Source organism: Bradyrhizobium sp. CCGB12, from assembly GCF_024199845.1.
Taxonomy (GTDB): Bacteria; Pseudomonadota; Alphaproteobacteria; order Rhizobiales; family Xanthobacteraceae; genus Bradyrhizobium.
In genome coordinates this window covers 2776929-3001990 of record NZ_JANADO010000001.1, presented here as the reverse complement: position 1 = coordinate 3001990, position 225062 = coordinate 2776929, and the positions used below count along the sequence as shown (strand labels likewise).

Annotated in this window: 213 protein-coding genes, 2 tRNA genes and 1 pseudogene (1 of these 216 only partly in view); 111 read left to right on the top strand and 105 right to left on the bottom strand. The window is 64.4% G+C overall.

All coding sequences use genetic code 11. The features are described from left to right. The 6 genes from accC to NLM27_RS14370 all read right to left on the bottom strand — a co-directional run. Positions 1-1243, bottom strand: partial view of an acetyl-CoA carboxylase biotin carboxylase subunit gene (accC, locus tag NLM27_RS14395; protein ID WP_254143927.1) — the 5' portion only. It extends 116 nt beyond the left edge of the window; the window shows 1243 of its 1359 coding nt (coding positions 1-1243); it begins with the start codon at positions 1241-1243; the stop codon falls past the left edge of the window. A gap of 79 nt (positions 1244-1322) precedes the next feature. Further along, the gene (accB, locus tag NLM27_RS14390; RefSeq protein ID WP_254143926.1) at positions 1323-1814 is read right to left on the bottom strand and encodes an acetyl-CoA carboxylase biotin carboxyl carrier protein; all 492 of its coding nucleotides are present in this window, start codon (positions 1812-1814) and stop codon (positions 1323-1325) included. Between the two features lie 35 nt (positions 1815-1849). Then, positions 1850-2317 carry a type II 3-dehydroquinate dehydratase gene (gene aroQ, locus NLM27_RS14385; RefSeq protein ID WP_254143925.1) on the bottom strand — a complete coding sequence of 156 codons (468 nt, stop codon included), beginning with the start codon at positions 2315-2317 and terminating at the stop codon, positions 1850-1852. A 257-nt stretch (positions 2318-2574) separates the two neighbouring features. Beyond that, positions 2575-3372, bottom strand: a complete 798-nt coding sequence (locus NLM27_RS14380; protein WP_254143924.1) for a DUF1236 domain-containing protein — start codon at positions 3370-3372, stop codon at positions 2575-2577. Positions 3373-3599: 227 nt separating this feature from the next. Further along, a complete protein-coding gene (locus NLM27_RS14375) occupies positions 3600-4367 on the bottom strand; it encodes a DsbA family protein (protein WP_254143923.1) in 768 nt (255 codons plus the stop codon). Positions 4368-4467: 100 nt separating this feature from the next. Then, on the bottom strand, positions 4468-5862 hold the full coding sequence (locus NLM27_RS14370) for a M48 family metalloprotease (protein ID WP_254143922.1): 1395 nt from the start codon (positions 5860-5862) through the stop codon (positions 4468-4470). Between the two features lie 210 nt (positions 5863-6072). Here NLM27_RS14370 and NLM27_RS14365 point away from each other — a divergent pair, with 210 nt between their 5' ends. The 4 genes from NLM27_RS14365 to NLM27_RS14350 all read left to right on the top strand — a co-directional run bounded on the left by NLM27_RS14365 (position 6073) and on the right by NLM27_RS14350 (position 11590). Then, positions 6073-7260: a pyridoxal phosphate-dependent aminotransferase gene (locus NLM27_RS14365; RefSeq protein WP_254143921.1), complete on the top strand. Its 1188-nt coding sequence runs from the start codon at positions 6073-6075 to the stop codon at positions 7258-7260. Between the two features lie 90 nt (positions 7261-7350). Continuing rightward, positions 7351-7908, top strand: a complete 558-nt coding sequence (locus NLM27_RS14360) for a biotin transporter BioY (RefSeq protein WP_254148824.1) — start codon at positions 7351-7353, stop codon at positions 7906-7908. A gap of 84 nt (positions 7909-7992) precedes the next feature. Then, positions 7993-9327, top strand: a complete 1335-nt coding sequence (locus NLM27_RS14355) for a dicarboxylate/amino acid:cation symporter (protein WP_254143920.1) — start codon at positions 7993-7995, stop codon at positions 9325-9327. 193 nt (positions 9328-9520) lie between these two features. Then, the gene (locus NLM27_RS14350) at positions 9521-11590 is read left to right on the top strand and encodes a tetratricopeptide repeat protein (RefSeq protein WP_254143919.1); all 2070 of its coding nucleotides are present in this window, start codon (positions 9521-9523) and stop codon (positions 11588-11590) included. Here NLM27_RS14350 and NLM27_RS14345 read toward each other — a convergent pair. From NLM27_RS14345 to NLM27_RS14335, 3 genes are all read right to left on the bottom strand, one after another. Continuing rightward, positions 11587-12819 carry an FAD-binding oxidoreductase gene (locus tag NLM27_RS14345; RefSeq protein ID WP_254143918.1) on the bottom strand — a complete coding sequence of 411 codons (1233 nt, stop codon included), beginning with the start codon at positions 12817-12819 and terminating at the stop codon, positions 11587-11589. The two genes, NLM27_RS14350 and NLM27_RS14345, sit on opposite strands and share 4 nt — an antisense overlap. Before the next feature lie 46 nt (positions 12820-12865). Next, a complete protein-coding gene (locus tag NLM27_RS14340) occupies positions 12866-14362 on the bottom strand; it encodes an amidase (protein WP_254143917.1) in 1497 nt (498 codons plus the stop codon). A 228-nt stretch (positions 14363-14590) separates the two neighbouring features. Next, positions 14591-17713 carry a ribonuclease E/G gene (locus NLM27_RS14335; RefSeq protein ID WP_254143916.1) on the bottom strand — a complete coding sequence of 1041 codons (3123 nt, stop codon included), beginning with the start codon at positions 17711-17713 and terminating at the stop codon, positions 14591-14593. A gap of 706 nt (positions 17714-18419) precedes the next feature. Here NLM27_RS14335 and NLM27_RS14330 point away from each other — a divergent pair. From NLM27_RS14330 to NLM27_RS14300, 7 genes and pseudogenes are all read left to right on the top strand, one after another. Then, positions 18420-19715 carry an N-acetylmuramoyl-L-alanine amidase gene (locus tag NLM27_RS14330; protein WP_254143915.1) on the top strand — a complete coding sequence of 432 codons (1296 nt, stop codon included), beginning with the start codon at positions 18420-18422 and terminating at the stop codon, positions 19713-19715. Positions 19716-19945: 230 nt separating this feature from the next. Then, positions 19946-22447, top strand: a complete 2502-nt coding sequence (locus NLM27_RS14325) for a penicillin-binding protein 1A (RefSeq protein WP_254143914.1) — start codon at positions 19946-19948, stop codon at positions 22445-22447. 101 nt (positions 22448-22548) lie between these two features. Further along, a protein-coding gene (gene prfB / locus NLM27_RS14320) for a peptide chain release factor 2 (protein WP_254143913.1) occupies positions 22549-23680 on the top strand; the annotation gives its coding sequence in 2 pieces (ribosomal slippage) (positions 22549-22617 and positions 22619-23680; 1131 coding nt in all). 2 nt (positions 23681-23682) lie between these two features. Then, positions 23683-24564 (top strand): NAD(P)-dependent oxidoreductase, encoded by an 882-nt coding sequence (locus tag NLM27_RS14315; RefSeq protein ID WP_254143912.1) that lies wholly within the window; start codon positions 23683-23685, stop codon positions 24562-24564. 15 nt (positions 24565-24579) lie between these two features. Continuing rightward, positions 24580-25470 carry a DMT family transporter gene (locus NLM27_RS14310; RefSeq protein WP_254143911.1) on the top strand — a complete coding sequence of 297 codons (891 nt, stop codon included), beginning with the start codon at positions 24580-24582 and terminating at the stop codon, positions 25468-25470. A 76-nt stretch (positions 25471-25546) separates the two neighbouring features. After that, positions 25547-26460, top strand: a pseudogene (locus NLM27_RS14305) (DMT family transporter). Between the two features lie 109 nt (positions 26461-26569). Continuing rightward, positions 26570-27805 carry an ABC transporter substrate-binding protein gene (locus NLM27_RS14300; RefSeq protein ID WP_254143910.1) on the top strand — a complete coding sequence of 412 codons (1236 nt, stop codon included), beginning with the start codon at positions 26570-26572 and terminating at the stop codon, positions 27803-27805. On the opposite strand, the gene NLM27_RS14295 is transcribed toward NLM27_RS14300, so the two are convergent. From NLM27_RS14295 to NLM27_RS14275, 5 genes are read right to left on the bottom strand one after another with little or no spacing between them, the layout of a single operon-like run. Further along, positions 27806-29098 carry an O-antigen ligase gene (locus tag NLM27_RS14295; RefSeq protein WP_254143909.1) on the bottom strand — a complete coding sequence of 431 codons (1293 nt, stop codon included), beginning with the start codon at positions 29096-29098 and terminating at the stop codon, positions 27806-27808. Positions 29099-29109: 11 nt separating this feature from the next. Continuing rightward, positions 29110-30489 carry a glycosyltransferase family 1 protein gene (locus tag NLM27_RS14290; RefSeq protein ID WP_254143908.1) on the bottom strand — a complete coding sequence of 460 codons (1380 nt, stop codon included), beginning with the start codon at positions 30487-30489 and terminating at the stop codon, positions 29110-29112. Then, positions 30486-31226, bottom strand: a complete 741-nt coding sequence (locus tag NLM27_RS14285; protein ID WP_254143907.1) for an ABC transporter ATP-binding protein — start codon at positions 31224-31226, stop codon at positions 30486-30488. Before NLM27_RS14285 ends, NLM27_RS14290 begins: the two co-directional genes overlap by 4 nt. A gap of 3 nt (positions 31227-31229) precedes the next feature. Then, on the bottom strand, positions 31230-33170 hold the full coding sequence (locus tag NLM27_RS14280) for a glycosyltransferase (RefSeq protein ID WP_254143906.1): 1941 nt from the start codon (positions 33168-33170) through the stop codon (positions 31230-31232). Between the two features lie 8 nt (positions 33171-33178). Further along, complete coding sequence (locus tag NLM27_RS14275; protein WP_254143905.1) at positions 33179-33340, bottom strand: hypothetical protein; 162 nt, start codon at positions 33338-33340, stop codon at positions 33179-33181. 128 nt (positions 33341-33468) lie between these two features. Between NLM27_RS14275 and NLM27_RS14270 the strand changes: the two genes are divergently transcribed. Further along, positions 33469-34383 (top strand): DUF6502 family protein, encoded by a 915-nt coding sequence (locus NLM27_RS14270; protein WP_254143904.1) that lies wholly within the window; start codon positions 33469-33471, stop codon positions 34381-34383. Further along, positions 34380-35579 (top strand): DUF5666 domain-containing protein, encoded by a 1200-nt coding sequence (locus NLM27_RS14265; protein WP_254143903.1) that lies wholly within the window; start codon positions 34380-34382, stop codon positions 35577-35579. The genes NLM27_RS14270 and NLM27_RS14265 overlap by 4 nt, the downstream gene beginning before the upstream one ends. Positions 35580-35609: 30 nt before the next feature. Here NLM27_RS14265 and NLM27_RS14260 read toward each other — a convergent pair whose 3' ends face one another. Together NLM27_RS14260 and NLM27_RS14255 are read right to left on the bottom strand one after the other, a co-directional pair. Then, positions 35610-36971: a M23 family metallopeptidase gene (locus NLM27_RS14260; RefSeq protein ID WP_254143902.1), complete on the bottom strand. Its 1362-nt coding sequence runs from the start codon at positions 36969-36971 to the stop codon at positions 35610-35612. Positions 36972-37081: 110 nt separating this feature from the next. Then, positions 37082-37762 (bottom strand): peroxiredoxin, encoded by a 681-nt coding sequence (locus NLM27_RS14255; RefSeq protein WP_254143901.1) that lies wholly within the window; start codon positions 37760-37762, stop codon positions 37082-37084. Between the two features lie 195 nt (positions 37763-37957). Here NLM27_RS14255 and NLM27_RS14250 point away from each other — a divergent pair, with 195 nt between their 5' ends. Next, complete coding sequence (locus NLM27_RS14250) at positions 37958-41767, top strand: DUF3971 domain-containing protein (protein ID WP_254143900.1); 3810 nt, start codon at positions 37958-37960, stop codon at positions 41765-41767. Between the two features lie 234 nt (positions 41768-42001). On the opposite strand, the gene NLM27_RS14245 is transcribed toward NLM27_RS14250, so the two are convergent. The 4 genes from NLM27_RS14245 to tyrS all read right to left on the bottom strand — a co-directional run bounded on the left by NLM27_RS14245 (position 42002) and on the right by tyrS (position 47275). Continuing rightward, positions 42002-43696 carry a methyl-accepting chemotaxis protein gene (locus NLM27_RS14245; protein ID WP_254143899.1) on the bottom strand — a complete coding sequence of 565 codons (1695 nt, stop codon included), beginning with the start codon at positions 43694-43696 and terminating at the stop codon, positions 42002-42004. 358 nt (positions 43697-44054) lie between these two features. Then, positions 44055-44483, bottom strand: coding sequence for a DoxX family protein (locus NLM27_RS14240; protein WP_254143898.1), 429 nt, complete (start codon positions 44481-44483; stop codon positions 44055-44057). A 220-nt stretch (positions 44484-44703) separates the two neighbouring features. Further along, the gene (locus NLM27_RS14235) at positions 44704-45966 is read right to left on the bottom strand and encodes an MFS transporter (protein WP_254148823.1); all 1263 of its coding nucleotides are present in this window, start codon (positions 45964-45966) and stop codon (positions 44704-44706) included. Positions 45967-46021: 55 nt separating this feature from the next. Continuing rightward, on the bottom strand, positions 46022-47275 hold the full coding sequence (gene tyrS / locus NLM27_RS14230; protein ID WP_254143897.1) for a tyrosine--tRNA ligase: 1254 nt from the start codon (positions 47273-47275) through the stop codon (positions 46022-46024). Positions 47276-47440: 165 nt separating this feature from the next. On the opposite strand from tyrS, the gene NLM27_RS14225 reads away from it, so the two are divergent. The 3 genes from NLM27_RS14225 to NLM27_RS14215 all read left to right on the top strand — a co-directional run bounded on the left by NLM27_RS14225 (position 47441) and on the right by NLM27_RS14215 (position 49653). Continuing rightward, positions 47441-48544, top strand: coding sequence for an anhydro-N-acetylmuramic acid kinase (locus tag NLM27_RS14225; protein ID WP_254143896.1), 1104 nt, complete (start codon positions 47441-47443; stop codon positions 48542-48544). 98 nt (positions 48545-48642) lie between these two features. Continuing rightward, entirely contained in the window at positions 48643-49320 is a 678-nt protein-coding gene (locus NLM27_RS14220) for a glutathione S-transferase family protein (protein ID WP_254143895.1), read from the top strand. 9 nt (positions 49321-49329) lie between these two features. Then, positions 49330-49653, top strand: a complete 324-nt coding sequence (locus NLM27_RS14215) for a multidrug efflux SMR transporter (RefSeq protein WP_254143894.1) — start codon at positions 49330-49332, stop codon at positions 49651-49653. A gap of 109 nt (positions 49654-49762) precedes the next feature. On the opposite strand, the gene NLM27_RS14210 is transcribed toward NLM27_RS14215, so the two are convergent. Next, positions 49763-50410 (bottom strand): alpha/beta hydrolase, encoded by a 648-nt coding sequence (locus NLM27_RS14210; RefSeq protein WP_014495555.1) that lies wholly within the window; start codon positions 50408-50410, stop codon positions 49763-49765. Positions 50411-50745: 335 nt separating this feature from the next. Beyond that, positions 50746-51696 (bottom strand): LytTR family DNA-binding domain-containing protein, encoded by a 951-nt coding sequence (locus NLM27_RS14205; protein ID WP_254143893.1) that lies wholly within the window; start codon positions 51694-51696, stop codon positions 50746-50748. Positions 51697-51740: 44 nt separating this feature from the next. On the opposite strand from NLM27_RS14205, the gene NLM27_RS14200 reads away from it, so the two are divergent. From NLM27_RS14200 to NLM27_RS14160, 9 genes are all read left to right on the top strand, one after another. Further along, on the top strand, positions 51741-52946 hold the full coding sequence (locus NLM27_RS14200) for an acyltransferase family protein (protein WP_254143892.1): 1206 nt from the start codon (positions 51741-51743) through the stop codon (positions 52944-52946). Between the two features lie 51 nt (positions 52947-52997). Next, the gene (locus NLM27_RS14195) at positions 52998-54137 is read left to right on the top strand and encodes a cysteine desulfurase family protein (RefSeq protein ID WP_254143891.1); all 1140 of its coding nucleotides are present in this window, start codon (positions 52998-53000) and stop codon (positions 54135-54137) included. 125 nt (positions 54138-54262) lie between these two features. After that, a complete protein-coding gene (gene sufB, locus NLM27_RS14190) occupies positions 54263-55759 on the top strand; it encodes a Fe-S cluster assembly protein SufB (RefSeq protein WP_254143890.1) in 1497 nt (498 codons plus the stop codon). Positions 55760-55890: 131 nt separating this feature from the next. Next, the gene (gene sufC, locus NLM27_RS14185) at positions 55891-56643 is read left to right on the top strand and encodes a Fe-S cluster assembly ATPase SufC (protein ID WP_254143889.1); all 753 of its coding nucleotides are present in this window, start codon (positions 55891-55893) and stop codon (positions 56641-56643) included. Between the two features lie 11 nt (positions 56644-56654). Continuing rightward, on the top strand, positions 56655-57959 hold the full coding sequence (gene sufD / locus NLM27_RS14180; RefSeq protein ID WP_254143888.1) for a Fe-S cluster assembly protein SufD: 1305 nt from the start codon (positions 56655-56657) through the stop codon (positions 57957-57959). Then, a complete protein-coding gene (locus NLM27_RS14175; RefSeq protein WP_254143887.1) occupies positions 57956-59203 on the top strand; it encodes a cysteine desulfurase in 1248 nt (415 codons plus the stop codon). The genes sufD and NLM27_RS14175 overlap by 4 nt, the downstream gene beginning before the upstream one ends. Further along, positions 59200-59571, top strand: coding sequence for an SUF system Fe-S cluster assembly protein (locus NLM27_RS14170; protein ID WP_212085606.1), 372 nt, complete (start codon positions 59200-59202; stop codon positions 59569-59571). The genes NLM27_RS14175 and NLM27_RS14170 overlap by 4 nt, the downstream gene beginning before the upstream one ends. A 50-nt stretch (positions 59572-59621) precedes the next feature. Beyond that, positions 59622-60020, top strand: a complete 399-nt coding sequence (locus NLM27_RS14165; RefSeq protein ID WP_254143886.1) for an iron-sulfur cluster assembly accessory protein — start codon at positions 59622-59624, stop codon at positions 60018-60020. 181 nt (positions 60021-60201) lie between these two features. Further along, positions 60202-60660 (top strand): TfoX/Sxy family protein, encoded by a 459-nt coding sequence (locus NLM27_RS14160; protein WP_254143885.1) that lies wholly within the window; start codon positions 60202-60204, stop codon positions 60658-60660. A gap of 57 nt (positions 60661-60717) precedes the next feature. Here NLM27_RS14160 and fabA read toward each other — a convergent pair whose 3' ends face one another. The 4 genes from fabA to NLM27_RS14140 form a co-directional block, all read right to left on the bottom strand. Then, the gene (gene fabA / locus NLM27_RS14155) at positions 60718-61248 is read right to left on the bottom strand and encodes a bifunctional 3-hydroxydecanoyl-ACP dehydratase/trans-2-decenoyl-ACP isomerase (protein ID WP_254143884.1); all 531 of its coding nucleotides are present in this window, start codon (positions 61246-61248) and stop codon (positions 60718-60720) included. Between the two features lie 98 nt (positions 61249-61346). Further along, positions 61347-62414, bottom strand: coding sequence for a GGDEF domain-containing protein (locus NLM27_RS14150; RefSeq protein ID WP_254143883.1), 1068 nt, complete (start codon positions 62412-62414; stop codon positions 61347-61349). A gap of 165 nt (positions 62415-62579) precedes the next feature. After that, the gene (locus NLM27_RS14145) at positions 62580-64103 is read right to left on the bottom strand and encodes a DEAD/DEAH box helicase (RefSeq protein WP_254143882.1); all 1524 of its coding nucleotides are present in this window, start codon (positions 64101-64103) and stop codon (positions 62580-62582) included. A gap of 298 nt (positions 64104-64401) precedes the next feature. Beyond that, on the bottom strand, positions 64402-65367 hold the full coding sequence (locus NLM27_RS14140) for a helix-turn-helix transcriptional regulator (RefSeq protein WP_254143881.1): 966 nt from the start codon (positions 65365-65367) through the stop codon (positions 64402-64404). A 195-nt stretch (positions 65368-65562) separates the two neighbouring features. Between NLM27_RS14140 and NLM27_RS14135 the strand changes: the two genes are divergently transcribed. The 5 genes from NLM27_RS14135 to NLM27_RS14115 all read left to right on the top strand — a co-directional run bounded on the left by NLM27_RS14135 (position 65563) and on the right by NLM27_RS14115 (position 70463). Beyond that, entirely contained in the window at positions 65563-67074 is a 1512-nt protein-coding gene (locus tag NLM27_RS14135) for a caspase family protein (RefSeq protein ID WP_254143880.1), read from the top strand. Positions 67075-67220: 146 nt separating this feature from the next. Further along, positions 67221-67493 (top strand): hypothetical protein, encoded by a 273-nt coding sequence (locus NLM27_RS14130; RefSeq protein WP_254143879.1) that lies wholly within the window; start codon positions 67221-67223, stop codon positions 67491-67493. Between the two features lie 149 nt (positions 67494-67642). After that, positions 67643-68077, top strand: a complete 435-nt coding sequence (locus NLM27_RS14125) for a hypothetical protein (RefSeq protein ID WP_254143878.1) — start codon at positions 67643-67645, stop codon at positions 68075-68077. 185 nt (positions 68078-68262) lie between these two features. Further along, positions 68263-69510: an FAD-dependent oxidoreductase gene (locus NLM27_RS14120; RefSeq protein WP_254143877.1), complete on the top strand. Its 1248-nt coding sequence runs from the start codon at positions 68263-68265 to the stop codon at positions 69508-69510. Positions 69511-69689: 179 nt separating this feature from the next. After that, complete coding sequence (locus NLM27_RS14115; protein WP_254143876.1) at positions 69690-70463, top strand: outer membrane protein; 774 nt, start codon at positions 69690-69692, stop codon at positions 70461-70463. Between the two features lie 113 nt (positions 70464-70576). Here NLM27_RS14115 and NLM27_RS14110 read toward each other — a convergent pair whose 3' ends face one another. Together NLM27_RS14110 and NLM27_RS14105 are read right to left on the bottom strand one after the other, a co-directional pair. Next, positions 70577-71347, bottom strand: coding sequence for an SDR family NAD(P)-dependent oxidoreductase (locus tag NLM27_RS14110; protein ID WP_254143875.1), 771 nt, complete (start codon positions 71345-71347; stop codon positions 70577-70579). A 21-nt stretch (positions 71348-71368) separates the two neighbouring features. After that, positions 71369-71554: a hypothetical protein gene (locus tag NLM27_RS14105; protein ID WP_254143874.1), complete on the bottom strand. Its 186-nt coding sequence runs from the start codon at positions 71552-71554 to the stop codon at positions 71369-71371. Between the two features lie 136 nt (positions 71555-71690). Here NLM27_RS14105 and NLM27_RS14100 point away from each other — a divergent pair, with 136 nt between their 5' ends. Further along, positions 71691-71828: a hypothetical protein gene (locus NLM27_RS14100; RefSeq protein ID WP_254143873.1), complete on the top strand. Its 138-nt coding sequence runs from the start codon at positions 71691-71693 to the stop codon at positions 71826-71828. 20 nt (positions 71829-71848) lie between these two features. On the opposite strand, the gene NLM27_RS14095 is transcribed toward NLM27_RS14100, so the two are convergent. Together NLM27_RS14095 and parE are read right to left on the bottom strand one after the other, a co-directional pair. Continuing rightward, a complete protein-coding gene (locus NLM27_RS14095; protein ID WP_254143872.1) occupies positions 71849-72634 on the bottom strand; it encodes an outer membrane protein in 786 nt (261 codons plus the stop codon). Positions 72635-73080: 446 nt separating this feature from the next. After that, positions 73081-75129, bottom strand: a complete 2049-nt coding sequence (gene parE, locus NLM27_RS14090) for a DNA topoisomerase IV subunit B (protein WP_254143871.1) — start codon at positions 75127-75129, stop codon at positions 73081-73083. A 276-nt stretch (positions 75130-75405) separates the two neighbouring features. Here parE and NLM27_RS14085 point away from each other — a divergent pair, with 276 nt between their 5' ends. Then, a complete protein-coding gene (locus tag NLM27_RS14085; RefSeq protein WP_254143870.1) occupies positions 75406-75936 on the top strand; it encodes a DedA family protein in 531 nt (176 codons plus the stop codon). Positions 75937-75974: 38 nt separating this feature from the next. Here the strand turns inward: NLM27_RS14085 and NLM27_RS14080 are convergent, their stop codons facing one another. Continuing rightward, a complete protein-coding gene (locus NLM27_RS14080; RefSeq protein WP_254143869.1) occupies positions 75975-76970 on the bottom strand; it encodes an MBL fold metallo-hydrolase in 996 nt (331 codons plus the stop codon). 377 nt (positions 76971-77347) lie between these two features. Between NLM27_RS14080 and NLM27_RS14075 the strand changes: the two genes are divergently transcribed. From NLM27_RS14075 to NLM27_RS14060, 4 genes are all read left to right on the top strand, one after another. Next, positions 77348-78028, top strand: a complete 681-nt coding sequence (locus NLM27_RS14075; RefSeq protein ID WP_254143868.1) for an FMN-binding negative transcriptional regulator — start codon at positions 77348-77350, stop codon at positions 78026-78028. Further along, entirely contained in the window at positions 78025-79011 is a 987-nt protein-coding gene (gene argC / locus NLM27_RS14070) for an N-acetyl-gamma-glutamyl-phosphate reductase (RefSeq protein WP_254143867.1), read from the top strand. Before NLM27_RS14075 ends, argC (NLM27_RS14070) begins: the two co-directional genes overlap by 4 nt. Positions 79012-79107: 96 nt before the next feature. Beyond that, complete coding sequence (gene argC, locus NLM27_RS14065; protein WP_254143866.1) at positions 79108-80154, top strand: N-acetyl-gamma-glutamyl-phosphate reductase; 1047 nt, start codon at positions 79108-79110, stop codon at positions 80152-80154. A gap of 8 nt (positions 80155-80162) precedes the next feature. Beyond that, on the top strand, positions 80163-80756 hold the full coding sequence (locus tag NLM27_RS14060; RefSeq protein ID WP_254143865.1) for a class I SAM-dependent methyltransferase: 594 nt from the start codon (positions 80163-80165) through the stop codon (positions 80754-80756). 34 nt (positions 80757-80790) lie between these two features. Here NLM27_RS14060 and NLM27_RS14055 read toward each other — a convergent pair whose 3' ends face one another. From NLM27_RS14055 to NLM27_RS14045, 3 genes are all read right to left on the bottom strand, one after another. Continuing rightward, a complete protein-coding gene (locus tag NLM27_RS14055) occupies positions 80791-81657 on the bottom strand; it encodes an ornithine carbamoyltransferase (protein WP_254143864.1) in 867 nt (288 codons plus the stop codon). Positions 81658-81688: 31 nt separating this feature from the next. Then, positions 81689-82087: an MAPEG family protein gene (locus NLM27_RS14050; protein WP_254143863.1), complete on the bottom strand. Its 399-nt coding sequence runs from the start codon at positions 82085-82087 to the stop codon at positions 81689-81691. A 136-nt stretch (positions 82088-82223) separates the two neighbouring features. Continuing rightward, the gene (locus tag NLM27_RS14045; protein ID WP_254143862.1) at positions 82224-84044 is read right to left on the bottom strand and encodes an alpha/beta hydrolase; all 1821 of its coding nucleotides are present in this window, start codon (positions 84042-84044) and stop codon (positions 82224-82226) included. 253 nt (positions 84045-84297) lie between these two features. On the opposite strand from NLM27_RS14045, the gene NLM27_RS14040 reads away from it, so the two are divergent. The 6 genes from NLM27_RS14040 (at position 84298) to NLM27_RS14015 (ending at position 90380) form a co-directional block, all read left to right on the top strand. Further along, positions 84298-84573 carry a hypothetical protein gene (locus tag NLM27_RS14040; protein WP_254143861.1) on the top strand — a complete coding sequence of 92 codons (276 nt, stop codon included), beginning with the start codon at positions 84298-84300 and terminating at the stop codon, positions 84571-84573. A gap of 240 nt (positions 84574-84813) precedes the next feature. Next, positions 84814-86034 carry an LL-diaminopimelate aminotransferase gene (locus NLM27_RS14035; protein ID WP_254143860.1) on the top strand — a complete coding sequence of 407 codons (1221 nt, stop codon included), beginning with the start codon at positions 84814-84816 and terminating at the stop codon, positions 86032-86034. A 29-nt stretch (positions 86035-86063) separates the two neighbouring features. Next, entirely contained in the window at positions 86064-87380 is a 1317-nt protein-coding gene (locus NLM27_RS14030; protein WP_254143859.1) for a homoserine dehydrogenase, read from the top strand. Positions 87381-87536: 156 nt separating this feature from the next. After that, positions 87537-88538, top strand: a complete 1002-nt coding sequence (gene glpX, locus NLM27_RS14025) for a class II fructose-bisphosphatase (RefSeq protein ID WP_254143858.1) — start codon at positions 87537-87539, stop codon at positions 88536-88538. 156 nt (positions 88539-88694) lie between these two features. Further along, on the top strand, positions 88695-89414 hold the full coding sequence (locus NLM27_RS14020) for a haloacid dehalogenase type II (protein ID WP_254143857.1): 720 nt from the start codon (positions 88695-88697) through the stop codon (positions 89412-89414). A 72-nt stretch (positions 89415-89486) separates the two neighbouring features. Beyond that, complete coding sequence (locus NLM27_RS14015; protein ID WP_254143856.1) at positions 89487-90380, top strand: LysR family transcriptional regulator; 894 nt, start codon at positions 89487-89489, stop codon at positions 90378-90380. Between the two features lie 18 nt (positions 90381-90398). Here NLM27_RS14015 and NLM27_RS14010 read toward each other — a convergent pair whose 3' ends face one another. The 6 genes from NLM27_RS14010 to NLM27_RS13990 all read right to left on the bottom strand — a co-directional run bounded on the left by NLM27_RS14010 (position 90399) and on the right by NLM27_RS13990 (position 94418). After that, positions 90399-90608 (bottom strand): hypothetical protein, encoded by a 210-nt coding sequence (locus NLM27_RS14010; RefSeq protein ID WP_254143855.1) that lies wholly within the window; start codon positions 90606-90608, stop codon positions 90399-90401. A 7-nt stretch (positions 90609-90615) separates the two neighbouring features. Then, positions 90616-90741, bottom strand: coding sequence for a hypothetical protein (locus tag NLM27_RS43580; protein ID WP_256569968.1), 126 nt, complete (start codon positions 90739-90741; stop codon positions 90616-90618). Positions 90742-90745: 4 nt separating this feature from the next. Beyond that, positions 90746-90904 (bottom strand): hypothetical protein, encoded by a 159-nt coding sequence (locus tag NLM27_RS14005; RefSeq protein WP_254143854.1) that lies wholly within the window; start codon positions 90902-90904, stop codon positions 90746-90748. A 26-nt stretch (positions 90905-90930) separates the two neighbouring features. Next, complete coding sequence (locus NLM27_RS14000; RefSeq protein ID WP_254143853.1) at positions 90931-92349, bottom strand: OFA family MFS transporter; 1419 nt, start codon at positions 92347-92349, stop codon at positions 90931-90933. 228 nt (positions 92350-92577) lie between these two features. Beyond that, positions 92578-93549, bottom strand: a complete 972-nt coding sequence (locus tag NLM27_RS13995) for an MBL fold metallo-hydrolase (RefSeq protein WP_254143852.1) — start codon at positions 93547-93549, stop codon at positions 92578-92580. 203 nt (positions 93550-93752) lie between these two features. Continuing rightward, a complete protein-coding gene (locus tag NLM27_RS13990; RefSeq protein WP_254143851.1) occupies positions 93753-94418 on the bottom strand; it encodes a GntR family transcriptional regulator in 666 nt (221 codons plus the stop codon). A 116-nt stretch (positions 94419-94534) separates the two neighbouring features. Here NLM27_RS13990 and NLM27_RS13985 point away from each other — a divergent pair, with 116 nt between their 5' ends. The 6 genes from NLM27_RS13985 (at position 94535) to NLM27_RS13960 (ending at position 100855) form a co-directional block, all read left to right on the top strand. After that, positions 94535-95329 carry an enoyl-CoA hydratase/isomerase family protein gene (locus tag NLM27_RS13985; RefSeq protein WP_254143850.1) on the top strand — a complete coding sequence of 265 codons (795 nt, stop codon included), beginning with the start codon at positions 94535-94537 and terminating at the stop codon, positions 95327-95329. 9 nt (positions 95330-95338) lie between these two features. Then, on the top strand, positions 95339-96598 hold the full coding sequence (locus tag NLM27_RS13980) for a CaiB/BaiF CoA-transferase family protein (RefSeq protein ID WP_254143849.1): 1260 nt from the start codon (positions 95339-95341) through the stop codon (positions 96596-96598). Positions 96599-96648: 50 nt separating this feature from the next. After that, complete coding sequence (locus tag NLM27_RS13975; RefSeq protein WP_254143848.1) at positions 96649-97641, top strand: tripartite tricarboxylate transporter substrate binding protein; 993 nt, start codon at positions 96649-96651, stop codon at positions 97639-97641. A 180-nt stretch (positions 97642-97821) separates the two neighbouring features. After that, positions 97822-98304 (top strand): tripartite tricarboxylate transporter TctB family protein, encoded by a 483-nt coding sequence (locus NLM27_RS13970; protein ID WP_254143847.1) that lies wholly within the window; start codon positions 97822-97824, stop codon positions 98302-98304. Between the two features lie 11 nt (positions 98305-98315). Then, entirely contained in the window at positions 98316-99854 is a 1539-nt protein-coding gene (locus tag NLM27_RS13965) for a tripartite tricarboxylate transporter permease (protein WP_254143846.1), read from the top strand. Beyond that, entirely contained in the window at positions 99851-100855 is a 1005-nt protein-coding gene (locus NLM27_RS13960) for a 4-hydroxythreonine-4-phosphate dehydrogenase PdxA (protein ID WP_254143845.1), read from the top strand. Before NLM27_RS13965 ends, NLM27_RS13960 begins: the two co-directional genes overlap by 4 nt. Before the next feature lie 18 nt (positions 100856-100873). Here the strand turns inward: NLM27_RS13960 and NLM27_RS13955 are convergent, their stop codons facing one another. The 4 genes from NLM27_RS13955 to NLM27_RS13940 form a co-directional block, all read right to left on the bottom strand. Beyond that, complete coding sequence (locus NLM27_RS13955) at positions 100874-101290, bottom strand: cupin domain-containing protein (protein WP_254143844.1); 417 nt, start codon at positions 101288-101290, stop codon at positions 100874-100876. Between the two features lie 50 nt (positions 101291-101340). Next, positions 101341-102084, bottom strand: a complete 744-nt coding sequence (locus NLM27_RS13950; protein ID WP_254143843.1) for an SDR family oxidoreductase — start codon at positions 102082-102084, stop codon at positions 101341-101343. Positions 102085-102386: 302 nt separating this feature from the next. Then, positions 102387-103673, bottom strand: a complete 1287-nt coding sequence (locus tag NLM27_RS13945) for an adenylate/guanylate cyclase domain-containing protein (protein ID WP_254143842.1) — start codon at positions 103671-103673, stop codon at positions 102387-102389. Positions 103674-104033: 360 nt separating this feature from the next. Continuing rightward, on the bottom strand, positions 104034-105110 hold the full coding sequence (locus NLM27_RS13940; RefSeq protein ID WP_254143841.1) for a methyl-accepting chemotaxis protein: 1077 nt from the start codon (positions 105108-105110) through the stop codon (positions 104034-104036). Positions 105111-105383: 273 nt separating this feature from the next. On the opposite strand from NLM27_RS13940, the gene recJ reads away from it, so the two are divergent. The 3 genes from recJ (at position 105384) to NLM27_RS13925 (ending at position 108982) form a co-directional block, all read left to right on the top strand. Next, positions 105384-107225 (top strand): single-stranded-DNA-specific exonuclease RecJ, encoded by a 1842-nt coding sequence (gene recJ / locus NLM27_RS13935; RefSeq protein ID WP_254143840.1) that lies wholly within the window; start codon positions 105384-105386, stop codon positions 107223-107225. Positions 107226-107260: 35 nt separating this feature from the next. Further along, a complete protein-coding gene (locus NLM27_RS13930) occupies positions 107261-108070 on the top strand; it encodes an SDR family NAD(P)-dependent oxidoreductase (RefSeq protein WP_254143839.1) in 810 nt (269 codons plus the stop codon). A gap of 120 nt (positions 108071-108190) precedes the next feature. After that, a complete protein-coding gene (locus tag NLM27_RS13925) occupies positions 108191-108982 on the top strand; it encodes an aldolase (protein WP_254143838.1) in 792 nt (263 codons plus the stop codon). 120 nt (positions 108983-109102) lie between these two features. On the opposite strand, the gene NLM27_RS13920 is transcribed toward NLM27_RS13925, so the two are convergent. After that, positions 109103-110332, bottom strand: a complete 1230-nt coding sequence (locus NLM27_RS13920) for a lytic murein transglycosylase (protein WP_254143837.1) — start codon at positions 110330-110332, stop codon at positions 109103-109105. A 133-nt stretch (positions 110333-110465) separates the two neighbouring features. Here NLM27_RS13920 and NLM27_RS13915 point away from each other — a divergent pair, with 133 nt between their 5' ends. Together NLM27_RS13915 and NLM27_RS13910 are read left to right on the top strand one after the other, a co-directional pair. Then, on the top strand, positions 110466-110726 hold the full coding sequence (locus tag NLM27_RS13915; protein WP_254143836.1) for a hypothetical protein: 261 nt from the start codon (positions 110466-110468) through the stop codon (positions 110724-110726). Between the two features lie 61 nt (positions 110727-110787). Beyond that, the gene (locus NLM27_RS13910) at positions 110788-111039 is read left to right on the top strand and encodes a hypothetical protein (protein ID WP_254143835.1); all 252 of its coding nucleotides are present in this window, start codon (positions 110788-110790) and stop codon (positions 111037-111039) included. Between the two features lie 32 nt (positions 111040-111071). On the opposite strand, the gene NLM27_RS13905 is transcribed toward NLM27_RS13910, so the two are convergent. Further along, a complete protein-coding gene (locus NLM27_RS13905; protein WP_254143834.1) occupies positions 111072-111602 on the bottom strand; it encodes a MarR family winged helix-turn-helix transcriptional regulator in 531 nt (176 codons plus the stop codon). A gap of 54 nt (positions 111603-111656) precedes the next feature. Here NLM27_RS13905 and NLM27_RS13900 point away from each other — a divergent pair, with 54 nt between their 5' ends. Together NLM27_RS13900 and NLM27_RS13895 are read left to right on the top strand one after the other, a co-directional pair. Then, the gene (locus NLM27_RS13900; protein ID WP_254143833.1) at positions 111657-112136 is read left to right on the top strand and encodes a carboxymuconolactone decarboxylase family protein; all 480 of its coding nucleotides are present in this window, start codon (positions 111657-111659) and stop codon (positions 112134-112136) included. A 21-nt stretch (positions 112137-112157) separates the two neighbouring features. After that, on the top strand, positions 112158-112661 hold the full coding sequence (locus tag NLM27_RS13895) for a cupin domain-containing protein (protein ID WP_254143832.1): 504 nt from the start codon (positions 112158-112160) through the stop codon (positions 112659-112661). A 104-nt stretch (positions 112662-112765) separates the two neighbouring features. On the opposite strand, the gene NLM27_RS13890 is transcribed toward NLM27_RS13895, so the two are convergent. The 4 genes from NLM27_RS13890 to efp form a co-directional block, all read right to left on the bottom strand. After that, positions 112766-114376, bottom strand: a complete 1611-nt coding sequence (locus NLM27_RS13890; RefSeq protein ID WP_254142551.1) for an IS1182 family transposase — start codon at positions 114374-114376, stop codon at positions 112766-112768. A 77-nt stretch (positions 114377-114453) separates the two neighbouring features. After that, entirely contained in the window at positions 114454-115440 is a 987-nt protein-coding gene (locus NLM27_RS13885) for a DUF808 domain-containing protein (protein ID WP_254143831.1), read from the bottom strand. 79 nt (positions 115441-115519) lie between these two features. After that, positions 115520-117121: a M23 family peptidase gene (locus NLM27_RS13880; RefSeq protein WP_254143830.1), complete on the bottom strand. Its 1602-nt coding sequence runs from the start codon at positions 117119-117121 to the stop codon at positions 115520-115522. A 45-nt stretch (positions 117122-117166) separates the two neighbouring features. Beyond that, positions 117167-117733: an elongation factor P gene (gene efp, locus NLM27_RS13875; RefSeq protein ID WP_254143829.1), complete on the bottom strand. Its 567-nt coding sequence runs from the start codon at positions 117731-117733 to the stop codon at positions 117167-117169. Between the two features lie 162 nt (positions 117734-117895). Here efp and epmA point away from each other — a divergent pair, with 162 nt between their 5' ends. From epmA to NLM27_RS13860, 3 genes are read left to right on the top strand one after another with little or no spacing between them, the layout of a single operon-like run. Continuing rightward, positions 117896-118960, top strand: coding sequence for an EF-P lysine aminoacylase EpmA (gene epmA / locus NLM27_RS13870; RefSeq protein WP_254143828.1), 1065 nt, complete (start codon positions 117896-117898; stop codon positions 118958-118960). Beyond that, positions 118957-120051, top strand: coding sequence for a lysine-2,3-aminomutase-like protein (locus tag NLM27_RS13865; RefSeq protein WP_254143827.1), 1095 nt, complete (start codon positions 118957-118959; stop codon positions 120049-120051). The genes epmA and NLM27_RS13865 overlap by 4 nt, the downstream gene beginning before the upstream one ends. 43 nt (positions 120052-120094) lie before the next feature. Continuing rightward, a complete protein-coding gene (locus NLM27_RS13860; RefSeq protein ID WP_254143826.1) occupies positions 120095-120346 on the top strand; it encodes a hypothetical protein in 252 nt (83 codons plus the stop codon). 55 nt (positions 120347-120401) lie between these two features. On the opposite strand, the gene NLM27_RS13855 is transcribed toward NLM27_RS13860, so the two are convergent. From NLM27_RS13855 to NLM27_RS13820, 8 genes are all read right to left on the bottom strand, one after another. Further along, entirely contained in the window at positions 120402-121487 is a 1086-nt protein-coding gene (locus NLM27_RS13855) for a 3-deoxy-7-phosphoheptulonate synthase (RefSeq protein WP_309144745.1), read from the bottom strand. Positions 121488-121721: 234 nt separating this feature from the next. Next, a complete protein-coding gene (locus NLM27_RS13850; protein ID WP_254143825.1) occupies positions 121722-122300 on the bottom strand; it encodes an HdeD family acid-resistance protein in 579 nt (192 codons plus the stop codon). A 69-nt stretch (positions 122301-122369) separates the two neighbouring features. Further along, a complete protein-coding gene (locus NLM27_RS13845) occupies positions 122370-123410 on the bottom strand; it encodes a PrsW family glutamic-type intramembrane protease (protein WP_254143824.1) in 1041 nt (346 codons plus the stop codon). A gap of 321 nt (positions 123411-123731) precedes the next feature. Next, complete coding sequence (locus NLM27_RS13840) at positions 123732-123887, bottom strand: hypothetical protein (protein WP_254143823.1); 156 nt, start codon at positions 123885-123887, stop codon at positions 123732-123734. A gap of 53 nt (positions 123888-123940) precedes the next feature. Further along, positions 123941-124177 (bottom strand): hypothetical protein, encoded by a 237-nt coding sequence (locus NLM27_RS13835; protein WP_254143822.1) that lies wholly within the window; start codon positions 124175-124177, stop codon positions 123941-123943. 108 nt (positions 124178-124285) lie between these two features. Then, positions 124286-124912 (bottom strand): PilZ domain-containing protein, encoded by a 627-nt coding sequence (locus NLM27_RS13830; RefSeq protein WP_254143821.1) that lies wholly within the window; start codon positions 124910-124912, stop codon positions 124286-124288. Positions 124913-125094: 182 nt separating this feature from the next. Beyond that, positions 125095-125760 (bottom strand): hypothetical protein, encoded by a 666-nt coding sequence (locus NLM27_RS13825; protein WP_254143820.1) that lies wholly within the window; start codon positions 125758-125760, stop codon positions 125095-125097. Positions 125761-125859: 99 nt separating this feature from the next. After that, positions 125860-125934 (bottom strand) — tRNA-Glu (locus NLM27_RS13820). 220 nt (positions 125935-126154) lie between these two features. Between NLM27_RS13820 and NLM27_RS13815 the strand changes: the two genes are divergently transcribed. The 3 genes from NLM27_RS13815 to NLM27_RS13805 are packed head-to-tail and all read left to right on the top strand — an operon-like array spanning position 126155 to position 126901. Continuing rightward, entirely contained in the window at positions 126155-126409 is a 255-nt protein-coding gene (locus NLM27_RS13815; protein ID WP_254143819.1) for a PilZ domain-containing protein, read from the top strand. A gap of 57 nt (positions 126410-126466) precedes the next feature. Continuing rightward, entirely contained in the window at positions 126467-126727 is a 261-nt protein-coding gene (locus NLM27_RS13810; protein WP_254143818.1) for a porin, read from the top strand. A 6-nt stretch (positions 126728-126733) separates the two neighbouring features. After that, positions 126734-126901, top strand: coding sequence for a hypothetical protein (locus tag NLM27_RS13805; protein ID WP_254143817.1), 168 nt, complete (start codon positions 126734-126736; stop codon positions 126899-126901). A 116-nt stretch (positions 126902-127017) separates the two neighbouring features. Here NLM27_RS13805 and NLM27_RS13800 read toward each other — a convergent pair whose 3' ends face one another. From NLM27_RS13800 to NLM27_RS13790, 3 genes are all read right to left on the bottom strand, one after another. Then, entirely contained in the window at positions 127018-127656 is a 639-nt protein-coding gene (locus tag NLM27_RS13800) for a glutathione S-transferase family protein (RefSeq protein ID WP_254143816.1), read from the bottom strand. Between the two features lie 288 nt (positions 127657-127944). Then, positions 127945-128397: a VOC family protein gene (locus NLM27_RS13795; protein ID WP_254143815.1), complete on the bottom strand. Its 453-nt coding sequence runs from the start codon at positions 128395-128397 to the stop codon at positions 127945-127947. A 311-nt stretch (positions 128398-128708) separates the two neighbouring features. Further along, positions 128709-129827, bottom strand: a complete 1119-nt coding sequence (locus NLM27_RS13790) for a hypothetical protein (RefSeq protein ID WP_254143814.1) — start codon at positions 129825-129827, stop codon at positions 128709-128711. 257 nt (positions 129828-130084) lie between these two features. Between NLM27_RS13790 and NLM27_RS13785 the strand changes: the two genes are divergently transcribed. The 3 genes from NLM27_RS13785 (at position 130085) to NLM27_RS13775 (ending at position 132042) form a co-directional block, all read left to right on the top strand. Continuing rightward, complete coding sequence (locus NLM27_RS13785; RefSeq protein WP_254143813.1) at positions 130085-130471, top strand: hypothetical protein; 387 nt, start codon at positions 130085-130087, stop codon at positions 130469-130471. Continuing rightward, positions 130468-131796 carry a hypothetical protein gene (locus tag NLM27_RS13780; protein ID WP_254143812.1) on the top strand — a complete coding sequence of 443 codons (1329 nt, stop codon included), beginning with the start codon at positions 130468-130470 and terminating at the stop codon, positions 131794-131796. The genes NLM27_RS13785 and NLM27_RS13780 overlap by 4 nt, the downstream gene beginning before the upstream one ends. A 90-nt stretch (positions 131797-131886) precedes the next feature. Further along, positions 131887-132042 carry a hypothetical protein gene (locus NLM27_RS13775; RefSeq protein ID WP_254143811.1) on the top strand — a complete coding sequence of 52 codons (156 nt, stop codon included), beginning with the start codon at positions 131887-131889 and terminating at the stop codon, positions 132040-132042. Here NLM27_RS13775 and NLM27_RS13770 read toward each other — a convergent pair. Next, on the bottom strand, positions 132035-132295 hold the full coding sequence (locus NLM27_RS13770; protein ID WP_254143810.1) for a hypothetical protein: 261 nt from the start codon (positions 132293-132295) through the stop codon (positions 132035-132037). The two genes, NLM27_RS13775 and NLM27_RS13770, sit on opposite strands and share 8 nt — an antisense overlap. A gap of 854 nt (positions 132296-133149) precedes the next feature. On the opposite strand from NLM27_RS13770, the gene NLM27_RS13765 reads away from it, so the two are divergent. From NLM27_RS13765 to NLM27_RS43575, 3 genes are all read left to right on the top strand, one after another. Beyond that, a complete protein-coding gene (locus tag NLM27_RS13765) occupies positions 133150-133341 on the top strand; it encodes a hypothetical protein (protein ID WP_254143809.1) in 192 nt (63 codons plus the stop codon). Between the two features lie 266 nt (positions 133342-133607). Further along, a complete protein-coding gene (locus NLM27_RS13760; protein WP_254143808.1) occupies positions 133608-133787 on the top strand; it encodes a hypothetical protein in 180 nt (59 codons plus the stop codon). Beyond that, positions 133759-133890 (top strand): hypothetical protein, encoded by a 132-nt coding sequence (locus NLM27_RS43575; protein ID WP_256569967.1) that lies wholly within the window; start codon positions 133759-133761, stop codon positions 133888-133890. The genes NLM27_RS13760 and NLM27_RS43575 overlap by 29 nt, the downstream gene beginning before the upstream one ends. Positions 133891-133977: 87 nt before the next feature. Here the strand turns inward: NLM27_RS43575 and NLM27_RS13755 are convergent, their stop codons facing one another. Further along, the gene (locus NLM27_RS13755) at positions 133978-134130 is read right to left on the bottom strand and encodes a hypothetical protein (protein ID WP_254143807.1); all 153 of its coding nucleotides are present in this window, start codon (positions 134128-134130) and stop codon (positions 133978-133980) included. A 58-nt stretch (positions 134131-134188) separates the two neighbouring features. After that, positions 134189-134380: a DUF3072 domain-containing protein gene (locus tag NLM27_RS13750; RefSeq protein WP_254143806.1), complete on the bottom strand. Its 192-nt coding sequence runs from the start codon at positions 134378-134380 to the stop codon at positions 134189-134191. 95 nt (positions 134381-134475) lie between these two features. Between NLM27_RS13750 and NLM27_RS13745 the strand changes: the two genes are divergently transcribed. Both NLM27_RS13745 and NLM27_RS13740 read left to right on the top strand, forming a co-directional pair. Continuing rightward, a complete protein-coding gene (locus tag NLM27_RS13745) occupies positions 134476-134709 on the top strand; it encodes a hypothetical protein (protein WP_254143805.1) in 234 nt (77 codons plus the stop codon). Then, on the top strand, positions 134706-134930 hold the full coding sequence (locus NLM27_RS13740) for a hypothetical protein (RefSeq protein WP_254143804.1): 225 nt from the start codon (positions 134706-134708) through the stop codon (positions 134928-134930). The genes NLM27_RS13745 and NLM27_RS13740 overlap by 4 nt, the downstream gene beginning before the upstream one ends. A gap of 279 nt (positions 134931-135209) precedes the next feature. Here the strand turns inward: NLM27_RS13740 and NLM27_RS13735 are convergent, their stop codons facing one another. After that, positions 135210-135374: a hypothetical protein gene (locus tag NLM27_RS13735; RefSeq protein WP_254143803.1), complete on the bottom strand. Its 165-nt coding sequence runs from the start codon at positions 135372-135374 to the stop codon at positions 135210-135212. 944 nt (positions 135375-136318) lie between these two features. Between NLM27_RS13735 and NLM27_RS13730 the strand changes: the two genes are divergently transcribed. The 4 genes from NLM27_RS13730 (at position 136319) to NLM27_RS13715 (ending at position 140000) form a co-directional block, all read left to right on the top strand. Continuing rightward, positions 136319-138352, top strand: a complete 2034-nt coding sequence (locus NLM27_RS13730; RefSeq protein ID WP_254143802.1) for a VTT domain-containing protein — start codon at positions 136319-136321, stop codon at positions 138350-138352. Next, positions 138352-139026, top strand: a complete 675-nt coding sequence (locus tag NLM27_RS13725) for an endonuclease/exonuclease/phosphatase family protein (RefSeq protein ID WP_254143801.1) — start codon at positions 138352-138354, stop codon at positions 139024-139026. The genes NLM27_RS13730 and NLM27_RS13725 overlap by 1 nt, the downstream gene beginning before the upstream one ends. 247 nt (positions 139027-139273) lie before the next feature. Then, the gene (locus NLM27_RS13720; RefSeq protein ID WP_254143800.1) at positions 139274-139465 is read left to right on the top strand and encodes a hypothetical protein; all 192 of its coding nucleotides are present in this window, start codon (positions 139274-139276) and stop codon (positions 139463-139465) included. A gap of 217 nt (positions 139466-139682) precedes the next feature. After that, complete coding sequence (locus NLM27_RS13715) at positions 139683-140000, top strand: DUF1476 domain-containing protein (protein WP_254143799.1); 318 nt, start codon at positions 139683-139685, stop codon at positions 139998-140000. Positions 140001-140019: 19 nt separating this feature from the next. On the opposite strand, the gene NLM27_RS13710 is transcribed toward NLM27_RS13715, so the two are convergent. Continuing rightward, positions 140020-140598, bottom strand: coding sequence for a TIGR00645 family protein (locus tag NLM27_RS13710; RefSeq protein ID WP_254143798.1), 579 nt, complete (start codon positions 140596-140598; stop codon positions 140020-140022). A gap of 197 nt (positions 140599-140795) precedes the next feature. Here NLM27_RS13710 and NLM27_RS13705 point away from each other — a divergent pair, with 197 nt between their 5' ends. After that, positions 140796-141086 (top strand): hypothetical protein, encoded by a 291-nt coding sequence (locus NLM27_RS13705; RefSeq protein ID WP_254143797.1) that lies wholly within the window; start codon positions 140796-140798, stop codon positions 141084-141086. Between the two features lie 33 nt (positions 141087-141119). Here NLM27_RS13705 and NLM27_RS43570 read toward each other — a convergent pair whose 3' ends face one another. Both NLM27_RS43570 and NLM27_RS13700 read right to left on the bottom strand, forming a co-directional pair. Further along, positions 141120-141248: a hypothetical protein gene (locus tag NLM27_RS43570; protein WP_256569966.1), complete on the bottom strand. Its 129-nt coding sequence runs from the start codon at positions 141246-141248 to the stop codon at positions 141120-141122. A 374-nt stretch (positions 141249-141622) separates the two neighbouring features. Next, positions 141623-141862: a hypothetical protein gene (locus NLM27_RS13700; RefSeq protein ID WP_254143796.1), complete on the bottom strand. Its 240-nt coding sequence runs from the start codon at positions 141860-141862 to the stop codon at positions 141623-141625. A 206-nt stretch (positions 141863-142068) separates the two neighbouring features. Here NLM27_RS13700 and NLM27_RS13695 point away from each other — a divergent pair, with 206 nt between their 5' ends. Then, positions 142069-143004 (top strand): septal ring lytic transglycosylase RlpA family protein, encoded by a 936-nt coding sequence (locus tag NLM27_RS13695; RefSeq protein ID WP_254143795.1) that lies wholly within the window; start codon positions 142069-142071, stop codon positions 143002-143004. Here the strand turns inward: NLM27_RS13695 and NLM27_RS13690 are convergent. Beyond that, complete coding sequence (locus NLM27_RS13690) at positions 142998-143966, bottom strand: alpha/beta fold hydrolase (RefSeq protein ID WP_254143794.1); 969 nt, start codon at positions 143964-143966, stop codon at positions 142998-143000. The two genes, NLM27_RS13695 and NLM27_RS13690, sit on opposite strands and share 7 nt — an antisense overlap. 154 nt (positions 143967-144120) lie before the next feature. On the opposite strand from NLM27_RS13690, the gene NLM27_RS13685 reads away from it, so the two are divergent. The 9 genes from NLM27_RS13685 to NLM27_RS13645 all read left to right on the top strand — a co-directional run bounded on the left by NLM27_RS13685 (position 144121) and on the right by NLM27_RS13645 (position 153830). Next, on the top strand, positions 144121-145395 hold the full coding sequence (locus NLM27_RS13685) for a D-alanyl-D-alanine carboxypeptidase family protein (RefSeq protein WP_254143793.1): 1275 nt from the start codon (positions 144121-144123) through the stop codon (positions 145393-145395). Between the two features lie 2 nt (positions 145396-145397). Beyond that, complete coding sequence (gene tmk / locus NLM27_RS13680; protein WP_254143792.1) at positions 145398-146084, top strand: dTMP kinase; 687 nt, start codon at positions 145398-145400, stop codon at positions 146082-146084. Then, the gene (locus tag NLM27_RS13675; RefSeq protein WP_254143791.1) at positions 146081-147127 is read left to right on the top strand and encodes a DNA polymerase III subunit delta'; all 1047 of its coding nucleotides are present in this window, start codon (positions 146081-146083) and stop codon (positions 147125-147127) included. The genes tmk and NLM27_RS13675 overlap by 4 nt, the downstream gene beginning before the upstream one ends. 48 nt (positions 147128-147175) lie before the next feature. Then, entirely contained in the window at positions 147176-149143 is a 1968-nt protein-coding gene (metG, locus tag NLM27_RS13670; RefSeq protein ID WP_254143790.1) for a methionine--tRNA ligase, read from the top strand. Positions 149144-149156: 13 nt separating this feature from the next. Then, positions 149157-149945: a TatD family hydrolase gene (locus tag NLM27_RS13665; protein ID WP_254148821.1), complete on the top strand. Its 789-nt coding sequence runs from the start codon at positions 149157-149159 to the stop codon at positions 149943-149945. Further along, positions 149942-150739 carry an MBL fold metallo-hydrolase gene (locus NLM27_RS13660; RefSeq protein WP_254143789.1) on the top strand — a complete coding sequence of 266 codons (798 nt, stop codon included), beginning with the start codon at positions 149942-149944 and terminating at the stop codon, positions 150737-150739. The genes NLM27_RS13665 and NLM27_RS13660 overlap by 4 nt, the downstream gene beginning before the upstream one ends. 164 nt (positions 150740-150903) lie before the next feature. After that, the gene (locus NLM27_RS13655) at positions 150904-151497 is read left to right on the top strand and encodes a TRAP transporter small permease (protein WP_254143788.1); all 594 of its coding nucleotides are present in this window, start codon (positions 150904-150906) and stop codon (positions 151495-151497) included. 2 nt (positions 151498-151499) lie between these two features. Further along, a complete protein-coding gene (locus NLM27_RS13650; protein WP_254143787.1) occupies positions 151500-152813 on the top strand; it encodes a TRAP transporter large permease in 1314 nt (437 codons plus the stop codon). 39 nt (positions 152814-152852) lie between these two features. After that, positions 152853-153830 (top strand): TRAP transporter substrate-binding protein, encoded by a 978-nt coding sequence (locus NLM27_RS13645; protein ID WP_254143786.1) that lies wholly within the window; start codon positions 152853-152855, stop codon positions 153828-153830. A 72-nt stretch (positions 153831-153902) separates the two neighbouring features. Here NLM27_RS13645 and NLM27_RS13640 read toward each other — a convergent pair whose 3' ends face one another. The 4 genes from NLM27_RS13640 to NLM27_RS13625 all read right to left on the bottom strand — a co-directional run bounded on the left by NLM27_RS13640 (position 153903) and on the right by NLM27_RS13625 (position 160178). After that, positions 153903-155255 (bottom strand): autotransporter outer membrane beta-barrel domain-containing protein, encoded by a 1353-nt coding sequence (locus tag NLM27_RS13640; protein ID WP_254143785.1) that lies wholly within the window; start codon positions 155253-155255, stop codon positions 153903-153905. A 328-nt stretch (positions 155256-155583) separates the two neighbouring features. Continuing rightward, positions 155584-157233: an acyl-CoA synthetase gene (locus NLM27_RS13635; protein WP_254143784.1), complete on the bottom strand. Its 1650-nt coding sequence runs from the start codon at positions 157231-157233 to the stop codon at positions 155584-155586. Positions 157234-157253: 20 nt separating this feature from the next. After that, complete coding sequence (locus tag NLM27_RS13630; RefSeq protein ID WP_254143783.1) at positions 157254-159143, bottom strand: TRAP transporter large permease subunit; 1890 nt, start codon at positions 159141-159143, stop codon at positions 157254-157256. A gap of 15 nt (positions 159144-159158) precedes the next feature. Then, complete coding sequence (locus NLM27_RS13625; RefSeq protein ID WP_254143782.1) at positions 159159-160178, bottom strand: TRAP transporter substrate-binding protein; 1020 nt, start codon at positions 160176-160178, stop codon at positions 159159-159161. A gap of 435 nt (positions 160179-160613) precedes the next feature. Here NLM27_RS13625 and NLM27_RS13620 point away from each other — a divergent pair, with 435 nt between their 5' ends. Then, positions 160614-161810 (top strand): Xaa-Pro peptidase family protein, encoded by a 1197-nt coding sequence (locus NLM27_RS13620; RefSeq protein ID WP_254143781.1) that lies wholly within the window; start codon positions 160614-160616, stop codon positions 161808-161810. Here NLM27_RS13620 and NLM27_RS13615 read toward each other — a convergent pair. Both NLM27_RS13615 and NLM27_RS13610 read right to left on the bottom strand, forming a co-directional pair. Continuing rightward, positions 161807-162634 (bottom strand): hypothetical protein, encoded by an 828-nt coding sequence (locus tag NLM27_RS13615; RefSeq protein ID WP_254143780.1) that lies wholly within the window; start codon positions 162632-162634, stop codon positions 161807-161809. The genes NLM27_RS13620 and NLM27_RS13615 overlap by 4 nt on opposite strands. A gap of 132 nt (positions 162635-162766) precedes the next feature. Continuing rightward, the gene (locus NLM27_RS13610) at positions 162767-163846 is read right to left on the bottom strand and encodes a lactonase family protein (protein WP_254143779.1); all 1080 of its coding nucleotides are present in this window, start codon (positions 163844-163846) and stop codon (positions 162767-162769) included. Between the two features lie 292 nt (positions 163847-164138). On the opposite strand from NLM27_RS13610, the gene NLM27_RS13605 reads away from it, so the two are divergent. The 3 genes from NLM27_RS13605 to acnA all read left to right on the top strand — a co-directional run bounded on the left by NLM27_RS13605 (position 164139) and on the right by acnA (position 169042). Further along, the gene (locus tag NLM27_RS13605) at positions 164139-165014 is read left to right on the top strand and encodes a GntR family transcriptional regulator (protein ID WP_254143778.1); all 876 of its coding nucleotides are present in this window, start codon (positions 164139-164141) and stop codon (positions 165012-165014) included. Positions 165015-165123: 109 nt separating this feature from the next. Continuing rightward, entirely contained in the window at positions 165124-166437 is a 1314-nt protein-coding gene (locus tag NLM27_RS13600; RefSeq protein ID WP_254143777.1) for an MFS transporter, read from the top strand. A gap of 10 nt (positions 166438-166447) precedes the next feature. After that, complete coding sequence (gene acnA / locus NLM27_RS13595; protein WP_254143776.1) at positions 166448-169042, top strand: aconitate hydratase AcnA; 2595 nt, start codon at positions 166448-166450, stop codon at positions 169040-169042. Here the strand turns inward: acnA and fsrB are convergent. The 3 genes from fsrB to NLM27_RS13580 all read right to left on the bottom strand — a co-directional run bounded on the left by fsrB (position 169026) and on the right by NLM27_RS13580 (position 173796). Continuing rightward, positions 169026-170318 carry a siderophore utilization protein FsrB gene (gene fsrB / locus NLM27_RS13590; RefSeq protein WP_254143775.1) on the bottom strand — a complete coding sequence of 431 codons (1293 nt, stop codon included), beginning with the start codon at positions 170316-170318 and terminating at the stop codon, positions 169026-169028. The genes acnA and fsrB overlap by 17 nt on opposite strands. Positions 170319-170378: 60 nt before the next feature. After that, the gene (locus NLM27_RS13585) at positions 170379-172370 is read right to left on the bottom strand and encodes a TonB-dependent siderophore receptor (RefSeq protein WP_254148820.1); all 1992 of its coding nucleotides are present in this window, start codon (positions 172368-172370) and stop codon (positions 170379-170381) included. Between the two features lie 601 nt (positions 172371-172971). Next, positions 172972-173796, bottom strand: a complete 825-nt coding sequence (locus NLM27_RS13580) for a helix-turn-helix domain-containing protein (RefSeq protein ID WP_254143774.1) — start codon at positions 173794-173796, stop codon at positions 172972-172974. Between the two features lie 306 nt (positions 173797-174102). On the opposite strand from NLM27_RS13580, the gene NLM27_RS13575 reads away from it, so the two are divergent. The 5 genes from NLM27_RS13575 to NLM27_RS13555 are packed head-to-tail and all read left to right on the top strand — an operon-like array spanning position 174103 to position 180128. Next, on the top strand, positions 174103-175323 hold the full coding sequence (locus tag NLM27_RS13575) for an amino acid ABC transporter substrate-binding protein (protein ID WP_254143773.1): 1221 nt from the start codon (positions 174103-174105) through the stop codon (positions 175321-175323). 59 nt (positions 175324-175382) lie between these two features. Next, positions 175383-176258, top strand: coding sequence for a branched-chain amino acid ABC transporter permease (locus tag NLM27_RS13570; protein ID WP_254143772.1), 876 nt, complete (start codon positions 175383-175385; stop codon positions 176256-176258). Next, on the top strand, positions 176255-177925 hold the full coding sequence (locus NLM27_RS13565; RefSeq protein WP_254143771.1) for an ATP-binding cassette domain-containing protein: 1671 nt from the start codon (positions 176255-176257) through the stop codon (positions 177923-177925). Before NLM27_RS13570 ends, NLM27_RS13565 begins: the two co-directional genes overlap by 4 nt. Then, positions 177918-178649 (top strand): ABC transporter ATP-binding protein, encoded by a 732-nt coding sequence (locus NLM27_RS13560; protein ID WP_254143770.1) that lies wholly within the window; start codon positions 177918-177920, stop codon positions 178647-178649. Before NLM27_RS13565 ends, NLM27_RS13560 begins: the two co-directional genes overlap by 8 nt. 27 nt (positions 178650-178676) lie before the next feature. Further along, on the top strand, positions 178677-180128 hold the full coding sequence (locus tag NLM27_RS13555; protein WP_254143769.1) for an aldehyde dehydrogenase: 1452 nt from the start codon (positions 178677-178679) through the stop codon (positions 180126-180128). Between the two features lie 154 nt (positions 180129-180282). Here the strand turns inward: NLM27_RS13555 and NLM27_RS13550 are convergent, their stop codons facing one another. Both NLM27_RS13550 and NLM27_RS13545 read right to left on the bottom strand, forming a co-directional pair. Further along, a complete protein-coding gene (locus NLM27_RS13550; protein ID WP_254143768.1) occupies positions 180283-182274 on the bottom strand; it encodes a primary-amine oxidase in 1992 nt (663 codons plus the stop codon). Positions 182275-182289: 15 nt separating this feature from the next. Beyond that, the gene (locus NLM27_RS13545) at positions 182290-183486 is read right to left on the bottom strand and encodes a serine hydrolase (RefSeq protein ID WP_254143767.1); all 1197 of its coding nucleotides are present in this window, start codon (positions 183484-183486) and stop codon (positions 182290-182292) included. A gap of 184 nt (positions 183487-183670) precedes the next feature. Between NLM27_RS13545 and NLM27_RS13540 the strand changes: the two genes are divergently transcribed. Further along, positions 183671-184660: a helix-turn-helix domain-containing protein gene (locus tag NLM27_RS13540; protein WP_254143766.1), complete on the top strand. Its 990-nt coding sequence runs from the start codon at positions 183671-183673 to the stop codon at positions 184658-184660. 6 nt (positions 184661-184666) lie between these two features. Here the strand turns inward: NLM27_RS13540 and NLM27_RS13535 are convergent, their stop codons facing one another. Together NLM27_RS13535 and NLM27_RS13530 are read right to left on the bottom strand one after the other, a co-directional pair. Beyond that, positions 184667-185332, bottom strand: coding sequence for a methionine ABC transporter permease (locus NLM27_RS13535; RefSeq protein ID WP_254143765.1), 666 nt, complete (start codon positions 185330-185332; stop codon positions 184667-184669). After that, positions 185322-186461 carry a methionine ABC transporter ATP-binding protein gene (locus NLM27_RS13530; RefSeq protein WP_254143764.1) on the bottom strand — a complete coding sequence of 380 codons (1140 nt, stop codon included), beginning with the start codon at positions 186459-186461 and terminating at the stop codon, positions 185322-185324. The genes NLM27_RS13535 and NLM27_RS13530 overlap by 11 nt, the downstream gene beginning before the upstream one ends. Positions 186462-186769: 308 nt before the next feature. Here NLM27_RS13530 and NLM27_RS13525 point away from each other — a divergent pair. Continuing rightward, positions 186770-187530 (top strand): IS5 family transposase gene (locus NLM27_RS13525; protein WP_375142247.1). Its coding sequence is split into 2 segments (ribosomal slippage): positions 186770-187106 and positions 187106-187530, totalling 762 coding nucleotides; the frame shifts between segments, so codons are not numbered across the junction. Positions 187531-187539: 9 nt separating this feature from the next. Here NLM27_RS13525 and NLM27_RS13520 read toward each other — a convergent pair. Beyond that, entirely contained in the window at positions 187540-188346 is an 807-nt protein-coding gene (locus tag NLM27_RS13520; RefSeq protein ID WP_254143762.1) for an enoyl-CoA hydratase/isomerase family protein, read from the bottom strand. Positions 188347-188466: 120 nt separating this feature from the next. Here NLM27_RS13520 and nthA point away from each other — a divergent pair, with 120 nt between their 5' ends. From nthA to NLM27_RS13505, 3 genes are read left to right on the top strand one after another with little or no spacing between them, the layout of a single operon-like run. After that, the gene (gene nthA / locus NLM27_RS13515) at positions 188467-189099 is read left to right on the top strand and encodes a nitrile hydratase subunit alpha (protein ID WP_254143761.1); all 633 of its coding nucleotides are present in this window, start codon (positions 188467-188469) and stop codon (positions 189097-189099) included. Further along, complete coding sequence (gene nthB, locus NLM27_RS13510; RefSeq protein WP_254143760.1) at positions 189096-189755, top strand: nitrile hydratase subunit beta; 660 nt, start codon at positions 189096-189098, stop codon at positions 189753-189755. Before nthA ends, nthB begins: the two co-directional genes overlap by 4 nt. Further along, positions 189755-190132, top strand: a complete 378-nt coding sequence (locus NLM27_RS13505) for a nitrile hydratase accessory protein (protein ID WP_254143759.1) — start codon at positions 189755-189757, stop codon at positions 190130-190132. The genes nthB and NLM27_RS13505 overlap by 1 nt, the downstream gene beginning before the upstream one ends. A 145-nt stretch (positions 190133-190277) precedes the next feature. Here the strand turns inward: NLM27_RS13505 and queC are convergent, their stop codons facing one another. After that, positions 190278-190991 (bottom strand): 7-cyano-7-deazaguanine synthase QueC, encoded by a 714-nt coding sequence (queC, locus tag NLM27_RS13500; protein WP_254143758.1) that lies wholly within the window; start codon positions 190989-190991, stop codon positions 190278-190280. Between the two features lie 126 nt (positions 190992-191117). On the opposite strand from queC, the gene mazG reads away from it, so the two are divergent. Together mazG and NLM27_RS13490 are read left to right on the top strand one after the other, a co-directional pair. Further along, entirely contained in the window at positions 191118-191936 is an 819-nt protein-coding gene (gene mazG / locus NLM27_RS13495; RefSeq protein ID WP_254143757.1) for a nucleoside triphosphate pyrophosphohydrolase, read from the top strand. Positions 191937-192045: 109 nt separating this feature from the next. Continuing rightward, entirely contained in the window at positions 192046-192420 is a 375-nt protein-coding gene (locus tag NLM27_RS13490; protein ID WP_254143756.1) for a GNAT family N-acetyltransferase, read from the top strand. Between the two features lie 43 nt (positions 192421-192463). Here the strand turns inward: NLM27_RS13490 and hflX are convergent, their stop codons facing one another. The 4 genes from hflX to NLM27_RS13470 all read right to left on the bottom strand — a co-directional run bounded on the left by hflX (position 192464) and on the right by NLM27_RS13470 (position 198211). Next, complete coding sequence (hflX, locus tag NLM27_RS13485) at positions 192464-193846, bottom strand: GTPase HflX (protein ID WP_254143755.1); 1383 nt, start codon at positions 193844-193846, stop codon at positions 192464-192466. 11 nt (positions 193847-193857) lie between these two features. Next, on the bottom strand, positions 193858-194106 hold the full coding sequence (gene hfq / locus NLM27_RS13480; RefSeq protein ID WP_007591126.1) for an RNA chaperone Hfq: 249 nt from the start codon (positions 194104-194106) through the stop codon (positions 193858-193860). A 314-nt stretch (positions 194107-194420) separates the two neighbouring features. Continuing rightward, the gene (locus tag NLM27_RS13475) at positions 194421-195791 is read right to left on the bottom strand and encodes a sigma-54 dependent transcriptional regulator (RefSeq protein WP_254143754.1); all 1371 of its coding nucleotides are present in this window, start codon (positions 195789-195791) and stop codon (positions 194421-194423) included. Positions 195792-195808: 17 nt separating this feature from the next. Next, the gene (locus tag NLM27_RS13470; RefSeq protein ID WP_254143753.1) at positions 195809-198211 is read right to left on the bottom strand and encodes a PAS domain-containing sensor histidine kinase; all 2403 of its coding nucleotides are present in this window, start codon (positions 198209-198211) and stop codon (positions 195809-195811) included. Positions 198212-198382: 171 nt separating this feature from the next. Here NLM27_RS13470 and NLM27_RS13465 point away from each other — a divergent pair, with 171 nt between their 5' ends. Next, positions 198383-198529, top strand: a complete 147-nt coding sequence (locus tag NLM27_RS13465; protein ID WP_254143752.1) for a hypothetical protein — start codon at positions 198383-198385, stop codon at positions 198527-198529. Positions 198530-198718: 189 nt separating this feature from the next. Here the strand turns inward: NLM27_RS13465 and NLM27_RS13460 are convergent, their stop codons facing one another. From NLM27_RS13460 to dusB, 7 genes are all read right to left on the bottom strand, one after another. Next, positions 198719-199225 carry a YiiX/YebB-like N1pC/P60 family cysteine hydrolase gene (locus tag NLM27_RS13460; RefSeq protein WP_254143751.1) on the bottom strand — a complete coding sequence of 169 codons (507 nt, stop codon included), beginning with the start codon at positions 199223-199225 and terminating at the stop codon, positions 198719-198721. A 319-nt stretch (positions 199226-199544) separates the two neighbouring features. After that, positions 199545-199832: a hypothetical protein gene (locus NLM27_RS13455; protein ID WP_254143750.1), complete on the bottom strand. Its 288-nt coding sequence runs from the start codon at positions 199830-199832 to the stop codon at positions 199545-199547. 34 nt (positions 199833-199866) lie between these two features. Continuing rightward, positions 199867-200643, bottom strand: a complete 777-nt coding sequence (locus NLM27_RS13450; protein WP_254143749.1) for a hypothetical protein — start codon at positions 200641-200643, stop codon at positions 199867-199869. A 123-nt stretch (positions 200644-200766) separates the two neighbouring features. Further along, positions 200767-202476 carry a trypsin-like serine protease gene (locus NLM27_RS13445; protein ID WP_254143748.1) on the bottom strand — a complete coding sequence of 570 codons (1710 nt, stop codon included), beginning with the start codon at positions 202474-202476 and terminating at the stop codon, positions 200767-200769. 180 nt (positions 202477-202656) lie between these two features. Continuing rightward, complete coding sequence (gene ntrC, locus NLM27_RS13440; protein WP_254143747.1) at positions 202657-204099, bottom strand: nitrogen regulation protein NR(I); 1443 nt, start codon at positions 204097-204099, stop codon at positions 202657-202659. A 9-nt stretch (positions 204100-204108) separates the two neighbouring features. Next, entirely contained in the window at positions 204109-205278 is a 1170-nt protein-coding gene (locus tag NLM27_RS13435; protein ID WP_254143746.1) for a nitrogen regulation protein NR(II), read from the bottom strand. Further along, on the bottom strand, positions 205275-206276 hold the full coding sequence (gene dusB, locus NLM27_RS13430; RefSeq protein ID WP_254148819.1) for a tRNA dihydrouridine synthase DusB: 1002 nt from the start codon (positions 206274-206276) through the stop codon (positions 205275-205277). The genes NLM27_RS13435 and dusB overlap by 4 nt, the downstream gene beginning before the upstream one ends. Positions 206277-206559: 283 nt before the next feature. On the opposite strand from dusB, the gene NLM27_RS13425 reads away from it, so the two are divergent. After that, on the top strand, positions 206560-207756 hold the full coding sequence (locus NLM27_RS13425) for a bifunctional 2-C-methyl-D-erythritol 4-phosphate cytidylyltransferase/2-C-methyl-D-erythritol 2,4-cyclodiphosphate synthase (RefSeq protein ID WP_254143745.1): 1197 nt from the start codon (positions 206560-206562) through the stop codon (positions 207754-207756). 3 nt (positions 207757-207759) lie between these two features. Next, a complete protein-coding gene (locus NLM27_RS13420; RefSeq protein WP_254143744.1) occupies positions 207760-208368 on the top strand; it encodes a CinA family protein in 609 nt (202 codons plus the stop codon). Between the two features lie 6 nt (positions 208369-208374). Here NLM27_RS13420 and NLM27_RS13415 read toward each other — a convergent pair whose 3' ends face one another. Continuing rightward, positions 208375-209151 carry a mechanosensitive ion channel family protein gene (locus NLM27_RS13415; RefSeq protein WP_254143743.1) on the bottom strand — a complete coding sequence of 259 codons (777 nt, stop codon included), beginning with the start codon at positions 209149-209151 and terminating at the stop codon, positions 208375-208377. A 230-nt stretch (positions 209152-209381) separates the two neighbouring features. Then, a complete protein-coding gene (locus tag NLM27_RS13410) occupies positions 209382-209561 on the bottom strand; it encodes a hypothetical protein (protein WP_254143742.1) in 180 nt (59 codons plus the stop codon). A 982-nt stretch (positions 209562-210543) separates the two neighbouring features. Here NLM27_RS13410 and NLM27_RS13405 point away from each other — a divergent pair. From NLM27_RS13405 to NLM27_RS13380, 6 genes are read left to right on the top strand one after another with little or no spacing between them, the layout of a single operon-like run. Beyond that, a complete protein-coding gene (locus NLM27_RS13405) occupies positions 210544-211254 on the top strand; it encodes a c-type cytochrome (RefSeq protein WP_254143741.1) in 711 nt (236 codons plus the stop codon). Between the two features lie 11 nt (positions 211255-211265). Beyond that, on the top strand, positions 211266-212504 hold the full coding sequence (locus NLM27_RS13400; RefSeq protein WP_254143740.1) for a cytochrome c: 1239 nt from the start codon (positions 211266-211268) through the stop codon (positions 212502-212504). An 8-nt stretch (positions 212505-212512) separates the two neighbouring features. Beyond that, the gene (locus NLM27_RS13395; RefSeq protein WP_254143739.1) at positions 212513-212689 is read left to right on the top strand and encodes a hypothetical protein; all 177 of its coding nucleotides are present in this window, start codon (positions 212513-212515) and stop codon (positions 212687-212689) included. After that, complete coding sequence (locus NLM27_RS13390) at positions 212686-213249, top strand: cytochrome C oxidase subunit II (protein ID WP_254143738.1); 564 nt, start codon at positions 212686-212688, stop codon at positions 213247-213249. The genes NLM27_RS13395 and NLM27_RS13390 overlap by 4 nt, the downstream gene beginning before the upstream one ends. After that, positions 213236-214858 carry a b(o/a)3-type cytochrome-c oxidase subunit 1 gene (locus NLM27_RS13385; protein WP_254143737.1) on the top strand — a complete coding sequence of 541 codons (1623 nt, stop codon included), beginning with the start codon at positions 213236-213238 and terminating at the stop codon, positions 214856-214858. The genes NLM27_RS13390 and NLM27_RS13385 overlap by 14 nt, the downstream gene beginning before the upstream one ends. Next, complete coding sequence (locus tag NLM27_RS13380; RefSeq protein ID WP_254143736.1) at positions 214858-215673, top strand: cytochrome c; 816 nt, start codon at positions 214858-214860, stop codon at positions 215671-215673. The genes NLM27_RS13385 and NLM27_RS13380 overlap by 1 nt, the downstream gene beginning before the upstream one ends. A 169-nt stretch (positions 215674-215842) precedes the next feature. Here NLM27_RS13380 and NLM27_RS13375 read toward each other — a convergent pair whose 3' ends face one another. Both NLM27_RS13375 and lipA read right to left on the bottom strand, forming a co-directional pair. Continuing rightward, complete coding sequence (locus tag NLM27_RS13375) at positions 215843-216313, bottom strand: type II toxin-antitoxin system RatA family toxin (protein ID WP_254143735.1); 471 nt, start codon at positions 216311-216313, stop codon at positions 215843-215845. 6 nt (positions 216314-216319) lie between these two features. Next, positions 216320-217276, bottom strand: a complete 957-nt coding sequence (gene lipA, locus NLM27_RS13370; protein WP_254143734.1) for a lipoyl synthase — start codon at positions 217274-217276, stop codon at positions 216320-216322. 130 nt (positions 217277-217406) lie between these two features. Here lipA and NLM27_RS13365 point away from each other — a divergent pair, with 130 nt between their 5' ends. After that, positions 217407-218009, top strand: a complete 603-nt coding sequence (locus NLM27_RS13365; RefSeq protein WP_254143733.1) for a DNA-3-methyladenine glycosylase — start codon at positions 217407-217409, stop codon at positions 218007-218009. 2 nt (positions 218010-218011) lie between these two features. Here NLM27_RS13365 and NLM27_RS13360 read toward each other — a convergent pair whose 3' ends face one another. The 6 genes from NLM27_RS13360 to NLM27_RS13335 all read right to left on the bottom strand — a co-directional run bounded on the left by NLM27_RS13360 (position 218012) and on the right by NLM27_RS13335 (position 224936). Next, positions 218012-220888, bottom strand: coding sequence for a valine--tRNA ligase (locus tag NLM27_RS13360; RefSeq protein ID WP_254143732.1), 2877 nt, complete (start codon positions 220886-220888; stop codon positions 218012-218014). Positions 220889-221014: 126 nt separating this feature from the next. Beyond that, a complete protein-coding gene (locus NLM27_RS13355) occupies positions 221015-221782 on the bottom strand; it encodes a PopZ family protein (RefSeq protein ID WP_254143731.1) in 768 nt (255 codons plus the stop codon). Between the two features lie 302 nt (positions 221783-222084). Further along, positions 222085-223470: a TolC family outer membrane protein gene (locus tag NLM27_RS13350; RefSeq protein WP_254148818.1), complete on the bottom strand. Its 1386-nt coding sequence runs from the start codon at positions 223468-223470 to the stop codon at positions 222085-222087. Positions 223471-223674: 204 nt separating this feature from the next. Next, on the bottom strand, positions 223675-224337 hold the full coding sequence (locus NLM27_RS13345) for a protein-L-isoaspartate O-methyltransferase (protein WP_254143730.1): 663 nt from the start codon (positions 224335-224337) through the stop codon (positions 223675-223677). A gap of 131 nt (positions 224338-224468) precedes the next feature. Beyond that, positions 224469-224648: a hypothetical protein gene (locus NLM27_RS13340; protein WP_254143729.1), complete on the bottom strand. Its 180-nt coding sequence runs from the start codon at positions 224646-224648 to the stop codon at positions 224469-224471. A 213-nt stretch (positions 224649-224861) separates the two neighbouring features. After that, a tRNA-Asn gene (locus NLM27_RS13335) sits at positions 224862-224936 on the bottom strand. Between the last annotated feature and the right edge of the window lie 126 nt (positions 224937-225062).

The window sequence follows — 225062 nt, the reverse complement described above, 5'->3', positions numbered from 1 at the left end:
TCTCGATGCCCTCGACCACCATTTCGTCGAGCGCCCGGCGCAGCCGCATCAGGCATTCGGCGCGGGTCTTGCCGTGCACGATCAGCTTTCCGACGAGCGAATCGTAATAGGGCGGGATCGTGTAACCTTGATAGACGGCGGAATCGATCCGGACGCCCAGTCCGCCGGGCGGATGATATTGCAGGATCCGGCCAGGCGAGGGCCGGAAGGTCTGCGGATTCTCCGCGTTGATGCGGCACTCGATGGCATGGCCGATGACCTGGATTTCGTCCTGCTTCGCCGGCAGGTCGCCGCCGGCGGCGATGCGGATCTGCTCCAGCACGAGGTCGATGTCGGTGATGCTCTCGGTGACGGGATGCTCGACCTGGATGCGCGTGTTCATCTCGATGAAGTAGAACTCGCCGTCCTCGAACAGGAACTCGATGGTGCCGACGCCGAGATATTTCATCTCGCGCATCGCTTTGGCGCAGGTTTCACCGATCCTGGCGCGCGCAGCAGCGGCGAGGACGGGCGAGGGACCTTCTTCCCAGACCTTCTGGTGACGGCGCTGCAACGAGCAGTCGCGTTCGCCGAGATGGATGGCGCCGCCGCGGCCGTCGCCGAGGATCTGGATCTCGATGTGGCGCGGCTTCTGGAGGTATTTTTCCAGATAGACGGAGGCATCGCCAAAGGCGGACTTGGCCTCGTTCGCCGCCGTCGACAAGGCCACCTGGAGGTCGGCCTCGCTGTGGGCGACCTTCATGCCACGGCCGCCGCCGCCAGCTGCCGCCTTGACCAGCACGGGGAAGCCGATCTTCTTCGCGATCGCCATCGCGTCGTCACCGGGAGCGACCGCGCCGTCGGAGCCGGGCACCACGGGAATGCCGAGGCGCTTGGCGGTCTTCTTGGCCTCGATCTTGTCGCCCATCAGGCGGATGTGCTCGGCCTTCGGGCCGATGAAATGCAGATTGTGCTCTGCAAGGATTTCCGCAAAGCGCGCGTTCTCCGACAGGAAGCCGTAGCCGGGATGCACTGCATCCGCGCCGGTGATCTCGCAGGCCGCGAGCAGCGCCGGCACGTTGAGATAACTGTCCTTGGAGGGTGGCGGCCCGATGCAAACGCTCTCATCCGACAGGCGCACATGCATGGCATCGGCGTCGGCGGTGGAGTGCACGGCGACGGTCGCGATCCCGAGCTCCTTGCAGGCCCGGAGGATGCGAAGGGCGATCTCGCCGCGATTGGCTATGAGGATCTTGTCGAACATGGTGCCTCGGGGCGAATAGGGAATAGCGAATGGCGAATAGGGAGGAGTAACTATTCGCTACTCGCTATTCGTCACTCCCTCACTCAATGATCACCAGCGGCTCGCCGTACTCGACCGGCTGGCCATCCTCGACCAGGATCTGCGTCACCGTGCCGGCGCGCGGCGAGGGGATCTGGTTCATCGTCTTCATGGCTTCGATGATCAGCAGGGTCTGGCCGACCGAGACCTTGGTGCCGACCTCGATGAACGGCTTGGCGCCCGGCTCCGGCGCCCAATAGGCGGTGCCTACCATCGGCGAGATCACCGCGCCCGGATGCTTAGACAGGTCGGCTACGGCCGTTGCGGGCGCGGCGGCTGTGGCCGTCGGCAGGGCGACGGGAGCGGCGGCCATCGGCATCGGCATGGTCGCGGCCACGCTGATGTTGCGGGCGACGCGCAGGCGCAGGCCCGCCCGTTCGATCTCGATCTCGGTGAGGCTGGTCTCATCGAGCAGCAAGGCAAGCTCGCGGATGAGCGCGGAATCCTCGCTGGAAAATTTTGCGGCTGCTTTGTCGTCTGGCTGGCGCGCCATGTTGTTTGATCCGAATGTTCTGTTGGAAGGGGGCGTCAGGCTTTGGGCTTGATGTCGAGCTTGGCGGCAAGGCCCTGGATGGCAAGGCGGTAGCCCTCGATGCCGAAACCGCAGAGCGAGCCGAAGGCCGCGCGGGCGGTGTAGGAGTGATGGCGGAAACTCTCGCGGGCGTGGATGTTGGTCACGTGCACTTCGACGGTCGGGATCTGCACCGCGAGCAGCGCGTCGTGGAGCGCGATCGAGGTGTGCGAATAGCCGCCGGCATTGATGATGATGCCCTTCATCTTGCGCGCATGCGCCTCGTGGATGAAATCGATCAACTCGCCTTCGCGATTGGACTGCCGGCAGTCGGCCTTGAGGCCGAACGTCGCCGCCGTCTCGCGGCACAGCGCCTCGACGTCAGCCAGCGTCGCGTGTCCATACTTTTCGGGTTCGCGCGTCCCCAGCATGTTGAGGTTCGGCCCGTTCAGGACGAGGATCGTGTCGGTTGCAGGTTCGGCCATTCCAATCCCTGAAGAGGTGCTTCGGCGTGGCGGGGGTTATAGGTAACAAAGCGCGTGAGGGGAAGCCTTGAAGGGCCTGCCAGGGGGCTTGAACCACCTCATCCAGTGCGCAAAAACCTGTGCGGAAACTGCGGAAATTGCTTGTTAACCAGCTCTAGTCGTGGCTGCCGGGCGGTCCCGGCAGGGTCGGCCTACAAAAGGCCAAAAACCCCTGCCGATTTCCCGGCAGGGGCTGATTTGGGCTTCAGCGAGACAGCTTAGCCTTCGATGATGTAGACGATCTCGCGCGTCTGCGGACGGACGATCACGTACTGGCCGCGGACGAAGATCACTTCATAGCCACGCCACTGCGGGTAGATCTCGACGATCCGGGGCGGCAGGGGGTGGAAGTGGACGGACGCCGGGACCGCGGTACCGACCGCGATGTTGAAGTTGACGTTGGTCGTCTCCTCGATCTTGGTCGACTTGATCGCAGTCGAGATTTCGGTCCGCTTCTCGGCGGGCGGCGCCGCGGCAGTCGCGGAGGCGTTGCCCGTCGTGGTCTGAGACTTGGTGTCGGTGCTGCCCTTCTGGTTCTCGGCATTGTTGGTCGAGGTGCCGCTCTTGCTGCCCTCAGCCTTCATATCCTTCTGGTCCTTGCTGCCGGACTTGCCGGTGTCCTGGCTCATGCTCTTGGACTTGTCCTGCTGGGACTTGTCCTGGGCGCGTTCGTCGCTGCGCTGGCCCTTGGTGGCGCCGGCCTTGTCCTCGGCGGCGTTCTTGTGCATCGCGCCGCCCGTGGACTTCTCGTCCTTCATCGAGCCCGACTTGTCTTCGGAAGCGCGATCGGACTTCATCGTGCCGGACTGGCCGACGGTGCCCTTGTCATGGCTCATAGAATCGCGACCCATCGAGCCGCCGCGCTCGGCGCCGCCGGAGGGCTGCGAGTGCTGCTGCGTCTGTGCGCCGCCGGCGCCGCCACCGCTGTCGCGGTTCATGGTGCCCTGTGCGTTCGCCAGTCCGGTGCCTGCGACGAGCGCGACTGCGGCAACCGAGATCATAAAGCGGTTCAACATCGAAATTCTCCTCACGTGTTTCTTTGCGTCATTGCCCGCGCCGACAACGAAAGGAGGTTTGAGTTGTTCCGGAACTTCGCCTGTTCCGCGGCATTTGTTTGTTAAACGCGAGATGAATGCGCGCGCCGGATTCGTGCCAGGATTCGTCCCACGAAAAAGGCCGGCGGTTTGGCCGGCCTCTTCGCATTCATTTGGGTTGTGAAAGGCGCGATCAGCAAGTCGCCTTCTTAACAGGTCGCTTTGCCGCAGCGGGCGATGCCGATTTTTTCCCTGAGACCTTCGACGCCGACGGCGCCGATCACGATCTGCTTGCCGATCACGTAGCTCGGCGTGCCGTTCATGCCCATCGCTTCGGCGAGCTTGAAGTTCTCCTCGATGGTGGCGCGCACCTCAGGGCTGGCGATGTCCTTCTCGATTCTGGCGGTGTCGAGGCCGGCCTCCTTGGCCGCCTGAAGCGCACGCGCCTTGTCCGCGGCGCCGCGACCGCCGAGCAGCTTCTGGTGGAAGTCGAGATATTTCTTGCCGGAGGGATCCTGCATGCGCACCGCGACGGCGACCTGGGCCGCTTCGACCGAGCCCTGGCTCAGCACCGGAAACTCCTTCAGCACGACCTTCAGCTTCGGATCGCTCTTCATGAGGTCGAGCATGTCGCCCATGGCGCGCTTGCAGTAGCCGCAATTGTAGTCGAAGAACTCGACGAAGGTGACGTCGCCGTCCTTGTTGCCGAGCACCACTTGGCGCGGAGAGTTGAAGATCGCGTCGGCATTCTGCGCGATGCTGGCCTCGTGCTTCTGCGTTTCGGCCGCGGCCTGGCGCTTGCTGAGCTCGGCCATGGCCTCCTCGAGCACCTCGGGATGGCTGACGAGATAGTTCTTGATGATCGCCTCGATGTCGGTGCGCTGGGCATCGGAGAAGCTGTCGGCCGACACGGGTGCGGCTGCGCCGAACATGGCGAGCGCAAACAGCGCGGGAGCAAGCAGGCGCAGCGAAGGCATGGGCAAATCCTCTTATCCAAAGCAGGGTTTCGATAAAACGTCCCGGCGAACTCAAGCTCGATGTCGTGACGTCGTGGTGTCGGGCGTCGTTTGTGTTGCGTCAGTTGCGCGGCGGCTTGGCCGCCACGATGTCGTCGGCCTTGACCCATCCGGGCGTGCCGACGGCGAAACGGGTTTTCGCGCGCGTGGCGAGCTCGCGGGCGGTCTTGTTGTCGCCGCGCAAGTAGGCGGCTTGCGCCGACGCGAGATCCGCCTCGGCATAGTCTCCCTTCCGGCCATAGGCCATCGCGAGCTGGGTATAGCCGAGCGCAGCCTCGGGCTCTCGTGCCACCGCGGCGCGGAGAATCCGAATGGCGTCGTCGGTGTAGGCCTTATTATCGGTTCCAACCAGAGCCTGCCCAAGTAACATCTCGATGAGGGGCGCGTTGTTCGAAAGCTGCGCCGCCTTGCGCAGGGGAGCGATGGCCTCGGCCGCCTTGCCGCTTTCCAGCAAGGCCTGGCCGCGCACCTCGTGGAAGTACGGATTGTTCGGCTGGACCTGGATCAGCGCGTCGATCTGGGCGAGTGCGCTGCGTAAATCGCCATGCAGATAGGTGCTGATGGCGCGAGCATAGCGCGCCGGCATGCTGTCGTTGGTCTGGGGATAGCGGCGGTACACAGTCTCCGGCCGCTCCATGAAGGCAGAGATCTTCGCGCGCACCATGTCATGGCGGAGCTGGAGCGCCGGGTCGTCCTTCTTGTCCCAATAGGGGCTGGTGCTGGCGAACTCCTGGAGCGCGGCGACGCGCTCGGCCGGCATCGGGTGCGACTGGAGATAGGGGTCGGCACCGCGCGCGGCGAACAGGCTCTCGCTGGTGAAGCGCTTGAAGGTCTCGTACATGCCTTTCGGCGACTGTCCCGTCGCGGTCAGGAATTTCACGCCGGCGCGGTCTGCGTTCTCCTCCTGCTGGCGCTGGTAGGACAGCAGCGAACGGCGGATCATCTCCTGCGGGCCGGCGAGCGCGGCCGCGCCGGCATTGGCCAGCCCGTTGTTGCCGGAGCCGCGCGTGCTGCCGGCAGCGATGGCGCCGGCGCCGAGCAGCATCGCGATGATCATCTGGGTCTGGGCCGTGGCGAGCTGCTCGCGCAGCTTGGACAGATGGCCGCCCGCCAGATGCCCGGTCTCGTGCGCGAGCACGCCGATGATCTGGTTCGGTGTCTCGGACTGGAGGATCGCGCCGTAATTGACGAAGATGCGGCGGCCGTCCGCAACGAAGGCGTTGAACGAGCCGTCGTTGATGATCACCATCTGGATGTTCTGCTTCTCCAGACCGGCGACGCGCAGGATCGGGCGGGTATATTCGCGCAGGAGCTGCTCGGTTTCGGTGTCGCGCAGGACCGGCGGTCCCTTGACCTGCGCGCGCGCGGCCGAGAACGGCGTCAGCACGATCGCCGCGGCCGTGACGAGGACGGTGAGGGCGGAGGCCTTCTTGCGCAATGCGATCTGGAGCAACATCAAGCGGTCTGGGTCAAACGGTCTTGGTCGGCAGTTTCGTGATTGGTTTTTGGCGATTGGCGGCGGACCGGATACGCGATATGCCCTTGTGAACCGTACCCCCTTATGCGCCGTACCCCTTATGAGCCGTACAATGCGGCCAGTCTGGGGCGCAAGCGCCCCGTTTTCCGGACCGGACGGACCGGTTCGCCAGCTAAATAGCAGATATCGATGCACGATGCGACATTGAGGAACCGGTTGGGGCAGTGGCTCGAGCCCTCCCGCCGTAGCGATGTTCCCCCGTTCATGGTGATGGACGTCATGGCCGCGGCGGCCCGAATCGAGGCCGCCGGCGGCCGTGTCATCCATATGGAGGTTGGCCAGCCCGCGGCCGGCGCGCCCAGGGCCGCGATCGCGGCTGCCCATGCCGCGCTCGAGGCGGGCCGGATCGACTATACCTCGGCCCTCGGCATCCCCTCACTGCGCGAGCGCATCGGTCGGCACTATTGCGATGTCCATGGCTGCGACGTCAGCCCCGAGCGGATCGTGGTGACGACCGGCTCCTCGGGCGGATTTATCCTGGCGTTCCTGTCGCTGTTCGAGCCCGGCGATCGCGTCGCCGTGACCGTGCCGGGGTACCCCCCATACCGTCATATCCTCACCGCGCTCGGCTGCGAGCCGGTGCTGATCGAGACCACGAACGACACGCGGCACGCGCTCACCGGCGAAGCGCTGCTTGCGGCCCATCGCAAGGCGCCGCTGAAGGGCGTGCTGGTCGGCAGCCCCGCCAATCCGACGGGGACCATGATGTCCCGCGAGGCGCTCGCTGGCCTCATTGCTGCGGCGGAAGACGCCGGCATCCGCTTCATCTCCGACGAGATCTATCACGGACTCGATTATGCGTTTCCGGCCGTGACGGCGGCGGCACTGTCGGACCATGCACTCGTGATCAACTCGTTCTCGAAGTATTTTTGCATGACGGGCTGGCGCGTCGGCTGGATGGTGGTGCCCGAGATCCTGGTGCGGCCGATCGAGCGGCTGCAGCAGAACCTCTCGATCTCGGTGCCGTCGCTGTCGCAGATCGCGGCCGAGGCTGCCTTCGACGGCGCGGCCGAGATGGAGGCGATCAAGCACGGCTATCAGGAAAACCGGCGTATCCTGATCGATGGATTGCCCAAGGCCGGCTTGACCAGGTTCTTGCCCGCCGACGGCGCTTTCTATCTCTATGCCGACGTCTCGGACTTCACCTCCGATAGTTTTGAGTTCGCCAAGCAGATGCTGGAACAGGCCCAAGTTGCGGCGACGCCGGGTCTCGATTTCGATCCCATCCATGGACGCTCCTTCATTCGCTTTTCCTACGCACGTTCGCCCGAAGAGATGCGCGAGGCAGTTGACCGGATCGCCCACTGGCTTAAATAGCCGCCAGTTTTGGTCCATGTCCGGAGTTCAACTTTGTCTGACCGATCTGCCTCGCGCGCCGCCGCTCCGCATTCACCTCTCGCCGCACTGATGTGGCCGACCCGACCGGGCGAAACCGTCGGCGCGGTGCGCGCCTTCGTGCTGATCGCGCTCGGCACCGCCTTGATGGCGCTGTCAGCGAAGGTGAACCTGCCGCTGCCTTACGTGCCCATGACATTGCAGACGCTGGTCGTGCTGATGATTGGTGCCGCCTATGGCTGGCGGCTTGGCAGCGCAACCATGATCGCCTACCTCGCGGAAGGCGCGATGGGGTTGCCAGTCTTCGCCGGCCCGGTGGGTGGAATTGCACCTCTGGTCGGGCCGACCGCGGGCTATCTGTTCGGTTTCGTTGCGGCAGCCTTCGTGACCGGCTGGCTCGCCGAGCGCGGCTGGGATCGCAGCGTGGTGCTGCTGTTTGCGGCCATGGCCATTGGCCATATCGTCATTCTCGCCGCAGGCTTCGGCTGGCTGGCCTTCGGCCTCGGCCTTGGCGTTGCGAAGGCCTGGCAGGTCGGGCTTGCGCCGTTCATCGCGGCTTCACTGGTCAAGAACGCGCTCGGCGCGACGCTGATGCCGGCGGTGCGCCGGATCGTCGATCGCCGCGGGTAAAACGCGCCGTAGCGAGCAGTTCCAATTGACAGGGCCGGCCAAGTTGATCTTGGCTGGCTCTGAGTTTTGAGGGGGAGTGAAACGATGACGACGACAACGATGGCGGGGGCGCCGGTCGCGCCGCCCGCAGCAAAGCCGTGGTACAAGGTTCTCTACGTGCAGGTGCTGATCGCCATCGTGCTCGGCGCCATCGTCGGCTGGCTCTGGCCACAGTTCGCCACCAACGACTGGATCAAGGCGATGGGCGACGGCTTCATCAAGCTGATCAAGATGGTGATCGCCCCGATCATCTTCTGCACCGTCGTCTCGGGCATCGCCCACATCCAGGACGCCAAGAAGGTCGGCCGCATCGGCGTCAAGGCGCTGGTCTATTTCGAGGTTGTCTCGACCTTCGCGCTGGTGATCGGACTCATCATCGGCAATCTGGTGAAACCAGGCGCAGGCTTCGGCAATGCGGCGGCAAACGAGGCGGCCGTGGCAAATTACGCCAAGCAGGCCGCCGGTCAGAAGTCCGTCGACTTCGTGCTGCACATCATTCCCGACACCGTGGTTGGCGCGTTCGCGCAGGGCGAGATCCTCCAGGTGCTGCTGTTCTCGGTGCTGTTCGGCTTCGCGATCATGAGTCTCGGCGAGCGTGGCCACACCATCCGCAGCTTCATCGACGACGCCGCCCACGCCGTGTTCGGCGTCATCTCCATCGTGATGCGCGCCGCGCCTATCGGTGCGTTCGGTGCGATGGCCTACACGATCGGCAAGTTCGGCACCGGCGCGATCCTCAACCTGGTCGGGCTGATCGCGACGTTCTACGTCACCGCGGCGCTGTTCGTGTTCGTCGTGCTCGGCACCATCGCGCGTATGGCCGGGTTCTCGATCTTCAAGTTCCTGGCCTACATCAAGGACGAACTGCTGATCGTGCTCGGCACATCCTCCTCGGAAAGCGCGCTGCCGTCCCTGATGGAGAAGCTGGAGCGGCTCGGCTGCTCCAAATCGGTGGTCGGCCTGGTGGTGCCCACGGGTTACTCGTTCAACCTCGACGGCACCAACATCTACATGACGCTGGCGACGCTCTTCATCGCACAAGCGCTCGGCTTCGATCTCTCCTTCAGCCAGCAGCTGACCATCCTGGTCGTGGCGATGCTGACCTCGAAGGGCGCCTCAGGCATCACCGGCGCCGGCTTCATCACGCTGGCGGCAACGCTCGCGGTGGTCGATCCGCGGCTCGTGCCGGGCATGGCGATCGTGCTCGGCATCGACAAGTTCATGAGCGAGTGCCGCGCGCTGACCAATCTGTGCGGCAACGGCGTCGCCTGCGTGGTCGTCGCCTGGTGGGAAGGCGAGCTCGACCGCGACAAGCTCAACGCCAACCTCGCCAAGCAGATCGATCCGACCGACATGGAGACGGCGATCACGACGGACTGATCGGACATCGCATCTGGTGGCGCTCGCTGCGCCGTCCGGTCTTGAAGGAGCAGGGCTGGTCGAGATTCCTCGACCAGCCCTTTTCTATGGGCGCGAATTGCGCCGCGCTTTCTTGACGGAATTTGCCAGCTCGCGCGTTTAACCGGCATCTCGGACCTCGAAGGGATCGGTGGGTGTCGTGGGCGATGCGGCTGTGAATCGAATTGTGTTGCAGGCGGCGGAGCATTTTGCGGCAGGAAGGCCGGGCGAAGCCGATGCGCTCTGCGCCCGGGTGCTGAAGGCCGAGCCGGACTACGTGCCGGCGCTGCATCTTGCGGCGGTGGCCGCCTTCGTCACCGATCGTGCGGCCGCGGGGGCAATGCTGCTCGGCCGGGTCTTCAGAATCGATCCGGACCATGCGCCGGCGCTGGTCACGCTCGGCGATGCGCTTGCGGTGAAGGGCGAGCAGGAGGGTGCAGTAGCGGCATTCCGGCGTGCTCTGGTCCGGCGGCCGGACGATGCCGGGCTGCACAACAAGCTGGGCGTGGCGCTCGGAGAGCTCGGGCGCTTCGATGAGGCCGAGGCCGCTTATCGCCGCGCGCTCGCGCTCGATGCGCATCTCACGCGGGCCTGCTTCAATCTTGCCATCCTGCTCGCGGAGCAGGGGCGGCTCACCGAGGCCGAACAGGCCTATCGCGCGGTCGTTGCGAGGGAGCCCGGCTATTGCGGGCTCTGGCTCAATCTCGGCAACGTCCTTGCGGACCAGAACCGGCTCAACGAAGCCGAGGCCGCCTATCGTCGCGCCCTCGAGACCGATCCGGACGATCCCGGGCTGCTCTGCAATCTCGGCGCGGTGCTTTATCGGCAAGGATTGCTCGAGGACGCGATCGTTCAATACCGCCGCGCCATCGCGCACGAGCCGGACAATGGTTCCGCGCTGCGCCTGCTCGGTCTCGTCCTGCACGAGGCCGGTCATCTGCCCGAGGCCGCCGAGATCTATCAGCGGGTCTTTGCGCGCGATTCATCGGATCACGTCATCGCCAGCAACCTCGGGGCCTGTCTCTCCGAGCTCGGCACCCTGGATCGGGCCATTGCCGCCTGCGAGCACGCGCTGCTGCTCAAGCCCGATTACGCTCCGGCCTGGACCAATCTCGGCATCATCTTCGAGAAGCAGGACCGCGCCGAGGACGCGGTCGCCGCGCATCGCTGCGCGATCGCGGCCGATCCCGCCTATGCCAAGGGCCACGCCAATCTCGCGGTGGCGCTGCGCAATGCCGGCGACATCGACGAGGCGCTCGCGGTGTCGCACCGCGCGATCGCGCTCGACCCGGAGCAACCGCTCGCGCAATACAACCATGCGCATTTCCTGCTGATGAACGGCGATTTCGCTGATGGTTTCGAGGCCTATCGCTGGCGGCGCAAATGCAAGACGCTGACGGATGGCGATGTCACGTTCAGCGAGCCGGAATGGCAGGGCGAGCCGCTACATGGCCGCACGTTGCTGCTGTTTGCCGAATACGGGCTCGGCGATGTCCTGCATTTCGTGCGCTATGTGCCGATGGTGGCCGCGCGCGGGGGGAAGATCGTCCTCCAGGTGCAGCCCGCGCTTGCGACGCTGCTGCGGCAGCTCCCCGATGTCACCGTGATCGCGCGCGGCGAAAGGTTGCCGTCGTTCGATCTGCAGCTGCCATTGATGAGCCTGCCGCGGATTTTTGGCACCACGCTCGACACCATTCCGGCCGTCGTCCCGTATCTGCATCCCGATCCGGCAAAGCTGGCCCGATGGCGCGCGGCGCTCGCAGATGCGACGGCGCTGAAGGTCGGCGTGGTCTGGGCCGGCAATATCAGGCACAAGGGCGACCGGCAGCGCTCGCTGTCGGCCGAGGCCGTGCTGCCGCGCTTCGTCATGCCCGGCGTGCAGCTCTACAGCCTGCAGAAGGAACCGCGGCCCGAAGATGCGCCGGTGCTGGCAGCGCTCGGCAAGGACATCATCGACCTGGCGCCTATGCTCGGCGATTTCTCGGACACCGCCGCAGCGGTCGCGGCGCTCGATCTCGTCATTGCGGTCGACACCTCGGTCGCCCATCTCGCCGGCGCGCTCGGCCGTCCCGTGTGGATGCTGACGCCTTACGCGCTGGACTGGCGCTGGCTGCGCGAGCGCGAAGACAGTCCGTGGTATCCGACCATGCGGCTGTTCCGCCAGCGCGCCCCGCGCGAATGGGACGATCCGCTGATGCGCCTAACGGCCGCGCTCGCGGTCTTCGCCGCGAAGGCCGACAGCTAGAAGCGCTCCGGCCGGTAAGGCGCGGGATCGATCGCCGGCGTCTCGCCGCTCATGATCTCGGCGAGCAGGCGTCCGGTCGCGGGCCCCAGCGTAAATCCCTGGTGGCCGTGGCCGAAATTCATCCACAGGCCCGGGTGACGCGGCGCTTGCCCCAGCACCGGCAGCATGTCGGGCGTGCAGGGGCGGGTGCCGAACCACGGATCGGGCTCGACTCGCTTGCCGAGGTCGATCAGCTCCCGCGCGGAGGCTTCGGCGCTGGCGAGCTGCACGGGCGTTGCAAGCGCATCCATGCCGGTCAATTCCGCGCCAGTGGTGATGCGGATGCCCTTCGCCATCGGCCCCATGGCGTAGCCGCCGGCCTTGTCGACCAGCGGCAGATCCAGCGCAGCGCCGCCGCTGTAATGCATGTGGTAGCCGCGCTTGCGCACCAGCGGAATGCGATAGCCGAACTTATGCAGGAGATTGGGCGACCAGGGCCCGAGCGTCACGACCGCGGCAGCGGCGTCGATGCGCCCCTGGTCGGTCTCGACCAACCAGCCCGTGGCGGTCTGCTGCAAGCTCTGGGCATCACCAAGCACAACGGTGCCGGCGAGGCGCTCGAACAAATCGGCATAGGCCGTGACCAGCGCGCCGGGATCGGACACGGTCCAGGTGTCGAGCCAATGGATCGCGCCGGGAAGGTCGTCGCGCAGGATCGGTTCGGCCTTGGCGAGTTCGGCTCCCGAGAGTGCACGGAACCTCACGCCGAATTCGCGCTGGTCTTCTTCCGCAGCCTTGACCGCGAGATCGAAGGAGGCTGCGTCGCGATGCAGATGCCGGTATCCCGCACGGCGAATGAGATTGTCGGCATGGGCTTCGCGGATGAGGATGTCGTGCTCTGCCGTTGCGTAGGCGATCAGGCGTGCCCAGGCGTCGATCGCCTCGCGATGCCGCTTCGGCGCCGAATGCCACCAGTAGCGGAGCAGGGGCTCGATATGGAGATGAAGCGACGACAGGCTGTAACGCACGTCGTTGGTGCGGCCGGTCGCGATCTTCAAGAGCGTGGCGAGGTCGCGCGGCATCGGATAGGGGCGGACCGCTTCCGCCTGGATCATCCCGGCATTGCCGTAGCTGGTCTCGCGGCCCGGCTCCCTGCGGTCGACGAGGGTGACGGACCAGCCGCGCTGCCGCAGGTGTAGCGCCGCGCTGACGCCGATCATGCCGCCGCCGAGAACGATCGCGCTTTGCATCTCGAAGAATCCTCCTGTCAGACCGTCTGGTGGGGCCGAGGTCGGGTCATTCCCAGGTGAGGAAGCCTGGCGCGGCCGACAGCGGCGGCGCCGCGGCGAGCCGCGCCAGATCGGGAACCGGCCGCCACAATTGCGCATCGCTCGCGAACGCAGCCTCGATGCTCGCGGCGACCGAGAGCACGATGGCATCGCCGCCGCGCGGGCCGACGATCTGAAGGCCGAAGGGAAGGCCCTCTTCATCGAGGCCGAGTGGAATGCTGATGGCGGGATGGCCGGGCAGGGTGACGGCATAAGCGAGCGCCAGCCAGTGGAAGTAGGATTTGGTCGGCACACCGTCGATCTCGGCGGGGTAGAGCTCCGACCACGGCCTCGGGCTCAGCGTGATGGTCGGGCTGATCAGCACGTCGCAGGTTTCGAAGAAGGTCTGATAGGCGCGATAGATCCGCGTCTGCGTCGTTGCGGCGCGCGCATGGTCCTCGAGCGTGTAGCCGAGCCCTTCCTCGACATTGGTGCGGACATTGGGGCCGAGCATCTCGGGCCGCTCCTTGTAGTTCTTGCCGTGCGTCGCCAGGAACATGCCCGCACGCAGCACAGCGAACGCGTCGTCTGCGCCGGAGCAGTCGGGTGTGGCCTCGCGGCATGCGGCGAACAATGGGGCAAGCTTCTTCACGCGATCGCGGAACACGCGGCGAATGGCCTGTTCGGTCGGCGCGAAGCCGAAGTCCTCGGTGAAGGCGAGGCGGAGCTTGCCGAGATCGGCGGGACGCGGCGTGGCCCATCGCTCGGCGCGGCCGCGCAGGGGCTCGCCGGGCAGCGTATAGGCAAGCGGATCGCGGGCATCGTCACTCGCCATCACCGACAGCATCAGCGCGCTGTCGGCGACATTGCGTGCCATCGGCCCGTCGGTCGACAGATTGGACCAGCCGAATGCGCGCTTCTCGCTGGCCACGAGACCATAGGACGGACGCATGCCGACAATGCCGGCGAAGCCTGCCGGGTTGCGCAAGGAGCCGCCGGTATCCGAGCCCGAGGCGAGCGGAGCCATGCCGCAAGCGAGCGCCACCGCCGAGCCGCCGGAGGAGCCGGCCGCCGAGCGCATGGGGTCGAAGGGATTGCCGGTCGCTCCGAACACGGGGTTGCGGGTGTTGCCGCCCGCTGCCCATTCCGGCGTGTTGGTCTTGCCGAAGATGATGGCGCCCGCCGCACGGAGCCGCGCGACCGAACCCTGGTCGGCGGCCGGGACGTTGTCCTTGAGCAGCGGGCTGCCATAGGTGCTGCGCACTCCGGCGGTATCCTGGGTGTCCTTGATGAGAACGGGGAGCCCGTGCAGGGCGCCACGATCCTCGCTGCGCAGGATGGCGGTCTCGGCCTGCTTGGCCGCAGCGCGCGCCCCCGGCTCGTCCAGCGTCACGACGGCGTTGACGGCGGGATTGATGGCGGCGATGCGGGACAGGCAGGCGTCGAGCAACTCGACAGGCGAGATTGTCCGCGCGGCCAGCAGGCGGCGCAGTTCAACGGCGCTGGAATCGCAAAGCTCTGACAATGCTGGTCCCCTTCTAGATCGTGAAGACGACTTAGCACATTGGAAACCGGGTTGGATGCGCTGCAAACCGAGTTTTTGTAGCCCGCAGATTCTCGGCGAGGGCATTCTCCCGACGACACGCTGGCCACACCTGTCTCAATGCCGGTGACTGTGACGTCGTGCGAGCAAGGACAGCGCCGAAACAGAAACGCCCGGCTGTGCCGGGCGTTTCGCATTGGATGTTCGGCGTTATTCGCCGCCGCCGAAGCGGCGCGACCACCAGCCGGCACGGCGCGGGGCGGCCGGGGTTTCGTTTGCGGCTTCCGGCGCCGGCTCAGCTGCGGGCGCAGCAACCGGTTCGGTCGCTTGCGCAAGCGGCGTTGCGGGCTCGGGCTGGCTGTTCAGCAGGAAGCTCACCTTTTCCCGGACGGTGGAGCGGCGTCGCGCCGCCTTGTCGTCGGCGGGCTCGTCTTCCGGTGCCGCGGTCGCCGCTGCGGGAGCCGGCTCCGGCTGGGCCGGCACCTCAGCCTGCCATTCGGCGCGCGGTTCAGGCTGCGCAACCTCGGGTTCGACGGTGCGCTCGGCCTGCGCAATCGAGGGCGCAGCCTCGTTGCCGAAGCCGTCGAAATCGGCAACGGCGTCGGTAGCTTCCGACGGTTGATTGGCACCGAGCTCGTCGCCGATGGAGCCGGCAAGACCTTCCTCGGCACCACCGCGCCGACGGCGTCCGCCGCGGCGACCACGCCGGCGCCGGCGGTCGGCGCCGCCCTGCTGCTCGCCACGGGCGGCCTGTTCCTCACCTTCCTCGCCGTCCTGCTCGGGCTCTGAATCCTCTTCGCCTTCGCCGGCGGCCACAGCTGCCTCAGGAAGCGCGGGCGCGCCATCCTCGCGCAACTCGCCCTCGCGCTGGCCACCGCGGCCGCGGCGGCGGCGACGACGCTTGCGGCGCTGGCCGTCCTGCTCGGGGGCCGCTTCGCCGGCAGCCTGGTCTTCGGTGAGACCTTCGGTCTCCTCGGACTCGATCTCGGATTCCAGCTCCGGATCGAATTCCTCGTCGTCAAAGGCTTCCTCGACCACCGGCGGCGGGCTCGCAGCTGCCTGCGCCGCGAGCAGCGCCTTGGCGGCTTCGAGCGTATGCACCTGCTCGCCGCGGTCGATAACATAGGCCTGAGGACCGCTGACGCTGGAATCGGCGATGACCGACAGCGTCACCTTGAAGCCGTTCTCGAGGTCGCGCAGATGACCACGCTTGTGGTTCAGCACATAGAGCGCAACGTCGGTGCGGGTGCGGACCACGAGATTGTGGGTCGCGCCCTTCATCAGGATCTCTTCGAGGCCGCGCAGCAGCTGCAGCGCCACCGAGGAGACCGAGCGGACATGGCCGGTGCCGCCGCAATGCGGGCAGGGATCGGTCGAGGATTCCAGCACGCTGGCACGGATGCGCTGGCGCGACATCTCGAGCAGGCCGAAATGCGAGATGCGACCAACCTGGATGCGCGCGCGATCCTGCCTGAGGCAATCGGACAGCTTGCGCTCGACCGCGCGGTTGTTGCGCTTCTCGTCCATGTCGATGAAATCGATGACGATCAAGCCGGCGAGGTCGCGCAGGCGGAGCTGACGGGCGACCTCTTCGGCCGCTTCCAGATTGGTCTTGAGGGCGGTGTCTTCGATGTGGTGCTCGCGGGTCGATCGTCCCGAGTTGACGTCGATCGAGACCAGCGCCTCGGTCTGGTTGATCACGACATAGCCGCCCGAGCGCAGTTGCACGGTCGGAGAGAACATCGCGTCCAGCTGACTCTCGACGCCCATCCGTGAGAACAGCGGCTGACCGTCGCGGTACTGCTTCACTGCGCTGACATTGGCCGGCATCAGCATCTTCATGAAGTCGCGCGCTTCGCGGTAGCCGGATTCGCCGGCCACCTGGATCTCGTCGATCTCCTTGTTATAGAGGTCGCGCAGCGAGCGCTTGATCAGCGAGCCTTCCTCATAGACGAGGGTGGGGGCCTGCGACTTCAGCGTCAGGTCGCGCACCGTCTCCCACATCCGGATCAGATATTCGAAGTCGCGCTTGATCTCGGGCTTGGTGCGGGCAGCGCCGGCGGTGCGCAGGATGATGCCCATGCCCTCGGGCACGTCGAGATCCTGCACCACTTCCTTCAGGCGCGAACGGTCCTGGGCGCTGGTGATCTTGCGGCTGATGCCGCCGCCGCGCGCGGTGTTCGGCATCAGCACGGCATAGCGGCCGGCGAGCGACAGATAGGTCGTGAGCGCAGCGCCCTTGTTGCCGCGCTCTTCCTTGACGACCTGCACCAGCATCACCTGGCGGCGCTTGATGACTTCCTGGATCTTGTACTGGCGGCGCGGACGGAAGGTGCGCTCCGGCACTTCTTCCAGCACGTCGTCGCCACCGACGGATTCGACGAGCTCCTCTTCGGCTTCCTCGCCGTCCTCGTCCTCTTCGTCGTCGTCTTCGTCGGCCACTTCCGCGGCCTCGGAATGCGGCGCTTCGGCGCCATCGCCGTACACGGCGTCGGCCGGTTCAGCCACCGATGTCACGGCTTCGGCGAGAACCTCGGCGGGGGCTTCGGACGCGTGAGATTCGACGGCCTGCGCTTCGACGGCTTGAGCCTCGTGCGGCTCGGAAACGGTCTCGGTTGCGACCACAGGCTCGGCGCCGACGGCCGCGACAGGCGCGGGCGTCTCGTCGGCATGATCATGGTCGTGACGATCGTGCTCGCCGTGATGATCATGATCGCCATGATCGTGGGCGTGATGGTGATCGTCATCATGGGCCCGATGATCGCCGTGATCATGATCGCCATGGTCGTGGTGATCGTGGCCCTCGTGCTCGCCGTGATGCTCGGCATCGGCGTGCAGGTGCTCGCCTTCGTGCGAAGCGCCCTCGGCGTGCGCAGGAAGGGCCTCGCCCTCGACCGGTTGGGCTGCGGGATCGGCGCCGGCGTCGAGGCCTTCGACGATGTCGCTGCGGACGCGCTCGCCATGGCCGCGGCGGCGGGCATTGCGATGGCGCGAGCGGCGGCGGCCGTGGGAGCGGTTCTCGCTCTCTTCCTCGGCCTCGCGATGAGCCTGTTCCTCAGCTTCAATCAGCGCCTGCCGGTCGGCGACCGGGATCTGGTAGTAGTCAGGATGGATTTCGCTGAAGGCGAGGAAGCCGTGGCGGTTGCCGCCATATTCGACGAAAGCGGCCTGGAGCGAGGGTTCGACCCGGGTGACCTTGGCGAGGTAGATATTCCCGCGCAGTTGCTTGCGTTGTGCGGTCTCGAAATCAAACTCTTCGACGCGATTGCCGCGGACCACGACGACCCGGGTCTCCTCCGGGTGGGTGGCATCGATCAACATCTTGTTGGGCATGTCTTAACTCTTGGCGGCGGCGGGCGCGACTCACCGTGGGCGCGTTCAGCGCTGCCGGGTGACGCGACGGTCCACCTGATTCGGGGGTGAGGGGAAGGCCGAAACGCCGTCTCTCGCGCCTTGCCGAACCGGAAGCTTCAGGACCAATGCGGCGCGCGGGATTTTCACTCCGCAGCGTCGCGAATGGTCCTTCAGAATTCGTCGGCACAGTCTGGCGCATCAAGCGTCGGCCCGTATGAAACACTGGGCGGCGGGGCCGCCCCTCAATCAGTTGCTGCTGGCCAGGCATGGCGCGAGCGCGCTCGCCTTGGGGGTCACGAACCGCTCCCTTGGGATCAAGGGACCGGGTAATGGGTTACGTCGCTGTCAGAACCGCCCGGGTGACGTGAGTGGTAACCCAGAACCGTCCGCCGCCGGGGCTTGACCCGCTCCATCTCGTTGCCGCGCACCGCGCTGGTCTTGGAGAGGAACGGAAAACGCTGGAATTCCCAAGTCTTGAGAGTTCCGGCGCTGCACCGGGAGGCTGAATGCGACACAACCGGAAATATCGGCCGTCAGCATTCCGTACATACGAGGAATGAGCCATCCGTGCAAGGGAGCGTCGCACGGCGGTCACAGTCAGCGAGTTTCGCACGTCTGTCATTTAAGGATCGTTTAACCCTGTGGTTCTATTGCGTTAAAAGGGCTGCTCGGAGGCACGGATTCGGTGGCGAGCCGCACTAATCAAAGGGTTTTGCTGGGATGCGTGCTGTTGTGCGCTGCAGTATTGCCATGCGCTGATTCTTCCCGCCTGAGCGCGGCGGAAAGCCAACCGCAACCCCCTGTTGCGGCAGCGAATTTTCCAGTCGCCTCGGCTGCACGTCTGGCCGGCGATGGCAAGCAGACCCGCTTCATCCTCGACATCGACCAGACCGTTACGTTCCGTGCCGTCACGCTTGCCGACCCCTACCGGGTGGTGGTGGACGTGCCGCAAGTCAATTTTCAGCTGCCCGCCGGTATCGGGAGCGGGGGGCGGGGGCTGGTCAAGGCCTTCCGCTATGGGCTCGTCATGCCCGGCGGCTCGCGAATCGTGTTCGACCTGACGGGGCCGGCGAAGATCGCCAATTCCTACATGGTCGAGGCCGCCAATGGCCAGCCGGCTCGGCTTGTGCTCGAGCTGGAGGAGGTCGATCGTACCGCCTTCACGTCATCGGCCGCCCCCGAAAATCGTCCCGAGTTGCGGCCCGCGATCGCCGAGGCGCCGCCTGCCACGGTTCCCGCCACGGCAACTCCGGATGCCGCGCAGCAGAAGGCCGATGGCCGTCCGGTGGTCGTGATTGATCCCGGCCATGGCGGGATCGACAACGGCACGCAGTCGAGCGGCGAGAGCGAGAAGAACCTGGTGCTGGCCTTCGGGCTGGCGCTACGCGACAAGTTGGAGAAGGCCGGCAAATACCGCGTGGTCATGACGCGGGACGACGACACCTTCATCCCCCTCAACGACCGGACCAAGATCGCGCGCAACCTCAAGGCCGCCTTGTTCGTCTCGATTCACGCCGATGCGTTGCCCCGTGCCGAGGGCGATGCGCAAGGCGCGACCATCTATACGCTCTCCGACAAGGCGTCCGACGCCGAGGCCCAGCGACTGGCCGATGCGGAGAACCGAGCGGATGCGATTGCGGGCTTCAACCTCGCGGAGGAGCCGACCGACGTCGCCGACATATTGATCGACCTCACGCAGCGGGAAACCCGCACCTTTTCAAACCGTTTTGCCCGCCTCCTGATGGGAGAAATGAAGGCGACGGTGCGCATGCACAAGCATCCCCTGAAGTCGGCGGGCTTCCGGGTGCTGAAGGCGCCCGACGTGCCCTCGGTGCTGGTCGAGATTGGTTATGTCTCCAACAAGGGGGACCTCGAGCACCTGGTCTCGGAGGGGTGGCGGTCCCGTGCCGTGGGCTCCATGGCGCAGGCCATCGACGGGTTTTTGACCAAGCGGATGGCCACGGCCAGATCCTCGAATTGAAAGGGTTTTTCCGTCCCGCCGCAAAAGCCCTAGTTTGGCCACAGCGGGCGCTTTATAAAAATGCCGCCGCGGGTTCCGGAATTGGAGAGAATCTCGCGCGGCAAGCGTCTCAAGTCCGGCACAGATGTCATTGCGTAAGCCGGTGAATTCGCGACGTGAAGGTTGGCTCCTGTTTGGATGCCAAGGGGCTGATACTGGGCTGATCCAGAGTTTGAACGGATAAACACATAATGCGCTTGCTGGTGCGGTTCATGGGCTTCCTGTTCGCCGCGGGAACAGTGGTGTTCCTTGTCGGTGTCGGGGCCGTGGCAGGCCTGATCTGGCATTTCTCCAAGGACTTGCCGGACTACTCTCAGCTCCAGGATTACGAGCCCCCGGTGATGACCCGCGTGCACGCGGTCGACGGTTCGCTGCTCGGCGAATACGCCAAGGAGCGGCGGCTGTATCTGCCGATCCAGGCTGTGCCCAAGCTCGTGATCAACGCGTTCCTCGCGGCCGAGGACAAGAATTTCTACGAGCATGGCGGCATCGACTACACCGGCATGGCGCGCGCAGGCCTGGTCTACATCCAGAACTACGGCTCCAACCGGCGTCCGCAGGGCGCCTCGACCATCACCCAGCAGGTCGCCAAGAACTTCCTTCTGACCAACGAGGTCTCCTTCGCGCGCAAGATCAAGGAAGCCTTGCTGGCGATGCGTATCGAGAAGACCTACTCGAAGGACAAGATCCTCGAGCTGTATCTGAACGAAATCTATCTCGGCCTCGGCGCCTACGGCATCGCGGCGGCGTCGCTGGTCTATTTCGACAAGTCGGTGAACGAGCTCACCGTGGCGGAAGCCGCTTATCTGGCTGCGCTGCCGAAAATGCCGGCGACCCTGCATCCGGTGCGTAACCGCGACCGCGCCATCGAGCGCCGCAACTACGTGATCGACCGTCTCCAGGAGAACGGCTGGATCAAGCAGGCCGACGCCGAGAAGGCGCGCAAGGAGCCGCTCGCCGTCACCAGCCGTTCCAACGGGGCCCACACTTTCGCCGGCGAATATTTCGCCGAGGAAGTCCGCCGCGACATCTTCGAACGCTACGGCGAGAAGAAGCTGTATGAGGGCGGTCTCTCTGTCCGCACCACACTCGATCCCAAGATCCAGGTCATGGCGCGCAAGACCATGGTCGCCGGCCTCGTGAACTATGACGAGCAGCAGGGCTATCGCGGCGCCATCAGCAAGCTCGACATCTCGGGCGACTGGGGCGTGAGGCTCGCCGAGATCAAATCGCTCTCCGACATCTCGCCATGGCGCATGGCGGTGGTGCTGGAGACCAGCGACCAGTCGGCGCGCATCGGCTTCCAGCCGAGCCGCGAGCTCGGCGGCGCCGTGAGCAAGCAGCGCGAGACCGGCATCGTCACCGTCGACGGCGTGCGCTGGGCGCGGGCCGCGCAGGGCGGCGCAAGGGGCAAGACGCCGAGCGCGGTGTCGCAGGTGCTTCAGCCCGGCGACGTCATTTATGCCGATCCGCTCTACAAGGACGGTCAGCCCGTCGAAGGCCAGTACCGGCTCCGCCAGATCCCGGAAGTCTCCGGAGCGATGGTGGTGATGGATCCCTGGACCGGCCGCGTGCTCGCGATGGTCGGCGGCTTCTCGTTCGACCAGAGCCAGTTCAATCGCGCCACCCAAGCCTATCGGCAGCCGGGTTCCTCATTCAAGCCGATCGTCTATTCGGCCGCGCTCGACAATGGCTATACGCCGTCGACCGTCGTGCTCGACGCGCCGATCGAAATCGACCAGGGGCAGGGTGCCGGCGTGTGGCGGCCTGAAAACTTCTCCTCGGGCAAGTTCCAGGGACCCGTGACGCTGCGCAATGCGCTGCGGCAGTCGCTGAACACCGTGACGGTGCGCCTCGCGCAGGACATCGGCATGCCCCTTATCGGCGAATATGCCCGCCGCTTCGGCGTCTATGACGAGCTGCCGAATTATCTGTCCTACGCGCTCGGCGCCGGCGAGACGACGGCTATGCGCATGGTCACGGCCTACTCGATGCTCGCCAATGGCGGCCGCCGGGTGAAGCCGACGCTGATCGACCGTATCCAGGACCGCTACGGCCACACCATCTTCAAGCATGACCAGCGCGAATGCCGCGGCTGCGACGCGCCGGGCGGTTGGAAGAACCAGCCCGAGCCGCAGCTGATTGACCGCCGGGAGCAGGTGCTGGATTCCATGACCGCCTATCAGATCACCGAGCTGATGGAAGGCGTGGTGCAGGCCGGTACCGCGACCGTGATCAAGGCGGTCGGCAAGCCGATCGCCGGCAAGACCGGTACCACCAACGAGGCCAAGGACGCCTGGTTCGTCGGCTTCTCGCCCGATATCGCCGTCGCCATCTATATGGGCTACGACAAGCCGCGGCCGCTGGGTAAGGGCAACGCCGCGACCGGTGGCCATCTGGCGGCTCCGATCGCGCGCGACTTCCTCCAGCTCGCGCTCGCCGACAAGCCCGCCGTGCCGTTCAAAGTGCCGGCCGGCATCAAGCTCGTGCGCGTCGTCGCCAAGACCGGCATGCGCGCTGGCCCGGGCGAGACCGGCGGAACCATCCTCGAAGCCTTCAAGCCGGGCACGGCGCCGCCGGATAATTATTCGGTCATTGGCGTGGCCGATGCCGACGGCCGCATGCCGGCGTCGCAGCAGCAGCAGCCGGATTCCGGCTTCTTCATGCGGCCCGGCACCGGCGGACTGTACTAGGCCGCGGATAAGGCTGACGATCGCGGTTGCGCTTTGCGACCGCCGCCGTTACATCCCCACCTCAATTGGATGCGGGCCCTATCCCGCGATACGAGAACGACATGCGCGCCGAAATCGAACGGTTGGTAGAAGAGATCAAGCAGTCAGTCGGGCTGCTGAGGAGGCATCTTTGACGTCGAGAAATCGACGGCGCGCCTCGCTGAGCTGAACAAGCTCGCAGAAGATCCCAACCTCTGGAACGATCCCCAGAAAGCCCAGAAGCTGATGCAGGAGCGCACCTCGCTTGAGGATTCGCTGTCCGGTATCGGCAAGGTCGAGCAGCAGCTCGAAGACGACATTGGCATGATCGAGCTCGGCGAGGCCGAGGGCGATGACGGCGTCGTTGCCGAGGCTGAAGCTGCGCTGAAGAACCTGAAGAAGGAAGTGGCGCGGCGCGAGCTCGAGGCGCTGCTGTCGGGCGAGGCCGACCGCTTCGATTCCTATCTCGAGGTCCATGCCGGTGCCGGCGGCACCGAGAGCCAGGACTGGGCGCAGATGCTCTTGCGCATGTACACGCGCTGGGCCGAGACGCACGGCTTCAAGGTCGAGTACCTCGAAGAGTCCGAGGGCGAAGAGGCCGGCATCAAGTCGGCGACCATCCAGGTCTCCGGCCACAATGCCTATGGCTGGCTGAAGACCGAAGCGGGGGTGCATCGCCTGGTGCGCATCTCGCCGTTCGATTCCAATGCGCGGCGGCACACCTCGTTCTCGAGCGTGCAGGTATTCCCCGTCATCGACGACAGCATCAAGATCGACATCAAGGAATCCGACGTCCGCACCGACACCATGCGCTCGGGCGGCGCCGGCGGCCAGCACGTCAACAAGACCGAGTCCGCGGTGCGCCTGACGCATATTCCGACCGGCGTCGCCGTGGTCTGCCAGGCCGGCCGCTCCCAGCACAAGAACCGGGCGCAGGCCTGGGACATGCTGCGCGCGCGCCTCTACGAGATCGAGCTGAAGAAGCGCGAGGAGAAGGCCGCCGCCGACCAGGCCGCCAAGACCGATATTGGCTGGGGCCACCAGATCCGCTCCTACGTGCTGCAGCCCTATCAGATGGTGAAGGATCTGCGCACGGGCGTGCAGACCTCCGACACGTCGGGCGTGCTCAACGGCGAGCTCGACGATTTCATGGCCGCGACGCTGGCGCAGCGCGCCTTCGGCACCACGAGCGGCGACATCGAGGACGTGGACTGATCATGCCCCGTGTCGCCTTCATCGGGCTTGGTCGGATGGGGCACGGCATGGCCGGCCGCTATCTCGATGCCGGCTTTACGGTGACCTTGTGGAATCGCAGCAAGGCCAAGGCCGAAGACCTGATCGCGCGTGGCGCGCATTGGGCGACCTCGCCGGAGGATGCCGCGATCGATGCCGATGCGGTCGTAACCATGGTTGCCGACGACGAGGCATCACGTGCCGTCTGGCTCGGTCCCAAGGGCGCCGCCAAGACGGCGAAGGCCGGCACCATCGCGATCGAATGCTCGACCGTCTCCTATGACCATGCCCGCGAGATGGGCCGCGAGCTCAATGTGCGCGGGCTCATCTACATCGATTGCCCCGTCACCGGATTGCCCGATGCAGCTGCAGCCGGGAAGTTGACGCTGCTGGCCGGCGCAGACGCGGCCGACCTCGAACGCGCGCGGCCGTTCCTCGAACCGATCGGCTCGACCATCCGCCATTTCGGCGCGGTCGGCACCGGCACAGTCTACAAGCTCATCAACAATCTCCTGGGCGCGATCCAGATCGCCGGCCTTGCCGAGGGCCTCGCCATCGCCGAGCAGGCCGGGCTCGACATGAACCTGGTGCTGGAGTCGATCCAGGCGGGCGTCGCCGCAAGCCCGCAGGTGCAGCGTCATTCCAAGCGCATGGTCGCCCGCGATTTCAGCGGCGCGACCTTCACGGCAGCGTTGCGGCACAAGGATGCCGCCTATGCAGTCAAGCTCGCCGAGAGCCTCTTGGCGGACAAGCCGCTGGTCTCGCGCGCCGCAGTCGAGTCCTACGCGCACGCAAAGGCGGCGATGCCGGACGACGATGAAGGCCGGATGATCGAGCTGGTGTCGCGGCCGAAGAAGCCGTCCTAGTCAGGTCGCATCGACATGGGGCAGCCTCGTTCGGAACGCGGTCTCGGCATTGCCCTCGTCATCTCAGCCGCGGTTGCCTGGAGCACGGCGCCGTTCTTCACCCGACTGTTGCCGTTCGATCCCTGGACCATCCTGTTCTGGCGCGGCGTGTTCGCCGGCGGGCTGATCAGCGTGTTTCTCGTCCTGATGCAGGGGCGCGCTGCGCTGTGGCAGTTGGTGGTGCCGGGGAAGGGCGGCTTGCTCGTCGCCTCCTTGTCCACCATCGGCATGGTCTCGTTCATTCCCGCGCTTCAGATGACCAACGTCATGAATGTTGCGGTGCTGATCGCAACTCAGCCCTTCGTCGCCGCTGCACTCGCGTGGCTGTGGCTCGGCGAAGCCGCCACATGGCGCACGCTGATTGCGAGCCTGATTGCCTTTGCCGGCGTCGTCATCACGGTCGGTGGCGTGCATGCCGGCGCCGATGTCGACGGCTTGGCTCTGAGCTGCCTGATGGTGCTCGCCATTTCGGGCATGACGGTTGTGGTTCGACGCCACCGCGAAACGTCGATGGTGGCGGCAGCGGCGCTGTCGAATTTCCTCGGCAGTCTCGTCAGCCTCCCCTTTGCGCGTGACATCGCCCATGTCGGCGGCAATGGCCTTGTGATCCTCGCGATGTTCGGCTGCCTTCAGGTCGCGCTCGGCCTGACCTTCTACATGCTCGGCTCACGCCTGCTGCCATCAGGACAGGCCTCCCTGATCGCGACGCTGGAAACGCCGCTGATGCCGTTCTGGATCTGGGTTGCCTTCCGCGAGATACCCGCCACCCACGCGCTCATCGGCGGTACCCTGGTGATCGGAGCAGTTGTTGCCGATATCGTCGGGGATGCGCGAAAGCGTGAGGGGGCTGAGACCGCGTCGTCCTAGAACACGGGCGCCTTGTCAGAAATCGGGTGGCAAGGTGCTCCGTGCCATCCTAGGCGATGGGCCGAGGTGAGACGCCATGCCCCCGAACGATACCCGGATCGATGCGCGCGACTGGTCGCTGCTCGCGGTGCTCTCGATACTCTGGGGTGGGTCGTTCTTCTTCAATGGCGCGGCGCTGCGGGAATTGCCGCCGCTGACGCTGGTGCTTTTGCGTGTCGCGCTTGGGTCGACCATGCTGCTGCCGCTCCTGCGCATGCAGGGGATCAGCTTTCCCAAAAGCACAACGGCCTGGAAGCCGTTCGCTGTGATCGGGTTGTTCAACAACGTCATCCCGTTCTCGCTGATCGTGATCGGTCAGACTTTCATTCCGAGCGGACTGGCGTCGATCCTGAATGCCACCACGCCGCTGTTCACGGTGATCGTCATGGCGATGGCCGGCGAGGAAGCCTTGCAGATGCGGCGGGTTGCCGGCGTGGCACTCGGCATCGCTGGTGTGGTCATCCTGCGCGGCTGGGGCATCGAGACGCGGACCGGGCAGGGGCTCGGCATCCTGCTCTGCCTTGGCGGCGCGCTCAGCTATGGCTTTGCGGCGCTCGCCGCGCGGCGGCTGCTGAAGGACTCTCCGCCGCTGGGAACGGCAACGTTTCAGCTGATGGCCTCAACGGTGATGATGGCGATCGTCGCCGGGGCGGTAGAACAGCCATGGCATCTGCCCATACCGGGGATCACGACATGGCTCGCCGTGCTTGGTCTTGCCGCTCTGTCGACAGCCCTTGCCTATATCGTGTTCTTTCAGATCATCCGGCGCTCCGGCGCAACCAATGTCATGTTGGTGACATTGCTCATTCCGGTCACCGCCATCCTGCTGGGATGGCTGGTGCTGGGCGAGCCGATCTCGGCGCGAGAGAGATTGCAGGAGCTGTCGTCATCGGCAGTGCGCTGCTCGTGATCGACGGACGCGTTCTGAATCTGTTGCGGCGCGTCACGTAGGTTCCGGATCCGTCGTTTCACCTCGCGGAAAATCGTCGCGCTTGCCAGCGACGAGTCTCCTTGCGACACTCCTCACAAAACAAGACTACAAAACATAGGGGAGAGAACGATGCCGGGTCGTCGCAAAAACCTCGCTGCCCTCGCCATGCTTGCTGCCGGAGTGCTCGTCACGACACCGGCTTTGGCGCAGAAGAAATACGATCCCGGCGCCTCCGACACCGAAATCAAGATCGGCAACATCATGCCCTATAGCGGGCCGGCATCGTCCTATGGCGTGATCGGAAAGACCGAAGCCGCGTTCTTCAAGATGATCAACGATCAAGGCGGCATCAACGGCCGCAAGATCAACTTCGTCAGCTATGACGACGCCTATTCGCCGCCGAAGGCGATCGAGCAGGCGCGCAAGCTGGTCGAGAGCGATGAGGTGCTGCTGATCTTCCAGGCGCTCGGCACACCCTCGAACTCCGCGATCATGAAATACATGAACGCCAAGAAGGTGCCGCAGCTCTTCGTCGCCTCCGGCGGCACCAAGTTCGGCGATCCCAAGAATTTCCCATGGACCATGGGCTTCCAGCCCAACTACCAGAGCGAGGGACGGATCTACGCAAAGTACATCCGCGATCATTTCCCCAACAGCAAGATCGCGGTGTTCTGGCAGAACGACGATGCCGGCAAGGACCAGTTCAAGGGCCTGAAGGATGGGCTTGGCGACAAGGCCAGCATGATCATCGCGGACAAATCCTATGAGGTCAGCGATCCCTCGATCGACTCGCAGATCGTTGCACTTCACGATTCCGGCGCCGACATCTTCTTCTCATGGGCTGCACCGAAAGGTTCGGCACAGGCGATCCGGAAGGTGGGCGAGCTCGGATGGAAGCCGAAATTCTTCCTCGCCAACACCGCGACCTCGGTCGCCTCGGTGCTCAAGCCCGCCGGGCTCGAATACTCCAAGGACATCATCTCGACGGTCTATCTGAAAGACCCGACCGATCCCACCTGGGACAAGGATCCGGCCGTGGTGAAGTGGCGCGCGTTCATGGACAAGTACTATCCCGATGGCGACAAGGCCAACTCCAACAACATCTATGGCTATGTCCAGGCCGAAGCGATGACGCAGGTCCTGAAGCAGTGCGGCGACAATCTCACCCGCGAGAACGTGATGAAGCAGGCCGCGAGCCTGAAGGATTTCCACACCGACCTGATACTGCCGGGCATCATGGTCAACACCTCGCCCGACGATTATTTCCCGATCGAGCAGATGCAGCTGATGCGCTTCAACGGGCAGGCCTGGGAGCTGTTCGGCGACGTCATCACCGGCGAGGTCGGCCACGAGCGGAGCCAGTAATCACGGCTGACTGCCGCTCTCTGCTTCGGCTCGGGCCTTCAGCGCCATGCCGCCGGCGACGCCGACGCCGAGCACGTACATCCAGCCCTCGTGGAAATCGAACAGGTGCGAGTTGAGCAGCGAGCTCGCGATGTTTTGCACCACGACGACGAGGCCGATCCAGGCGGCAAGGCCTTCGCCCAGGAACAGGCGAAGATGCGCGATCCATAGGGCGTAGAGCAGGACGACGCCGACCAAGCCCCACTGCACGGCGACATTGAGAGTCTGGTTGTGGGGATTGCTGACAACCTCGGCATCGAGGGGGCTCTCGCTGGTGGCGGCGCGCTCGAACTGCCGCTTGATCGAGCCGGTACCGTGGCCGATCAGGGGCGCCTCGGCGAAGGCATAAAGCGACTTGCGCCAATAGGTCAGCCGCTGCGCGGTCGAGGCGCGGCTGATGTCCTCATGGCCGTGACGATATTCAACGGCAATGTCGGTGATGCGCTGGCGCTGATAGGGCGACGTCATCCAGGCGAGCGCGCTCGCAGCGACTGTGGCCGCGAGCAAGAGCAGTGCCGCGCGTCGGCCCAGATGCCTCCACGCGAACAATCCCAGCAGCACGGCGATGCAGAGCAGTGCCGTGCGGGCGGAAGCGACGAACACCATGTTGGTAGCGAACAGCAGGATCAACGCCAGGCAGGCGATTGCCGTGATGGTGCTTCCGCTGCGCCAGAAGGACAGCGTGGGTAGCGCAAGCGCAAAGGCGCAGAGCGCGAATTCCTGGCTCTGGTCGATGTAATTCTTGACGGGAACGCCTGATGACACCGTCGCGGCGATCTTCCAGGCGGGGTTGAGCAGCACGAGCCAGGAGAACACGGCAAGCAGCGCGCAGGAGGTGAGGAAGGCGATGCAGACCCACAAGCCGCGCTCGGACCGGCTGAAATGGTAGAGCAGCGGTGGAATCAGCACGAGCTTTGCGACCGGCTTGATCGCGTGCAGCCGATCCGCCCACACGCCGTCCGACCACAGCGTGCCAAGAAGCGCGAGCAGCAGGAGCGCGAAGGGCAGGGCAAACGCGGGCTGCGCGAGCCTGCGCGCATAGTCACGCCAGATGATGGTCGGCGTCACCGCGAGCAGAAAGAGCCCGACGAAGATCGAAGGCGCCGTGGTCGACCAAGGGAGCGACGCCGCGGTCAGGACGACGAGCACGTCCGCGGCCTGGATCAGCGCGGCCGAGCTGCGCCAGGTCTCCCATCGGTCATGCCAGCCTTGCAGGCCGCTGGCACCTGGCCACGCCGCGCGTTGGGTCGTCATGTGGATGACGCCTATTGTGCCGCGACCAGGCGTTCTCTGGGCATCTCATGCCCGAGGAAGTCGCGGGCCTGGGTCTCGTAGCCGAATCGATCGGCAAGCTCATGGCGTCGTGCCCGGATCTTGCCGCGCCACTCCTCTTGCCGCGTCAGCACGCGGGTGGCGGAGGCCGCAATCGAGTCGGGCGAGAACGGGTCGAAATAGTCGGCAAGCTCGCCCGCGACCTCGCGGAACACCGCGATGTCCGAGCACAGCACCGGCGTGCTCGCAGCCAGCGCCTCGATGATCGGTATGCCAAAGCCTTCGGCCAGGCTCGGCATGATCAGGCCATGGGCCTCCGCAATCAGGGCGGCTTTCTGATGCTCGTCGACATAGCCGGCGAAGCGGACGTTTTGCGGGAGATTGCGCATCCGGCTGATCTCGCCGGCATAGCCGATCACGACGAGATCGGCCTGGGGCACGCTGCGGAAGGCGCGGATGACGATGGCGACGTTCTTGCGCGGCTCGTTCGACACGATGATGACGAAGCTCGGCCGCCCCGGACGCCCCGACGGGGCTGGCAGATGCAGGACATCCGGGGCGTCGAACCGGGTGCGGGGATACACGACCCGCGCCGGCAGGTGCGCAAATTGCGGCAACAGTTCCCTGAACCGCATCATGCTATAGTTTGAAACGAAGGCGAGTTCGTCGGCCTGACGCAGGCTGGTGAGGATCCGCGCCAGGAATTGCCGTGTGGCGATGTCGCTGAGCTTGAGGTCGGTGAGCGGCAGCAAATCGTGAACGACGCAGATGACTTTTGCGTCCGGTCTGCGCTTGATCGCCACCCGCGTCGGGGTGTCCACGACGATCACGTCATAGTCGCGCGCGTCGATCCGCGGCGGCGGCAGCAGAAAGAAGGCTGAGGAGTCCTGATAGTTGAAGAATCCGGGCTCGAGCTGGAAGTCGCGGAACAGTTCGAGGTGGCGCAGATCCGGCGGAATGTATTCGAGCGCCGCGGTCCGGTTCTCGATCAGCCGAGCGTGCAGGCCACGCACGCCGATCGCGCGCAGGAGGCAGAGGACATTGTCCCGCGACAGCAGCATGCCGACCCTGTGGCGGAGCCAGTCGAATTTGCGGCGCGTGCCGCTGAGCGTCACCGGCCCACTCACATTGACTTCGTCGAGGAAGCGATAAAGGGCGAGCAGCTCGATGTTGCGCGACTGTGCCGGAAACAGCCTTGTACGTCGCTCGCGCCGGCACAGCTTGCGGTAGCGCTTGGAAGTTTCCACCAGCAGCGTGAGCTCGTGGCCCTCCGATGCGAGCGAACGGACCAATTCCCGGGTGAAGTGGAAGATGCCTCGCTTGTGATTGGGTTGTCCGAGCGACTCGGACACGACGAGGATGTTCTGTTTCATGCGCGTTTCTCGCGGAACTCGAAGGGAAGGGGCGACGGCGGCTCGACGGAGACGGTCGAGGCGATGCGGCCGCGATCGAGATTGATGATGCTGCTGCAGGTACGACGCAGCAGCGGCTGGTCGTGGGAGGCAATGATCACGATCGCCGCCTGCGATACGAGGTTGAGGAGGCGCTCCTGAGCCTTTTCCGCAAAGTGCTCGTCGACCACGCTGAGCCATTCGTCCAGCAGAAGAATGTCGGCCGGAAAGGCGGTGGCGGTCGCGAACAGAACCCGCATCAGCATGCCCGAGGAGAACATCCGCAACGGGATCCGCCGCATGCGGGTCTCGAGTTCGGTGAAGGCCCAGATCTCGTCGATCACGCTGCGGGTCGGCTTGCGGCCGCTGATCCGCAGCAGCAGCGCGATGTTGTCCTCCGCGACGAAATCCAGGTTGACGCCGGCGTTGAGGCCGAGCAGGGGCATGACGTTGCCCTGGATCGCGATGCCGCCGCTGCTCGGCGGATAGACGCCGGCAATCAGCCGCAGCAGCGTCGATTTACCGGAGCCGTTCGGGCCGGCAAGTCCGATGCGGCTGCCTGCTTCGGCCTCGATCGTGACGTTGTCGACGGCGCGGATGATCCGCATCTCGCCCGGCTCGCGGATGAGATGGCCGAGCAGCCGCCGTTTCAGTGAATAGTCGTAGGCGCCGTAGAGCGGATAGTCGAGACAGATGTTGCGAAGGCTGATCGAGACCATGCATCAGATCCAGAATGCAGCTTTGCGCAGATGAACCATCGTCAGAACGCTCGCACAGATCAGGAGGGCCAGCGCGACGAGGACATAGATGACGCTGGCGGGATCGACATGGCCACCCGCCAGCGGCTCGCGCCACACCGCGAACAGATGCGTCAGCGGATTGATCCGCATCACGGCCGAGCGATGGTTGATCATCTCCGACGACCAGATGATGGGCGAGGCGAGAAACGCGAGCATCAATGTGGATTCGATGATCGGCTTGAGGTCGCGATACCGCGTTGCCATCGCACCGAGAACGATACTCAATGCGAAGGTGCAGAGCACGAACAGCAACAGGCCAGGCAGCGCTGCCAGCGCGTGTGAGTGCTCGTGGCGGGAGAGGATGAGCCACAGGAGCAGCGGCACGCAGGCGTTATGGAGCGCGAACAGCGCCTGGCGGAACGTGCATTGCAGGAGGAAGATGACCGGCGGCAGCGCCCGGTCGCGGATCAAGCTTGCGGAGTTCTGGAGCGCTGTAGTGGCATCGAGCACCACACTGTTGAGAAAGGTCCAGGCCGTCATCGAGAGTGCGAGCATCGGCAGGCGCGACAGCACATCGGCGTTCGATATCTGGCCGATCACCGAGCCCAGTACCGCGACCACGATCGCCATCTGAAGCGACATCCAGAACGGGCCGAGCAACGAGCGTACGTAGCGGTGGCGCATGTCGGACCAGGCCAGCGCCGCCGCGATCCGCACGGTGTCCACCCAGCCCGTCGCCTGCGGCGGATCGGCGATCGCCGAACGCTGCTCGCTCGGTGCCGCGATGGCGTCGCGGTAGACGGTCTCCATGCCTTGCTTGAAGGCCGTGGCCGAATAGCGGGTGAGGGCGCGCGTCCGCGCCGATAGTCCCATGCGGCGGCGGCGCTCGGGATCGCGGATCAGAGTCGCGATGGCCTCACCCAGCTTCGCGGCGTCACCGGGCGACACGGTGATCGCCTCCATGCCGTGGCGGGCGACGCGCGGCACCGCGGTGTCGAGCGCCGTGTTCACGACCGGGCGGCCGGCGGCCATGGCCTCCAGCTGGACGAGGCCGAAGGTCTCGGCATTAGTCACCGACGGCATCACGAAGACGTCGGCGAAACACATCAGCTTGATGCGCTCGCAATCGTTGACCGAGCCGAGCAGGCGGACGCGGTCACCGAGTCCGAGCTCCTGGATCAACTGCTCGAGCCGCGGCCGCTCGACGCCCTCGCCAATGATCCAGACTTCGAAATTGTGCGCGGCTGCGGCGCGGATCAGCACGTCGAAACCCTTGTAGGGCACGAGCCGGCCGCAGGCCAGCACGAGCCGGCCGCGATCGTTGACATGGTGCGGCTCGATCTTCGGCCAGTCATAGCTCGTGGTGTCGATGCCGAACGGAACGACGTGGCATTTGTCCTCGAATTCGCGCAGCAGCGGCGTGTTGTCGATCAGCGCATGATCCGAGACGATGATCGCCTTGGCGCGCCGCAGCGTCCGTCGCATCAAGGGTTCGACGAACCAGCGCAAGCCGGCATGGGTGACGATGTCGGCGTGCCAGTGCACCACCAGCGGTCGCTTCGCGCCGAATCCGAAGGCGAAAACGAGGTCGGCGAGCGGGAAGGGGGCGTGGAGCGCGAGCAGATCATGCTCGGCCATCTTGCGCCAGAGACGCCAGGGATAGGTGGGGGCGATGGGCAGTGACAAGAGGTTGCCGAAGGACCGGACGCGCTCGACCGGGACGTCGTTGACCACGATGTCGCGCCGCCCGGCTGATCGCGAACAGACCACCACGGCGGAAGCGAAGGCGTCCTTCAGGCTCGCGCAGATGTCGCGGATCACCGTAAGCGTGCCGCCGAACAGGTCGGGATAATAGACCTTGAAGATGTGCAGCACCGACGGGCGGCGCAGGGTGTCTTGCAAGGTTTCTTGGGTGTGATGCATGACGGTGGTCAGCCTGCGAGGAGCGCTGCGAGGAACGGTGCTGCCAGCACCGAGATGAAGATCACGCCGCGCAGCAGCGCCGGCAGCATCGGCTCGATCGCGCCGTGCCCCCAGTCGGGAGCCGGCACAGCACGCAGTGAGCTGGAGATACGGACCAAGCGGTCAGCCATTGTGGGGTGTGTCCCTTTACGTCGCGCCCTCAGTGGCGTTTCGTATATGTGGGAAAATTTACCACGTCAATCGGTTGGCGGAAAAAAGTGGGATTGTGTCCCACGTGCGGCATCGGTACAATTCAGACATGAATGCCAAGTCCGGGTCCAAGGAGGCTGACAAGTCGGCCGACAAGCCGATGGCGCCGCAGCCGAATGCCGCCGGGAAGCTGCACGCGCCGCTGGCGCGGCTGCTGCGCCCGCTCGTGCGCCTGTGCATCCGCAGCGGCATGACCTTTCCGGCGCTGGCGCAGCTGCTTCGCGAGCTCTTCGTCAACGTCGCCGAACACGAGTTCGCCCTGGAAGGAAAGGAGCAGACCGACAGCCGGGTCAGCCTGCTCACCGGCATCCATCGCAAGGAGGTGGCGCGTCTGCGCGGCGCGGGCGCACCCGTGCACGAGGCGCCGGCGGCGGTGTCGCTGACCAGTGCCGTGATCGCGCGCTGGCTTGCCGCGCCTGCGTTCACCGACGCCAAGGGCGAGCCGCTTCCTTTGCCGCGCACCGCCGAGGGCGATGCGCCCTCGTTCGAGCAGCTCGTCGCCTCCGTTACCAAGGACGTGCGCCCGCGCGCGGTGCTCGACGAATGGATCGACCGCAAGCTCGTCACCATCAACGACGCCGATGAGATCGAGCTGGTCGAGGCCGCCTTCGTGCCGAGCGGCGAGGACGACGGCAAATGGCACTATCTCGGCCGCAATCTGCATGACCATATCGCGGCCGCCGCGGAAAACGTCTCGGGGCCCGCGCCGCGCTTCCTCGAACGGGCGGTGCACTACAACAACATCTCGCCCAAGCTCGCGCGGCGGCTCGAAGCGCGCTCGCGTGAGCTCGCCATGGAGGCGCTGAAAACCGCCAACCGCGAGGCCAACCGGGCGCTCGCCAAGGACAAGGGCGGCGACGCCCGCTGGAACTTCGGCATCTACATCTATAGCGAAGCTGCCGATGAGGAGGGCGTGGCGAAGGAGGTCGGCAAGGACGGTGGCAAAGAGGGCGCTTCGTCATGAGCCGGCCGCCGCTCATCTCCCGCCGCCTGCTGCTGGCGGGATTCTGGCTCGCCGGCACGGCCATCGCCAATGCGCAGGTCAAGCGCGGCACCGATCAGGGCATCGGTGGCACCGGGATCACGCGCGGCGATGATCACGGCATCGGCGGCACCGGGATCGTCGGCGTGATCCAGCGTTTCGGCAGCATCTACGTCAACGGCCAGCGCGTCACCTATGCGAGCGACGTTCCGGTCCGGATCGACGGCGAGGCGGCCAGCGCCAAGGCGCTGCGCATCGGCCAGCTCGCGCGCGTGGTTGCGACCCGTCAGGCCAACGGCACGCTCGTCACGCGCAACATCACGATCGCCAGCGAGGTCTCTGGTCCGATTGAACAGGTGAAGGACAACGAGCTCACGGTGCTCGGCCAGAAGATTGTCGCCGGCGACAAGGAGAGCAAGCTCCGCACGGGTACGCAAGTTGCCGTCTACGGCTTGCGCCGTACTGACGGGGTCATCGTCGCAAGCTTGATCGAGCCGCGGCGCGACGCGGCCGCGCGCGTGACGGGTCTGGTCGAGCGCGGGGCGGACGGGTTGCGAATCGGCGGCTTGAAGCTGAACGGCGTCGATCCCCTGCTCGTCGGCCAGCGCGTCCAGATCGAGGGCAGCGCGCGCCAGGGGGCGATGCAGGCCACGCGCACGCGGATCGACGATTTTTCGGATCTCGTTGGCGCCAGCCGCCTGTCGATCGAGGCCTATGTGCAGCGGGTGGGCGCAAACCTCCAGCTCGGATCCGGGTTCATCGCCAATGACGGCTCGCGCTTCGGCCCGGCCGCCGGCGAAGCGCGCATGGTGGTCAACGGCGTGTTCGACCGTTCGCGCGGCCTTCAGGTCGACTCCGCGCAGGCCGTCGGCCAATTTCCGGGATCGCCGATGCAGGCGCCGGGTGGTGCCGGTCATCCCAACCGGTCGCCCGGCGGCTCGATCATGCATCCCGATCGCGGCGTCGTCACGCCGGGCGGCGGCCAGCCCGGCGCGCCGGGTGCGCCTGCGCCCGGATCGAGCCCCGGTCCGACGCCCGGCTCTGCGCCTTCAGGGTCTGGCGGTCCGTCAGGACCCGGCGGCACGGGCTCGCCCGGCGGGCCGATGGGGCCCGGCGGTGGAATGGGTGGTGGCGGTTTTGGTGGTCCCGGAGGCGGGATGGGCGGTGGCCGGCGCTAAGGGCCGCTTACGGAAGAGAGCGGCGCGGGCCTAGCCTGCGCTGAGCCGCACGCCGGCGCGCAGAAATTTCTGCGGATCGACTGCTTCGCCCTCGATGCGGGTCTCATAGTGCAAATGCGGACCAGTGGAACGGCCGGTCGAACCGACGAGACCGACCACCTGGCCGATCTTCACGATCTCGCCGACCTTCACGTTGATCTCGGAGAGATGACCATAGCGGGTCGAAAGCCCGTTGCCGTGATCGACCTCGACCATGCGGCCGTAACCGCCGGACCAGCCGGCGGAGACCACCTTGCCATTGGCTGTGACGCGAACGGGATCGCCGGTGGCGGCGCGGAAGTCGAGCCCGGTATGCATCGCGGGCCGGCCGAGGAAAGGATCGCTGCGCACGCCGAAGCCGGAGGTGAACTCGACCTCGCCGATGACGGGCTTGCGATACGGCACCAGCGCCAGGGTGCGATTGAGACGGTCCAACTCGGCGCGCGTGGTGTTGATGCGATAGAGCTGCTTCTCGAATGGCCCGGCGTTGGGCGTCAATTTGACCGGTACGAAAGGTCCGCCCATCGCGCTGCGGGGTACGGCGGCTTCGAGATTGGCGAGGTTGAGGCCGAGATCGCTGACGACGCCGCGCATCCGGCGCATGCGTGAATCCATGCCTTCCTCGGCGGCGTTGAGCGCCGCCATCTGGCGCCGCTCGACCTGATCAAGCGAGGTCGTGAGCCGGACCAGGACGTTGTCGAAGCCCTGGTTCTTGGCGAATTGGTTGGTCGGCGGCGCCGCGACGGTGGGCGCGCGCGACTCGAGTCGCGCTTCGCGGTCCGGGGGCGCCACGAAGATCACGGTGTCGCTGATCGGCGACGGCTTCGGCGTGCCCTGCATCGCGTTCTGGCCGGCGTCACCGCGCTGAGGCGTCGCGCGCGGGATCGATCCGGTCACGTCAGGCATGGCGCCGAGCGCCGTGGCCCGGGACTCCAGCGCCGTCTGGCGCTTCATGATCTGGTCGAGCTTCTGGTCGAACTGTTCCTGGTCGAGCAGCTGTCGGCTGGTGGTGCGGTCGACCTTGGCGCGCAGTTCGGCGATGCGGTCTTCATAGGCGTATTGCATCTCGGCCTGGCGCGCGATCAACCGGGTCAGGACGTCGTCGCGGAAGGCGAAATAGGTGGCGGTCGCCGCCGACCACAGTCCGAGCAACACCACCGTGCCGACCACGATCCAGAACACCACGGGCCCGAAGCGGACCTGCTTGCCGGCGTGGACGATGGTGTAGGCGTCGTCGGTCGCGGGAAGGGGAATCGCAACCGCTACGGCAGCTGGACGGCGATGGAAGGCCCTTCCGTGGTCGTGAGGATGATGCTGGGGGTGCTGCGAGTGTTGGGCAGAACTTTTCGACATCGGCACTCCCGCGCCGGTCGGATGAGTCCGTACGGCCTAATTGCCGCAGCAATCTGGGCCGGTCATGGTTAATTTTCCGGAAACGGGAACATTCGAATTTAAAGGTCTGGTTAAAGACTTCTTGCCGCTTCAAGCACCTCGTCGGCATGACCGTCGACCCGGATATTGCGCCAGACCCTGGCCACGCTGCCGTCGCTCCCCACCAGCACCGTGGTGCGAAGAATTCCAAGGAAGCTCTTGCCGTACATGGACTTTTCGCCCCACGCGCCATAGGCCTCCAGCATCTCATGTGTCTCATCCGACATGAGGGGGACGCCGAGCTTGTGCTTGTCGCGGAATTTCTCCTGGGCCTTTAACGGATCGGCGGAGATGCCGAGTACGGCCGTGCCGGCGGCGGCAAAGGCGTCTGCCAGCCGAGTGAAGTCGATGGCCTCCCTGGTGCAGCCGGGCGTGTCGGCGCGGGGGTAGAAGAACAGGACGAGCTTTTGTCCGGCATAGTCCGCCAGCGTGACGACATCGCCGCCGTCGCGGGGCAGGCGGAAAGCGGGAGCCTTCTGGCCTTCGGCCAGGCCGGACTTCGCGGCCGCGGTCGACTTGGAAGAATTTAACTGTTTCGATGCGGCCTTATGTGATCCTGCTTTTGCTATGGTCCCGGCTGATTTGCTCGCCGGTGCCCGCTGTGTCTTCGCGGACTTTGTTTGAGTCGGTGCCCGCGTTTTCAGGGCCTTCTTCTTAGCCGTCGGACTGCCGGAGGGCGTTTTGGACGATTTCTTTCGGGATTTCTTGGACATACGCCTTCCTTTCGTCGCTTTCGGCAGGTCAACCAAAGCGGTATTGCAGCTCTCGTCCGGTGTGCCGGAATCGCGCCCTCGGCTGGGCAAGTCTGACGACGCCGGAGTATGGTTACAAGGAATTCCACGCACCACCCCACTGCTCGTTGAACGCGCTCCCGGGGCGAAATGACGAACAGCAGGAATATTCGAGGTATGGCGGCAGTGCCGGCGCGGGGGCCCTCGCTCCCCATCGACGGCTGCGGTCCCGGCGGCGCTCAATCCTACGATGGGCGCCTTTATCGAGAGGCAATGGCAAGGAATAAGTCGCCCCAGGATTACACGCGGGACTTCGATCGGCGCGGCGGTCAACCACAGCCGCAGGAATGGGACGAGGCCGATTGGGATCCGGATCAGGAGGAAGCGGCGGGCCATCGCGCGCGCCGGCTGTTGTCGCGTTCCAATTCCGGTATCTATCGTTTCGGTGACGCGTTTGGGGCGTTGCGCCGCTGGCTGGTCGCCGACCGCTGGTTGAAGCGCTTCACCATGGTCGTCGGGGCCGTGGTCGTCATCTTCGTCGGCTGTTTCGGTGCGCTGTGGTGGCGGCTCGGCGCCGGTCCCATCAATCTCGATATCGCGACCCCATGGCTGGCAGCCGCCATCGAGGACAATATCGGCCACGGCAACACCGTGGAGATCGGTGGCACCCAGATCGAGCGGGCCGGGCGAATTCGTATCGCCGTCCGCATCCGCGACATCATCGTTCGCGACAGCGATCACGCCATCGTCGCCAGTGCGCCAAAGGCCGAGGTGAAGCTGTCGGGCGCGGGTCTCCTCATGGGGCATCTGCGCGCGGAAAGCCTCAATCTCGTCGATGCCGAGCTCGCGATCCGCATCGCGCCTGACGGCACAGTCACGGTCTCGGCGGGTGACACCGCAAAGCCGTTGGCAACCGGCGTTGCTTCCAAGAAGGATGCCGGCCTGCCCCCGACATTCCCCCGCAATGGCGTGCCGCCGCCGCCATTCGCCACAGCGCCTGCCAGCCCGGACACGTCCCAGGCTGCTCCCCAGACAACCGCACAGAGCGGTATTCTTCAGGGCCTCGACTGGCTCGACAGCCTGAGCATGACCGGCCTCGACGGTCAAAACCTCAACGAGATCGGTCTGAAGAACGGCAATCTGATCGTCGACGATCAGCAGCGCGGCAGCAAATGGTCGTTCGAGAACATCACGCTCAGCTTGCGCCGGCCGAGCCGTGGCGGCGTGGCGCTCAGTCTCGGCGAGGAGGGCGCGCGCCCGTGGATGCTGCGCGCCACGATCGGGCCGGCCGAGAACGGCGTGCGCTCGGTCGACATCCGCGCCGACAAGGTCTCGACCTCCAACATCCTGCTGGCGTTGCGGGTCAAGGATCTCACCTATACCGCCGATCTGCCGCTGACCGGCGAGCTCAAGGGCGAGCTCGGCCGCGACGGGGTGCCGACCTTCTTCCGCGGCAAGATCGCGGTCGGTGCGGGCAATATCATCGATACCGACACGCCCGACTACCCGATGGCGATCGACCAGGCCGAGATCAACGTCGAATGGGACGCGAACCGGCGGGTGCTGGTCGCACCATTCAAGATCCTCTCCGGCGCGAACCGCCTGACGCTGCTGGCGCATCTGGAGCCACCGAACGGCACCATCAATGATTGGCAGCTCGGCTTCAGCGGCGGTTCGATCTTGCTGGGCGGCATCGACAACGAGCCGCCGCTCGTCTTCAACCGCATTGCGATCGGCTTCCGCTTCGACACCGACCACAAGCGGCTCTTGCTGACGCAGGCCGATATCAGCAACGGCGAGATCGGAGTCGCCGGCACCGGTGCGATCGACTATTCGGGCGAGCCGCGGCTGACGCTCGGCTTTGCGGGGACGCCGATGTCGGCCTCCGCGCTGAAGCGGATGTGGCCGACGCTCGTCGTCCCGGAGCTGCGCGAATGGGTGATCGAGCGGATCGAGCGCGGCACGCTCCAGCGCATCGAGATCGGCGTCAACTCGCCGACGAAGAACCTTCCGCGCAAGGGGCCCCCGATCCCTGACGACGGCCTGTCGGTCAACATCGTGGCGAGCGGCGTCGCGGTACGTCCCGTGGACGGCATGCCTGTGGTGCATGATGCCGATCTGAAGGCGCGCGTGACCGGCCGCACCGCGACCGTGAACATCGCGCAAGGGATTGCCGATACGCCCGCCGGCCGCAAGATCACGATTTCCGACTTCACCTTCGAGGTGCCGGACATGGCGCCCAAGCCGTCGCCGTCGCGGACGAAGTTTCGCGTCGACGGACCGGTGCCCGCGGCGGCCGAAATGCTCTCCAATGATCGCCTGAGCGATCTGTCGTCGACCGTCGTCGATCCCAACACCAGCAAGGGGACGTTCTCGGCGAACATCCAGCTCGGCATGCCGGTCAAGGGCGAGCTGACCAAGGCCGACACCACCTATGCCGTGACTGCCGACCTCAACGGCTTTGCCGCCGACAAGCTGGTGATGAACCAGAAGCTGGAGGCCAACAATCTCAAGATCATCGCCAATAACCAGGGCTATCAGGTCAAGGGCGACGTCAAGATCAACGGGCAGGCGGCCTCGCTCGACTATCGCAAGCCGGCCGAGGGCGACGCGGATGTCCGCCTGCAGGCGACGCTGGACGATGCCAGCCGCGCGCGTCTGGGGTTCGATCTCAGCCCCGCCGTCAGCGGATCGCTGCCGATCAAGCTGTCGGGCAAGATCGCGAGCAATGCGGATCAGACGACGAAGCTCGGCGTCGAGGCCGACCTGACCTCGGTCAAGCTCGACAACATCCTGCCCGGCTGGGTCAAGCTGCCGGGCAAGTCCGGAAAGGCCAGCTTCAAGGTGGTGCCGACGGCGCAATCGACGCGTTTCGAGGACATCGTCATCGAAGGCGGCGGCGCCTCGATCAAGGGTTCGCTCGAGGTCGATGCGAATGGCGATCTCATGAGCGCGAATTTCCCGACCTACGCGCCATCCGACGGCGACAAGGCATCGTTGAAGGTGGAGCGCAGCCAGGAAGGCGTCGTGCGCGGCACCATGCGTGGCGACGTGTTCGACGGCCGCGCTTTCCTGAAATCGGCGATCTCGGGCAACTCCAAGGACGACAGCAAGAGCAAGCTGAAGAACGTCGATTTCGACATCGACGTGAAGCTCGGTGCCGTCGCCGGCTTCAACGGCGAGGCCATGCGCAGCGTCGATGCCAAGATGTCGAAACGCAACGGCGCCATCAAGGCCTTTACGCTGAGCGGCAAGATCGGCCGCGACACGCCAGTGGCCGCCGATTTGCGCGGCGGCCGCGCCCAGGGCAACCGCGAAGTGATCTACCTCCAGACCAGCGATGCCGGCGCGCTGCTGCGCTTCACCGACACCTACACCAAGGCAGTCGGCGGCCAGATGGTGGTGGCGATGGAGCCGCCGACATCCGAGCCGAACGCGCCCCGCGAAGGCCTCATCAACGTGCGCGACTTCACGGTGAAGGGCGAGGCACAGCTCGAGCGCGTTGCCGCCGGCGCGCCCAACGGTACCGGCAACGGCGTCTCCTTCAGCGCACTGCGCGCCGAGTTCACGCGGCAGAACGGCGCGCTGACGATCCGTGACGGCGTCGTGAAGGGGCCGATGATCGGCGCCACCATCGAGGGCTCGATCGACTATCCCGGCAACCAGGTCTGCATGAGCGGCACCTTCGTGCCGATGTATGGCGTCAACAACATCTTTGGCCAGATCCCGTTGTTCGGCATCTTCCTCGGCGGCGGCGACAAAGAGGGGCTGATCGGCGTCACCTACGAGGTCGTCGGCACCCCGGCCGCCCCCGTGATGCGCGTCAATCCGATCTCGGCGATGGCGCCGGGCCTGTTCCGCAAGATCTTCGAATTCAATACCGGCAAGCAGAACTCGCCGTTCGAGGAATTCCCCTCGCAGTCGAACGACGGCTCGACCGGATCGGCGCGTCAGCTGTCGAGCGGTTGCAACCTCGCACGGCGATAATCCGCCAACATTTCCAAGTGTTCGTCATGCCCGGGCTTGTCCCGCCTGCGCGGCCGAAGCCGCTTCGGCGAGGCGAAGGCCCGGGCATCCACGTTCTTCGGGCGGCCCCGGCAAAAAAGTGGATGGCCGGGACCATAGGCGAGCGAAAGCGACGCCGACCTTCGGACGGCTATGCCCGGCCATAACGAATGTGGCGACGCCTTCGCGCCAAACGTCCTGAGGTCGAAGAGCAGCTTACGCCGCGCGCACGCCTGCGAGGAACGTCCCGACCTCGCCGGAGAGCTGTTCGGCCTGCTTGGAGAGACTCGAGGCCGCCGCGAGCACCATGCCGGCGGCGCTGCCGGTCTCGTTCGCGGCCGTGCTGACGCCGCCGATATTGGTGGTGACCTCTCTGGTCGCCTCCGCGGTCTGCGAGACGCTGCGGGCGATCTCGGCGGTGGCGGCGCCTTGCTCCTCGATCGCGGCGCCGATCGAGGTGGCGATGCGGCTGACCTCCTCGATGGTGGCGGTGATGCCGCCGATCGCGTCCACGGCCTCTTTGGTCGCGCCCTGGATCTGCGCGATCTTGTCGCCGATCTCGCGGGTGGCTTCCGCGGTCTGGCTCGCCAGCGACTTCACCTCGGAGGCGACGACGGCAAAGCCACGACCGGCTTCGCCCGCGCGCGCGGCCTCGATGGTGGCGTTGAGGGCGAGCAGATTGGTCTGCGCCGCGATGCTGGAGATCAGCTCGGCGACGTGCTCGATCTGCTGGGCACCGTCGGAGAGCGCGCGCACGATGGTGTCGGTACGGCGGGCGCTGTCGACCGCGCGTCCCGTGACTTCGGCGGATTGCGCGACCTGACGGCTGATCTCGGTGATGGAGGAGGACAGTTCCTCGGCGGCAGCCGCGACGGTCTGGACGCGCTGGCTGGCCTCGGTGGCGGCGGAGCCGACCACGGCGGCGCGGCGGTTGGTGCCTTCGGCGGTCGACGACATCGACTTGGCGGTGGTCTCGAGCTCGCCGGAGCCGGAGGCCATCAGGCCGACGAGCTGGCCGACCGAGGCATCGAAGCGGTCGGCGAGCGCGATCAGGGCGTCGCGCTTCTCCTGCTCGGCGCGCATCTTGGTGGCGATCTGTTCGGCTTCCAGCGCGCGCGCCGTCAGTGCGGTTTGCCGGAGCACTTCGAGCGTCTCGGCCATGCGGCCGATCTCGTCGCCGCGGTTGGTCTCCTCGACCGGCTTGTCGATGGCGCCGTCCGCGATTTCTTGCATGCGGTTCTTCTGGCGGTCGAGCGCGCTGAGCACGTCGCGGGCGATCAGCCAGGACAGCGCCGCCATCAGCAACATCAGGGCGACACCGATCGCGGCCAGCTCCAGCGTCAGCGCGCGCGCATCGGCGTCGATGTCGTCGACATAGAGGCCGTAGCTGATCGTCACGTTCCAGGGCGCGAACCTGCGCGTGAACACGGTCTTGCGGACCGGCTCGGTCTGACCGGGACGGGGATAGAGATAGGAGGTCACGCCGCCCTGCGCGGTCTCAGTGCCGGCCTTGATGATGGCGTCGGCGATCAGGACGCCGTTGGAGTCTTTCGCGCCGGTGATCTTGCCCTCGAGCTGCTGGTTGGCGCCGTTGACGAGAAGCGACGTGTCGGCGTTGTAGACGACGGGGTAGCCTTGGCCGCCGTTGAAGCTCATGCGGCGACCGCGCTCGTGGAACTGCGCCTTGGCCTCCGCTTGCGTCATCTTGCCGGCGGTCACCTCGTCTTGGAGGGATTGAGCGTAGTTGTAGAGGAGTTCTACCGCGGTCCGCATCTGCTGGACGCGATCCTCCATCATGCGGCTCTTGCTGAGCACCGCCGATACCCCGATGATGGCGGTAACCGTGAGCGCCGCGAGACAGACCATGCTGGCGAGCTTGGTGCGGATCTTGAGATGACTCAGCAGCTTCATCGCAGCCCCTATGGAATGATTGTTATTGCTCGCGTCGGTAGCATGAAGTTCTTACCAATCATGAACGGACGCGTGCGATGGGCTGCCACGCACGCAGCGTTCGCAGCCACATGCGCAAATGTGCAGACACAACGCGCCTTGCCTGCACGTGGCGCGTCAGGTCGCGGAGAAAGATGATGCTGGATTTTGGTTGTGATCGAGCCGGGCCGGGGCGGCGATGAATCGATTCGTCCACCGCATCGTCATGTCCGTGCTGCTCGTGGCGGCGCTCGTTCTGATCTGGAACGTGCTGGGCGCGCGCTGAGCCGGCACCGGCGAATTCGCCGGTGCCGGTCTTTCCTTGGAATCCGCGAGTGCGTCAGCGCCGCGCGTAGGCTGCGTCGCTGTCCTTGCCCATCGCGGCATCGACGCTGACCGAGCCGCCGCCGGCTGCCGCGAGGTAGAGGCAGGCGAAGCAGAACAGAATCGCGGCGGTGCCGCCGTTGAGCAGCGGCAGGAACACCGGCGTCTCGCCCTTGAACATGTGGCCCATGAAGTAGGCGAAGGCCATTTCACCCGAGAGGATGAAGGCCGTGAGGCGAGTGAACAGGCCGAGCATCAGGAGCGCGCCGAGCACGAGCTCGAGCGTGCCGGCCGCGTAGATCAGCGGCGGGATATTGGCGAAGTAGGGGAGCACCGGAAACTTGAACAGCTTGGCGACGCCGTACTGGAACAGCAAGAGACCGGTGATGAAGCGAAACAGGCTCAGAAGAACCGGTTGAAAGCGAGTGAGATAGGGAAAGTCCATTGGTTTGTGCCCTCCATCCAATGCGCGACTTGGACCGCATTCGGTTCCGCCTCGCAAGCCACCCAGGAGCAATTCCGCGCTGACATTTTTGTCATGTCGGACAAAACAGCGCAGGCTCGGCTTTCAGCCGCGCGCGATACGCCATTTTTGCACGTGTCCACCTCGTGCTCGTCCGTAGTTTGCCGGTTACGCGAATGCGCTCAAGTTACCCCTGAGAGACCTAGCGCCGCAAGGCGGGCACGACCAGGAACGGAATCATCCCCAGCACCACGCTCGCAAGCGCGAAGACGAGCAATGCGTTGTAGCCGTGCGTCGCATCATGAATCAGGCCGCCGCTCCAGGAGCCGAACGCGGAGCCGAGGCCACTGCCGATCGAGATGGTGCCGTAGATGGTGCCGACCCGCTTGCCCTGGAAGATCCTCATCGCGGTGGCGCTGATCAGCGGGCCGCGCGAGCCCATCATGCTGCCGAAGCAGACCACGAAGCCGGTGAGCAGAAGGATGTTCGGATGGTACTGCAGCAGCCAGAGCAGGAAGATGCCGAGGATCGAGATCGCGTAGCTGAGCAGCACGGATGGCCGGCGCCCGATCAGGCCATCGAGGGCGGAGACCCCCAACATGCCGAACACCAGCACGACGCCGGAGAAGCCCCAGGCGGTTGCGGCCTGGAGCGGCGGAAACCCGGCATCGATCAGGTAGGCCACGATCTGCGCGGCGATCGCATACATGCCGACCGCAGTGAAGAAGAAGGTCGAGAACAGCGCCCAGAACGCGTGGTGCCGCATGGCGCGGAGGAGCGTCCAGCCATTGTCGACGAAGTCAGGATCGGTCTTCTTCAGGACATGGGGCGAGCCGGCAGCGAACAGCCGCCACGGCAGCAGCATGAGCGGCAGCAGCAGGCCCAGAGCCACGAAGCCGAACAGCTCGTAGGTGCCGCGCCAGCCGATGTGATCGATCAGGAGCTGCGATGCCGGCAGCAGCGCCAGCACGCCGCCGCCCATCGCCGAGTAAACCACCGACATCGCGGTCGGCAGGCGGGGCCCGAACCAACGGCCGAGCAGGATCGAGTTCGGCACGATGCCGATGAAGGCGACGCCGATGCCGACGCAGAGGCCGATCGAGAGCTGGAACTGCCAGAGCTGCTGTGCGTGGGCCGCGATCAGGAACGCCGCGCCGAGAAGCAACAGGCCGACCGCATAGACGATGCGCGGTCCGGAATGGTCGAACAGGCGTCCGACGAAGGGTGCAGTGAGACCGCTCGCGAGCCAGGTGAGGGAATAGACCGAGACGATCTGCGCGCGATCCCAGCCGAAGCTCTCGGAGATCGGCTTCAGGAACACCGTAAAGCTGTCGCCGAGCCCGCGGCCGAGCACAGCCAGTGTGAAGCAGAGCGCGAGGACAGTGAGCGCGATGCGCACGGCGCTTTGCGGCGTCGCCACAACGCGATCCCCGTTCATTTCCCTGCTGGGCGTGTTCTGGTCCATTGCAGTCAGGGAGCGCGCTTCGGCGCGCCCTGACAAGCATCAAAAGCTCATACGGCTATGCGGGCCTGATGAGGACGTGCTTCTTCTTGCCGAAGGACAGCTTGATGACGCCCTCCGGCGTCAGATCGGCCGGTGTGAGCATCATCTTCTCGTCGGTGACGGGCTCGTCGTTGACACGCAGGCCGCCGCCCTTGATCTGGCGTCGGGCTTCGCCGTTGGAGGCGACGAGGCCCGCCTTGACGAAGGCGTTGAGCACACCGAGCCCGGCGTCCAGTTCGCCGCGCGGAATTTCCACCGTCGGCAGGCTTTCGGCGAGCGCGCCTTCCTCGAAGGTGCGGCGCGCGGTTTCGGCGGCTTCGTTCGCGGCATCGCGGCCGTGCAGCAGCGCGGTCGCCTCGGTCGCCAGCACCTTCTTGGCCTCGTTGATCTCCGAGCCGCCGAGCGCCTCGAGCTTCTTGATCTCAGCTATCGGCAGCGTCGTGAACAGCTTCAGGAATTTGCCGACGTCGGCGTCCTCGGTGTTGCGCCAGTACTGCCAGAAATCATACGGCGCGAACTGGTCGGCGTTGAGCCAGACCGCGCCCTGCGCGGTCTTGCCCATCTTGGCGCCGGACGCGGTCGTCAGCAGCGGCGTCGTCAGCGCGAACAGCTGATGGGTGCCCATGCGGCGGCCGAGATCGACGCCCATGATGATGTTGCCCCACTGGTCCGAGCCGCCCATCTGCAAGCGGCAGCCGGTGCGCCTGGCGAGTTCGACGAAGTCGTAGGCCTGGCAGACCATGTAGTTGAACTCGATGAAGCTCATCTCCTGCTCGCGCTCAAGGCGAAGCCGCACGGAATCCATGGTCAGCATGCGGTTGACCGAGAAGTGCCGGCCGACGTCGCGCAGCATCTCGATCCAGTTCAGCTTGGTCAGCCACTCGGCATTGTCGAGCATGACGGCGTCGCTCTTGCCCTCGCCGTAATGCAGCACCTTTGCGAACACGCCGCGGATCGATTCCTTGTTGGCCTCGATCTCGGCGACCGTGCGCATTGCGCGCGTCTCGTCCTTGCCGGAGGGATCGCCCACCATGGTGGTGCCCCCGCCCATCAGCGTAATCGGCTTGTTGCCGGACTGCTGGAGCCAGTACAGCATCATCATGGTCAGGTAGTTGCCGATATGCAGCGAGCGGGCGGTGCAATCGTAGCCGACATAGGTGGTCGCTTCGCCCTTGGCGGCGAGCGCGTCCAGCCCCTCGAAATCGGAGCACTGATGGATGAATCCACGTTCCTGCAGGGTATTGAGGAAATCCGATTTAAATGCAGTCATTTGTCGGCGTGCCTGACAATTCTTGGTTTACTGTTTTGGGGGCAATTTAAGGATCTTCCGTGGGAACTCGATTGCCGCCCGCCATTTGGCGCTGTGGCATTATAAGATGTGTCCCTCTGGCACAAGATCGGCATGCCAGAGCGGGTCTGTTGAGGACGCTGATCCATGATGTTGACGGCACTCGGTTTGATGAGCGGCACCTCGCTGGACGGGGTGGATGTCGCGCTGATCGAAACCGACGGAAAGCAGGTGAAGGCGTTCGGACCGTCCGGCTACCGGCCCTATGGCCCCCCGGAGCGCAATCTGCTGCGCCAGGCCTTGAGCGAAGCCGTGCACCTGTCGCAGCGCGATTCCCGGCAAGGCGTTCTGGCCGAAGCCGAGCGCGCCGTGACGCAGGCTCATGCCGAAGCGGTGGCCGCCTTCATCGCCCAAAACCGCATGAAGCCGGAGGATATCGACATCGTCGGCTTCCACGGCCAGACGGTGCTGCACCGGCCCGAAAAGCGGCTGACGGTGCAGATCGGCGATGCGCCGGCGCTGGCCAAGGCGATCCATATTCCGGTGATGCATGATTTCCGCGCTGCCGACGTCGAGGCCGGCGGGCAGGGCGCGCCCTTGGTGCCGGTCTATCACCGCGCGCTCGCCAACTCGCTGGCGCGCGAAGGGCCGATCGTCGTGGTCAATATCGGCGGCGTCTCCAACATCACCTATATCGACGGCAACGATACGCTGATCGCCTGCGACACCGGGCCCGGCAACGCGCTGCTCGACGATTTCATGTACCGCACCATGAACCAGGCGTTCGATGCGGAAGGAAAATTCGCCGCGCTCGGCAAGGTGGATGAAGCCTGGATCGCGCGGGCGCTGCAGCTGCCGTTCTTCGCTGCGCCCCCGCCGAAATCACTCGACCGCAACGACTTCGCCGCCTTGAGGCTCGGCGACGTCGCACCGGCCGACGGTGCGGCAACTCTCACAGCCTTCACTGCAGCCGCGATCGGCCGGATCATTTCGCTGCTGCCACGGCGGCCGCGCAGCTGGATCGTCTGCGGCGGCGGCGCCCGCAACCTCACCATGCTGCGCATGCTGCGGGAGCGGGTGGGCTCGGCCACCGTCGAGGCCGCCGAGGCACTCGGCTGGGCCTCCGACGCCATCGAGGCCCAGGCCTTCGGCTTCCTCGCCGCGCGCGGCTTGAAGGGGCTGCCGCTGTCCTACCCGGCCACCACGGGCGTGCCGATGCCGATGACGGGCGGGGTGATCGCGCGGCCCTGAAGATCACAGGCAGTTCATGCAGATGCATTGATCTTGACGCCTACATGCAAATGCATCTATATTTGATGCAGCTGCATCTAACGCCGGGATCATTTGCCATGACCGCTTCACTGAAACTCATCAGCCACAAGCTTTGCCCTTATGTGCAGCGCGCGGTGATCGCGCTGAAGGAGAAGGGCGTGCCGTTCGAGCGGGTCGATATCGATCTCGCCAACAAGCCCGACTGGTTCCTGAAACTCTCGCCGCTCGGCAAAGTGCCGGTGCTGGTGGTGACGACGGAGAAGGGCGAGGTCGCGCTGTTCGAGAGCAACGTGATCTGCGAATACATCGAGGAGACGCAAGGCGGCGCGAAGCTGCATCCGGCGGATGCGCTGGTGCGTGCCGAGCATCGCGCCTGGATGGAGTTCGGCTCGGCCATCCTTGGCGATCTCTGGGGGCTGGAGACAACGACCGAGCCTGTGACGTACGAGAGCAAGCGTCAGGCGCTTGTGGCGAAATTCGTTCGCGTGGAGGCCGCGCTCGGCGCAGGCCCATTCTTTGCCGGCGAACAGTTCAGTTTGGTCGACGCCGTGTTCGCACCTGTCTTCCGTTATTTCGATCTGTTCGACGAGCTGACCGAGCATGGCATCTTCCGCGATGTGCCGAAGGTCCGTGCATGGCGCGCCGAGCTAGCGAAGCGCCCGAGCGTCCGCACTGCCGTCGGCGAAGACTATCCGCAATTGCTCCGCGCCTTCCTGGTGCGGCACGACGCGCATCTGCTCAAGCTCGCGGCCTGAGCGCGCACGATGTCTCAACCCATGGCTTGGCTGTTGCTGGTGATCGCCGGCGCGCTCGATGTCGGCTGGGCGATCTCGATGAAATATGCCGAAGGCTACACGCGGACGGGGTGGAGCATTGCTTCACTCGTGCTGCTCGCCGCCTTTGTCTTCCTGCTGGGACGTGCCTTGAAGGTGCTCGATGTCGGCGTCGCCTATTCGGTGTGGACCGGCATCGGTGCTGCCGGCACGTTTGTCATGGGCGTCGTGCTGTTCGGCGAGACCTTGAGCGCGATGAAGCTTGCGGGCATCGCGCTCGTCTTGATGGGGATCGTTGCGCTCAAGCTGGCTTGAGCCACCGCGCCGCGGTTTCGTAGCCCGGATGGAGCGAAGCGCAATCCGGGGTCTTGCCACAAGCAACGGCTGTCCCGGATTTCGCTTCGCTCCATCCGGGCTACAAGGTCTACCGCACGTTGGCGAGGCGCATGTCGAGATAGGCGGTGATGGTTTCCATCAGCGGCTCGAGCTTGGCGTCGAAGAAGTGGTTGGCGCCCGGGATGACCTGCTGGTCGATCACGATGCCCTTCTGCGTCTTCAGCTTCTCGACCAGCGTGTTGACGTCCTTGGGCGGCACCACCGCATCCTTCTCGCCGTGCACGATCAGACCCGACGACGGGCAGGGCGCGAGGAACGAGAAGTCATAGAGATTGGCGGGCGGCGCGATCGAGATGAAGCCCTCGACCTCGGGGCGGCGCATCAGGAGCTGCATGCCGATCCAGGCGCCGAAGGAGAAGCCGGCGACCCAGCAAGCGCGTGCTTCGGGATTGATGGTCTGGGCCCAGTCGAGCGCTGCCGCCGCGTCCGACAATTCGCCGGTGCCGTGGTCGAACGAGCCCTGGCTGCGGCCGACGCCGCGGAAGTTGAAGCGAAGCACGGAGAAGCCGCGATGTGCGAATGCGTAGTAGCACTGGTACACGATCTGATGGTTCATCGTGCCGTGGAACTGCGGATGCGGATGCAGGATCATCGCGATCGGCGCGTTCTTCTGCTTGGCCGGATGATAGCGGCCTTCGAGACGGCCAGCAGGGCCGGTGAAAATGACTTCAGGCATCGATGATCTCTTGATTGATTCCTGGAGGACGGTCCTTGGCAATCAACCGATTGTGGCCTCATCGGCAGATGCCGACGAAAGCGCGAATGAAGGGTGAGAGGGCGCGCGTAGCGGTGATGCGCTGACGACGCGCGGTGACTTGACGGTGCGGGTTCTAACATAGGCACAGGGTCAAAAAGCAAGCATCTTCGACATCTGCCAATGGGCTCAAGAGCTTAGCCGGATCATCCCGATGCCACGTGCCGGCAGCGGAGCCACTGTCCGGATCGAACACATCGGGCCAACCAATTGGAATCACGATTGTTTATCTACTGCTGCGCGATCCCGGCGGCGATTCACACCGGTGCGGTGCGGCTTCCGAGCGCCGCGACGGCGGGCCGATAGCGGCGGCTGCCGCCAAGCGTCTGCCCATTGTCGAACGTGAGCTCGAAATCTCCTGACGGCTTGAACTCCACGCCACTCACCCGGCCGAGATTGGCAAGCCTGGTCCGGTGAACGCGCACGATGGCGAAGCGGGCGAGCTCGCTTTCGGTCGCGGCGAGCGTGCCGCGGATCAGGTGCTGCGTACCGTTGGCGAGGCTGTATTCGATGTAGTTGCCGGCGGAGGTGACCCACAGGATGTCGCGCGGTGCGACGCGAATGCGGCTTGTGCCGTCCCTGAGCCAGATCAGATCGGGGAACGCTTGCTCCGACGGCGCGGTCGGTATGGACGCGGCAGCGAGAACCGCCTTGCGCAGCTCACGCCGGCTTTCGATCAGCCAGAGCGTTGCTCCGATCAGGACGCCGGTCACTACATCCTTGCGGAACTCGTACAGGACCGTCGCGAGCGAGAAATGGAAGTCGTAGGCACCGCCTGCCAGCCAGAGCGCCAATTTCCGGAACCACACCATACCGGCGATGTGGAGGGCGGAGAAGCCGAGCAGGGCGGCTGCTCCGATTGCAGCGCGTGCCGCCAGGGCCTGTGCCTGCCGCATGCGCCTGATGGCCATGACTAGGATCGGCACCAGCAGCAGGATGACGATGATGCTTGTCAGCTCCCAGAACAGCCGCCGGCCGACATCGGAGCTGCCGCCCCGCCAGGCGGCGTCCTGGGCGCCGGAGAGTGCATTGACGATGCCAATCGCGAGCGCGACGCCCGCAATCGCACCGAACGTCGTCCAGTCGCCACTGATCCCGCCGCGCCAACCGCTCGTCCCAGCCGGCGGCGCCTCGTCCCTTCGCGCCCGGTCCTGATCCCAAACCGCCTCGACGCGCTCCGTCTCGGGGGCATTGTGGCTCTCAGCCATGGCCCGAAAACCGGGTTTGTCGTGCCGTCAGGGAGCAGAGAACCATGTCAACACCGCATCAACTTTCGGCCTCGGAACGGCGCATCGATCTGGATTGGGTGCGGATTTTAGCCTTCGGGCTCTTGATCTTCTACCACGTCGGCATGCTCTACGTGTCCTGGGGATTTCACATCAAGAGCGTGCACAGGCTCACCTGGCTCGAGCCGGTGATGCTGTTCCTCAATCCCTGGCGGCTGTCGCTGCTGTTCCTGGTCTCCGGGGTGGCCACCCGCTTCATGTTGGGAAAGTACCGCCTTGCCGCCTTCGCGCGTGCGCGATCGGCGCGTCTCTTGATCCCGCTGGCCTTCGGCATGCTCGTGATCGTGCCGCCGCAATCCTATCTCCAGATCGTCGAGAGCCTCGGCTACCCCCAAAGCTCTTACCTCCAGGGCTTTGCCGATTTCTATGTTCACCACTATCTGGCCTTCAGCTCGCAGTTCTGCCCGAACCCCTGCATCGTGCAGCCGACCTGGAACCATCTCTGGTTCGTGGTCTATCTCTGGGTCTACACGATCGCCTTGATTGGCGTGCTGGCATTGTGGCCGGCTGCCGCAGATTGGCTTGGCGAGAGGCTGGCAGTCGCGCTCGCTGGACCGCGGCTGCTGGTGCTGCCGTGCCTGTTGTTCGCGGCCTGGCGGCTGTTTCTGTTCCCGAGCTTCCCGTCGACGCACGCGCTGTTCGGCGACTGGTACAATCACGCGGACTACGCGACCGCGTTCCTGATCGGCTTGCTTCTGGCTCGCCAGGAAAGTGTCTGGCGCGACGTCGAGCGGCAACGGTGGGTGGCGTTGGCCGTTGCGGCTGCTTGCTTCACCGCGTTCATCCTCGTTTATGCTGGCGTGTTTCCACGGTCGCCGATGCTGCGATGGATCGCTGGCTCGGCCTATGGCTGCTACCAATGGATCGCGATGGCGGCTGTGCTCGGATTCGCGCGGCGCCATCTGACGGCCGATGGTCCCGCGCGCCGCTATCTCACCGACGCAATCTTTCCCTTTTACATCGTGCATCAGACCGCGATCATCATGATTGCGCACATGCTGCGGGGCAGTGGGCTGTCAGCCGGAAGCGAAGCCGCCATCGTGATATCCGGCACCGCACTCACTTGTTTTGTCACTTACGAGATCGTGCGGCGGATCTCCTGGCTGCGTCCGTTGTTCGGACTGCGGACGGAGCTCCGTTCCCCGGCCGGGATCGCTCAGCAGCTGGCGTGATGTGCGGCGGCGGCCGATTGGCGCGATGGCAAAAGGTGCTAAGAGGGCGCCATGCCGAGCCGCGTCTATCTCGACTGGAATGCGACCACGCCGCTGCGCACCGAGGCGCGCGCAGCGATGCTGGCCGCCTGGGAGCTGATCGGCAATCCGTCCTCCGTCCATGCCGAGGGGCGCGAGGCGCGGCGGCTGGTCGAGGACTCCCGGGCCACATTGGCCGCGGCGGTGGGAGCGCTGCCACGGAACGTCGTCTTTACCTCCGCTGGAACCGAGGCCAATGCGCTGGCGCTGTCACCTGGCCTGAAGGGCCCGTCCGGTGGTCCCGTCGAGCGGTTGCTGGTCTCGGCCGTCGAACATCCCTCGATCCTAGTAGGCGGCCGGTTCCCGGTCGACGGCATCGGTCAGATCCGGGTCACGCCTTCCGGCGTGGTCGATCTCAATCACCTCCGGGCGCTGCTCGCCGGCGGCCCCCCGGCGCTGGTCTCGATCATGGCGGCTAACAACGAGACGGGCGCGCTCCAGCCGGTCGCAGAGGCCGCACAGATCGTCCACGAGGCCGGCGGCCTCCTGCACGTCGACGCGATCCAGGCGTTGGGTAAAATCCCTTTTGACATTAGGATTATAGGCTCGGACGTTGCGACCTTTTCTGCACACAAGGTCGGCGGTCCCAAGGGGGTCGGCGCTGCTGTGGTGGCCGAGGGGATCGCAGGACTGGAGCCCGTGCTGCGGGGCGGCGGGCAGGAGCTCAACCGCCGTGCGGGAACCGAGAATGTCGCCGGGATCGCTGGCTTTGGCGCGGCCGTGAAGGTCGCGCTTCAGGCTCTGCCGGAGGATATAGAGCGGATGGCAACCCTCAGGAATCGCTTGGAAAATGGCATTCGCGCGATCGCCAATGCGACGATTTTCTCGGATGACGTCGAGCGGTTGCCGAACACCATTCTCTTCACCGCGCCCGGCCTGAAGGCCGAGACCGCCGTGATCGGCTTCGATCTCGAAGGGATTGCCGTGTCCTCCGGCTCGGCCTGTTCCTCCGGCAAAGTCCAGCCGTCCCACGTGCTGTCGGCGATGGGCTGCGATCCCATCACGGCCCAAGGAGCGGTGCGTCTCAGTCTGGGCTGGTCCACGGAACCGGATGACATCAATAGGGCGTTAGAGGCTTGGCGAAAGCTTGGTAATACCCTACTTAAGGGTTGAGCGACGAAACACGGCTTGAACGGTTCTAAGCACGTGCTTTCCGCCAAAAAACATCGTAAGAGACATCGTAATACTCGTCCGAATTTGATCCACCGCGGTCCTTGAAACCGCGAGCGGAGGATGGAATGCCAGCCGTACAAGAGACGGTCGAGCGCGTGAAGCGCATCGACGTCGACCAGTATCGTTATGGGTTTGAAACCCTGATCGACTCCGAGAAGGCCCCCAAGGGGCTGTCGGAAGAGATCGTAAAATTCATCTCGCAGAAAAAGAACGAACCCGCCTGGATGCTCCAGTGGCGGCTTGAGGCCTATCGGCGCTGGCTGACCATGACCGAGCCGACCTGGGCGCGCGTCGATTATCCCAAGATCGACTTCCAGGACCTCTATTACTACGCGGCGCCGAAGCCGAAGAAGACGGTCACCTCACTGGACGAGATCGATCCGGAGATCCTGAAGACCTACGAGAAGCTCGGCATCCCCTTGCGGGAGGTCGCCATGCTCGAAGGCGTCGAGCCCAAGCCCGGCGAAGAAGATCCCGCCCGCCGCAAGATCGCGGTCGATGCTGTGTTCGATTCGGTCTCGGTTGCGACCACCTTCAAGGCGGAGCTGAAGAAGGCCGGCGTGATCTTCATGCCGATCTCGGAGGCGATCCGCGAGCACCCTGAATTGGTGCAGAAATATCTGGGCTCGGTGGTACCGACGTCGGACAATTTCTACGCGACGCTGAACTCCGCGGTGTTCTCCGACGGCTCGTTCGTCTACGTGCCGCCGGGCGTGCGCTGCCCGATGGAGCTGTCGACCTATTTCCGCATCAACGAGCGCAACACCGGTCAGTTCGAGCGTACGCTGATCATCGCCGACAAGGGCTCCTACGTTTCGTACCTCGAAGGCTGCACCGCACCGCAACGCGACGAGAACCAGCTGCACGCGGCCGTGGTCGAGCTCGTCGCGCATGACGATGCCGAGATCAAATATTCGACGGTGCAGAACTGGTATCCCGGCAATTCGGAAGGCAAGGGCGGCATCTACAACTTCGTCACCAAGCGTGGCGACTGCCGTGGCAACCGCTCCAAGATCTCCTGGACCCAGGTCGAGACCGGCTCCGCCATCACCTGGAAATATCCGAGCTGCATTCTCCGCGGCGACAATTCGAGCGGTGAGTTCTACTCGATCGCGATCTCGAACGGCTTCCAGCAGGTCGATTCGGGCACCAAGATGATCCATCTCGGCAAGAACACGTCGAGCCGGATCATCTCCAAGGGTATCGCCGCCGGCAAATCGCAGAACACCTATCGCGGCCTCGTCACCGCGCATCGTAAGGCGACCGGCGCGCGCAACTTCACCGCCTGTGATTCGCTGTTGATCGGCGACAAGTGCGGCGCGCACACCGTGCCGTACATCGAAGCGAAGAATTCGTCGGCGACGTTCGAGCACGAGGCGACGACCTCAAAAATCTCCGAGGACGTGTTGTTCTACTGCGTCCAGCGTGGCCTGTCCCAGGAAGAAGCCGTCGGCCTCGTCGTCAACGGCTTCGTCAAGGACGTGCTGCAGCAGCTGCCGATGGAGTTCGCGGTGGAAGCGCAGAAGCTGATCTCGATCTCGCTCGAAGGGTCGGTCGGATAGCTCGGACCTCATCCTGAGGAGGCCGCGCAAGCGGCCGTCTCGAAGGATGGATACCGGAACGATTGTGGCCTCATTCCTTCGAGACGCGCCTTCGGCGCTCCTCAGGATGAGGGGATAGATGGAAAAACAAGATGGCTTTGCTTGAAGTGAAAGACCTGAAGGTTCGTGTCGAGGAACGTGAGATCCTCCACGGGCTGACGCTGACCGTGAACGAGGGCGAGGTGCACGCGATCATGGGGCCGAACGGCTCCGGCAAGTCGACGCTCTCGCACGTCATCGCCGGCAAGCCCGGCTACGAGGTCACCGACGGCCAGATCCTGTTCAAGGGCGAGGATCTCCTGGAGATGTCGCCGGACGAGCGCGCCGCCAAGGGCGTGTTCCTGGCGTTCCAGTATCCGGTCGAGATTCCCGGCGTTGCCACCATGAATTTCCTGCGCACCGCGCTGAATGCGCAGCGCAAGGCGCGCGGCGAAAGCGAATATTCGACCCCGGACTTTCTGAAGAAGGTCCGCGAGGTCTCGAAGTCGCTGAACATTCCGCAGGACATGCTCAAGCGCGGCGTCAATGTCGGCTTCTCCGGGGGCGAGAAGAAGCGCAACGAGGTGCTGCAGATGGCGCTGTTCGAGCCGAGCCTGTGCATCCTCGACGAGATGGATTCCGGCCTCGACATCGACGCGCTGCGCATCGCGGCGGACGGCGTCAACGCGCTGCGCTCGCCGGGGCGCGCGATGGTCGTGATCACCCATTATCAGCGGCTGCTCAACTACATCGTGCCTGATTTCGTGCACGTGATGTCGAAGGGCCGCGTCGTGAAGAGCGGCGACAAGGAACTGGCGCTGGAGCTGGAAGCGTCCGGCTATGCCCAGTTCGAGGATGCCGCGTAAGGAATTTTGCGATGAACGTTGCTGTGGCAAAGACCGGGAACGGCCGCGCGGTGAGCGATCTCTTCGCCAGCGCCGAGGGCCGCCTGCCGGGTTCGCCTGATGTGATCGCGGCGCGCCGCGAAGCTTTCGAGCGCTATGAGCGTCTCGGCCTGCCGCATCGCCGGATCGAGGAGTGGAAATACACCGATCTGCGCGCGCTGGTCGGCGAGGTGCTGCCGCTCGCCGCCGCCCCCGATGCGGCCGCGCTGAAGCGCGCCGTGGACGCGGTGAAGGCCCATGCGATCGCGGGCGCCCGTAAGCTGGTGCTGGTCGACGGTGTGTTTGTGGCTGATCTGTCGGACCTGAAGGCTTTGGCGTCCGAGGTCAGCGTCAAGACGCTGCGAGAGACGCTGGAAAAGGATGCCGGTCTCCTGAAGACCGCGGCCACCGACGCCGTGATCGCGCTGAACGCGGCGATGGCCACCGACGGCGTCGTGTTGTCGATCGCTGACGGTGCGCAACTGTCCGCACCGATCCAGATCATTCACATCGCGACCGCGGCTTCCGCATCGGCGTTCACCCGTTCGCAGGTCGCGATCGGGAAGGGCGTTCGCGCCACCATCGTCGAGAGCTTCGTCGCGGCCGGCGCCAAGGCCTATCAGGTCAACGACGCAGTGATCGTCTCGGTCGGCGACGATTCCGACGTTGCGCACATTCGCCTGATGGACGATGCGCCCGACGCGGTGAATGTCACCTCGCAATTCGTCACGGTCGGTGCGAATACGAAGCTGAATTTCTTCAACATGACGACCGGCGCCGCCGTCAGTCGCCTGCAGGGCTTCATCACGCTGGCGGGCGAGGGCAGCGAGCTCTCGGCCAACGGCGTCAACCTGTTGCAGAAGACCGAGCATGGCGACACCACGCTGGTGGTTGACCATGCCGTTCCGAACTGCGTCAGCCGCGAGATCTTCCGCGCGGTGATCGACGACCGTGCTCACTCGGTGTTCCAGGGTCGCATCATCGTCCGTCCCGACGCGCAGAAGACCGATGGCAAGATGATGACCCGCGCGCTGCTGCTCTCGGACGAGGCCGAGGCCGACAACAAGCCAGAGCTCGAGATTTTTGCCGACGACGTCTCCTGCGGCCACGGCGCCACCGCCGGCGCGCTGGACGAGAGCCTGCTATTCTATTTGAAGGCGCGCGGGCTGCCGGAGAAGCAGGCCCAGGCGCTGCTGATCCAGGCCTTCGTGGGCGAGGCGATCGAGCAGATCGCCGATGACGGCCTGCGCGAGCATGTGATCGGCATTGCCGAGCGCTGGCTGGAGCGGCGATCATGAGCACGCATCCGGCAGTCAAGAACGGTGCCTACGACGTTGCGCGCGTGCGCCAGGATTTTCCGGCACTGGCCATGCAGGTCTACGGCAGGCCTCTGGTCTATCTCGACAACGCCGCGTCGGCGCAGAAGCCGAGCGCCGTGCTCGACCGCATGACGCAGGCCTATAGGTCCGAATACGCCAACGTGCATCGCGGCCTGCATTACCTCGCCAACGCGGCGACGGAGGCCTATGAGGGCGGCCGCACCAAGGTGGCGCAGTTCATCAACGCTGGCCGCACCGAGGAAGTGATCTTCACCCGCAACGCGACGGAGGCGATCAATCTGGTCGCCTCGTCCTGGGGTGGGCCGAATATCGGAGAAGGCGACGAGATCGTCGTCTCGATCATGGAGCACCACTCCAACATCGTGCCCTGGCATTTCCTGAGGGAACGCCAGGGTGCCGTGATCAAATGGGCGCCGGTCGACGACGAGGGAAACTTCCTCATCGACGAGTTCGAGAAGCTGCTGACGCCGAAGACCAAGCTGGTCGCGATCACGCAGATGTCGAATGCGCTCGGTACCATCGTGCCGGTCAAGGATGTCGTGAAGATCGCCCATGCCCGCGGCATTCCCGTGCTGGTCGATGGCAGCCAGGGCGCGGTGCACCTGCCTGTTGATGTCCAGGATCTCGGCTGTGACTTCTACGTGTTCACCGGCCACAAGGTTTACGGTCCGACCGGCATCGGCGTGCTCTGGGCCAAATACGACCACCTCGTCGCGATGCGCCCCTATAACGGCGGCGGCGAGATGATTCGCGAGGTCTCGCGCGAAATCGTCACCTATGGCGACCCGCCGCACAAGTTCGAAGCCGGCACCCCGCCCATCGTCGAGGCGATCGGCCTCGGTGCCGCCATCGACTACGTCAGCTCGGTCGGCAAGGAGCGCATCGCCGCCCACGAGCACGATCTCGTCACCTACGCCCAGGACCGGCTCCGCGAGATCAACTCGCTGCGTCTGATCGGCACGGCGCGCGGCAAGGGCCCGGTGATCTCCTTCGAGCTCAAGGGCGCGCATGCCCACGATGTCGCCACCGTGATCGACCGCCAGGGCATCGCGGTGCGCGCCGGCACCCATTGCGTGATGCCGCTTTTAGAGCGGTTCAACGTGACCGCGACGTGCCGGGCGTCGTTCGGCATGTATAATACGCGGGAAGAAGTCGATCATCTGGCACAGGCGCTTCTGAAGGCGCGGGATTTGTTCGCATGAGTGACACGGCCGAAATCAAAGCCAGTCCGATGGAAACCCAGTCGGCGCTGCCGCCGGAGGAGACCGAGCGTCTCACCACGGAGATCATCGCTGGGCTCAAGACCGTGTTCGATCCGGAAATCCCGGCCGACATCTACGAGCTCGGCCTGATCTACAAGGTCGAGATCAAGGATGACCGCTCGGTCGACGTCCAGATGACGCTGACGACGCCGAACTGTCCGGCCGCCGGCGAGCTGCCGACCATGGTCGAGAACGCGGTCGCCAGCGTCCCCGGCGTCGGTGTGGTCGACGTCAAGGTCGTCTGGGAGCCGCCGTGGTCGCCCGAGCGCATGAGCGACGAGGCTCGCCTCGTCCTCAACATGTGGTGACGGTCTCAGCTCGCATTGAATTTCGCTTCGCAACGGACCACATAGATAACATGACCCAGGCAACACCAGCTTCGGCACCAAAGCCCCGGCGACCCCGCCCGCAGGTGATGCGGCTGACGGATGCCGCCGCGCAGCGGATCACCGAGCTGACCCAGCGCGCCGATTCCGAAATCGTGGGCCTGCGCGTCGGTGTGAAGAACGGCGGCTGCGCCGGTCAGTCCTACACCGTCGAGTACGCCCATGATGTCCGCCCGACCGACGAGGTCGTCGAGGACAAGGGCGTCAAGATCTTGGTCGATCCCAAGGCCGTGCTGTTCCTGCTCGGCACCGAGATGGACTACAAGGCCGACAAGATGCAGGCCCAGTTCGTCTTCAACAACCCCAACCAGGTCTCCGCCTGCGGCTGCGGCGAGTCGGTCGAGTTGCGGCCGGCGAAGGTTGAGGGGTAAGCCCGACTTTCGCGTTTTGAGATCAGCTGTCGTCCTGGCGAGGGCCAGGACCCACCGCGTGATCTCTCGGTGACGGGTGGTGCCAGTACCGCGTGGCGTGACTTCAAGTCTTCGCTAAACTGCTTCCTGGGGGAATGGGTCCTGGCCTTCGCCAGGACGACCGTGTGGAGGCACCCGGGCCATGGACCGCGAATTTCTGATCGACCTGTTCGCTGATTTCGGCCCGGTCACCATCCGGAAAATGTTCTCCGGCTACGGTATCTCTGCCGACGGCACCAATTTCGCGCTGGCCTTGCGTGCCGGGCTGTTTTTTCGCGCCGACGAAGTGACGATCCCAGGCTTTGAGGCCGAGGGCTCGGGGCCCTTCCAATATCAGACCCGCGCCAAGACGGTGACGGTGAATTCCTACTGGCAATTACCGGCGCGCCTGTTCGACGATTCCGAGGAGCTTGCCGAATGGGCGAGGGCCGCGCTCGCCGCCGCGCAGCGCGCCAAGGTGAAGAAGCGGCCGAAGGGGAAGAAGAAGGCGAAGAAGACAAAGCCCAATAGGCCCGTTGCCAAGAAGCGGCCAGCCAAGCAGGCAGTCAAGAAAACGGTGCGTAGGGTGGGCAAAGCGAAGCGTGCCCACCATTCTGGATAAAGGTGCCGGAGAGATGGTGGGCACGGCGCGCTGCGCCTTTGCCCACCCTACGGGACTTCAGTCCACCGCCTTGGTCAGGCCGACCCTCATATCCTTGGCCGTGACGACACAGACGCCGTCGGCGAGCACACGACCGTCGGCAATTCCGAGCACCAGCTTTCCGCGTCGGACTTGCCGCATGGTGACCTCGTAGCGCACGCGTCGCGTGTCGGGTGTGATGGTGCCCGTGCACTCCACTTCGCCGACGCCGATGGCGCGGCCTTTGCCCGGTGAGCCCGACCAGCCGAGCCAATAGCCGATCATCTGCCACATGGCGTCGAGCCCCAGGGTCGGCGGCATCGTCGCGTCACCGCGAAAGTGGCAATCGAAAAACCACTGGCCCGGCACGATGTCGAGCTCGCCGACGATGCGACCCTTGCCGAATTCGCCGCCGTCCATGCTGATCTCGGTGATGCGGTCCATCATGAGCATCGGCGGTGCCGGCAATTGCGCGTTACCGGGGCCGAAATAGCCGCCTTCGCTCGATCTCAGCAGTTCGTCTCTCGTATAGGACGGTTGCGGAGCGTGAAAATCGTGCGGATTGGGCAAGACGACAAGTCCTCCAGGCGCTCGCGGTCAGGCGCCGAGGAAGATGTCGTTCGTCAGGTCGGAATGTCAAGCGCGGGCGGTGGCGCGGGGCTTCCGCGTCACGCCACCCGGTTGTGCGTTTCGACCGCGTATTCCGGATCGACTTCGCAGATCACGCGGTTGCGGCCGTTGCGCTTGGCGGCGTAGAGGCAGGCATCGGCTCGCTCGATCAGCGCGTCGGTGTCATCACCCTGCTTGAGCATGGAGACGCCGACGGAGATGGTGACGCGGCCGAGGATTTCGCCGGTCGACTTCTTCTTCAGTTCCTTTGCCATCACGGCGCGGCGGATGTGATCGGCCACGGTGAGGGCCTGGCGCAGCGCGGTGTTGGGCAGCACCACGGCGAATTCCTCGCCGCCATAGCGCGCGGTGATGTCCTGGCCCTTGATGGTCTGCTTCAGGGACAGGCCGACCAGCCGCAGCACCTGGTCGCCGGTGAGATGGCCGTAGGAATCGTTGAACGACTTGAAGTGATCGATGTCGAACAGCAACAGCGACAGCGGCTCGCCGGAGGCGAGCGCACTCTGTACGGCCATGCCGATCATGCGATCGAAATATTTGCGGTTGCCGAGGCCCGTGAGCGGATCGGTCAGGCTCTCGGCGCGGATCGCCTCCAGGCTCTGCTGGAGATTGCTGATCTCGTTCTTCGACAGCATCAGGCGGCCTTCCAGCGCCTTGTTGGCCTCGCGCATCTCGCTGGTCGAATGCAGCAGCGCCTCGACGATCGACTTGATCTGGTCGCGGCTCTTGGCTGACGACAGTCTCGCGGTCGCCCCCGACAGGCTGGCATCATAGGAGCCGCTCATCCCGAGCGCATCGCCAAGAACCTTCACGACGTCGTCGATCTCGCCGATGACGCGCGCGCCGACCTTGTCGATGCGATCGGTGGTCTTGATGTGGGAGAGATAGGTCTCGTAGATCTGCTCGAGATCGGCTTCGGTCAGCTTGCCGTTGCGTGCCAGCGTCTCGTTGATGATCTTGTTGAGCGGTGCGTTGTAGCCGGTGGCGTAGACGTACCAGATCTCGTAGTTGCGGGGAATTGCCGTCTGCCGAAGCGATCGGATCTGACCGAGCGCTACCTCGGCGAACGCCATCGTGCGTTCGTGTTCGTCGAGAACCTTGACCACGGAACATACCCCACAGCGGTCGATGCGCCCTCGACCGCAGCAATGCTTAAATTATGTTCGTAGGCTAACGGACGATCGTGAACGCCCCGTAAATATACGTTCTCGAAAGCGTCCGAAAAAGTGTGGGGCGTTTTTCCTCAACCGAAACCAAAAGCGCGACGCGCTTCAGGCGCCGGCGGGGGAACGAACCGGGCGCAACAGAAATGCCGGCAGATGCGAATGATCGCCCGGCTCGGTGTCGGCCTCGCGTTGCCGGCGCGGTTCGGGCCGGCCGATCGACGGCACATGCGATGCATTGGCCTGCTGGCGCGCGCCGCGACGCGGCTCGGATGATTGCCTCCCCTCACGCGGAGACTTCGCCTCGCGCGCAGGCTTCGCCTCGGGAGCAAGATGTGTTTCGGCTGAAGGCCGTTCCTCACCACGCGCCTCGCGCGGCTCGTGGCTGCGCTCGCGGTCGTGACCGCGCCGCTCGCCGCGCTGCGGCTTGCCACGTCCGCCGCGTGAACGTTCACGGCCACGCTGCTCACGTGGACGCTCGGTGCCGTCGGCGGCCTCGGCACGGATTTCGTAGTCCTCGGCGCGCGGAATGCTCTGGCCGATCAGCTTCTCGATCGCCACCATCGACTTCTGGTCGAGCGGCGTCACGATCGAGATCGCAGTTCCGGTGCGGCCGGCGCGGCCAGTGCGGCCGATGCGGTGCACGTAGTCGTCGGCGTGATGGGGGACGTCGAAATTGAAGACGTGGCTGACCTCGGGAATGTCGAGGCCGCGTGCGGCAACGTCGGAGGCAACCAGCAGCGGCAGCTCGCCCTTGCGGAACTGATCGAGCGCAGCCATGCGGGCCGGCTGGTCCATGTCGCCGTGCAGGGCGCCGACGCTGAAGCCGTGCTTCTGAAGCGATTTGTGAACGATGGCGACTTCACGTTTGCGATTGCAGAAGATGATCGCGTTCTTGAGGTCCTTGGCCTCGCGCAGCAGGCGGCGGAGCAGCTCGCGCTTCTCGTGCGCCTCGCGTCCGGCGGGCACCTGGGCCTGCGTGACGGTCACGGCGGTGGTGGCGGGCCGGGAGACTTCGACCTTTTGCGGATTGTGCAGGAAGGCTTCGGTGATGCGCCGGATCTCCGGCGGCATGGTTGCGGTGAAGAACAGCGTTTGCCGCGTGAAGGGAACGAGCTTGCAGATGCGCTCGATGTCGGGGATGAAGCCCATGTCCAGCATGCGGTCGGCTTCGTCGATGACGAGCAGCTCGACGCCGGTGAGCAGGAGACCGCCACGCTCGGTGTGGTCGAGTAGGCGGCCGGGGGTGGCGATCAGCACGTCGACGCCGCGCGTCAGCTTGGCATCCTGGTCGCCGAAGGAGACGCCACCGATCAGTAGGGCGACATTGAGCTTCTGGCCGGCGCCGTAGCGATCGAAGTTTTCCTTGACCTGGGCCGCGAGCTCGCGGGTTGGCTCGAGGATCAGCGTGCGCGGCATGCGCGCCCGGGCTCGGCCCTTTTCGAGGATGGTGAGCATCGGCAGCACGAAGGCCGCGGTCTTGCCGGTGCCGGTCTGGGCGATGCCGAGCACGTCCTTGCGTGCGAGGACGTGGGGGATCGCCTGTTCCTGAATGGGAGTGGGGGTGGTGTAACCGGTGGCCGCCACTGCGGCGAGGACTTTTTCGGACAGTCCGAGATTTGAAAAGGACATTGAGCCTCTGGTCGAAACCGCCGTTCGGAATCGAGGGTAATAAGGCTGTCGCGTTCCACCCCGAAACGGCGCGCTCTCAAAGAAGCTGGGGGTGCTGACTCACGCGAACAAAGCGCCAGGCTCGGGAATCGGTTTTCGATTTGAGCCGCGTCGCCCCGGAACATAGGCGGGAATCCGCCAAAGTCAATGGAGCGGGCGCGGGAAGACCCTAAAAAACCTGAGGTTTTTGCCCAAATAGCGGGCGCGGCTAAGGTTTTCCGCCCAACCCGCGGCGCTGGCCGGAGCCGGCAAACGACAGCTAACGCCCCTCCGGTCCTTGGGCTCGGAAGTCGCCGGGGGCCATGCCATAGGCGGCGTTGAAGACCCGGTAATAGGTCGCCAGGCTCTCGAAACCGCAGGAGATCGCGATATCAGCGATCAGCCGCTCCGGGGCCTCCCGCATCAGGCGGCGGCTCTGTTTCAGGCGCTCGTCGGTCACGGTCTGCGAGAAGCTCTTCTCCGCCGTCTCGAACAGCATGTGCAGGTGACGCACGGACACGCCGAGCAGATCGGCCACCATGGCCGGCGCGAGATTGGGGTCTTGCAGGTGGCGCGCGATCAGGTGCCGTGCCTGCGAGAGGCGCGCGGTCCGCAGTGCGGCCTGTCCGCGCCGGCTGCCGGGTCGCAGGATACCGCGCTCGATCAGCGCCAGATGGGCGAGAGCCTGGACGATGGAGGTTGCACCGGCGGCGCCATCATCGCCCGCGGCAGCCTCGCCGAGATCGGCAAAGCAGGCGCCGAGGAGGGGGGCGAGGCTGGAATCGTTAAACGTGCGCGGGGCGAGCTCGCGCATGCGCTTGTCCTGCCCCGGGATGCCGCTCACCGGGATCTTCAGGATCCGCAAATGGAAGCCACCTGCGCCCAGCGGCGTGGTGCGATAGGGCAGGTCGGTGTGGCTGGTCGCGAAGTTGCCATTGGCGATCAAAAAGTCACTGCCGCGCATCCCGCCGAACCAGCCGCCGCTGCCGAGCTGCTGGTAGACGCAGATTGCGTCGCCCGGCGCGTAGGCGATGTCCGACGCGCTGCGCTCGACACTGTAGTGCGAGGCCTTCAGCTCGACGAGGCCGGCTCCGCCAAGCTGGCAGAGTGAGAACTCGCCGAAGAAATCAGCACGGCGTTCGCGCTCGAGCTCGGCGGTGACGCCGAACAGGCCCTTGGCGCGCACTTCTCGCCAATAGTCGAAGCGGTCGTGCGGCTCGACCTCGTCGGTGCACCAGCGATACACGGCAGCCCCTTTCAATGGAATGCCTAAGAAAAAGCAGATTCCGCTCGAATCTGCCATAGGGCAATGATGGAATCGGGGGATGATGACCCTTGAACCGTCGATATGGCTGGGCCGACTATCACATCAACGGCAGAGGTCCCAATGAACGACCGTTCGAGGGGAACCGGCGGGGCCGTCTACAACGGGAATTTTTCGATGACGCGTCGGCTTTTCAGATTTCTGGCCGCCCTTGGGCTTGCGGCGGGCCTGAGCGGGTTTGCAATTCCCGCACATGCCGAGAAGCGCGTCGCGCTCGTCGTCGGCAACAACGACTACAGGAACGTGCCGAAGCTGCTCAAGGCGGTCAACGACGCCCGTACCATGGGCGATACGCTGAGGCAGCTCGGCTTCTCGGTGATGCTCGCCGAGAACCAGAACCGGCAGCAATTCTCCGAGACGCTGCTCGCCTTCGACAAGGCGATCGAGCCCGGCGACACCGCGTTCTTCTTCTATGCCGGCCACGGCTTCGAGATCATGGGCCAGAACTATCTGCTGCCGACCGACGTGCCGGCGGCTACCGAGGGACAGGAAGAGCTGGTGCGCGACGCCTCGATCCTCGCCGACCGCATCGTCGAGCGCCTCCAGAACAAGAAGGCGCGGACCTCGATCCTGGTGTTCGACGCCTGCCGCAACAATCCGTTCGAGCGCAAGGGCACCCGTGCGGTCGCCGGCGGCGGCGGGCTTGCGCCGATGACGCAATTGCCGGAAGGCGTGTTCTCGGTGTTTTCGGCAGGGCCCCGCCAGACCGCGCTCGATCGCCTGTCCAACGACGACGCCAATCCAAATTCGGTGTTCACGCGCACCTTCGCCAAGGAGCTGCTCAAGCCTGGCGAGAACCTCGTGCAGGTGGCGCAGCGCACCCGCCGTGCCGTCAGCGAGATGGCCGATACCGTGAAGCACAGGCAGGTGCCTGTCTATTTCGACCAGATGGTCGACGACGTGTTCCTCAGCGGCCTCGCCAAGGATGCCGCGCGCTCGGACGAGCCGCCGCCGCAGAAGCTCGCAGCGCTGCCGCCGGTGTCGGTGCCGCAACTGCCGAAGGAGGAGACCACCAACGCGCCGATCGCGAGCTTCTCGCGGCACAATGGCGGCTGGAGCGTGGTGTTCTCCTTCGCCGACCCGACGGTCGGCATTTCCTGGCGCATGGCCGGCAAAGGCGATTTCCGCGAGACCGGCTTCATCGACACGCTCGATCCGCGCACGCGCAAGCGGATGCCGAACCCGTCGATCGAATTGCCGCCGGACGCTGCGGCCGGCACCATCGAGGTCCGCTATGTCGACCAGTCCGGTGAGATGCAGGGACCGTTCCCGATCAGGTTCGATCCCGAGGCCGCGCTGATCCGCGACCAGCGCAAGATCCTCGACATGACCGCGACGAGCTGGCTGTCGTTCCGCGAGTTCAACGGCCTATTGGTCTACTACACGCACCTCGTGTCCTACCGCTGCGCGATCCGCGAGGTTCGCATCGGCATCGACACCGCTGTGCCCAACCAGGTGTTGAAGATGCCGGGTTGCGACATGCGCGATCCCAGCGCGATCACCACCGGCATGCCGCTCTACATGAAGCTCGCCCCGGCCACGCAGTTCGTCTCGGTGGAGCTGACCTATCGCGACGGCAGCGTCTCGGAGATCAAGAGTTTTCGCAGCGCGAACCGCAGCAACAATTGAGGTCCCTCGGCTGCCTCGTCTGTCAGCCAACGCCAAGCGCGCTGATCAAATCTGTCAAACGGCCTTAGCGATCGTTGGAGTGCTTGACAGACCATGACAACCTGAGGGAGCATCCGGCGTTTCATTCATATTTTTGGAGAATGCCGATGACCGCAATCCATTTGGACTCGTCCGTTAGTCAAACCATCACACGGGCCGTTGTGGGCGGTGGGGTTTTGAGCTGCACCAAGTCCAGTGACAAGGACGTCTATTCTCATTCGATATGGGCGACTGAAAGCAACATTCGGCAGTTCACGATGCACGAAGGCGACAGCATCGTCATTCCGCCCGGCTCAACCCTCACCATCTGGATATTCCGAAAACAGCCTGGCAATTCGACGTGGCAGATGGATTTCGACCTTAAGGAAAAGAAAGCCTGAGCGGCACCAGGGCAAGGGCCCGCTCTTGGGCAACTGAGAGCGGGTACCGTCGGGGGAACGGAGCTGAGGAGAGCCGACGTCTATTCGCTTGAGGAGTAGGAACAACTTCTCAGTTTTTTGGATTGTCTGTCAAACCAGGGAGACGATCCATGATCCGCAAATCCATCCTCGTGACGATCGCTTGCGCTGCGCTTTCGACGGCCGCCTTTGCCCAAGGGGGTGGTGGTGGCGCAGGCGGCGGTGGTGCAGGCGCGGGTGCTGCGGCAGGTGCGGGTGCAGGCACAGGGACCGGCGGCGCCAGCGCCGGATCTGCGGGCAGCTCGGGTGCCGGAACCGGCACGTCGTCCGGCAGCGCCAATTCCGGGCCATCGGCTCCCTCAGGAATGGGGACGCAAGGGACCACCACGGGTGCCAACGTGAATAGCAACATCAGCCAGAACAATCCGAACGTTCAGCTTCCAACGGCGAACGGAAAGACACCCGCAGCGGCGCAGGTCGAGCGAAACACGGGTGTAGGACATGCGCCCAATGGGTTACCGATCGGCAGTCCGGGGACCGGGACCAGCAACGAGGACCAGAAATAGTCCCGCCCGCTTCTACGAAAGGCCCGTGCACCGCGGGCCTTTTTTGTTGGCCCTGGCAGTGTCTGCTGCCGTGGATCGATTGCGACGGGGCTCGCCGCAAAATTGGAACTGCACGCGACTGGTACCCGCGTTACAATTGGTCGACATATTTGGACCGACAGTCACATCGCGAGGTCCCGGCTGCAATGACATCTGACCAGCAACCCAAACGAACGGCAAAAGTCCGCTGCTGCATCGTCGGCGGCGGTCCGGCGGGCATGATGCTCGGCTATCTCCTGGGACGCGCCGGCATCGATGTCGTGGTGCTGGAGAAGCATGCGGATTTCTTCCGCGACTTCCGCGGTGACACCGTGCATCCCTCGACGCTTCAGGTGATGGACGAGCTCGGCCTGATCGACGGCTTCCTGAAGCTGCCGCATCAGCGCTTGCAGAAAATGGACGGCCTGTTCGGCGGCACGCCGGTGCGCATCGCCGATCTCAGCCGGCTCCATACCAAATACCCTTTCATCGCCTTCATGCCGCAATGGGACTTCCTGAATTATCTGCGCGAGGCCGGCCGGCGCTTTGCCTCGCTCGAGGTGATGATGGGCACGGAGGCGGTCGATCTGATCCGCCGCGGCGAGACGATCGCCGGCGTGCGGGCAAAGACGCCTGAGGGCATCATCGACATCGAGGCTGATCTCACCATCGCCTGCGACGGCCGGCATTCCACGGTGCGCGAGCGCGCGGGTCTTGGTGTCGAGGAGATCGGCGCGCCGATGGACGTGCTGTGGTTCCGTGCCGGCCGCAAACCCGACGAGACGGAGAATGTGTTCGCGCGCGTCGAGCCCGGCAAGATGATGATCACCTTCGACCGCGGCGACTATTGGCAATGCGCCTATGTCATCGCCAAGGGACAATTCGATGCGGTGAAGGCGAGGGGATTGCAGGCGTTGCTCGATGACGTCGTGCGCATGGCGCCGATCCTTCGATCTGGCATCGCGGAGGTGAAGAGCTTTGACGACATCAAGCTGCTCACCGTCGCGATCAACCGCTTGACGCGCTGGACCCGGCCTGGCCTGCTGTGCATCGGCGACGCCGCGCACGCGATGTCGCCGGTCGGCGGCGTCGGCGTCAATCTCGCCGTGCAGGACGCGGTTGCGACCGCAAACCTGCTGGCGGACAAGCTGAACCACGGCTGCCCGTCGGAGAACGAGCTCGATGCGGTCAGGCGCCGGCGCGAGTTTCCGGTGAAGATGACGCAGCGGATGCAGGTCGTCGTGCAGAACAACATCATCAGTGGCGCCTTGCAGCCCGGCGACCGGCCGTTGAAGGTGCCGCTGATCGTGCGCCTCATCACCGCACTGCCCTGGCTACAGGGCATTCCGGCGCGCCTGCTTGCGCTTGGTGTTCGGCCCGAGCACGTGCATTCGAAGGCCGCGCCAGAATCGTAGCGCAAACTTCGGCAGGGATAACGCTGCGTTAAATCGTGCGCGGCGCGTTGCGCGCGTGCAACAGCGCCAATGGATTCCCGGCGCAATGCGTGCCGAATTCGTCACGTTAACCGTGTTGATTTCAATTTTAGTAAGGGCCGTCTGTGAGCGTGCGCCCATCTGAGGACACGGGGTGTACCATGCGTAACAAATTGATTGCCGCCTTCGCCTGCACGACCGCTCTGGTTTCGACCGGCGCTGCTTCCGCCGCCGATCTCGGCGCGCGCTACACGAAGGCGCCCGCCTATGTCGAGCCGCTGTTCAACTGGACCGGTTTCTATGTCGGCGGTCATATCGGTGGCGCGTGGACCAACGAGCAGTTCATCAACAACGGGACCGGCGCGGCGTTCGGCGACCTTTCGCCGGGCGAAGGCTTCCGTCAGCGCAAGTCGGGCATCATGGGCGGCGCCCAGATCGGCTACAACTGGCAGGCCAACAATTACGTGTTCGGCATGGAAGGCACGATCTCCGGCCTCGACAACAAGGGCTCGTTCACGAACACCGTGTTTGGCGTCGGCCTCGACGATCAATTCAGCTGGCGCGCAAGCGTGCTGGCGACCGTCGTCGGCCGTGCGGGCTTCGCCGTGCAGAACAACCTGTTCTACATCAAGGGCGGCTATGCCGGCGTGAACAATCGCCTGTCGGTGGTCGACAACGTTGCGAACCCGTCCACGGGCTCCGGCGGCCAGACCCATTGGCACAACGGCTGGACCGTCGGCGCCGGCTGGGAATACGGCATCACCCGCAATTGGATCGTCGGCCTCGAATACAACTACGCGGCTTTCGGCAGCCAGACCTATCAGCTCGGCGGCACTTCGGGTAACTACACCTTCGACGCCAAGCCGCGCGACATCCAGTGGGCTGTCGTGCGCGCGAGCTACAAGTTCGACGCGCCGGTCATCGCGCGCTACTGAGCACGTCAACGAACGACCAAGCACCTATAAAAGACGATCACTGCAAAATTCAAAAGCCCCGGCTTCCACCGGGGCTTCTTTTTGCGTGCAGCCTCGTTGGGGCAGAGCTGGGCTCAGGCCATCACCGAGAAGCCGCCGTCGACGGGGATCGCGGTGCCCGTGACGAAGTTCGAGGCAGGCGAGGCGAGGAACACGGCGATGCCGGCGAAGTCGTCGATGTCGCCCCAACGCCCCGCAGGCGTGCGCGCCAGCACGCGCTCGTGCAGCCCGGACACCTCCTGCCGCGCGCCGCGGGTGAGATCGGTGTCGATCCAGCCCGGCAGGATGGCGTTGACCTGGATGTTGTCGGGCGCCCACGCATTGGCGCAGGCGCGCGTGTATTGCACGATCCCGCCCTTGCTCGCCGCATAGGCGGTCGCGAAGCTCGCGCCGAAGATCGACATCATGGAGCCGATGTTGATCACCTTGCCGTTGCCGGATGCCTTCAGGGCCGGATAGGCCAGCTTCGAGCACACGAAGGCGCTGGTGAGGTTGGTGTCGATCACCTTGTTCCACTCGTCGAGTTCGAGCTCGTGCGGGGGCTTGCGGATGCTCATGCCGGCATTGTTGATGAGGATATCGATACGGCCGAGCTCCTTCACGACGCGATCGATCATGGCGGCGACCGCCGCTTTGTCAGTGACGTCGGTGGCGACGGAAATCGCCTTCACGCCGCGCGCTTTGAGATCAGCGACGGCGCCCGCCGACTTGGTTTCGTTGCGCCCGACCACGGCGATATCAGCGCCGGCATCGGCGAGGCCGTGGGCCAGGCCGAGCCCGATGCCGCCATTGCCTCCTGTTACGATGGCGACCTTGCCGCGAAGATCGAACCGGCTGGATGTCATGACTCTATTCCTTGGTTTCTTCTATTGGTTGCTCTGCCAGATCAGCACCAGCCCGAATCCGGCCATGGCTGCACCATAGCCGGCCCATTGCAGCTGGTTGACCATGAAGCTCGATCGCGGCCAGGCAACCGTGCCCGTGCCCTGTCCGATCCAGAGCAGCCCGACGGCAGTCGCAAACAGGCCTGCGATCAGCAGAAATCTGCGCATGCATTCCTCCCATCGGTCCGCTTCTGTCGCGACGCAGCATGACGATTGCCGCGAGGCGCGAAAACTCGGAGGCAGACTAGCCGTAGCTTCGGTTCGGATACAATGGGCCCCCGGCGCAGGGCCGCAGGGAGGACCTATGTCCACGCGCAAGATCGTCCTGGCTGTCGTGGGCTTTGCCGCCGCAGCCGCGCTGGTTGCGGCCCATGCCATCGTTCGGCGTCACGCGCCAAGGTACGCCGCAACGAAAAAGCCCCGGACGATGCCGGGGCTTTGACGTCTGAAGGTGAGGTCAGATCAGTACTTCGCGACGACCGGACCGGTCCAGTTGAAGCGGTAGACCAGCGAGGTCGAGATCGTCTGGTTCCAGCTGTTGGAGCGGATGCTGTTGACGCCGGTCGGGAGGCCGGTGACATCGTCGATTTCATCGTGGGTCTTTTGGTCGTAGAAGGCCGAACGATACTCGGTCTTCATGAACCAGCCGGGCGAGGTGATGCCGAAGATATTCAGGCTGTTCTCGACGCCGCCGCCGACGAACCAACCATTGCGGTTGTAGCTGTTGATGTGGCCGCCAACGGGAACGCCCGCGAGGTCCGTCAAATTGGTCCGGCCGAAGTGAGCGCCGGAGTAACCGCCGTTGACGTAGGAGAGAACGTTCGGGGCGACCAGCCAGCCGAGGCGAACACCCGCAGCCCAAGAGGTTTCCAGCTTCTGGGAACCGGTGAGGCCGAAGATCGGATCCTGAACAGTGCCGCGGATGCTGCCGAACTGACCGTCGGCGAACACGCCGGCGACCCACGTACCGCTGAACTGCCAGTCGTAACCGGCGCCGACCGTGCCGAACCAGCCCGAGCCACCCTGGCGCTGGGTGATGGTCAGCGGGGTGCCGGAAACCGTATCCACAACGGTCTGATCAGAATTCGAGAGACCGCCACCGCCGCCGCCGAAGACATAGAAGCCGGTCCAGTTTGCCACCGGCGCGGGCGCAGGGGCCTTCACGTAGGGACGGGCGCCAAGGTCGGCCGCCGAAGCCGAACCGGTCATCGCCGCAACCGCGGTCAGAGCGAGCAAAGTCTTTTTCATGTCAAAATCCCCAACCTTGGTCTGTCGTAGAGGGCGCGAGCGCGCTGAAGTCCGTGTGATCTGATGACCGGACTATAGACGTTTCCTGCTGAAATGCTGTTGCCGGGCAGGCACAGTCGCGGGAAAACGCCCACTGGCAAGGATTTGGGTCGTTGCTACTATGATCCAAAATATATTTGTATTATCAATATGTTGCGTCAATATTGCGAGATTGGTTTTTGGTAAGGTCTCGTTAGCGAATTCGGGTTTGTCTGAAATGGAGGTCTTCCTGCCTCAGCCCTGGTTCCGTGAGTCGTTGGCCGAGTCGCCCTATAACGGCGCGCGAATCCCCCGGCGCGGACCACTGGCAGGGTTGTAGGGATGGCGATTCTTCCTCCCAAATGAAAGCGCCCCGGCGGTTAGGCCGGGGCTCTTTCTGGGAAGTGGCCGCGCGCCAGGTTGGCGGATCAGACGTCCAGCAGCTCCTCGCTGGCGAATTCGGCCTTGTCCGAGATGAAAGCAAACCGCGCCTCGGCCTTGGTGCCCATCAGGCGCTCCACCGAATCCGCGGTCGTGTCGCGGTCGTCGGCGAGCAGCACCACCTTGAGAAGCGTTCGCTTGCTCGGATCCATGGTGGTTTCCTTGAGCTGCGCCGGCATCATCTCGCCGAGGCCTTTGAAGCGGTTCACCTCGACCTTGGCGTTGGCGTTGAACTCGCTCTTGAGCAACGCCTCCTTGTGCTTGTCGTCGCGGGCGTAGACCGACTTCGATCCGTGCGTGAGCTTGTAGAGCGGCGGCACCGCCAGGAAGAGGTGGCCTTCATCGATCAGCCGCGGCATCTGCCGGTAGAAGAAGGTGATCAGGAGCGAAGCGATGTGCGCGCCGTCGACGTCGGCGTCGGTCATGATGATGATGCGCTGATAGCGCAGATCCTCTTCGCGGTAATGCAGAAGCTGGCCGCAGCCGATCGCCTGCACGAGATCGGAGAGCTGGGCGTTCGCCGTCAGCTTGTCCTTGCCGGCGGAAGCGACGTTGAGGATCTTGCCGCGCAGCGGCAGCACGGCCTGGGTCTTGCGATCGCGCGCCTGCTTGGCGCTGCCGCCGGCCGAGTCACCCTCGACGATGAAGAGCTCGGAGCCTTCGGTGCCGGCGTCGGTGCAGTCGGCGAGCTTGCCGGGCAGGCGCAGCTTCTTGCCGGCGGTTTTCCGCGCGGTCTCTTTTTCCTGGCGGCGGCGCAGCCGCTCCTCGGCGCGGTCGACCACGAAGTCGAGCAGCCTGTTGGCCTGGTTCGGATTGCCCGAGAGCCAATGGTCGAATGGATCCTTCATCGCCTGCTCGACGATGCGCTGTGCTTCGGCGGTGGCGAGACGATCCTTGGTCTGGCCCTGGAATTCGGGCTCGCGCACGAACACCGAGAGCATCACGGCGGCACCGACCATCACGTCTTCGGAGGTGACGGACGCTGCGCGCTTGCCCTGGCCGACGCGCTCGGCGTGATCCTTCAGGCCGCGCAAGAGCGCGCTGCGCAGGCCGGATTCGTGCGTACCGCCGTCAGGCGTTGGCACGGTGTTGGTGTAGGACGACAGAAAACCGTCGGCATCCGCGGTCCAGGCCACCGCCCATTCACAGGCGCCATGCGCGCCGTTACGGCCGGACTTGCCAGAGAAGATATCGGGATGCACCAGCGTGTCGGCATGGATCGCCGCAGCGAGATAATCCTTGAGACCGCCGGGGAAGTGGAACGTCGCCTCCGCCGGCACGTCCTCGACGCCCTTGAGCAGCTCGGGCGCGCAATTCCAGCGGATCTCGACGCCGCCGAACAGATACGCCTTCGAGCGCGTCATCTTGAACAGGCGCTGCGGCTTGAACGCGGCCTTGGCGCCGAAGATGTCGGTGTCGGGCTTGAAGCGCACGCGCGTGCCGCGGCGGTTGTTGATCTTGCCGAGATCCTCGAGCTTGCCCTTGGGATGGCCGCGCTCGAAAATCATGCGGTAAAGCTTCTGGCTGCGCGCGACCTCGACCTCGAGACGCGAGGAGAGGGCGTTCACCACGGAGATGCCGACGCCGTGCAGACCGCCCGAGGTCTCGTAGACCTTGGAGTCGAACTTGCCGCCCGAATGCAGCGTGCACATGATGACTTCGAGCGCCGACTTCTTCGGAAATTTCGGATGCGGATCGATCGGGATGCCGCGGCCGTTGTCGGTGACGGTCAGAAAACCGTCCGCGCTCAGCTCAACGCCGATGAAGGTCGCGTGCCCGGCCAGCGCCTCGTCCATGGAGTTGTCGATGACCTCGGCGAAGAGATGATGCAGGGCCTTCTCGTCGGTGCCGCCGATATACATGCCAGGCCGGCGTCGCACCGGTTCCAGGCCCTCGAGCACCTCGATGTCAGCCGCCGTGTAGTCTGCTTCCGCGCCGCTTGCGCGTGAGGGGGTCTTGGCGGCCGGCGCGCGAGACTTCGGCTCGTCGGCACCGAACAGGTCGTCTTTCGCTTTGGTTTTCAACTGCTTGGACATATATCTTGATACATTTTGAGGGCCGCATCAGCGGCGAATCGGTTAGGCCGACTATGCCACTTCTGACTTGGAAAGGTTACCGCGGGGGCGGGCCGGGCCGTGTGGTTGGGAGCCAATCCCGGCGATTTTACGCCGTAGGCACGTCAGTTCCCGGCAATTTGACGTCCCAGCACACCCGGGCCCGGGCTTTGTGACTTGATGTCACACAAGCCCTTGGCTTACCAGTCCTTTTCATCGAGCAGCACCTTGAGATAGGGCGAGAAGGCTAAATCTGGAATGGAGCAGTTTGCGCACGCCCTGGCCGACTTCGTGCGCGCTCACCAGGCTTGGGCGGCCCCGATCGTGTTCGTGCTCGCCTTCGGCGAGTCGCTTGCCTTCATCTCGCTGCTGATCCCGGCCTGGGGCGCGCTGGTGGGGATCGGTGCGTTGATCGGGGTGAGCGGCATCAGCTTCTATCCAGTCTGGATCGCCGGCGGCCTCGGCGCGGCACTCGGCGACTGGGTCTCCTACTGGTTCGGCTTCCGCTACAAGGAGAGGGTCGCCCAGATATGGCCGCTCTCGCGCTATCCGGAACTCCTGCCGAGGGGCGAGGCCTTCGTGCGGAAGTGGGGCGTGCCGAGCATCTTCATCGGCCGCTTCTTCGGCCCCTTGCGCGCTTCGGTACCGCTCGCGGCCGGCATCTTCGAGATGCCCTATTGGAGCTTCCAGATCGCCAATTTCGTCTCGGCGCTGGTCTGGTCGGCGGCACTGCTGCTGTTCGGCGACGTGATCGCGAAGCTGATGGAATGGACCTGGCGTCTGATCTGACCGGGCAGCAGGGCCGCCCGGCCAGGGCCTGAGGCAGCCTACAGCGAGGCGTTCCAGATCGCAGGAACCCAGCGATAGCCGGAGCCGTCCTTCTCGACCCGGACGAGACCGGGGAAGGCGGCATGGAAGGCCTGGATCGGCATCTTCTCGGCGATCGCCATGTCGTAGAGCTTTCGCCGTGTCTGCTGCGCCAGCGGCTTGTCGACATCGGAGGCGATGTTCCACTCAGGGTGCTTCACGAACAGGAACGCCGCGCCCGCGGTGATGTCGACCTGCACCAGCACCTTCTCGGAGCCCGAGGCGACGATGAAGGAGTTGTGCCCCGGCGTGTGGCCCGGGCTTGCCACCGAGGTGATGCCGGGCGCGACTTCCTTGCCGGACTCGTATTGCGTGACCTTGCGGCCGAGCGCATCGAACACGCGGCGGATGTTCTTGAAGTTGTTTTCGAGGATGGGATTGCCGGTCCCCTTGCTCATCTCACCGTCGTCCATCCAGAACTTCCATTCCACCGCCGGCACCATGATCTCGGCGTTGGGGAAGGCCGGCTTGTTCTCGGCCGCGAGCAGGCCGTTGATGTGGTCGCCGTGGAAGTGCGAGATGATGACGGTGTCGACCGCCGCGCGGTCGATGCTGGCGGCTGCGAGGTTGTTGTGGAATTGGCCCACCTTGCCCTTGGTCTGCGTGAACTGGTCGGGCCCGAGACCGGTGTCGATGACGACGAGCTTCGGCCCGGTGTTGACGACCACGGGATTGAAGGTGTGGGTGACCTTGTCGGCCGGCAGGTGATGCTCGGCAAAGACCTTGTTGACGTCGTCCTTGCTGGCGCCGGCCGCGTAATTGTCGGTCAGGTTGACCGTAATGACGCCGTCGCAGACCACCGTGATCTGGTGGCTGCCGACATTGTAGCGGTAGAAGCTCGCATTCTGGGACGCAGCCGGGGGCGCGGCAGCGCTCGCGGGCGAGGTCTTCACGAAGGGCAGGAGCGCCGAGGCGGCGGCGCCGGCTAGCGTTGCACGACGAGTAATCTCGGTCATGGCGATGTCCTGGGCTGGGTTGCGAACGAAAGGCACACGGACCGGCGGGGTTGTGTCGCGTCGGTCATTCTCGGGAACCCCTATGCTTAACGGAAATTCCGCTGCACCCCGATGACATCAGTGCGGGTGCGGCAACCTGCCCGCGAACGCCACGGATTTGACTTGACCCTGGAACCCGCCGGCCTTATAGGCCCGCGCCATGATCAACGCCGCGACCATCCTGTTCGCCCGTCGCCGCCGCCGCACTCTTGCGGTTTGGGCGGTCGATCGCGTTTGAGATCATCGTCTTTGCCGCTGGATCCGATCCGCGGCATTCTTTCTCCTGTCAGCGCGATCTGATCCGGCGGCTTCCCAAGGAGGCCCAGCAGGAGACCACGATGTATACGCCACCCTTTTTCAAGCAGGACCGCGCCGCGAGCCTGAAATTCGCCGAGGCGCGCGGCTTCGGCACCATGTGCGCCTTCGACGGCCACAAGCCGGTCGCATCGCCGCTGCCGTTCTATCTGACCTACGCGGCGGACGGCACGCCGCAGGCCGCCTTTCATGTCGCCCGTCACAATCCGCTGCTAAAGCTTGCGGGCGGCGCTGCGTCCTGGCTGCTCGCGGTCAACGGTCCCGATGCCTATGTGTCGCCGGACTGGTACGTCTCGCCGGATCAGGTGCCGACCTGGCTCTACCAGTCGGTGCATCTCGGCGGTCCGGTGCGGCTGTTGTCGGACGACGAGCTGGCCGTGCAGATCGACACGCTCAGCGACAAGTTCGAGAACTGGCTGCTGCCGAAGAAACCGTGGACATCGGCGAAGATGACGGCGGGCCGGCTCGAGGCGATGAAGAAGGCGATCGTGGGTCTGGTCATGACGGTTGAGGAGGTCGAAGGCAGCTTCAAGCTGAACCAGCACAAGTCGGATGCCGACTACGCAGCGATCGCGAGCGCGCTTGGCGACGGCGATGCCGACGCCAGGCAGATCTCGCAATTGATGCGGCAGACCCGGCCGCAAGCCTTCACTGAACAAGTTTTCGCAGACGACACCAACATGCTCGAAAGGAGCGCGCCATGAGCCTCGCTGAGACCACGAAAGCCCCGACCACCGGCGCGGCGAAGAAGCCGGCCACCGTCTTCGTCGACGGCGGCTCCGGCACCACCGGGCTCGGCATCAACGAGCGGCTGAAGCTGCAGGGCGACGTCGCGGTGAAGACCATCGCCGACGACAAACGCAAGGACCCCGCGGCCAAGAAGGCGCTGATGGAGGAGGTGGATCTCGTCATCCTCTGCCTGCCCGACGATGCCGCGAAGGAAACCGTCGCGCTGGTCGACAGCATGGGCGCTTCGGGACCGAAGGTGCTGGACGCCTCCACCGCCTACCGGGTCGCGCCCGACTGGGCCTATGGCTTTCCCGAGCTGACGGCGGACCAGGCCGGCAAGATCAAGGCCGCGAAAAAGGTCTCGAATCCCGGCTGCTATCCGACCGGTGCGATCGCGCTGCTGCGGCCGATTGTCGATGCCGGCCTGTTGCCGCCTGACTATCCCGTCACCGTCAACGCAGTGAGCGGCTATTCCGGCGGCGGCAAGTCGATGATCGCGAGCTTCGAAGACGGCAGCGCGCCGTCCTTCGAGCTCTACGGCCTTGGCTTCGAGCACAAGCATCTGCCGGAGATGCAGCTCTATTCGAACCTGACCCGGCGGCCGATCTTCATTCCCTCGGTCGGTAACTACCGGCAGGGCATGCTGGTGTCGGTGCCGCTCCAGCTCGACGCGCTGCCGGGCAAGCCCAGCGGTGCTGATCTTCAGGCTGCCCTCGCAACGCGCTATGCCGGCTCGAAATACGTCTCGGTGATGCCGCTCCAGAACGAGGCGACCAAGGGCGGGCGGCTGGAGCCGGAGGCACTCAACGAGACCAACATGCTCGAGCTCTACGTCTTCGCCAGCGACAAATATCACCAGGCGGTGCTGGTCGCCCGGCTCGACAATCTCGGCAAGGGCGCCTCGGGCGCAGCCGTACAGAACATGCGGCTGATGCTGGGCCTTGCCGACAATAGCTGATCGAACGTTGCTCGCGAGGCCAACCCGGTGGACGGAGCGACGCTGCGACTTTCTACCCCGGCAAGACGACCAAATGACGCCTGAAAGGTACGCGTGATGAGCTCGAAGAAGATCGGCATTCTCGGCGCCTCCGGTTACACCGGGGCCGATGCGGTGCGCCTGTTGGCCCGGCATCCGAATGCCGAGATCATCGCGCTCACCGCCAACACCCACGCCGGCAAGTCGATGGGCGACGTGTTTCCGCATTTCTTCATGCTGGACCTGCCGAAACTCGTGGAATGGGAAAAGGTCGACTGGAGCAAGCTCGATGCGGTGTTCTGCGGACTGCCGCACGGCACCACGCAGGAAATCATCGCCGCGGTCCTCAAGGCAAATCCCAAAATCAAGGTCCTCGACATGTCCGCCGATTTCAGGCTGCGGGACAAGAACACCTATGCGCAATGGTATGGACATGAGCACCGGGCGCTCGAGCTGCAGGGCGAAGCGGTCTATGGTCTCACCGAATTCTATCGCGAGAAGATCACGTCGGCGCGGCTGGTCGCCTGTCCCGGCTGCTATCCCACGGCGGCGCTGCTCGCGCTGGTGCCGCTTGCGAAAGCCAAACTGATCGACGTCGACGACATCGTCATCGACGCGAAATCGGGCGTCACCGGCGCAGGCCGCGGGCTGAAACAGAGCACGTTGTTCAGCGAGGCGGGCGAGGGACTATCGCCCTATTCGGTCGGCACCCACCGGCACGCGCCCGAGATCGAGCAGGAGATCGGCGTCGCCGTCGGTTCTGCAGTGACGATCAACTTCACGCCGCATCTTATTCCGATGGCGCGCGGCGAGCTCTGCACCTCCTACGTCAAGCTCAACGGCGCGACGCCGGACGATCTGCGAACCGTGCTGGAGCAGGCTTATGCCAACGAGCCCTTCGTGCATGTCGCCAGGAAGGGCGTGCTGCCGCAGACCCAGAATGTCCGCGGCTCCAACTACGTGCAGATCGGCGTCGTCGCCGACCGCATCAAGAACCGCGCGATCGTGATTTCCACGCTAGATAATCTGGTGAAGGGTTCGGCCGGGCAGGCGATCCAAAACATGAACCTGATGTTCGGTTTCCCCGAGACTACGGGCCTGGAGCAGATCGCGCTGTTTCCGTAGGTGGGATCGTGGACGAGGGAACTCTGCAATTTTATCGTAGCAACGCCCAGTCCTATGCAGACTGGGCGAAGGCACCGTCGACGCGGCTCAAGGGCTTTCTCGCTCTGTTGCCACCCGGCGGCGCTATCCTCGAACTTGGCTGCGGCGCCGGCAATCATGCAGCGGTGATGCTGGCGGAAGGTTTTTCGCTGCGCGCCACTGACGGCTCGCCGGAAATGGCCGCGATCGCGTCACAGCGGCTCGGCCATCCCGTCGAGGCGATGCGGTTCGATGAACTCGATGTGCAAGAGGCCTATGACGGTGTTTGGGCCAGCGCGTGTCTGCTCCATGTCCCGCGCGAAGAGCTGGCCGGAATCCTCAGGCGGATTCATCGCGCGCTCAAGCCGTCGGGCGTGTTCTACGCCAGCTACAAGATGGGCGAGGGCGACGGTCGGGACAGTCTCGGGCGCTACTACAACTATCCGCCACGCCAATGGCTGGACGCGATCTACGCCAGCGCGGGTCCGTGGATCACGCTGTCAGCGGACAACAACCAAATCCAGAGTTTCGACCAGACGCCAGCGAGCATGCTGAATCTCGTCATGCGCAAGCCGGCGGGCTGAGCGTCCGGGCCCGCACGCCAATCGATGGCGCCAATCATGCCGCGATCCATTCCAGCAGCGCGTTCTGCGCGTGGAGCAGGTAGGCCTTCGCCGCCGGGCTCTGGCAGGCGCGATGCGACATAGCATCAGCGGTGACCTCCTGGCCCCTGGTCACGGGCGGGCAGGGCAGAAAAATCGTGTCGCTGCGGCATTTGTCGAGCAACGACGCCGATATCCGGTGGGGTCCAAGTTGATCCTCATGTGCGCCGTCAGGCCAGCAGTCCGTGATGATCACGTCCGCATCGTACAAAGCATCTAGATCGGTGCTTGCCGAGAACCTCGGACTTGCAATGTCTCGGACATGCCGGTCCGCCGGATAGATCTGGGTCACGTTGATCGGCAGGGCGATGGAGGCTTCGACCCAGGAACGCAGGATGTTTGCATCGGGCGCCACGCCCGCGACCTTGAGGTCGTCGAGATGCCCTCTCTTGCTTCTGATATAAGCGAGATCGCCGAGCGTTTCGCAGGGGTGATTTGACCGCGTCCTTGCGTTGACGACCGGCGCGTGGGCGTTCGATGCGAGCGCTCGCAGGGTCGACAGCTCCCTGGTGCGCACGATCAGGACGTCGAACCAATTGTCGAGATATTTGGCGAGATCGGCCGTCGCCTCGCCCGCGTTGAATCTGACCGGCGCGCTTACACAGATGCCACCCATCGCCTGGATGCCGAGATCGAAGGCCGTCGTATTCCTCCATCCACTGTCATCGGTGATCAGTGCCGCGCGCTTGCCGGCGAGACGCTGAGGCATGGCGCGGTTGCTCCATGCCGCCGCGAGCACCTGCGCGCGGTCGATGATGGACAGGATCGCTTCCGCGCCGAGGTCATGGAATTCAAGAAAATCCCGCGCGGTTTCCTTCTCCATCGCTACCGCCACCACGCGTCCGGCACGGGCTTTAGAGCACCCTGAAGATCGCCAGCGCCAGCACGGCCTGGGCGAGGAAGCCGACGGTGAAGGCGAGGGTGCGGAACACCGGGATGCCGATCGCGTAGACGATCAGATGCGCGACGCGGGACCAGAAATAGACGGCGCAGGCGAGCACGGTCCATTTGCTGGAATAGTCGATCGCGTTCAGGATCAGCACAAGCGGGGCGAAGATCACGAGATTCTCGACCGCGTTGTCGTGCGCGAACATGAGGCGGTTGGCCCATTCGGCTTGCGGCTTGTCGCTGCGCGAGGGATTGGCCATGGCGCCGCCGAGGCCGCGAACCTGACAGCGGTTGATGATGTAGGGGACCCAGAGGATGCCGGTCAGGATCACCGTCAGTGTCAGCCAGAACAATTCGCGCGTCATAGTCCGGTCCCCTCTGTCGTCGCTGTGGTGAGAGCGAGTCTATACGAAAGCGCGCAAGAATGCGCCATGCGCAAGAAAGCTTTTGCTTGCGCATGACCTTTTCGGAAAAACGCTTCGCACTTTTCCGGATCATGCGCTATGCGCGGACCCTGACATAGCTGCCGGGCGCGTCTTCGATCGGGGGCAGGGCGTCGCTGCCGACCGCGCGCGCTGGGACCTCCTCCGGATCGAGTTCACCCAGCCATTGGCGCCAGTCCGGCCACCACGAGCCCTTGTGCTCCACGGCGCCCTTCATCCACTGCGCGACGTTGACGTCCTTGATGTTGTCGTTGGTCCAGTACTGATATTTGTTCGAGGCCGGCGGATTGACCACGCCGGCGATGTGGCCCGAGCCGGACAGAACGTATTTCACCGGGCCGCCGAAGAACTGCGAGCCGTACAGCACCGATTCCGCCGGCGCGATATGGTCCTCGCGGGTGGCGAGATTGTAGACGGGCACTTTGACCTTGGAGAGGTCGAGCAGCGTGTTGTCGAGCACCATCGAGCCGGTCGATAGCCGGTTCTCCAGATAACAGTTGCGCAAGTAATAGGAATGGTTCGACGCGGTCATGCGCGTCGCATCGGAATTCCAGTGCAACAGGTCGAACGCGCTCGGCTGCTGGCCCTTCAAATAGTTGCTGACGACATAGGACCAGATCAAATCGTTGGAGCGCAGCATGTTGAAGGCCATCGCCATCTTGGAGCCTTCGAGCACGCCGGCCGTCTTCATGTCGTGCTCGAGGGCTGCGATCTGCTCCTCGTCGACGAACACGAGGAGATCGCCGCCATGGGTGAAGTCGACCTGGGCCGCGAAGAACGTCGCCGACGACACGCGCTGGCGACGCTTCTCGGCGAGCCAGGCCAGCGTCGTCGCGAGCATGGTGCCGCCGACGCAATAGCCGGCGGTGTGCACCTTCATCTCGCCGGTGACCTTCTCGATCACGTCCATCGCCGTAAGCGGGCCTTCCTTCATGTAGTCTTCCCAGCTCTTGTTGCCGAGCCGCTTGTCGGGATTGACCCATGAGATCACGAACACGGTGATGCCCTGGTCGACGCACCACTTGATGTAGGATTTCTCCGGCTTGAGATCGAGGATGTAGAACTTGTTGATCCAGGGCGGCACGATCAGGAGCGGGGTGCGCAGCACCGTCTCCGTGGTCGGCGAATACTGGATCAGCTGCATCATCTCGTTCTGGTAGATCACCTTGCCCGGCGTCGTCGCCATGTTGACGCCGACGACGAGATTGTCCGGATTGGACTGGCGGATCTTCAGCATGCCCTTGCCGGCCGCGATGTCCTCGGCCAGCATCTTCAGGCCGCGCGCGAGGTTCTCGCCGCTGGACGCCACCGTCTCTCGCAGCACCTCCGGATTGGTCAGCACGAAGTTCGATGGCGAGAGCGCGTTGGTCACCTGCTGGACGTAGAACTCGGCCTTGCGGCGCGTATGCGGATCGAGCCCTTCGGCGTCGCGCACCAGCTCCTGCGCCCATCTGGTCGTGAGCAGATAGAGCTGCATCACGAAATCGAAGAACTGGTTCGACTTCCATTCCGGATCGGCAAAGCGCTTGTCGCGCGGTGAGGGCCCGATCGCGGGCTCGGCGTCCTGTCCGGCCATGCGGCGCACCGCCGAGCCCCAGAGATCGAGATAATCCTTGGCGAGCTTGGTCTGGAGATCGGAGGAGCGAGACGTGTCCGACAGCCAGTATTCGGCGACCGACGTGAAGGTCTTGACGACCTCGGCAAGCTCGGGCGGCGGGCGATCCTGCACCTCGCCGCTCTCGCGCGGCTTGAGGTAGGCGGCGAGCGCCTTGCCACCGCTCTCCATCGCCCGCGCAACATTCATCGCGAAGGCTTCGGCATCGAACTTCGTCTCGAACTTGTTGCCGGATTTGGGCGTGTCGGTTGTGACTGTACTCATGCGTAGAACAGTAACGATTCATTCCGTATTCGTCACCGCGAAGCTCGCATGTTTGGCGTTAAACACTCTCGAAGATGTGTTGCAGTGCGACAAATTTTCTTGGTTCCGTCACAATCGAGCCGCACCGCTCGGCTTGGTAGTGCCGGGCTGCTTTCTCGCTCACACCATTTGGGCAGCAATGGTTTGAGCTTGGGCATGGTCTTGGGTAAAGTTGCCCGGGGCCGTGCTTTGGGACGAGTAGGGGATTTCCCAAGTGTTTGCGTTATGGGACCTGCAAAAGACGCTGCCGATCCGCGGCGCGCTGCTGATTGCCGCGCTCGCCCTGGGCGGCTGCTCGAGCCAGCTCGCGGATCTCACGCCCGCGGATGCGCAGGCGCATCCCAAGGAGCCCGGCAGCTATCTGCCGGTGCACGACCTGCCGCCGGACCGCGATCAAGCGGTCATTCCGCCGGACCAGCGCGCCAAGATCGAGGCCGAACTCGCCGCCGCGCGCGATCGCCAAGCCGCTGCCGCCAAGGATGCAAAGTGAGCGCCAAAGTGAGCGTGAGCAAGTGAGCCGGTGCAAGGTAATCGCTGGCGCCTCCGTCTTGCCGTGCTAAAAGACCTCAGTTCAGCCGAGATTCAGGGCGAACGACTTCAGTCCTCGTCGTTGAATGTTGCTCTAAATATTTGATTTTGAGTGATTTTCGCGAAAGGATGAATGCCTTTCCGAACGGCCGTCTTGGCCTGTCGATTCTGTCCTGACCGGTTGCCCGGAGCCCAGAGAGCCATGGAAGATTTTTACCGCATCCGCCGCCTGCCGCCTTACGTGTTCGAACAGGTCAACCGGGCCAAGGCGGCCGCGCGGAATGCCGGCGCCGACATCATCGACCTCGGCATGGGCAATCCGGACCTGCCGGCCCCGCCGCACGTCCTTGATAAGCTCAAGGAGACGCTCGGCAAGCCACGCACCGACCGCTACTCGGCCTCCCGCGGCATCCCGGGGCTGCGCAGGGCCCAGGCCGCCTATTATGACCGCCGCTTCGGTGTGAAGCTCAACCCCGACACCCAGGTCGTGGCGACGCTGGGCTCGAAGGAGGGCTTTGCCAATGTGGCGCAGGCCATCACCGCGCCGGGCGACGTCATCTTCTGTCCGAACCCGAGCTACCCGATTCACGCCTTCGGCTTTTTGATGGCCGGCGGCGTGATCCGCTCGGTGCCCTCTGAGCCGACGCCGCAGTTCTTCGAGGCGGTGGAGCGGGCGATCGTCCATTCGATCCCCAAGCCGCTGGCGCTCGTCGTCTGCTACCCCTCGAACCCGACGGCCTATGTCGCGAGCCTCGACTTCTACAAGGACCTCGTCGCATTCGCGAAGAAGCACGAGATCCTGATCCTGTCCGATCTCGCTTATGCCGAGGTCTATTTCGACGAGAGCAACCCGCCGCCCTCGGTGCTCCAGGTGCCGGGCGCGATGGACGTCACCGTCGAGTTCACCTCGATGTCGAAGACCTATTCGATGGCCGGCTGGCGCATGGGCTTTGCGGTCGGCAATGAGCGCGTGATCGCGGCGCTCGCCCGCGTCAAATCCTATCTCGACTACGGCGCCTTCACGCCGGTCCAGGTCGCAGCGACCGCCGCATTGAACGGCCCGGACGATTGCATCAAGGAGATGCGCGACACCTATCGCAAGCGTCGCGATGCGCTGGTGGAATCATTCGGCCGGGCCGGCTGGGAGATTCCGCCGCCGGAGGCCTCGATGTTCGCCTGGGTGCCGCTGCCTGAGGCCTTCCGCAGCGTCGGCAGCATGCAGTTCGCGACCCTGATGGTGGAGAAGTCCGGCGTGGCGGTCTCGCCCGGCGTCGGTTTCGGCGAACATGGCGAAGGATATGTCCGCATCGCCATGGTGGAAAACGAGCAACGGATCAGGCAGGCCGCGCGCGGCGTGCGCCGCTTCCTTGAAAGCGGCATCGAAACGTTGCACAACGTCGTTCCGCTCGCCAACCGGCGCTAATTCTCTTCGACAGGTTTTCGAAAAGCATCATGGTCGCACCCCTGAAAGTGGGCATAGCGGGGCTCGGCACCGTGGGTGCCGAAGTCGTCCGTTTGATCGAAACGCAGGCGCGCGTGCTCGCGGGCCGCAGCGGCCGGGGCATCCGCGTCGTCGCGGTCACGGCGCGCTCTAAGGCGAAGAAGCGCGGCGTCGACCTGCGCGGCGTCGACTGGGCGAAGGATCCGATGGCGCTTGCCACGCATCCCGAGGTCGATTGCTTCGTCGAGCTGATGGGCGGCGCCGGCGATCCCGCGCTGTCGGCGGTGGAAGCCGCGCTCGACGCCGGCAAGTCGGTCGTCACCGCCAACAAGGCGCTGCTCGCCAAGCATGGCCTCAAGCTCGCCAAGGCGGCCGAAAAGCACGGCGGTGCGCTGAATTTCGAGGCAGCGGTCGGCGCCGCGATCCCTGTCATCAAGACGTTACGCGAAGGTCTTGCCGGAACCGGGGTCAACCGCGTCTACGGCATCCTCAACGGCACCTGCAACTACATCCTGACCCGGATGGAGCAGGAGGGGCTGTCTTTCGCCGAATGCCTGAAGGACGCGCAGCGGCTCGGCTATGCCGAAGCCAACCCGTCCTTCGACGTCGACGGCCATGACACCGCGCAAAAACTCGCCATTCTCGCCAGCCTCGCTTTCGGCACGAAAGTTGCTCAAAGCGCGGTGTATGTCGAAGGCATCTCATCCATCGCGCCGGAAGACCTTCGCGCGGCGGCCGATCTCGGTTATCGCGTCAAGCTGCTCGGCGTCGCGGTCCGCACCGCCACGGGCATCGAGCAGCGCGTGCATCCCACCATGGTGCCAAAATCTTCCTCGATCGCGCAGGTGATGGGGGTCACCAATGCGGTCACGATCGACGGCGAGGGGATTCCGCCGATCACGCTGGTCGGGCCCGGCGCCGGGGGAGCGGCGACCGCATCGGCCGTCGTCGCTGATATCGCCGATGTCGCGCGCGGCATCCGCGCCAACCCGTTCGGCCGGCCGACTTCGCATCTGCGCGACACCAAGAAGGCGCCGATGGAACGTCATGAGGGCGGCTATTACATCCGCCTGCTCGCGCGCGATTTCCCTGGCACTGCGGCCGCGATCGCGACGCGGCTTGCAGAACAGAAGATCTCGATCGAGTCGATCGTGCAGCGTCATCCCAATGGCGGCGCTGCGCCCAGCAACGGCAAGGCGGTCCCCGTGCCCGTCATCCTGATCACCTATGCGACGCATGAGGACGCCGTGCGCCGCGCGCTCGCTGCCGTGCAGCGCGACAAGGTGATCAGCGGACGGCCGCAGGTGATCCGGATCGAGAAGAACTAGAGTATGCTCCGGACCCGGAGGGCCGTGCTTGCGCAAAATGACGCGGCCTTCCGGAAAGAGGATGCTCAAACAATGAGGCGGTTCGAACGAACCGTGGGCGTTGCGAGTTGATGCGGACGGAGATGTCCGTCCAGAACCGTTTGAAGGAGTAAGCCGATGTCGACCCATATTTCAGTCCCCCCGCACGCTTTGCTCGAGCGCATCCTCACGCTGGAGATCGTGCGGGTGACGGAGCGGGCGGCAGTGTCGTCGGCGCGGTTGCGCGGCCACGGCAATGAGAAGGCCGCCGACCAGGCGGCCGTCGACGCCATGCGGCGCGAGCTCAACAAGCTGCCGATCCAGGGCACCGTCGTGATCGGCGAGGGCGAGCGCGACGAGGCGCCGATGCTCTATATCGGCGAGCAGGTCGGCCTCAAGGCGGGCCCCGAAGTCGATATCGCGGTCGATCCGCTCGAAGGCACCACGCTGTGCGCCAAGAACATGCCGGGCTCGATCGCCACGATGGCGATGGCCGACGGCGGCACGCTGCTGCACGCGCCCGACGTCTACATGCAGAAGCTCGCGATCGGCCCCGGCTACGACAAGGGCGTCGTCGATCTCGACGCCTCGCCGGCGGACAACGTCCGCCGCCTTGCCAAGGCCAAGGGCGTCAAGCCTGATGGCATCACGGTCCTCGTGCTCGACCGTCCGCGCCATGCCGACATCATCGCGAGCGTGCGGTCGACCGGCGCCGCTGTCCGCCTCATCACCGATGGCGACGTCGCCGGCGTGATCCATTGCGCCGATCCCGACAACACCGGCGTCGACATGTATCTCGGCACCGGCGGTGCGCCGGAAGGCGTGCTCGCGGCCGTGGCGCTGCGCTGCATCGGCGGCCAGATGCAGTGCCGCCTGATCCTGGATTCGGACGAGAAGCGCGAGCGTGCCGCCAAGATGGGCGTCAACGATCCCAAGATGATCTACGGCATCGAGGACATGGCGCGCGGCGACTGCCTGTTCGCGGCCACCGGCGTCACCACGGGCTCGCTGCTCTCGGGCGTCAAATTCCGCAAGGACGGCGTGATCGAAACTGAGACGGTGGTGATGCGCTCCGTCACCGGCACCGTGCGCTACATCAAGGCCGAGCACCGCGAGCTGGCGAAGTTCCATTTGGACTGAGGCCTTCTGGTCATTCCGGGGCGACCGGACCGCGCAAAGCGCGCGGCCCGGAGAACCCGGAATCCATCGGGCGGCAGAGTCCAGTGTGAAATGGATTCCGGGGCTCGCGCTCTGCGCGTCCCGGAATGACAATAAGAACAATCACAGGAAGCGCATATGTCCGACCTTTCCGCCGTCAAAGCCCTCGTCTTCGACGTGTTCGGGACGGTCGTGGACTGGCGCACCAGCCTGATCACCGACTTCATGTGGTGGGGCAAGCAGCGCGGCATCGGCGCAGACTGGACCGCTTTGGTCGACGGCTGGCGCGGCATGTACATGGCCTCGATGGACGACGTGCGCAAACATGCCGAGCGCGGCTATGTCATGCTCGACGATCTGCACCGCCGCTCGCTGGAAAAGCTGGTCGATCAATTCTCGATCAAGGGCCTCACCGAGGCCGATCTCGATTACCTCACCAAGGGCTGGCACCGCCTGCATCCCTGGCCCGACAGCGTCGCGGGCCTGACCCGGTTGAAAACCAAATTCGTGATCTCGCCGCTGTCGAACGGCAACGTCGCGCTGCTCACCAACATGGCGAAGTTCGCTCGCCTGCCGTGGGACCTCATCATGTCGGCCGAGCTGTTCGAGCACTACAAGCCCGATCCCGAGACCTATCTCGGCGCCGCGCGCCTGCTCTGCCTCAAGCCGGAGGAGGTGATGATGGTCGCCGCCCACAACGGCGATCTCGCGGCCGCGCAGAAGAACGGATTGAAGACGGCATTTGTCCCGCGGCCGACGGAGTACGGTCCGCTCCAGAAGATCGATTTCGAGGCGACCGGCAATTGGGATGTCGTTGCCAGGGATTTCGGCGGCATCGCCGACAAGCTTGGCTGCTAGGCAACAATTCCTGGGTTTGACATCCCTGAAGTGAGCGCCTTTCATATCGATAATTTCGATGTGGGGGTGTCCGTGGATACCGAGCTTGCGCGTACATTCCTGACGGTGGTTGCCACCGGCAATTTCATCACCGCCGCCGAGCGGCTTCATGTCAGCCAATCCACTGTCTCGACGCGGATCCACTCGCTCGAAGAGCTGCTCGGCTGCACGCTGTTCGTGCGCAACAAGGCCGGCGCAACGCTCACGGCGGCCGGGCGGCAGTTCCAGCGTCACGCCTCGACGCTTGTTCGCACCGTCGAGCAGGCCCGGCACGATGTCGGCGTCCCCAAGGGCTTTAGCGGCGCGCTCGTGGTCGGCGGCCGCATCGGCCTGTGGGAGGAGTTTCTGCTGCTCTGGGTGCCGCGCATGCAGCAGGCCAATCCGCAGATCTCCATCCGCGCCGAGAGCGCGCTCGAACCTGAATTGATGCAGGGGCTGGTCGAGGGCCGCATCGACATCGGCGTGATGTACACCCCGCAGAGCCGCCCCGGCCTCAAGGTCGAGTTGCTGATCGAGGAGCAGCTCGTGCTGGTCTCGACCGATCCGAGAGGCGATCCGGAGCCGCAGGATGGCTATGTCTATGTCGACTGGGGGCCCGAATTCTACGCCCGCCACAGCGCCGTCTTTCCCAATTTCGCGGGGCCCGCGCTATCAGCCAATATCGGCTGGCTCGGGCTTCAGCACGTTCTGGCCAACGGCGGCTCGGGCTATTTCGCGCGCCGCATCGTCGAGCCGCTGCTGAGGGCGCGGCGCCTGCACCTCGTGGCCGGCGCGCCGAAGTTTTCGATGCCTGCTTATGTGGTCTATTCGCTCGACCAGCCCGACGATCACGTCCACGGCGCAATCTCGATCATGCGCGAGCTCGCCGCCGAGCAGAGCCGGCGCGTAACGGAAGCGCCGGCGCGTAGCGCGCGCACGCGACGCTGACGGTTCGTTGGTCCGAATCTATCCGCGCCTGTGCAGGCGGGTCTCGGCGAGCGCCGTCACCGCGCCGAGCGCAAGCGTCGCGACAACGATGTCCGCAGTTGCGTCGAAGCCAAAGGCGAGAACCGCAGCGGCGATCACTGCGGTCAGCATGGTGACGGTGAAGCCCTCGTCGGTGATCAACTGCCGCGCACCGCTAAGAGGCGTTGCGCGCTTGTTCGTGGGACGCATTTGCCGCCTACTGAAACAGCTTCATGGCGTTGAGCAGGGTCTGGATGACGCCCGCGAGCAGGGGGATGCCCGCAAAGCTCCAGGCCAGCGCCAATTGCAGCGGCGTGGTCTTCGCCGTCCGAACGTTCTGCATGATGTCACGCCCCCGCGGGATTGTTGCTCGCCGCCGCTGCGGCCGCGATCTCGCCGGCGCGATGCTCCGGTCTCATCGCCGCCATCGTCTGGGACACCCGGTAGGCGGCCCAGCTCAGGAGCAATTGGGAGAATGACGCGTCGCTTCGTGATGTCGTTGTCATGATCGCCTCCTTTGGTGCGGCGTGCGTCAGGCACGCGCCGGCTCGAGACCTGCGTTGTCCTCGTCTTTCATGTGATGACGCTTGTCGACGGCACGGACGCAGAGATTGGCGAGGAAGCCGACCACGAGCAGTCCGGCCATGATGTACATGGTGGTGTTGTAGGCCTGCGCCTTCGGCACGCCATGCGTGACGTTGTACTCGCGGATGTAGTTGATCAGCACCGGCCCGGCGATGCCCGCCATCGACCAGGCCGTGAGCAGGATGCCGTGGATGGCGCCGACATAACGCGTGCCGAACATGTCGCGCAGATAGGCCGGCACGGTGGAGAAGCCGCCGCCATACATGCTGACGATGATCAGGAAGCACAGCACGAAGAGCACGACATTGCCGCTCGCGCCGGCATACGGCACGGTCACGTAGAGGGCGATTCCGAGCACCATGTAGGCGAAATAGGTGTTCTTGCGGCCAATGAAGTCGGACATCGAGGCCCAGCTGAAACGTCCGCCCATGTTGAACAGGCTCATCAGGCCGACCAGACCCGCCGCCGCGACCGCGGTGATGTGGCCGGGAAACATCTCCTGGCTCATGGCCGAGGCCTGGCCGAGCACGCCAATGCCGGCGGTGGTGTTGCAGAACAGCACGATCCAGATCAGCCAGAACTGCGGCGTCTTGATCGCCTGATAGACGAACACGTCGTTCTTGGTCATCAGCTTGCTGGCGGCCGCAGGCGGCACATAACCCTCCGGCTTCCAGCCCGGCGCGGGCACGCGCACGATGGCGGAGCCGACCATCATGAAGACGAAGTAGACGCAGCCGAGCGTGACGAAGGCGCCGAGCACACCGACGTCATTCGTGCTGGCGAACTTGCTCATCAGCCAGACGGAGAAGGGGGAGGCGATCAGCGCGCCGCCGCCAAAGCCCATGATCGCCATGCCGGTCGCCATCCCCGGCCGGTCGGGAAACCATTTCATCAGCGTCGAAACCGGCGAGATGTAACCGATTCCGAGCGCGCAGCCGCCAATCACGCCGTAGCCGAGATAGATGATCCAGAGATTGTGGAGATGGACGCCGAGGGCCGAGATCAGGAATGCGCTCGCCCAGGCGACGCCGGCGGTGAACATCGCCTTGCGCGGGCCGCCTTCCTCGACCCAGCGTCCGAACACGGCGGCCGACAGTCCGAGGAACACCATCGCGATGGAGAAAATCCAACCGAGCTCGGTCAGCTTCCAGTCGCCGGGTGCCGATTGAGCGACGCCGATCAGCTTGGTCATCGGCAAATTGAAGACGCTGAAGGCGTAGGCCTGGCCGATGCACAGGTGCACGCAAAGCGCCGCGGGCGGCACCATCCATCGGCTGTAGCCCGGCCTTGCGATCGTGTGCTCGCGATCGAGAAAGGGCAGCAGCGAACGTGCAGGCGTTCCCGATGCGTCGAGCGTCGTCGTCATTCCCATCCTCCTCGTGCCTCGCCATTTGTGGTGGCGCCCGTTTCGGGCAGCCGGCGATAGCGCGCTGCTCAGGCTACGCAGGAGAATGGTTTTGACAAACGAATAATATTGGCTCTTACAATCGAATATGTAGATAATACGAAAAACCGATATGCGGCGCGCGGCGGCAAGCAAAAGGTCCGGGAAGCGTGGGCTGCCCGGACCTGCTCTGACGAACGACCTGGTGACCTACAACGTCATCTGCATCGGTTCGGCATAATAGCGGAAACCGTCACCGGCCTTGGCGACGTGGCCATAGCCCGGCCAGGCGAAGTGATAGGACATCACCGGGGTCTTGTTCGCCGCAAGCATCGTGAGCAATTTTACGCGCGATTCAGCCGCTTGCGTGGGATCCGTGTCGTAGGAGAACTCCATCCGTGGCCGCTCCAGCAACAGCACCGAATGGTGCGAGAGGTCGCCGAGGAAGGCGAACGATTTCCCCGCCGACGTGACCATGAAGATGGTGTGGCCGACGGTATGGCCCGGCGCCGCAATTGCCTGCACGCCGGGCAGGAATTCCTGGCCGTCCTTGAAGAACACGATGCGGTCGCGGACCGGCAGCAGGTTCTTGCGGGCGTGGACGACGAAGTCCTTGGCGGGGCTGCCGAGCTTGCCTTCGTCGGTCCAGAAGTCGAAATCGGTCTGGGAGATGTAGATCTGCGCGTTCGGAAACAGCGGCTTGCCGCCCTCGTCCACGATGCCGCCGATATGATCGATATGGGCATGCGAGCAGACCACCGCATCGATGTCTCCCGGCTTGATGCCGGCCTCGGTCATGCTCTTTTGTTGCCGGCCGGTGCTGGCGCCGAACATTTTCGAGCTGCCCATGCCGGTGTCGAACAGGATGAGCTTGTCGCCGGTGTTCACGATCGGCGAGTTCTGCTCGAGCACGACGTTGTCAGGCGACAGGAAATTGTCGGCGAGCATCTTCTTGACATCTTCCTTGGGAACGCCGGTGAAAGTCCCGGAGGGATCGCCGAGCGGCAGCGGCCCGTCGGATACAACCGTCACCTCGGCATCGCCGAGAATGAAGCGGTGCCAGTAGGGCGTCTGTGTGCCGAGCTTGGGAGCGCGCGCCATTGCGCTGCTGCCGAGCATGGCACTGGCGCCAAGACCTGCCCCGAGCGCGAGCAGGGACCGACGAGAGACATCGACTGTCATGCGTTTCCTCCGCTTTTGTCTTTTGTTTTGCGCAATTATTTGCGCGTTGGGGCCGGCCCGGTCGGCACGCGGCCGCAGGTCGGCGAAAGCCATGCTGCGCTGGTTACGACAAGCTAGCAAGTGGAATTGGTCTGCGGGTGTATGCGGAGCAGGGACGTGGCGTGCCAGCACGTTTCGCAACCCTGGCAATGCGGAATTGCGCGTTACGCAATTCTCAGCGTGACGTCAGTGCCTTCCGTATCCGCAAAACCCGCCTGCAAGACTTCTTCGCGTTTGTGGCGCAGATGCGCACGCAGGATGTGGGAGAGGCCGGCACCGTCGCGGCGCTGGAGCGCATTCAGGATCGCTTCGTGCTCCCTGACGGCGAGCGCCCAGCGTTGCGGCGTCATCGGCGTGACATAGCGCGCGCGCCGGATGCGTGCGGTCACGGATGTGTACAACCCCGCGAGCACGGGGTTTCCGGCAGCGTTGACGATGGCTTCGTGAATGGCGCGGTTGCCGCGATAGTACTGGATCAGATCACCCGCGCGATATTGCTGCACCATGTCCGCATGCGCGTTGGCGATCGCGTCGATCTCGGCGTCGGTGATGCGCTCGCAGGCGAGCTCGCCGGCGAGGGCTTCGAGGCCCTGGCAGACCTCGAACAGGTCGCGCATGTCCTTGTCGGTCAGCTTCGCCGCGCGCGAGCCGCGATGCGGCAGCAGCTGCACGAGGCCTTCCGCGGCCAGCACCTTGAGCGCCTCGCGCAGTGGGGTCCGCGAGATATCGAGCCGCTCACACAGCTCGCGCTCGGGAATCCGCGCGCCCGGCGGGATGTCGCCGTCCAGCAGGATGGTGCGGATGCGTCCGACGACTTCTTCATGAAGCATAGGTCTAAGTCTCAATTTGCATTCAAAAATGAGCTAACAGCTGCAAAATAGCAAGTTCCAGCTTGTAAATCCTAAATTTTGCATTCAAAAAGCAAAAAACAGAAAGGCATGAGGAAATGGATCTGCAAGTGGACGCAGAAGACCTTGTCTTCGAGCGCCAGGACGGAATAGGGCGGATCACCTTCAACCGCCCGCAGGCCCGCAACGCCTTCACTTTCGCCATGTATGAGCGGCTCGCCACGATCTGCGAGGAGGCCAACCGCGACCCTGCCATCAAGGTGCTGGTGCTGCGCGGGGCCGGCGATAAGGCCTTTGCGTCCGGCACCGACATCAACCAGTTCCGCGAATTCAAGTCGCCGCAGGACGCCATTGACTACGAAAACCGGATCGATCGCGTGCTGACCACGCTGGAGCAGTGCCGGGTGCCGACGATCGCGGCGATCAACGGATTCTGTACCGGAGGCGGCGCGGGTATTGCTGCGGCCTGCGACCTCCGCATCGGCACCAAGAGCACCAGAATTGGATTCCCGATCGCCCGCACGCTCGGCAATTGCCTGTCGATGTCCAATGTCAGCCGTCTCACGGCGCTCGTAGGCGCTGCGCGGGTCAAGGATCTCATTTTCACGGCGCGCCTGGTCGACGCCACGGAGGCCGCAAGCGTCGGGCTGCTCGGCGAGGTCGTCGACGATATCCCAGCTCTCGATCGGCGCGCCGACGAGGTGGCCCGCCTCGTCTCCAGCCATGCGCCGCTGACGCTGAATGCGACCAAGCAGGCGGTGGCTCGTCTGCAAAGACGGCTGACGCGGGACGAGGGCGAAGACCTCATCCTGATGTGCTACACGAGCCAGGATTTTCGCGAAGGGCTCGATGCTTTCCTCAACAAGCGCGCGCCGCAATGGCGCGGCCAATAGGACGGGCCGATGCAAAGCGATCGATCGCAATCCACCTCTCGCCGTTCGGGACCGCTCGCCGGCCTCAAGGTCATCGATCTCACCCATGTCATGGCGGGACCGACCTGCACGCTGATGCTCGCCGACATGGGCGCCGACGTCATCAAGATCGAGAAATGGCCGAACGGCGACGACACCCGCCATTCGGTGCCGCCGAAGATCGGCGACGAGGCGGCCTCCTTCCTGATGATGAACCGCAACAAGCGCGGCATCGTGCTGGATCTGAAGACCGACGGCGGCAAAGGAGTGCTGCGGCGGCTGATCGCGAGCGCCGACGTGCTGGTCGAGAATTTCGCGCCGGGGGCCATGGAGCGTCTCGGCTTCGGCTACGAGGCGCTGCACGCCGAATTCCCGACGCTGATCTACTGCTCGCTGTCCGGCTTCGGTCGCACCGGCCCCTACAAGCATCGCCGGGGTTTCGATCTGGTCGCGCAGGCCATGAGCGGCATCATGAGCTTTACCGGCGAACGTCCCGACGGTCCGCCCGTCAAATGCGGTCCGCCGTTGTCCGACATCACCGCCGGCCTGCTCGCGAGCATGGGCATCCTCGCCGCCTATACGCATCGTCTCAAGACCGGCGAAGGGCAGTGGGTCGAGACTTCCCTTTATGAAGCCGCCCTGGTGCAGACCTATTGGCAATCGACCATCGCGCTGGCTGCGGGCACCGCACCGCGCGCGATGGGGTCGGCGCATCCGCTCAACGCGCCATACCAGGCCTTTGAGGCCTCGGACGGCTGGCTCGTGGTCGGCGGCGCCAACAAGAAGCACTGGCTCCTGATGCTGGAGGCGCTCGGCGCCAGCGAGCTCGCCGCCGATCCGCGTTTCGTCACCGGGGCCGACCGCATGTTGCATCTGAAGGAGCTCGAAGCGGTCCTGAGCGAGCGCTTCCGCACCAGATCGCGCGCTCATTGGCTTGCGGCGCTGGACGAGAAGGGCGTGCCGTGCGGCCCCGTGCACGACATGCTGGAAGCCCTCAGCGATCCGCAGACGCTGGCGCGCGAGATGGTGGTGGAGGTCGAGCACTCCACGCTCGGTCCCGTCAAGACGATCGGTCTTCCCGTCAAGTTTTCGGAGACCCCAGGCAAAGTGCGATCAGGCGCGCCGGTCTATGGTGAGCACACAGGCGAGGTTCTGGCCGAGCACGGGTTCGACCAGAAGCAGATCGAGGCGCTCGAAAAGGAGGGCGCCATCGTGCTGGCATCGGGAAGACGCGAGGAACGCGTCGCCTGACCGGACGTCGATACGACAAGAACAAACGATAAAATCAGCTGGAGGAAATCATGGGTCGGACGTCAACACTTCTGCTTTCCGCAGCCGCGACCATGCTCGCCGGCACGGTTCCAGCGCTCAGCGCCTGGCAACCGCAAAAGCCGATCGAGTTCGTGGCCACGGCCGGACCCGGCGGCGGCACCGACAATCTTGCCCGCGCGGTGCAGAACATCATTACCAAGCACAAGCTGACGGAGCAGCCGATCGTCGTCGTCAACAAGGGCGGCGGCAGCGGCGCCGAAGGCTATGTCTACGGCAGGGCTTCCGCCGGCGATCCCTACAAGGTGATCTTCGGCACCTCGAATGCGTGGCAGCAGCCGCTCGTCTCCAAGGTTGCCTTCAACTACACGGATCTCACCCCGATCGCGGCGATGGCGCAGGACGAGTTTCTGCTCTGGGTCAAGCAAGACTCTCCCATCAAGTCGGCGGGCGACTATCTCAAGGCGGCCGCATCGGGGGAATTCAAGATGGGCGGCGCGCAGTCGAAAGACACCGACGAGGTCTTGACCCGCATGATCGAGAAGGCGGGTCACATCAAGCTGACCTATATCCCCTTCAAGAGCGGCGCCGAGACTGCCGTGCAGCTCGCCGGCGGACACCTCGATTCCCACGTCAACAATCCCAGCGAAAGCCTTGGACAATGGCGCGGCGGCACGCAACGCCCGCTCTGTGTTTTCAGCCCCAAGCGGCTGCCGCAGGGGCCGAAGGTCACCGCGACCGAAGGCTGGAGCGATGTTCCGACCTGTGTCGAGCAGGGCCTCGACATCAAGCAATATGAGCAGCCGCGCACCGTGTGGCTGCCCGGCAAGGTCACGCCGGACCAGGCCGCGTTCTACGTGGATCTCATGAAGAAGGTGCAGGCGACGCCAGAATGGAAGGACTACATCGAGAAGACCTCCCAGGTCGACACCTTCCTGACCGGTGCCGAGTTCGACAAGTTCATCAAGGAGGACCTCGATCACGTCAAGCAGGTCGCAGGCGAGCAGGGCTGGCTCGTGAAGTGAGGCTTGGCGGTGACAGCATGGATAGTGGGTCCTGCCGCATCGCGGCCATCGTGCCACATACACAGCCGTCGTCCCGGCCCCGTGCGCACTGCGCACTAGGCCGGGACGACACTTGATGACGCGGAAAACGCGTGCGCCATTCACGATCTCCCGCTGCACGCCGCCCGACTGGAGCCGCCCATGATCTCGCGCCGCGCGCTTGAACTTGCGACTGCCGTCCTCACCGGCGGATTTGGTGTCGCTGTGGTGGTCCAGAGTTTGGACAACGGCATCGGCTGGTCGAGCGCGGGCGTGGACGCCGGCACTTTTCCCTTCCTGACCGGACTCATCATCGTGCTTGGAAGCCTCTACAATCTCGTGCGGGGCGTGCTGCCGGCCGCGGCACTGGCAAATGTCCCCATCGCCATCACGTCCATCGAGCTGCGCCGGCTGGCCGGTCTGTTCGTGCCGGCTGCGATCTTCGTGGCCGCGATTCCGCTGGCCGGGATGTACGTCGCGTCGGCGTTTTATGTCTTCGCAGTGCTGGCGATCCCCCGGCACCAATCCGTGCCGCGTGCGCTCGCCATGGCGGGCGCGACGGCGCTCGCGCTCTACGTGGTGTTCGAGCGCCTGTTCCAGGTCAGCCTGCCGCACGGCGCGCTCGCCGCCGCGTTCGGCTTCTGACGGAGAGGCCGATGGATAATCTCGCAGAGCTCCTGCACGGCTTCACCATCGCGGTCACCGTGCCGCATCTGCTCCTCATGGTGGTCGGTGTGCTGCTCGGCATTCTCGTCGGCGTGTTGCCGGGGCTCGGCGCGCCGAACGGGGTGTCACTGCTCCTGCCGCTGACGTTCGGCATGCAGCCGGTCTCGGCGATCATCCTGCTCTCCAGCATGTATTGGGGTGCGCTGTTCGGCGGCTCCGTGACCTCGATCCTGTTCAACATTCCCGGTGAGCCGTCGTCGGTCGCGACCACCTTCGACGGCTATCCCATGGCGCGCGACGGCCGGCCAACGACGGCGCTCGCGACGGCCTTCGGTTCGGCGGCGTTCGGCGCGCTGATCGGCGTCATCCTGATCACTTTCCTTGCGTCCTGGGTGGCGCAGGTCGCGCTCGCCTTCGGGCCGGCCGAGTATTTTGCCGTCTATTTCCTGGCCTTTGCCAGCTTCGTCGGCATGGGCGGCGCGGCACCGATCAAGACCGTCGTCGCGCTTGCCATCGGCTTCGCGATCGCTGCCATCGGCATCGACACGGTGTCCGGCAGTGTCCGCCTTACCATGGGCGTCGATGAACTCGTCAAGGGCGTGAATTTCGTCGTCGCCGTGATGGGGCTGTTCGGCATCGGCGAGCTCCTGGTTGCCGTCGAAGAGGAGTTTCACGCGCGCGCGGTCTCCTCGAAGATCGACTGGGCCGAAGTGTTCCGCGCGGTCGGCCGCCTGCCGCGGCATGGCGTCGCCTTGCTGCGCAGCGCCGCGATCGGATGCTGGATGGGGATCACGCCGGGCGGTCCGACCGCGGCCTCCTTCATGAGCTACGGCATCGCGCGCCGCTTCTCGCGCCGCGGCCGATATTTCGGCACGGGCGAGGTCGAAGGCATCATCTCGCCGGAGACAGCCGACCACGCCGCCGGCACCAGCGCGCTCTTGCCGATGCTCTCGCTTGGCATTCCCGGCTCGGCGACCGCGGCGGTCATGATGGGCGGGCTGATGATCTGGGGTCTCAATCCCGGGCCGATGCTGTTCGTCGACAGTAAGGATTTTGTCTGGGGTCTGATCGCCTCGATGTATGTCGGCAATATCGTCGCGGTCGCGCTGGTGCTGCTCACCGTTCCGGTCTTCGCGGCCCTGATGCGGATTCCCTTCGTGGTGATCGCGCCGCTGATCGTGATCATCTGCGTCGTCGGCGCCTATTCGGTGTCGAACTCCTATCTCGACGTAGTCATGATGCTCGGCTTCGGCATCGTCGGTTATCTCTTCAAGAAACTGTTCTATCCGTTGGCGCCGCTCGTGCTCGCGATCGTCATCGGCGACAAGGCCGAGGACGCGTTCCGCCAGTCGATGCTGATCTCCAAGGGATCGCTCGGGATCTTCTTTGCCAACAAGCTCGTGACATGCCTGATCGTCGCCGGCATCGCACTGCTGCTGCTTCCGCTCGTGTTGCAGCTCGCGCGGCTCTGGCGCAAACCCGCATCCGCCGTGGCCGACACGACAGCCCAGGAGAAAGTGATCATATGACCGCAAAGCCGCTCATTGCGTTGGCAATGGGAGATCCCGCCGGCATCAGCCCGGAGCTGACGGCGAAGCTCGTGGTGCAGGACGACATCCGCGCCCGCAGCCGGCTCGTCGTCATCGGTGGCCGCCGCGTCTTCGACGAAGGCGCACGCATTGCCGGCATCAGGCCGGAGCTGACGACGGTCGAGCAGGGATCTGACTTTCGCGCAGCGGAGGGCGAGACGCTGTTCGTCGATCTCGGCCTCCTCGATCCCGCCGAGGTCGAGCGGGGAACCGCGAGCCTTGCCGGCGGCAGGTTTGCGCTCGCCAACTATCGCCATGCGCTCGAATTCGGCCGCGACGGCCGCGTCGATGCCGTCTGCTTCACGCCCTTCAACAAGCAGGCGATGCGGCTGGCGCGCGCGGATTACGACGACGAGATCGCGTTTTCAGCCGAGATTGTCGGCCTCAAGACCGCGGCGAGCGAGTTCAATGTGCTGGATCGGCTCTGGAACGCACGTGTCACCTCTCACATCCCGCTCAAGGATGTCGCCGGGCGATTGTCCGGCGAGCGCATCCATCGCGCGCTGAAGCTGACCGATACCTGCATGCGCAATGCCGGCTTCGCGCGGCCGCGCATCGCCGTCGCAGGTCTCAATCCGCACGCCGGCGACGGCGGCAATTTCGGCCGTGAGGAGATCGACATCATTGCGCCCGTGGTCTCAGCAGCGCAGCGCGAGGATATCGACGCGGAGGGGCCGTTTCCCGCGGATACCGTGTTCCTGCGCGCCAAGGGCGGCGCCTTCGATGCGGTGCTGACGATGTATCACGACCAGGGGCAGATCGCGATGAAGCTGATGGGCTTCGATCGCGGCGTGACGTTGCTTGGCGGCTTTCCATTCCCGATCTGCACGCCCGCGCACGGCACCGCCTATGACATCGCAGGGCAAGGCATCGCGTCGATCGGCGCCAGCCGCGCCGCGATGCTGCTCGCCGCGGAGATGGCGGCGCGGCGCGGGGCGTGATGGCACGCCGATCCCGCCTCACTTCGTGATAGGCGTCACCAGCTCCTTGTCTGCTGTATCCACGACGAAGACAGCCAGCAGTTTCGCAGGTTCGGTATCGCTGGCATTCGCGCTTATGGCGTGGCGGTCGCCGGGCTTTTCGAAAAAGTTCTCTCCTTTGCGATAGACCTTGGCGGGCTCGTCATTGACCTGGCTGCGGATCGCTCCTTCCAGGATGGTTGCATAGATGAATGCGGAGCGCGGATGCATGTGGGCCGGTGATGATCCTCCGGGACCATATTCGACCAGCACCCCCTTCATGCTCTTGCCCGGGACATTTGGCAGCGTCTGGTCGAACACCACAGTCACTTTCGCCAATGGTGCTGCCGTCTCGGCGGCATGGGCGGTCAGGAAAGACGCGGTATAAACCGCCGTCGCGATCAGCAATCTGCGCATGGGATTCCCTTCATTGCCGTTTCTGTCGTGATTGCAGGACTGGCCGAGCCTCAGAGCCTCGCGAGCCAGGTTGTGAGCGGCGTTTTCCCGAGCCGCGCCTCGCCGAGCGGGTTCAGCGATGTGTCGTCAATGGGGGCACCGTAGTAGGGCGCTTTCGGGTCTCCCACCACAGGCCGGACGTCGCCGGACGCCTTCAGGCGACGTGCGATGAATTCGTTGAAGGGCGCCTTCTCGGGGCCCGCGATATCGATGGTGCCGTTGAGCGGCTGGCCCGTTGCGACCTCTGCGAGGCGATCGGCGACGTCGTCGGCCGCGATCGGCTGAAATTGCGCCGTGGGAACGACGATCTTGCCGCCGGTCAGGCCCGTTTCGGCAATGGCGCCGAGGAATTCGAAGAACTGCGTGGCGCGCACGATCGAGTAGGGGACCGAGGAGGACTTGATGATGGTTTCCTGCGCCAGCTTGGCACGAAAATAGGCGTTGTCGGGCGAACGCTCGGTGCCGACGATGGAGAGCGCCACGTGATGTTTCACGGCTGCGGCGGCCTCCGCCGCGACGAGATTCTTGCTCGATCGCTGGAAGAAATCGAGCACGGCGGCGGGCTCCCAGGACGGCGCGTTGGCGACGTCGACGACGACATCAGCGCCGGCCAGCACGGCGGCGAGGCCTTCCCCGGTCACGGCGTTCACGCCTGATTTCGGCGAGGCTGCCGCGGGCTCGTGGCCTTGCTGCTTGAGCTTCGCCACGAGCTTGGATCCGATCAATCCGGTCCCACCGATCACGACAATCTTCATGGCAATGTCTCCTCAGCATTCGACGAACGCGAGATGCCCCAACGAATGGGGCAGGCTCTTCCGTCGATGACGTCGATCAACGTGATGCAGAGCCATCTTACCCGAGCAATAGGGCGAGCTCTTGCCTGGAATGGGCCTGCCTTGTCGAAAAATGCTCCAGAGCGTTCGTGGCGGTACAAATTGGTCAGGGATCGTGCCGTGCCCGGAGGCGCGCCCCCGCTCGCCGCGGGAAAATCCACCTAGCCCGAAGAGCCCGGGCACGCCGCCGGCAGGTCGAGCATCAGCGGGCGCGAGCTCATCGATCAGGAGCCAATCCGCGAACCGCCGATCCGATGATATTCGGCAAGAAACTGATCATTCGGCAAATGGCCGTCGCGATCGCGCGAATATTCCGTCTTCAAGCCGTTGAGGAAGAACATTTCATGCGCGCGCTCGTGCTTGGCTTCGATCGGGCCGCGCGGCTCGAGTTCGAACAAGCCGTGGACATGCCCGGCCACGGTTTCCGACACGTTGATCCGTCCCGCAACTCCGAGCGCTTCCATGAACCATGCGGTGTTGACCGCATCGCCCCAGATGTCGAAGGTCATCCTGCGCAGACCGACGACGCCCGAAATGACGGGACCGGTGTGGATGCCGATGCGCAGTTGCAGAGCATGTTCGCCAACCGCTTCGTATTGCGCCTTCAGGCGATCGAGACGGGCGCGCATCTCCAGCGCCGCAAGGCAAACGTCGATGGAGTGCCGCCGATCGGGCGCGAGCACGCCGGCAACCGCCATGTAGGCATCGCCTATGGTCTTGACCTTCTCCAGACCATAGCGCGCGCCGATTTCGTCCAGGGCGGAGAAATATTCATCGAGTAGATTGATGAGGCGGGCTGGTTCGGTTCGTTCGGCCAGCAGTGTGAAACCCTGGATGTCCGCGAACAGGATCGTTGCCGATCGGATGTATCTGGGCTGCACTCTGCCGCTACGCTTGAGCTCGTCGGCGATCGGCGCCGGCAAGACGTTGTGCAGCAGGTCCTCGGCGCGGGCGCGCTCGGCAGCGGCCTCAAGTCGCGCCTGCTCGAGTTCCCGGATGGTCTGGCCGTACTCGAGCACCTTGCGGCGGAGCTCCAGCTGGGCCAGCACCTGATGCGACAGCATTCGCAGCGCTTCCGTCTGCTCGAAGGACAGCTGCCGCGGCTCGAAGTCCATCACACAGAGCGTTCCGAGCGCATAGCCTTCATCGGTAATCAGCGGCATGCCGCAATAGAACCGGCAGGATGGCCGGAGCGCGACCATCGGACTGTTCCGAAAGCGCGGATCCTGTTTCAGATCGGGAACGACGAGCAGATCGGCGCCGCAAATCGTCGTCGTGCAAACGGCGCTCTCGCGCGGCGCGTCGGTGACGTCGGCCGGCAGACCGTATCTCGCCTTGAGCCAGCGCCGGTCGTCATCGATGAAGCTGATATAGGAGACGGGGCAGCCGCAGAGTTGCGCCGCAAGCTCGGTGATTTCGTCGTAAGCAGCTTCCGGCGCGCTGTCGACGATGTCGAGCGCGTGCAGGGCGGCGAGCCGTTCTGTTTCATTTGTGGGCGCCGGTGAGGGCATGTTGGTCTCCGCGGAGGAGATCCCGAAACGGCCGCCCGCTGCGCGAAAACCAGGCGGTGCGACCACCCCGTTCATTTGGGAAGTGCTGGAGGAGCGACAAGTACCGTTCCAGCAGGGGACACGGCCGGTTCCACGGCGGCGGGGCTGGAACATGATGTGGTGCCGAACCGATCAAGACGACATGATAGCCCGCACCTTGTGGCCGGTGCTCGGTCGCTGTTGTTCTGCCCAGCGCGTCAAACACTTATGCAGCGCGAGTGTGCATCACGCCGACAACCCCGGGGCTACTGTGCATGGGGTTGTTTTCGCATTTTTGGGTTGGAAGCGGGGACCGGTCGTTCGGTCCCAACCAGTTCGCTCTCACGCGCCACAGACGATCACGCCGTACCAGCCGAGCCCACGATAGGTCTCATAGCCCGGCGTGGCATGGAAGGCGACCAGCGCGCCCGTGCGGTCGTGGTAGAAGCCGGAACGCTGACCGTTCAGCGAGATCGAGATGCGCTCGCTGAGGATACCCTGGCCGTCGGAGGCGGCGATCACGCGAAAATTCGAATCGACCAGCAGCACACGCGCCTTGTCGACGTCGCCGACGCGCACGCCCTGGACGATGGCGCGGGCCTGCGGCTCCCAGTCGAAATGGATGGCGAGCACGCCGATCGGCGTACCGTTGGCCTGGCCGCCGGCGCGGACACTGGCGCAGTAGGTCGCGACCTGCGCATTGCCGAGCAGCGGCTGGTTCTCGACGTCGCCGGCGACGTAGTCGTCGCCGGAGCGCAGCGATCGCGCCTCGCGAAACCATTTGGTGTGGGCGACGTTCTGGCCGACGACACGAAAACGATCCGCGCGGCCGTTGGCGATGACGTTGCCGTCGAGGTCGCAGAGCCAGAGGTCGAGATAGACGGTGTAGGCTCCCAGGATCACGCCGAGGCGCTGCGAGGCATAGGTGACCGCAGCGGGAGCAGGCGAGGCTGCGCAATCGACCACCGCGGAGTCAGTGGCCCACCAGCGCACGTCGCAGGTGCGCTCATAGAGGTTGCGGTCGATCAGCTCGACGGCATTGAGCGACAAATCGACCATGCGCTCGCCGCGCGAGCGCTGGCTCATGCGGTCGATCGAGGCGACGAGATCGCCGGTCCGTTTCGTCAGCTGTGTCTCGAGCTCGCGGGCGATGGTCTCGACCTGCTGGCCGACGCCGCGCACCTCCTGCGCCACCACCGCGAAGCCCGCGCCTTGCGCGCCGGCGCGCGAGCTCTCGATCAGCGCGTTCAACGCCAGCATCTTCATCTGGTTGGTGATCTGCTGGATCGCCTTGGTCTTATCGACCGCGATCTGGTTGACCTCCGCCGTGAGGCGGTTGATCAGCGCGGAGATGTCGGAATCATCGTCGGCGGGTTCGGTGGCGATCGGCTTGGCTTTCAGACCCAGCGCAGCAGACATCGGGGATTTTCCCTTGGCAATGAGGTCTGATCTGCAACGAACCCGGAACAACAAATTACAGATCGAATACGAGTCTTTTTCGAAGATTCCGCCTAACGCCCGCTTAATTTGCTGTTCCCTGGAATGCCCAAATGATAGTCACTCCGCGCAGCAAAGCGGCAATCCACCACTTTATGCGGCGCGGACATTGCATATGTCGGTGGATTCCGGGTCAATCGTCCCGTCGGCCGACCAGCTGCCACGCTTCCGGATTTCTCAAGCCAATCGCCATTCATGACGCCGCCCGCCACTGCCTTGCCCGTCGAGTCTCCCCAGGCGTTCCTGGGCGTTGCGCGCTCGCTCACCGACAAGCTCTGGCGTGACCGGCTGGACGGGCGCGGAGCGGCGAAGGCGCTCGCCATCGTGCAGCGGCACCAATTGCCGGAGCTGCTGGCGCGGGTACTGGCGGGCCGCGGCGTCGATATCGACGCGGTCGCCGACTTCCTCGATCCGACCATCCGAAAGCTGTTGCCGGACCCGTTCACGGTGACGGAGATGGAAGCTGCTGCCCAGCGGATCGCGGATGCCGCGACCAGGGGCGAGACGGTCGCGATCTTCGGTGACTACGACGTCGATGGTGCCACTTCGGCGGCGCTGCTCGCCTGGCACCTGCGTCATTGCGGGCTCGATCCGCTGATCCACATTCCGGACCGGATATTCGAGGGCTACGGCCCCAACACGGAAGCGGTGCGCGCGCTGGCCGCGAAGGGGGCCACGCTGCTGGTCACCGTCGATTGCGGCACCACCAGCATCGATCCGCTGGCGGAAGCCAAGCGCCTCGGCATGTCCGTGGTCGTGATCGATCATCACCAGGCCGGCACGGAGCTGCCGGAGGTCGATGCGCTGGTCAATCCGAACCGGCTCGACGATCTCTCCGGCCTCGGCCATCTCGCCGCCGTCGGGCTCGTGCTGGTGACGCTCGTTGCCGTGAACCGCGAGCTGCGCCAGCGCGGCTTCTGGAGCAGCGAGATGCCCGAGCCGGATCTGCTCGGCATGTTGCATCACGTTGCGCTCGGCACCGTCGCCGACGTCGCCCCGCTGATCGGCCTCAACCGCGCTTTCGTTGCAAAAGGGCTGATCGCGATGCGGCGGCGCGACCATGTCGGTCATACCGCGCTGATGGATGTGGCGCGGCTCAACGGCCCGCCGGAGGCCTGGCATCTCGGCTTCATGCTGGGACCGCGTGTCAACGCCGGTGGCCGCATCGGCCGCGCCGACCTCGGCGTGCGGCTTTTGCTGGAAGGCGACAGCGTCGAGGCCGCGCGGATCGCGGCTGAGCTCGATCGCCTCAACAGCGAGCGCCGTGTCATCGAGCAGGCGGCGGAAGCGCAGGCCGAAGCCGAGGCACTCGCCTCGATCGGGCTCGAGGACAAGCTCGGTGTCATCGTCACGGCCTCGGAAGGCTGGCATCCCGGCGTGGTCGGCCTCGTCGCCTCTCGCCTGAAGGAGAAGTTTTCGCGGCCCGCCTTTGCCGTCGCGCTGGAGCCCGGCGGCATCGGCACCGGATCGGGCCGCTCGATCGCGGGCGTCGATCTCGGCAAGGCGGTCCGCCAGGCGGTCGCTGACGGCATCTTGCTGAAGGGCGGCGGCCACGCGATGGCCGCGGGCGTGACGCTGCGCAAGGAGAAGCTCGCCGAATTCCGCGCTTATCTGGAGAACGCACTGGCGCGCGACGTCGCCGAGGCGCGGCACGTCAACGAGCTCTATGTCGATGGCGCGGTTTCCGCGCGCGCGGTGACGCCGGAGCTTGCGACCACCCTCAATCGCGCAGGTCCGTTCGGCAGCGGCAATCCGGAACCCGTGCTGGCCCTGCCGGCGCATCAGCTCATCTATGCCGACGAGGTCGGCCAGGCGCACTTAAGGCTGCGCTTCAAGTCCGGTGACGGCGCCATCGTCAACGGCATCGCATTCCGTTCGGTCGGCCAGAAGCTCGGCAATGCGCTGCTAGCCAACCGCGGTCAGCAAATTCATGTCGCGGGGTCATTGTCGGTCGATCGCTACCAGGGCGTCGAGCGTGTGCAATTTCGCGTCATCGACGTCGCGCTACCGGACCAGGGGCCGTCCGTGATTAGATGACAACGGCCTCAAACAACAAAAAAATGGGAGTGAACATGGCAGGGCAAATTGAGGGCAAGGTCGCACTGGTGACGGGCGGCGCCTCCGGCATCGGCGAGGCCATCGTCGAGCTATTCGCGCGCGAGGGCGCCACCGTCATCGCAACCGACATCGACGAGCTGCGCGGCCCAGAACTTGCCAAGCGCATTGCAAAGGCCGGCGGCAAGGCGACCTTCCTGGAGCAGGATGTCACCAGCGAGGAGCGCTGGATCGAGGTCGTTGCCGAAATCGCAAAGCGCTACGGCCGGCTCGACATCATGGTCTCCAACGCCGGCATCGGCATCTCCGTACCCTCGATCGTCGACATGACCCTTGGTGACTGGCGCAAACAGAACGCGATCAACCTCGACGGCGTGTTCCTCTCGGTCAAGCACTGCCTGCCCTTGATGCGCAAGACCGGCGGCGGCTCGATTGTCATGATGTCGTCGCTCGCGGGCCTGCGCGGCGCGCCCGGCCTGTCGGCCTATTCGCTGACCAAAGGCGGCGTGCGGCTGTTTGCGAAGTCGATCGCAATGGAATGCGCGGCCGCCGGCGACGGTATCCGCGTCAACTCGGTGCATCCCGGCATCATCGATACGCCGATCTGGGGCAAGATCCCGACCAGCGCGACCGGCAACCAGGGCAACGCGCCGATCGATCCCGAGGAGCGCGCCAAGGTGGTCACGCCGCTCGGCCGTGCCGGCCAGGCGGCGGAAATCGCCTCTGGCGTGCTGTATCTGGCCTCCGATGCCTCGCGCTACGTCACCGGCAGCGAGCTCGTCGTCGATGGTGGCATGAACGCCGGCGGCGTGCCGCGACGGCAATAGGAGCACGATCCGCCGCTGCGCGAGCCGCGAAGAGCAGGGTGGCGTAGGGCAGGGGCTGACGCGCAGGCGTTGCCCCTGTACAACGCGGGCAGCTCTCGACCGACAGAGGTGTCCTTCGCCATGGCGCACAGTCTTCACGCGTCCTCACCCGTGCCCCATCGTTCGAACCGACCGGATCTCGCCACTGATGCGGTTCGCAGCGCGCGCGAGGATCTTGCCGCCTGCTTCCGCATGGCCGCGCGCAACGGTTTTGAGGAGGGCATCTGCAATCATTTCTCGGCCGTGGTGCCGGGGCATGACGATCTCTTCCTGGTCAACCCCTATGGCTACGCCTTCCGCGAGCTGACCGCGTCGAAGCTGCTGATCTGCGATTTCCACGGCAACGTGCTCGACGGCGAGGGCGAGCCCGAAGCGACCGCCTTCTACATCCACGCCGAGATGCACAAGCGCCTGCCGCGCGCCAAGGTCGCCTTCCACACCCATATGCCCTATGCCACGGCGCTGTCGATGACGGAGGGCGAGCCTCTGATCTGGGCCGGCCAGACCGCGCTGAAATTCTACGGCCGCACCGCGGTCGACCGTGACTATAACGGCCTCGCGCTCGACAACCGCGAGGGCGCGCGCATCGCGTCCGCTGTCGGCGATGCCGACATCGTCTTCATGAAGCATCATGGCGTGATGGTGCTGGCCCCGACCATCGCGGAAGCCTGGGACGATCTCTACTATCTTGAGCGCGCCGCAGAGGTGCAGGTGCTGGCGATGTCGACGGGACGGAAAGTCCTGCCTGTCGATCCCGCTGTTGCGGCCGAAACCTACCGGCAGATGCGCGAAGGCGATTCCGAATCCGCGCGATTGCATCTGGCTGCGATCCGCCGCCAGCTCGATGCGGAGGAGCCGCAGTACCGGCACTGACTTCTCAGTTCGTCATTCTGGGGCGCGCGAAGCGCGAGCCCGGAATCCATCGAGCAACAAGCCAGGCAGACAAATGGATTCCGGGTTCGCACCAAGTGGCGCGCCCCGGAATGACGAGACCTACAACCCCTGCCGCAACTTCGCCAGCACCTTTAGCCCGCCGTATCCGTCCGCCGGCGTGATGCCCGCACGCTGCTGAAAATCCTTGACCGCCTTCATCGTGTCGTTGCCGACGCGGCCGTCGGTACCGCCGGTGTCGAAGCCGGCCTTGGTCAGGCGCGTCTGCATCTCCTGCACCTCGGCGAGCGTCAGCGCGCGCTCGGAGCCGGGGAAGGGCTGGATGAAGGGTGGCGCACCCAGGCAGCGGTCGCCGAGATGGCAGATTGCCAGCGCATAGTTCATCGAGGGATTGTAGCTCTTCACCGAATAGAAGTTCGGTCCCAGCAGGAAGGTCGGTCCGCCCGCAACGGGTGTCCACAGCTGAGCGGATGCGTTCGGCTGCGGGAATGGCTGGCCGTCGGCGCGGGTGACGCCGGCTGACGCCCAGGCGGCATAGGTGCGGCTTCCGCTCATGTTGCCGGGCGCGCGCACTTCGTAGCCCCAGTGCTCGCCGCGATGCCATTTGCCGCGGTTGACGAGATATTTGGCGGTCGAGCCCAGCGCGTCGTCGGGCTTGCCGAACGGCGAGACCTTGCCGTCGCCGTCGTAGTCGATGCCGACATTGAGCCAGACCTCCGGCATCCATTGCGAATGCCCCATCGCGCCGGCCCAGGATCCCTGCATCTGTTCCGGCGTGCTCCAGCCCTTGTCGACGATGCGCAGCGCGTTGATCAGTTCGGTCTCCCAATAGGCCTTGCGCCGTGGCTCGTTCCAGGCGAGCGCAGCGAGCGAAGGAAACACCGGCGTCATGTGGTTCTGCTGCACCAGGGGATCGCCATAGGCGGACTCGACGCCCCACAAGGCCAGCAGCGTGCCGCGTTCGACGCCGAAATCGCGCTCGATGCGCCCAAGCAGCGCCTCGTTGTTCTTCAGCGCGATCTTGCCGTTGATGATGCGCCAGTCTGAAACGCGGCGGTTGATGTATTGCCACACCTGCTCGCGGAATTCCGGCTGGTTGCGCATCTGCTTGAACACGCTCATATCAGGCTCGACGCGCGCCATCGCGCGCTGCCAGGTTGCGGCAGAGATGCCCTTTGCCATCGCACGCGCGCGAAAGGCTTCGCGCCATTCGTCGAAGCCTGGAGGGGCGGCAAGCGCGCGTGTCGGGAGTGCGAGCAAGGCAGCTGCACCGAGCGTCGACTGGAGCAGTGCGCGGCGAGTTGGAGGGGGTGAGGAATCAGCATGCTTCATGGGCACATTCTAGCCCGAAACACGGCTTGTGTGAGTCGGTTCCTGGAACAGCTGCACGCGAGATCTTGCACGTTCCGCCGGAACAAACTGTCGCAGCCCTGCATTCCTCCCCGCACTACAGGAGGAGAAGAAGATGAGGAAATATCTGCTTGCCGCCGCCATGGTCACCGCCATCGCGGCACCTGCACTCGCGGATGAGGTCGGCGTTCACGTCGGCCCGGTCGGCGCTGGTGTGACGGTTGGTCAGTCCCACGAGTATCGCGAGCGAGACCGTGATCGCGACCGCACCACGGTCATCAAGGAGCGTGAGCCCGCCGACCGTACGACGGTGATCAAGAAGGAAGATGAATTCGGCAATCGCAGCAAGACCGTGATTCATCACGACAACGACTGACGCAGGGGAGCCCCGGCTTGGCGCCGGGGCGCCCACGCTCGGCAAATCGAATCGGGGTGGAATGAAGATACGCGCGCATGCGGAAAGCCATGTCGTCGAGCTCGATGACGGATCGCAATGGCAGATTTTTCCCGGCGATCTCGCGACGACGTTGAGCTGGAAGCCGGAAACCGATCTACGGCTCGAGCGCAGCAGTGATCGGATCAGTTCGCATGTGCTGGTGAATGCGATGGACCAAACCCGCGTTCGCGTGATCGCGGCGGGTGAAGCTTGGCCCGACGGCGAGGTCAAGAATGTGTTGAAGGGCGGGTAACGGGGCCTTCCGGCGTTGCGGCTCAATTTCGACTAGTCCTCCTGCAACTCGGCTGCGATGCCGGCGAGCCAGCGCCGGATCGCGGTTTCCGCCTTGGTATCCAGATCTCGGGCGAGGCGTTTCTCCAAATCAAGTACACGCTGCCGGCACGCCTTCAAAAGCGTCGCGCCGCGCGGCGTCAGCGTCCATTGCTGGATACGGCCGTGGACCGGATGAGGCGTCATCGCGATCGCACCGTCGCGTTCGAGGTTGCGAATGATGACGCCGACGGTCTGGGGGGTCAGGAAGGTGAGGCGGGCGACGTCGGCCCCCGAGAGGCCCGGATAGGCGTTGAGCATGGTCAGCACCGCGAATTGCGGCGAGGTCACGCCGAGATCGGCCAGGGCACGCTCCATCTTCAGCCGAACCGCGGCGTGGGCCTGGCGCAGGAGATAGCCGAGATAGCCCTGCTCGCCGCGCTTGCCCTCGCCAGGAGCGGGTACGCGCACGGCGCCGTCGTCGGCAGGTGCGGGCGCCTTGCGCGCGTTTTTCGATCTTGTGATGGTGACGGGCTTGCGCGACATATCAGAGCTCTTATAAGATGTAAGTACACTTACAATAAGACGAGGTGAACCGCAATGTCACACGCCCGCAGCGAGTACGAGGATTTCAAGAAGATCGCGCCCGACGTCTTTGATCTGGTGCTGGCGCTCGGCCAGCTTGCAAGCAAGGCCGGTCTCGACAAGCAGCTGATCGAGCTCGTCAAGCTGCGCGCCTCGCAGATCAACGGCTGCGCCTTCTGCCTGCAGCATCACGTCCTGCTGTCGGAACGGATCGGGGTTCCCGTCGACAAGCTCCATCTGGTCGCGGCATGGCGCGAGGCGCCGATCTTTTCCGCGCGCGAGCGCGCGGCGCTGGCCTGGGCGGAGGCGTTGACGCTGCTCCCCGGTGGCGTCACCGATGAGGTCTATGCGGAGGCAAAGCGCGAGTTCTCTGAAACTGAGCTGACCTACCTGACCTCGGCGATCGCCTCGATCAATGTCTGGAACCGATTTGGTGCAGCTTATCGTTGGACGCCGGCCAAGCGGCCGGTCGCGGCGAATGCCGCGGCATCCTGATTGCAGCGCGGGGAGGTCAGCATGACAGCGATGAGTTTGGCCGCTGCGCAGCGCCCGATGGCGTCGCATTCGATGGCGATTGCCGCCCTGGGCGGGCTCGCCTGCGCCTTTGTGATCGGCAAGGCGCTGCCGGTCACGATCGACAGTGTGTCAGGCGCACTGGCGCCGCTCTGCGCCACGGCTGCGGAGAGTTCGCCGCTCGACAAGGTCGAGCCGATCGGCTCCTACGCGCTGCCGAACGTCCCGGGCAAGCGCGTCACCATCGTGCGCGTGACCTACGGTCCCGGCGGATTCTCGCGGCCGCATCGCCACGCAGGCTCGGTGACGGCCTACATCACCAAGGGCGAGATCCGCTCCCAGCTTGGTGGTGGCCCGGTCGAAACGTTCGGCGTCGGCCAGTCTTTCTTCGAGCCGCCGGGCTCGACGCATCTAGTCTCCGCCAATGCCAGCGCGACCGAGCCGGCAGAGTTGATCGCGGTGTTCGTGGCGGACGAGGGCGCGCAATTGACGACGTTGCTCGAATGATCAGTCGCCCGGATGGAGCGAAGCGCAATCCGAGACCGCTGCCTCTGCGCGAGAAAACCCCGGATTGCGCTTCGAGGCTGGGCAAGTATTTGTTTGGGCGCGGCTTACGCGGCATATCGGAAAATTGGACGGATTTGGGCTCGGATTGGCGCTGGAGCGGGCCGTATCCGGGTGATGATGTCGGTGATGTCGGTGATGGCGTTGAGCAGCAAGAGTGCCAAATGCGGAAGCCGGCTTGCCAGATAGGCCATGAAGGCGTCGAGGCCGAGAATGCTGAGGACTCGGGAGAAATTGTAGCAAAGCGCCATCAGGCTCCATTCGCCACAGACTTTGTCGAAGCCGCGGACGAGGAAGTGGCGGTAGCCGGCCCGGCATTTGATGGTGCCGAAGGGGTGTTCGGCGAGTTCGGCGCGGCGGCGCATCTGGGCCTCGGCGCCCTGCATCCGCGCGCGATGCCGATCCAGCACCGCTTCATGCTCCCAGCGCTGGACGGTGCGCGTCGGGATCTTGACGGTGACACAGCGCGCGCGCAGCGGGCAGGCGTCGCAATCTGACTTGCGGCTGACATACCTGATCTCGATCCGGTTGCCGTTGGTCTTGCGACCGTCCGTGGGACGCAGCTGCTTGCCGGCGGGACAGCGATAGACATCCGCTTCGGCGTCGTAGGCGAACGCCTCATGGCTGATGCGATCCTGCGCTTCGAGCCGCGTGGTTCGCTTGGCCAGCGGAACGTAGGCGGCAATGCCGTTCTCCTCGCAGTCCTTGAGCGTATGGCCGTTGTAGTAGCCGGTATCGGCGAGAACCGTCAGCGTCTCGACGCCAAGCTCGTCCTTTGCGGCCTTGGCCATGTCGTAAAGCTGGCCGCTATCGTTGCCGTCGTTGACGACCTCGCTCGCCGCGATCAGAGCGTGCTTGTCGTCGACGCCGATCTGAACGTTATAGCCTGCCACCACCTGGCCGTTCTTCGACAACAGGCGGGCATCCGGATCGGTTCGCGACAGCTGCGTCTGCCCGCTCTCCTCCAGTCGTGCCAGATCGGCCTGCAAGCTGGCGCGCTTGGCCATCAACGCCGCCACCTCTTGTGCGAGGTCTCCGCCGCGACTGCCATCGCCTCCGCCATCCCGCCCCGCGGGTGGACGTTCCACCTCGGCGCTGTCGTTGGCCTCGAGCGTGGCACCATAGGCTTCAATATCCTGCTCGATCTCCGCCAGCCGCTTGGCGAGCTTGCGCTGCGTTTTGATGCTCGCCTTGCTGGCGTTGCCATCAAAAAACGCACCGTCGATCGCCACAACCTCTCCGCCAATCAGACCGAGTTCGCGCAGCATCAGCACAAACTCCCGGTTCACCGCCTTGAGCGTCTTCCAGTTCTCCTGGCGGAACTTGGCGATGGTGCGATAGCCCGGCACCAGGCGCTTCATCAGCCAGATCAGTTCCAGATTGCGCCGGGCTTCGCGCTCCAGGTTGCGCGACGACCGGATCCGGTTCAGGTAGCCATAAAGATAAAGCTTCAGCAGGTCGGCCGGGTCATAAGGTGGCTGTCCAGCCCCGCCGCTCGATCCGGCATGGCGGAAGCCAAGCTTCCCGAGGTCAAGCGCTGCAACAAAAGCCTCGATCACCCGAACCGGATTGTCGCCGGCCACATAATCTTCCACCCGCGCCGGCAGAAGGCTCGGCTGATCCCGCCTGACGCCGGTTTTGAAGGTACGATTCGTCATGCCGAATCCTACCTTCACTCGATGTTAGAATCTTGCCCAGTCTCTTCGCTCCATCCGGGCTACACGCTTCGGTGGCTTCAGGCCGGCCGGGATCGCCGCAACCGTTTCCATACCGGCGAGAAACCGTATTCGACGGCCGGAATCGCAACTGCGCCGACAAGCAGTCCAAGCACGCCTGAGATGGCTGCCTCGACCGACCACTCGATGATGCCGGCAACGGATGGAAGGGCGTGTGCGGCAGCCTCGGTTGCGGCATGGACCGTGCGGCCGACAGCGGGCGGGCCGTATTTTTCGATGCCGTGCAGGATGATCCCGCCGCCGACCCAGATCATGGCGGCAGTGCCGATGGTGCTCAGCACCGTCAGGAAGGTGGGCATGCCGCGGACGAGCGCGCGTCCAAGCAAGCGGATCGCGCCGCCAACGGCTGAAGCCCCGTCATAGCGCGCAAGGGCCACGCCGACATCGTCCGCCTTCACGATCAGGGCGACCACGCCGTAGACCCCGGCGGTGATGCAGATGGCGACCAGAGCCAGCACCAGCGCCTGCGTCCAGATGCTGCCCCCCGGGAGGGCCGCAAGCGTGATCGCCATGATCTCCGCCGACAGGATGAAATCTGTCTTGATGGCGCTGGCGACCTTCTCGTCCTCGACCGAACGGGCATTCAACGCAATCGGCTGGAGCTGAGCTTCGTGGTGTTGCGCATGATGCGGCATCACGGCTTCGAGCACCTTCTCGGCCCCCTCGTAGCAGAGAAAGGCTCCGCCCAGCATGAGCAGCGGCGTGACCGCGGCGGGAAGGAAATAGCCAAGCAGCAGGGCAACGGGAAGCAGGATCAGTAACTTATTGCGCAGCGACCCCACCGCAATCTTGCCGACGATCGGCAGTTCGCGTTTCGAGGCAAAACCGATGACGTAGTTCGGCGTAACGGCCGCGTCATCGATGACCACGCCGGCCGCCTTTGCGCCGGCTTTGGCTGCCTGGCTCGCCACATCGTCGAGCGAGGCCGCGGCCACCTTTGCGATCGCTGCGATATCGTCGAGAAGGCCGATCAGTCCGACACTCATCCACACGGTCCTTTCTTCGTTCGAGCCGGCGGTGTGCGCGACGACACGCTCTTGCGCCTCGCGGCATTGGAACGAGCCCTCAATTATCCTCGCCGCCCGATCCCTCGCGCAGGTCCGGCTTGATCACGTCTTCCGGCAGCGCGTGTGCCACGGGCTGCGGAGTACCTGCGATCTCCGGGCCGACCTCGCGGCCGCGGGCGCGGATCAGGCGCTCATAGGCCGAGACCAGCGTGGCGTAGGGGCTGACCCAGATCCAGCCGTCGCGGGTGAAGACCTGCACGTCGAAATGAAGGTGCATCGATGTGCCGGCGGGATGGTCGAGATAGTTCGAGACCACGCCGATCTTTTCGCCTTCGGTGACGATGCGGCCGTTGACGAGGCCATAGGCGTTCAGCGCCTGCGGGTTCATATGCATGTAGCGGAAGCGGATGTGCTCGGTCCGGCTGTTGATTTGAAGCGTCGCGGCCTGGTCCTTGGCAGCGCGGATCACGATCGCATCGCGCACGGCGACGACGCCGCGCTGCTTGGGATCGCAGGGCTCGCGGCCTTCGCCGGGCGGCGGGCAATCGGCGGCGCGGATGTCCTCGCCCTGGTGACCGTATCCGCCGGCGCATTGCCAGACCTCGAAGCTGCGGGACTCGCAGAAATTGTCGCGCCAAGGATAGCCGGCCGGGCCGTCGCTCTTGTCACGCTTGCCGTAGGATTGCGAGCGCACGAAGGCCGGCGCCTTTTCGAGCGGGAAGCGGATCTGTGCGTAGGCCATCACGTCGGGATGGCCACCTTGCTTGCGGTAGCCGGTATTCGGGATGATATCGCCGCTCGGTCGATAAGTGAAATCTGCCGAGCGTGCGGCAGGACGATCGAGGACGTTGGAGGCAACGTCCATCAGCGGCCGCATCCGTTGCCCGCCGGCGACCCGCAGCGCCTTCAGGAAGCGTTCTGCGACCGGATAGGCTTCCTTGCAGGCGAGACGCCGTGGCTTGGCGACGCTGTCGAGACACTGGATCGACACCACATAGGCGACGCCGAACCGCGTGAAGGCATAGCGCACATAGCCTTCGCGGATGAACCTGCGCAGGTCCGGGTAGAGCGCCGCGAGGGGTTTGACCGGCTCGCCCTTGCCCCCCGAGGGATCGGCGATGTCGTAGACGAGCACGGAGCCCGTGATCTGCACCTCGACCGGCCTTGCAAATACCCGGCTCGGCATGCCGTCGCCGGCGCCCGGCTCGAACGAGAAGGTCGCGCTGTAGCCGGCAGGGCCGGCATCGAACATGTCGACGGGACTGAAATCAGCCTGGTAGCGCGCCAGCGCGAGTGTGGCCGGCGCGCCATTGCGTTGCGCCTCGAGGTAGGCGGCGGCGTCGAACGGCAGCAGCACGGGCACGGGGCTGCGGGCGATGCCGGTGAAGAATGGCGAGGAGACCGCGTTGAGCTGAACCAGCGCCGGCATCGCGCGCGGATCGTAGCGCGGCATCGAACGGCGGGGTGCGAAGATGAAATCGTCCGCGACCCCAGGACGAGCATTGATCTCGGTGCGGAGTTGGTCGAGCGCTGCGCGCCAGTCGACGCGCAGGGCCGTAAGCGAAGGGCTGCGGAATTCATCCGCAGCGAGCGGAGCGGCAGTGAGGAGCGAAAGCGAGGCCAGAACAAGCCAGACGAAGCGGACCCCCTTCCCAACCACTGCCTCGCCCCCCGGCGGTACCTGTTGCGATCGTTCCGTTCCCCGTTAGTCCTTGGCGCGCTCGGAGTAGGAGCCGTCTTCGGTCATCACCACGATGCGGGTGCCGACCGAGATGTGCGGAGGCACGGTGGTGCGGATGCCGTTGGAGAGCACGGCGGGCTTGTAGGACGAGGAAGCCGTCTGGCCCTTGGTCACAGGCTCGGTCTCGACCACTTCCAGCGTGACGCGCTGCGGCAGCGCGAGCGAGACCACGTTGACGTCGTGGGTCGACAGCTTGACGATCATCTCCGGTTGAAGATACGCGGCCGCGTCGCCGACGACGTCCTTGGGCACCTGGACCTGATCGTAGGTCTCGGGGTTCATGAAGTGGAAGCCATCGCCATCTTCATACAGGAAGGTGTAGTTGCGCTCTTCGATCGTGGCCTTTTCGACCTGGTCGGTGGTCTTGTACCGCTCGGAGATCTTTACCCCGTCCGAGATTCGGCGCATTTCGATCTGGCTGACCGGGGTGCCCTTGCCGGGATGGATGTTCTCGGCGCTCACGACGACATAAAGCTTGCCGTCTTGCTCGATCACGTTGCCCTTGCGAATAGAACTGGCGATGACTCTCAAAGCTGTATTTCCTGCTTGCTTGGCCCGGCTCGGGCCAGGACGTGGTCAAATCGATGGGGGACTTGGGGCCTCAAATCAGACCTCGGCGCCCGTTTCGGGCCGCAACATACTGATTTTGCCGTTGGATGCCAGCATTTTGCTGTCCCAAGAGGCGGTCGGTTAATGGCTGGGGACAAGCCGGTTTCGCCGTTCTGGTCGCCCGAACGGCACCTCGACCGGCGGCCCTTCCTCCAGGCAAGGGGGGCGATTACCGGGGCCTTGCGGGGATTTTTCGCCGAGCAGGGCTTCGTCGAGGTCGAAACCTCCGTCCTCCAGGTCTCTCCCGGCAATGAGACCCATCTGCACGCCCCCAGGACCGAGATCATGCGGCCGGACGGCAGCCGTGCCAGCCGCTACCTGCGGACCTCGCCGGAATTTGCCTGCAAGAAGCTGCTGGCGGCGGGCGAGGAGCGGATTTTCGAGTTCGCCCGGGTGTTCCGCGACCGCGAGCGCGGCGACCTGCATCTACCCGAATTCACCATGCTGGAATGGTACCGCGCCGGCGCTCCTTATGACGCCATCATGGCGGACACGGTCGTCGTCATTGCCCGCGCGGCGCAGGCGACGGGCATCGGAACTTTCGCCTTCCGCGGCCGGGCCGCCGATCCCTTCGCCGAGCCGGAACTCGTGACGGTCGCGGGCGCCTTCGAGCGGTTCGCCGGCATAGACCTGCTGTCGACAATCTCGGGCGGTGAGGGTAACCGTGCCGCGCTTGCCCAGGCGGCGGGCGGGAAGGTCCGTGTGGCCGAGGACGACACCTGGTCCGACATCTTCAGCAAGGTTCTGGTCGAGCATGTCGAGCCGCATCTGGGGCAGGGCCGTTTGACCATCCTGTTCGAATACCCATCTCCAGAGGCGGCGCTGGCGCGTGTGAAGGCCGCCGATCCCAGGGTCGCCGAGCGGTTCGAGGTCTATGCCTGCGGCGTCGAGCTCGCCAACGGTTTTGGCGAACTCACCGATGCCGAGGAGCAGCGCCTGCGCTTCACGGACTCCATGGCGGAGAAGCAGCGCCGCTACGGCGAGGCCTACCCGCTGGACGAGGACTTTCTGGCCGCGGTTGCCGCAATGCCGGAGGCCAGCGGCGTCGCGCTCGGCTTCGACCGGTTGGTCATGCTGGCGAGCGGCGCATTGCGAATTGATCAGGTGGTCTGGACGCCGCCTGCAAATGAAACGTTAAGTGAGACATGAGGACGACAAATCTTGCACGCACTTTGCGCGAGCCGGGCGATCTCGTCGCCGAAGGCCTCGCGCCCGCAGCGACGTTGCCGGCGCTGGAGCGCGTTGCCGCGCGCTACGCGGTGGCGATCACGCCTGATCTGGTCGAGCTGATCGACACGGCCGATCCGGACGATCCCATCGCACGGCAGTTCGTTCCGACCGCGGCCGAGCTGGACGTGCAGCCGGGCGAGAACGCCGATCCGATCGGCGATCACCCGCACTCGCCGGTATCAGGCATCGTTCATCGCTATCCCGATCGCGTGCTGTTCAAGCTCGTTCACGTCTGCGCGGTCTATTGCCGCTTCTGCTTCCGCCGCGAGATGGTCGGGCCCGGCAAGGAAAACGCACTCTCGGACAGCGCCTATCGCGCGGCGATCGACTACATCCGCGCGCACGGCGAGATCTGGGAAGTGATCCTGACCGGCGGCGATCCGCTGATGCTCTCGCCGCGACGGATGAGCGAGATCATGGCCGATCTGGCCGCGATCGATCACGTCAAGATCATCCGTCTTCACACCCGCGTCCCCGTGGCCGATCCCGCGCGTATCAGCGACGAGATGGTCGCCGCGCTCAAGGTCGAGGGCGCGACCACCTGGGTCGCGCTGCACGCCAACCATGCGCGGGAACTGACGGGAACAGCGCGCGCCGCCTGCGCGCGGCTTGTCGACGCCGGCATTCCCATGGTGAGCCAGTCCGTGCTCTTGCGCGGCGTCAACGACAACATCACGGCTCTGTCGGATTTGATGCGAGCTTTCGTCGAATGCCGGATCAAGCCCTATTACCTGCATCACGGTGATCTCGCGCCCGGCACCGTGCATTTGCGAACGACGCTGGCCGAGGGACAGGATTTGATGCGGCAGCTGCGCGGGCGGGTGTCAGGGCTGTGTCAGCCTGACTATGTCATCGATATTCCCGGCGGCGCCGGCAAGTCACCAGTCGGGCCGAATTATGTGTTGGTGGCGCAAAATATCGCAGGCGATGCGCGTGAAGCGGGAGCCGAAACGCGCTATCGTATCGTGGACTATTGCGGCGACGTTCATCTCTATCCGCCCGATACCTGAGCGGTGCTGGAATGTGCGCCGGTTTGAGAACGGAGAAGCGGACATGAAAAGGATCATGGTGGCAGCATCGCTCGTGGTCTTGCTTGGCGGCGCGGCGGTTGCCCAGACCGGCGGATCCAAGGGATCGACATCGGGGGGCATGAGCTCCGGAGTGTTGCCGGCCCCCGTCGGTCACCGTCAGCCGCGCGCGGCCGACGTGCCGAGCGAGAAGAATCTGAGCAATCCGAACACCCCCGCGAACAAGGAAGACGCGGAGCTCGATCGCAAGATCAAGAGCATTTGCCGCGGCTGCTAGACCGCAACGATGCGGGCAGGGCGCGACAGCGTTGCCCCGCCCGCACCTGATTCAGCTAAGCCGAGCGTTCGTGCAGCCCTGCACGCTGGGTATTGCGGCGGATCTCGACCGCGTCGGCGAGCTGCTCGAGCACGGCCGCCGTGCTCGGCCAGTCAATGCAGCCGTCGGTGATGCTCTGGCCGTAGGTGAGCGGCTTTCCCGGTACCACGTCCTGACGGCCGGCGACGAGATTGCTCTCGATCATCACGCCCATGATGCGGGTCTCGCCTCCGGCGATCTGGCCTGCAATGTCGGTCATCACCAGCGGCTGGTTCTCCGGCTTCTTGCTCGAATTGGCGTGGCTCGCATCGACCATCACCAGCGGCGCGACGCCCGATTTGGTCAGCTCGTTGCAGGCAGATGCGACGCTTGCCGCGTCGTAGTTCGGCTTGCTGCCGCCACGCAGGATGATGTGGCAGTCCTCGTTGCCCGCAGTCGAAGCGATCGCCGAACGGCCGAGCTTGGTCACCGCCATGAAATGATGCGGATGCGCGGCCGACTTCACCGCGTCCGCCGCGATCCGCACGTTGCCGTCCGTGCCGTTCTTGAAGCCGACCGGACAGGACAGCCCCGACGCGAGCTCGCGATGGATCTGACTCTCGGTCGTACGCGCGCCGATCGCAGCCCATGACACGAGGTCGGCGATGTATTGCGGCGTCGTCATGTCGAGGAATTCGGCGCCTGCGGGCAGGCCGAGATTGTTGACGGCCGACAGAACGTTGCGCGCCAACCGCAGGCCCTTGTTGATGTCGAAGCTGCCGTCGAGATTGGGATCGTTGATCAGACCCTTCCAGCCGACCGTGGTGCGCGGCTTCTCGAAATAAACCCGCATCACGATCTCGAGCTGGTCGGCGAGGTCCTCGCGCAGCTTTGCGAGGCGCTCGGCGTAGTCGAGTGCAGCCCTGGGATCATGCACCGAGCAGGGGCCGACCACGACCAGCAGGCGGTCGTCCTGACCGCTCAGGATCGCATGGATGGCATTGCGCGCGGCCATCACCACACGCGTCGCGGTGAGCGTGCGCGGGACCTCCCGCATCACCTCTTCCGGCGTGCTCAGCTCTTTCAGTTCGCGGATACGAAGATCGTCGGTCGTGCTCAGCACGGCGGGCTCCTGTCTGTTTAGAACCTGCCGGCCAATAAAAAAGCCGCCAGGTCTGGCGGCTTGTTCGGACGTTTGCTGCAATGTGTCAGATTGAGCGCGATCCTCCCGCCGCCAGCGAGCTGTCGTAGCTAAAGTACCAAAAATAGCTGGTGGCGACGGTGATCATGGGAGGCCATATAGCGTGCCGCTGGCGCCTTGTCACCCCCCAAACGGCGCGAGACGCGACGAGGCGTCTCAGGTGTTGCTTTTGCGTGCCGCCAGCGCCATGCCGATCAGGGTGGCACCCCCGAACAGCAGGTTGATGCCGACGAGGACGCCGATCGCCCATTCTGCCGAGCTCGGCAGTCCCGTGATCACCATGAACGCGATCGCGATGTCGACGAGGCCCGAGATCAGCAGCCACGACCAGCGGCTGCTCAGCTCGCGGCGATGTTCCAACGCGTACATGATGGTGGCGACGCCTTCGGCGAGGAAATAAGCGCCGAGCACGATGGTCAGCGTCAGCACGGCCTGCATCGGGCGGGCCAGCAGCAGCATGCCGGCGAGCACCGCGAGCGCAGCTGAGATCAGCGACCACCAGAAGCCAGGCGTGCTGCGCGCCCAATAGGTCACGATCAGTCCGCCGATGCCGCTGATCAGGAGCATCCAGCCGAGGAAGATCGCGGTCGCAAGGCTCGCGAGCGGCGGCAGGATCAGCGCGGCAATGCCGAGAACCGCGAGCAGGATTCCCTCGAACAGGAACGCCCTCCAATGCGCCTTCATCGCCCGGCTCATCGCGGATTGCATCCGTGAAAACTCCTCGGGCGATGGCATCGGCAGGCTCCTGAGCGGGAGGGCTGGACTCAATCTACTATGCGCGCGGCGCGCTTGCCATTCCGCGGGCTACCCGCCGCCGGGCGCCGAGGAAAAGCCTTCGGCGCTGGTGCGGATGCGGTTGCGGCCGAGAATGTAGATCGCGGTCGTGACAACCAGAAGCGCAAGACCGAGCAGGATCGAGACGAAGCCGATCGGGATCAGGGCCAGCGTCAGATTGCGCTCGGGATTGATCAGCCAGTGATGGATCGAGGTCAACACGAAGGCGAGGCCGAGAAAGCCGACGCCGCCGCCGGCGAGCAGCAGCGCCCACATCCGGCGCAGTTGGCTGAGCCGCTCGCGGGCGACGTCCGTCCGGGGCGCGTGATGGCGCGCAACACGCCGGACCAGGCGGATGGCGAAGGCGATCGAACTGAAGCCGACCAACAGGCTCGCTGCGCCCAGCCACATCCGGAGCGTCGGGTCCAGATCCGGCATGCGTTGGAGGGTGAGCAGCGGGAAGTCGAAGGCCGAATGCAGCGCGAGCGGACCGGCAAAGATCAGCAGGCGGCTGGACAGGCGGGCCCAGTCGCGATGGTGGCGGTTGGCACCCAGCGCCGTGCCGGCACGGGCGATGGTGAGGTAGGCGCCTGCGATGATGCCGAGCGCGCCGTGGAATGGCACCGTCAGCACGCTGCGCAGGGCGGCCAGCGAGCGCCACATCTCGGCATGTTGCACGAGGTAGGCAAGGTTCTCGTAAGCGGCGAAGCCGAGGCCGACGGCGGCGCCATAGACCACGGTGTCCATCGGATTGGCAAAAGTCCGCCGCTTGGTCGAGGACACCAGCACGATGGCAATCACTTTGACGGCTTCCTCCGGCAGCGCGACACCGAAGATCGAATGCATGGCGAGCGCCGCCCAAGGGTCGTCGGGCGCAGCGACCATCTTGGCGAAGGGCGCGCGGGCGAGGCCCAGCAGGGAAATGCTGGCCGCGCCGAGCAGGAAGGCGGTCCAGACCTGGGCGGGGGGCCCCGGGCGCTCCTCGGCGGCGATGACGAGCCACAGCATCAGCAGCGCCGGGGCGATGGCGGCAGTTCCGATGACGGTGGGTAACGCTTCAATCAGGTACATCGGCGCCGAAAATAGGTTCCCTTGATCGCCTTATCCACTTCCATCGCTGCGACCATCTGTCATGTGCTTGCTGTCGCCTCGCTTAACAGCCGCGACAGCTTCCATTCATCCGTACCGCCGGTGAAGGTGTAGAATACAAGCGCAATCAATCGCATGACAGAACCTGTTCGTCATCCACGGCAGCGATCACGTGTTCAGGGGATGGCCGCGATTGGCGAGCCGGATCAAGGAAATACGCAGGCTTCTTCGCTTCACGACACGGCGATGGGCCCGGAAGCGGAATTGCCGCTCCGGACCGGCCCGCGACCCGGCTACGCCAGCCTAATCGCGCTTCGTTGTGCGCGACGGCGGCGCGATCCGGCGCGCTCGCGCCTGCTCAAGCTCCCAGAAGGCACGTACGAGGCACGTGCCGAGGCAGAAGATGATGAGCAGCAGCAGGAAGGTCTGGTCGACGGCAGGGATGTGCATCATGGCCATGATAAAGCAACGCCCATGCCACGCGTTCCCGCGGCGGCGCCTGTTTTCGGGGCTCAGTGCTTGGTCAACGAGGTGTCGGGTGCGACGTCAAAGGCGCCGAGATGGAATTCCTCGCCGACGGACTCGTGCGGCTCGGAATGCTGGGCCAGCAGCGTGAAGGCGGCCTGCGGGAACTGCTTCCAGATCTCGAGGTCGCCGGCGGTGATGGTAAGCCAGCCGAAGGTATACATGTAGCGTCCGGGCTCGGTGACCCGGCCGACCCTGTCCCAAGTGATCTTGTCGACTGCCATTCGGTCCCCCGATCGCAAGTCTGCAACTGACGTCCGGCACGAGGCACAGACCCGACCCACAAAAGCTGACCCCGCAATGGGGCCACTATAGGGCGGCGATGCCGAGGGTCAGGCCGACTGCAGCAAGGGCGTGCGGACGATCAGCCGGACGAGGTCGTCCCGGGACTGCTTTTCGGCAAATTGGACCGCAAAGCCGTGGTCGAACTTGCGGATCACGCGTCCGACGCAGGCGCCGACCGCAAGCGGGGTTCCGACCGGCGGATCGTACTCGCAGGAGACCGCGACCCCGGCCGTGGAGACGTCGATGATGAAGCACGGATGGGTGCTACCGTCGGCGAGCGTCAGGAACGTATGCGAGACCTGCGGAACGAAACGCGCGTCACGCCGCAGCTCCTGGACGCTGGCGTCCTTCTGCTTCTTCTCGAGCCAGGTCAGCTTTTCCGACATCCAGGCGCGCCGTGCTCGCGTCATGTCGAGCTCCATCAGGAAACCCGACTTCAGCGTCGCGCTGATCGTGCACTGGAATTCGCCAAAATCCTGGAAGTAGGAGGTGAGGCGCTCGCCGACCTTGCCGACCACAGGCACGTCCACGATCATGCGGAAAGGCGAGACGCGTTTGGTGCGGCAAGCGAAGCTGCGGAGCTTGCCCTCGCAATCGTACCAGCGCGGCAGCGAGTAGCTGCCGTCCACGGTGACTTCCACTGCACGCTGCCTGAGAAACTCTGCAACAGACATGAACGCCGATCGGGGTTTCGGGTGATTTCCGTAAATCCACTGGTAGCGGTCAAAGTCTAAGCAAATGATACCGCAGCTTCCGAGCAGGGGTAAATTTCCGGTAAATGCGCAGGCCGGCGCGGCGCGACATTTCGCCTGCGTGAGGTCACAACGTCGTCATCGCGCCATCCGGACGGTGGTGTTCAGGCCGCTTCGAGCAGCACCAGCAGCGCGAGCACACCGACGAGGATGACGAACTTGATTGCCGTGCAGATCAGGCTGTCTGGCCGGATCGCCAATCCGAACCACGGACCTGCGCGAGGGATCATCGACGCTGCGAGCGTATCGAGAATGGCGAGCGCAAGAGCGATGCCGGCGATCGAAGACCATGACAAGGCTGGCGGCATCCACGGTGCGAGCCAGGCGGGGACGGAGCCTCTCGAGGACACGAGCAGCGCGATCCAGCCGAACCAGGACCCGGAGCCCTTGATGATATCGGGCCCGATCGTGTCGGACTCGAACCTGATACCGATCGCTCCGAGCGCGCTTTCGATGCGCGTGCCGTCGGTCAGGAAGAGAAACGCGCCGAGATAGAGGGGAACGTAGGACTGGAAGAGGAGGGCGATGATGCCGAACAAGACTGCGTAGCCAGAGGCGTCACCGAGAATGGTCATGCCGGCCGCAAGCGACGATTGCGGCGATAGTTGCGCCGCCGTGGCCTGGCGCTGCGGAAGCGATCTGGCGCGCGCCATGTGCTCGAGCATCCTGGCACGCCGGCCCGGCGCATAGGGCGCCGTCCGATGCATCCAGGGCGGCGGCTGCGAGGCCGCGCCGGCGTGGTCTTTCGGGATGGTCTCGCGCTGCTCCATGGGCCTGCCCGGTTCCGATCGGACCTTGGTCGGAGGTCGGGGGCAGGGAGGTTCACGTCGCGGGATGGATTTGTCGGCTTTGGCGCGCCAACGCGCAGCTGGCGCTCCCTAGCGGAATCGAACCGCTCTCTCCACCGTGAAAGGGTGGCGTCCTAACCGATAGACGAAGGGAGCAAACGCAGGGCCCCGCCGCTTGTCGCGGCACGGCCGCTGGCCGGCCGAACAGTGTCCGGCGGCTTGCAGCGGGCGAACGTATAGTGGCCTTTGCGCTCCCGGGCAAGCCGTTCGGGAACGGTCTTTTGATCCCGGTGGATAGCGCCGGACCGGGGATCATTGGACGAATTCAACGGTTTCTTAGGGTTCCCTGAGTAGCGCTGGAGTGGGAGATTTTCCAATGCCACCGCCAAAGAAGCGCGCAGCCCGCAAGCTGCTGTCGCAGCACGCCTGGATCACGCTCGACGGCGGATTCGCGGCGCGGCATTGCCTGGTCCAGGACATCTCGGATACGGGCGCGAAGATCACGCTGGACGAGGATGCGAGCCAGCTTCCCGGCGTGATCCGGCTGGCCTTTGCCCGCGATGCCCGGACTGGGCGGAGCTGCCAGGTGGTCTGGCGCCGCGGCAAGTCGGCCGGCATCAAGTTCCTCTGACATCAGGGCGCGCTGACCCGGATGGCGCGCTGGCGCAGTCCGGGCTACAAGGCGCCCATGCGCGCGCCGCTCCTCATCCTCGTCTCGTTGCTGGCCACATCCGCGACCGCGGCTGAGAGCCTGCGCCTGCCGCCTGCCGAGCGGCCGCAGGCGGGCAAGGAGACCGGCAAGGCGCTGCTGCCGCTGAAGGGCACCGCCGGGAAGGCCGGGGCAGGCTCCTGCGCCGCCTACGGGGCGCGCTTCGTCATGGTCGAGGGCACCGGGACCTGCGTGGAGGTCGGCGGCTCGGTCCGCATCGGCACCACCGTGGGGCGCTGAGGCCGCATGTCACCGGATCTGATGCGGCTCGATATCATCGTTCCGGTGCTGATGTATTGCGCGCTGCTGTGGTGGGTCGGGCGCGGCCTGAGCTGGACCGCGCGGCTGGCCACCGCCGCCGTGACGCTGGTGCTGATCGTCTGCGTGTTGCTGGTCGAGCGCGGCTGGCGGTAGGATCCAAAACAAAATCTGCGAAAACAACCCCATGCACCGTAGCCGTCACATGCCGGACGGTTGCGCCACAACGACGATTCCTCGCGCGATCAGCGCAGCTTAGGCCGCGCCGCCGGTCACGACATCGGCGGTGCAACGAATTGCGCAAATCCGGGCCGCTTGCCGAGCTCGGCGAGCCAGCGGGTGAGGTGCGGCTGCGCCGGCCGGCTGATGCCTTCGACGCCGAGCCAGCGCCGCGCATAGCAGCCGATTGCGATGTCGGCGATCGTGAACGCCTCGCCCTCGATGAAGCGGCGCGAGGAAAGCAGGCGATCGGCGATCGCCCAGACCTCGGCAGCGGCATCGGCATCGCGCTGCACCTGGATCATGTCGCGTTCGGCGGGTGCGGTTCGCACGATGCCCCAGAACACCGGGCGATCAACCGGCTGCACCGCCGACAGCGTCCAGTCGAGCCAGCGGTCGACGCTGGCGCGCGGCTTCGTCGCCTCGGGATAGATCGGCGTGCCGCGTCCATGCGCGAGGCAGAGATAGCGCATGATCGAATTGGACTCCCACAGCACGAAGTCGCCCTCGACCAGCGTCGGGATCCGCGCGTTGGGATTCATCGCGAGATAGTCGGCCTCGCGGGTCTTGCCGTATTGCATGCCGGCATCGATGCGCTCGAACGGCAGGCCGAGCTCGGTGAGGCACCACAGCACCTTCTGCACGTTGACCGAATTGGCGCGGCCCCAGATCGTCAGCTTGGTGTCAGGCATGAAGCGTCTCCCGCAGCGTGTTCGATTGGGGCGGGGATAGCGGAATTTGCATCATCGAGCGATGCGCGATTGCGCCGAGCCCCTCATGCAAAAAGCTCCGCCCGGGGCGGAGCTTCGTTGCAAATTCAACGCGACGATCAACGGCCGAAGAACAGCCACAACAGAATGATCACCGGGATCGGCACGCCAATCATCCACAACAACAGCCCTCTCGCCATCGCATCCTCCTCCAATCGGTTTCGTTGGGGAGAGAACGTCGGGCGAGGGGGCTTGTTCCTGCCAAGCGCGTTACCAATGGCCGGTGTTCGGCATCGATGTCCACGGCTCCTGCGGCGCTTTCGGATCGCCCTTCTGCAAGATCTCGATCGAGTGCAGGTCCGGCGAGCGCACGAAGGCCATGTTGCCGTCGCGCGGCGGCCGGTTGATGGTGACGCCGGCCTTCATCAGCTTCTCGCAGGTGGCGTAGATGTCGTCGACCTCATAGGCGAGATGGCCGAAGAAGCGGTCCTCGCCGTACTTCTCCTCGTCCCAATTGTAGGTGAGCTCGACTAGCGGTGCGCCGCGCGTTTGCGGCTGCTTCTTCAGCGCCTCGAGATCGTCGGCCGAGCACAGGAACACCAGCGTGAAGCGCCCCTTGTCGTTCTCGATCCGCCGCACCTCCTTCAAGCCCAGTGCATCCTGATAGAACTTCAGCGCGACATCGAGATTGCGCACGCGCAGCATGGTGTGGAGGTATCGCATGTTTCTTGCTCCCTGGAACGGATGGAGGGTTTTTGGGTCGGCGAAGCCGGCGGAAGAGGAGATAGCAGGAAAAGGGGACCGGGGGCAGGGGGTGGGTGCACGTGTGCGTGAAGGGGAAACGGCTGGCGAGGAAACCAGCGTGCGTAGACGAACTCCGCAGGTTCAGCAGGCGCCGCAACGGCGATCGGTCCATCGCAACCCCGTAATTCCTTGCTCGTGGCAGCCCGTTAGGGGAGGATATCGGTGGATAGGATCTTCGCTGATCGATCGATATCGTTGCTGGTGCTGTGCTCCTGCTTCGATTTGAGAGATTAGGCCGCTTTGCCGGCTCTATTTCGACCTACTGCTACTGTTTGAACTCTCTCTTCAACGATTGCTTGCCCTCCCGAGGGATCGTTCAGGGCAAAGAACTCGGCCTCTTCGACTTTTCTGAAGCGAAACAAGACGGTTTGGCCGTCAGGTAGTATCGCCGAGAAGCTCGCGTGTTCTTTGGTTTGAACATAATCGCGCATTTGAATCGTGCGAACATCCCACCGATGCTGGGAAAAAAGATCCTGTATCTTCTGAACGAATGAGGCAACGACGGCTGCGGCTTTGTTCTGATTGCCTCCATCTGGTGGACCCATTTCCGGCCGGATCAGACCAATGAGGGGAATGGTTGCGTCAGAAGCCAGCCAACGGAACATGCTCCCTGTCTTGGTGGCGACGCTGAGCTGCCCCCTGACTTCCGCGAGCACAGCCTCGCCTGCGAGGTCGAAATCTCCGCTTAGCTCGAGTAGCCCGGAATGCCCTTGCGAGACGACAATCGTAGCCTTGTCCGCGGCCCGTGTTTCGGAAACGATGACAGACCGTTCTTCAAAATGTAAATTGCCTGCGAGCCATTGTCGGGCGATTTCCTCATACAGTTTGCGGGCATCTCTGAATCTGCGCGTTGTAATTCCCGAGAGATGATAAACGAATGCGCCTTTGCCCGAGAATTTGATGCGCGCGGACGTCTTTGGAGGTGGCAGTCCGGGGATGGCAGCCGCGACCTTGAGGCCGATCGCGGTGGAGACCTCTGCTCGATCCGTATACTCGAGCTTGCCCTTCGACTTTGAAGGAACGTCGACCTCGATTGGGATGTCAAGCTCGCTCAGATTGCCGTCGCGTACGAAGCGCTCACCAGAGACTATTCCATAGTCCCCGACATCAACCTTGTCGGCAGGCATCCAGTTTGCAAAGAGTCCGCCGCTAAATACATGCACATGCTTTTGTACGCTTGCCAGGACGTCCATGAGAGCCCTCATTGTAGAAGTAACATCTCTGGTAGCATCATAATCGCGCGCTACCTGAAGCGTCCAATCAATTCCTTTAATTTCGGCGGCAGGCATTTCGCGGATGACCGCGGCAAGATAAGGAAAGAACCGGCAGTTTCCGACGGCTCCTGTCATCGTAATTGCCTCGCTGAAGCTTTGCTTTCACAGATGCAGGCCAACGGTGAGAACATGGACTGTCATCGTGAATGGCCGCGGGGGCCATTTCCCAGATTGTGCTGACAGCGCCGACGGCCCCTTGAGTGACGGCAATCGCGGCGATCTTGGGCGCGGTATCTCGACTTTGGATTGTTCTCATGAGAAGATGCACGTGTTCTCGTTGAGAAACGCGATCTCCCTGCATATTGCGCAGGGACAAAATTGCGGGGCTTTCCGTGCGCGAATTTGAAGAGGGCGCCGTATTGTACGTGCGCGCAATTGCTGGACTGCACGTTGTTACGCTGGCCTGGGACTTCGCGCCGGGCCAGGAAGCCAAGAAGACCGGACTATTGGGCTTCGCCATCGAGCGCACCGAGTTCGACAGGAACGGCAATATCCACGAGCGCTACTTCATCCGAGGGATCAAGCGCTTCAAGCACAAGGATGAGGGACTGGCGCCCGGAACTCCGGTGCCGACGTCGGAGCATCCAATTCAGACATTTCAGTGGGGCGATTACACGGCGAAGCCTGAGACAACCTACGAGTTCAGTGTGTCATCCCGGTCTACGGCAAGCCGAAACTGCTCGAACTCGATGTTGCATCGGCAACCAAAGTTCGTGTGAGCACGGAGGCCGAGGAGGGCGGAAAGAAGCCCGGAGAAACCACCCACGACATCTACTTCAACCGTGGCGCGGCCAGGTCTCAGGCGTTCGCCCGCAAGTTCGGCAAGACCGAGCTCGATGAAAACGACCCCAACTCGGATGCGATGAAATGGCTTTCCCGTGGCTTGTTCGAGGCGCTCATCAAGTTCATCGAATATCCTTCAACGTTGCAACCCCCCGACGCGTACGCCTTGCGGGCGATGCTTTACGAATTTCGCTACAAGCCCGTCGGTCTGGCGTTCAAGAAAGCGAAGAATGCGGGCGTCGACGTCGATATCCGCTACGAGGCACAAAGCTATGCGGACGAAAACGAAGAGATGATAGCCGCGGCCAAGATCAACAGCATCTCCACACCGCAGAAGTCACGCGCCGGAATCAGGCATAACAAATTCATCGTCCTGCTCCACAACGGCGCACCGATCGCCGTCTGGACGGGGTCGACGAACATTTCCTCGGGCGGCATCTTCGGCCATTCCAATGTCGGCCACGTCATATGGGACGGTGAGATTGCACAGAGCTTCCTCGACTATTGGGAGCGCCTCGCTGCACCGGACGTGACGCTGGCTCCCCTGAAGAAAGCGAATCTCGCTGTCGACGCGACGCCTGCGCGCCATACCTTGCCGCCGAAGAATCGCATCTTGCAGCTGTACTCGCCGCGCGACGAAAAGACCAAGCCCACGACGCTGGAGTGGTATGCGGATCTCCTCGCCGACGCCAAGCGGATGGCCTGCATCACCTTCGCGTTCAATCTGGACGACTTCTTCTACGAGGCGCTCGCAAAGGACGATGATACGCTCCGCTATTCGCTGTTCGACAAGGATCCCGGAGACGAATTTGCCGACGAAATCAAAGTCACGGGTAACAGTGTCATAGCGCCCGGAGCCAAGCTTTCAAAGGGCGACCTCGAATTCTTCCTCGGCGAGAAGCTGACGGGTTTCAACCGCAACTTCTACGTTCACGACAAGTTTCTGCTGATCGATCCCTTGAGTTCGGACCCGGTCGTCGTAACTGGCACCGCCAACTTCAGCAGGCCGTCGCAGAACGCCAACGACGAGAATATGCTGGTCATGCGCGGGAACACGAGAGTCGCCGACATCTATTTCGGCGAGTTCATGCGCGTGTTCGACCACTTCTACTCGCGCTATGTCGTCAAGAAGATCAAGGAGGCGGGCAAGGGCGACCCGGACGCTGGATTCCTGAAGGAGGATTGGGAAGAATGGGTGCCCGGTCATTTCAAGGCGGGACAAAAGCAGCTGCGGCGTCAGATATTCATGAAGCGGGATTGAGCACCGACAATTGGGATTTCAACGCCAGCCAAGCCTGAGCCGGGGCCCCAGGAGCAAGAGGAATCCTGACCCTTCAGGTCGGGCATCTCGATGGCCTCGGTCGAAGCTCTCCTGTCGCGGAGGCAAGCCAAGATCGACACCATGTGCGAGCAGCGGGATGCCGTGAAGACCGGGCCGGGCCACAACAAGGGCAAGGTTGCTGGAAGCGTAGGTGGTGAAGATGAGGCGGATTTCGGCTCTATCTGACGCTCTGCGCGGAAGGGGGCGGATAGTCGCTTACGGCAGGCAACGCAAACCGGTTGAGGATGGCGAGCGGGATCGAATATTGGTGGTCGAAGGCGTTCACGACGACCACGAGATCGAGCTGAGGCAGGATGAAAAGGCGTTGGCCGCCACTGCCGAAGCCGGCGGTCCAGGTCAGGTCGTGACCGCCAAGCAGCGAACGGCCAAGCCACCACTGATACCCATAATATAGCGCTCCGTGCCCGTCGGTGTTCATTCGCGGCATTTTGAAGAGCCGCCCTTCCGCGAATGCAGGTAATGCAGGTGGCGATGTGTCCTCTGACCCGATCGCCGCAGCGATCGACTGGCTGGATCGTACCGTGGTGGCGAAATCACTGCTGTCCGTCGCGAACGGCCGAGCCTGTTGAGGATCAACCTCGTGACATGCGCCGCGCGCCATGAATGGTGGCGCGCATCACAGGCTGTCTTCTCGAACCATATCAATGATCCAGCGCGCCGCCGACGAAGCTCCGAATTTTTCATGCCGCTGGAACGCTGCTAGTTGCCGCCTTGTTGGATCACGTATGTCTCGTGACCGTGCGCGTTGCAGGATAACCGGAGGCGGCTGAAACTCATGTACAGAGACGCGCTCTCAGATCAGTTGAGGCAAATCGAACGCGAGGTCGTTCAAGGAGAGCGCCAACTCGCTGCGCAAGAGGCGCGTCTTGTCGAGTTGAAGCGACTAGGTGACGACACGACTGCAGCCGAAGCGGAGTTGGAGATCCTGCGCAGCGACCAGCGTCGTCGCGAGCAGGACCGGCAAGGAATCCTTTTGCGCCTCCAACCCTAGTTGCGTCTCGTGCGACGCCGTTCCTGTAAGATTATTGAGTTCGATTCCTGCGTGGACGGTCCTGGCTGCGGGTTCGCAAAGCGACCGCGGAGCGAAAGATGGCCCCAGCTCCTTGGGGCAGGGGCGGTGAGCTGGGGCCTTCGCTTTGCCCTTTGGGGGCGGGCATCGGGACAACTTGGCATCCGCGAAAACGTTCCCCGATCGTTTGGCTACGAGGTGGCGCGGCGACGAACAGGAACAATTTCCTTCCCATTCTGTTCTGCCGGGAAAAGGAGGCAAACGTGCCGGATGTCATCGAACACATCATGCGCACTTACTGCATGATGACTTCGCTCACCGAAGAGCGGGCCCACAAAGCTCGGGAGAGCCTTGTTCGTCACTTGGCTGGCTTTGAGGGGACCGAGCGGGAGATCGCCATGGAAGGCATTCGGTTCTTACGTGAGCCGCGACCTGCGAGGCTCCGCCGCAGCTGAGATCAATGATTTCCGCGAAGCACCACTGCTACTGGTCGATCTCGTCATCTGTCTCGTGACGCGGAGACCGCCTCGGCGTTCGCGACCCGTCCAAGCCCTCAGGAATCCGAAAGCCACCTCGGTCGAGCCAAAGTTCTACGCTGACGTGGAGGGTCGCGACGTCACTTCCGAAGGGCTGTTGCGGGCAAGCTCATTCAAATGAGCTAAGCAAAGGAACGCGCCGTTCCCAATCGCGTTTTGCTTCACAGAATGATTGGAGTACCGGCATGGCGGATCGCGTGAGAGAAACCGTCAAACAGACTCAGGTTATTCTGGCGAGCTATGTCGAGCCGGGGTCGCGCGACTGCAACAAGACAATCAATGATCTGCTTGATGTCCTCGATGACGAAGAGCTCATCGAGGCCATGGAGAGGGAAAATGCGCAAGGCGCTAGCAGAACTCAGTGAAGACGAGCGTCACGTGCTGCTTTATCTGGCCGACCTCGGCAGTGCAGCATGTCTCTCCGGCCTGATCGTCAGCATCATCAAATTCGTAGGCGAACTGTTTTGACAGAGCCGCCCGATTGCCCGCCTGCTTCGGCGTCGGCTTTGCGTGCGAGAACCAGCCCGGTCAACGAAGCCACCCCGCGCGAATTCCTCACGCCGCCTTGCCGACACCCTTCGCCGTGATCTCGACTTCGAAATAGCCCATGTCGCGTAGCTCGGCGGCCTTCTTCTCGGCCGCCTCCCTCGTGTCTCTTTTCAAAATGATCTGGCCGGCACCGTCGCGGGCACAAACGAAATAAGGCATTTTCGATTCCCAATTTCGTTTGCATACACACGGCCCGGGCTTCCCGCAATTCTACGGGTCACTGCTCCAGCCCGGCCTTTTGCCGCAGCTTGTCAATCAACTCGGACGCCTCGGCCTTGGTCAGCTCGTCCTCGGGAAGGTTCTGATGCGCCTGCTCGGCGAGGGTCTTGAGGTAGGATTCCTGGGCTCCCGTCATCGGATCGTCCCCGGAAACCCAGTCCTTCGGGGCCTTCTGGGTGTTGTCGGCCATCGCGCATCTCCTATTCCGCTTCCGTCCAACGTCGGACTCGACTCTTCGTTCCGTTTTTGTTCTCATGACGGCATATTCAAATCGCGAGGTTGAACATGCCGGACCTGGACCATGTCAGGCGGGAGATCGAACGGATGCGCATCCAGATGGGCAGGCAGAGGAAGGAGATCCTCCAACTCCAGCGTGCGCGGATCGGGACGGCCTCGGCCGAAGCTCTGCTGTCGCGGATGGAGGCGAAGATTGAAAGTCTTCGCGCGCAGCGGGACGCGCTTAGGATTGCGCGGCCGCGCCGGACCAAGGGCAGGGTGCTCGGCGGGAGGACATGGTGAGCAGGCGATGGTTCGACGATGAACGCGAGCTATCGCCCTTCCTGACCGCGCTCGAGGACGTTCGCCGAAAGGCGACGCGGGAGGGGTGGTGCTATGCCCATGTCCAGGCCATCATCGTGGCGATCGACCAATACGCGGAAGCCGCGACAGGCAACCGCGAGTATTTCCTGAACAAGCCGGTTTCGATTGGTGATAGCCGAAAGACTGGGGACATTCCGTGAGGGGTTGTGATCCCGGTGTCGTTGCTCCCATCGCGTGGTTGCATCGTTCTGAGCAGGGCGGAAGCCAAACTGGCTGCTGCGCTTGTCGCGGCGACGTCCTGCCGATCCGCGGAGTGCTGAGCCATGGTGAAGCCGCTCAGCCGAAAGGGCATCACTCGGCGACGCACCACCTGAGCCGCACTTGTTGATGGCCAACAAGTACCAATAGACGATGATAGAGAGCGGCCCGCCCGCACGAGCGGCGGGAGCCGCCAACTGCTGCTGCCCTACTTCTCTGGCTCAAGCGTGCCGATGGGGCGGCTTGTCCTCTCGGTTGAGCAGCCCCAATCGTCGTTCCAGCTCTTCCTTTTTGGCCACGAGCCTCGCGGCGAGAATGTCGTTGACGACCGTGTGGAGTCGCCACAGCTCTTCGACAGACATGCTCTCGAACGGCTTCCGTTCCATGAATCCCCCGACTCGCGCATCCCCCCAGAGCTTGGGCTTAAAGGCGCGAGTCGGCAACTGGTCGTCGGTTGAGTGCGGAAGGTTTACTTGCGTCTACGGCGTGAGCCTGGCTTTTCGGAAGCTCGCCGGCTCCGGCAACGGCGCAATTGAGCTTGCGCCACTCGATTTCGCAACACGCCCAATTCCGCGATTTGACTTTCGAGAAGTGCCATACGTTGGTGCAAAGCAATGGCATAGGGAGTTCGATCCAGAACAATCATCACGACCTCAAAATACGCAACTATGAAAATAAAACTGAACAATCTCAGCATTACGTCAGTACACGAACACAATTGCAAGGCGAATCTGCTGGCCGGATGAGACATGGTCCCCCAGCCTGAACCTGGGCCACCTGCGACGATCGCGGGGGTGATCGCCGCGAACGGAGCCGAGGACAGGCAGATATTTGCATCATGGCCGGCTCCCGCTCGCGCAGGCGGAGCGGGCTCCGGTCATTCCGCCTTAACGATCCCCAAAGCCGGGACCGCCTCTTTGCCGGCGCGCTAAAACAGGAAAAGCCGCAGCGTGGTTCCAGCCCCCACTGCGGCCATCCCGGATAAAATAGAAATCGGTTCTCAAATCTCGCCGGTGTTCTCATAGTAGAACACCCCGTTCCGAAAAAGGATTCCGTAGAACTACCGCTTTTCGACGTTCGACCCATTGTCAGTCGGGTGCGAACATGGCACGGCTCGCACTCCAGCCCCTACTGCTCCCGGCAGCCGATCCAATTGCGGATCAGAGCGCCGGGAGTGCTCGGCCCAGCAGCGTGAAGGGCAGGCTATTTGGAACCTCCAGAGCGTTCAGGACGTTGAGCCGCGAATGCGACTTGCGAGGTCCACCTGCTTCAGAGTTCATCGACCCTGATCCCCGGCGAGACTGTCTGGCGGCAGTGCGAAGCGCGGCGCGTGACGGTTCTGAACGATGCTGCCAACTACTTCGCGGCCCTGCGCGAAGCGCTGCTCGAGGCGCAAGAACAAGTCTATATCGTCGGATGGGACATCCATAGTGAGACCAGGCTGGTCGGAGCTTCCGGACGCGCGGAAGACGGCTTGCCGGACCAGCTTGGTCCATTCCTGCGCGCGCTCGTTGAACGCCGTCCCTCCTTGCGGGTCAACATTCTCGTCTGGGACTTCGTCTCCTTCTACGCGTCCGAAAGGGAGTGGAATTCGGCTGGAAAATTTACCGCGCAAGCATGTGGCCGCGTCCGATTTCATCTCGATTCCACGCTTCCGTTCGGTTCGGCTCAACACCAGAAGATCGTCTGTATCGACGGTTCGCTGGCATTCGTTGGTGGGCTCGATCTGACGATAAGGCGCTGGGACACGAGCGACCACTGCGCTGAGTCCGTATTGCGCCGCGACCCTGAGGGTAGGCCATATCCACCCTTTCACGATGTTCAATGCATGGTCGACGGGGAGGCTGCGGCGTGGCTGTTCGACATCGCAAAGGACCGCTGGCGTGCTGCAGGTCAACAGAGCGACGATCGGCGCCCGCTGAAGAGCATTCCGTGGCCGCCCAATGTGCCGGTGGAGGCCGAGCACTTGCCGGCGGGTATCGCGAGGACTGAGATCGTCTGTCCTGCAGGTTCAAGTATCAAGGAGGTCGAGCGCTCATTGACTGCGGCGATCCGCTCAGCGACGAGATTCGTTTATATCGAAAACCAGTTTACCAGCGCCATCAAGATTGCGCGTGACTTGGCGGAGCAGATGCGTCGCGTACCTTCGCTTCGGGTTCTCGTTGTCACTCCCAGACTGCATTCCTCGTGGCTGGAATCCCAAGCCATGCAGAACGGCCGTGGTGCCTTCTTCGCGTGCTTCGGTGAAGCGGGCGTCGCAGATCGCATCCGCTTCGTCTACCCGGTCTCACGCAGCGGGGACATGGACGCTGCGGTGATGGTGCACAGCAAGCTCATGATCGTCGATGACCGGATCTTGAGAATCGGCTCGGCGAACCTGAACAACCGGTCGATGGGCGCTGACAGCGAATGTGACCTGATTCTTGAAGCAGCATCCGACGAACATCGGGATTTCATCGCTTCGGTTCGCCGTCGCCTGATCGCTCATTTTTGCGATCTCGACGAACAGACCGTGGCGCAAAACGAGGATCGCCTTTTCGCGCTCCTGGACGACGTGTCGGGATCGGGTGGGGCGAAGATGCTGCGGGACGTGGAATCCTCGATTCTGATCAGCGCACTGGCCACGATGGTTCAGCCGGTGGCTGATCCTGAGCGACCGCTTCATCTGGAGCGGGCGGCATCTCGCATGTGGAGCACGAAGACGCTAATCGGGATCGTGTCGATTACCGTTGCGCTTTTTGGATTGGCGATCGCCTGGTCGTACACGTCCCTGAGCGGTATCGCCGACGCAGGTCGTATTTCGACGCTACTGTCCGCCTATTCGCATTCCCTGTGGGGTCCGCTGTTTGCGATCGCAGCGTTTGTCGTGGGCGGGCTGATCGTGTTTCCGGTTCTCGTGCTCATTGCAGCAACGGCTGCTGCACTCGGGCCGTGGCTGGGGTTCATCACCGCAATGGCCGGGGTCTTGCTCAGCGCTTTCGTCCTTTTTGCGATCGGACGGGCACTCGGTCGACAGCGCCTCCAGAATTTGCTCGGACGACGTGCCGGGCGCATCCAGGAACGGGTTGTCGGCAAGGGTGTTCTGGCCGTCGTGGTCATCCGGATGATTCCCATAGCACCCTTCTCGGTGGTGAATGTCGTGGCGGGTGCGAGCACACTTCCTCTTCGTGACTTTCTGGTCGGGACGCTGCTGGGCATGATGCCCGGTATTCTCGCCATGGCAGTTCTTGGGGCTCAGATCGCAGATTTGGCGAGGAACGCGTCCTGGAGCAGCGGCCTGCTATTGGCGCTGGCGTTTGCGGGCTGGCTTGGGATCTGCGCGGGCGCACAATTCGTTGCGACGTGGCTCGCCGGGAGGCGCTGATGGCGCCGATGCGCTTCATGACGTGGAATGTGCACGGCACGTTCAATCTCAATCCGAAGTTCGATCTGGAGGGTGTTTGCTCCATCGTTCGCAAATGGGCCCCTGATGTTGTCGCACTTCAGGAGGTCGATTCCCGATCGCGGTCAGACGATCCCTTCGGGAAGTTGGCAAGCGTGGTCGGCGACCACCGCGTTCACGCCAAGTCGATTGTCACTGAGGATGGCGACTACGGTCAGATGCTCCTGAGCCGTTTTCCATTCTCCGATGTGCCCGAGATCGTCGATGTGTCGTATCGAGAGCGCGAGCCACGCAGAGCGATTGCCGTAGAACTGCTGACGCCGGTCGGCGATGTGCGCGTGGTCGCTACGCACCTCGGCCTAAGTATCCACGAGCGCTATGCGCAGGCTCGAGCCCTGGTAAGCCTGGTGAAGCCAGAAAGGACCGTCGTCCTCGGCGATTTCAATGACTGGTTTTGGGTGAAATCGGTGCGGCGCGTGCTCGCGCAGGCCTGCCCCAACCGTACGCGGCTGCGGACTTTCCCAGCGCGTTTACCCATGCTCCGACTTGATCGGATCTATGCAACGCCCGACAGCCGGTTCGGGAGCATTTGGACCGACGCGGAAGCAAGAGCCTATTCAGATCACCTGCCCGTCATTGCAGATATCGAAATCTAAAATTTTCTGCCGACGGGAGACGATCCTCGTCGAGGCTCATCAGCGCTCCTAGCGATTTTCCGAAGATGACAGAGAAGGCTATTGTTTTGCCCGACGGGTCAAAACGGTTTTGCGCGGATGCAAAAGCCGTTGTGACAGCAGGACTTAGCTACTGTGCATGGGGTTGTTTTCGCGAATATTATGTCAGCGTCTATGCCCTTTAATTGGCCCGTGCGGAACTTTTTCCTCACCGCCACGTTGTTTCGCCATGACTGAAGACCTTTCCTTCCGACGCAAACCCCTGACCCCCGAGCAGCGCCAGGCGCGCGATGCCTCACGCCGGATCGAGGCCGAAAAGGCCATGCGCGATCATGAAGAGGCGCAGAAGGCGTTTTACGCCAACAAGGAGCGGCTGAAAGCCGAACGCCTCGCGCGTGAAGCGGCCGCGGCGAAGGGCTGACCGAGCACCTACCCCAAATCTCTTGACGCGATCTTTCCGACGCCCATCGGCTCTCGTACCGGTGGGTGTCGTTCTATGCCATGGGCCGTGCCGGCGGCCTTGACGGCGTTTGCCTTCCGGGAGGAAGCTTAAAACGATCATCAACTGACGAATGACGGAGACGTTTGCTCCCAGCCAGTCCGATGTCCCATCAGCGAAAACGATAACGGAGCTGACCATGACCACGTTCGACAAGCGCGAGCAGGGCTTCGAGGCCAAATTCGCCCACGACGAGGAGCTGATGTTCAAGGCCACGGCCCGGTCGAACAAGCTGCTCGGACTCTGGGCCGCAAGCCAGCTCGGTCTCAGCGGCGATGCTGCCGCGAGCTACGCGACGGCGTTGGTCACGGACAATCTGGAGAGGCAGACGATCGACGACGTCGTGAACAGGGTGTCGGACGATCTCGCCGCCAAGGGCGTGGCGCGCGAGCAGGTCGCCCAGAAGCTTCTGGAGTGCCTGCGCCAGGCCATGCATCAGCTCGAAGCCGACAAATAGCAAGGCCGATCGTCGTGCTTCACTCGGCGTGCCTGCGCATCCCGGAATCGCTGAGCTTGTCGACATAGGCGATGCCGATCGCCGAGACGACGAAGGTAAGGTGGATCAGGACCTGCCACATCACGCCGCTCTCGGTGAAGCCGGCGCGGTTCGAGCCGAGATTGCCGGCCTCGATGAAGGTGCGCAGCAGCGCGATCGAGGAAATGCCGATGATGGCCATGGCGAGCTTGATCTTCAGCACGCTCGCATTGACGTGGCCGAGCCATTCCGGCTCGTCGGGGTGACCCTGGAGCTCGAGCCGCGATACGAACGTCTCGTAGCCGCCGACGATCACCATCACCAGCAGATTGGAGATCATCACGACGTCGATCAGCGCCAGCACGCTCATCATGATCTGCTGCTCGGTGAGGTCGAGCGCGTGCCAGGACAGATGCCAGAGCTCCTTGAGGAACAGCGCGATGTAGACGCACTGCGCCACGATCAGCCCGAGATAGAGCGGCAGCTGCAGCCAGCGCGAGCCGAAGATGATCATCGGCAGCAGGCCCAGGCGCGGCGCGAGCAGGCGGGGTTCGGTGCTGGGTCCAGGCTCAACCGACATTCAGGCTGCATCCTCGCATCGAGATGATCTCGCCGTCATGTAGCCGGATAAGATGGCCGGCGGAAGACGCGGCGGCGCGCGTGTCGCCTTCCGGGGATGGTGTTGTTTCGTGCTACCGTCCGATCGGCCGTCGCGCGGCGGCGGGAAGCGGGAGGTGGTGAGTGCCTTGGGCAGTGTCTTCGGGAGTGTCTTGGGGAGTGCCTTGGACCGGCTTCGGCAGAGGGTTTGGCGGGATCGCGCTCGCGGCCGCGATCATGGCCGGCGCCGGCGGCGGGGAGGTATCGGCAACGCCGCTGACGCCGTTTCGCTACGAGGCGCAGGCGCAGCGTCATTGTCCGCACGATCGGGTGGTCTGGCTCGATTTCAGGAAGGGCGTCTACTACACCAGGGGCCAGAAGCGATATCGACAGGGCTTTGACGGCAGCTTCGTCTGTCTGAGCGAGGCCCGCGACGGCCGCTATCGCCGCTCGCTGTTGGGTCTGCGCTGAGCGGCGCGTGACCGGGCTCGAAAGCGGAGCCGGCTATTTTCGGCTCGGCAGCTTCACCGGCACGTGCGGGGAGGTGCTGATGGCCCGGGGACTTCCGTCCGGATAGGTGCGATCGCCGCGGATCAGGGATTCAAGAACCAGGAAAAATTTCTCGGCAAGCATGTGAGTCACCTTCGTTGGTGATGGCCTCTTGAAATGTAAGTCGAGGCGCCGAACGCGGAAATTCAATCAACTAAACGGGAGCAGGACAATCCCGGGCAAACACCTGCTTGCGGCGCAACATAGTCGTCGTCGGGAAAGCGAGAAAATCTCGTTCGAAAATCTCGTTCGAGGTTAGCCGAAGGCCAGTGCCACGAGACTCGAGCACAACAGAACAAAGCCGCCTGCGGTCAATACCAGGAAGCCATCGGATACGAGGTCATGGTTACGCATGGGACACCTGCCGCTCTCCTTTTCGATGCTCAATCGGATCGATTAAAATTGTCCGAACGTGCCGTCTTGAAAGAGGTGATGCTTGCTGCCCCGCGCGAGTGCCTTCAGGCCCTCGTGCGGTAACCTTCAAACGCATGGGCCAGGAAGATGCCAGCGCTTACCAGACCCATCAGTGCCGAAACCGTCTCGATCATCGTTAAATTCCAAATCCCGCCCTTGCGTCCGAGAAAACGCGTGCGGCCTTGCACAGTCAAAAGAATTTCGGTGAGCGGCGCGACAATGGGGGTGGAGTGAGGATTTGGCGCAACAGAATGTCCAGCCTTGGCACAGAGCAGGGTGCCCACGCTCCGTAGATCAACGGGGAGGCGCGAACGTCCCGTTTACCATCCCGGCGTGATCGCTGCGGGCTCCCCATTTCCGCCGTGTTCCGGTTGCGTTATCCTTACCGCTTCCGATGCGGTGGTGGGCCGCCTCGGATTAGAGGATCGGACGGCGCGCCCGTAGCCAACGCGGGTTGGGCATGCCGCCGGCGTAATGGTATTTGGGGCGAATGGGGATCCGACGGTCAGATTCGGTTTTGCGGGCCGCGCGTGGTGTTGCGGCGGTCGCTACCTGCCTTGCGCTCGCCAATTGCGCCTCCTCGAACAAGTTCGCCAGCCGGGTCGATCCGAAATACGGCGTGTCCTCGAGCCCCCGGGTGGTGGCTTTTGGCGATCCGGTCCCGAAGGGCGGCGGCACTTATCGCGTCGGCAAGCCCTATGTCGTGGCGGGCAAGACCTACGTGCCCGAGGAGGATGCCAATTACCGCGCCGAGGGCATGGCGTCCTGGTATGGCGATGATTTCCATGGCCGCCTGACCGCCAATGGCGAGGTGTTCGACATGACCTCGCTGACGGCGGCGCATCCGACCCTACCGATGCCGTCCTATGCGCGGGTGACCAATCTCTCGAACGGCAAGTCGCTGATCGTCCGCGTCAATGATCGTGGGCCCTATCACGGCAACCGGCTCATCGACGTCTCGAATAAGGCCGCCGAACTCCTTGAATTCAAAGGTAATGGTGTCGCCAAGGTCCGGGTCGAATATGTCGGCCGGGCGCCGCTTGAAGGCTCCGACGACCGCCAGCTGATGGCCACCTTGCGCACCGGCATTCCGGCGCCGACGCCCTCGATGGTCCGGGTCGCTTCGGCCAAGCCCTTCGTGCCGGAATTGTCCTCGTCGAACCGCGGGACCATTCGGGGCGAGGTTCCGATGCCGGAAGGGCGGCCCTACAATCTCGGCAACAGCTCGGCCGACATGGCGTCGCTGAATGCGACCTCGGAAATGTCGGCCTCGAGCCGCAGCCGAGGGCGGGCGCTCCAGAACGCGCGCGCGGTGTCCTATGACGAGGACGGCCGCTATGCGAACGAGAGCGCTCCGTCTGCCGGCTACGCCTCGGACGGCGCCGCCGAGGCCCGCAGCATCCTGAGCGGTCGCGGGCTCTACTGAGCCACGCTTTCCTTCAAGCTCTCCTGCAAGAACGTCACCAGCGCCGCGTTCACCTGCTCGGGCCGCTCCTGCTGCACCCAATGGCCGGCGCCATCGAGGATCAGCTTGCGCGTGAGGTTGGGCAGCACGCGCTCGAGCTCGTTGACGCGCTTTGCCCCGATCAGACCGGTGATGACAGCGTCCTTCGAGCCGGCGATGAACAGCGACGGCTGATGGATCTGCGCGTCCTGCCAGGGCGCCGTCAGCTCCCAATTGCGGTCGATATTGCGGTACCAGTTCAGCCCGCCGCGGAAGCCGGACTTGCCGAAGCTCTTGGTGAAATAGGCGAGGTCAGCCTCGCTCAGCCAGCCGGGCAGTGGTTCTTCTGAGGTCGCATGGCCGAGGAAGCCCTTGCCTTCTTGCACGAACATCGCCGCGGACGGATCTGCCAGCCCGCGCCCGCCGAGCACGATGCGCATGGTGCGGGCGACGTCGCGCTCGAGCTCGGCTTCGGCGATGCCGGGTGTCTGGAAATATTGCCAGTAGAAATTGGTGATGCCGCCCTGGCGCAACAGGTCGAGCGGCTTGCCGCGGCCGCGGAACGGCGGCGGCACGCTCAGGCCTGCGACCGCCGTGAAGATGTCGGGGCGGAACAGCGCCGCATGCCAGGCCACCGGTGCGCCCCAGTCGTGGCCGACCACCATCGCCTTGGTCTCGCCGAGCGCCTGCACCAGGCCAACAACATCGCCGACTGTGTCGAAGATGGAGTAGGCGGCAACCTCGGGCGGCGCTGCGCTCTGGCCGTAGCCGCGCATGTCGGGGGCGACGACGTGAAAGCCGGCCTCTGCCAGGGCCGGGATCTGGTGGCGCCAGGAATAGGACAGTTCCGGCCAGCCATGGCATAGCACCACCAGCGGTCCCTGGCCCTGTTCGCGAATGAAGAGCTCGACCCCGTTGGCCTTGATCGTTCGGGTGGAGGACATTCGCTTTTCCGCCTTGTTTCAGGGGTTTGGTCGGGAAATGTGAGGTGCCACGATAGGGGCGCGACGAGAATCGTGCAATCTCAGGAACGCGCGTCCAACCTCATGTTGTTCGCACCTGTTCCAGCTGTTAGAACGCCGCTCTCAGGGCTTGGCCATGGCATTTCATCCTTCTTTGCTCCGTCGCCCCCGGCTCACCGCCGGTGCGCTGGCGCGCCGGCTGATCGCGACGGTTCTGGTCATGGTCCTGGTTTTGGGCATCGGCTGGGGCGGGGCGCTCTACGCCGCCAACCAGAGCGTCCAGGGCGCCAAGAAAGCGGAAGACTCCGGCTTCGACGGCGATGCCCCGACCGCAATCCTGATCGAGGCCTCCTCAGGCAGCGTGCTGTTCGAGAAGAACGCCGACGAGCTGCGCGCCCCCTCCAGCATGATGAAGCTGATGACCGCGGAGGTCGTCTTCAACGCCATCAAGAAGGGCGACATCAAGCTGACCGACGAGTACCGGATCAGCGAGAATGCCTGGCGCAGGGGCGGCGCGCCCTCGGGCGGCTCGACCATGTTCGCCGCCATCAACAGCAAGGTCTCGGTCGACGACCTCCTGCACGGGGCGATCATCCAGAGCGGCAACGACGCCTGCATCGCGCTCGCCGAAGCCATGGCGGGGAACGAGCGGATTTTCGCCGCCGACTTCATGACCAAGCGCGCCCGCGAGCTCGGTCTCACCAGGTCGACCTTCGCCAATTCCAACGGCTTGCCCGATCCCGGCAACAAGATGACGGTGCGCGAGCTTGGCATCCTCGCGCGCCACATCATCTTGGACTTCCCCGAATTCTACAAACTGTTCGGCGAGAAGGAGTACACCTGGAACAAGATTCGCCAGCCTAACCGCAATCCGCTGCTCAATTCGATGGAAGGCGCCGACGGTCTCAAGACCGGCTACACCAAGGAAGGTGGCTACGGCATGGTCGGCTCGGCCGTGCAGAACGGCACGCGGCTGATCGTCGTCGTCAACGGGCTCGACGATCCTGAAGACCGTGCCACGGAAGCCAAGAAGATGTTGGAATGGGGCTTTCGCAATTTCGAGACCCGCACGCTGATCGCGGCCGAGCAGCCTGTCGGCTACGCCAAGGTGTTCGGCGGCGAGAGCCGTTCGGTGAAGCTCGTCGCCAAGACGCCCGTGAAGGTGATGGTGCACAAGAACGGCAGCGACAAGCTGATCGCGCGCATCGTCTATAGCGGCCCGGTGCGGGCGCCGGTCGAGGCCGGCCAGCGGGTCGGCGTGGTCAAGGTCTGGCGCAGCGGAAACATCGCGGTGGAGACGCCGGTCTATGCCGCCGAGGCTGTTGGCACCGGCTCGACCATGCGCCGCGCGATCGACGGCGCCAGCGAGCTCGTGATCGGCATGTTCCGCGCAGGCGCCGAGAAGCTCTGACCATGAGTGAAAGCGCAGTAAGGTGGCCGTCTGGACGCGGACGCTTCGTCACCTTTGAAGGTGGCGAAGGGACGGGCAAGTCGACCCAGATCAAGAAGCTCGCCGACCGCCTCAAGGCGGCGAGGATGCGCGTCCTCGTCACGCGCGAACCCGGCGGTTCGCCGGGCGCCGAGATCATGCGTCATCTGGTGCTGTCAGGCATGGGCAAGCTGCTCGGCCCCGAAGCCGAGACGCTGCTGTTCGCCGCTGCCCGCGATGACCACGTCCGCACCGTGATCCAGCCCGCGCTCAACCAGGGCGCCTGGGTGCTGTGCGACCGTTTCGCCGACTCGACGCGGGCCTATCAGGGCAGCCTCGGCCGCGTGCCCGACGGCCTGATCAACGCGATGCAGCGGGTCACAATCGGCGATCTCAAGCCGGACCTCACCATTATCCTCGACCTGCCGGTCGAGATCGGCTTGCAGCGCGCCGCCGCGCGCCGCGGCAGCGCCACACCCGACCGGTTCGAAGGCGAGAACCTCAAGTTCCACCAGGGCCTGCGTGAGGCCTATCGCAAGATAGCCGCGGAAGATCCCTCGCGTTGCGTGCTGATCGACGCCAATTCCGATCCCGATACGGTTGCCGGGCGCATCTGGACGGCGTTGCGCGAACGTCTCCTTTCCACGCCGACATCAGTGGTCTCCGCATGAGCCCGCGTCAGACCGAGCGCGAAACTGCCATTCCGCATCCGCGCGGGACATCGAGGCTGTTCGGCCACCGCGAGGCCGAGACGGCGCTGCTCGCGGCCTATCGCAGCGGGCGCATCCCGCATGCCTGGCTGATTGGCGGACCGCAAGGGATCGGCAAGGCGACGCTGGCCTACCGCATGGCGCGCTTCGTGCTCGCCCGTGGCCAGCCGTTGGCGCCGCCCATGCAGCGCGCCGAAGACCTTGCGATCGATCCCGATGACGCGGTGGCGCGGCAGGTTGCGGCGAGCTCGCATGGCGGCCTGTTGACGCTGGAGCGTACCGCCAACGACCGTGGCGTGATGCGCACGGTGATCACCGTCGACGAGACGCGCGAGACGATCGGCTTCTTCGGCTCGACGGCCGCCGCCGAAGGCTGGCGTGTCTGCATTGTCGACACCGTCGACGAGCTCAATCCAAACGCGGCCAACGCGCTATTGAAAATTCTCGAAGAGCCGCCGCAGCAATCGCTGTTCCTGCTGGTGAGCCACGCGCCCGCACGCGTGCTCGCCACGATCCAGTCACGCTGCCGCAAGCTGCGCCTGCGTCCGCTCGTCACGGACGACGTGATCGCTGCTGCGGCCTCGGCGGCCGACCTCGATCCGAACGATCCGGCGCTGCGCGAGGCGGCGGACGCCGCGGAGGGCAGTGTTGCGCGGGCGCTGACGCTGCTCGGCGGCGATGCGCTCAAGCTCCAGCAGCGCACAGCGGCAATGCTCGCGCGTCTGCCGCAGGTCGATCCGCGCGAATTGCACACGCTCGGCGATTCGCTTCCCATCAGCGACCGCGTCGCGCTTGCCGCCTTCATCGACGGCATCGACCGCTGGATCGCGGAGCGCCTGCATGCGGACGAAGCCAATGCCAACCAGAACCTGCCGCGCCTTGCGCGGCTAGCTGAGGTATGGGAAAAGATCGTCCGCGCCGCGCGCGACACCGAAACCTACAATCTGGAGCGCAAGCCCTTGGTTTTCTCGGTGTTCGGCTGGCTGGCGGACGCAACGCGCTAGGCGCAGGTTCGTTTCCAAATTTCGGAAAAGCCGGTAAAGGAATTCGTCGTGGCAACGCGAGCTAAGAAAACTGTCAAAGGCAAGAGCGGCAAGAAGGCTGCGAAGAAGGCCACCAAAAAGGCCGTGAAGGCGCGCGCGTCCAAAGCGGCCAAGAAAACCAAGAAGACCAAGAAGGTGGTCGCCAAGAAGACCGTGAAGAAACGCGCTGCGAAGACCTCCAAGAAGGCCGGCAGAACGGCTGCGAAGAAGCAGCCCGTCGCCAAGAAGGCGGCTAGCAAGGCCGCGACAAAACCGGCCAAGGCTCCGGCGAAGAAGGTGGCCAAGAAGGCAGGGGTGACTGCGCCTGCCGTGGCATCGGTTCCTGTCGCCACGCCGCCGAAGGCCGTGACGGCCAAAGTCTCGAAACCCAAGGCGACGCGCGCGCCAAAGCCGGTCGTAGCTCCGCAAGCCGTCGCGCCCGTTGCGGGCCCCGCGCGCGACAACGTCTTCTACATCACGACCGCGATCGCCTATCCCAACGGCAGCCCGCATATCGGTCATGCCTATGAGGCGATCTCGACCGACGTGCTGGCGCGCTTTGCGCGGCTCGACGGCAAGGACGTGTTCTTCCTGACCGGCACCGACGAGCACGGTCAGAAAATGGTTCAGACTGCGGCCGGCGAGAACATGTCCGTCTCCGCGCTCGCGGCCCGCAATGCCGGCCGCTTCAAGGAGATGGACGAGCGTCTGAACGTGTCGTTCGATCGCTTCATCCGCACCACCGAGGAGCAGCATCATCGCTCCAGCCAGGAGATCTGGCGGCGCATGGAGGCGAGCGGCGACATCTATGCCGACACCTATGCCGGCTGGTATTCCGTGCGCGACGAGGCGTATTACGCCGAGGATGAGACGCGCTTGAACGATGACGGCGTCCGGCTCGGACCACAGGGCACGCCGGTCGAATGGGTCGAGGAGAAGAGCTATTTCTTTCGCCTGTCGGCCTACGAGGACAAGCTGCTGAAGCTCTACGCGGATCATCCCGATTTCATCGGGCCGGACTCCCGCAAGAACGAGGTGGTGAGCTTCGTCAAAGGGGGGCTGCGCGATCTCTCGATCTCGCGCACGACTTTTGATTGGGGCGTGAAGGTGCCCGGCGACGAAGAGCACGTGATGTATGTCTGGGTCGATGCGCTGACCAACTACATCACCGGCGTCGGCTTTCCCGATGAAAACGACGGAAACTGGCGCTATTGGCCGGCCGACGTGCACATCATCGGCAAGGACATCATCCGTTTCCATGCCGTGTACTGGCCGGCGTTCCTGATGTCGGCCGGAATTCCGCTGCCAAAGCGGGTCTACGCCCATGGCTTCCTGTTCAACAGGGGCGAGAAGATGTCGAAGTCGGTCGGCAACGTCGTCGATCCCTTCAACCTCGCGGACCAGTATGGCGTCGACCAGATGCGCTATTTCTTCCTGCGCGAAGTGCCGTTCGGCCAGGACGGCAACTACAACCACGAGGCTATCGTCGCGCGCATCAATGCCGATCTCGCCAACGATCTCGGCAACCTCGCGCAACGCTCGTTGTCGATGATCGCCAAGCAACTCGGCGGCCTGCTGCCGGAGCCCGGTGAATTCAGCGACAATGACAAGGCGATCCTGGCGATGGCCGACGGCATGGTCGCCGCCTCGCGCGAAGCCATGGCGACCCAGCAGATCCATCATTGGCTCAACGCCGTGTGGGCCGTGGTCGCGGAGGCCAACCGCTATTTCGCGGGTGAGGCGCCGTGGGCGCTCGCCAAGACCGATCCGGTCAGGCAGAAGACGGTGCTCTATGTCACCGCCGAGGTCGTGCGCCAGATTGCGATCCTGGCTCAGCCTGCGATGCCGACGGCCTCGGGATTGCTGCTCGACAGCCTCGGCATCCCCGCGGACGCACGCAATTTTGCAACGCTCGGCGGCGCCACTCGGATCGCGCCCGGCTCGACTTTGCCGGCACCGACACCGGCGTTCCCGCGCTACATCGAGCCGGCGGCCTGAAGGCGTTCGCGTGATGCTGGTCGACAGCCATTGTCATCTGGATTTTCCCGACTTTGCGGAAGATCTCGACGGGATCGTGTCGCGCGCGCGTGCAGCCGGCATCGCGCGCATGGTCACGATCTCGACGCGGGTGAGAAAGCTGAACCAGCTTCTGGCTATTGCCGCCCGCTACGATGACGTCTATTGCTCGGTCGGCACCCATCCTCATAACGCGGATGAGGAGGACGGCATCGCGCCGGACGAGCTGATCGCGCTCACGCAGCATCCCAAGGTCGTCGCGCTCGGCGAAGCCGGGCTCGACTATTTCTACGACAACGGCTCACCGGAGGCGCAGACGAGGGGCTTTCGCGCCCACATTGCCGCCGCCCGCGCCACCGGCCTGCCGCTCGTGATCCACACCCGCGAGGCGGACGAGGATTGCGCGCGCATCCTCGAAGAGGAGGCTGGGCGCGGATCGTTTCGCGCCGTGCTGCATTGTTACACAGGCGGGCGTGAGCTTGCGCTGAAAGCGGTGTCGCTGGGGCTCTATATCGGCTTCACGGGTATTCTGACTTTCAAGAAGTCGGATGCCCTGCGCGCGCTCGCGGCCGAGCTGCCATCGGACCGTATTCTGGTTGAAACAGACGCGCCCTATCTTGCGCCCGGGAAGTTCCGGGGCAAACGCAACGAGCCGGCTTATGTGGTCGAGGTCGCAAAAGTGCTCGCCGAAACGCGCGGCGTGTCGCTCGAGGAGATCTCGCGCCAGACCACTGAGAACTTCTTCCGTCTGTTCTCCAAGGTGAAAGCTTTGAACGACGCATGACGCTGACGCTGACGATCCTGGGATGCGGCTCCTCCGCCGGCGTGCCGCGCCCGGCGCTCGGTTGGGGCGCTTGCGATCCCAACAATCCCAAGAACCGCCGTCGTCGCTGTTCACTGCTGGTCGAACGGACGTCCGAGCACGGCACCACGCGCATCGTGATCGACACCTCGCCGGACCTGCGCGAGCAATTGCTTTCGACCAATGTCGACCACATCGACGCCGTGTTCCTGACCCACGAGCACGCCGACCAGACCCACGGCATGGACGATCTGCGCTCGGTCGTCATGAAGATGCGCCGGCGCATCCCGACCTACCTCAATCTGTCGACCGCCAAGGACATCATGGCGCGGTTCTCCTATTGCTTCATCTCGCCGGAGGGCAGCGATTATCCGCCGATCCTGACGCGGCATTCGATCGAGGCGGGCGAAAGCCAGACGATCGTGGGGAAGGGCGGTGCGGTGACGATGACGGCCTTCCTGGTGCAGCACGGCGCCATTCCCGCGCTCGGTTACCGGATCGGGGATGCCGCCTACACGCCTGATCTCAACGACATCCCGCGCGAGAGCTGGGGCGCACTGGAAAATCTGGACCTCTGGATCATCGACGGCCTGCGCTACACCACCCATACCAGCCATCTCAGCATCAACGACGCGCTGTCGTGGATCGAGCGCTTCAAGCCGAAGCGCGCGGTCATCACCAATATGACCGCCGACGTCGATTACGAGGTGCTCAGACAATCGCTGCCCGCGGGCGTGGTGCCGGCCTATGACGGGCTGCGGCTGGAGACGCACTAAACCCGCGGTGGAAATTTGCCTGCCGGCCGGCATACTCCTTGCCTGCGCCGGCCCTACCATGTTGATCTAACGTCTGAAAGACAGACGCTGGGCGGGGCGATATTCAAGCAGGCCCGGCATCTGATGCGCAATCGCCGGGGTCGATTGAATCGCCTCGTGTGAACATGGGGATCACATTGGCAGGGGACGATATAACGGCTCGGGGACTGGTGCGACGCGCTCTGGACCTCCTTTATCTCGGTGCGGGCTATGCCGCGGGCGTCTTCCTGTTTGCGATCTTCGCAATCATGATGGTCATGTCGGTCGGGCGTCAGTTCGCGATCAACATTCCCGCGGGCGATGATTTTGCGTCCTGGTGCATGGCCGCGATGGCCTTCCTCGGTCTCGCTCACACCTTCAAGCGCGGAGAGATGATCCGCGTCGGCCTGCTGCTGGAGCGTCTGCGCGGGCGGACCAAGCAGGTCGCGGAGATCGTCGCGCTCGCCGTTGCTACCGCCTTCATCCTCTATTTCACCCGTCATGCGGTGCTGATGACCTACGACTCCTGGCGCTTCAACGACGTGGCACAGGGCGTCGTCGCGCTTCCGCTCTGGATTCCGCAGCTTGGTTTTGCCGGCGGCCTCGCGATCCTGTCGATCGCGTTGATCGATGAAATGGTCAATGTCATCGGCGGCAATCGTCCGAGCTACGAGAAGGGGGCGCCGGACGAAACTCCGGAAGAGTTCGTCGAGCGCATCTCGCAGGGCGGCGGAGGTTGACCATGGCCAATCTCGGCATGATCGAGCTGTCGTTCATCCTGCTCGGCGTCATGATCCTGCTGCTCGGAAGTGGCATCTGGATTGCGGTCTCGCTCGGGCTGGTCGGCTTCGTGGCGATGGCACTGACCACGAGCCTGCCGCTCGGCTCGGTGCTTGCGACCACGACGTGGAGCGCGAGCGCGTCCTGGACGCTGGCCGCACTGCCGTTGTTCATCTGGATGGGAGAGATCCTGTTCCGCACCAAATTGTCGGAGGAAATGTTCCGCGGCCTGTCGCCCTGGGTTCAGTGGTTGCCCGGCCGGCTGACGCATGTGAACGTGATCGGCTGCGGCATCTTTGCGGCGGTGTCCGGCTCGTCCGCCGCGACCTGCGCGACCATCGGCAAGATCGCGCTGCCGGAACTGGACAAGCGAGGCTACGACAAGAACCTGAGCCTCGGATCGCTCGCGGGCTCCGGCACGCTCGGCCTCTTGATTCCGCCCTCGATCCCGATGGTGGTCTATGCGGTCACGGCGAACGTCTCCGTGCTTCAGGTGTTTCTCGGCGGCTTCCTGCCGGGAGTACTCGTGATTGTGCTCTATTCCGGCTACATCATCATCTGGTCGCTGCTCAATCCGAAGAAGATTCCGCCGCGCGATCCGCCCATGCCGTTCCGGCAGAAGCTGCGCGAGTCGGCCAAGCTGGCGCCGTGTTTGCTGCTGATCCTTGCAGTCTTCCTTTCGCTCGTTCTCGGCTTTGCGACGGCGACGGAATGCGCCGCGTGGGGCGTGTCGGGCGCGCTGCTGCTGGCGTGGTGGAGCGGCACGCTCACGCGCAAGAACTTCCTCGAAAGCATCATGAGTGCGACGCGTCTGACCTGCATGATCATGCTGATCCTTGCAGGCGCGGCCTACACCACGGCTGCGATGGCCTATACCGGCATTCCGGCCGCGCTCGCCACCTGGGTCCAGGGACAACAGCTCACGCCCGGCATGCTCGCGCTGTATCTGAGCATCATGTACATCATCCTCGGCTGCCTGATCGATGGCATCTCGATGATCGTGTTGACCGCGGTCATCGTGCTGCCGATGGTCAAACAAGCCGGCCTCGATCTGGTCTGGTTCGGCGTCTACCTCATCATCCATGTCGAGATGGCGCAGATCACGCCGCCGGTCGGCTTCAATTTGTTCGTGCTCCAGAACATGAGCGGCCGCGATACATTCACTGTCGCGCGGGCGGCATTTCCGTTCTTCGTCCTGCTGCTGGCTGCTGTCTTCATCATCACGGAGTATCCGCAGATCGTGATGTTCTTGCCGAAGCTTGCTTTCCCAGATTGAGCGTACCCGTTTTTCAGATTGACTGTGAGGAGAAGTCCGATGATGTCTCGTTTAGTCCGCGCATCCTTGATCGTAGGCCTCGCGTTGGCCGCGACACCCGCTTTGGCCCAGACCAAATGGAATTTGCCGGCAGCATATCCCGCCGACAATCCGCACTCCGAAAATCTGGTCGCCTTCGCCAAGGATGTCGAAGCTGCGACGTCCGGCAAGCTCCAGATCACGGTTCATCCGGGTGCCTCGCTGTTCAAGGCGCCCGACATCAAGCGCGCGGTGGTGACCGGGCAGGCGCAGATGGGCGAGGTGCTGTTGTCGATCCACGAGAACGAAGACCCGCTCTTCGGCGTCGATGTGGTGCCGTTCCTCGCCACCAGCTTTCCGGACGCGATGAAGCTGTACCAGGCCTCCAAGCCTGCGATCACCAAGAAGCTCGATGCGCAGGGCCTCAAGCTGCTATTCGTCGTGCCGTGGGCGCCGCAGGGGGTCTACGTCAACAAGCCGCTCGCGACGATCGAAGACATGAAGGGCTTGAAGTGGCGCGCCTACAATGTCGGGACCGCGCGAATCGGCGAGCTGGTCGGCGCGCAATCGGTCACGATCCAGGCTGCCGAGCTACCGCAGGCGCTTGCGACCGGCGTTGTGAACTCCTTCATGTCGTCGGGCGGCACGGGCTATGACTCGAAGGCGTGGGAATCGCTCAAATACTTCTATGACGTGCAGGCTTGGATTCCGAAGGACTACACCTTCGTCAACAAGGCCGCGTTCGACGCACTCGACAAGCCGACCCAGGAGGCCATCCTCAAAGCGGCCGCGATCGCGGAAACCCGCGGCTGGAAGGCCTGGCAAGACAAGAGCACTTGGTACATCGAGCAGCTCAAGGCCAAAGGCATGACGGTGGAGCCGCCGAGCGCCGCGCTCAAGGCCGGCTTCCAGAAGATCGGCGAGCAGCTCACTGCCGACTGGCTCAAGAAGGCAGGGCCCGACGGCCAGGCGCTGGTCGACGCCTACAAGAAGATGTGAGACCGGCGAGGGCCTTCGCTCACCGCTTTCGGGCGCGTGAGCGGAAGTCTCTTCCTCGATCCTGAGGCAGCCTCACCACGCGTACCGCAGCATGGCCTTGCCGGTATAGGACCGCACGAGGCTCGACACTTCGCTGTCGAGGTTCGCCGTGGCGGACCAGCCGCTGAGGTCGCGCAGCTCGAGTGCAACGCCGGTGAGCGCTGCGTTCGGCGCCAACGCCGTACCACCGGCGATGAAGCCCTGGCCGGGCAGGGACTGGAACGCTGCCGGGATCGATTGTCCCGCGCTGAAATCACGCGCCCAGGCGAGCCGACCGCGCAGATTCATTACGCTTCCCGACAAGGCAAAGGACGTGCTCGTGCGCAGGCCGAGCTCGGTGCGGCTGTTCGTGAAGCCGTCGCCGCCCGACGCAATCGGAAACGCATTGGCCGCGTAGGGCGGCTGCGCCGTATTGGACGGGAGACGGAACGTGGTGATTTGCGCCGCCGCATAGGGCGTGATGCCGAGCCAGGGCAGGGCAAACCGATTGCCGCCTTCGAGGCGGCCGGAATAGGCGTTGGCGTTGATCGCGGCATTGAGCTGCCCCGTGCCGGCCGGCGTTACCTGATAGTCGCCGGTGATGGCCTGCCAGCCATAGGCGAGGGCGGTCGCGACATAGGCCGATCCGGTCGTGTGCCTGATGAAGGCGCCGGCCTGGAACAGATCGGAGCGCCCGCTGGAAAAATTGTTGGCAAAGCCGGTGCCGCCGCCGGCGAGCGCAAAGCCCATCCGCGTCTGCGGCGAGAAAGAGTAGTCGGCGCCGGCCACGGTACCGAAACTGCGGCTGGCCGAGCCGCTGCCGCCGGTCGATACCTGGGAGCCGCCGAAGCCGGCAGCCCAGACGCTCCAGCGCGGGGCTGCGAGCGAGGGCCTGCCGTAGATCGCCCCATAGGCCTCGCGTCCGATGCCGCCATGCGTCAGGTCGTTGCCGATGTCGGCGTAGGCCGCAAGCTCTGCATTGAACTCTGCCGGGCCGATACCTCGGCCTTCGATGGCCGGGTCGAGCAGGGTCTGCGTGAACTGTGTCATCGCAAGGAACGTGGCCTGTGCCGTCTCGGGCTGCGCGGCGCGATCGCCGCCGCCCCGCATGCCGAACCGTGCCGGATCGGCCAGGCCCGGTGGTTCGGCGTTCCAGCCGTAGGCCGGCGGCATGCCGCCGCCATCGCCGAATCCGGCCCCCGGGAAACCGGGCGGCGGCGAGCCGCCAAAGGCAACACCTGCGAGATTATTGAATCCGCCTGGAGCATTCGGCCCGGCAGGCCCAAATCCCTGCGCGCCCGCGAATGCGCCGAACTCGCGCATGGCCTGCGCAGCGGCCGCGTTGGGCAGCAGCAGTCCAGCCGTCAATAGCAGCAGCGCCAGACGCGCACGCGCGTCCGCACTCACGACACCAACCGCATGAAGCGCCCCAACCGCACCGGTCGCCGGCCGCGCAGCCCGCACGGCGAATCATCTGGAAGCGACGAATCCGACGAGGTGGAATCGTAAATGCGTCTCTAACGTTTTCCAATCTTTTCCTGTCGTGTCTCGATATCGTCGAAGCCGCGCGATCGGTTTCCGGACGAATCACGGTTGCTCTGCGGACACAGCGTCAATCCAAGCCACCGAGGCCAAGCACAAGAAACTGGCAGGTTGGATCATGCTGAAGCTGCGACCGTCGTCTCGCGAAGCAGCGCCGGCTGTCTACGAACGAAGAAGCGGCTGAGCGGCTAATCTACGCCGAGATCGCCTTCACCGAGCCCACCTCGTTGCGCAGCAGGAATTTCTGGATCTTGCCGGTCGAGGTTTTCGGGATCGGCCCGAACACGATCGCCTTCGGTGTCTTAAAGCCGCTCATCTGCGAGCGGCAGAACGCGATGATCTCGGCTTCGCTTGCGCTGGCGCCATCCTTCAGTTCGACGAAGGCGCAGGGCACCTCGCCCCATTTCGGATCGGGTTTTGCAACGACGGCGGCGAACAGCACGGCCGGGTGCTTGTAGAGAATGTCCTCGACCTCGACGGAGGAGATGTTCTCGCCGCCGGAGATGATGATGTCCTTGGAGCGGTCCTTGATGATGACGTAGCCGTGCTCGTCGAGCACGCCGAGGTCGCCGGTGTGAAACCAGCCGCCCTCGAAGGCTTCCGTGGTCGCTTTCTCGTTCTTGAGATAGCCCTTCATCACGATGTTGCCGCGGAACATGACCTCGCCGATGGTCTCGCCGTCGCGCGGCACCTCCTGCATGGTCTGCGGATTGATGACGGTGACGCCTTCCTCGAGCGGGTAGGGTACGCCCTGCCGGCGCTTCATGCGCGCGCGTTCAGCGGCGGGCAGGTCATCCCAGCCAGGCTGCTCGGCGCAGACGGAAGCGGGGCCGTAGACCTCGGTCAGCCCGTAGACGTGCGTCAGCTTGATGCCGATGTTTTCGGCGCCTTCGAGCACCGCAACCGGCGGCGCGGCGCCTGCGATCAGGCCGACGACGCGGCGGGCGGCGTTGCCTTTGGGCGCATCGGGCGCGTTGATCAGCGTGTTGTAGACGATCGGCGCGCCGCACATGTGGGTGACGCCGTGCTGGCTGATCAGCTCGAAGATCCTGCTCGGCTCGACCTTGCGCAGGCAGACATTGATGCCGGCGGCCGCCGCAATGGTCCAGGGGAAGCACCAGCCGTTGCAGTGAAACATCGGCAGGGTCCAGAGATAGACCGGATGCTGGCCGAGATTGCCGGCGAGAATGTTGCTGACGGCGTTGAGATAGGCGCCGCGATGATGGGTGACGACGCCCTTGGGATTTCCCGTGGTGCCCGAGGTGTAGCTCAGCGCGATCGCGTCCCACTCGTCGGTCGGCAGGACCGCGGTGAAGCTCGGATCTCCCAACGCGAGCGCCGCCTCATATTCAATCTCGCCGATGCGTTTGCCGCCCTTGAAGGCGGCATCGTCGACGTCGATCACGAACGGCTTCGGTCCGCTCATCTGCGCCAGCGCGTCGGTGATGACGCCGGAGAACTCCGGATCGACCAGGATGAGCTTGGCCCCGCCATGGTCGAGCTGAAAGGCGATCGAGGGCGCATCGAGGCGGATGTTGAGGGCGTTGAGCACGGCACCCGTCATGGGGACGGCGAAGTGCGCCTCGTTCATCGCGGGGATGTTCGGCAGCATCGCCGCCACGGTGTCGCCAATGCCGATGCCCTTGCCCACCAGATAAGAGGCAAAGCGGCGGCAACGCTCGTGAGTCTGCGCCCAGGTGAAGCTGCGGCCCTCATAGACGGTGCTGACGTGATCGGGATAGACGGCGGCACTGCGTGCGAGGAAGCTCAGCGGGCTCAGGGGCACATAGTTGGCAGGGGTCTTGTCGAGGCCGATATTGTACTGGTTCTGCCGCTCACTCATCGACACCTCCTGAAAACGCCTCAAAGGAATCCGATCGAGATCCAGGGGAAGATCGCAACGATGATCAATCCCACCAGCAGCGCCAGCAGATAGCCCCAGATCGGCCTGATACCTTCAGCCGGATCGACGCGTCCGATGGCGCAGGCGGCATAATAGCCGACGCCGAAGGGCGGGGCGAATAGCCCGATACCCATGGCGAGGATGATCACCATCGCATAGTGCACCTCATGCACGCCGACGGCACGCGCGATCGGGAACAGCAGCGGCCCGAACAGCACGATCGCCGGGATGCCCTCCAGCACGCTGCCGAGAATGGTGAAGGCCAGGATCGAGACCGCGATGAAGGTCGCCGCACCCCCGGGCAATCCCGTCATGGCCGCCGCCAGGGAACGCGAGAAGCCCGATTGCGTCAGGCCCCAGGCCATGCCGGTCGCGGTGCCGATGATCAGCAGGATCGCACCCGACAGCGCCGCGGTCTCGACCAGCATCGGAAACAGCCGCCGCCAGTCGAAGCGGCGGTAGACGAGGAGGCCGACCAGGACGCCATAAACGATGCCGATGGTGGAGACCTCGGTCGCTGTCGCGACGCCCTCGACCACGGCGTAGCGGATCACGAAGGGCAGTGCGAGCGCGGGCAGGGCAATGATGAAGGTCTTGCCGATCTCGCTACCCGTGGCGCGGCGGACGTGGCTCATGTCCTCGTGGCGGTAACGCCACCACACCAGCATGCAGAGCGTGATCGCCAGCACGACGCCGGGCAGCAGGCCGCCAGTGAAGAGCGCCGCGATCGACACGCCCGTGACCGAGCCGATCGTGATCAGCACGAGGCTCGGCGGGATGGTCTCGGTCTGGGCACCGGTCGCCGCGAGAAGCGCGACGAGGTCGCCGGGCTTGGCGCCGCGCTGTTTCATCTCCGGAAACAGCACGGGCGCGACCGCCGCCATGTCGGCGGCTTTGGCACCGGAGATGCCGGACACCAGGTACATGGCGCCGACCAGGACGTAATGCAGCCCGCCGCGGACATGGCCGAGCAGGCTCGCCAGGAACGCCACCATGGCCCGCGCCATGCCGGTCATCTCGATCAGGAGGCCCAGGAACACGAACAGCGGCACCGAGAGCAGGATGAGATGGCTCATGCCCTCGTCCATGCGCCCAACCAGCACCATGACCGGCGTGCGCGTGGTCAGCGCCAGATAGCCGAAGATGGCGAGACCAAAGCCGAACGCAATGGGAACACCGGCAAAGACGCAGAAGCCGGCAACGCCGACGAAGAAGATGACGAGGTTGAGATTGCCGAGCGGCCGCAGGAACGGCTCCGCCAGCCAGAAGGCGGCGATCACGACGGCAACCGACAGCACCGCGGCGGCCACCATCCGGTAATCGGTCGCGCGCAGCAGCCGCAGCAAGGCAAAGACCGCCATCAGGCCGATGCCGGCCGGCAGCGCGGCAGCGCGCCACATATTGGAGATCTGGAGCGCCGGGGTGGTGATGTAGCTTTCCTCATAGGCATAGTCGCAGGACGGCCAGACGATCAGAACCAGAAACGCCAGCGCCGCGCAGGTCGCGACCAGATCGAGATAGGCCCGCATCGCCGGCCCGGCGCTCGCGACGACTGCGGTCATGCGCATGTGCTCGGAGCGGCGGAACGCGACCGCAGCACCCAGCATCGCCAGCCACAGGAACAGGATCGAGGCGAGCTCGTCCGACCAGATCAGCGGCCGGTGCAGGCCGTAGCGTGCGACCACGCCGGCAAACAGGATCACGATCTCGGCGACGACCAGGATCGCCGCCGGGATTTCGACGACGAGACCGAGCACGCGCTCGACCGAAGCCAGCAACGAAGGTCGGCGAGGGGACCGATCAGTCGCCTCGCCCGCCACTTCGATCACCTCGACGTCGGCATGAGCCATGACGGCCCCAACGCGTTACGACAGCTTGCCCACGGCTTTTTCCAGCAGATCCCAGGCCTGGTCGCCATATTTGCCCTTCCACTCGGCATAGAAACCGGCAGACCGCAGCTTGTCGCGGAACGGCGCCACCGCCGGCTGGTTGAAGGTCAGGCCCTTAGCCGCGAGCTCCTGCTGGAGGTTGGCATTGAGCTTGGCGGTATCCTCGCGCTCCTTTACCGCAGCCGCGTTGATGTTCTTGGCGACGACGGTGCGCACGTCCTGTGGGAGCTTTTCCCAGGCTCTGCGGTTGGCCAGGAACCAGAAGCCGTCCCACATGTGGTTGGTCAGCGAGCAGTACTTCTGCACCTCGTAGAGCTTTGCGGTCGAGATGATCGCCAGCGGGTTCTCCTGGCCCTCGACGATCTTGGTCTGCAGCGCCGAATAGACCTCACTGAAATTGATCGAGGCGGGCGCCGCATCGAACGCCTTGAACATCGAGGTCCACAGCGGCGACACTGGCACGCGGATCTTGAAGCCCTTGAGGTCGTCAGGCCCGGTGATCGGCTTGGTCGACGACGTGGTCTGGCGGAAGCCGTTGTCCCAGATCTTGTCCATGACCTCGAGCCCGGCCTTCTTGATCTCGCCGCGGACATGGGCGCCGAGATCGCCGTCCATGGCCTTCCAGACCGTGTCGTAGTCCGGGAACGCGAAGCCGATGCCGTTGATGGACGCGGCCGGCACCAGGGTCGACAGGATCAGGCCCGACAGCGTGAAGAACTCGACGCCGCCGGAGCGGATCTGGCTCAGCATGTCGGTGTCGGACCCGAGCTGGTTGTTCGGGAAGATCTGGAGATCGAACTTGCCGTTCGTCTCGCTCTTGATCGCCGCCGCCATCTCCTTGGCGCGCACGTTCAGCGGATGGGTGTCCGGCAGGTTGTTGGCGTATTTGTAGGTGAACTCGGCGCTCTGGGCGCGGGCCACATGGGGCGCACTGAGGCCGCCCAGGACCGCGGTGGCGGCGGAGGCCTTGAGAAGCGTGCGTCGGGAAAAGCTCATGGGTCTGCTTCCTCGGAAGGTTTGTTGTTGTTCTGAGATGCAAACCTATACGGACGTCAGGTCAGAAGGTCATCTGCGATCTCGCGAGGCCTCGCTTATTGCAGCCGGACACCGTTGCGGCAATATCGGCTTTCGCCACATGCGCCGGATTCAAAAGTGCGAAAACAACCCCATGCACAGTAGCCGAGGCGCAGATCGCATTCAGGGCTCAAGCGAAGACACGGTGGCAGGAATTCAGCCTAAATGATTGATCTGATTGTATATAAATATATTCCATAATATATCTTATGCGAATTACGGATATGGGCCTGTGCAGATCAGCCCGGCCAAATCCACGGCTACCGAGAACCCCGCTCCCGGCCCAGAATTGACCTTGGGGCAAGACCAGACAACGGAACGCAGGCAGCCAAGCCGCGCCACATTGGGAGGTTCGTCATGCAGGAGAACATCGCCCGCGCCGGCCACTCGCGCGCCGTTCCATTCGATGCCGCCAAGCTCGACCGTCTCATGGAGGCAGCCGGCCTCGACGTGCTGGTCGCGATCTCCAAGCACAATGTGCAGTATCTGCTGGGCGCCGAGCGCGCGATCTTCTTCGATTACATGGATGCGCTCGGCGTCAGCCGCTATTTGCCGGTCCTGGTCTATCCCAAGGGCGCGCCGGAAAAAGCGGTCTATGTCGGTCACCGGCTGGAGACCCACCAGCGTACCGTCGCGCCGCCCTGGGTGCCGCAGGTCCGGACCGAGTCGAGCGGCTCGGTCGACGCGATCAGGCGCGCCGTAAGCCTTGCTCGGGACGCCGGCGTGCCCATGAGACGGGTCGGGGTCGAGATGGCTTTCTTGCCGATGGATGCCGGCCGGGCGCTCACTGAGGCCCTGCCCGGTGCCGAGCTCATGGACGCCCTCCTGGTCCTGGAGCGGCTGCGGGCCGTCAAGTCGGCGGACGAGCTTGCAAAGCTCAAGACCGCGTCCGAACTGGTCATCGCGTCCATGCTGGCGGTGATTGCCGGGCACGGGCCGGGTACGAACAAGCAGCAATTGTCGGATGCCTTGCGCATCGCTGAAGCCAACCGCGGCTTGACCTTTGAATACTGCCTGCTTGCCTGCGGCAACAGCCACAACCGGGCGCCGTCGGCGCAGCGCTGGGAGCAAGGTGAGGTGCTGTCGCTGGACTCAGGCGGCAACTATCACGGCTATATCGGCGACCTCGCGCGAATGGCCGTGCTCGGTGCTCCCGACACCGAGCTGAAGGACTGTCTGGCCGAGATCGAGGCGGTCCAGCGCGCCGCCTTTGCCGCGGTCCGGCCTGGCGCCCCGGGCGGCGACATCTACGTCGCGGCCGAGCGCCAGCTCGCCCAGATCACCCAGCGAGACTGCACCGAGTTTCTCGCCCATGGCATGGGCCTCGTCAGCCACGAGGCCCCTCGCCTGACCGCCAAGGGTCCGGTTCCCTACGAGGACACCGACGCCCGCCTGCCGCTCGAAGTCGGCATGGTGGTGTCGATCGAGACCACGATGAAGCACCCGAAGCGCGGCTTCATCAAGCTCGAGGACACGGTCGCGGTGACGGCGACGGGACATGAGATCTTCGGCGAAGGCGGCCGCGGGTGGAATTTGGGCGGGAGCGCGCTTTAGCGCAGCGGCAGCAGCTCCAGCTGGCTCTGCGCCTTCTTCACGACTGCTGCGAACCAGCTCTGGCCCGGCGCCTCCTTGGCGAAGCAGGCCGTGAAGGCGGTCATCGCATTGTCTTCGCGGGCCATGTCGCCGCGCGGGTCCTTCTTGTCGACCGGCCTGGCCATCATCTGCTTCCAGACCTTCTCGCAGGCCGGAATCGGGGCGGTCTTCACTGTCTCGGTTGCGGCGAGGAAATAGACCTTGTCGCCCTGGATCGCGACGACGTCGATTTCATCCGGCAGCCCCTTCAGACCGCCATTGCCGCGCACGCCGAGCACGGCCGCCGCGACGCTTGCCCCCGCGGGCTTGGCGATCGGCAGCTCCGCATAGATGGCGAAGGCGGCGTCCTGGATCGCATAATAGTAGAAGCGGTCTGACTTGAATGCCGCGCCGGTCTCCTGCGGCATGCCATCGTCGCGGTGCTCGCGCAGCCAGTGCTTGAGCAAGCCCGTGGTCGTCACCACGGCCTGCATCCTGTCGCCTTCGGACGCGAAGCTGAGCCCGTCGAGATGGCCGAAGCCGATGTCGTCCTTGAACAGCGTGTCGACGTTCGACCTGCCCTCGGCCGGCAGCCCCTTCATCGTGACCGGTCCTACCAGGCCGCGCAGCACGCCTGCCAGCTCCTTCAGAGCGGCATCGTGCTGCTTGTAGATTTCGTCGCTCTCCTTGGCCTGCGAGAATTTTGCGATGTGGCGGTCGCGCAGGTCGAGATAGTGTTGCTCGGGCGTGGCCGCATATGCGGGCGCAGCCAAGGCGAGCAGGCAGAGCAAGGCAAGCAATCTCATTGCAATGTCCGGAAAGACTGGAGGCAATCTCCAGTCTTTGTGCCGGTGCCGGGCGCGAAGGTTCATCGGCATGCCTGCTGCTAATCCGGCGACGCAACCCAGCCGGATGGACAAGCAAATGGTCTCGTGGACCTACGACTGGCTCTCTCTGAAAAGGATGCAGACGGGGCTTCCGACCCTGACCACTTTGTCAGTCGCCGCGAGGTGACCATCCTGTGCGCGCGTGAACAGTGTCACCGTGTCGCTGTCTTCGTTGGCGGCAAACAGGAATCTGTCGGACACCCCGAGCGCGAAGAAGCGCGGCGTCTTGCCGCCGCTCAATGTCCACGTCGCAGGCGTCAGCCGGCCACTCGCAGCGTCAATCGCGAAGATCGCAATGCTATCGTTGCCGCGGTTCGAGGCATAAACGTAGCGGCCGTCGGCCGACACCGCGATCTCCGCCGCCCGGCTGTTGCCGGTGAATGTATCGGGCACGGCTGAGACCACTTGGAACGGTTTGAGGCTGCCGGAGGCAGCATCGAAGTGATAGCCGGTCACCGTCGAATCCAGCTCGTTGACGACATAGGCCAGCCGGCCTGCGGGATGAAACGCGACATGGCGCGGGCCAGCGCCCTCTCGCGCCTGAACTGGCTGGCCGACCTGCAGCAGCTTCCCCTTCTCGGCATCGATCCGATAGGTGAAGACGACGTCCAGCCCCTTGTCCGGCACGATGATGAACGCGCCGGTCGGATCGAATTCCACCTGGTGAGGTTTTGCAAAGGGCTGCTCGACCCGGTGCGGCCCGATCTTGCCTTCCAGCTTGACCAGATCGATGACGGCACCAAGCGAGCCGTCCTCGTGGCGCGGCAGCAGCGCCAATGTCGAGGTGACATGATTGGCGACCACGACGAAGCGGTTGCTGGGGTCGATTGCGAGATGCACGGGATTCTTGCCTTCCGTGCTCTGCCGGCTGATCACCCGAAGCCGGCCGCTTGCAGTGTCGATCGCCATGGCGGTGATGTCGCTGAGATCGCCGTGCACCGCATAAAGGAACCGCTGCGTGCGGTCGAAGGCCAGAAACGACGGATTGACGAGATCGCTGAGCAGCTGGAGGTGGGTCCACGCGCCGCTTGCATTGTCCATGCGGTAGACGTTGAGGCCGTCGCCGCGGGCGTTGCGCTCCTTCGTAGTGCGCGCGCCGACATAGACATACGAGGCCGATCCTGCGGGCATGGTCTGCTCCCCCGATGTTTGGCGCGGCTGCGCGCGCGATTGAGAGGCCGCTGCGGCAGCCAGTGCGCCGCTGATCGCGAGATGCGCCAGGCTCCGCCGGGACACAACGTCCCGCCGGGACACGAGGCCCTGCCGGTCCGGCAAATTCGTTGGCGACACCACCCTCTCCATACATTGCTTTTTATCACTTAAAACACAATGATGGGATAGGCTCAATGGGCTTGACGCCGCTTGTGCCGATCCGCCGGGTCGGCCAATGATCCCTGTTTAGGACCCCTTGCGAGTCGTTTGCATGCCCCGCCCCAACCTCGCCTCCCAGATGACCGCGCGGATTCTCGACTACATCCGCGTCAATGATCTCGAAGCCGACCAGCATTTGCCGAGCCAGGCACTGGCGGACGCGCTGCGGGTCTCGCGCGCGCCGATCAACGCCGCCCTGCAGATCCTGGAGGACATGAACGTGGTGCGCTCCGAGCCGAACCGCGGCTTCTTTCTGGTCAAAAGCGCCCGCGAGCTGCCCGAGATTGCGGATAGCGGCGCGGAACAGGAAGACGAATGGTATTTTGCGATCGCCGAGGACCGGCTGTCCGGCAAGCTGCCCGACCGCGTCAGCGAAAGCGAGCTGATGCGCCGCTACGGCCTGTCGCGCACCCGTCTGTTGAAGATCCTCACCGAGATCGCCGATGAAGGCTGGATCGAGCGCCTGCCCGGCAATGGCTGGGCCTTCGGGCCGCTGCTGACCTCGCGCGAGAGCTATCAGCAAGGCTACCAGCTGCGCGTCGCGCTTGAGCCGCAGGCGCTGATGCTGCCGAGCTTTCAGGTCGACCGCCCGGCCTTTGCGGCAGCGCGGGAAAAGCAGCAATGGCTGCTCGACGGCGGTTACAAGCGCGCCTCTCGCGCCGAGATTTTCGCCGCCAACAACGACTTCCACGAGATGCTGATGATCTGCGGCGGCAATCCGTTCTTTCTCGACGCGGTCAAGCGCGTCAACCGGCTGCGACGGCTCGTCGAATATCGCATCACGGTCGATCGCAGCCGCCTGCCCCAGCAATGCCGCGAGCATCTCAACATCCTGGATTTGCTGGAGAACGGGCTGCGCCAGGAGGCCGCCGACTTCCTCCGCGTGCATATCTCCGGGGCTGGGCTGATCAAGGTCCCCCGCGCCTAACGCAACTAGGCAATTGTCTTTTATAATTTAAAATGCAATAATACCCGAAGGCGGCTGCCGGAGGGATGGACAAGCGCGCCAAAAGCACAAACCCTGAGGAAGCGCCGCCATGTCCACGACATCCGTCGAGCAGTCCACAACGCGCAAGGTGTTCTGGCGCATCGTGCCCTACTGCTTCGTCCTCTACGTGATCTCCTATCTCGACCGCGCTAATATCGGCTATGCAGCGCTCCAGATGAACAAGGAGCTGGCGCTGACCAGCGAAGCCTTCGGCTTTGCCGCCGGCATCTTCTTCATCGGCTATTTCCTGTTCGAGATCCCGAGCAACCTTGCGCTCAACAAATATGGCGCGCGCATCTGGATCTCGCGGATCCTGATCACCTGGGGCATCGTTGCGACCGCCACCGCCTTCGTGCAGAGCGCGACGCAGCTCTACGTCCTGCGCTTTCTGCTTGGTGTCGCCGAGGCCGGATTCTTCCCCGGCATCATCATCTACCTGACCTACTGGTTCCGGGCCAAGGAGCAGGCCACCACGGTGGCGCTGTTCACTGCGGCGATCCCGGTGTCGTATCTCCTGGGCGCCCCGCTCAGCACCTGGATCATGGATCACGTCTCCGGCTTCGGCCTGAGCGGCTGGCGCTGGATGCTGCTGCTCGAGGGCGGACCCGCCGTGATCGCCGGCATCGCCAACTATTTCATCATGACCGATCGTCCCGAGCAGGCGTGCTGGCTGACGGCCGAAGAGCGCGACTGGCTCACCGGGGAGCTGCGAAAGGACCACGCCGCACGTCCCAATGTCGAGCATCTCGGCGTGATCGCCGCGATCACCAACCCGAAAGTGCTGTTCCTGTCGGTGATCTATTTCATCTACCAGGTCGGCAATCTCGGTATCGGCCTGTGGATGCCGCAGATCATCAAGGGCATGTCGGGCTCGTTGAGCAATTTCGAGATCGGTCTCATCGCCATGCTGCCCTACGCCTTCGCGACCGTCGCGATGGTGCTGTGGTCGCGCAACTCCGACCGCACCGGCGAACGGCAGAAGCACTCGGCGCTACCGCTGTTGCTCGGCGCCGGCGCGCTCGCCCTCACCGGCCTGTTCGTGCAGCCGGCCGTTTCGATGACCCTGATCTCGCTCGCGCTCGCCGGCATCTATGCCTTCAAGTCGCCATTCTGGTCATTGCCGGGTCTGTTCCTCAGCCGATCGACCGCGGCGGTCTCGATCGCCGCGATCAACTCGATCGGCAATCTCGGCGGCTTTGCAGGCCCCTACGCGATCGGCGCGATTAAGGACTGGACCGGCAGCACCTATGGCGGCCTGCTGTTCCTGAGCGGCCTGCTGTTCGTCTCCTTCCTGATGACCTGGTTTGCCCGAATGGAAAGCACCGGCGCGACGCGCGCCGAGCCGGCCGAGCAGCATGCCTGAGGACGTTGTCATGACCGACCTCTCCGTTGCGGACAAGACCTACCGCATCGCCGATCTCGGAGGTGCCATGGGTGACGATCTCACGCGCCTGCCTGTGATCTTGCGCATCCTTCTCGAAAACGTGCTGCGCAACGCCGGCGAGGAGCGCGACGAGGCCGTCGCCGCGATCCGCGATTGGCTTGCGCACGGCACCAGCGAGCGCGAGATCGCCTTCCAGCCCGCGCGTATCCTGATGCACGACACGACGTGCGGGCCGGCGCTGGTCGATATCGCAGGCCTGCGCGCTTCGCTGGCCGAGGCCGGCGGCGATCCCAACCGGCTCAATCCGGTGCTGCCGGTGGACGTCTCGACCGATCACTCCATCGGCGTCGACGTGTTCGCGCGCAAGGATGCGCTCCAGCAGAACATGCAGCATGAGCTGAAGCGCAACGCCGAGCGCTACCGGTTCATGAAATGGGCGACGTCGGCGCTGTCAGGCGTCCGCGTACATCCACCCGGCACCGGCATCATGCACACGCTCAATCTCGAGCGCCTGGCGAGCGTCGTCACCCGCTTCGATCGTGACGGCACGCCATGGGCCGCGCCCGACACGCTGATTGGCACCGACAGCCATACGCCGATGATCAACGGCATCGGCGTCTTGGCCTGGGGCGTCGGCGGCCTGGAAGCCGAGAGCGTGATGTTCGGCATGCCGGTCATGCTGCGCGTGCCCGACGTGATCGGCGTGCGCCTCACCGGCTCCTTGCGCGAGGGCGTGCTCGCGACCGATCTCGCCCTATCAGTCACCGAGCGCCTGCGTCGCATCGATCTCGCCGACCGCTTCGTCGAGTTCTACGGACCCGGTGTCGCCACGCTCTCCGCCGGCGACCGCGCCGTGGTCGCCAACATGACGCCGGAGTTCGGCGCCAATTCCGGCTACTTCCCGATCGACCGGCAGACGCTCGACTATCTCGCGCAGACCGGCCGCTCGCCCGAGCAGATCGCGCTCGTCGAGGCTTACGCACGGCGGCAGCATCTGTGGTTCGATGCCAATGCCAACCCGCGCTACACCAAGACGCTCACTATTGACCTCGACGAGGTCGAGCTTAGCCTTGCCGGTCCGCGCCGCCCGCAGGATCGCATCGCGGCGAGCCGTACCGCCGAGGCGCTCGGCGTCGAGGCCACTGCTTCCCCCGCCGATGCGCCGGCAGACGGCGCGGTCGCGATCGCCGCGATCACAAGCTGCACCAACACCTCGGACCCGCGTCTGCTGGTCGCCGCAGGCCTCCTTGCCCGCAAGGCCCGCATGTTCGGGCTGACGCCGCCCGCCTGGGTAAAGACCTCGCTCGCGCCGGGCTCGCCGACCGCCGAAAACTACCTGCATCGTGCGGGACTCATGGATGATCTCGAAGCGCTCGGCTTCGGTATCGTCGGCTATGGCTGCACCACCTGCATCGGCAATTCCGGTCCGCTTGCGCCCGTCATGGCCGAGGCCCTGACCTCGAGGATGATCGCCCCGGTCGCGGTGCTCTCGGGCAACCGCAATTTTCCCGGGCGCGTCCACACGCAGGTCGAGAACGGCTTCCTTGCTTCGCCGCCGCTGGTCGTCGCATTTGCGCTCGCAGGTGACGCGCGTCGCGATATCCTGCGCGATCCGATCGGGCGCAGCTCCGATGGCCGCGACATCAGGCTCGCCGACCTCTGGCCAACCGGCGCCGAGATCGACGATGCCCTGGCCAAGGCGCGCGACGCGAGGGACTATGGCAGCGCCTACGACGCCGCCGAGGCGAGCGTGGATTGGGCCGCGCTCGAGGCGCCCGGCGCTGCGCTATTTCCCTGGGATCAGGCCTCGACCTATATCCGCCGGCCACCGTTTGCAGGGCCCGGCAAGGGCACGCGTCTCGGCAGCTACACCGCGGCGCCGCTGCTCGTGCTCGGCGACGACATCACGACCGACCACATCTCGCCGGCCGGGGCGATCCCGGCCGCTGGCGATGCCGGCGATTATTTGGTGAGGCGCGGCGAGAGCGCGCATGATCTCAACGTCTTCGCCTCGCGCCGCGGCAACTGGGAGGTGATGCTGCGCGGCCTCTTCACCAACAAGAGCGTTCGCAATCTGCTTGCACCCGGGTTGCGTCCCGGCACCACAATTCATGCCGGCACCGGCGAGCAGATGGCGCTGTGGTGCGCGGCGGATCGTTATGCCGACGAAGGCCGCTCCGTCGTGGTGGTCGCTGGCGAGCGCTACGGCATGGGCTCGTCACGCGACTGGGCCGCCAAGGGCGTTGCGCTGCTCGGCGTGCGCGCGGTGCTGGCACTCAGTTTCGAGCGCATTCACCGTTCCAACCTGATCGGCATGGGCGTCCTTCCGCTCCGCCTCCCCCCCGGTCGCCGGCCGGAGGATTTCGGCCTCCGCCCGACCGACGAGATCGAGATCGATGCGCCGATCGACGCGATCCGCCCACGCAGCGGCGTGACCGTTCGCATTCGTCGTGATGGCGCCGAAATCGACAGTTTCGACGCGATCGCCGCGATCGAGACCAACCTCGAAGGTGAGATCTTGCGAGCTGGCGGCCTGTTGCCGCTGATCCTGCGACGAGCGCTTGGCCCTACTCCGCCGGCGTGAGTTGCTGCCGGCTCAGGCGCACCGCCGCGGTCTCGCGCACGCGGACCCGGGCGCGGCGCTTGCGCCACCAGATCACGACGCCGGTGACCGAGAGTGCGGCGACGACGAGGCCCATGATCGAAATCAGGATGCGGCCGAACAGCCCAACGATGCGGCCCGAATGCAGCGGGAATTGTGCCTGCACGAAGATGTCCGCGGCTGTGCCGACCCAGGGCAGCCGTTCGCCGATGGGGCGGCCATCCTCGCTGTCGTAATAGAGCTGCGCCGGGCCGACGCCGCCGGCGCCGTGGTCGTCGCCAGGATGGAAGAAGGCGGCGGCATAGACGCCATGGGCGGGCCCGTAGCTGATCGCACCGACCGGGATCGTCCACCCGCGCCCCTTGCCGTCGGCGGCCGCGCGGGCGGCGATGTCGGCGAAGTTGACCTTGGGCTCGATGGGGTCGTCGAGGTCGCGATAGGGCCGCTGCTCATAGGGCGTCGGCGTGTAGTTCGAAACCATCTTCATCAGCGGCGAGAACACCTCGAAATAGAGGTTCAGCGAGAACGCGGTGAAGGCAATGACGAACAGCACGCCCCAGGTCCACAGGCTGAAGGCGCGGTGGATGTCGAAATTGATCCGGTAGGCGCTGCCCGAGGTCTTGATGGTCCAGGCCGGTGCCCACCGCGCCCAGAAGCCGCGCTCGAGCTGGCGCGTGACTTCGGGGGCCCGCGCTGTCTTGGCGCGCCTGCGCGAGGGCAGCGTCAGATAGAAGCCGATGAAGCAATCGATGGTCCAGATGATGGCGATGATGCCGAGAACACGCATGCCCCAGCGGTCGCTGCCCCAGAACTCCGGGATGTGCATGGTGTAGTGCAGCTTGTAGAGGAACGAGACGAAGTTCTCTCTCGTCACCGGCCATACCGCGCCCCAGTAGCGCCGGCCGAGTTCCGCGCCGGTGTTGGGATCGAGGAAGACCTGATTGTAGTCGAGCGGGTAACGCTTGCCGGTCGTGGGATCTATTCGGGGCATGACGAAGAACCACAGCGAGTGGCCCTCCTCCGGCGTCATGAAGAGATAGACGACGCGCGCGCGGGGATCGCGCTGCTCGATCATCCCAGCGAGCTCGATCGAGGGAATCGCCGGGCCCTTGGTCGAGACATCGAACAGATGGCTGTTCAGGACGTCATCGATCTCATGGTCCCACGAGATGATCGCGCCTGTGATGCCGGAGAAGAACAGGAAGCCGGCGGTCAGCAGTCCCGCCCAGCGATGCAGCCGGCCGAATATCGCTCTCATCGTCTTCCACTCTCATCCGTAGGGCCGGCTCCCGATTGCCGGACCGCCCTCGGTTCGAACTCACCAGCGGTAGGTCAGCTTGCCGATGGCCTTGCGCCCCTCCGCATAGAAGCAGCCCGACAGGCTGTAACACGCAGCGACATAGCGCGTGTCGGCAAGGTTCGTCACGTTCAGCGACAGGCGCCAATTGTCACGGGTGTAAGCCAGCAGCGCGTCCAGCACGGTCGCCGATCCTACCTTGAACGTGTTGGCGTCGTCACCCCAGGTCGCGCCGACATAACGGATGCCGCCGCCGAACTGCAAGCCGGCGAGCGGTCCGTTCTGGAGCGTGTAGTCGTTCCACAACGAGGCGCGGTTGAGCGGCACGGTGACCGGCGCCTTGCCGACATTGACCGGATCCTGCGTGACCACGGCATCGACATAGGCATAGGCCGCGCGCAGATTCCAGCCGTCGGCGAGCGACATGGTGCCTTCGAGCTCGATACCGCGGGATTTCACCTGACCGGTCTGTTCAGCGAAATAGCTCGGCGGTGCATAGGTGACGACGTTGTCGCGCGTCAGGTCGAAGGCGGCGAAGGTGAACAGCGCGTTCCAGCCGATCGGCTGGTACTTGACGCCGACTTCGTATTGGACGCCGGTCTCGGGATTGAGCATCTGCCCGGACGAATTGATCGCGAGCACCGGCAGGAACGACTCGGAATAGCTGAAATAGGGCGCGATGCCGTTGTCGAAATTGTACATCACGGCGGCGCGGCCGGTGAAGGCCGACGCATCCTTCGAGACGGTCGTGTTGGAGATGCCGCTGTCGACCTGCGTCGTCACGAAATCCTGGCGGCCGCCGAGCTGGAACGAGAGCCGACCGAGTTTAATCTGATCCTGGGCATAGAGGCCCACCTGCGACTGCTTGACTCCGGTGTTGTCGCTCGGCAGGGCGTCCACAGCGTAGTCGTAGCTGTAGACCGGATTGAAGACGTTGATCGTGGGAGACGACGTCGCGACGCTATAGGCTGTGTCGCGGAAGTTGGTATTCCGATAGTCGATCCCGACCAGCGTGGTGTGACTGAGGATGCCGGTGACGAACTTGCCTTGCAGCTGATTGTCCACAGCGAACGAGTTGATGTACGAGTTGCTGTAGCTGCCGAAACGTGCGAGCTGCCCCGCGGCCTCGTCGGTATAGCCCGCGCCGTAGAACACCTTCTCCTCGTTGTGCTGATAGGCGTAGCGCAGGTTCTGTCGGAACGTGATGTTGTCGGTGAAGTCATGCGAGAGCAGGTAGCCGGCGGTGGCGATCTCGGTGTTGAACGCGTTGAAGCTCGGTACGCCCGCGAAGAACGAGACCGGAATGGTGCGACCGTTGTTCGGCCACACCGTGCCCGAGGCCGGCAGGAACTGGAGGCCCCACCCTGCCCGATCTCTCTGGTAGTTGGCGAGCACGGTGATGGTGGTGTCTTCGTTGGGCTTGAAGGTGACGGCGGGCGCGATGAAGACGCGGTTGTCCTTGGTGAAGTCGACTTGAGTCTCGCCGTCGCGGACCACGCCGGTGAGGCGCCACAGCACGGTGCCTTCCTTGTTGGCGGGGCCGCCCATGTCGAACTGGCCTTGATAGCGATTGAAGCTGCCGCCCGAGATCGAGACCTCGCCGAACTGCTGGGCGGTCGGCAGCTTGGTCACGTAGTTGAGGATGCCGCCGGTGCCGCTGCCGCCATACATCGCCGAGGATGGTCCCTTGAGAACCTCCAACCGCTCGGCCCCGTAGGGATCGAGGCCGTTAAAATGCACGTAGTTGCTCGACGGAACCCGCAAGCCGTCGATGTAAAGGCCCGACATGGTCGTGTCGAAGCCGCGGATCTGGAGGGCGCCGAAGCGGGTGTCGGAGCCGCCATTGACGTCGCCACTGACGCCGGCGGTATAGCGCAGTGCCTCGCCGATCGAGACCGCACCCTGGTTCCTGATCTGGTCGGTGGTCACCACGGACACCGACTGCGGGGTTTCGATCAGCGGTGTATCCGTTTTGGTGGCGGTGCCGCTCCTGGTGGCAACGAAGCCGCGCACCGGACCATTGGCGCGTTCGCCCGTAGTGCCGTTCGATGATGCCGACTGAGCTGGCGCGGCCTGCTGCGCGGGAGCGCGACGATTGGCGCGTGCGGCGCGTGTCTCCGCCGACCTTCGCGACGAGGTAACCGCAGCTGGACGGGCGCGCTGCGCCGGCGCTTCCACGGTGACGGAGGGAATCTCCGTCTGCGCTTGCGCGTAACCGAAGGGCATGGCGAGAGAAAATGTGCTGGCCGCACCGAAGAAAAACACTTGAATCCGTTGACGACGCGTGTCGGAACGCGAAGGAAGTTGGAAGTCTGTCACGTCTGTTAAAGCCCCACGCACTGCCGGCTTCGCCGGTATCATTCTTGCTGCCTCGCCCTAACTCAGGCGATTTCGGAGTGCGATAGGAACCACGTTAGAATCTCTCCAGACGCGTGCACGGCATGTGCGACCAATGCGCTCATGAGCAAGCCGCGTTTGCTTGCCTTCCTTGGGCCGCCTCCATCCAGATCTGACCTGGTTGATTCAGAATGTTTCTGGGGCGACACGTCTTGTGTCGGTCAGCGGCGCGATCGGGACAAGATTCCTGCCGACACGGCTTGCTCCGATCGCGGCCTCACGGCCAGTCCGCGAAATTCAGCGTCGGCCTTGATCGGCCGGCCCTCACGCGTGCAGCAACGCGTCGCCGCCACATGCCGGGCGCCTCGCCGGTGTGCTTGCGGAAGAAGCGGCTGAAATACGCGGTGTCCTTGAAGCCGAGCGCGAACGCGACCTGCTTGACGGCGGCGGTGCCCGCCTCCAGCCGTGTCGCGGCTTCCTTGACGACGCGCTGCTGGATCAACTTGCTTGGGGAGCGCTGGAGTTCGCGACTGCACAGCGAGTGCAAGCGGTCCGCGGTTATGCCGAGCAGATTGGCGTAGTCGCTGACGCGCAGGTGCTGGTGATATCGTTCCTCGAGCAGCCGGCGGAAGCGGCTCAGCACTTCCGCACTGCCGCCCTGGTCATCCTGATCGTTGCTGCCGGCGAAGAGACGCCAGAAGCGCAGCACGCACAGCGTCAGCTCGGCCGACATGATCGACCCTGCACCGCTGCGCGTCGGCAATGCGATCTCGCTTGCGATTGCGCCGATCGAACGCGACATCGTCGTCACGAGTTCGGGGTCCACCGGCAATGTCATGATGCCTGCGGCGCCTTCGAGAGCCAGATAGGCCGGCTCGGCCGAGGGCGGCAAAAAGCGGTGCCATACGCCGGCGCGCAATTGCAAGAGTTCGGCAGTCGCTCCTGCCGATATCTCCAGATACTCGGTCGATCCGGCCGGCAACCAGATCAGGGCGGGCCCCGTCAATGCAATCACCTGACCCGCCTGGCGAACCTCGGCAGCGGAGCCGCGGTGAAGGCAAAGCAGGTGGATGAACGGCCGCGCCGCCTTCGACGCCAGCATCCAGCGTCTCGCAGCATAGTGCGATCCGATCAACGCAGCGCCGACCGATGCGGATCCCGCCGGTGTGGCCGGCGCGGGCGGATTGGTGCCCGCGACCGCTCGACGCACCTGACCCGTGCGACCGGAAACGTCCAACCTTTCCCCGGATCTGTCCATTGTGCGAACAAAACCGAGAGTGCTTGCTAGGTCAAGTCCTGGTCGCGGCGGGCTCCCGAGCTACGCCGAAAGAAATCAGGACGATGGGGAAACGACCCACTTTCATCGTTGCGAACAATCGCTTGAGTGAAACACGAGGGAGGATCGGACATGTTTTCGGCGAACCGTCGAACGTTGCTGCGCGTCACTGGCCTGGTGGCGTTCGCCACAGCGCTGGGGACCTTCGCGTCCACAGCCGATGCACAGGAGAAGATCCGGATCGGCTATGCCATTTCCAAGACCGGCCCTTATGCCGGTGGTGCCGGCATCACGACCCTGCCCAATTACGAGCTGTGGGTGAAGGATGTGAACGCGGCCGGCGGCATCAAGCTCGGCGACAAGAAGCTGCCGATCGAAGTGGTCGAATACGACGACCGCAGCAGCTCGGAGGAGGCCGTCAAGGCGATCGAGCGCCTCGCCAACCAGGACAAGGTCGATTTCATTCTTCCGCCCTGGAGCACGGGCCTCAACCTCGCGGTCGGCCCGACGCTGAACCGTCTCGGCTACCCTCACCTTGCGGTCACGTCGGTGACCGACAAGGCGCCGGAGCTTGCCAAGCGCTGGTCGAACGCGACCTTCTGGCTCGGCACCTCCGCGCAGATCTCCGAGGCGCTCGCCGATCTGCTCGGCAAATTGAAGAGCGAAGGCAAGATCGGGCCCAACATCGCGATGGTCAGCATCGCCGATCAGTTCGGCATCGAGTTGTCCGCCGCCGGCCGCGAGGCTTTCAAGAAGCACGGCTTCACGCTCACCTATGACAAGACTTATCCCATGGGTGCGCAGGATCTTCAGCCGCTGCTGAAGGACGCAATCGCGTCCAAGCCGGATGCGTTCGTCGCGTTCAGCTATCCGCCGGATACAATCGCGCTGACCGAGCAGGCGCAGCTCTTGAAGTTCAACCCGAAGGTCTTCTACGTCGGCGTCGGCACGGCCTTCCCGCTCTACAAGGGCAAGTTCGCCGCCAACAGCGACGGCGTGATGGGCATCGGCGGCTGGAATGCGGACTCGCCGCAGCTGAAGGACTATCTCGCTCGTCACAAGGCTGCGACCGGCAAGGAGCCTGATCGCTGGGCAAGCTCGATCACCTATGCGAGCCTCCAGGTGCTCCAGCAGGCGATCGAGAAAGTCGGCAAGCTCGATCGCGCCGCAGTCGCGGCCGAGATCCGCGCAGGAACGTTCGACACCATCATCGGCAAGGTCAAGCTGAAGGACGGTCTGCTCCAGGAGGTCTGGAGCGTCGGCCAGTGGCAGAACGGCGAATTCTACGCTCTCGCGCCCGCCTCGCTTCCGGGCGCGCGTGCGCCGGTCGTGCCGAAGGCGCAGTGGCAGTAAGGCTGGCGGGCGGGCCCCGCGCTGCGCGGCCTGCCGCCGTCCACTAGGAACCCTGTTTCATGCTGGTTGTCGACATCGTCCTGCCGGGCCTCGTGCTTGGCGGCATGTACGCGCTGATCGCGCTTGGGCTGACGCTGCAATATGGCGTGGCGCGGATCATGAATCTGTCCTACGGCGAGTCGCTGGTCGCGGCCGCCTTTGGCGCGTTCTCGCTCTACAGCGGCCTCGGCCTCAGCCCGCTGGCTGCGCTGCTATTGGCCGTCCCCGTCGCGATGGTGTTGAACTGGCTGCTCTACCGCTTCTTGCTCGAGCGACTGATGCGGCGGGGCAAGGACAGAGGCGCGCAGGAGATCGACAGCATCCTCGTCACTTTCGGCATCTTGTTCGTGATCCAGGGCGCCATGCTGGTCGCCTTCGGCGGCCAGTATTACAGCTATAGCTATCTCTCCATTCCACTGACGATCATGGGCTCGACGCTTGCGGTCAATCGCCTGGTCGCGTTGCTGTTCGCGGCACTGGTCGGCGGCGCCGTGTATCTCGCCCTCACCCGCACCCGGATCGGGACCGCCGTCCGCGCCATCGCAGTGGACGCGAATGCCGCGCGCCTGGTGGGGATCGACGTGGCGGCGCTGTCGGGGCTGGCCTTTGCATTCGGCGGCGGCCTCGTCGCCATCGGCGGCGTGCTGGTCAGCATGTTCCTCACCTTCAATGCCGCCATCGGCGTGGTCTTCACCATGAAGGCGCTGGTCGTCGTCATCATGGGCGGCGTCGGCAATGTCATGGGCGCGCTGGTTGCGGGACTGCTGCTCGGTGTGGTCGAAACCGCAGTGGCGCGGCTGGTCGACCCGGGCCTGACGCTGGCGGCCACCTACGCGCTGTTTCTCGGCGTGCTCCTGATCAAGCCGACCGGTCTGTTCGGGAGAGCTACGTCATGACGCCGCTCGTCCGGACATTGCTGTGGGGTGCCGGCCTTGCCGTGGCTGCGGCTGTTATCACCTATCCGCTCTTTGCCAACGGCTATTATCTCGCACTCGGCATCAGTGTTCTCTATTTCACGATCCTGGCGACGGCCTGGGCGATGTTCTCAGGTCCCACCCGCTACATCTCGCTTGCGACCGTCGCCTTCTTCGGCCTTGGCGCCTACACCGCCGCGGTGCTCGGCGAGACCATGCCCTGGCCCGTCGTGCTGCTGGCCGCGGCGGGAATAGGCGCCCTCACCGCCGCAATCACCGGCCTCTCGACGCTGCGGCTATCGGGCATCTATTTCGTGATCTTCTCCTTCGGACTTGCCGAGCTGATCCGGCAACTCGTGATCTGGTACGAGGTCAACATCCACAAATCGGTCGGCCGCTATCTCTTCAGTGCCGTGACGCAGGACATTCTCTACTGGCAGCTCCTGGGCCTGACGGCGCTCGTCTTCTCAGTCGGCTGGTTGCTCGGGCGCTCGCGCTATGGGCTTGCCCTGCGCGCCATCGGCGCCGACGAGACCGCGGCCAGCCATTCCGGCATCGATGCGACGCGGGTCAAGCTCGGCGTGTTCATCCTGAGCGCGACATTCATGGCGATGACCGGCGCGGTGATGGCGCCGCGCTGGACCTATATCGATCCGGCCATCGCGTTCAATCCGACCATTTCGTTCCAGGTCGTCATCATGGCCTTGCTGGGCGGCGCAGGCTCGCTGTTCGGCCCCGTACTCGGTGTCATCCCGCTGGTCCTGCTGTTCGAGGTTCTGACAGCGACGCTGCCCAATCATTTCAGCATCGTACTCGGCCTCATCTTCGTGCTCATCGTCATGGTGCTGCCGAACGGGGTGATCGGACTGTTCGGGGGCGGGCGCTGGCGCGTCCCGGCTGGAGGCCCGGCGGCGGCTTCCGCCCGCACCATGGGTGCTCCGCTGCTTGCGGTTGACGGCGTCAGCAAGTCGTTCAGCGGACTGCGCGCGGTCGATGGCGTCAGCTTCACGGTCGCCCCCGGCGAGATCATCGGCGTCATCGGCCCGAACGGCTCCGGCAAGACCACGCTTCTCAATACGCTGTCCGGCGCCTTGAAGCCCTCGTCGGGCACGATCCGGTTTAGTGGCACCGTGCTCAATGGTCTGCGAGCACACCAGATCGCGCGACTGGGCCTTGCCCGCACCTTCCAGCTGGTGCGCGTGATGCCGGACCTCACCGTCGCCGAGAACGTCGCGGCGGCGCGGCTGTTCTCTACGTCGAACGGCTCGGACGCAACGGCAAGCGAACTGCTGGACCTGGTCGGGCTCGGCACCATGCACGAAGCGCAAGCGGGCGAATTGACCTATATCGATCAAAAGCGTCTGGAGCTTGCCCGCGCGCTGGCGCTGCAGCCGCGCCTCGTGCTGCTCGACGAATGGCTGGCGGGCCTCAATCCGAGCGAGCTCGAGACCGGCATCGCGCTGATCGCAAAGCTGCGCGAGCGCGGCCTCACCATCATCATGGTCGAACATGTCATGGATGCCATCCGCGCGTTGTGCGGCCGTTGCATCGTCATGAACGCCGGCAGCGTGATCGCGCGCGGTGCTCCGGACGAGGTTTTGGCCGATCCAAAAGTCGTCGCCGCCTATCTCGGAGGCGACGATGCTTGAGGTCGCCGCCCTCTCCCATTTCTATGGCAAGCACCAGGCCCTGGCCGATATTGGGCTCGGCATCGGTCAAGGCGAGATCGTCGCGATCCTCGGCGCCAACGGTGCCGGCAAGTCGACCCTGCTCAAAAGCATCGCCGGGTTGGTCAGGCCCGCCCGGGGCGCAACGATCCGGTTCGAGGGACAGAACATCGGCGAATTGCCGGCCCATTTGATCGTGGAGCGCGGCATCGCTTTGGTGCCCGAAGGCCGCGGCGTCTTCGGCGAGCTGACGGTCGCCGAGAATTTGCAGCTCGGCGCCTACCCTGCCCGGGCCCGGGCAGGCGAAGCAGCCCGGCTCGCAAACATCCTGCAGCTGTTCCCACGCCTGGCCGAGCGCATGACCCAGGCCGTGCGCACCATGAGCGGCGGAGAGCAGCAGATGGTGGCGATCGGCCGCGCGCTGATGTCGAACCCGCTGCTCCTCCTCCTGGACGAGCCCTCGCTCGGCCTGTCGCCTCTGCTCAGCCGTGAGATGTTTCGCGCGCTGACGCAGATCCGCGCCAGCGGCGTCGGCGTCCTGCTGGTCGAGCAGAATGCCCGGGCAAGCCTCGACATCGCCGATCGCGTTTACCTGATCGAGTCCGGGCGCAACGCCGGCAGCGGGCTGGCCAGCGCGATGAAGAACGATCCCGAGATCCAGCGTGCCTATCTCGGCAAGGCGCGCGCCGTATCCACCCCGAAATAGTTACCCCAGCAACCCATGGAGGACTCCATGAACGCAATCGACCTTCTCATCGGCGGCAAGAACCAGTCTGCCAGCAATCAGCGCACCTTCCAGCGTCACAACCCGATCTCCGGCGAGATCGCATCCATCGTCGCGGCGGCCTCGATCGACGACGCGATGCGCGCTGCCGACGCTGCGGCCGCGGCCTTTCCGGCCTGGTCGCAGCTCGGTCCGTCCGAGCGCCGCAAGCGGCTCAGCGCTGCCGCCGACACCCTCGCGCGCCGGGCGGCGGAGTTCACGGCGCTGATGGTCGCCGAGACCGGTGCCACCGCGGGCTGGGCCGGCTTCAACGTGCATCTTGCCGAGGGCATGCTGCGCGAAGCCGCAGCAATGACGACGCAGATATCCGGCGAGGTCATTCCGACCGACAAGCCCGACAATCTCGCCATGGCCTTCCGCCAGCCGGTCGGCGTCGTGCTCGGCATTGCGCCCTGGAACGCACCGGTGATCCTTGGCGTGCGTTCCGTTGCGATGCCGCTTGCTTGCGGCAACACCGTGGTGCTGAAGGCCTCCGAGATGAGCCCTGGCGTGCACCGCCTGATCGGAAGCTGCCTCGTCGAAGCCGGGCTCGGTGACGGCGTCGTCAATGTCGTGACCAATGCGCCGGAGGATGCGCAGGCCGTGGTCGAGGCGCTGATCGCCCATCCCGCGATCCGCCGCGTCAACTTCACCGGCTCGACCCGGGTCGGCCGCCTCATTGCGCTCGCTTGCGCCAAGCATCTCAAGCGCGCGCTGCTGGAACTCGGCGGCAAGGCCCCGCTGGTCATCCTCGACGACGCCGATCTCGACGCGGCCGTGAACGCGGCCGCCTTCGGCGCCTTCATGAATCAGGGTCAGATCTGCATGTCGACGGAGCGGATCGTCGTCGACGACAAGGTCGCGGATGCCTTCGTCGCCAAATTCGCCGCCAAGGCAAAGGGGCTTCCTTTCGGGGATCCAAGCAAGGGCAATGTCGTCCTCGGCTCGCTTGTCAGTGCTGCTGCCTGCGACCGCGTCAAGGGCCTGGTTGATGATGCCGTTGCCAAGGGCGCGGTGGTTGCGGCGGGCGGACACGGGAGCGGCACCATCATGCCGGCCACCATCGTCGATCACGTCACGCCGGCGATGCGCATCTACGGCGAGGAAAGCTTTGGTCCGGTCGTGACCGTGGTCCGCGTCAGCGGAATCGACGAGGCCGTGCGGGTCGCCAACGATACCGAATACGGCCTCTCCTCCGCCGTGTTCGGCCGCGACATCGCGCGCGCCCTCGGCGTTGCCAAGCGGATCGAGGCCGGCATCTGTCACGTCAACGCGCCCACCGTGCACGACGAGCCGCAGATGCCGTTCGGCGGCACCAAGGCGTCCGGCTACGGTCGCTTCGGCGGCAAGGCGGCCATCGACGAGTTCACCGAGCTGCGCTGGATCACCGTGCAGACCGGACCGCGGCATTATCCGTTCTGATCGGCGGCCGGGCTGCGAGCCGGGCCGTCGGACAGAGATGGAAGCGCGCTGCTTCAATCTCGTCATTGCGAGCGTAGCGAAGCAATCCAGACTGTCGTTGCGGATAGACTCTGGATTGCTTCGCTTCGCTCGCAATGACGGCGAGGATGGCTGGCTAGCTCTTGTGGCAGCATGAGCTGCCGCCGCCCGTCTCCTCGCCCGCGAGCACGCTGCGGCTGTTGCGGTCCGGCGGGATGTCGCCGGCCGCGTTGGCCGCGAAGAAACCGGTCGGCTTCAGCAGGAAGCCGGCATATTCGACCGGCATGATCGGGAAGTCCTCGGGCTTGCAGACATGAGTGTGGCCGAAAGAGTGCCACACCACGATATCGGCATTCTCGATGTTGCGGTCACGGGCGGCGTAGCGCGGCAGGCCGTCGCCGCCGGCATGGACGTTCGGATAGTCGCCGCTCGCGTATTTCTCAGCGGGGTCGAATGCAGTCACCCATACATGTCTGGTGGCGAAGCCGCCGCGCCTGCGCACATAGCTGCCCTCCTGCGCCAGCATCAGCGGGCTCGGATTGACGACGAGCTTGTAGGCCGGCGCGTTGCCGACCGAGTTGGTCTCGTTGGGATTGCTGATCTTCCAGAACCGGCCGGTTTCGCCATTGGCGACCGCAGCTGCGTCGCGCTCGCGCGACAGCACGCGCGTCGTGGTGTCGAAGACATTGCCATGCGGATTGTCGTCGCCCCAGGGCCGCGGTACGAAATCGTGCTCAGTCACGGTGTTCCCGCCGCCATCGAGATCCATGTGCATGCGCACGTTGAAGAAGTGCTGGTGCGTGGGACCGCCCAGATTGTCGTCGACCATGCCGCCCCATTTGTACGTCGCGCCTGATGGCACGGCAGCGGTCTGGATGATTCCCGTGAGCTTGGTCTCGAGCTGGATCGTGCCGTCCTGGTAGAGGTACCAGTAGAAGCCGTAATCGTAATTGCCGACGGTCGCAAAGAACGAGATGACGAGCCGCCGAGACCTGCGAACCTCGAACAGGCCGTTGCGGAATTCGTAGTGTTTCCAGGCAATTCCATAGTCTTCTTCATGCATGCAGATCGCGTTCTGCATGACGAAGGGATCGCCCTTGTTGTCGGCAGCCGGCACGTCGAAATAGTGGATGTTGCCGAGGCAGTCGCAGCCGAGCTCGAGCGCGTTCGCAAGCATGCCGAGCCCATACTCGCCGGCATCGAACGCCGACTTCCAGAAATGGTTCGCGGTCGGATCGGCGTAAGGCACCACCATCTCGGTGATGCTGGCGCGATGGATCAGCGAACGCTTGCGCGCGCCATCTTGATAGGCGAGCTGATGCAGCACCAAGCCCTCGCGCGGCGTGAAGCCAACGCGAAAGCTCCATTTTTGCCAGTCGACTTTCCAGCCGTCGACCTTGAAGCTCGGACCTTCCGGTTGCTCAATATGCAGCGGCTTGATGTCGGTGCGCGGGTTCTTGACCTCGTGCGCGCCGTAGTTCCGCTTCTTGCGCGGGATCGGCACGATCGGATCGGCATCCGTGAGATTGATAACCTTGCCGCCGATCAGGTCGACCACGGCAACGACGCCCTCGATCGGATGGGCATAACCGTTGTCCTGGGGATGCTCGCGGAAAAAGCTGACGGCGCGCACGATGCGGGTGCCGCGCTCGTACTCGAAATCGAAGAAGCCCGAGGAGAACGGATCGACCTGGACCAGCTCGATATCCTTGTCGGTGAGCCCGCGCCTGACCATCGCCGCGCGCCATCTAGGATCGGCCTTCACCACGGCCTCGCACTTGAAGAACTCTTCCAGCATCACCGGCGGCTGCCCGTAGGGCGCCTCGCGGTTCGGAATGACTTTTCGCGCAATGATCTCATTGCGGGCGAGGTCGACGATGTGCTCGATCGCCTCGCCCGTGGTGATGTCGAGCGTCAGCGCAAACGCACGGCGGCCTGCTCTGTCAGCGGCCAGCTCCTGCTTGGTCGGCTCCTCCAGCCGCACGGTCGGGAAGCGGCAGTTCTCCGGCGAGGCCGCGGCGGCGCGCACCAGCGTACAGGCGGCTGTGATCTCCTCAGTCGTGAGCGGATCGAGCGGATGCGGGCTGGCGGACCGGACCGGCGATTTGGCATTCGCGGTGTCGAGCATGGGATGCCCCAAAGTTCAGCGCGGAGCGAGATGCGCAGTGATGGCGTTGAAGGCGGCAAACCAGCGCTGGTCGATCGGCACATCCATCGCCTTGGGCTGTGTGGCGAGCTTGACGATGACGGTGTCGGAGTCGAGATCGACATAGAGGTGCTGGCCGTGAATGCCGATCGCGGTGATGGCGTTGCGCGACGGATCGATCGTGAACCATTTGCTGCGATAGCGCGCGCCCGGGAAGAACTCGGCGAGGTCGCCGTCGGCCCAGGCCTTGGGATCGCCATTCTCGCGGATATCGTCGATCCACCAGCCCGGCACCACCTGCCGCCCCTCGACCACGCCGCGGCAGCGGATCATCTCACCGAAGCGCAGCAGGTCGCGTGCGGTGACGGAGATGCCGCCGGCGATGCGGCCCATGCCGTGGCTGTCGAGCGTGAGCGAGCCGTCCTCCTCGGCGCCGAGAGGCTGCCAGAGATATTCGGAGAGGATGCGATGGTATGGCATGCCGCAGGCGCGCTCATAGACCCAGCCGAGCACCTCGGTATTGGGGGAGACGTAATGGAACACCTTGCCGTGCGGCTTGCCAGTCCCGCGCAAGGTCGTGAGATAGGCGCGCTGATGGCCAGGCTCAACGCCGGCCGGCGGCACGTCCCAGCCCGAGGAAAAACGATAGCGCGCGACATCGCCGGCGGGGTCCTCGTAATCCTCCTCGAATTTGATGGCGACGGCCATGTCGAGGAGATTGCGGACGGTGCAGCCGGCATAGACCGAGGTCTCCAGCTCCGGCACGTAACGCAGCACCCTCGCCTCGGGATCTACCAGGCCGCACGCGGCGAGCACGCCGCCAAGTGTGCCGGCGATCGACTTGCTGATGGAGCAGATCAGATGCGGCGTAGTTACGCTCATGCCGTCGCCGTACCATTCGTGGATCAGCGTGCCCCGGTGCATGACGAGCAGTGCATCGCCATAGGTCTCGCGCAGGGTGGCCGCGATCGTGGTCGGGTTGCCGTCGGGTGCGGTGAAGCCCAACTTTGACAGCTCGCGCGGCGCGCTTCGCATCGGCGTCGGATGCGCCGCGCGGCGGACCTCCGCGGTCGGCAGCACTTCACGGGTGTGGGCAAAGCCCCAGCGTATCGCGGGGAAGCTGCGCCAGTTCGCGCGCGTCACCTGCGCCTCGGGCGCGGGCGGACTGCCACGCATGATCTCGGTCGGTCGCATCTCGATCCCTCCGCAAAGCGCCCCCCAACCCCGATGTCGGGGGCAGCCGGAGAGGAAGATTGCATTGAAGGCCGCGGCGGGCGTTATCGAGATTCGGCAATATTTTGCTGGACAGCGCCCGTGGCCGTGCCAGTCTGGTGGGGAACTTGCCGGCTCTCGGGTGGTGAATTTTCGACGTATCGTCATGCCCTTAAGCGCAACTCTACCGACTGTGGACTCGGCTGCCGGCTTGTTTCAGGCCAGCAGCACGGATGTCGACGAGCATTGCGCTTCACTCGGTCGCTGGCGGCTCAGCTACGACCAGATCAGCGCCGGCGCCTTCAGGGGCAGTTTCACCCAACTCTCTCTGCCTCGGCTTGATGTCTTCCGTGAAATCACCAGCCAGCAGGTCCGCCAATACGGCCAGTTGGGGGCTGACAGCTTTGGCATTGGTCTGCCTTGGCACGGTGACGGCGAGGTCAATTGCAACGGCGCCAGCGTTGCAGGCGCCCAGGTCATCGCCTGCATCGACGCCGAGGTCGACATGTGCACGCCGAAGTCATTCGAACTGCGCGGTGTCGTCGCGAGCGCAGCGCTGATCGAGGAGCTCGCCGCCCGGCTTGATATCGAGCTGCCGCGTTCGGTCTGGCACCAGTTGCGGGTGATCGAGATGGCGGAGGCGTCGGTCGCGCGATTGCGCACCCATCTTGCCGCGATCCACGAGACCATCACGACCACGCCCGAACAATTCGACGATCCCGCCGTTCGGCAGGCGCTCGAAGACGCCCTTCTTGTCGAGATTATGGACATGCTGCCGACCGCACGTCCCAGCGATCCCGGCCGCAGCGCTGCGGCGCGCAAGAGCACCGTCGATCGCGCCCGGGCGCTCATGCATGGCAGCGGCGAGCGTACGCTCTCGCTGCTGGAGGTCTGCAAGGCGGTCGGCGCCAGCCCGCGCAAGCTCGGCTATTGCTTCCAGGAGGTGTTGGGCACGAGCCCGATGCATTACTGGCGCGCGATGCGGCTGAACCGCGTGCGGCGCGATCTGAAACGCGCCAGCGGCACGGATGCCTCCGTCTACGACGTCGCCGTGCAGCATGGCTTCTGGCATTTCAGCCAGTTCTCGCTCGACTACAAGCGCCACTTCTCCGAACTGCCATCGCAGACCTTGCGGCGTGCGAAGCGGGCCGCCTGAACCGGTTCAGCGGTGCCGCAGCCGCCGGTTGACCCGGCGCGCCAGATAATCGCCCGCGCTTTGCACGAGCTGCACCAGTGCGATCAGCACCACGACGACGGCCAGCATCATCTCCGGCATGAAGCGCTGATAGCCGTAGCGGATGCCGAGATCGCCGAGACCTCCGCCGCCAACGGCGCCGACCATCGCGGAATAGCCGAGCAGGCTGACCACTGCGAGCGTCAGCGCCAGCAACAGGCCCGGCAGCGCCTCGGGGATCAGCACCTTGAGCACGATCTGGATCGGCGAGGCCCCGAACGAGGACGCCGTCTCGATCAGGCCGCCATCGACCTCGCGGATCGCCGCCTCGACGAGGCGCGCGATGAACGGTGTCGAGGCAATCGTCAGCGGGACGATCGCGGCGGTCGAGCCGATCGAGGTGCCGGCGACGAGCCGCGTGAACGGGATGATGGCGACGACCAGGATGATGAAGGGAGTGGACCGCGTCGCATTGACGATGACGCCCAGGATGCCGTTGACGGCGGGTGCCGCGAACAGTTCCCCCTTGCGGCTGGTGGCGAGGAAGACGCCGAGCGGCAGGCCGAAGACAGTGCCAAGCAGCGCCGCGATGCCGACCATGAACAGGGTTTCGCCCGTGGCCTGGACGATCAGGTTGATGAGTTCAGGCGACATGGCCGAGGCGCTCCGCCGGGAATTGATATTGAGAAAGCCAGGCGAGCGTCCGCGTCACCGCGTCCTCTCCGCCGGGAATGCCGAGAACGAGCGAGCCGACGTGCTGGCCGCTGATCTCGTCGATGCGAGCCGAAAGCAGCGCGACGTCAAGGCCGAGCTCACGGGCAAGCCGCGCCACCAGCGTGTCACCGGCCCCAGCCCCGCGAACCTGGACGCGGATTACGGCCTGCCCGCCCGCGACCGGCTCCGGCACGATCCGGCTCGCCAACGACAGCGGCAGGCTGTCGCCGATCACCTCGGCCAGGAAGGATTGCGTGATCGGGTGCCTGGGATGGGTGAAAATATCGGCGACATCGCCGCTCTCGACCACGCGGCCGGCATCGAGCACCACGACCTCTTTCGCGAGCTGACGCACCACCGACATTTCGTGGGTGATCAGCACGATGGTCACGCCCAGTTCGCGGTTGATGCTCGCAAGCAAATCCAGGATCGCGCGCGTGGTCTGCGGATCGAGCGCGGATGTCGCCTCATCCGACAGCAGCACGCTCGGCCGCGTCGCGAGCGCCCGCGCGATGCCGACACGCTGCTTCTGGCCGCCGGAGAGTTCGGAGGGATAGCGGTCGTGCTTGTCGGCGATGCCGACTAGTGCCAGCAACTCGGCGACGCGCGTCTTGATGTCGGTTTTGGTCCAGCCGGCGATCTCGAGCGGCAGCGCGATGTTGCCGGCCGCCGTGCGCGAGGACAGCAGGTTGAAATGCTGGAAGATCATGCCGATCGAGCGCTGCGCCAGCCGCAGCTCGCGGCCGGCCAGTGCCGAGATGTCCCTGCCGTCGACGATGACGCGGCCCGCGGTCGGCTTCTCGAGCCCGTTGATCAGCCGGACCAGGCTCGATTTGCCCGCGCCCGAGCGGCCGATGACGCCGGTAATGGAGCCCCGCGGAATGGCGAAGTCGATGTCTTGCAGGGCGTTGACGCCGGGCTTGCCGCGATAGGCGGGATAGGTTTTTGAGATCCCTTCGAGCCGGACCATCGCGTCCGGTTCAGTCACGGCGGGTGAAATCGCTTCAGGCGTCTGGATCGGCTGTCCGATCGCAAGCGATTGGTGAGCGTTCATGGAAATGGCCTTCATGCAGAATGGTTCGCTTGCCCGCCGAGCGCACGGGAAGCCGGGTCGCATCATGCGACGGGATTGGAACCGCGATCAGGGCTTGCGAAGCGCGCTGCATCGCAGCACGCACCATCGCCCTTTCAGGCCCTTCTTGCAATGTCGGATATTCGCGGGAAGTTGGACGAAGTTTTCCCGATCGCCTCCTGGAGAAGAAAATCCATCTGCCTGACATCAACGTCCGACAGCGCCGTGGACTAGGGTCTGTACTCAATAGAGATTCCTCTTGAGGCGGGATTGTGATTCAAGCTTTCCAACGGAGGGAGGCTTGGATGGCAAAGCAAGTCTATTGGTTGAGCGATGCAGAGTGGCAGCGAATAGAGCCGTTGTTGCCGCGAGGCCGCCGCGGAGCGCACCGGGTGGATGATCGCCGGGTGATCAGCGGGATCGTCCATATGCTGCGATGTGGGGCGCGTTGGCGCGACTGCCCGGAGGTCTACGGCCCGTATACGACGGTTTACAATCGCTTCAATCGCTGGAGCCGTCAGGGGATTTGGACCGATATTTTCTATGCCCTGACGGGGTCGACTGGCATGTACGGGGCGGCATCTGTTGATTCCACCTACATCAAAGCCCACCGCTCGGCAGCCGGCGCAAAAGGGGGGCCTTCAACAATGCCATCGGCCGCTCGCGTGGCGGGCAAACGACCAAAATCCACGCGCTGACCGATGAGATCGGGCGTCCATATGCCTTGTTGATCACGGCTGGAAACGTCCACGACCTCGACGGAGCCCGCCGTCTGCTCACTTTGGGGCATCGACCGAAGAGTGTCATTGCCGACCGAGCCTATGACGCCAGAAGCTTGCGCGAGGAACTCGCACAGCGGCGGATCAAGGCGGTCATCCCCCCAAATCCGACCCGTAAGCACCCGCATCGCTACGACAAACGCGCCTACAAAGGCCGCAACGTCATCGAGCGCATGTTTTGTCGCCTGAAGGACTTCCGCCGCATCGCCACCCGATATGACAAGCGCGCAGATATCTTCCTCTCAGCAATCCTTCTGACCGCCGCCTTGCTCTGGTGGCTCAATTGAGTCCAGACCCTAGCGCCCCTTGAATCGCGGCTTGCGGCGCGTCAGGAACGCCTCCACCCCCTCCTTGTGGTCCTCGCTGAAGCCAGCGAGCGCAAACTGGTCGACGTCCATGTGGCTGGCGAGGTCGTCCAGCGCATGCGCGAGCCGGTTGACGGTGAGCTTTGTCATGGCGACCGAGAGCGGCGGCTGCGCCGCGACCTTGCGCGCGAGATCCATCGCGGCATCGAATGCATGGCCGGGATCGACCACCTGCTCCACCAGACGCCATTCATAGGCTTCGTCCGCTGAGATGCGCTGATCGGCCAGGATCACCGCCTGCTTGGTGCGGGCCGGCCCCATCAGATGCAGCATGCGCGGGATACTCTGCCAGCTCATGTTCATGCCGAGCCCGATCTCGGGCACACGTAGATGCGCATCCCGGCCCATGACGCGGAAGTCGAGCGCCACGGCGAGCGCAACGCCGCCGCCGACACAAAAGCCTTCGATCGCCGCGATCGTGATCTGCTCCATCTCCTGCCAGGCCTGCGTCAGGCGCGGCCCGAGCTTGAGATGCCGCCGCAGCGTGCCGAGGTCCATGTCCTTGCGCGAACGTCCTTCGGCATCCTTGAGGTCGAAGCCGGCGCTGAACGTGCTGGTGCTGCCGGTCAGCACCACGACGGAGGTCTCAGCATCATCCTCGAAGCTGCGTGCGGCCGCAGTGAGCTGGCGCAGCGCCTCGGGCGAGAGCGCGTTAATGCCGTCGCCGCGGTCAAATCTCACGACTGCAATCCGCCCATCGGGGCCGAGGCCTTTCTCGACTTTCACGTAGTTCGTCACCGGCGCCTCCAGTCTGCTTCGCGGCGATGCTAGCCTACCTCCGGCCTCACGAATATGGGACCCGGTTGCGCCGCAACGCATACTCGACAGGCCCAGGCCATTGCGCCTATCTTCGCCGGCATGAGCCACGATCACGACCACCATCATCACGATCACGATCATTCGGAGCTGTCCGAGACCGAGCTGCGCGTGCGCGCGCTCGAGACGATTTTGACCGAGAAAGGCTATGTCGAGCCGGCTGCGCTCGATGCCATCATTCAGGCCTATGAGACCAAGATTGGCCCGCACAATGGCGCGCGCGTCGTCGCGAAGGCCTGGACCGATCCGGCCTTCAAGCAGGCGCTGCTGGAAGACGGCTCCAAGGCGATCGGGACGCTCGGCCATGTCAGCCGCGTCGGCGACCACCTCGTCGTTGTCGAGAACACGCCTGAGCGCCACAACATGGTCGTGTGCACGCTGTGCTCCTGCTACCCCTGGGAAATGCTCGGGCTGCCGCCGGTCTGGTACAAGGCTGCACCCTACCGCTCGCGTGCGGTGAAGGATCCGCGCGGCGTGCTCGCCGATTTCGGGGTCGCAGTGCCCAAGGACACGGAAATCCGGGTGTGGGATTCCACGGCGGAGACGCGCTTCCTGGTGCTGCCAATGCGCCCCGAGGGCACGGAGGGCTGGAGTGAAGAACAGCTCACCGAGCTTGTGACCCGTGACTCCATGATCGGCACCGGTTTCCCCAAAGCGCCGGGAGCGCCGTCGTGAACGGCGTGCACGACATGGGCGGCATGGACGGGTTCGGCAAGGTCGAGCCCGAGCCGAACGAGCCGACGTTCCACGCCGATTGGGAATCGCGAGTCCTCGCCATGGTGCGCGCGATGGGCGCGGCGGGCGCCTTCAACATCGACACCTCGCGCTTCTATCGCGAGACGATCCCGCCGCATGTGTATCTGTCGAGCTCCTATTACAAGAAATGGTTCCTCGGGCTCGAGGAGATGCTGATCGAGAAGGGTTACCTCACAAGGGACGAGGTCGCCGCCGGCCATGCGATGCAGGCCCCGAAGGCGCTCAAGCACGGCAAGTTCGATCTCGCCAATGTCGAACGCGTGATGGTGCGCGGCAAGTTCGCCCGCCCTGCCCCGGCGCAGGCGAAATTCAACATCGGCGATCGCGTGCGTGCGAAAAACATTCATCCGACCACGCATACGCGGCTGCCGCGCTACGTCCGCGGCCATGTTGGCGTGGTCGAGCTCAACCATGGCTGCCACGTGTTTCCGGATTCGGCCGCCATGGAGCTCGGCGAAAACCCGCAATGGCTCTACACGGTCGTGTTCGAGGGCCGGGATCTCTGGGGTGCCGACGGCGATCCGACCCTGAAAGTGTCGATCGACGCGTTCGAGCCCTATCTGGACCCGGCGTGATGAGCGGCCCGCTTGCGGCCGCCGCCACCGCCGCGATCCCGAGCATTCCCCGCGACGACGACGGCCCGGTGTTCCGCGCGCCCTGGGAGGCGCATGCGTTTGCGATGGCCTTGAGCCTGCACGAACGCGGCGTGTTCACCTGGCCGGAATGGGCCGCCGCCCTCGCCGACGAGATCAAGCGAGCGCAGGCCGCCGGTGATCCTGACACCGGCGAGACCTACTACCTGCACTGGCTCGCCACGCTCGAAGGCCTCGTCGCGCGCAAGGGCGTTGCGTCGATCGACACGCTCCACCGATACCGCGACGCTTGGGACCACGCTGCGGATCGGACGCCACACGGCAAGCCGATCGAATTGCGGCCGGAGGATTTTGGCTAGCTGTTGCCTCACCCGTCATTGCGAGCGCAGCGAAGCAATCCAGGATCTTTCCGCGGCGATAGTCTGGATTGCTTCGTCGCATCAGCGCAAAATTGCTTCGCAATTTTGTCGCGAGCTTCTCGCAATGACGACGGAGAGAGATACACTACCGTCCCGCCACAAACTCCCGCCACCCCTTCGCCCGCAGGCTGCACGCCGGGCACTCGCCGCATCCATAGCCCCACTCGTGTTGCGCGCCGCGTTCGCCGAGATAGCAGGTGTGCGACTGCTCGCGGATGAGGTCGACCAGCCCGTCTCCGCCGAGGTCATGCGCCAGCTTCCACGTCGCGGCCTTGTCGATCCACATCAAGGGCGTGTGCAGCTCGAAGGTTCTCGCCATGCCGAGCGAGAGTGCGGCCTGCATGGCGCGGATGGTCTGGTCGCGGCAATCGGGATAGCCGGAATAATCGGTCTCGCACATGCCGCCGACGATGTCGGTGATGCCGCGCCGGTAGGCCAGCGCGGCCGCAAAGGTCAGAAACACCAGGTTGCGGCCGGGCACGAAGGTGTTGGGCAGACCGTCGGCGCCCATCGCGATCGCGACGTCGCGTGTCAGTGCCGTCTCGGAGACGGCGGCCAGCGTCGGGATAGACAACGTGTGGCTCTCGCCGAGCCTTGCGGCCCAATCGGCGCGCAGGCCCTTGATGCCGTCGAGCAGCCGGTCGCGGCAGGCGAGCTCGATGGCATGGCGCTGGCCATACTCGAACCCCAGCGTCTCCACGCGGGCAAATCGGCTTAAGGCCCAGGCGAGGCAGGTGGTGGAATCCTGGCCGCCGGAAAACAGCACCAGCGCGGTTTGTGATGAAAATGCGTCACTCATGACCCGCGCTTTAGCACTGCGCAGACCGCCCGCCAATCGGTGGAAATCGTCCCGTTCCGCCGCGCTCCGCTGGGAACGGCGGCCCGCTTTTGGCATAAGGTTTTGGAGCCAGGAGACTGCCCCGCGATGACCCCTTCCCGCGACATTTCCCGCCTGATCGAGATCATGGCGGCGCTGCGCACGCCCGTGACCGGCTGCCCCTGGGACCTCGAGCAGGATTTTGTGACGATCGCACCCTATACGATCGAGGAAGCCTATGAGGTGGTGGACGCCATCACCCGCGGCGATCTCGACGATCTCAGAGAGGAGCTCGGCGACCTCCTGTTGCAGGTGGTGTATCACGCCCAGATGGCTGAGGAGCAGAACGCATTTGCTTTCGGCGATGTCGTCGAGACCATCACGCGAAAAATGATCCGGCGTCATCCCCACGTCTTCGCCGACAAGGACGGCAACCTCGCCTCACACCACGTCAAGGAGGTCTGGGACCGTATCAAGGCCGAGGAGAAAGCCGAGCGCGCCGCACGCCGTCCGCCGGAGGAAGCCCCGCCGCACAAATCGCTGCTGTCGGGTGTGAAGGCCGGCCAGCCGGCGCTGACGCGCGCGATGGAGCTGCAGCGCAAGGCCTCCACGGTCGGCTTCGACTGGAACGATGCACGCGCGGTGCTGCAGAAGATCCGGGAGGAAGCCGACGAGATCGAGGCAGCTCTGGATCGCAACGACAAGCAGGAGGTTGCGGAAGAAACCGGCGATCTGATGTTCGCCCTCGTCAACCTCGCCCGCCATGTCGATGCCGATCCGGAAGCCGCGCTGCGCGCGACCAACGCTAAATTCGAGCGGCGCTTTGCCTATATCGAGCGTGCGCTGGAGGCGCAGGGCCGCACGCTCGAGCAGGCGTCGCTGGCGGAGATGGATGCGCTGTGGAATGCGGCCAAGACCGCGACTTGATTGAGCATAGTAACGAGGGCGGCGCGCAGTGAAAATCAGGCAGGACGATCCGACGGCGCCACATGTCGCCGACTTGTTGGCCCTTCATCTGGAGGAGCTCCGCAGGGTCATGGGCGAGCACGCGCAGGCGCTGGACGCGAGCGGTCTTTCGGCTCCGGCCGTGACGTTCTGGACCGTCTGGCAGGGCGATGCGCTCGCTGGATTCGGCGCTCTCAAGCAACTGGACGAGACGCATGGCGAAGTGAAGTCGATGCGCGCAGCGCCTGCCGCGCGCGGGACCGGCGCTGGTCGCGCTATCCTGCACCACATCATTGCTGAAGCGCGCAAGCGAGGCTATGCGCGTCTCAGCCTGGAAACGGGCACGGCACCGCTGCATGCTCCTGCCGTCTCGCTCTACCGCAGTGCCGGATTCGTGTCCTGCGAGCCCTTCGCGGACTATCGAGCGAGCCCCCACAACCAGTTCATGAGTCTCGACCTGTCCTGATTTTCTCGGTGCGCAGCCCGGCGCAATCCGGGCCGCCAGCAGCTTACGCGGACAGACGCGGCACGGCGTCGAAGCGGTTCACCACGATATCCCGCTTGGTCTCGTCCACACGAACGGTCATGTCGAAGCGGCCGTCGTGCAGCTCCTTCGCCAGCACCTCGGAATTCCTATGCAGCCAGCTGATGCCGGCGCCGTCCGCGGCATCAATGGAGAGATCGAGCGTTGTGCGTTTTGCGGCCAGACGTTCCTCGATCGCGTTCAGTAGAGCATCGATGCCCTCGCCTGACACGGCTGACACCAGCATCGCCGGGTGATCCTCCGGCCTGCGCGCGGCGATGTTCAGAAGCTCTTCGCGATGTTCGGCGTCGTAGCGGTCGATCTTGTTCCAGACTTCGATGATGCGGCCGGAATCATCAGGGTTGATACCGAGCTGGCGCAGCACGGCGTCGACGTCGCTCTGCTGGGCCTCGGCATCTTCATGCGAGATGTCGCGCACATGCAGGATGACGTCGGCCTCCAGCACCTCCTCCAGCGTGGCGCGGAAGGCGGCGACGAGCTGGGTCGGCAGGTTGGAGATGAAGCCGACGGTGTCGGACAGCATCGCCTTGCCGCCATGCGGCAGATTGAGCGCCCGCAAGGTGGGGTCGAGCGTGGCGAACAGCATGTCGGCGGCCTGTACGTCGGCGCGCGTCAGGCGATTGAACAGCGTCGACTTGCCGGCATTGGTGTAGCCGACCAACGCGACGACACGATACGGCACGCGCTGGCGCCCGGCGCGATGCAATCGCCGTGTCGCCTGCACCTTCTTCAGCTCGCCCTCGAGCTTGGAGATGCGCTCCTGGATCAGACGACGGTCGGCTTCGATCTGCGTCTCGCCAGGACCGCCCATGAAGCCGAAACCGCCGCGCTGGCGTTCGAGATGGGTCCATGAGCGCACCAGGCGCGAGCGCTGGTAGTTGAGATGCGCGAGCTCGACCTGAAGCGAGCCTTCCCTGGTCTTGGCGCGGCGGCCGAAGATCTCCAGAATGAGGCCGGTGCGGTCGAGCACCTTGGCGTGCAGTTCCTTCTCGAGATTGCGCTGCTGGATCGGCGCCAGCGCGCAATCCATCACCACCAGCTCGACATCGAGGCTCTTGATCAGCCCGGCGATCTCCTCGACCTTGCCCTTGCCGATATAGGTTGCGGGCCGGATCTGGCTGATCGGCGCGATGATGGCGTCGGCGATGACGAGATCGATCGCGCGCGCGAGGCCCGCGGCTTCATCGAGCCGGGCCTCGGCGTCTCGCACGGCATAGCCTTCCGCTTGCGCGTCGGAGCCGCCCGCGCGCACTCGCAAGTAGGGGCCGATGACCAGCACCCGCCCCGTCTGCTTAGCCCCTGCCGCCCGCGGACGGTCGGCATCCCCGTCGAAATTCCGGGGTTCCAATCAGATCACTCTCAAGCCGGCTGATCCTCGCCGCCTTCGAACAACTGGATCGGCGCCCCCGGCATGATGGTCGAGATCGCATGCTTGTAGACGAGCTGCGAATGACCGTCGCGCCGAAGCAGCAAACAGAAATTATCGAACCAGGTCACGATGCCCTGGAGCTTTACTCCGTTGACCAGAAAGATCGTCAGTGGCGTCTTGGTTTTGCGAACGTGATTAAGGAAGGTGTCCTGTAGGTTTTGTGCGCGGTCTGCCGCCATTGTTTTTTTCTCGCTTTGAGTTTCTTTTTATTGCGCCGGTTGTGCCCCTGTTTTGGTGATGTGGGGCCTCTCCCGGTTGCCGTTCCTCATGAGATCCCCCTCGGAAGGAACAGCCGTAATGATTAGAGGACAGGTGGACATATTAGGCAAGCCGCTTCACGCGGCAGCCCACGCCGTATTGCCCCGAAAAATTACGGAAATCGATGATTTTCCTCGCTTATTCCCGAAGTCCGGCTCGCAATGTCGCGGCACTGGTTCAGTACCTTGGCCGGCCTTCTGTATGCGGGCCGGTATCCACCTTTCCCGAAAACGCGCTAGCCGACACCGAGCGCCTTCAACTTCCGATGCAGCGCCGAACGTTCCATGCCAACAAACTCGGCCGTGCGAGAAATATTTCCTGAGAAACGGCTGATCTGTGCAATCAAATAGTCGCGCTCGAACACTTCGCGCGCCTCGCGCAGTGGCAGGCCCATGATGTGCTCGCCATTGTTGCTGGTCGGCATCGCCGGCACCATGGAGCCAACGTCCTGCGGCAACATGTCGGCGGTGATGATGACCTCGGGTCCGCCCGCGGCCAGAATCATGACTCTCTCAACATTGTTGCGGAGCTGGCGCACATTGCCCGGCCAGACGTGCGATTGCAGCACCGCCATCGCGTCCTGCCCGATCTGGCGTTTGGGCAGGCCGCTGCCGGCCGAGATCTGCTCCATGAAGTAATCGATCAACTCCGGAATGTCCTCGCGCCGCTCCGACAGCGCAGGCACGCGGATCGGTACCACCGAGAGGCGATGATAGAGGTCCTCACGGAAATGGCCGGCTGCGATCTCCTCTTCGAGATTGCGCGCGGTGGAGGAGATGATGCGCACGTCGACCTGCACCTTGGCGGTACCGCCGACGCGCTGGAACGACTGCTCGACCAGCACGCGCAAGATCTTGTTCTGGGTCTCGCGCGGCATGTCCGCGATCTCGTCGATGAACAGCGTGCCGCCATGGGCTTCTTCGAGCGCGCCGGGCTTGCGCGCCTGTTCGCCGTTGGACTGCTCGACGCCGAACAGCTCATGCTCCATCCGCTCGGGAGTGATCGCGGCGGCGTTGATGACGACGAAGGGGCCGTCGGCGCGGCCCGAGGCCGTATGCAGCGTACGCGCCGTCAGCTCCTTGCCGGCGCCCGCGGGGCCGACGATCAGGATGCGGCTGTTGGCCTTGGCCGCGCGTTCGATGGTCTGGCGCAGCTGGTTCATGCTGGGCGAGCGGCCGACGAGCTGGCTGGCGCTCGGCGCGAGCTGCTTCAGCTCCTTGACCTCGCGCTTGAGCCGCGAGTTCTCCAGCGCTCGGGTCGCGACCAGGATCAGACGGTCGGCCTTGAACGGCTTCTCGATGAAATCGTAGGCGCCGCGCTTGATCGCGGCGACCGCGGTCTCGATGTTGCCGTGGCCGGAGATCATCACGACCGGCAGATCGGCATTGTCCTTCTTGACCTGCTCCAGGAGCTGCAGGCCGTCGAGCTTCGAGCCCTGGAGCCAGATGTCCAGGAACACCAGATGCGGCCTGCGGTTGGCGATCTCGGCGAGAGCCGTATCGCTGTCGCGTGCGGTCCTTGTGACGAACCCCTCGTCTTCGAGAATGCCCGCAACGAGATCCCGAATATCGGCCTCATCATCGACAATCAGAATTTCACTTGCCATGGGTTGCGCCTGCCTTGTCAGCTGCCTGTTGAGGCTTCGATTTTCGTTGAATCATTGGTCTTTTCAGCCGGCTCTTTGGTTTCGGCGGTCGGCTCTTTTGTTTCCAGGTCCTGGCTGGATGTCTTGACGGAATCCGCAGCCATTTCCTTGATGTCTGGCGTGGTTGCTTGCTGAGGCGCTGGTTCAGCTCCCTCGGACTTCGCGGGTTGCCCGGAGATCGCAAAGCGCATCCGCATCCAGGCGCCGCGCTGGCCTTCGCGGAAGTCGGAGGCGTCCTTCAGCTCGATGCGTCCGCCATGGTCTTCCAGCACGCGGCCGACGATCGCCAGCCCCAGGCCGGTGCCCTTGGCGCGTGTCGTGACGTAGGGCTCGAGCAGCCGCGAGCGCGCGACCTTGGGCAGGCCGATGCCGTTGTCGATGACATCGATCAGCACGTCCTCGCCCTCGTGCGACACCACGACGTCGATACGGCCTTTGCCGAGCTCCTCCGGCGGGACCTGCTCGATCGCCTCCGTGGCGTTCTTGACGATGTTGGTGACCGCCTGCGAGATCAGCCGCCGATCGAACTGGGCGCGCAGAGGATCCTCCCTAAATTCGGCCTCGATGTCGATCTCGGGATGGGCGACCTTCATCAGGAACACCGCCTGCCGCACCGTGTCGGCGACGTCCTCGCCCTCCATCACCGGTTTCGGCATCCGCGCGAAACGCGAGAACTCGTCGACCATGCGCCTGATGTCGTCGACCTGGCGCACGATGGTGTCGGTGCACTGGTCGAAGATCTGCTTGTCCTTGACCTCGGTGATGGTCTTGCCGAATTTGCGGCGGATGCGCTCGGCCGAGAGCTGGATCGGCGTCAGCGGGTTCTTGATCTCATGGGCGATGCGCCGCGCCACGTCACCCCAGGCCGAGGTGCGCTGCGCCGACACGAGCTCGGTGATGTCGTCAAGCGTGATGATGTAGCTGTCGTGCGGCTGGTTCTTCTCGGCGCTGACGCGGACCGACAGATTGCGTTCCTGCCCGTCGCGGTTGATCGTGATCTGGCCCTGCACCAGGCGCTGGGTCCCTTCCCGCGCCGTCTTCATCATCTCGTCGAGTTCGGGCAGAACGTCGGAGAGCGGGTGGCCGAGCGTCTCTGCCTCGGAGTGCCCGATCAGCTTCTCGGCGGAGCGGTTGAGGATGCCGACGCTGCCGGAGGCATCGACGCCGATGATGCCGGCGCTCGCCGAGGACAGCACGGCCTCGATGAAGCGGCGGCGGCTGTCGATGAGATCGCTGGCGTTGACGAGCTCGTCGCGCTGGCTGCGCAATTCCTGCGTCATCTTGTTGAAGGTCTGACCCAGCTGCGCGAGGTCGCCTTCGGACTGGTGCACGGGCACCTGGACGTGCAGGTCGCCGGTCGAGACCGTGTGGGCCGCGTTCATCAGTCGCCGGATCGGCGAGACCAGCGAGTTGGCGAAGTTGAGACCGATCAGCACCGAGGCCATCAGGATGGTCAGCGCGATCACCGCGAACATCAGCGCAAAGGCGACCTGGATGCCGAGCCGGCGTGACTCGATCTGGGCATATTCGGCGACGCTGACCTCGGTCTGCTTGAGCTGGTTGACGACGTTCGGATCGAGCGGACGGGCGACATAGAGGAACGTGTCGCTAAAGGCGCGCAGGCGGATCACGGCGGCGACGAAGCTCGCGTCCGGCAGCACCGCGATCTCGGGTTCGTTCTCGTTGACGTTGCTGAGGAAGTCCGGCGCGGGCGGCGAATATGCGAGCCGCATGCCGGTTTCGGCGGATTCCAGGATGTTGGTGTTCTTGTCGATGATCATCGCGCCCGGCAAATTGCGGGAGCCGGCGCTGGCGGTCAGCATCTCCCGGAACGAGCGGCGGTCCTGGTCGTAGAGCGGCCGGGCGTGCGCGATGTCGTTAGCCATGCCGAGAATGTCGCCGCGGATCAGCTGCGCGTGGTCCTGCATATAGGCCCGTGCGATCGTCAGCGAATTCTGGATCACCGCCCTGGTCGGACCCGAGAACAGCCGGTCGAGACCGCGTTCAATGGTGACGTTGGCGACGATGGCAACCAGCACCGCCGGCAGCACCGCCACGATCGAGAACAGGCTGACGATCTGGACATGGAGGCGCGCGGCCGCCCTGCCCCGCCGTCGGGCCAGGATCAGTTGCCACAGCTCCCGGATGATGATCCCGACCAGGAGCAGGATGGTGGCTGCGTTGATCAGATAGATCGAGCGCACCACCTCCGGCGTCGGCTCGATCTTGGTGAGACCGGTCAGGACCAGGAAGGTCAGGAAGGCCGACAGCAGTGCCAGACCCACGGCAAAGGGCGCCAGCCAGCGCCGCAGCGACCAGCGCCTGGGCTCTTCCGCTGGGGCCGTGTCAAAGGATGCGGCCGAGGTATCTGCGCTGGTCATTCCGGCAATGGGTGCTGAAAACGGGGTCCGCGGGCGCGCGGATACTGATGTATTCGTACCACATTGTTGCCGAATTGCGACAATTCCGCGGCGCCTCCGCCGCGACGGACCGGCGCATCCACAAGGTCGTGCTGGGCGGGAACGGATTCCGCCATCCCGGCTTGACCCGGCATGGATAGATTTTTTCTCGCGACGATGGTCTCGGCCGTCCTTCTGCTGATCGTGGCCGCCGACCTCCTGGTCAACGGCCTCGCCCTTCAGCAGCCGCCGGTGAATGTCGCCAGCGTGGTGCCGGCGTCCGGCCGACTTGTCAGGTAAATGTGATGCCGCACGTTGCGGCCAAATGACCAATTTTTTTAATGTGCGAGCGGAACATTTCGGTCCGATTCGGACTTCTGCTCACCGCGCCAGCCACAACGGCCAGCGCGATCCGGACAGGCTCAGCTCTACCTTGGTAGGGGGAGCTGAGCCACCGACCGTTTCCGTGCGTGGCAATTGAACAGCGCCCTACCTGCTCCCGTAGGAACCGGGATCGATCAAACGCGCCATGCGAGCGACATAGAGGAATTGCTTGGGAGAGAACCAGAACGCGCGCTTTGGATTGGGGTCGTCGTCAACCGCAATATTGAGCGAGCGAAATGTCGCCATCCAAGCGAGCTTCGTACAATAGAACCCAGCATCGTCGTTCAGGTCGAAATTCCAAAAGTCGTAAGGTCTTCCGACGTACTTTCGCGCTTCGTCCGGGATTCGGGCGCGATCCGCAGCAGAGAGCTTGGCAAGGCGGCCAAGCCATGCCACCTCGCCGGCCCGCTCGATCGCCCAGTCCGCGTAAGGTCGGCGAACGACGCCTTTGCCCCAGAGCGCCTCGATGATCCAGGGAACGCCTGATTGGTCAACGTCGATGATCGCAACATGGCCCACATAGACAGGGCTGCTGATTGAGTAAGTCGCATTTCCCGACCTGCGGGTGCCCGTGTATTGCGCGCGAAATTGCTCGTAAGTGAGCTTGCGCATGCGTTCGGTCTGAGCCGGAGTGAAGTAAGGCGCCTTTGTCGCAACATTCGCGATAAAGCGATCGCGCTCCTCGTACCATTTGGCTTTGTCGGCATCCGGCGGACGCGGCGTCCCGGCGTCATAGGGCACAAAGACGCCCGGCTTTTTGGGCCAGAGGAAATCACCGCTCTGAAAGTGCTTGGGGTCTGGCATCGGAGGCCCACCCGTGGCCGCACGTGTCGGTCCGGATCGCGCCAGCAGTGCGAATGTGAATGCTGTACCAACAAGGCGAAGGCAGTCGCGACGGTCCTGCATCGATCGCTCCTCGAGCCAGCCAAGACTAGTAGCCTTCTTTGGATCCTTGGTCGGTTACGTCGGTCGGGATCTCGTAGATATCCCCCTTCGCCACCGGAAGATGCGGATTCTTGACGTCGTATGTGCTGTTGCCGGTTGCTTGGTTGACGCACCATCCCCGGATCTTGATCGTGTCGACCTTCTGGAACCTGGCTTGCATCAGAAGGCCATATTTCTTGCAAGCATCCATCGAGCCAAACTCAAGATGATCGGTATTGTGGAGGCTCCAAACCTGCTTTCCAGGCGCCGCGGGTGGCGAGACGAAGAACATCATAAAGAGAAGAAATCCTGACATTGTACGCCCTGCATTAGCGAGGAAGGTTGCGAATAGCGTTGATGATGCTCTGCTGGTTGGTCGTGGTATCCAGCTTCTCTTGCGCGTTGACGCGGCTGGTGACGGTGACGCGGTCCGGACCATCCTTGAAGTTGCCGCCGACCGGCAGGGTCTGGACAACGAGAGTGCCGCTGCTGCTGGTATCGGGGCTTAAAGTTATGAGCAGGGTCTCGTCCATATCGTACGATCCCGACAATGCACCGAACGCAGTGCCGAACGGGAAGCTATAGGTGAAACTTCCGTTGCCACTGAACTTGACGAATATCTGCGAGCTGTAGGTGGGCGAATCCAGCTTGGCGAGCGACCCCATGGCTGTATCCTTCGCCTCGACAAGGCGAATGAGCCATTCACCAATTCCCAGATGCTCTGTCAGAACGTGCGCACGCGGGCTGTCGACGGGGCAGATCAGCTGATTCTTTGGATTCGAAATCAGCTCCTTCGAACTCGTCTTGAATGTAATGGAGACGTCGCGGGTCCCTTTGGCATCGACGGCGCCGCCGGGAGAGCCGACCGATCCAAACGTCCAATTGTTGAAATATTTGGCCGCAGAGAGCGTCGTGCTCTTGCCTGTTGAACCGACACCTCCGTTGATCTCGGAATCCATCTTCGGCGATAGCTTGATCGCGACCAGCCACTTGTTGGCCTTGAATGAGCTATATTGGGGTGCGCTGAGCCTGACGAAGGCATAACGCAATTCGCAGGCCGTGTGCTGGAGAATCTCCCGAACGGGCAAACTGGTGTCGTCCGGCATAGGCGGAATGATGCTGCAGCCGCCTATCCAAGCACCGCTCGCTACGACAATTGCGCAACTGGCCATCCGCATAAGAACGACTCCGCACAAACAAAGTAATGGGACTATCGGCAATTCCGAACGCTAATGACTGACGGCCGCGACAACCTGCGATTCTTGAGGGCTCGCGCCGGTGACGCGAACGTTCCAGCTGCCGATCGCAGGCGATTGCACGGTGCAGGTGGCGAACGCGTCCGCAACCGACGAGGTGCAGGCCGGACTGGTCGCGCCTGGTGCCGTCAATTCGAGGGTCAGCGTGGCAAACGTTGGTGTCGTGTTGACGCTCACGGTAAGGAAGCCGCTTGCGCTGACGATCGAGAAGGAACCGTTCAAATGATCCGGAGTGTTGATGAAAAGATGATACGGGGCACCATACGCTCGAATGCCCGGGTTCTTGATGAACGCGTTTGGATTGGCTGCGAAGGCCGGATTTGCGTTAGGACCAGCGACTGACGTGATCCAGGAGATGTTCTTGAATACCTCGACGTCGTAGGTCGGGCCGCCCTTCCCGGCCCGGCAGTCGTCGGGACCGCCCGACGTGACGCCTACGAGCCTCACGGCGCCGTCTATGGTGGCGAAGGCGGGACCGCCGGAATCTCCGTGACATGTGCTGCCAAGGATCTTGTTTTCGTTGCGGAGCTTGAAGTTCCAGCAAAAATCCTCTTCAAAGCCCGCATCCTTGCACGCGGAAGCCTGAATCGTCGCCCACAGTTTGATGCCTTCGGAACCGTCGACGGGTGGCCCGGGCTGCGGGGACCCGTTCGCCCTCAAGGGGCTATGCACACCGAATCCGACAATCGTCGCAAACTCCCCAGGCTTGATTGGGCGTACCGTGTTGAGTGGCGCTGGCATCACATCGGTGATCTCCTTCGCCAACTTCAAGATCGCCAGGTCCTTTTTGGGAAATGCATAGTTTGGATTGATAATGATCTGGTCGACGGCGACCACGCCGCGATCATGGAAGAAGACCGAGACGAACCGCTTGTCGTCGATCTTCACATCCTCCTGGCCTCGCTTGTAGGTAGCGGAAAGACAGTCCTTCGCAGTCTTCGCGCTGACCTGCTCGCAAAAGCAATGCGCTGCCGTGAGGACGGAGGTCGATGAGATCAGCGTGCCGGTGCACAAGGCTGAAGAGCCAAATCCATCCCAAGCATAAGCGATCTCGACAACGGAGGGATACTCGACCGTAGCGGCGGAGCCGGGGCCGACGACATAGGGGGTGAGTGTGCTTGGCTTCAGTCCACCCAGTCCCTGGAGGTGGGGCGGCAAAGGAAGCGTGCGGCCATCCGTGCCGAGTTGGAGAATTTCCTGCATATCGGTCGGGACGATGATGGCGTCGAAACGTTGTTTGGCTTCGGCTGGAGCCAGAGTCTGTAAGTCTGTCTGGGCCTGATGAAGCTTGCTCGAGAAATCCCGGAGCTGCGTTTGGTGATCCTGCAAAAAATCGAGCTTGCGAATGTTCGGTGCCGAATCCAGTTGTTGGAAGCGTAGCGTATTCTCAATTGCCCGAATGTTCGCACCGGCTCCCTTGCCGGCGATCTGGCTAAAGGCGCTCACGTCCATTGTTTGGCTTTTACTGCCGGCGATCTTGGTGCCCGCCGCCTTATTCACGGTCTCGACAGTCTGGAGATGATTGTCGACGAAGGATGAGAGATCTTTGAGCCTGGTCGACGCAGCCTTGAATGGATCAGGCGCTTTCAGCTCGTCCGCCGAGCTGAAGTCCGGGCAAAAAACAGTCAAACACGCAGCCGAAATTGCTGCGGCACGCACGCGTGCGCCGACCAACATCCCCATCACCGGCATCCCCATTCCGGCGGCCAATACTCAACCTATAATGGCATTCCAGGGAACAGCAGACAAGGTGGCAGGCGCGAAAAAACTGACAGAGGTCGCGACAGGCTCGCGCTCTGCTGTGTTCATCGCTTAGGCGGTCTCAGCCGTACCGACGCGGATGATTGGTGCGAGGGGCTAAAATCAGGCCCCGCTCCGGTAGACCTGGATATCGAGGTCGCGGATCTTCTTCCGCAGCGTGTTGCGGTTGAGGCCGAGCAGGTCCGCAGCGCGGATCTGGTTGCCGCGGGTGGCGGCGAGCGCGGCCGTGAGCAGCGGCACTTCGATCTCCTTGAGGATGCGGTGATAGAGGCCGGGCGGCGGCATGCCGTTCGGAAAGCCCTGGAAGTGCGAGGACAGATAGGCCTCCACCGCGCCGCCGAGATTGTCGACGCCCTGCTGGACCGCGGCGCCCGGGCTGACCGAGGGCGGCGCGAGCTCGCCGTCGATCACCGAGGACGTGATTACGTCCTGCGGATATAGCGCGGCCAGGCGCCGTGCGAGGTTTTCGAGCTCGCGCACATTGCCGGGCCAGCGGTGCTGCTTCATCCGCTCCAGCGCCAGCGTATCCAGCTTCTTCGGCGGCAAGCCGTCCTTCTCGGCCAGCGTGAAGAAGTGCCGCACGAGATCGGGCAGGTCCTCGATGCGCTCGCGCAGCGGCGGCAGCCGCAGCGGCACGACGTTGAGGCGGAAGAACAAATCTTCGCGGAACAGGCCCTGCTGGATCAGGACGCGCAGATCCTTGTTGGAGGCCGCGACGATGCGGACATCGGTCTTGATCGGGGTGCGGCCGCCGACAGTGGTGTATTCGCCCTGCTGGAGCACGCGCAGCAGGCGGGTCTGCGCCTCCATCGGCATATCGCCGATTTCGTCGAGGAACAGCGTGCCGCCCTCGGCCTGCTCGAACCGGCCGGAGGCGCGGGTGTTGGCGCCTGTGAAGGCGCCGCGCTCATGCCCGAACAATTCGGATTCGATCAGGTCACGCGGGATCGCCGCCATGTTGACGGCGACGAACGGGCCGTTGCGGCGCTTGCCGTAATCGTGCAGCGCGCGCGCCACCAGCTCCTTGCCGGTGCCGGACTCGCCCGTGATCATCACGGTGAGATCGGTCTGCATCAGACGCGCCAGCACCCGATAGATTTCCTGCATCGCCGGCGAGCGGCCGACCAGCGGGATCGCCTCCATCTCGGCGTCCTCGTCCGGCGTCGATGTCCGCTCCTTCGGCTCGGCCAGCGCGCGGCCGACGATGGCGATCAGCTCCTTCAGGTCGAAGGGCTTCGGCAGATATTCATAGGCGCCACGCTCGGAGGCGCGGATCGCCGTCATGAACGTGTTCTGCGCGCTCATGACGATGACGGGCAGATTTGGCCGCATCTTCTTGATCCGCGGCAGCAGGTCGAAAGCGTTCTCGTCGGGCATCACCACGTCGGTGATGACGAGATCGCCCTCCCCCTGGCTGACCCAACGCCACAGCGTTGCGGCATTGCCGGTCAGCCGCACTTCATAGCCGGCGCGGGAAAGTGCCTGATTGAGAACGGTGCGGATGGCGGTATCGTCATCAGCTACGAGAATGCTACCTGCGGGCATCGCTAATCCTCATTTTGCCCCCTGTGACGCAGGCGACGGCTTCCCGGCAGAGTCGGCGCGGCTGCTTTGATCGGCATGTTTCACCGATGTGGAATACATCGGCATCAGCACGCGGAAGGTGGTCTTACGCGGCTGAGATTCGCATTCGATGATGCCCCCGTGATCGCCGACGATCTTTGCGACCAGCGCGAGGCCCAGACCCGAGCCGGTCTGCTTGGTGGTCACGAAGGGATCGAACAGGTTGGGCAGAAGGTCGTCCGGCACGCCTGGTCCGTTGTCCCTCACGCAGAATTCGAGCGGCAGGGATACCCGGGATTTTTGACCGGGGACTGACAGTCGCACGCCGGGGCGGAACGCGGTGGTGAGCTGGATCTCGCCGTCCGGCACGTCGATCAGAGCTTCGGCGGCATTCTTCACGAGATTGAGGAACACCTGGATGAGCTGGTCCTGGTTGGCCAGCACCGGCGGCAGCGAGGGATCGTAGTCCTCGACGAAGCGGATGTTGCGGGCAAAGCCGGACTGCGCCAGCCGCTTCACGTGATCGAGCACCGAATGGATGTTGACCGGGCCGCGCACCACGGGGCGCTCGTCGCCGAACACCTCCATGCGGTCGACCAGCGTTACGATGCGGTCGGCCTCGTCGCAGATCAGGCGCGTCAGCATGCGGTCCTCGGAGGAAGCCTGCTGCTCCAGGAGCTGCGCCGCGCCGCGAATGCCGGAGAGCGGGTTCTTGATCTCATGCGCCAGCATGGCGGCGAGCGCGATCACCGAGCGCGCAGCGCTGCGATGGGTGAGCTGGCGGTCCATCTTGTCGGCGATGGTGCGCTCCTGGAGCATCACCACGATATGGCCTGGCCGCTCGGTGAGCGGCGCGACATGCAGATCGACCTGGCGGTCGCCGCCCATGCGCGGCGTGCCGAGATCGACCTTGTATTCGTTGACCGGCGAGTTTGACGAACGCACCTGGTCGATCAGCGCCAGCAAGGGGCTGCCGAACGGCACCAGCTCCTTCAGCGATTGCCGCTTCAGGAATTGCGTCGAGATCTCGAAGAACGCTTCGGTCGCGATATTGGCGGCGACGATCTTGCCGTCCGGCCCGATCATCAGCACGGGATTGGGAAGTGCGTCCAGGATCGCGTCACTGTCGGCCGGCCGGCGATGTTCAGCGGCTGAGCTCATGCAGCAGCGCTCCATGCGAAGTCGTCGAAGGCCTCTTGCAGCGATTGGTGGACGAGGCGAGGATCCTCGGAGGTCAGGATCTTCTGACGCCACCCCTTCAGCTTCTCGCCCGAGGCGTCGCTCACATCCGCCGCGACATCGAGCGCCCAGCCCAGATGCTTGCGCGCGTGCCTGAGCCCGATGCGCAAGCCGTAGAGCGCACAGACGCCCTCATAGAGCGTGCGGACATAGTGCAGCTGCGTCTGAAGCGAGGGCGTTGCTTCCTCTGCCCCACCCTTCAGGCGGCGACCGATCTGGCCGGGCAGCCAGGGCTGGCCCTGCGCGCCGCGGCCGATCATCACGGCATCGGCGCCGGAGGCGTCGAGCGCCGCGAGCGCTTTGTCATAAGTGGTGATGTCGCCATTGACGACGAGCGGAATGGAGATGGCCTCGCGCACGGCGCGGATCGCATCCCAATCGGCTTCGCCCTTGTAGAACTGGCAGCGGGTGCGGCCATGCACGGTGACGAGCCTGATGCCTGATGCTTCCGCGCGACGCGCCAACTCCGGCGCGTTACGGCTGCGGTCGTCCCAGCCGAGCCGCATCTTCAGCGTCACCGGCACCTTCACCGCCGCAATCGTCGCGTCGATCAGGCTGACGGCATGGTCGAGGTCGCGCATCAGGGCCGAGCCCGACTGGCCGCCGGTGACGTGACGGGCTGGGCAGCCCATGTTGATATCGATGATGTCGGCGCCTTCGGCCTCGGCGATCCGGGCCCCCTCGGCCATCCAACGCGTCTCGCAGCCGGCGAGCTGGACCACGTGCGGCCCGATCCCGGTGGCTTCGCAGCGCAACCGTGACATCCGATGACCGTTGGCGAGCTCATCGCTGGCGGTCATTTCAGACACGACGAGACCTGCCCCAAGCTCGGCAGCGAGCCGGCGGACCGGCGAGTCCGTCACCCCCGACATCGGTGCCAGGAAGACCGGAGTGGCGACATCAATATCGCCTATTTTCAACGGCTTAGAGCCGGATACTGCCGAGCCGGTCACAGGGGTCTCGTTGACTTGCCAGGGGCCTCATCGCACCTGCCACGATCTATCTTGCGCACAATTCTTGTGCAGTCAAGCGCCATGCCTACAGTTTAGACAGTTCTGCAGATCTTTCAAGTGCAGTGCAGCAAATTGCTGTTTCCCACAATCGGGGGAAACCCCCTTTTTTTGCGGGCCTGCCGTGCTAGAGGCATGCCGTCAAATCACCCCTCTCTCCGACTCTTCATCACCAACTGAGTATTTGAGTCCTATGGCGAAATCACAACGCATCGCGGTCGTCCTCGTCGCAGCCGGTCGCGGGTTGCGCGCCGGCGCGGGCGGGCCGAAGCAATATCGCGAGATCGGCGGTGTGCCCGTGATCTATCGCGCCATGGAGGCCTTCAGCCGCCACCCTGACGTGTCGGCGGTGCAGCCGGTGGTGAATCCCGACGACGGCGCCATGTTCACGGCCGCGGTCGCGGGGCTCAAGCACGAGCCGCCCGCCAACGGCGGTGCCACCCGCCAGGCTTCCGTGCTCGCCGGCCTCGAAGCGCTCGCAAAGCACAAGCCCGACATCGTCCTGATCCACGATGCCGCCCGCCCCTTTGTTTCGGAAGGCGTGATCTCTCGTGCGATCGACGCGGCGAGCCACACCGGCGCCGCGATCCCCGCCATTGCCGTCACCGACACGATCAAGCTCACCGGCGAGAACGGTCATATCGAGGGCACGCCGGACCGTGCGCGCCTCCGAATTGCGCAGACGCCGCAATCCTTTCGTTTCGACGTCATCCTCGAGGCGCATCGTCGCGCGGCGAAGGATGGGCGTTCGGATTTCACCGATGATGCCGCCATTGCCGAATGGGCAGGATTGACGGTTGCAACCTTTGAAGGCGATGTTGCTAACATGAAGCTCACCACCCCCGAGGATTTCGTGCGCGAGGAAGCACGCCTTGCCGCCCAGCTCGGCGACATCAGAACCGGCACGGGCTATGACGTGCACGCCTTCGGCGAAGGCGACCACGTCATGATCTGCGGCGTGCGCGTTCCGCATACGAAAGGTTTTCTCGCCCATTCCGACGGCGATGTCGGCCTGCATGCGCTGGTCGACGCCATCCTCGGCGCGCTCGCCGACGGCGACATCGGCTCGCACTTCCCGCCGAGCGATGCGAAGTGGAAGGGCGCCTCCTCCGACCAGTTCCTGAAATACGCCATCGAGCGCGTCACCCAGCGTGGCGGCCGCGTCGCCAATCTCGAGGTGACGCTGATTTGCGAGCGGCCGAAGATCGGCCCCTTGCGCGACGCCATGCGCGCCCGCATCGCCGAGATCTCCGGCGTGAATATCTCTCGCGTCGCAGTGAAGGCGACGACCAGCGAGCGGCTCGGCTTCACGGGCCGCGAGGAAGGCATCGCGGCCACCGCGAGCGCCACCATCCGCCTGCCGTTTAACGAAGAGACTTGGAGCGTCTAGGCCATGGGCGGCAGCGACGCACGTGCCCTCTCCCGCTCGCTGCTCGATTTGTGCCGGATGCGCAAGCTGACGATCGCGACGGCTGAGTCCTGCACCGGCGGCCTCGTTGCCGGCGCGCTGACCGACATCCCCGGCTCCTCCGACGTGATCGATCGCGGCTTCGTCACCTATTCCAACGACGCCAAGCGCGCGATGCTCGGGGTCGAGGCGAGCACGCTCACCAATTTCGGCGCGGTCAGCAAGGAGACCGCAACCGCCATGGCGGTCGGCGCTCTGGAGCGCGCCGATGTCGATCTTGCGGTTGCCATCACCGGCATTGCCGGCCCGGGCGGCGCCACGCCGGGCAAGCCGGTCGGCCTCGTGCATTTCGCCGCAGCCGCGCGCGACGGCCGCATCATCCATCGTGAGCATCGTTTCGGCGCGATCGGCCGCGGCGCCGTGCGCGCCCGCTCCGTGGTCGAGGCGCTGCGCATGCTGATGGATCTCGCCCGCGGCCCGCAAGCGCAGGTCAAGCCGCGCCGCACCGCTGCAAGCCGCCTGCGCCCCCGCGTCACCCGCTCGCCGCGCCGGCACGCCGTGAAGCGCAGGCCGCCGCGGTCGCCGCGAGGGTGAATCGCCTCACGCCGCCGCGAGCAGTGCACTCGCGTGATCGAGTACACGCTGCTTGACGGCAGCGGCATCGGACGGCTTCACCTTTGCGCTCACCGTCAATTCCACGACAGGCGCTGCTGGATCGGCAGCGATCACTTTCGACACATTGACCGAGGGCGCGGCCTCCTCGTCGATGCGGGGGTCGGCGCGCAGCTCTTTCAAGATCTGGTCGGCCAGCGCATTGACCGATCCGGCTCTGACCGGAAATGTCACCTTGACCTCGCCCGTCCCTGGATAGGCGCTGTGATTGATGATGGCCGCGCCCCACACCTGTCCGTTCGGCAAGAGGATCTGCGTGTTGTCGGCGGCGACCAGCTCGGTCATGAACAGCGACAGCGTCTTCACCTTCCCGGCCTTGCCGGCGACCTCGACGTCGTCGCCGATGTGGAAGGGGCGGAACAACAGCAGCATCACGCCGGCGGCGAGATTGGAGAGCGTGCCCTGGAGCGCGAGGCCAATGGCAAGTGACGTCGCGCCCAGCACGGCGACAAGACTCGCGGTCTGGATGCCGAAGAGCTGGAGCACGGCGATGCCGACAATCGCCAGCACGCCGTAACGCGTGACGCTGGCCACGAACAAGGTGACGAGCGGATCGACGCGGTGAGTGACGCTCAGGACGCGCGTGACGAATCGCTGCATTGCGCCGGACAGATACCAGCCGACCGCGAGCAGCAGGATCGCGTAGATCGCGTTCAGCCCATACAGGACGAGTGACGCTTTCAGCGTGTCGAAGTTGATGGTCATGGCGGCTCCAACCCGGACAATCCGTACAGAACTCGCCGCGGCGAAAAACGATCCCTCCCGCTGCGCCTGGTGGCGCTGCGGTTCCGGTCAAAGCCGGGAATCACGACTGCCCGATCAATTCACTGGGGCCGGGAACAGCGCGGTGTAATCCACGATGAAGCGAAGCTCGGTCTGGGGCTCGCGGACATTGCCCTGCTGCCAGAGGCTCGAATACTGCGTGACATTCCCGATTACCGTGCCGGACGCTCGATCCGATGAATGACAGGGAGCTTCTGCTCGATCGCCTTCGCTAGCACCGTGCCTGTGGTTCGGCCGAGCTCTTTCGCGATCACGGCAATCGGTTTGGTGCCTGCGAGTGTCTTCAGCTTGCTAAGGTCTTGCTCGCTCCACGATTGCTTCCAGCGTCCCATGTCCCTCGGTCCAGGTACAAAAGCCCCCGCGCCCGGCTCGTATTCTGGTTGAATCCCTCAATGGATGCAGCTGAATTGGGTGTATCGCGGACAGCAAGGGGTGTTCCGTCAGCCAAGAGTGTTTTGGCACAAACTGCACTTGTCACCCACAAGGGCACGGAGTTCGATTCTGGTTTGCGCGCCGGACATGCGGGCTGTCCATCCATCCTACAAGGCCTTGTGCTGCCCGTCGGGCAAAACACCCAGCCGACGGGTCAATTGCCGCGTGCGAAAATATTCTCCTTTACCGAAATTCGCCTTTGGCGTATTCGTGCGCTACCTCATCCCGGTCAGAGGGGCGTATCGCGATCGTCACATACGCGGGATGAGCTGCGGTGGACGCAGGCAGCATCGGCGCGACGGGCAATCGCAGGGCGGGAGACCGTGAGCGATCGCGGCGCGCACACGAACGGCGCTATCAGCGTACGGCAAAACCGTGTCGTCCTGGCGCCCGGGGTCTGTGCGCCAAGTCTTTCGGTGATGTGGCGGCCCAACCGGGTGCGCGCATCAGTCATCCCTAAGGCGACGGGGGCAATAGTGCATCGCTCCCCGGGGAGAACTCGGCATAAGCCGTCAAACCACTGCGCAGGGAAGGCCGGTTGTTTGGCTTCACCTGTATGCCGCTGTGCAACTCTTGTAGCGCAACCTTCCGCACAGTGGACCGTAGGTGCCCGGCCGGCACCCGGTCTTCCCTGCGCCCTGACAAAGAGGGTCGACATCACGACGCAAGCCTCGGGCAAGAACTGCCGCGAGAGCGCAGCGGTATGTTTCGATTTCAAGAAGCACGCAAGTTTTGTCCAATTCGATCGGGATTGCATATGCAGGGACCGCGACCAAACGTCATCTCCGTGCCTGAACTTGCGCAAGATCAAATTGGCGCAATAATCCTCCCCTACGTTGTGATCCGGAATCAACCGGTCCTGCTTTCTGGAGGGTGACGAGAGTGTTCGCTCGCACCACTGCTCTGGCAGCCGCCATTGCCACCTTGGCTGCCTTTGATGGCGCGGCCGCCCAACCGCTCGCCAACCAGCCGCCCGATACCATGGCGGCGCGGGTCGAGGCCTGCACGCCCTGCCACGGCAACAAGGGCGAAGGCACCAGCGACGTTTATTTCCCGCGCCTTGCCGGCAAGCCGGCCGGCTATCTCTACAACCAGCTCCTCGCCTTCCGCAGCGGCCGGCGCAAATACCCGCCGATGAATTACCTGCTGGAATTCCTGCCCGATCCATATCTGGAGGCGATGGCGGAATATTTTGCCAGCGAGCACCCGCCGCTGCCGCCACCGGCGCCGAGCGAGGTCAGCAAGGACGTGTTGGCGCTCGGAGCGTTGCTCGCCACCAGCGGCGACGCCGGTCGTAACATACCGGCGTGCGTCAGTTGCCATGGTCCGGGGCTCACGGGCATGCAGCCCGGTATCCCTGGCCTGCTTGGTCTCCGCGCCGCCTATGTCAGCGCCCAGCTCGGCGCCTGGCGCTACGGCACGCGCACGGCAAAGTCACCTGACTGCATGCAGCTTGTCGCCGGACATCTGACGGAAGCAGATGTTACCGCCGTTGCAGCCTGGCTCGCGACGTGGCCGGCACCAGCCAATCCGGCCCCCGTGCCGAAAGGCACCTACGCGCTGCCGTTCGGCTGCGGCAGCCAGCCCAACTGACGAGGCGGATGATGGGCTCGAAATTGTCGATTACGCTTCTTGCAATCGCCGCGCTCACCACGGCCGCGCAGGCGCAAGACAAGGCCACCGACATCATCGCGCGCGGCGAATATCTCGCGCGTGCCGGCGACTGCACTGCCTGCCACACAGCACCGGAAGGTCACCTGTTCGCCGGCGGCCGCGCCATGCCGACGCCATTCGGCACGCTCTACACCTCCAACATCACGCCGGATCCGGATACAGGTATCGGCAAGTGGAGCGCCAACGATTTCTACAAGACCATGCACAGCGGCCGCTTCCCGGACGGCGGGCTGATCTATCCGGCAATGCCGTTTGCGTCCTACACCAAGGTCACGCGCGCCGACAGCGACGCAATCTTCGCGTATTTACGCTCGATCGCTCCGGTGAACCAGAAGAACAAGCCGCACGAGCTGCGCTTTCCCTACGACAACCGTCAGCTCATCCTCGGCTGGCGCACGCTGTACTTCCGCGAGGGCGAGTTCAAGCCCGACCCGTCGAAGTCAGCCGAATGGAATCGCGGCGCCTATCTGGTCGAAGGCCTTGGCCATTGCGGCATGTGTCATTCGCCGATCAACGCGCTCGGCGGCACCGCGCAATCGGACGCCTTCAAGGGCGGTCTGATCCCGATGCAGAACTGGTACGCGCCTTCGCTCACGTCAAATCGCGAAGCAGGTCTCGGCGACTGGAGCATCAAGGACATCACCGACCTGCTCCAGACCGGGGTCTCCATGCGTGGCGTGGTCTACGGCCCGATGGCGGAGGTCGTGCACAACAGCCTGCAATATCTCAGCGACGAGGACACCAAGGCGATGGCGGTGTACCTCAAGGGCATCGCGGAGCCCTCGCCGCCGCCACCGGCAAGCTCGACGCTGCCGACCAGCGAGAGCAGCCTGCTGATCAGCCTCGGCAAGACCGTTTATGACAAGAGTTGCGCGAGCTGCCATGGCATGCAGGGCGAAGGCAAGCCGCCGCATTGGCCGCCGCTCGCCAACAACCAGTCGATCGAGATGCAGTCGGCGGTCAATCCGATCCGCATGGTGCTCAATGGCGGCTATCCGCCGGGCACCAAGGGCAATCCTATGCCCTACGGCATGCCGCCGTTCGCAGGCCTCCTCTCCGACAACGAGGTCGCCGCCGTCGTATCCTACATCCGCACCGCCTGGGGCAATCGCGGCACGCCGGTCTCGGCACGCGAGGCCAACGAGCTGCGCTCCGCACCGCTGAACTGAGACACGCCATGATCAACTCGGACCCGCCGACCAGCCCAGCCGCCGCCGATCAGGCCGTCGAGGAGGTCGTCGCCCAGGGACCGACAGGCGCGATCGTGCTGGCCGGCATTGCCACGGCATGCGTGGTCGCGATGTGGCTTGCCTTCTACCTGTTCGTCTTCCTGCCGCGCGGATCGCTGCAATGAGCGTAGAGCAAACCCATGGCAGCGCCGAGGTCGCGGCCCGCGTCGAGCGGCGCTGGGCCACCATTGCCGTGATCATCATCGTGATGATGGCACTGCTTGCTGCATTCGCCGGCATCCATCGCGCGACCATGCCGCAGCCGCGCGTCGAAACCACCGATCCATCGCGCCTGCATCTGTCCGGCGAATTCGTCGAGAGCAATCTCGGCAGCGTGCTCGAGGCCAGTGGCAATGTGACCGTGCGTGCGATCGGCCAGCAATATTCCTTCACGCCGGCCTGCATCGTGGTGCCCGTGGACACGCCGATCACCATGCGCGCCACCAGTGCCGACGTCGTTCACGGCATCCTGATCCAGGGCACCAACGTCAACACCATGCTGGTGCCCGGCTACATTTCCGAGCAGCTGATGCGCTTCACGAAGACCGGCGACTATCTCATGCCCTGCCAGGAGTTTTGCAGCTTTGGCCACGAGGGCATGTGGGGCAAGGTCAAGGTGATCGACAAGACCGAATTCGCCGATCGCGCGAAGGGCGGCGGGAGGCTGAGCTGTGTTGGTCAATAGGAAGCTCATCCTCGCCCATTTCTGGCTGGCCTTCGCCGTGTTCGGCGTCGCGCTCACGCTCGGCGCCTGGCAGATGTTCATCCGCAGCCCGATCGGCATGTGGCTGTCCAATCCCGAGCTCTATTACCGCTCGCTGACCGCGCACGGCACGGTGATGGGCTATGTCTTTCCGACCCTGGTCGCGATGGCCTTTGGCTATGCCATCAGCGAGTCCGCGCTGCAGCAGCGCCTGGTCGGCGTGCGCTGGGCCTGGGCCGGATTCTGGCTGATCGTCGCCGGCAGCATCATGGCGGTGATCCCGATCGCGCTCGGGCGGGCGTCGGTACTCTACACTTTCTATCCGCCGCTGATCGGCAACGTCTTCTACTATCTCGGCGTGGTGCTGGTCGTGGTCGGCTCCTGGATCTGGGTCGCGCTGATGGCGATCAATCTGCGCGTCTGGCGAAAGGCCCATCCCGGCGCGCCGGTGCCGCTGGCGATGTACGCCAATGTCGCGGGCTCGTATTTGTGGGCCTGGACCGCGGTCGGCGCCGCGCTCGAGCTGCTGCTCCAGATCATTCCCGTTGCGGCGGGGCTGAAGGCCACGATCGATGCGGGGCTTGCCCGCGTGTTCTTCTCCTGGACGCTGCACGCCATCGTCTATTTCTGGCTGATGCCGACCTACATCGCCTATTACACCATCGTGCCGCGAGCGATCGGCGGTCGGGTCTACTCCGACAGCATGGCGCGAATCTCCTTCATCCTGTTCCTGGTGGTGGCGATGCCGATCGGCATGCACCACACCTTTGCCGATCCGCAGGTCGGCGCCGGCTTTAAGTTCATCCATTCGGCCTTCACGGCGCTGGTGGCACTGCCGACGCTGCTGACCGTGTTCACGATCTGCGCATCCGTCGAGATCGCCGCCCGCCTGCGCGGCGGGCGCGGCATGTTCGGCTGGCTCTGGGCCCTGCCCTGGGACAATCCGATGATGCTGGCGCTGGCTTTCTCCTTCGTCATGCTCGGCTTCGGCGGCGCCGGCGGCCTCATCAACATGAGCTATCAGCTCGATGCGTCGATCCACAACACGCAGTGGATCACCGGGCATTTCCACCTGATCTTCGGTGGCGCCATCGTGATCATGTATTTTGCGATCGCCTATGATCTATGGCCGCATCTGACGGGCCGGGAGCTGATCGATCTCCGCCTAATCCGCACCCAGCTCTGGCTGTGGTTCGTCGGCATGATCGTCACCACCTTCCCATGGCACTGGGTCGGCATCCTCGGCATGCCGCGCCGCATGGCCTATTTCGACTTCGGCGATCCCGCGATCGCGCCGCAGGCGCTTTCGGTCACGCTCTCGGCGATCGGCGGCTTCATTCTGCTGGCCTCGGGCCTCATATTCATCGTCATCCTGGCGCGCGGCATGCGCGCGCCTCAGGCCGACGCCGGCCCCTACCGCTTCGCCCTCGCCGTGCATCAGCCGGCGACCGTGCCGGTCGCGCTCAACACTCATGCGCTGTGGGTGGCGTTGATGATCGGCCTCACCCTCACCAACTACGGCTACCCGATCCTGACACTGGCACTGAGCGAGGGCACCTCGGTGCCGGCGGTCTATGTGGGAGCGCAGTGATGAGCGCGCGCGACCTCTTCACCTTCCGCAACAGGCATTTCACGCTCGGCGTCGGCATCACCGCTGCCATTCTGATCGTGACGGCGATTGCGGGCTTCATCGTGCTGCCCTTCGCGCAGCCCTGGGTTCAGTTCGCCAATGTCTGGGATGCCATCTGTAGCGCCGCCGGCGTGCCGCAACGCGCGGCCAGCGTGACGGCGCCCGAACAGAGCAAGCGCCTGTCGGAGGTCGTGCTGACTTCGTCCACGCTGTCACGCCCGAGCCAGGAGGCCATCGGCCGCGGCGCCACGCTGGCGCAGCGCTGCGCGATCTGCCACGGCCCGACCGGCATCAGCCGCGCGGACTCGCCGAACCTCGCCGGCCAGTATGCGGCCGTGATCTACAAGGAGCTGCACGATTTTCGCTCCGGCGCCCGGACCAACGCCGTGATGTCGCCGTTCGCCGTCAATCTGACGGACCAAGAGATTGCCGATCTCTCGAATTATTACGCCTATCTGCCGCGGCTGCCGGCTTACCACCCGACGCCGCAACATCCGAAACCCAACATCGTCATCTACGGCGCCCCGATGCGCGGTATCGCGCCCTGCGGCTCCTGCCATGGCAGCCTCGACAACAAGACCGGCAGCCCATGGCTGGAGGGCCAATCGGAGGCCTATATGAAGGCGCAGCTCCAGGCCTTCGCCTCCGGCGAGCGCCGCAACGACATCAGCCAGCAGATGCGCAACGTCGCCCGTGCGATGACGCCGCAGGAGATCGATCAGGCCGCAGCTTACTACGCCTCGCAGCCGCCGGATGTGGTGAAGGCGGTGGATTGAAGGGTTCGGCGCGCCTGCCTCCCCACCGTGATGGCAAGCCAACGGGTCCGCGCGAAGCGCGGCCCGATGACAAGGCTCCGCGAAGCAATCCAGACTGTCGCCACGGAGAGACGCTGGATTGCTTCGTCGCAAGAGCTCCTCGCAATGACGGCGGAGCCAGCCGGAACGGCTACGACGACGCCAGCTTCGGCCGGCCGTAGATCACATCGGCCCGCTTCTCGAACGCTGTGGAGAAACGCGCGAATGCGGCGTCGAACATCGAGCCCATCAGCATCCCCAGCATGCGGCTCCTAAACTCGTAGGAGAGGAAAAATCCGACGTCGCAGACGCCCTCACCCTTGGATTCGAACGTCCAGCGATTTTCGAGCTTGCTGAAGGGGCCTTGCAGATATTCGACCAGGATCTTCAGATTGTCGCGATCCAGCGTCACCCGGCTGGTGAAGGATTCCTTGACCAGCTTGAACGACACCGTCATGTCGGCGACCAGCACCTCGGTGCCGTCGGGCTTCGCCATCCGCTGCCGCACCTTCAGCGCGCTGCACAGCGGCACGAATTCCGGATAGCGCTCGACGTCGGCGACCAGATCAAACATCTCGGATGCACTGTGATTGACACGGCGCTTGCTCGAAAATTTGGGCATGGCGATTCAGCGGGTGCTAGCTGCCCGCGCGGCCTTCAATCTCGCAAAGTCCTCGCCGGCATGATGCGACGAGCGGGTCAGCGGGCTTGCCGACACCATCAGGAAACCCTTGGTGTAGGCGACCTTTTCGTAGGAGGCGAACTCGTCGGGCGGCACGAAGCGCATCACGGCATGATGCTTCCGGGTCGGCTGGAGGTACTGACCGATGGTCAGGAAGTCGACCTCGGCCGAGCGCAGATCGTCCATCACCTGGAGCACCTCGTGGCGCTCCTCGCCGAGGCCGACCATGATGCCGGACTTGGTGAAGATGGTGGGATCGAGCTCCCTGACCCGCTGCAACAGCCGGATTGAATGGAAATAGCGCGCGCCCGGCCGCACCGTGAGATAGCGCGACGGCACGGTCTCGAGATTGTGGTTGAAGACGTCGGGCTTCGCGGCAACGACGACCTCGAGTGCTCCCTCCTTGCGCAGGAAGTCCGGCGTCAGGATCTCGATCGTGGTCGAGGGGCACGCGGCCCGGATCGCACGGATGGTTTCTGCGAAATGCTGGGCGCCGCCGTCAGTGAGGTCGTCGCGGTCGACGGAGGTGATGACGACATGGGCGAGGCCGAGCTTGGCCACGGCTTCGGCGACGTGCTGCGGCTCCGAGGCATCGAGCGCATTCGGCAGGCCGGTCTTGACGTTGCAGAAGGCACAGGCGCGGGTGCAGGTGTCACCCATGATCATGAAGGTCGCGTGCTTCTTGTCCCAGCACTCGCCGATGTTCGGGCAGCCCGCCTCCTCGCACACCGTGTGCAAGCCGTTCGCCCGCACGATGTTGCGGGTGTCGGCATAGCCGCGGGTATTGGGCGCGCGCACGCGAATCCAGTCCGGCTTCGGCGGCGAAGCAGAATCGGGCCGGTTCACCTTTTCCGGGTGGCGCGGGCGCAGCGGGTTCGAGATGGTATCGACAATAACGACCATAGGGTGTCCGGTCTGTTCAGGTCCTACCTAGTCGGTCTGGCCTGGCATCGCAACCCGGCTCGCCCCGCTTCAGGGAACATGGCAGATATGGGCAATATCCTGCTCTGTTCTCAGGCGATTCTCACCTCGAATGGCTCCAGTCTCGAAACCTTCCACACCGCCGCTTGGCAAGCCGCTGAAACGTGCCTTTTTCGACCGCGAGGTGCGCGAGGTCGCCCGCGATCTAATTGGGGCCACCATGCTCGTCGATGGCGTCGGCGGGATCATCGTCGAGGTCGAGGCCTATCATCATACCGAGCCGGCGGCGCACTCCTACAACGGCCCGACGCCGCGGAACCAGATCATGTTCGGTCCGCCCGGCTTTGCCTATGTCTACCGCTCCTACGGCATCCATTGGTGCGTGAACTTCGTCTGCGAGGACGAAGGCTCGGCCAGCGCCGTGCTGATCCGCGCGCTGGAGCCGACGCATGGCCTAGCTGCGATGCGCCGTCGCCGTCATCTCCAGGACCTGCACGCGCTGTGCTCGGGCCCGGGCAAGTTGACCGAAGCGCTCGGCATCACCATCGCTCACAACGCCCTGCCCCTCGACCGGGCGCCGATCGCACTGCATGCGCGGACGGAGGATGTCGAGGTCGCGACCGGAATCCGGATCGGCATCACCAAGGCCGTGGAGTTGCCCTGGCGCTACGGCGTCCGGGGCTCGAAATTCCTCAGCAAGCCGTTTCCGAAATAGCCCTACGACGCCTGCTTCAGCCGCTCCAGCGCCTCCAGCAGCTTGGCCTTGCGGGCCAGCGCGGCCTCGCGCTTTTCGCGCTCCTCCTCAACGACCTCCTCGGCCGCGTTGGCGACGAATTTCTCGTTCGCCAGCTTGGACTCGGCGCGCTTGATGTCGGCATCGGCCTTGCCGATCTCCTTGTCGAGGCGCGTGCGCTCGGCGGCAACGTCGATCACGCCCTTCAGCGGCAGCGCGGCCACCTCGCCGCGCACCAGCAGCTGAACCGCGCCGTCAGGCGCACGGTCGGCGAAGGAGATCTCGGACAGCCGCGCCATGCGCTTGATGACATCGGTCCAGCGCGGCGCACGTTCCCTGGTCTCGGCCGAGGCGCCAGCGAGCACCAGCGCCGTCAGTGTCGCCGGCGGTATGTTCATCTCGGCGCGCACCGAACGGATCTGGGTGATGAGGTCGATCACCCAGCCGATCTCGGCCTCGGCCTTGGGATCGGTGAAGTCGGCATGGTCGAAGATCGGCAGCACCCAGGCCGGCGAGGCGAGTGGATCGGTCGGCCTCGTCGTCGCCGCGAGCATCGCGAGCTGCTCCGGCGTCGGCTCGGTCGGCTTCAGCGGCCACGGCGCCAGTGCAAGCAGGCCGTCGCGCTTCGCCGTCACCTCCCACAGCTCTTCGGTGATGAAGGGCATGAAGGGGTGCAGCAGCTTGAGGATCTCGTCACGCGCCCAGGCAACCATGGCGCGGGTCTCGTCCTTGGCGGGACTGTCCGGACCAAGCAACACGGGCTTTGCGAGCTCGACATACCAGTCGCAATAGACGTTCCAGACGAAGCGATAGATCGCGCTGGCAGCGTCATTGAAGCGGTAGGCCTCGATCGCCTCGGTCACCTCGCGCGTGGTGTGCGCGCTCTCATGCGCGATCCAGCGGTTCAGTGTCTCCTTCGCCTTCGCCGGCTCGAAGCCCTCAGGCACGGCGCAGTGGTTCATCTCGGCGAAACGACAGGCATTCCAGAGCTTTGTCGCGAAATTGCGGTATCCCTCGACGCGGCTGGTGGCGAGCTTGATGTCGCGGCCCTGCGCCGCCATCGCCGCCAGCGTGAAGCGCAGCGCGTCCGCGCCGTATTCGTCGATCAGCTTGAGGGGATCGATGACGTTGCCTTTCGACTTCGACATCTTAGCGCCCTTCTCGTCGCGGACGAGGGCGTGGATGTAGATCGTCGAGAACGGCACCTCCTTCATGAAGTGCAGGCCCATCATCATCATGCGGGCGACCCAGAAGAATATGATGTCGAAGCCGGTCACCAGCGCGTTGGTCGGATAGTAGCGCTGCACCTCGGGTACGTCTTCCGGCCAGCCGAGCGTCGAGAATGGCCACAGCGCCGACGAGAACCAGGTGTCGAGCACGTCCTCGTCGCGGGTGATGAAGCCTTCGCGCTTGTTGCGGTCGAGCGCCATCTCGCGCCCCTGCTCGGGCGTGATGACCTCCTGCTCGACATAATAGCCAAGCGCGTGGCTGACGGCCTCCTCCTCGGTCTCGGCGACGAAGACCTTGCCGTCAGGACCGTACCAGGCCGGAATCTGGTGGCCCCACCAGAGCTGACGCGAGATGCACCAGGGCTGGATGTTCTCCATCCAGTCGAAATAGGTCTTTTCCCAATTCTTCGGCACGAAGGAGGTTTCGCCCGACCGCACCGCCGCGATCGCCGGCTTGGCCATCGTCTTGGCGTCGACATACCATTGGTCGGTCAGATACGGCTCGATCACGCTGTTGGAGCGGTCGCCATGCGGCACCATGTGGGTGTGCGGCTCGATCCGCTCGACGAAGCCGAAGCTCTCCAGCCGCTCGACGATGCGCTTGCGCGCGGCGAAACGGTCAACCTTGTTGAACTCCTCGGCGAATTGCGTGGCGCCCTCGGGGAGGCCGCGCAGGTAATCCTCGTTGTCGACGAGATCGAGGCAGCCTTCCCTGTCAAGCACGCTGATCCGGCGCAGGCCGTGGCGATTGCCGACCTCGAAATCGTTGAAGTCGTGCGCCGGCGTCACCTTCACCGCGCCCGAACCCTTCTCCGGATCGGAATAGTCGTCAGCGACGATCTCGATCTTGCGGCCGACCAGCGGCAGGATCACGTTCTTGCCGACCAGCTTCTGATAGCGCTCATCGTCGGGATGCACGGCCACGCCGGTGTCACCGAGCATGGTCTCGGGCCGCGTGGTGGCGACGACGATGAAGGTCGAGGGATCCTCGGGGCTGAAATTCTTGCCCTCGATCGGATAGCGCAGATACCAGAGGCTGCCCTTGACCTCGGTCTGCTGCACCTCGAGATCGGAGATCGCGGTCAGCAGCTTGGTGTCCCAGTTCACCAGCCGCTTGTCCTTGTAGATCAGACCGTCGCGATGCAGCTCGACGAACACCTTGATGACAGCCTTCGACAGGCCCTCGTCCATGGTGAAGCGTTCGCGCGACCAGTCGCAGGAGGCGCCAAGACGCTTGAGCTGATTGATGATGGTGTCGCCGCTCTCGGCCTTCCACTCCCAGACCCGCTCCAGAAACCTCTCGCGGCCCATCTCGCGACGGCCGGGCTGCTGACGCTCCATCAGCTGGCGCTCGACGACCATCTGGGTGGCGATGCCGGCATGGTCGGTGCCGGGCTGCCACAGCACGTCGCGGCCGCGCATGCGCTCGAACCGGCAGAGGATATCCTGGAGCGTGTTGTTGAGGGCGTGGCCCATGTGCAACGAACCCGTCACGTTGGGCGGCGGGATCACGATGGTGAACGGCACCGCGTCGCGGCGGTCGGGACGGCCGGCCTTGAAGGCAAGGCTGTCCTCCCACACGACGGACATGCGGGCTTCGATATCGGCGGGCTGGTAATTTTTCTCGATCATGGGGCTGCTAGAAAGCCGCGCGCGCGGTTCAAGTCAACGGGAAGCTCAACGGCAGGCGTCTCCGGACCGAGCCGCAGGCCGAATATGACGCAGGAGCAGGGCTTTATCGGGGCCGCATGGCCCTCCCTAGCGGCCGCCCCGCGAGACCCGCTCGATTTCGGCCTTCACGATGCGTTCAACCAGACCCGGCAGGTTGTCATCGAGCCAGGATTTCAGCATCGGACGCAGCATCTCCTTGACCAGATCCTCTAGCGTCCGTGCATTGCTGCTCAGCACCGTATGGGCCAGCGAGTTGAAGGCGGATTCGACTGCTGAGACCGTCGATTGCGCCAGGATCGGCTGTTGCGGAGGCAGCGGCGGCGCATCGAAGTCCACCGATGCGTAAGCCGGCGGCGGCACGGGGCGCGGCGGCGGCGATTCGGCGAATTCGAGATCGTCGCGCGGCTCGACCTTGCGGAAGCTCGGTGGCGGCGGAGGCGGTGTCGGGTCCATCGCCATCTCGTCGGTCAATTCGAGCACGTCCGGTTCGGGTTCGGGCTCCGGCTCGGGAGCGCGAACCTCGGGCGCAGGTGTGGCCGCGTCGAGCCCGGCGAGCAGCGCGTCGATATCATCCTGGCTGTTGGATGCGTCCACCGCAGGTGCGGGTGGCGGCGGCGCCGGCTTTGCGGCCGGCGGCGGTGCGGCCCTCTCGGCGGCGGGTTTGGGCGGCGCAACCTTGGATGGCGGAATGTCGTTCATCGCCTGCGGCTTTGGCGATACGGCGGGCGTCGCAGGCTTCTCGGGTTTGGCCGCCTCCGTCGGCGGCGGCTTGGCCTCATCGTCGGCAATGATGCGCCGGATCGAGGCCAGAATCTCCTCCATCGAGGGTTCTGTGACCTTTGCAGGCTGCGTCATCTCCGACTCCACATCATCAACGCCCTCGCATGCGTTGTTTTACACCAAGCACGACAGGATTGGCCGGTTCCGGAATGACGGTCCGACATTTTCGTCGCGGCAGCCCGACTTGTCCCCAGATCACGGCTCAACGTGCGGCGGTGCGCCCCTGCCCGCGGCACTCAAGCTTTACGCACACGGCATCGATACGGGCGAATCGACCCGCATCTTCTTGGCAAGGCTATGTCAGGGAATTTGATGATTGCAAGCAAAGCACCGGTCGACCTCGTCTATTCACGAGACCGACCGGATCACTACGGACATCAGCGTCCGTCGGGCGTGCGTACGCCGACCCAGCTGTCGCGGACCTGCTGGTAGTGCACGCTGGCATCATAGACCGTGGTCGCGAGGCCGAGGACCTGAGGCGACAGGCGGCCGACAGCCGAGAGGACGTTATAGGATGCAACAACGCGATCATGCTGCGCCGTGACCAGCGCGACGCGCGCATTGACCAGCGCCTGCTGCGCGTTGAGGACGTCGAGCGTGGTGCGCTGGCCGGCCTTGGCCTCCTCGCGCACGCCGTTCAACGCGATCTCGGACGCTGCGACTTGGGCCTGTGCGGACTGCACCTGCGCCTTGCCAGCCTGCAAGTTCCCCCACCACTGCACCACGGTCGCGCGGGTCTGATCGCGCGTGGTTTCGAGGTTCAGGCGCTGCTGCGCCAAGTTTTCCTTGGATTGGCGGATCAACGCATATTCGCTACCGCCCTGATAAATAGGTACCGAGACCTGCGCGAGCGCGGATGCGTTAAACGAGCGCAACTGAATCAAGGACTGTTCGTTGGCCTGCGTGGCCGATGCCTGGACCGTAACCGTCGGCAGCAACGCACCTTCGGCGACTTTCACCTGCAAGAAATTGACGTCAATGCCGAACATTGCCGCCGTGACGTTGGGATGCTCAACCAAGCTGAGCGCGACGGCCGAAGCGAGCGTCGCAGGCAGGAAGCGGTCGACCGGCGAGCCCGGTGCCAGGTTCGTCGGCTCGTTTCCGATGATGCGACGGAAATTTGCCCGCGTCGTGGTGAGATTCGCTTCGGCGGTGAGCGCCTGCGTCTTGCCGGCAGCCAGTTGCGCTTCCGATTGCGCGACGTCGGTGCGCGTCACTTCGCCGACATTGAAACGATCCCGGGTCTGCTTGAGCGTTTGCTCCAGCACCCGTACGTTGCTGCGCTGGACTTCGAGGTTTGCCGCGTCGCGCAGATAATCCATGTAGGTCGTGGCGGCCTGGAGCAGGACGCTTTGATCGAGGCTGCGCAACGCTTCGCGGGAGCCGGACACCTGACTCTCGGCCGCCCGCGTTCTGTTGGCAGTCTGGTTGCCATTGTAGACCGTCTGTGAAGCGGTAACTCCAACGCTGCGAGGTAAGGTGGTTCCGCTGATTGAGTTGCTCCCCACACCACTCTGCAAATCCTGATATTGATAGCCGGCGCTCGCCGTCAGCGAGACCCTGGGGCGATAGCCCGACAAAGCCTGAGGCACGTTCTCGTCTGTCGAGCGCACCTGGGCACGTTGTGCGTTGAGCTGTGGATTGTTCTGATAGGCGCGCACCAACGCGGACTCGATCGTATCCGCCAAGGCAGGCGTCGGCCCGGCTAGCGACAGCAGCAGGACCGAAACCGCAGCTCCGGTGAAGAGCTTCACCCCATGCATCCCTGAAATTCCGTTCATTCTAACGCCCGGCTCGTGCCCGCGAGCTGGGTTATCGTCTACCAATTGGAGTCATTGCCCCGCAGCAACATAGGACGCCGATTGCGGCGACGGAACTACCTCAAGGTAGTTCCCGGTGGAGAATCTTCACGTGCAGCATCCCGGCCACACTTCTGATTCAGAACGGGATTTTATCGGCCTTGGGCATCAGAACACGAAAGCGGCGGCCCGTTCCAGCCCGGGAAGGACCGGCGCGGCGGCATCGAACAGCGCCCGATGGCCGAATTCACCGTGGGTATGGGTCACGATCATGGCTCGCGGCGGCTTGGATTCGGCTGAAACTCCCACCAGCCGCCCGCCTTCCTTGAGCTGCCCGAGCAACCCCTCCGGCATCACCTCGGCGGCGCCGTTGAGGACGATCACGTCATAGGGGGAGGCCGACGCATCGCCCTCGGCACAGGACGCGGCTTTGCAGGTGACGTTGCCGAGCCCGAGGGCGGCAAAGGCGTCATTGGCCTTCGCGGCCAGCGCCGAATCGCATTCGGTCGCGGTAACCTGATGCGCAAGCTTGGCAGTGAGCGCGGCGAGATAGCCCGTGGCGCAGCCGACGACGAGCACGTTGTCGCCTTCGCCGATCTCGGCAGCCTGGAGCAGCTTGCCGGTCAGTTGCGGCTTGATCAGGAACCGCTTGGCGCCCCCCTCGCTCACATCGAGGTCGAGGTCGAGGTAAGCCAATGCCTGCCTGCTGGCGGGCACGAAGGCCTCGCGCGGAACCGTAAGCATGGCATCGAGAATACGACGGTCGGTGACGTCATTGGTGCGCACCTGGCCATCGACCATCTTGAGGCGCGCGGTCGAAAAACCGGACATTTGCGGACCCTGAAATGCGGACGATGCCGCTGAGATGAGTTGGCGGCATCTTTGGAACATGCCCGGCGAAAACGCAACATGGCCGTTGGCACGCGCCGGCCAGCGCTCACCGCATCAGGGTGTAGGATGAATTATTCGATCGCCACAGCAAGGCGGCCGATCAGAGCGGCGACCTCGTCCAGCCGCGCCGAATCGGGTGCCTCGACCGCTCGCGCGAGGCAAGCAAGGCATTCATCGTCGCTGAGTTCGGGAATGTCGGCCGGCAGAATCGAGGGGGCCATATGAAAACGGTCGACCTGGATGTCTGGCATGGGGAATCAGCTCCGTAAAAATCCGGCACTGGCCAAGCTCGATATCAATTGAGTCGATTTGGCGCCGCCCTCGTGGCGCGACGGCGCCGCTGGACACGTCTGCTTGAACGCGATTCCCAGGGGGCGGCGCAGGATGGCGCTCGCAGATCACGCGAACGGCATTGCACGCCACATCAGAGCGTGACGTCAACACATTGAAATATAACGGAAATTTGGCTCCCCGGGCTGGATTCGAACCAGCGACCATCCGATTAACAGTCGGATGCTCTACCGCTGAGCTACCGAGGAAAAGGCGAACCAGTTGTTCGCGCGCGGCTGCGTATAACAAAGCCGGTTGCGCTTGCAAAGGACGAATTCGTCATCCTCGCAAGGCGCCTGAGGAAGGGCCATGATGCGGCCCCTCCTCCGGCCATG

Bases quoted from the DNA above. Each gene is read 5' to 3' on its own strand.
- accB (WP_254143926.1), bottom strand. From the start codon at position 1,814: ATGGCGCGCCAGCCAGACGACAAAGCAGCCGCAAAATTTTCCAGCGAG.
- aroQ (WP_254143925.1), bottom strand. From the start codon at position 2,317: ATGGCCGAACCTGCAACCGACACGATCCTCGTCCTGAACGGGCCGAAC.
- NLM27_RS14380 (WP_254143924.1), bottom strand. From the start codon at position 3,372: ATGTTGAACCGCTTTATGATCTCGGTTGCCGCAGTCGCGCTCGTCGCA.
- NLM27_RS14375 (WP_254143923.1), bottom strand. From the start codon at position 4,367: ATGCCTTCGCTGCGCCTGCTTGCTCCCGCGCTGTTTGCGCTCGCCATG.
- NLM27_RS14370 (WP_254143922.1), bottom strand. From the start codon at position 5,862: ATGTTGCTCCAGATCGCATTGCGCAAGAAGGCCTCCGCCCTCACCGTC.
- NLM27_RS14365 (WP_254143921.1), top strand. From the start codon at position 6,073: ATGCACGATGCGACATTGAGGAACCGGTTGGGGCAGTGGCTCGAGCCC.
- NLM27_RS14360 (WP_254148824.1), top strand. From the start codon at position 7,351: ATGTGGCCGACCCGACCGGGCGAAACCGTCGGCGCGGTGCGCGCCTTC.
- NLM27_RS14355 (WP_254143920.1), top strand. From the start codon at position 7,993: ATGACGACGACAACGATGGCGGGGGCGCCGGTCGCGCCGCCCGCAGCA.
- NLM27_RS14345 (WP_254143918.1), bottom strand. From the start codon at position 12,819: ATGCAAAGCGCGATCGTTCTCGGCGGCGGCATGATCGGCGTCAGCGCG.
- NLM27_RS14335 (WP_254143916.1), bottom strand. From the start codon at position 17,713: ATGCCCAACAAGATGTTGATCGATGCCACCCACCCGGAGGAGACCCGG.
- NLM27_RS14325 (WP_254143914.1), top strand. From the start codon at position 19,946: ATGCGCTTGCTGGTGCGGTTCATGGGCTTCCTGTTCGCCGCGGGAACA.
- NLM27_RS14315 (WP_254143912.1), top strand. From the start codon at position 23,683: ATGCCCCGTGTCGCCTTCATCGGGCTTGGTCGGATGGGGCACGGCATG.
- NLM27_RS14310 (WP_254143911.1), top strand. From the start codon at position 24,580: ATGGGGCAGCCTCGTTCGGAACGCGGTCTCGGCATTGCCCTCGTCATC.
- NLM27_RS14300 (WP_254143910.1), top strand. From the start codon at position 26,570: ATGCCGGGTCGTCGCAAAAACCTCGCTGCCCTCGCCATGCTTGCTGCC.
- NLM27_RS14295 (WP_254143909.1), bottom strand. From the start codon at position 29,098: ATGACGACCCAACGCGCGGCGTGGCCAGGTGCCAGCGGCCTGCAAGGC.
- NLM27_RS14290 (WP_254143908.1), bottom strand. From the start codon at position 30,489: ATGAAACAGAACATCCTCGTCGTGTCCGAGTCGCTCGGACAACCCAAT.
- NLM27_RS14285 (WP_254143907.1), bottom strand. From the start codon at position 31,226: ATGGTCTCGATCAGCCTTCGCAACATCTGTCTCGACTATCCGCTCTAC.
- NLM27_RS14280 (WP_254143906.1), bottom strand. From the start codon at position 33,170: ATGCATCACACCCAAGAAACCTTGCAAGACACCCTGCGCCGCCCGTCG.
- NLM27_RS14275 (WP_254143905.1), bottom strand. From the start codon at position 33,340: ATGGCTGACCGCTTGGTCCGTATCTCCAGCTCACTGCGTGCTGTGCCG.
- NLM27_RS14270 (WP_254143904.1), top strand. From the start codon at position 33,469: ATGAATGCCAAGTCCGGGTCCAAGGAGGCTGACAAGTCGGCCGACAAG.
- NLM27_RS14265 (WP_254143903.1), top strand. From the start codon at position 34,380: ATGAGCCGGCCGCCGCTCATCTCCCGCCGCCTGCTGCTGGCGGGATTC.
- NLM27_RS14260 (WP_254143902.1), bottom strand. From the start codon at position 36,971: ATGTCGAAAAGTTCTGCCCAACACTCGCAGCACCCCCAGCATCATCCT.
- NLM27_RS14255 (WP_254143901.1), bottom strand. From the start codon at position 37,762: ATGTCCAAGAAATCCCGAAAGAAATCGTCCAAAACGCCCTCCGGCAGT.
- NLM27_RS14250 (WP_254143900.1), top strand. From the start codon at position 37,958: ATGGCGGCAGTGCCGGCGCGGGGGCCCTCGCTCCCCATCGACGGCTGC.
- NLM27_RS14245 (WP_254143899.1), bottom strand. From the start codon at position 43,696: ATGAAGCTGCTGAGTCATCTCAAGATCCGCACCAAGCTCGCCAGCATG.
- NLM27_RS14240 (WP_254143898.1), bottom strand. From the start codon at position 44,483: ATGGACTTTCCCTATCTCACTCGCTTTCAACCGGTTCTTCTGAGCCTG.
- NLM27_RS14235 (WP_254148823.1), bottom strand. From the start codon at position 45,966: ATGGACCAGAACACGCCCAGCAGGGAAATGAACGGGGATCGCGTTGTG.
- tyrS (WP_254143897.1), bottom strand. From the start codon at position 47,275: ATGACTGCATTTAAATCGGATTTCCTCAATACCCTGCAGGAACGTGGA.
- NLM27_RS14225 (WP_254143896.1), top strand. From the start codon at position 47,441: ATGATGTTGACGGCACTCGGTTTGATGAGCGGCACCTCGCTGGACGGG.
- NLM27_RS14220 (WP_254143895.1), top strand. From the start codon at position 48,643: ATGACCGCTTCACTGAAACTCATCAGCCACAAGCTTTGCCCTTATGTG.
- NLM27_RS14215 (WP_254143894.1), top strand. From the start codon at position 49,330: ATGTCTCAACCCATGGCTTGGCTGTTGCTGGTGATCGCCGGCGCGCTC.
- NLM27_RS14210 (WP_014495555.1), bottom strand. From the start codon at position 50,410: ATGCCTGAAGTCATTTTCACCGGCCCTGCTGGCCGTCTCGAAGGCCGC.
- NLM27_RS14205 (WP_254143893.1), bottom strand. From the start codon at position 51,696: ATGGCTGAGAGCCACAATGCCCCCGAGACGGAGCGCGTCGAGGCGGTT.
- NLM27_RS14200 (WP_254143892.1), top strand. From the start codon at position 51,741: ATGTCAACACCGCATCAACTTTCGGCCTCGGAACGGCGCATCGATCTG.
- NLM27_RS14195 (WP_254143891.1), top strand. From the start codon at position 52,998: ATGCCGAGCCGCGTCTATCTCGACTGGAATGCGACCACGCCGCTGCGC.
- sufB (WP_254143890.1), top strand. From the start codon at position 54,263: ATGCCAGCCGTACAAGAGACGGTCGAGCGCGTGAAGCGCATCGACGTC.
- sufC (WP_254143889.1), top strand. From the start codon at position 55,891: ATGGCTTTGCTTGAAGTGAAAGACCTGAAGGTTCGTGTCGAGGAACGT.
- sufD (WP_254143888.1), top strand. From the start codon at position 56,655: ATGAACGTTGCTGTGGCAAAGACCGGGAACGGCCGCGCGGTGAGCGAT.
- NLM27_RS14175 (WP_254143887.1), top strand. From the start codon at position 57,956: ATGAGCACGCATCCGGCAGTCAAGAACGGTGCCTACGACGTTGCGCGC.
- NLM27_RS14170 (WP_212085606.1), top strand. From the start codon at position 59,200: ATGAGTGACACGGCCGAAATCAAAGCCAGTCCGATGGAAACCCAGTCG.
- NLM27_RS14165 (WP_254143886.1), top strand. From the start codon at position 59,622: ATGACCCAGGCAACACCAGCTTCGGCACCAAAGCCCCGGCGACCCCGC.
- NLM27_RS14160 (WP_254143885.1), top strand. From the start codon at position 60,202: ATGGACCGCGAATTTCTGATCGACCTGTTCGCTGATTTCGGCCCGGTC.
- NLM27_RS14145 (WP_254143882.1), bottom strand. From the start codon at position 64,103: ATGTCCTTTTCAAATCTCGGACTGTCCGAAAAAGTCCTCGCCGCAGTG.
- NLM27_RS14135 (WP_254143880.1), top strand. From the start codon at position 65,563: ATGACGCGTCGGCTTTTCAGATTTCTGGCCGCCCTTGGGCTTGCGGCG.
- NLM27_RS14130 (WP_254143879.1), top strand. From the start codon at position 67,221: ATGACCGCAATCCATTTGGACTCGTCCGTTAGTCAAACCATCACACGG.
- NLM27_RS14125 (WP_254143878.1), top strand. From the start codon at position 67,643: ATGATCCGCAAATCCATCCTCGTGACGATCGCTTGCGCTGCGCTTTCG.
- NLM27_RS14120 (WP_254143877.1), top strand. From the start codon at position 68,263: ATGACATCTGACCAGCAACCCAAACGAACGGCAAAAGTCCGCTGCTGC.
- NLM27_RS14115 (WP_254143876.1), top strand. From the start codon at position 69,690: ATGCGTAACAAATTGATTGCCGCCTTCGCCTGCACGACCGCTCTGGTT.
- NLM27_RS14110 (WP_254143875.1), bottom strand. From the start codon at position 71,347: ATGACATCCAGCCGGTTCGATCTTCGCGGCAAGGTCGCCATCGTAACA.
- NLM27_RS14105 (WP_254143874.1), bottom strand. From the start codon at position 71,554: ATGCGCAGATTTCTGCTGATCGCAGGCCTGTTTGCGACTGCCGTCGGG.
- NLM27_RS14100 (WP_254143873.1), top strand. From the start codon at position 71,691: ATGTCCACGCGCAAGATCGTCCTGGCTGTCGTGGGCTTTGCCGCCGCA.
- NLM27_RS14095 (WP_254143872.1), bottom strand. From the start codon at position 72,634: ATGAAAAAGACTTTGCTCGCTCTGACCGCGGTTGCGGCGATGACCGGT.
- parE (WP_254143871.1), bottom strand. From the start codon at position 75,129: ATGTCCAAGCAGTTGAAAACCAAAGCGAAAGACGACCTGTTCGGTGCC.
- NLM27_RS14085 (WP_254143870.1), top strand. From the start codon at position 75,406: ATGGAGCAGTTTGCGCACGCCCTGGCCGACTTCGTGCGCGCTCACCAG.
- NLM27_RS14080 (WP_254143869.1), bottom strand. From the start codon at position 76,970: ATGACCGAGATTACTCGTCGTGCAACGCTAGCCGGCGCCGCCGCCTCG.
- NLM27_RS14075 (WP_254143868.1), top strand. From the start codon at position 77,348: ATGTATACGCCACCCTTTTTCAAGCAGGACCGCGCCGCGAGCCTGAAA.
- argC (WP_254143867.1), top strand. From the start codon at position 78,025: ATGAGCCTCGCTGAGACCACGAAAGCCCCGACCACCGGCGCGGCGAAG.
- argC (WP_254143866.1), top strand. From the start codon at position 79,108: ATGAGCTCGAAGAAGATCGGCATTCTCGGCGCCTCCGGTTACACCGGG.
- NLM27_RS14055 (WP_254143864.1), bottom strand. From the start codon at position 81,657: ATGGAGAAGGAAACCGCGCGGGATTTTCTTGAATTCCATGACCTCGGC.
- NLM27_RS14050 (WP_254143863.1), bottom strand. From the start codon at position 82,087: ATGACGCGCGAATTGTTCTGGCTGACACTGACGGTGATCCTGACCGGC.
- NLM27_RS14045 (WP_254143862.1), bottom strand. From the start codon at position 84,044: ATGAGTACAGTCACAACCGACACGCCCAAATCCGGCAACAAGTTCGAG.
- NLM27_RS14035 (WP_254143860.1), top strand. From the start codon at position 84,814: ATGGAAGATTTTTACCGCATCCGCCGCCTGCCGCCTTACGTGTTCGAA.
- NLM27_RS14030 (WP_254143859.1), top strand. From the start codon at position 86,064: ATGGTCGCACCCCTGAAAGTGGGCATAGCGGGGCTCGGCACCGTGGGT.
- glpX (WP_254143858.1), top strand. From the start codon at position 87,537: ATGTCGACCCATATTTCAGTCCCCCCGCACGCTTTGCTCGAGCGCATC.
- NLM27_RS14020 (WP_254143857.1), top strand. From the start codon at position 88,695: ATGTCCGACCTTTCCGCCGTCAAAGCCCTCGTCTTCGACGTGTTCGGG.
- NLM27_RS14010 (WP_254143855.1), bottom strand. From the start codon at position 90,608: ATGCGTCCCACGAACAAGCGCGCAACGCCTCTTAGCGGTGCGCGGCAG.
- NLM27_RS43580 (WP_256569968.1), bottom strand. From the start codon at position 90,741: ATGCAGAACGTTCGGACGGCGAAGACCACGCCGCTGCAATTGGCGCTG.
- NLM27_RS14005 (WP_254143854.1), bottom strand. From the start codon at position 90,904: ATGACAACGACATCACGAAGCGACGCGTCATTCTCCCAATTGCTCCTG.
- NLM27_RS14000 (WP_254143853.1), bottom strand. From the start codon at position 92,349: ATGACGACGACGCTCGACGCATCGGGAACGCCTGCACGTTCGCTGCTG.
- NLM27_RS13995 (WP_254143852.1), bottom strand. From the start codon at position 93,549: ATGACAGTCGATGTCTCTCGTCGGTCCCTGCTCGCGCTCGGGGCAGGT.
- NLM27_RS13990 (WP_254143851.1), bottom strand. From the start codon at position 94,418: ATGCTTCATGAAGAAGTCGTCGGACGCATCCGCACCATCCTGCTGGAC.
- NLM27_RS13985 (WP_254143850.1), top strand. From the start codon at position 94,535: ATGGATCTGCAAGTGGACGCAGAAGACCTTGTCTTCGAGCGCCAGGAC.
- NLM27_RS13980 (WP_254143849.1), top strand. From the start codon at position 95,339: ATGCAAAGCGATCGATCGCAATCCACCTCTCGCCGTTCGGGACCGCTC.
- NLM27_RS13975 (WP_254143848.1), top strand. From the start codon at position 96,649: ATGGGTCGGACGTCAACACTTCTGCTTTCCGCAGCCGCGACCATGCTC.
- NLM27_RS13970 (WP_254143847.1), top strand. From the start codon at position 97,822: ATGATCTCGCGCCGCGCGCTTGAACTTGCGACTGCCGTCCTCACCGGC.
- NLM27_RS13965 (WP_254143846.1), top strand. From the start codon at position 98,316: ATGGATAATCTCGCAGAGCTCCTGCACGGCTTCACCATCGCGGTCACC.
- NLM27_RS13960 (WP_254143845.1), top strand. From the start codon at position 99,851: ATGACCGCAAAGCCGCTCATTGCGTTGGCAATGGGAGATCCCGCCGGC.
- NLM27_RS13955 (WP_254143844.1), bottom strand. From the start codon at position 101,290: ATGCGCAGATTGCTGATCGCGACGGCGGTTTATACCGCGTCTTTCCTG.
- NLM27_RS13950 (WP_254143843.1), bottom strand. From the start codon at position 102,084: ATGAAGATTGTCGTGATCGGTGGGACCGGATTGATCGGATCCAAGCTC.
- NLM27_RS13945 (WP_254143842.1), bottom strand. From the start codon at position 103,673: ATGCCCTCACCGGCGCCCACAAATGAAACAGAACGGCTCGCCGCCCTG.
- NLM27_RS13940 (WP_254143841.1), bottom strand. From the start codon at position 105,110: ATGTCTGCTGCGCTGGGTCTGAAAGCCAAGCCGATCGCCACCGAACCC.
- recJ (WP_254143840.1), top strand. From the start codon at position 105,384: ATGACGCCGCCCGCCACTGCCTTGCCCGTCGAGTCTCCCCAGGCGTTC.
- NLM27_RS13930 (WP_254143839.1), top strand. From the start codon at position 107,261: ATGGCAGGGCAAATTGAGGGCAAGGTCGCACTGGTGACGGGCGGCGCC.
- NLM27_RS13925 (WP_254143838.1), top strand. From the start codon at position 108,191: ATGGCGCACAGTCTTCACGCGTCCTCACCCGTGCCCCATCGTTCGAAC.
- NLM27_RS13920 (WP_254143837.1), bottom strand. From the start codon at position 110,332: ATGAAGCATGCTGATTCCTCACCCCCTCCAACTCGCCGCGCACTGCTC.
- NLM27_RS13915 (WP_254143836.1), top strand. From the start codon at position 110,466: ATGAGGAAATATCTGCTTGCCGCCGCCATGGTCACCGCCATCGCGGCA.
- NLM27_RS13910 (WP_254143835.1), top strand. From the start codon at position 110,788: ATGAAGATACGCGCGCATGCGGAAAGCCATGTCGTCGAGCTCGATGAC.
- NLM27_RS13905 (WP_254143834.1), bottom strand. From the start codon at position 111,602: ATGTCGCGCAAGCCCGTCACCATCACAAGATCGAAAAACGCGCGCAAG.
- NLM27_RS13900 (WP_254143833.1), top strand. From the start codon at position 111,657: ATGTCACACGCCCGCAGCGAGTACGAGGATTTCAAGAAGATCGCGCCC.
- NLM27_RS13895 (WP_254143832.1), top strand. From the start codon at position 112,158: ATGACAGCGATGAGTTTGGCCGCTGCGCAGCGCCCGATGGCGTCGCAT.
- NLM27_RS13890 (WP_254142551.1), bottom strand. From the start codon at position 114,376: ATGACGAATCGTACCTTCAAAACCGGCGTCAGGCGGGATCAGCCGAGC.
- NLM27_RS13885 (WP_254143831.1), bottom strand. From the start codon at position 115,440: ATGAGTGTCGGACTGATCGGCCTTCTCGACGATATCGCAGCGATCGCA.
- epmA (WP_254143828.1), top strand. From the start codon at position 117,896: ATGGCTGGGGACAAGCCGGTTTCGCCGTTCTGGTCGCCCGAACGGCAC.
- NLM27_RS13865 (WP_254143827.1), top strand. From the start codon at position 118,957: ATGAGGACGACAAATCTTGCACGCACTTTGCGCGAGCCGGGCGATCTC.
- NLM27_RS13860 (WP_254143826.1), top strand. From the start codon at position 120,095: ATGAAAAGGATCATGGTGGCAGCATCGCTCGTGGTCTTGCTTGGCGGC.
- NLM27_RS13850 (WP_254143825.1), bottom strand. From the start codon at position 122,300: ATGCCATCGCCCGAGGAGTTTTCACGGATGCAATCCGCGATGAGCCGG.
- NLM27_RS13845 (WP_254143824.1), bottom strand. From the start codon at position 123,410: ATGTACCTGATTGAAGCGTTACCCACCGTCATCGGAACTGCCGCCATC.
- NLM27_RS13840 (WP_254143823.1), bottom strand. From the start codon at position 123,887: ATGGCCATGATGCACATCCCTGCCGTCGACCAGACCTTCCTGCTGCTG.
- NLM27_RS13835 (WP_254143822.1), bottom strand. From the start codon at position 124,177: ATGGCAGTCGACAAGATCACTTGGGACAGGGTCGGCCGGGTCACCGAG.
- NLM27_RS13830 (WP_254143821.1), bottom strand. From the start codon at position 124,912: ATGTCTGTTGCAGAGTTTCTCAGGCAGCGTGCAGTGGAAGTCACCGTG.
- NLM27_RS13825 (WP_254143820.1), bottom strand. From the start codon at position 125,760: ATGGAGCAGCGCGAGACCATCCCGAAAGACCACGCCGGCGCGGCCTCG.
- NLM27_RS13815 (WP_254143819.1), top strand. From the start codon at position 126,155: ATGCCACCGCCAAAGAAGCGCGCAGCCCGCAAGCTGCTGTCGCAGCAC.
- NLM27_RS13810 (WP_254143818.1), top strand. From the start codon at position 126,467: ATGCGCGCGCCGCTCCTCATCCTCGTCTCGTTGCTGGCCACATCCGCG.
- NLM27_RS13805 (WP_254143817.1), top strand. From the start codon at position 126,734: ATGTCACCGGATCTGATGCGGCTCGATATCATCGTTCCGGTGCTGATG.
- NLM27_RS13800 (WP_254143816.1), bottom strand. From the start codon at position 127,656: ATGCCTGACACCAAGCTGACGATCTGGGGCCGCGCCAATTCGGTCAAC.
- NLM27_RS13795 (WP_254143815.1), bottom strand. From the start codon at position 128,397: ATGCGATACCTCCACACCATGCTGCGCGTGCGCAATCTCGATGTCGCG.
- NLM27_RS13790 (WP_254143814.1), bottom strand. From the start codon at position 129,827: ATGACAGGAGCCGTCGGAAACTGCCGGTTCTTTCCTTATCTTGCCGCG.
- NLM27_RS13775 (WP_254143811.1), top strand. From the start codon at position 131,887: ATGGCCTCGGTCGAAGCTCTCCTGTCGCGGAGGCAAGCCAAGATCGAC.
- NLM27_RS13770 (WP_254143810.1), bottom strand. From the start codon at position 132,295: ATGAACACCGACGGGCACGGAGCGCTATATTATGGGTATCAGTGGTGG.
- NLM27_RS13760 (WP_254143808.1), top strand. From the start codon at position 133,608: ATGGCGGATCGCGTGAGAGAAACCGTCAAACAGACTCAGGTTATTCTG.
- NLM27_RS43575 (WP_256569967.1), top strand. From the start codon at position 133,759: ATGCGCAAGGCGCTAGCAGAACTCAGTGAAGACGAGCGTCACGTGCTG.
- NLM27_RS13755 (WP_254143807.1), bottom strand. From the start codon at position 134,130: ATGCCTTATTTCGTTTGTGCCCGCGACGGTGCCGGCCAGATCATTTTG.
- NLM27_RS13750 (WP_254143806.1), bottom strand. From the start codon at position 134,380: ATGGCCGACAACACCCAGAAGGCCCCGAAGGACTGGGTTTCCGGGGAC.
- NLM27_RS13745 (WP_254143805.1), top strand. From the start codon at position 134,476: ATGCCGGACCTGGACCATGTCAGGCGGGAGATCGAACGGATGCGCATC.
- NLM27_RS13735 (WP_254143803.1), bottom strand. From the start codon at position 135,374: ATGGAACGGAAGCCGTTCGAGAGCATGTCTGTCGAAGAGCTGTGGCGA.
- NLM27_RS13725 (WP_254143801.1), top strand. From the start codon at position 138,352: ATGGCGCCGATGCGCTTCATGACGTGGAATGTGCACGGCACGTTCAAT.
- NLM27_RS13720 (WP_254143800.1), top strand. From the start codon at position 139,274: ATGACTGAAGACCTTTCCTTCCGACGCAAACCCCTGACCCCCGAGCAG.
- NLM27_RS13715 (WP_254143799.1), top strand. From the start codon at position 139,683: ATGACCACGTTCGACAAGCGCGAGCAGGGCTTCGAGGCCAAATTCGCC.
- NLM27_RS13710 (WP_254143798.1), bottom strand. From the start codon at position 140,598: ATGTCGGTTGAGCCTGGACCCAGCACCGAACCCCGCCTGCTCGCGCCG.
- NLM27_RS43570 (WP_256569966.1), bottom strand. From the start codon at position 141,248: ATGCTTGCCGAGAAATTTTTCCTGGTTCTTGAATCCCTGATCCGCGGC.
- NLM27_RS13695 (WP_254143795.1), top strand. From the start codon at position 142,069: ATGGGGATCCGACGGTCAGATTCGGTTTTGCGGGCCGCGCGTGGTGTT.
- NLM27_RS13690 (WP_254143794.1), bottom strand. From the start codon at position 143,966: ATGTCCTCCACCCGAACGATCAAGGCCAACGGGGTCGAGCTCTTCATT.
- NLM27_RS13685 (WP_254143793.1), top strand. From the start codon at position 144,121: ATGGCATTTCATCCTTCTTTGCTCCGTCGCCCCCGGCTCACCGCCGGT.
- tmk (WP_254143792.1), top strand. From the start codon at position 145,398: ATGAGTGAAAGCGCAGTAAGGTGGCCGTCTGGACGCGGACGCTTCGTC.
- NLM27_RS13675 (WP_254143791.1), top strand. From the start codon at position 146,081: ATGAGCCCGCGTCAGACCGAGCGCGAAACTGCCATTCCGCATCCGCGC.
- NLM27_RS13665 (WP_254148821.1), top strand. From the start codon at position 149,157: ATGCTGGTCGACAGCCATTGTCATCTGGATTTTCCCGACTTTGCGGAA.
- NLM27_RS13660 (WP_254143789.1), top strand. From the start codon at position 149,942: ATGACGCTGACGCTGACGATCCTGGGATGCGGCTCCTCCGCCGGCGTG.
- NLM27_RS13655 (WP_254143788.1), top strand. From the start codon at position 150,904: ATGGGGATCACATTGGCAGGGGACGATATAACGGCTCGGGGACTGGTG.
- NLM27_RS13650 (WP_254143787.1), top strand. From the start codon at position 151,500: ATGGCCAATCTCGGCATGATCGAGCTGTCGTTCATCCTGCTCGGCGTC.
- NLM27_RS13645 (WP_254143786.1), top strand. From the start codon at position 152,853: ATGATGTCTCGTTTAGTCCGCGCATCCTTGATCGTAGGCCTCGCGTTG.
- NLM27_RS13635 (WP_254143784.1), bottom strand. From the start codon at position 157,233: ATGAGTGAGCGGCAGAACCAGTACAATATCGGCCTCGACAAGACCCCT.
- NLM27_RS13630 (WP_254143783.1), bottom strand. From the start codon at position 159,143: ATGGCTCATGCCGACGTCGAGGTGATCGAAGTGGCGGGCGAGGCGACT.
- NLM27_RS13625 (WP_254143782.1), bottom strand. From the start codon at position 160,178: ATGAGCTTTTCCCGACGCACGCTTCTCAAGGCCTCCGCCGCCACCGCG.
- NLM27_RS13620 (WP_254143781.1), top strand. From the start codon at position 160,614: ATGCAGGAGAACATCGCCCGCGCCGGCCACTCGCGCGCCGTTCCATTC.
- NLM27_RS13615 (WP_254143780.1), bottom strand. From the start codon at position 162,634: ATGAGATTGCTTGCCTTGCTCTGCCTGCTCGCCTTGGCTGCGCCCGCA.
- NLM27_RS13610 (WP_254143779.1), bottom strand. From the start codon at position 163,846: ATGCCCGCAGGATCGGCCTCGTATGTCTATGTCGGCGCGCGCACTACG.
- NLM27_RS13605 (WP_254143778.1), top strand. From the start codon at position 164,139: ATGCCCCGCCCCAACCTCGCCTCCCAGATGACCGCGCGGATTCTCGAC.
- NLM27_RS13600 (WP_254143777.1), top strand. From the start codon at position 165,124: ATGTCCACGACATCCGTCGAGCAGTCCACAACGCGCAAGGTGTTCTGG.
- acnA (WP_254143776.1), top strand. From the start codon at position 166,448: ATGACCGACCTCTCCGTTGCGGACAAGACCTACCGCATCGCCGATCTC.
- fsrB (WP_254143775.1), bottom strand. From the start codon at position 170,318: ATGAGAGCGATATTCGGCCGGCTGCATCGCTGGGCGGGACTGCTGACC.
- NLM27_RS13580 (WP_254143774.1), bottom strand. From the start codon at position 173,796: ATGCTGGCGTCGAAGGCGGCGCGGCCGTTCATCCACCTGCTTTGCCTT.
- NLM27_RS13575 (WP_254143773.1), top strand. From the start codon at position 174,103: ATGTTTTCGGCGAACCGTCGAACGTTGCTGCGCGTCACTGGCCTGGTG.
- NLM27_RS13570 (WP_254143772.1), top strand. From the start codon at position 175,383: ATGCTGGTTGTCGACATCGTCCTGCCGGGCCTCGTGCTTGGCGGCATG.
- NLM27_RS13565 (WP_254143771.1), top strand. From the start codon at position 176,255: ATGACGCCGCTCGTCCGGACATTGCTGTGGGGTGCCGGCCTTGCCGTG.
- NLM27_RS13560 (WP_254143770.1), top strand. From the start codon at position 177,918: ATGCTTGAGGTCGCCGCCCTCTCCCATTTCTATGGCAAGCACCAGGCC.
- NLM27_RS13555 (WP_254143769.1), top strand. From the start codon at position 178,677: ATGAACGCAATCGACCTTCTCATCGGCGGCAAGAACCAGTCTGCCAGC.
- NLM27_RS13550 (WP_254143768.1), bottom strand. From the start codon at position 182,274: ATGCTCGACACCGCGAATGCCAAATCGCCGGTCCGGTCCGCCAGCCCG.
- NLM27_RS13545 (WP_254143767.1), bottom strand. From the start codon at position 183,486: ATGCGACCGACCGAGATCATGCGTGGCAGTCCGCCCGCGCCCGAGGCG.
- NLM27_RS13540 (WP_254143766.1), top strand. From the start codon at position 183,671: ATGCCCTTAAGCGCAACTCTACCGACTGTGGACTCGGCTGCCGGCTTG.
- NLM27_RS13535 (WP_254143765.1), bottom strand. From the start codon at position 185,332: ATGTCGCCTGAACTCATCAACCTGATCGTCCAGGCCACGGGCGAAACC.
- NLM27_RS13530 (WP_254143764.1), bottom strand. From the start codon at position 186,461: ATGAAGGCCATTTCCATGAACGCTCACCAATCGCTTGCGATCGGACAG.
- nthA (WP_254143761.1), top strand. From the start codon at position 188,467: ATGAGCCACGATCACGACCACCATCATCACGATCACGATCATTCGGAG.
- NLM27_RS13505 (WP_254143759.1), top strand. From the start codon at position 189,755: ATGAGCGGCCCGCTTGCGGCCGCCGCCACCGCCGCGATCCCGAGCATT.
- queC (WP_254143758.1), bottom strand. From the start codon at position 190,991: ATGAGTGACGCATTTTCATCACAAACCGCGCTGGTGCTGTTTTCCGGC.
- mazG (WP_254143757.1), top strand. From the start codon at position 191,118: ATGACCCCTTCCCGCGACATTTCCCGCCTGATCGAGATCATGGCGGCG.
- NLM27_RS13490 (WP_254143756.1), top strand. From the start codon at position 192,046: ATGGGCGAGCACGCGCAGGCGCTGGACGCGAGCGGTCTTTCGGCTCCG.
- hfq (WP_007591126.1), bottom strand. From the start codon at position 194,106: ATGGCGGCAGACCGCGCACAAAACCTACAGGACACCTTCCTTAATCAC.
- NLM27_RS13475 (WP_254143754.1), bottom strand. From the start codon at position 195,791: ATGGCAAGTGAAATTCTGATTGTCGATGATGAGGCCGATATTCGGGAT.
- NLM27_RS13470 (WP_254143753.1), bottom strand. From the start codon at position 198,211: ATGACCAGCGCAGATACCTCGGCCGCATCCTTTGACACGGCCCCAGCG.
- NLM27_RS13465 (WP_254143752.1), top strand. From the start codon at position 198,383: ATGGATAGATTTTTTCTCGCGACGATGGTCTCGGCCGTCCTTCTGCTG.
- NLM27_RS13460 (WP_254143751.1), bottom strand. From the start codon at position 199,225: ATGCGCAAGCTCACTTACGAGCAATTTCGCGCGCAATACACGGGCACC.
- NLM27_RS13455 (WP_254143750.1), bottom strand. From the start codon at position 199,832: ATGATGTTCTTCGTCTCGCCACCCGCGGCGCCTGGAAAGCAGGTTTGG.
- NLM27_RS13450 (WP_254143749.1), bottom strand. From the start codon at position 200,643: ATGCCGGACGACACCAGTTTGCCCGTTCGGGAGATTCTCCAGCACACG.
- NLM27_RS13445 (WP_254143748.1), bottom strand. From the start codon at position 202,476: ATGGGGATGTTGGTCGGCGCACGCGTGCGTGCCGCAGCAATTTCGGCT.
- ntrC (WP_254143747.1), bottom strand. From the start codon at position 204,099: ATGCCCGCAGGTAGCATTCTCGTAGCTGATGACGATACCGCCATCCGC.
- NLM27_RS13435 (WP_254143746.1), bottom strand. From the start codon at position 205,278: ATGAGCTCAGCCGCTGAACATCGCCGGCCGGCCGACAGTGACGCGATC.
- NLM27_RS13425 (WP_254143745.1), top strand. From the start codon at position 206,560: ATGGCGAAATCACAACGCATCGCGGTCGTCCTCGTCGCAGCCGGTCGC.
- NLM27_RS13420 (WP_254143744.1), top strand. From the start codon at position 207,760: ATGGGCGGCAGCGACGCACGTGCCCTCTCCCGCTCGCTGCTCGATTTG.
- NLM27_RS13415 (WP_254143743.1), bottom strand. From the start codon at position 209,151: ATGACCATCAACTTCGACACGCTGAAAGCGTCACTCGTCCTGTATGGG.
- NLM27_RS13410 (WP_254143742.1), bottom strand. From the start codon at position 209,561: ATGGGACGCTGGAAGCAATCGTGGAGCGAGCAAGACCTTAGCAAGCTG.
- NLM27_RS13400 (WP_254143740.1), top strand. From the start codon at position 211,266: ATGGGCTCGAAATTGTCGATTACGCTTCTTGCAATCGCCGCGCTCACC.
- NLM27_RS13395 (WP_254143739.1), top strand. From the start codon at position 212,513: ATGATCAACTCGGACCCGCCGACCAGCCCAGCCGCCGCCGATCAGGCC.
- NLM27_RS13390 (WP_254143738.1), top strand. From the start codon at position 212,686: ATGAGCGTAGAGCAAACCCATGGCAGCGCCGAGGTCGCGGCCCGCGTC.
- NLM27_RS13380 (WP_254143736.1), top strand. From the start codon at position 214,858: ATGAGCGCGCGCGACCTCTTCACCTTCCGCAACAGGCATTTCACGCTC.
- NLM27_RS13375 (WP_254143735.1), bottom strand. From the start codon at position 216,313: ATGCCCAAATTTTCGAGCAAGCGCCGTGTCAATCACAGTGCATCCGAG.
- lipA (WP_254143734.1), bottom strand. From the start codon at position 217,276: ATGGTCGTTATTGTCGATACCATCTCGAACCCGCTGCGCCCGCGCCAC.
- NLM27_RS13365 (WP_254143733.1), top strand. From the start codon at position 217,407: ATGGCTCCAGTCTCGAAACCTTCCACACCGCCGCTTGGCAAGCCGCTG.
- NLM27_RS13360 (WP_254143732.1), bottom strand. From the start codon at position 220,888: ATGATCGAGAAAAATTACCAGCCCGCCGATATCGAAGCCCGCATGTCC.
- NLM27_RS13355 (WP_254143731.1), bottom strand. From the start codon at position 221,782: ATGACGCAGCCTGCAAAGGTCACAGAACCCTCGATGGAGGAGATTCTG.
- NLM27_RS13350 (WP_254148818.1), bottom strand. From the start codon at position 223,470: ATGCATGGGGTGAAGCTCTTCACCGGAGCTGCGGTTTCGGTCCTGCTG.
- NLM27_RS13345 (WP_254143730.1), bottom strand. From the start codon at position 224,337: ATGTCCGGTTTTTCGACCGCGCGCCTCAAGATGGTCGATGGCCAGGTG.
- NLM27_RS13340 (WP_254143729.1), bottom strand. From the start codon at position 224,648: ATGCCAGACATCCAGGTCGACCGTTTTCATATGGCCCCCTCGATTCTG.